This window comes from Pseudomonas sp. 22189, from assembly GCF_052045635.1.
In the GTDB taxonomy this organism is placed as follows: domain Bacteria; phylum Pseudomonadota; class Gammaproteobacteria; order Pseudomonadales; family Pseudomonadaceae; genus Aquipseudomonas; species Aquipseudomonas parakoreensis.
Genome location: NZ_JBQEPG010000001.1, coordinates 111,303 through 341,988, shown reverse-complemented (window position 1 = coordinate 341,988; position 230,686 = coordinate 111,303). Strand labels below are relative to the sequence as shown.

205 protein-coding genes, 7 tRNA genes and 3 pseudogenes (1 of these 215 running past the window's edge) are annotated in these 230,686 nt (G+C 59.6%); 64 read left to right on the top strand and 151 right to left on the bottom strand.

The features are described 5' to 3' along the window. The first annotated feature begins 84 nt into the window (after positions 1-84). The 3 genes from cysC to ACTJKS_RS01630 all read left to right on the top strand — a co-directional run bounded on the left by cysC (position 85) and on the right by ACTJKS_RS01630 (position 2,957). On the top strand, positions 85-678 hold the full coding sequence (cysC, locus tag ACTJKS_RS01640) for an adenylyl-sulfate kinase (protein ID WP_108183425.1): 594 nt from the start codon (positions 85-87) through the stop codon (positions 676-678). Next, a complete protein-coding gene (locus tag ACTJKS_RS01635; protein WP_108183426.1) occupies positions 675-2,057 on the top strand; it encodes an FAD/NAD(P)-binding protein in 1,383 nt (460 codons plus the stop codon). The genes cysC and ACTJKS_RS01635 overlap by 4 nt, the downstream gene beginning before the upstream one ends. 135 nt (positions 2,058-2,192) lie before the next feature. Further along, the gene (locus ACTJKS_RS01630) at positions 2,193-2,957 is read left to right on the top strand and encodes an SGNH/GDSL hydrolase family protein (RefSeq protein ID WP_198759136.1); all 765 of its coding nucleotides are present in this window, start codon (positions 2,193-2,195) and stop codon (positions 2,955-2,957) included. A gap of 71 nt (positions 2,958-3,028) precedes the next feature. Here ACTJKS_RS01630 and ACTJKS_RS01625 read toward each other — a convergent pair whose 3' ends face one another. From ACTJKS_RS01625 to mtnA, 24 genes are all read right to left on the bottom strand, one after another. Further along, positions 3,029-4,009 (bottom strand): NAD-dependent epimerase/dehydratase family protein, encoded by a 981-nt coding sequence (locus ACTJKS_RS01625; RefSeq protein WP_232966874.1) that lies wholly within the window; start codon positions 4,007-4,009, stop codon positions 3,029-3,031. 256 nt (positions 4,010-4,265) lie between these two features. Then, entirely contained in the window at positions 4,266-9,665 is a 5,400-nt protein-coding gene (locus ACTJKS_RS01620) for a glycoside hydrolase family 99-like domain-containing protein (RefSeq protein WP_108183428.1), read from the bottom strand. 9 nt (positions 9,666-9,674) lie between these two features. Beyond that, the gene (locus ACTJKS_RS01615; RefSeq protein ID WP_108183429.1) at positions 9,675-11,048 is read right to left on the bottom strand and encodes an ABC transporter ATP-binding protein; all 1,374 of its coding nucleotides are present in this window, start codon (positions 11,046-11,048) and stop codon (positions 9,675-9,677) included. Further along, the gene (locus ACTJKS_RS01610; protein WP_108183430.1) at positions 11,038-11,856 is read right to left on the bottom strand and encodes an ABC transporter permease; all 819 of its coding nucleotides are present in this window, start codon (positions 11,854-11,856) and stop codon (positions 11,038-11,040) included. The genes ACTJKS_RS01615 and ACTJKS_RS01610 overlap by 11 nt, the downstream gene beginning before the upstream one ends. A gap of 776 nt (positions 11,857-12,632) precedes the next feature. Then, positions 12,633-16,361, bottom strand: a complete 3,729-nt coding sequence (locus tag ACTJKS_RS01605) for a glycosyltransferase (protein ID WP_108183431.1) — start codon at positions 16,359-16,361, stop codon at positions 12,633-12,635. 2 nt (positions 16,362-16,363) lie between these two features. Next, entirely contained in the window at positions 16,364-17,623 is a 1,260-nt protein-coding gene (locus tag ACTJKS_RS01600) for an ABC transporter ATP-binding protein (RefSeq protein WP_108183432.1), read from the bottom strand. Further along, on the bottom strand, positions 17,623-18,279 hold the full coding sequence (locus ACTJKS_RS01595; protein ID WP_440828793.1) for an ABC transporter permease: 657 nt from the start codon (positions 18,277-18,279) through the stop codon (positions 17,623-17,625). Before ACTJKS_RS01595 ends, ACTJKS_RS01600 begins: the two co-directional genes overlap by 1 nt. A gap of 472 nt (positions 18,280-18,751) precedes the next feature. Then, positions 18,752-19,771 (bottom strand): MraY family glycosyltransferase, encoded by a 1,020-nt coding sequence (locus ACTJKS_RS01590; protein WP_108183434.1) that lies wholly within the window; start codon positions 19,769-19,771, stop codon positions 18,752-18,754. Next, positions 19,768-20,730, bottom strand: a complete 963-nt coding sequence (locus tag ACTJKS_RS01585) for a UDP-glucose 4-epimerase family protein (protein WP_108183435.1) — start codon at positions 20,728-20,730, stop codon at positions 19,768-19,770. Before ACTJKS_RS01585 ends, ACTJKS_RS01590 begins: the two co-directional genes overlap by 4 nt. Further along, a complete protein-coding gene (locus ACTJKS_RS01580; protein WP_108183436.1) occupies positions 20,727-21,650 on the bottom strand; it encodes a glycosyltransferase in 924 nt (307 codons plus the stop codon). The genes ACTJKS_RS01585 and ACTJKS_RS01580 overlap by 4 nt, the downstream gene beginning before the upstream one ends. A gap of 57 nt (positions 21,651-21,707) precedes the next feature. After that, positions 21,708-22,598: a glucose-1-phosphate thymidylyltransferase RfbA gene (gene rfbA, locus ACTJKS_RS01575; protein ID WP_108183437.1), complete on the bottom strand. Its 891-nt coding sequence runs from the start codon at positions 22,596-22,598 to the stop codon at positions 21,708-21,710. Beyond that, positions 22,595-23,488 (bottom strand): dTDP-4-dehydrorhamnose reductase, encoded by an 894-nt coding sequence (gene rfbD, locus ACTJKS_RS01570; RefSeq protein ID WP_108183438.1) that lies wholly within the window; start codon positions 23,486-23,488, stop codon positions 22,595-22,597. The genes rfbA and rfbD overlap by 4 nt, the downstream gene beginning before the upstream one ends. Then, positions 23,485-24,561, bottom strand: coding sequence for a dTDP-glucose 4,6-dehydratase (gene rfbB, locus ACTJKS_RS01565; protein WP_108183439.1), 1,077 nt, complete (start codon positions 24,559-24,561; stop codon positions 23,485-23,487). Before rfbB ends, rfbD begins: the two co-directional genes overlap by 4 nt. Before the next feature lie 231 nt (positions 24,562-24,792). After that, a complete protein-coding gene (locus ACTJKS_RS01560) occupies positions 24,793-25,032 on the bottom strand; it encodes a LapA family protein (RefSeq protein ID WP_108183440.1) in 240 nt (79 codons plus the stop codon). A 27-nt stretch (positions 25,033-25,059) separates the two neighbouring features. Next, entirely contained in the window at positions 25,060-25,353 is a 294-nt protein-coding gene (ihfB, locus tag ACTJKS_RS01555; RefSeq protein WP_077047287.1) for an integration host factor subunit beta, read from the bottom strand. Positions 25,354-25,506: 153 nt separating this feature from the next. Next, entirely contained in the window at positions 25,507-25,785 is a 279-nt protein-coding gene (locus tag ACTJKS_RS01550) for a hypothetical protein (protein ID WP_108183441.1), read from the bottom strand. Between the two features lie 196 nt (positions 25,786-25,981). After that, complete coding sequence (gene rpsA / locus ACTJKS_RS01545) at positions 25,982-27,664, bottom strand: 30S ribosomal protein S1 (RefSeq protein ID WP_041069380.1); 1,683 nt, start codon at positions 27,662-27,664, stop codon at positions 25,982-25,984. Between the two features lie 119 nt (positions 27,665-27,783). Further along, positions 27,784-28,473 (bottom strand): (d)CMP kinase, encoded by a 690-nt coding sequence (gene cmk, locus ACTJKS_RS01540; protein ID WP_108183442.1) that lies wholly within the window; start codon positions 28,471-28,473, stop codon positions 27,784-27,786. Further along, positions 28,470-30,677 (bottom strand): bifunctional prephenate dehydrogenase/3-phosphoshikimate 1-carboxyvinyltransferase, encoded by a 2,208-nt coding sequence (locus tag ACTJKS_RS01535; protein ID WP_262948502.1) that lies wholly within the window; start codon positions 30,675-30,677, stop codon positions 28,470-28,472. Before ACTJKS_RS01535 ends, cmk begins: the two co-directional genes overlap by 4 nt. Before the next feature lie 28 nt (positions 30,678-30,705). Next, positions 30,706-31,818, bottom strand: coding sequence for a histidinol-phosphate transaminase (hisC, locus tag ACTJKS_RS01530; protein ID WP_086794154.1), 1,113 nt, complete (start codon positions 31,816-31,818; stop codon positions 30,706-30,708). A 13-nt stretch (positions 31,819-31,831) separates the two neighbouring features. After that, on the bottom strand, positions 31,832-32,926 hold the full coding sequence (pheA, locus tag ACTJKS_RS01525) for a prephenate dehydratase (protein ID WP_041069374.1): 1,095 nt from the start codon (positions 32,924-32,926) through the stop codon (positions 31,832-31,834). Continuing rightward, positions 32,926-34,011 (bottom strand): 3-phosphoserine/phosphohydroxythreonine transaminase, encoded by a 1,086-nt coding sequence (gene serC, locus ACTJKS_RS01520; RefSeq protein ID WP_108183444.1) that lies wholly within the window; start codon positions 34,009-34,011, stop codon positions 32,926-32,928. The genes pheA and serC overlap by 1 nt, the downstream gene beginning before the upstream one ends. 221 nt (positions 34,012-34,232) lie before the next feature. Then, positions 34,233-36,887, bottom strand: coding sequence for a DNA gyrase subunit A (gene gyrA / locus ACTJKS_RS01515; RefSeq protein WP_041069368.1), 2,655 nt, complete (start codon positions 36,885-36,887; stop codon positions 34,233-34,235). A 425-nt stretch (positions 36,888-37,312) separates the two neighbouring features. Beyond that, positions 37,313-38,389, bottom strand: a complete 1,077-nt coding sequence (gene mtnA / locus ACTJKS_RS01510) for an S-methyl-5-thioribose-1-phosphate isomerase (RefSeq protein WP_086794158.1) — start codon at positions 38,387-38,389, stop codon at positions 37,313-37,315. A 108-nt stretch (positions 38,390-38,497) separates the two neighbouring features. Here mtnA and ACTJKS_RS01505 point away from each other — a divergent pair, with 108 nt between their 5' ends. From ACTJKS_RS01505 to ACTJKS_RS01485, 5 genes are all read left to right on the top strand, one after another. After that, complete coding sequence (locus ACTJKS_RS01505; RefSeq protein WP_041069362.1) at positions 38,498-39,832, top strand: TRZ/ATZ family hydrolase; 1,335 nt, start codon at positions 38,498-38,500, stop codon at positions 39,830-39,832. Between the two features lie 58 nt (positions 39,833-39,890). Next, a complete protein-coding gene (gene ubiG, locus ACTJKS_RS01500) occupies positions 39,891-40,589 on the top strand; it encodes a bifunctional 2-polyprenyl-6-hydroxyphenol methylase/3-demethylubiquinol 3-O-methyltransferase UbiG (RefSeq protein WP_108183445.1) in 699 nt (232 codons plus the stop codon). A gap of 4 nt (positions 40,590-40,593) precedes the next feature. After that, complete coding sequence (gene mupP / locus ACTJKS_RS01495; RefSeq protein ID WP_108183446.1) at positions 40,594-41,265, top strand: N-acetylmuramic acid 6-phosphate phosphatase MupP; 672 nt, start codon at positions 40,594-40,596, stop codon at positions 41,263-41,265. Between the two features lie 168 nt (positions 41,266-41,433). Then, positions 41,434-42,174, top strand: coding sequence for a YciK family oxidoreductase (locus ACTJKS_RS01490; protein WP_003226924.1), 741 nt, complete (start codon positions 41,434-41,436; stop codon positions 42,172-42,174). A gap of 362 nt (positions 42,175-42,536) precedes the next feature. Further along, positions 42,537-43,463 carry a GGDEF domain-containing protein gene (locus ACTJKS_RS01485; protein WP_041069352.1) on the top strand — a complete coding sequence of 309 codons (927 nt, stop codon included), beginning with the start codon at positions 42,537-42,539 and terminating at the stop codon, positions 43,461-43,463. A 138-nt stretch (positions 43,464-43,601) separates the two neighbouring features. Here the strand turns inward: ACTJKS_RS01485 and ACTJKS_RS01480 are convergent, their stop codons facing one another. Both ACTJKS_RS01480 and ACTJKS_RS01475 read right to left on the bottom strand, forming a co-directional pair. Then, positions 43,602-44,363: a TenA family transcriptional regulator gene (locus ACTJKS_RS01480; RefSeq protein WP_217436895.1), complete on the bottom strand. Its 762-nt coding sequence runs from the start codon at positions 44,361-44,363 to the stop codon at positions 43,602-43,604. Positions 44,364-44,442: 79 nt separating this feature from the next. Continuing rightward, the gene (locus tag ACTJKS_RS01475; protein ID WP_108183447.1) at positions 44,443-46,902 is read right to left on the bottom strand and encodes an EAL domain-containing protein; all 2,460 of its coding nucleotides are present in this window, start codon (positions 46,900-46,902) and stop codon (positions 44,443-44,445) included. Positions 46,903-47,076: 174 nt separating this feature from the next. On the opposite strand from ACTJKS_RS01475, the gene ACTJKS_RS01470 reads away from it, so the two are divergent. Further along, positions 47,077-51,702, top strand: a complete 4,626-nt coding sequence (locus ACTJKS_RS01470; RefSeq protein ID WP_262948510.1) for a deaminase domain-containing protein — start codon at positions 47,077-47,079, stop codon at positions 51,700-51,702. Here the strand turns inward: ACTJKS_RS01470 and ACTJKS_RS01465 are convergent, their stop codons facing one another. The 5 genes from ACTJKS_RS01465 to ACTJKS_RS01445 all read right to left on the bottom strand — a co-directional run bounded on the left by ACTJKS_RS01465 (position 51,703) and on the right by ACTJKS_RS01445 (position 56,081). Continuing rightward, positions 51,703-53,520: an ABC transporter ATP-binding protein gene (locus ACTJKS_RS01465; RefSeq protein ID WP_198759130.1), complete on the bottom strand. Its 1,818-nt coding sequence runs from the start codon at positions 53,518-53,520 to the stop codon at positions 51,703-51,705. Further along, a complete protein-coding gene (locus ACTJKS_RS01460) occupies positions 53,513-54,115 on the bottom strand; it encodes a DsbA family protein (protein WP_186448459.1) in 603 nt (200 codons plus the stop codon). Before ACTJKS_RS01460 ends, ACTJKS_RS01465 begins: the two co-directional genes overlap by 8 nt. A gap of 35 nt (positions 54,116-54,150) precedes the next feature. Then, positions 54,151-55,092 carry an oxygen-dependent tRNA uridine(34) hydroxylase TrhO gene (gene trhO / locus ACTJKS_RS01455; RefSeq protein WP_041069334.1) on the bottom strand — a complete coding sequence of 314 codons (942 nt, stop codon included), beginning with the start codon at positions 55,090-55,092 and terminating at the stop codon, positions 54,151-54,153. Between the two features lie 158 nt (positions 55,093-55,250). Then, positions 55,251-55,550 carry a BolA family protein gene (locus ACTJKS_RS01450; RefSeq protein WP_041069332.1) on the bottom strand — a complete coding sequence of 100 codons (300 nt, stop codon included), beginning with the start codon at positions 55,548-55,550 and terminating at the stop codon, positions 55,251-55,253. A gap of 12 nt (positions 55,551-55,562) precedes the next feature. Beyond that, positions 55,563-56,081 (bottom strand): DUF2059 domain-containing protein, encoded by a 519-nt coding sequence (locus ACTJKS_RS01445; RefSeq protein WP_003226938.1) that lies wholly within the window; start codon positions 56,079-56,081, stop codon positions 55,563-55,565. Positions 56,082-56,274: 193 nt separating this feature from the next. On the opposite strand from ACTJKS_RS01445, the gene ACTJKS_RS01440 reads away from it, so the two are divergent. Then, positions 56,275-57,669: a class II fumarate hydratase gene (locus tag ACTJKS_RS01440; protein ID WP_108183452.1), complete on the top strand. Its 1,395-nt coding sequence runs from the start codon at positions 56,275-56,277 to the stop codon at positions 57,667-57,669. A 75-nt stretch (positions 57,670-57,744) separates the two neighbouring features. On the opposite strand, the gene ACTJKS_RS01435 is transcribed toward ACTJKS_RS01440, so the two are convergent. Further along, positions 57,745-58,698 (bottom strand): DMT family transporter, encoded by a 954-nt coding sequence (locus tag ACTJKS_RS01435; RefSeq protein ID WP_108183453.1) that lies wholly within the window; start codon positions 58,696-58,698, stop codon positions 57,745-57,747. 210 nt (positions 58,699-58,908) lie between these two features. Here ACTJKS_RS01435 and ACTJKS_RS01430 point away from each other — a divergent pair, with 210 nt between their 5' ends. Next, a complete protein-coding gene (locus tag ACTJKS_RS01430; protein WP_041069325.1) occupies positions 58,909-59,112 on the top strand; it encodes a DUF6316 family protein in 204 nt (67 codons plus the stop codon). 127 nt (positions 59,113-59,239) lie between these two features. Here ACTJKS_RS01430 and ACTJKS_RS01425 read toward each other — a convergent pair whose 3' ends face one another. After that, entirely contained in the window at positions 59,240-60,424 is a 1,185-nt protein-coding gene (locus ACTJKS_RS01425; protein WP_108183454.1) for a thiolase family protein, read from the bottom strand. Between the two features lie 103 nt (positions 60,425-60,527). After that, a complete protein-coding gene (gene pap, locus ACTJKS_RS01420) occupies positions 60,528-62,042 on the bottom strand; it encodes a polyphosphate:AMP phosphotransferase (RefSeq protein WP_108183455.1) in 1,515 nt (504 codons plus the stop codon). Between the two features lie 341 nt (positions 62,043-62,383). On the opposite strand from pap, the gene mnmC reads away from it, so the two are divergent. From mnmC to ACTJKS_RS01395, 5 genes are all read left to right on the top strand, one after another. Further along, complete coding sequence (mnmC, locus tag ACTJKS_RS01415) at positions 62,384-64,363, top strand: bifunctional tRNA (5-methylaminomethyl-2-thiouridine)(34)-methyltransferase MnmD/FAD-dependent 5-carboxymethylaminomethyl-2-thiouridine(34) oxidoreductase MnmC (protein ID WP_108183456.1); 1,980 nt, start codon at positions 62,384-62,386, stop codon at positions 64,361-64,363. Positions 64,364-64,511: 148 nt separating this feature from the next. Further along, the gene (locus ACTJKS_RS01410) at positions 64,512-66,284 is read left to right on the top strand and encodes an N-acetylglutaminylglutamine amidotransferase (RefSeq protein WP_440828792.1); all 1,773 of its coding nucleotides are present in this window, start codon (positions 64,512-64,514) and stop codon (positions 66,282-66,284) included. 3 nt (positions 66,285-66,287) lie between these two features. Continuing rightward, entirely contained in the window at positions 66,288-68,036 is a 1,749-nt protein-coding gene (gene ngg, locus ACTJKS_RS01405; protein WP_108183457.1) for an N-acetylglutaminylglutamine synthetase, read from the top strand. 165 nt (positions 68,037-68,201) lie between these two features. Beyond that, a complete protein-coding gene (locus ACTJKS_RS01400; RefSeq protein WP_041069309.1) occupies positions 68,202-69,392 on the top strand; it encodes an osmoprotectant NAGGN system M42 family peptidase in 1,191 nt (396 codons plus the stop codon). A gap of 202 nt (positions 69,393-69,594) precedes the next feature. Next, positions 69,595-69,822 (top strand): YheU family protein, encoded by a 228-nt coding sequence (locus ACTJKS_RS01395; RefSeq protein ID WP_003192759.1) that lies wholly within the window; start codon positions 69,595-69,597, stop codon positions 69,820-69,822. On the opposite strand, the gene csrA is transcribed toward ACTJKS_RS01395, so the two are convergent. From csrA to ACTJKS_RS01380, 3 genes are all read right to left on the bottom strand, one after another. Continuing rightward, complete coding sequence (gene csrA / locus ACTJKS_RS01390) at positions 69,819-70,004, bottom strand: carbon storage regulator CsrA (RefSeq protein WP_041069300.1); 186 nt, start codon at positions 70,002-70,004, stop codon at positions 69,819-69,821. The two genes, ACTJKS_RS01395 and csrA, sit on opposite strands and share 4 nt — an antisense overlap. A gap of 147 nt (positions 70,005-70,151) precedes the next feature. After that, complete coding sequence (locus ACTJKS_RS01385) at positions 70,152-70,484, bottom strand: YnfA family protein (protein WP_003226957.1); 333 nt, start codon at positions 70,482-70,484, stop codon at positions 70,152-70,154. Positions 70,485-70,547: 63 nt separating this feature from the next. Then, the gene (locus ACTJKS_RS01380; protein ID WP_108183460.1) at positions 70,548-71,363 is read right to left on the bottom strand and encodes an SDR family oxidoreductase; all 816 of its coding nucleotides are present in this window, start codon (positions 71,361-71,363) and stop codon (positions 70,548-70,550) included. A 323-nt stretch (positions 71,364-71,686) separates the two neighbouring features. On the opposite strand from ACTJKS_RS01380, the gene ACTJKS_RS01375 reads away from it, so the two are divergent. Next, positions 71,687-71,845, top strand: a complete 159-nt coding sequence (locus tag ACTJKS_RS01375) for a DUF3309 family protein (RefSeq protein WP_169432680.1) — start codon at positions 71,687-71,689, stop codon at positions 71,843-71,845. A 57-nt stretch (positions 71,846-71,902) separates the two neighbouring features. Here ACTJKS_RS01375 and ACTJKS_RS01370 read toward each other — a convergent pair whose 3' ends face one another. The 10 genes from ACTJKS_RS01370 to ACTJKS_RS01325 form a co-directional block, all read right to left on the bottom strand. Then, on the bottom strand, positions 71,903-73,996 hold the full coding sequence (locus ACTJKS_RS01370) for an LTA synthase family protein (protein ID WP_041069289.1): 2,094 nt from the start codon (positions 73,994-73,996) through the stop codon (positions 71,903-71,905). Between the two features lie 311 nt (positions 73,997-74,307). After that, on the bottom strand, positions 74,308-74,913 hold the full coding sequence (locus ACTJKS_RS01365; protein WP_041069286.1) for an START domain-containing protein: 606 nt from the start codon (positions 74,911-74,913) through the stop codon (positions 74,308-74,310). 41 nt (positions 74,914-74,954) lie between these two features. Continuing rightward, complete coding sequence (locus tag ACTJKS_RS01360) at positions 74,955-75,209, bottom strand: YkgJ family cysteine cluster protein (RefSeq protein WP_041069283.1); 255 nt, start codon at positions 75,207-75,209, stop codon at positions 74,955-74,957. Positions 75,210-75,374: 165 nt separating this feature from the next. Continuing rightward, positions 75,375-75,869: a hypothetical protein gene (locus tag ACTJKS_RS01355; protein WP_041069280.1), complete on the bottom strand. Its 495-nt coding sequence runs from the start codon at positions 75,867-75,869 to the stop codon at positions 75,375-75,377. A 79-nt stretch (positions 75,870-75,948) separates the two neighbouring features. After that, a complete protein-coding gene (locus ACTJKS_RS01350) occupies positions 75,949-77,388 on the bottom strand; it encodes an aminotransferase-like domain-containing protein (RefSeq protein ID WP_003226969.1) in 1,440 nt (479 codons plus the stop codon). 201 nt (positions 77,389-77,589) lie between these two features. Continuing rightward, positions 77,590-78,402 carry an OmpA family protein gene (locus ACTJKS_RS01345; RefSeq protein WP_262949137.1) on the bottom strand — a complete coding sequence of 271 codons (813 nt, stop codon included), beginning with the start codon at positions 78,400-78,402 and terminating at the stop codon, positions 77,590-77,592. Next, entirely contained in the window at positions 78,399-78,755 is a 357-nt protein-coding gene (locus ACTJKS_RS01340) for a DUF4398 domain-containing protein (RefSeq protein ID WP_047295606.1), read from the bottom strand. Before ACTJKS_RS01340 ends, ACTJKS_RS01345 begins: the two co-directional genes overlap by 4 nt. A 9-nt stretch (positions 78,756-78,764) precedes the next feature. After that, positions 78,765-79,586 carry a substrate-binding periplasmic protein gene (locus ACTJKS_RS01335; RefSeq protein WP_198758383.1) on the bottom strand — a complete coding sequence of 274 codons (822 nt, stop codon included), beginning with the start codon at positions 79,584-79,586 and terminating at the stop codon, positions 78,765-78,767. A gap of 79 nt (positions 79,587-79,665) precedes the next feature. Further along, the gene (locus tag ACTJKS_RS01330; protein ID WP_007961977.1) at positions 79,666-80,595 is read right to left on the bottom strand and encodes an electron transfer flavoprotein subunit alpha/FixB family protein; all 930 of its coding nucleotides are present in this window, start codon (positions 80,593-80,595) and stop codon (positions 79,666-79,668) included. 2 nt (positions 80,596-80,597) lie between these two features. Continuing rightward, positions 80,598-81,347 (bottom strand): electron transfer flavoprotein subunit beta/FixA family protein, encoded by a 750-nt coding sequence (locus ACTJKS_RS01325; RefSeq protein ID WP_003226982.1) that lies wholly within the window; start codon positions 81,345-81,347, stop codon positions 80,598-80,600. 525 nt (positions 81,348-81,872) lie between these two features. On the opposite strand from ACTJKS_RS01325, the gene ACTJKS_RS01320 reads away from it, so the two are divergent. Beyond that, a complete protein-coding gene (locus ACTJKS_RS01320; protein ID WP_108183462.1) occupies positions 81,873-83,537 on the top strand; it encodes an electron transfer flavoprotein-ubiquinone oxidoreductase in 1,665 nt (554 codons plus the stop codon). Positions 83,538-83,719: 182 nt separating this feature from the next. Here the strand turns inward: ACTJKS_RS01320 and ACTJKS_RS01315 are convergent, their stop codons facing one another. Then, positions 83,720-84,610 carry an AraC family transcriptional regulator gene (locus ACTJKS_RS01315; RefSeq protein WP_007961974.1) on the bottom strand — a complete coding sequence of 297 codons (891 nt, stop codon included), beginning with the start codon at positions 84,608-84,610 and terminating at the stop codon, positions 83,720-83,722. A gap of 190 nt (positions 84,611-84,800) precedes the next feature. Between ACTJKS_RS01315 and ACTJKS_RS01310 the strand changes: the two genes are divergently transcribed. After that, the gene (locus ACTJKS_RS01310; protein WP_041069261.1) at positions 84,801-85,853 is read left to right on the top strand and encodes an NAD(P)-dependent alcohol dehydrogenase; all 1,053 of its coding nucleotides are present in this window, start codon (positions 84,801-84,803) and stop codon (positions 85,851-85,853) included. On the opposite strand, the gene ACTJKS_RS01305 is transcribed toward ACTJKS_RS01310, so the two are convergent. The 5 genes from ACTJKS_RS01305 to ACTJKS_RS01285 form a co-directional block, all read right to left on the bottom strand. After that, entirely contained in the window at positions 85,850-86,653 is an 804-nt protein-coding gene (locus tag ACTJKS_RS01305) for an IclR family transcriptional regulator (RefSeq protein WP_041069258.1), read from the bottom strand. The two genes, ACTJKS_RS01310 and ACTJKS_RS01305, sit on opposite strands and share 4 nt — an antisense overlap. A 60-nt stretch (positions 86,654-86,713) precedes the next feature. Then, the gene (locus tag ACTJKS_RS01300) at positions 86,714-88,018 is read right to left on the bottom strand and encodes an MFS transporter (RefSeq protein ID WP_108183463.1); all 1,305 of its coding nucleotides are present in this window, start codon (positions 88,016-88,018) and stop codon (positions 86,714-86,716) included. 172 nt (positions 88,019-88,190) lie between these two features. Continuing rightward, a complete protein-coding gene (gene dgoD / locus ACTJKS_RS01295; RefSeq protein ID WP_108183464.1) occupies positions 88,191-89,339 on the bottom strand; it encodes a galactonate dehydratase in 1,149 nt (382 codons plus the stop codon). Between the two features lie 48 nt (positions 89,340-89,387). Then, positions 89,388-90,008: a 2-dehydro-3-deoxy-6-phosphogalactonate aldolase gene (locus ACTJKS_RS01290; protein ID WP_108183465.1), complete on the bottom strand. Its 621-nt coding sequence runs from the start codon at positions 90,006-90,008 to the stop codon at positions 89,388-89,390. Between the two features lie 19 nt (positions 90,009-90,027). After that, positions 90,028-91,017, bottom strand: coding sequence for a 2-dehydro-3-deoxygalactonokinase (locus tag ACTJKS_RS01285; protein ID WP_262949135.1), 990 nt, complete (start codon positions 91,015-91,017; stop codon positions 90,028-90,030). Between the two features lie 172 nt (positions 91,018-91,189). Between ACTJKS_RS01285 and ACTJKS_RS01280 the strand changes: the two genes are divergently transcribed. Next, positions 91,190-91,681, top strand: coding sequence for a hypothetical protein (locus tag ACTJKS_RS01280; protein ID WP_440828791.1), 492 nt, complete (start codon positions 91,190-91,192; stop codon positions 91,679-91,681). 3 nt (positions 91,682-91,684) lie between these two features. Here ACTJKS_RS01280 and ACTJKS_RS01275 read toward each other — a convergent pair whose 3' ends face one another. Next, complete coding sequence (locus ACTJKS_RS01275) at positions 91,685-92,164, bottom strand: GNAT family N-acetyltransferase (RefSeq protein WP_007961964.1); 480 nt, start codon at positions 92,162-92,164, stop codon at positions 91,685-91,687. A gap of 222 nt (positions 92,165-92,386) precedes the next feature. On the opposite strand from ACTJKS_RS01275, the gene ACTJKS_RS01270 reads away from it, so the two are divergent. From ACTJKS_RS01270 to ACTJKS_RS01255, 4 genes are all read left to right on the top strand, one after another. Continuing rightward, a complete protein-coding gene (locus ACTJKS_RS01270) occupies positions 92,387-93,055 on the top strand; it encodes an HD domain-containing protein (RefSeq protein WP_262949134.1) in 669 nt (222 codons plus the stop codon). Positions 93,056-93,137: 82 nt separating this feature from the next. Continuing rightward, positions 93,138-93,482, top strand: a complete 345-nt coding sequence (locus tag ACTJKS_RS01265) for a hypothetical protein (RefSeq protein ID WP_108183469.1) — start codon at positions 93,138-93,140, stop codon at positions 93,480-93,482. A 44-nt stretch (positions 93,483-93,526) separates the two neighbouring features. Then, on the top strand, positions 93,527-93,781 hold the full coding sequence (locus tag ACTJKS_RS01260; RefSeq protein ID WP_108183470.1) for a hypothetical protein: 255 nt from the start codon (positions 93,527-93,529) through the stop codon (positions 93,779-93,781). Positions 93,782-93,923: 142 nt separating this feature from the next. Beyond that, a complete protein-coding gene (locus ACTJKS_RS01255; protein WP_108183471.1) occupies positions 93,924-94,304 on the top strand; it encodes a Rho termination factor N-terminal domain-containing protein in 381 nt (126 codons plus the stop codon). 124 nt (positions 94,305-94,428) lie between these two features. On the opposite strand, the gene ACTJKS_RS01250 is transcribed toward ACTJKS_RS01255, so the two are convergent. The 27 genes from ACTJKS_RS01250 to ACTJKS_RS01120 form a co-directional block, all read right to left on the bottom strand. After that, positions 94,429-95,358, bottom strand: coding sequence for a PfkB family carbohydrate kinase (locus ACTJKS_RS01250; protein ID WP_108183472.1), 930 nt, complete (start codon positions 95,356-95,358; stop codon positions 94,429-94,431). Then, positions 95,351-96,817 (bottom strand): purine-cytosine permease family protein, encoded by a 1,467-nt coding sequence (locus ACTJKS_RS01245; protein ID WP_108183473.1) that lies wholly within the window; start codon positions 96,815-96,817, stop codon positions 95,351-95,353. Before ACTJKS_RS01245 ends, ACTJKS_RS01250 begins: the two co-directional genes overlap by 8 nt. Before the next feature lie 222 nt (positions 96,818-97,039). After that, positions 97,040-98,038 (bottom strand): ADP-ribosylglycohydrolase family protein, encoded by a 999-nt coding sequence (locus ACTJKS_RS01240; protein WP_108183474.1) that lies wholly within the window; start codon positions 98,036-98,038, stop codon positions 97,040-97,042. Beyond that, positions 98,035-98,748 (bottom strand): GntR family transcriptional regulator, encoded by a 714-nt coding sequence (locus tag ACTJKS_RS01235; protein WP_108183475.1) that lies wholly within the window; start codon positions 98,746-98,748, stop codon positions 98,035-98,037. Before ACTJKS_RS01235 ends, ACTJKS_RS01240 begins: the two co-directional genes overlap by 4 nt. 195 nt (positions 98,749-98,943) lie before the next feature. Then, positions 98,944-99,912 (bottom strand): L-arabinose ABC transporter permease AraH, encoded by a 969-nt coding sequence (gene araH, locus ACTJKS_RS01230; protein WP_045122821.1) that lies wholly within the window; start codon positions 99,910-99,912, stop codon positions 98,944-98,946. A gap of 12 nt (positions 99,913-99,924) precedes the next feature. Next, on the bottom strand, positions 99,925-101,469 hold the full coding sequence (araG, locus tag ACTJKS_RS01225; RefSeq protein ID WP_108183476.1) for an L-arabinose ABC transporter ATP-binding protein AraG: 1,545 nt from the start codon (positions 101,467-101,469) through the stop codon (positions 99,925-99,927). Positions 101,470-101,502: 33 nt separating this feature from the next. Beyond that, positions 101,503-102,507, bottom strand: a complete 1,005-nt coding sequence (locus ACTJKS_RS01220) for a substrate-binding domain-containing protein (RefSeq protein WP_047295641.1) — start codon at positions 102,505-102,507, stop codon at positions 101,503-101,505. A 278-nt stretch (positions 102,508-102,785) separates the two neighbouring features. After that, the gene (locus ACTJKS_RS01215) at positions 102,786-103,604 is read right to left on the bottom strand and encodes an SDR family oxidoreductase (RefSeq protein ID WP_108183477.1); all 819 of its coding nucleotides are present in this window, start codon (positions 103,602-103,604) and stop codon (positions 102,786-102,788) included. 270 nt (positions 103,605-103,874) lie between these two features. Then, entirely contained in the window at positions 103,875-104,750 is an 876-nt protein-coding gene (locus tag ACTJKS_RS01210) for an SMP-30/gluconolactonase/LRE family protein (protein ID WP_108183478.1), read from the bottom strand. Positions 104,751-104,796: 46 nt separating this feature from the next. Next, entirely contained in the window at positions 104,797-105,513 is a 717-nt protein-coding gene (locus ACTJKS_RS01205; RefSeq protein WP_041069214.1) for a FadR/GntR family transcriptional regulator, read from the bottom strand. Positions 105,514-105,635: 122 nt separating this feature from the next. Then, positions 105,636-106,196, bottom strand: coding sequence for a DUF1285 domain-containing protein (locus tag ACTJKS_RS01200; protein ID WP_108183479.1), 561 nt, complete (start codon positions 106,194-106,196; stop codon positions 105,636-105,638). A gap of 16 nt (positions 106,197-106,212) precedes the next feature. Further along, positions 106,213-106,818, bottom strand: coding sequence for a DUF4823 domain-containing protein (locus tag ACTJKS_RS01195; protein WP_041069208.1), 606 nt, complete (start codon positions 106,816-106,818; stop codon positions 106,213-106,215). 170 nt (positions 106,819-106,988) lie between these two features. After that, positions 106,989-107,957, bottom strand: a complete 969-nt coding sequence (locus ACTJKS_RS01190; protein WP_041069205.1) for a GTP 3',8-cyclase MoaA — start codon at positions 107,955-107,957, stop codon at positions 106,989-106,991. Positions 107,958-108,094: 137 nt separating this feature from the next. After that, a complete protein-coding gene (locus ACTJKS_RS01185) occupies positions 108,095-108,733 on the bottom strand; it encodes a TetR/AcrR family transcriptional regulator (RefSeq protein ID WP_007950805.1) in 639 nt (212 codons plus the stop codon). Positions 108,734-109,085: 352 nt separating this feature from the next. Further along, on the bottom strand, positions 109,086-109,877 hold the full coding sequence (locus tag ACTJKS_RS01180) for a TatD family hydrolase (protein WP_108183480.1): 792 nt from the start codon (positions 109,875-109,877) through the stop codon (positions 109,086-109,088). Between the two features lie 15 nt (positions 109,878-109,892). Then, positions 109,893-110,249: a PilZ domain-containing protein gene (locus ACTJKS_RS01175; RefSeq protein WP_108183481.1), complete on the bottom strand. Its 357-nt coding sequence runs from the start codon at positions 110,247-110,249 to the stop codon at positions 109,893-109,895. A gap of 42 nt (positions 110,250-110,291) precedes the next feature. Then, positions 110,292-111,275 carry a DNA polymerase III subunit delta' gene (locus ACTJKS_RS01170; RefSeq protein WP_041069199.1) on the bottom strand — a complete coding sequence of 328 codons (984 nt, stop codon included), beginning with the start codon at positions 111,273-111,275 and terminating at the stop codon, positions 110,292-110,294. Further along, positions 111,268-111,900 (bottom strand): dTMP kinase, encoded by a 633-nt coding sequence (tmk, locus tag ACTJKS_RS01165; RefSeq protein WP_108183482.1) that lies wholly within the window; start codon positions 111,898-111,900, stop codon positions 111,268-111,270. The genes ACTJKS_RS01170 and tmk overlap by 8 nt, the downstream gene beginning before the upstream one ends. 19 nt (positions 111,901-111,919) lie before the next feature. Continuing rightward, a complete protein-coding gene (gene mltG, locus ACTJKS_RS01160) occupies positions 111,920-113,077 on the bottom strand; it encodes an endolytic transglycosylase MltG (RefSeq protein WP_108183483.1) in 1,158 nt (385 codons plus the stop codon). A gap of 3 nt (positions 113,078-113,080) precedes the next feature. Further along, the gene (gene pabC / locus ACTJKS_RS01155) at positions 113,081-113,896 is read right to left on the bottom strand and encodes an aminodeoxychorismate lyase (protein ID WP_108183484.1); all 816 of its coding nucleotides are present in this window, start codon (positions 113,894-113,896) and stop codon (positions 113,081-113,083) included. Beyond that, entirely contained in the window at positions 113,896-115,140 is a 1,245-nt protein-coding gene (fabF, locus tag ACTJKS_RS01150) for a beta-ketoacyl-ACP synthase II (protein WP_003227039.1), read from the bottom strand. Before fabF ends, pabC begins: the two co-directional genes overlap by 1 nt. 108 nt (positions 115,141-115,248) lie before the next feature. Continuing rightward, on the bottom strand, positions 115,249-115,485 hold the full coding sequence (acpP, locus tag ACTJKS_RS01145; protein ID WP_003175607.1) for an acyl carrier protein: 237 nt from the start codon (positions 115,483-115,485) through the stop codon (positions 115,249-115,251). 196 nt (positions 115,486-115,681) lie between these two features. Beyond that, positions 115,682-116,422, bottom strand: a complete 741-nt coding sequence (fabG, locus tag ACTJKS_RS01140; RefSeq protein WP_007967600.1) for a 3-oxoacyl-ACP reductase FabG — start codon at positions 116,420-116,422, stop codon at positions 115,682-115,684. A gap of 16 nt (positions 116,423-116,438) precedes the next feature. Next, a complete protein-coding gene (gene fabD / locus ACTJKS_RS01135) occupies positions 116,439-117,377 on the bottom strand; it encodes an ACP S-malonyltransferase (RefSeq protein WP_047295663.1) in 939 nt (312 codons plus the stop codon). A 123-nt stretch (positions 117,378-117,500) separates the two neighbouring features. Next, a complete protein-coding gene (gene plsX / locus ACTJKS_RS01130; protein WP_108183485.1) occupies positions 117,501-118,511 on the bottom strand; it encodes a phosphate acyltransferase PlsX in 1,011 nt (336 codons plus the stop codon). Positions 118,512-118,515: 4 nt separating this feature from the next. Continuing rightward, the gene (gene rpmF / locus ACTJKS_RS01125) at positions 118,516-118,698 is read right to left on the bottom strand and encodes a 50S ribosomal protein L32 (protein WP_003179396.1); all 183 of its coding nucleotides are present in this window, start codon (positions 118,696-118,698) and stop codon (positions 118,516-118,518) included. A 13-nt stretch (positions 118,699-118,711) separates the two neighbouring features. Beyond that, positions 118,712-119,239, bottom strand: coding sequence for a YceD family protein (locus ACTJKS_RS01120; RefSeq protein ID WP_003204262.1), 528 nt, complete (start codon positions 119,237-119,239; stop codon positions 118,712-118,714). A gap of 105 nt (positions 119,240-119,344) precedes the next feature. Here ACTJKS_RS01120 and ACTJKS_RS01115 point away from each other — a divergent pair, with 105 nt between their 5' ends. Continuing rightward, a complete protein-coding gene (locus ACTJKS_RS01115) occupies positions 119,345-119,923 on the top strand; it encodes a Maf family protein (RefSeq protein WP_108183486.1) in 579 nt (192 codons plus the stop codon). Positions 119,924-119,975: 52 nt separating this feature from the next. Here ACTJKS_RS01115 and sppA read toward each other — a convergent pair whose 3' ends face one another. From sppA to rluC, 3 genes are read right to left on the bottom strand one after another with little or no spacing between them, the layout of a single operon-like run. Continuing rightward, a complete protein-coding gene (sppA, locus tag ACTJKS_RS01110) occupies positions 119,976-120,965 on the bottom strand; it encodes a signal peptide peptidase SppA (protein ID WP_027612352.1) in 990 nt (329 codons plus the stop codon). Between the two features lie 24 nt (positions 120,966-120,989). Beyond that, positions 120,990-121,652 (bottom strand): HAD-IA family hydrolase, encoded by a 663-nt coding sequence (locus ACTJKS_RS01105; protein ID WP_086794189.1) that lies wholly within the window; start codon positions 121,650-121,652, stop codon positions 120,990-120,992. After that, on the bottom strand, positions 121,639-122,601 hold the full coding sequence (gene rluC, locus ACTJKS_RS01100) for a 23S rRNA pseudouridine(955/2504/2580) synthase RluC (protein WP_007950779.1): 963 nt from the start codon (positions 122,599-122,601) through the stop codon (positions 121,639-121,641). The genes ACTJKS_RS01105 and rluC overlap by 14 nt, the downstream gene beginning before the upstream one ends. A gap of 699 nt (positions 122,602-123,300) precedes the next feature. Here rluC and rne point away from each other — a divergent pair. Further along, the gene (gene rne / locus ACTJKS_RS01095; RefSeq protein ID WP_108183487.1) at positions 123,301-126,537 is read left to right on the top strand and encodes a ribonuclease E; all 3,237 of its coding nucleotides are present in this window, start codon (positions 123,301-123,303) and stop codon (positions 126,535-126,537) included. A gap of 147 nt (positions 126,538-126,684) precedes the next feature. Here the strand turns inward: rne and ACTJKS_RS01090 are convergent, their stop codons facing one another. The 12 genes from ACTJKS_RS01090 to ACTJKS_RS01035 form a co-directional block, all read right to left on the bottom strand. Further along, entirely contained in the window at positions 126,685-127,275 is a 591-nt protein-coding gene (locus ACTJKS_RS01090; RefSeq protein WP_108183488.1) for a nucleotidyltransferase family protein, read from the bottom strand. Then, on the bottom strand, positions 127,272-128,252 hold the full coding sequence (locus ACTJKS_RS01085; protein WP_108183489.1) for an XdhC family protein: 981 nt from the start codon (positions 128,250-128,252) through the stop codon (positions 127,272-127,274). Before ACTJKS_RS01085 ends, ACTJKS_RS01090 begins: the two co-directional genes overlap by 4 nt. Beyond that, positions 128,252-130,573, bottom strand: coding sequence for a xanthine dehydrogenase family protein molybdopterin-binding subunit (locus ACTJKS_RS01080; protein ID WP_108183490.1), 2,322 nt, complete (start codon positions 130,571-130,573; stop codon positions 128,252-128,254). The genes ACTJKS_RS01085 and ACTJKS_RS01080 overlap by 1 nt, the downstream gene beginning before the upstream one ends. Continuing rightward, positions 130,570-131,040: a (2Fe-2S)-binding protein gene (locus ACTJKS_RS01075; RefSeq protein WP_108183491.1), complete on the bottom strand. Its 471-nt coding sequence runs from the start codon at positions 131,038-131,040 to the stop codon at positions 130,570-130,572. The genes ACTJKS_RS01080 and ACTJKS_RS01075 overlap by 4 nt, the downstream gene beginning before the upstream one ends. A 227-nt stretch (positions 131,041-131,267) precedes the next feature. After that, positions 131,268-132,287 carry a UDP-N-acetylmuramate dehydrogenase gene (murB, locus tag ACTJKS_RS01070; RefSeq protein WP_108183492.1) on the bottom strand — a complete coding sequence of 340 codons (1,020 nt, stop codon included), beginning with the start codon at positions 132,285-132,287 and terminating at the stop codon, positions 131,268-131,270. Beyond that, positions 132,284-132,748 carry a low molecular weight protein-tyrosine-phosphatase gene (locus tag ACTJKS_RS01065; protein WP_041069125.1) on the bottom strand — a complete coding sequence of 155 codons (465 nt, stop codon included), beginning with the start codon at positions 132,746-132,748 and terminating at the stop codon, positions 132,284-132,286. The genes murB and ACTJKS_RS01065 overlap by 4 nt, the downstream gene beginning before the upstream one ends. Then, positions 132,748-133,512, bottom strand: a complete 765-nt coding sequence (gene kdsB, locus ACTJKS_RS01060; protein WP_108183493.1) for a 3-deoxy-manno-octulosonate cytidylyltransferase — start codon at positions 133,510-133,512, stop codon at positions 132,748-132,750. The genes ACTJKS_RS01065 and kdsB overlap by 1 nt, the downstream gene beginning before the upstream one ends. Beyond that, positions 133,509-133,694, bottom strand: coding sequence for a Trm112 family protein (locus ACTJKS_RS01055; RefSeq protein ID WP_003174668.1), 186 nt, complete (start codon positions 133,692-133,694; stop codon positions 133,509-133,511). Before ACTJKS_RS01055 ends, kdsB begins: the two co-directional genes overlap by 4 nt. A 21-nt stretch (positions 133,695-133,715) precedes the next feature. Then, entirely contained in the window at positions 133,716-134,726 is a 1,011-nt protein-coding gene (lpxK, locus tag ACTJKS_RS01050; RefSeq protein WP_108183494.1) for a tetraacyldisaccharide 4'-kinase, read from the bottom strand. Then, complete coding sequence (locus ACTJKS_RS01045) at positions 134,726-135,154, bottom strand: ExbD/TolR family protein (RefSeq protein WP_027612340.1); 429 nt, start codon at positions 135,152-135,154, stop codon at positions 134,726-134,728. Before ACTJKS_RS01045 ends, lpxK begins: the two co-directional genes overlap by 1 nt. Then, the gene (locus ACTJKS_RS01040; protein ID WP_003227083.1) at positions 135,151-135,786 is read right to left on the bottom strand and encodes a MotA/TolQ/ExbB proton channel family protein; all 636 of its coding nucleotides are present in this window, start codon (positions 135,784-135,786) and stop codon (positions 135,151-135,153) included. Before ACTJKS_RS01040 ends, ACTJKS_RS01045 begins: the two co-directional genes overlap by 4 nt. Before the next feature lie 111 nt (positions 135,787-135,897). Next, a complete protein-coding gene (locus ACTJKS_RS01035; RefSeq protein WP_108183495.1) occupies positions 135,898-138,111 on the bottom strand; it encodes a DNA internalization-related competence protein ComEC/Rec2 in 2,214 nt (737 codons plus the stop codon). A 136-nt stretch (positions 138,112-138,247) separates the two neighbouring features. On the opposite strand from ACTJKS_RS01035, the gene ACTJKS_RS01030 reads away from it, so the two are divergent. Further along, positions 138,248-138,766, top strand: coding sequence for a DUF2062 domain-containing protein (locus ACTJKS_RS01030; protein WP_041069099.1), 519 nt, complete (start codon positions 138,248-138,250; stop codon positions 138,764-138,766). 80 nt (positions 138,767-138,846) lie between these two features. On the opposite strand, the gene ACTJKS_RS01025 is transcribed toward ACTJKS_RS01030, so the two are convergent. From ACTJKS_RS01025 to ACTJKS_RS01010, 4 genes are all read right to left on the bottom strand, one after another. Next, positions 138,847-139,626: an ABC transporter permease gene (locus tag ACTJKS_RS01025; protein WP_041069097.1), complete on the bottom strand. Its 780-nt coding sequence runs from the start codon at positions 139,624-139,626 to the stop codon at positions 138,847-138,849. Then, a complete protein-coding gene (locus ACTJKS_RS01020; RefSeq protein ID WP_041069096.1) occupies positions 139,623-140,555 on the bottom strand; it encodes an ABC transporter ATP-binding protein in 933 nt (310 codons plus the stop codon). Before ACTJKS_RS01020 ends, ACTJKS_RS01025 begins: the two co-directional genes overlap by 4 nt. 133 nt (positions 140,556-140,688) lie before the next feature. After that, positions 140,689-141,312, bottom strand: coding sequence for a glutathione S-transferase family protein (locus ACTJKS_RS01015; RefSeq protein WP_047295698.1), 624 nt, complete (start codon positions 141,310-141,312; stop codon positions 140,689-140,691). A 43-nt stretch (positions 141,313-141,355) separates the two neighbouring features. After that, entirely contained in the window at positions 141,356-142,015 is a 660-nt protein-coding gene (locus ACTJKS_RS01010) for a transglutaminase-like domain-containing protein (protein WP_108183496.1), read from the bottom strand. Between the two features lie 247 nt (positions 142,016-142,262). Here ACTJKS_RS01010 and ACTJKS_RS01005 point away from each other — a divergent pair, with 247 nt between their 5' ends. Then, entirely contained in the window at positions 142,263-144,710 is a 2,448-nt protein-coding gene (locus ACTJKS_RS01005) for an acyl-CoA dehydrogenase (protein ID WP_108183497.1), read from the top strand. A gap of 89 nt (positions 144,711-144,799) precedes the next feature. Next, on the top strand, positions 144,800-145,207 hold the full coding sequence (locus tag ACTJKS_RS01000) for a PA2817 family protein (RefSeq protein WP_041069086.1): 408 nt from the start codon (positions 144,800-144,802) through the stop codon (positions 145,205-145,207). 89 nt (positions 145,208-145,296) lie between these two features. Here the strand turns inward: ACTJKS_RS01000 and ACTJKS_RS00995 are convergent, their stop codons facing one another. After that, the gene (locus tag ACTJKS_RS00995) at positions 145,297-146,295 is read right to left on the bottom strand and encodes a LysR family transcriptional regulator (protein WP_108183498.1); all 999 of its coding nucleotides are present in this window, start codon (positions 146,293-146,295) and stop codon (positions 145,297-145,299) included. Between the two features lie 90 nt (positions 146,296-146,385). Here ACTJKS_RS00995 and ACTJKS_RS00990 point away from each other — a divergent pair, with 90 nt between their 5' ends. The 4 genes from ACTJKS_RS00990 to ACTJKS_RS00975 all read left to right on the top strand — a co-directional run bounded on the left by ACTJKS_RS00990 (position 146,386) and on the right by ACTJKS_RS00975 (position 150,451). Beyond that, positions 146,386-147,012, top strand: a complete 627-nt coding sequence (locus ACTJKS_RS00990; RefSeq protein WP_440828790.1) for an alanyl-tRNA editing protein — start codon at positions 146,386-146,388, stop codon at positions 147,010-147,012. A gap of 89 nt (positions 147,013-147,101) precedes the next feature. Beyond that, positions 147,102-147,872, top strand: a complete 771-nt coding sequence (locus tag ACTJKS_RS00985) for a 2OG-Fe(II) oxygenase (RefSeq protein WP_095668580.1) — start codon at positions 147,102-147,104, stop codon at positions 147,870-147,872. A 1-nt stretch (position 147,873) separates the two neighbouring features. Next, on the top strand, positions 147,874-148,512 hold the full coding sequence (locus ACTJKS_RS00980; protein WP_108183499.1) for a LysE family translocator: 639 nt from the start codon (positions 147,874-147,876) through the stop codon (positions 148,510-148,512). Between the two features lie 199 nt (positions 148,513-148,711). Then, positions 148,712-150,451, top strand: a complete 1,740-nt coding sequence (locus ACTJKS_RS00975; RefSeq protein ID WP_108183500.1) for a dipeptidase — start codon at positions 148,712-148,714, stop codon at positions 150,449-150,451. A gap of 131 nt (positions 150,452-150,582) precedes the next feature. Here the strand turns inward: ACTJKS_RS00975 and ACTJKS_RS00970 are convergent. From ACTJKS_RS00970 to ACTJKS_RS00945, 6 genes are all read right to left on the bottom strand, one after another. Further along, positions 150,583-150,658, bottom strand: a tRNA-Gly gene (locus ACTJKS_RS00970). Positions 150,659-150,660: 2 nt separating this feature from the next. Further along, positions 150,661-150,736 (bottom strand) — tRNA-Glu (locus ACTJKS_RS00965). A gap of 55 nt (positions 150,737-150,791) precedes the next feature. Then, a tRNA-Gly gene (locus ACTJKS_RS00960) sits at positions 150,792-150,867 on the bottom strand. A 3-nt stretch (positions 150,868-150,870) separates the two neighbouring features. Continuing rightward, positions 150,871-150,946 (bottom strand) — tRNA-Glu (locus tag ACTJKS_RS00955). A 104-nt stretch (positions 150,947-151,050) separates the two neighbouring features. After that, positions 151,051-151,126 (bottom strand) — tRNA-Gly (locus ACTJKS_RS00950). 2 nt (positions 151,127-151,128) lie between these two features. Further along, positions 151,129-151,204, bottom strand: a tRNA-Glu gene (locus ACTJKS_RS00945). A gap of 384 nt (positions 151,205-151,588) precedes the next feature. Between ACTJKS_RS00945 and ACTJKS_RS00940 the strand changes: the two genes are divergently transcribed. Next, positions 151,589-152,347, top strand: coding sequence for a hypothetical protein (locus tag ACTJKS_RS00940; protein ID WP_262949636.1), 759 nt, complete (start codon positions 151,589-151,591; stop codon positions 152,345-152,347). Positions 152,348-152,917: 570 nt separating this feature from the next. Here ACTJKS_RS00940 and ACTJKS_RS00935 read toward each other — a convergent pair. The 4 genes and pseudogenes from ACTJKS_RS00935 to ACTJKS_RS00920 form a co-directional block, all read right to left on the bottom strand. After that, a pseudogene (locus ACTJKS_RS00935) lies at positions 152,918-153,511 on the bottom strand (methyl-accepting chemotaxis protein); the annotation flags it as partial. A 315-nt stretch (positions 153,512-153,826) separates the two neighbouring features. Beyond that, positions 153,827-154,729: pseudogene (locus ACTJKS_RS00930) on the bottom strand (HAMP domain-containing protein); the annotation flags it as partial. Between the two features lie 264 nt (positions 154,730-154,993). After that, complete coding sequence (locus tag ACTJKS_RS00925) at positions 154,994-156,346, bottom strand: aminotransferase-like domain-containing protein (protein ID WP_108183504.1); 1,353 nt, start codon at positions 156,344-156,346, stop codon at positions 154,994-154,996. 193 nt (positions 156,347-156,539) lie between these two features. Next, positions 156,540-157,301, bottom strand: coding sequence for an SDR family oxidoreductase (locus ACTJKS_RS00920; protein ID WP_041073750.1), 762 nt, complete (start codon positions 157,299-157,301; stop codon positions 156,540-156,542). Positions 157,302-157,538: 237 nt separating this feature from the next. Between ACTJKS_RS00920 and ACTJKS_RS00915 the strand changes: the two genes are divergently transcribed. Next, complete coding sequence (locus tag ACTJKS_RS00915; protein WP_108183505.1) at positions 157,539-158,543, top strand: NADP-dependent oxidoreductase; 1,005 nt, start codon at positions 157,539-157,541, stop codon at positions 158,541-158,543. 130 nt (positions 158,544-158,673) lie between these two features. Here ACTJKS_RS00915 and pyrF read toward each other — a convergent pair whose 3' ends face one another. Further along, the gene (pyrF, locus tag ACTJKS_RS00910) at positions 158,674-159,372 is read right to left on the bottom strand and encodes an orotidine-5'-phosphate decarboxylase (protein WP_041073746.1); all 699 of its coding nucleotides are present in this window, start codon (positions 159,370-159,372) and stop codon (positions 158,674-158,676) included. A 295-nt stretch (positions 159,373-159,667) separates the two neighbouring features. On the opposite strand from pyrF, the gene ACTJKS_RS00905 reads away from it, so the two are divergent. The 3 genes from ACTJKS_RS00905 to xopAW all read left to right on the top strand — a co-directional run bounded on the left by ACTJKS_RS00905 (position 159,668) and on the right by xopAW (position 162,463). Next, complete coding sequence (locus ACTJKS_RS00905) at positions 159,668-160,417, top strand: response regulator (RefSeq protein ID WP_041073744.1); 750 nt, start codon at positions 159,668-159,670, stop codon at positions 160,415-160,417. Then, the gene (locus tag ACTJKS_RS00900; protein ID WP_108183506.1) at positions 160,417-161,466 is read left to right on the top strand and encodes a sensor histidine kinase; all 1,050 of its coding nucleotides are present in this window, start codon (positions 160,417-160,419) and stop codon (positions 161,464-161,466) included. Before ACTJKS_RS00905 ends, ACTJKS_RS00900 begins: the two co-directional genes overlap by 1 nt. Before the next feature lie 145 nt (positions 161,467-161,611). Continuing rightward, positions 161,612-162,463, top strand: a complete 852-nt coding sequence (xopAW, locus tag ACTJKS_RS00895; protein ID WP_262949601.1) for a XopAW family type III secretion system calcium-binding effector — start codon at positions 161,612-161,614, stop codon at positions 162,461-162,463. A 1,108-nt stretch (positions 162,464-163,571) separates the two neighbouring features. Here xopAW and ACTJKS_RS00890 read toward each other — a convergent pair. The 9 genes and pseudogenes from ACTJKS_RS00890 to ACTJKS_RS00850 all read right to left on the bottom strand — a co-directional run bounded on the left by ACTJKS_RS00890 (position 163,572) and on the right by ACTJKS_RS00850 (position 171,578). After that, positions 163,572-164,612 carry an AI-2E family transporter gene (locus ACTJKS_RS00890; RefSeq protein WP_108183508.1) on the bottom strand — a complete coding sequence of 347 codons (1,041 nt, stop codon included), beginning with the start codon at positions 164,610-164,612 and terminating at the stop codon, positions 163,572-163,574. A gap of 69 nt (positions 164,613-164,681) precedes the next feature. Then, the gene (locus ACTJKS_RS00885) at positions 164,682-165,488 is read right to left on the bottom strand and encodes a DUF4892 domain-containing protein (RefSeq protein ID WP_108183509.1); all 807 of its coding nucleotides are present in this window, start codon (positions 165,486-165,488) and stop codon (positions 164,682-164,684) included. 115 nt (positions 165,489-165,603) lie between these two features. Further along, complete coding sequence (locus tag ACTJKS_RS00880) at positions 165,604-166,458, bottom strand: alpha/beta hydrolase (RefSeq protein ID WP_108183510.1); 855 nt, start codon at positions 166,456-166,458, stop codon at positions 165,604-165,606. After that, entirely contained in the window at positions 166,455-167,261 is an 807-nt protein-coding gene (locus tag ACTJKS_RS00875; RefSeq protein ID WP_108183511.1) for an alpha/beta fold hydrolase, read from the bottom strand. Before ACTJKS_RS00875 ends, ACTJKS_RS00880 begins: the two co-directional genes overlap by 4 nt. A gap of 200 nt (positions 167,262-167,461) precedes the next feature. Continuing rightward, positions 167,462-167,905, bottom strand: a complete 444-nt coding sequence (locus ACTJKS_RS00870; RefSeq protein ID WP_108183512.1) for a hotdog fold thioesterase — start codon at positions 167,903-167,905, stop codon at positions 167,462-167,464. 31 nt (positions 167,906-167,936) lie between these two features. Continuing rightward, positions 167,937-169,582, bottom strand: a pseudogene (locus tag ACTJKS_RS00865) (AMP-binding protein). 155 nt (positions 169,583-169,737) lie between these two features. Beyond that, entirely contained in the window at positions 169,738-170,190 is a 453-nt protein-coding gene (sixA, locus tag ACTJKS_RS00860) for a phosphohistidine phosphatase SixA (RefSeq protein ID WP_108183514.1), read from the bottom strand. After that, positions 170,187-170,534, bottom strand: coding sequence for a DUF4389 domain-containing protein (locus ACTJKS_RS00855; RefSeq protein ID WP_007968953.1), 348 nt, complete (start codon positions 170,532-170,534; stop codon positions 170,187-170,189). The genes sixA and ACTJKS_RS00855 overlap by 4 nt, the downstream gene beginning before the upstream one ends. An 18-nt stretch (positions 170,535-170,552) precedes the next feature. Continuing rightward, positions 170,553-171,578 (bottom strand): NAD(P)H-dependent glycerol-3-phosphate dehydrogenase, encoded by a 1,026-nt coding sequence (locus ACTJKS_RS00850; protein WP_108183515.1) that lies wholly within the window; start codon positions 171,576-171,578, stop codon positions 170,553-170,555. 196 nt (positions 171,579-171,774) lie between these two features. Between ACTJKS_RS00850 and ACTJKS_RS00845 the strand changes: the two genes are divergently transcribed. The 6 genes from ACTJKS_RS00845 to ACTJKS_RS00820 all read left to right on the top strand — a co-directional run bounded on the left by ACTJKS_RS00845 (position 171,775) and on the right by ACTJKS_RS00820 (position 179,305). After that, positions 171,775-173,898 (top strand): TonB-dependent receptor plug domain-containing protein, encoded by a 2,124-nt coding sequence (locus ACTJKS_RS00845; RefSeq protein WP_108183516.1) that lies wholly within the window; start codon positions 171,775-171,777, stop codon positions 173,896-173,898. A gap of 1 nt (position 173,899) precedes the next feature. Beyond that, positions 173,900-174,832: an ABC transporter substrate-binding protein gene (locus ACTJKS_RS00840; protein WP_108183517.1), complete on the top strand. Its 933-nt coding sequence runs from the start codon at positions 173,900-173,902 to the stop codon at positions 174,830-174,832. After that, positions 174,829-176,733: a response regulator gene (locus tag ACTJKS_RS00835; RefSeq protein WP_108183518.1), complete on the top strand. Its 1,905-nt coding sequence runs from the start codon at positions 174,829-174,831 to the stop codon at positions 176,731-176,733. Before ACTJKS_RS00840 ends, ACTJKS_RS00835 begins: the two co-directional genes overlap by 4 nt. Before the next feature lie 247 nt (positions 176,734-176,980). Next, on the top strand, positions 176,981-177,496 hold the full coding sequence (gene fabA / locus ACTJKS_RS00830) for a 3-hydroxyacyl-[acyl-carrier-protein] dehydratase FabA (protein WP_003227150.1): 516 nt from the start codon (positions 176,981-176,983) through the stop codon (positions 177,494-177,496). A gap of 11 nt (positions 177,497-177,507) precedes the next feature. Then, on the top strand, positions 177,508-178,728 hold the full coding sequence (gene fabB / locus ACTJKS_RS00825) for a beta-ketoacyl-ACP synthase I (protein WP_003227152.1): 1,221 nt from the start codon (positions 177,508-177,510) through the stop codon (positions 178,726-178,728). Between the two features lie 388 nt (positions 178,729-179,116). Further along, a complete protein-coding gene (locus tag ACTJKS_RS00820) occupies positions 179,117-179,305 on the top strand; it encodes a hypothetical protein (RefSeq protein WP_003227153.1) in 189 nt (62 codons plus the stop codon). Between the two features lie 70 nt (positions 179,306-179,375). Here the strand turns inward: ACTJKS_RS00820 and ACTJKS_RS00815 are convergent, their stop codons facing one another. The 7 genes from ACTJKS_RS00815 to ACTJKS_RS00785 form a co-directional block, all read right to left on the bottom strand. Next, a complete protein-coding gene (locus tag ACTJKS_RS00815; RefSeq protein ID WP_007968960.1) occupies positions 179,376-179,918 on the bottom strand; it encodes a DUF2058 domain-containing protein in 543 nt (180 codons plus the stop codon). A gap of 26 nt (positions 179,919-179,944) precedes the next feature. Further along, entirely contained in the window at positions 179,945-180,778 is an 834-nt protein-coding gene (mazG, locus tag ACTJKS_RS00810; RefSeq protein ID WP_108183519.1) for a nucleoside triphosphate pyrophosphohydrolase, read from the bottom strand. Positions 180,779-180,886: 108 nt separating this feature from the next. After that, entirely contained in the window at positions 180,887-183,130 is a 2,244-nt protein-coding gene (gene relA, locus ACTJKS_RS00805; RefSeq protein ID WP_041067509.1) for a GTP diphosphokinase, read from the bottom strand. A gap of 101 nt (positions 183,131-183,231) precedes the next feature. After that, complete coding sequence (gene rlmD, locus ACTJKS_RS00800; RefSeq protein ID WP_108183520.1) at positions 183,232-184,608, bottom strand: 23S rRNA (uracil(1939)-C(5))-methyltransferase RlmD; 1,377 nt, start codon at positions 184,606-184,608, stop codon at positions 183,232-183,234. Then, positions 184,608-185,510, bottom strand: coding sequence for a cysteine synthase CysM (cysM, locus tag ACTJKS_RS00795; protein WP_041067515.1), 903 nt, complete (start codon positions 185,508-185,510; stop codon positions 184,608-184,610). Before cysM ends, rlmD begins: the two co-directional genes overlap by 1 nt. A gap of 211 nt (positions 185,511-185,721) precedes the next feature. Further along, entirely contained in the window at positions 185,722-187,146 is a 1,425-nt protein-coding gene (locus tag ACTJKS_RS00790; RefSeq protein ID WP_108183522.1) for a sensor histidine kinase, read from the bottom strand. Continuing rightward, on the bottom strand, positions 187,133-187,855 hold the full coding sequence (locus tag ACTJKS_RS00785; RefSeq protein WP_108183523.1) for a response regulator transcription factor: 723 nt from the start codon (positions 187,853-187,855) through the stop codon (positions 187,133-187,135). Before ACTJKS_RS00785 ends, ACTJKS_RS00790 begins: the two co-directional genes overlap by 14 nt. Positions 187,856-188,072: 217 nt before the next feature. Here ACTJKS_RS00785 and ACTJKS_RS00780 point away from each other — a divergent pair, with 217 nt between their 5' ends. Both ACTJKS_RS00780 and ACTJKS_RS00775 read left to right on the top strand, forming a co-directional pair. Further along, the gene (locus ACTJKS_RS00780) at positions 188,073-190,826 is read left to right on the top strand and encodes a response regulator (protein ID WP_108184422.1); all 2,754 of its coding nucleotides are present in this window, start codon (positions 188,073-188,075) and stop codon (positions 190,824-190,826) included. An 83-nt stretch (positions 190,827-190,909) separates the two neighbouring features. After that, positions 190,910-191,899 (top strand): 2-hydroxyacid dehydrogenase, encoded by a 990-nt coding sequence (locus tag ACTJKS_RS00775; RefSeq protein WP_108183524.1) that lies wholly within the window; start codon positions 190,910-190,912, stop codon positions 191,897-191,899. Positions 191,900-191,910: 11 nt separating this feature from the next. On the opposite strand, the gene ACTJKS_RS00770 is transcribed toward ACTJKS_RS00775, so the two are convergent. Further along, positions 191,911-192,348, bottom strand: coding sequence for a hypothetical protein (locus ACTJKS_RS00770; protein WP_041067528.1), 438 nt, complete (start codon positions 192,346-192,348; stop codon positions 191,911-191,913). Between the two features lie 133 nt (positions 192,349-192,481). Between ACTJKS_RS00770 and ACTJKS_RS00765 the strand changes: the two genes are divergently transcribed. Then, positions 192,482-192,916, top strand: a complete 435-nt coding sequence (locus ACTJKS_RS00765) for a hypothetical protein (RefSeq protein WP_108183525.1) — start codon at positions 192,482-192,484, stop codon at positions 192,914-192,916. Continuing rightward, positions 192,916-193,320, top strand: coding sequence for an META domain-containing protein (locus tag ACTJKS_RS00760; RefSeq protein ID WP_108183526.1), 405 nt, complete (start codon positions 192,916-192,918; stop codon positions 193,318-193,320). Before ACTJKS_RS00765 ends, ACTJKS_RS00760 begins: the two co-directional genes overlap by 1 nt. A gap of 178 nt (positions 193,321-193,498) precedes the next feature. On the opposite strand, the gene ACTJKS_RS00755 is transcribed toward ACTJKS_RS00760, so the two are convergent. Then, positions 193,499-193,966, bottom strand: a complete 468-nt coding sequence (locus tag ACTJKS_RS00755; protein ID WP_041067536.1) for a TlpA disulfide reductase family protein — start codon at positions 193,964-193,966, stop codon at positions 193,499-193,501. 114 nt (positions 193,967-194,080) lie between these two features. On the opposite strand from ACTJKS_RS00755, the gene arsC reads away from it, so the two are divergent. The 3 genes from arsC to ACTJKS_RS00740 are packed head-to-tail and all read left to right on the top strand — an operon-like array spanning position 194,081 to position 195,454. Continuing rightward, positions 194,081-194,434 carry an arsenate reductase (glutaredoxin) gene (gene arsC, locus ACTJKS_RS00750; protein WP_041067539.1) on the top strand — a complete coding sequence of 118 codons (354 nt, stop codon included), beginning with the start codon at positions 194,081-194,083 and terminating at the stop codon, positions 194,432-194,434. Then, positions 194,431-195,027 (top strand): NAD(P)H:quinone oxidoreductase, encoded by a 597-nt coding sequence (wrbA, locus tag ACTJKS_RS00745; protein ID WP_041067542.1) that lies wholly within the window; start codon positions 194,431-194,433, stop codon positions 195,025-195,027. Before arsC ends, wrbA begins: the two co-directional genes overlap by 4 nt. Position 195,028: 1 nt before the next feature. Next, positions 195,029-195,454 carry a DUF2069 domain-containing protein gene (locus ACTJKS_RS00740; RefSeq protein WP_108183527.1) on the top strand — a complete coding sequence of 142 codons (426 nt, stop codon included), beginning with the start codon at positions 195,029-195,031 and terminating at the stop codon, positions 195,452-195,454. 87 nt (positions 195,455-195,541) lie between these two features. Here the strand turns inward: ACTJKS_RS00740 and ACTJKS_RS00735 are convergent, their stop codons facing one another. Together ACTJKS_RS00735 and ttcA are read right to left on the bottom strand one after the other, a co-directional pair. After that, positions 195,542-196,216 (bottom strand): DNA-3-methyladenine glycosylase I, encoded by a 675-nt coding sequence (locus tag ACTJKS_RS00735; protein WP_041067548.1) that lies wholly within the window; start codon positions 196,214-196,216, stop codon positions 195,542-195,544. Between the two features lie 182 nt (positions 196,217-196,398). After that, a complete protein-coding gene (ttcA, locus tag ACTJKS_RS00730; protein WP_041067551.1) occupies positions 196,399-197,223 on the bottom strand; it encodes a tRNA 2-thiocytidine(32) synthetase TtcA in 825 nt (274 codons plus the stop codon). 339 nt (positions 197,224-197,562) lie between these two features. On the opposite strand from ttcA, the gene ACTJKS_RS00725 reads away from it, so the two are divergent. Next, positions 197,563-198,165 (top strand): Yip1 family protein, encoded by a 603-nt coding sequence (locus tag ACTJKS_RS00725; protein ID WP_007917515.1) that lies wholly within the window; start codon positions 197,563-197,565, stop codon positions 198,163-198,165. A 148-nt stretch (positions 198,166-198,313) separates the two neighbouring features. After that, positions 198,314-198,808: a SprT family zinc-dependent metalloprotease gene (locus ACTJKS_RS00720; RefSeq protein WP_041067555.1), complete on the top strand. Its 495-nt coding sequence runs from the start codon at positions 198,314-198,316 to the stop codon at positions 198,806-198,808. Positions 198,809-198,943: 135 nt separating this feature from the next. Here ACTJKS_RS00720 and ACTJKS_RS00715 read toward each other — a convergent pair whose 3' ends face one another. Both ACTJKS_RS00715 and ACTJKS_RS00710 read right to left on the bottom strand, forming a co-directional pair. Then, complete coding sequence (locus ACTJKS_RS00715) at positions 198,944-200,125, bottom strand: CaiB/BaiF CoA transferase family protein (RefSeq protein WP_108183528.1); 1,182 nt, start codon at positions 200,123-200,125, stop codon at positions 198,944-198,946. A 256-nt stretch (positions 200,126-200,381) separates the two neighbouring features. Beyond that, on the bottom strand, positions 200,382-201,716 hold the full coding sequence (locus ACTJKS_RS00710; protein WP_027612291.1) for a dicarboxylate/amino acid:cation symporter: 1,335 nt from the start codon (positions 201,714-201,716) through the stop codon (positions 200,382-200,384). A 350-nt stretch (positions 201,717-202,066) separates the two neighbouring features. Here ACTJKS_RS00710 and ACTJKS_RS00705 point away from each other — a divergent pair, with 350 nt between their 5' ends. Beyond that, a complete protein-coding gene (locus tag ACTJKS_RS00705) occupies positions 202,067-203,065 on the top strand; it encodes an AraC family transcriptional regulator (RefSeq protein WP_108183529.1) in 999 nt (332 codons plus the stop codon). 144 nt (positions 203,066-203,209) lie between these two features. Here the strand turns inward: ACTJKS_RS00705 and ACTJKS_RS00700 are convergent, their stop codons facing one another. The 3 genes from ACTJKS_RS00700 to ACTJKS_RS00690 all read right to left on the bottom strand — a co-directional run bounded on the left by ACTJKS_RS00700 (position 203,210) and on the right by ACTJKS_RS00690 (position 205,987). After that, positions 203,210-204,556, bottom strand: coding sequence for an ATP-binding protein (locus ACTJKS_RS00700; protein ID WP_086794698.1), 1,347 nt, complete (start codon positions 204,554-204,556; stop codon positions 203,210-203,212). Then, positions 204,553-205,230 (bottom strand): response regulator transcription factor, encoded by a 678-nt coding sequence (locus ACTJKS_RS00695; RefSeq protein ID WP_027612288.1) that lies wholly within the window; start codon positions 205,228-205,230, stop codon positions 204,553-204,555. The genes ACTJKS_RS00700 and ACTJKS_RS00695 overlap by 4 nt, the downstream gene beginning before the upstream one ends. Before the next feature lie 151 nt (positions 205,231-205,381). Next, the gene (locus ACTJKS_RS00690) at positions 205,382-205,987 is read right to left on the bottom strand and encodes a membrane protein (RefSeq protein ID WP_027612287.1); all 606 of its coding nucleotides are present in this window, start codon (positions 205,985-205,987) and stop codon (positions 205,382-205,384) included. A gap of 141 nt (positions 205,988-206,128) precedes the next feature. Between ACTJKS_RS00690 and ACTJKS_RS00685 the strand changes: the two genes are divergently transcribed. Beyond that, the gene (locus ACTJKS_RS00685; protein WP_108183531.1) at positions 206,129-206,920 is read left to right on the top strand and encodes a dienelactone hydrolase family protein; all 792 of its coding nucleotides are present in this window, start codon (positions 206,129-206,131) and stop codon (positions 206,918-206,920) included. A gap of 167 nt (positions 206,921-207,087) precedes the next feature. Further along, the gene (locus tag ACTJKS_RS00680; protein ID WP_095668551.1) at positions 207,088-207,813 is read left to right on the top strand and encodes a 4'-phosphopantetheinyl transferase family protein; all 726 of its coding nucleotides are present in this window, start codon (positions 207,088-207,090) and stop codon (positions 207,811-207,813) included. A 143-nt stretch (positions 207,814-207,956) separates the two neighbouring features. Here ACTJKS_RS00680 and ACTJKS_RS00675 read toward each other — a convergent pair whose 3' ends face one another. Both ACTJKS_RS00675 and ACTJKS_RS00670 read right to left on the bottom strand, forming a co-directional pair. Beyond that, positions 207,957-209,567 carry an ATP-binding protein gene (locus ACTJKS_RS00675; RefSeq protein ID WP_041067572.1) on the bottom strand — a complete coding sequence of 537 codons (1,611 nt, stop codon included), beginning with the start codon at positions 209,565-209,567 and terminating at the stop codon, positions 207,957-207,959. Beyond that, positions 209,564-210,286 carry a response regulator gene (locus ACTJKS_RS00670; RefSeq protein ID WP_047295809.1) on the bottom strand — a complete coding sequence of 241 codons (723 nt, stop codon included), beginning with the start codon at positions 210,284-210,286 and terminating at the stop codon, positions 209,564-209,566. Before ACTJKS_RS00670 ends, ACTJKS_RS00675 begins: the two co-directional genes overlap by 4 nt. A gap of 832 nt (positions 210,287-211,118) precedes the next feature. Between ACTJKS_RS00670 and ACTJKS_RS00665 the strand changes: the two genes are divergently transcribed. Beyond that, a complete protein-coding gene (locus tag ACTJKS_RS00665) occupies positions 211,119-214,013 on the top strand; it encodes a ribonucleoside-diphosphate reductase subunit alpha (RefSeq protein WP_108183532.1) in 2,895 nt (964 codons plus the stop codon). Between the two features lie 730 nt (positions 214,014-214,743). Here ACTJKS_RS00665 and flgE read toward each other — a convergent pair. The 6 genes from flgE to ACTJKS_RS00635 form a co-directional block, all read right to left on the bottom strand. Continuing rightward, on the bottom strand, positions 214,744-216,060 hold the full coding sequence (gene flgE / locus ACTJKS_RS00660) for a flagellar hook protein FlgE (RefSeq protein ID WP_041075033.1): 1,317 nt from the start codon (positions 216,058-216,060) through the stop codon (positions 214,744-214,746). A gap of 30 nt (positions 216,061-216,090) precedes the next feature. After that, entirely contained in the window at positions 216,091-216,819 is a 729-nt protein-coding gene (gene flgD / locus ACTJKS_RS00655) for a flagellar hook assembly protein FlgD (RefSeq protein ID WP_108183533.1), read from the bottom strand. A 15-nt stretch (positions 216,820-216,834) separates the two neighbouring features. Next, positions 216,835-217,278 carry a flagellar basal body rod protein FlgC gene (gene flgC, locus ACTJKS_RS00650; protein ID WP_003227217.1) on the bottom strand — a complete coding sequence of 148 codons (444 nt, stop codon included), beginning with the start codon at positions 217,276-217,278 and terminating at the stop codon, positions 216,835-216,837. A 3-nt stretch (positions 217,279-217,281) separates the two neighbouring features. Next, on the bottom strand, positions 217,282-217,689 hold the full coding sequence (gene flgB, locus ACTJKS_RS00645) for a flagellar basal body rod protein FlgB (RefSeq protein ID WP_025112931.1): 408 nt from the start codon (positions 217,687-217,689) through the stop codon (positions 217,282-217,284). Between the two features lie 310 nt (positions 217,690-217,999). Further along, the gene (gene cheR, locus ACTJKS_RS00640; protein ID WP_007963053.1) at positions 218,000-218,827 is read right to left on the bottom strand and encodes a protein-glutamate O-methyltransferase CheR; all 828 of its coding nucleotides are present in this window, start codon (positions 218,825-218,827) and stop codon (positions 218,000-218,002) included. Between the two features lie 46 nt (positions 218,828-218,873). Then, positions 218,874-219,806, bottom strand: a complete 933-nt coding sequence (locus ACTJKS_RS00635) for a chemotaxis protein CheV (RefSeq protein WP_041074300.1) — start codon at positions 219,804-219,806, stop codon at positions 218,874-218,876. Positions 219,807-219,888: 82 nt separating this feature from the next. Here ACTJKS_RS00635 and flgA point away from each other — a divergent pair, with 82 nt between their 5' ends. From flgA to ACTJKS_RS00615, 4 genes are all read left to right on the top strand, one after another. Continuing rightward, a complete protein-coding gene (flgA, locus tag ACTJKS_RS00630) occupies positions 219,889-220,650 on the top strand; it encodes a flagellar basal body P-ring formation chaperone FlgA (protein ID WP_081755196.1) in 762 nt (253 codons plus the stop codon). Positions 220,651-220,810: 160 nt separating this feature from the next. Next, on the top strand, positions 220,811-221,137 hold the full coding sequence (gene flgM, locus ACTJKS_RS00625) for a flagellar biosynthesis anti-sigma factor FlgM (RefSeq protein ID WP_041074296.1): 327 nt from the start codon (positions 220,811-220,813) through the stop codon (positions 221,135-221,137). A 48-nt stretch (positions 221,138-221,185) separates the two neighbouring features. After that, complete coding sequence (locus ACTJKS_RS00620; protein WP_027612275.1) at positions 221,186-221,653, top strand: flagella synthesis protein FlgN; 468 nt, start codon at positions 221,186-221,188, stop codon at positions 221,651-221,653. Between the two features lie 92 nt (positions 221,654-221,745). After that, positions 221,746-222,492 (top strand): flagellar brake protein, encoded by a 747-nt coding sequence (locus ACTJKS_RS00615; protein WP_041074294.1) that lies wholly within the window; start codon positions 221,746-221,748, stop codon positions 222,490-222,492. A 230-nt stretch (positions 222,493-222,722) separates the two neighbouring features. Here the strand turns inward: ACTJKS_RS00615 and ACTJKS_RS00610 are convergent, their stop codons facing one another. From ACTJKS_RS00610 to ACTJKS_RS00595, 4 genes are all read right to left on the bottom strand, one after another. Next, positions 222,723-224,099 carry an MFS transporter gene (locus tag ACTJKS_RS00610; RefSeq protein ID WP_108183534.1) on the bottom strand — a complete coding sequence of 459 codons (1,377 nt, stop codon included), beginning with the start codon at positions 224,097-224,099 and terminating at the stop codon, positions 222,723-222,725. A gap of 69 nt (positions 224,100-224,168) precedes the next feature. After that, complete coding sequence (locus ACTJKS_RS00605) at positions 224,169-225,410, bottom strand: glutamine synthetase family protein (protein ID WP_262949473.1); 1,242 nt, start codon at positions 225,408-225,410, stop codon at positions 224,169-224,171. Positions 225,411-225,610: 200 nt separating this feature from the next. Beyond that, the gene (locus ACTJKS_RS00600) at positions 225,611-226,303 is read right to left on the bottom strand and encodes a sensor histidine kinase (RefSeq protein WP_440828789.1); all 693 of its coding nucleotides are present in this window, start codon (positions 226,301-226,303) and stop codon (positions 225,611-225,613) included. After that, positions 226,300-227,904: a tetratricopeptide repeat-containing response regulator gene (locus ACTJKS_RS00595; protein ID WP_108183537.1), complete on the bottom strand. Its 1,605-nt coding sequence runs from the start codon at positions 227,902-227,904 to the stop codon at positions 226,300-226,302. Before ACTJKS_RS00595 ends, ACTJKS_RS00600 begins: the two co-directional genes overlap by 4 nt. A 132-nt stretch (positions 227,905-228,036) precedes the next feature. Here ACTJKS_RS00595 and ACTJKS_RS00590 point away from each other — a divergent pair, with 132 nt between their 5' ends. Further along, complete coding sequence (locus ACTJKS_RS00590) at positions 228,037-229,488, top strand: lysozyme inhibitor LprI family protein (RefSeq protein ID WP_262949470.1); 1,452 nt, start codon at positions 228,037-228,039, stop codon at positions 229,486-229,488. A gap of 81 nt (positions 229,489-229,569) precedes the next feature. Here the strand turns inward: ACTJKS_RS00590 and ACTJKS_RS00585 are convergent. Further along, a tRNA-Arg gene (locus ACTJKS_RS00585) sits at positions 229,570-229,646 on the bottom strand. Positions 229,647-229,940: 294 nt separating this feature from the next. Here ACTJKS_RS00585 and ACTJKS_RS00580 point away from each other — a divergent pair. Both ACTJKS_RS00580 and ACTJKS_RS00575 read left to right on the top strand, forming a co-directional pair. After that, positions 229,941-230,171 (top strand): hypothetical protein, encoded by a 231-nt coding sequence (locus ACTJKS_RS00580; protein ID WP_041074282.1) that lies wholly within the window; start codon positions 229,941-229,943, stop codon positions 230,169-230,171. A gap of 20 nt (positions 230,172-230,191) precedes the next feature. Then, positions 230,192-230,371, top strand: a complete 180-nt coding sequence (locus tag ACTJKS_RS00575; RefSeq protein WP_041074280.1) for a PA3371 family protein — start codon at positions 230,192-230,194, stop codon at positions 230,369-230,371. On the opposite strand, the gene phnN is transcribed toward ACTJKS_RS00575, so the two are convergent. Then, a protein-coding gene (phnN, locus tag ACTJKS_RS00570) for a phosphonate metabolism protein/1,5-bisphosphokinase (PRPP-forming) PhnN (protein ID WP_108183539.1) crosses the window boundary here: on the bottom strand, positions 230,346-230,686 show its 3' portion. The gene runs 229 nt beyond the window's last position; only the last 341 of its 570 coding nucleotides appear in the window; the start codon falls outside the window, past its right edge — the gene reads right to left on this strand; the stop codon is at positions 230,346-230,348. The genes ACTJKS_RS00575 and phnN overlap by 26 nt on opposite strands.

Genomic DNA, 230,686 nt, shown 5'->3' with positions numbered 1-230,686 from the left:
GCAGGGAAATGGAACTTATCCCGCTTCGCCAAGACATCTGATCCAGCAACATCATTTCCAATTTTCAGTGTTTAACGAGAAAACATGCCCGAGAATCTTGTAGCTCATACATCTGCCGTCGATGCCGAACGCCGCAGTCGTATAAAAAACCAGAAACCTGTCGTCATTTGGCTGACAGGGCTCAGCGGCGCAGGTAAATCATCAATTGCCAATGCTTTGGAGCTGGCGCTTTGCAATGAAGGTCGCCATACCTATTTGCTTGATGGCGACAACGTCCGGATGGGGCTTTGTCATGACCTGGGATTCAGCGACAAGGATCGTATTGAAAACATACGACGCATCTCGGAAGTTGCCAAACTGTTCATCGATGCAGGACTTATTGTTATCACTGCATTCATTTCGCCTTTCGTGCGTGATCGCGCCCTTGCTCGAGACGTTATCGGCGTAGAAAACTTCATTGAAGTCTACGTCGATACCCCTCTCTCCGAATGCGAGCGCCGGGATCCCAAGGGGCTTTACAAAAAGGCCCGCCAGGGTCTGATAAAAAACTTCACCGGCATCGACTCCACCTATGAGCCGCCGGAGAATCCCCAGATCAGGATCTGCACGCTGGAAGATGATCTGCAAACCGCCGCCCAGCGCATCATCGACTTCATCAACAAGCAAGCACGGACATGAAAACTCTAGTCATCATCGGGGCAGGCTTCAGTGGAACTGTCGCTGCCATCGAGTTTTTACGCTCGGCTCCCGAAGACACCCGGCTGATCATCATCAACCGGTCCGGGGCCGTGGCACGCGGCCTGGCCTACGGCACCAGCAGCTCGAAACACCTGTTGAATGTTCCGGCGGGCAACATGAGTGCCTTGGTCGACGATCCTGACTCCTTTCTGCGCTACTGCCAAAGCTGTTCTCCTGGCACATCTTCAAGTTCTTTTGTTTCCAGAAAGCAGTACGGCGATTACCTTGCATCACTTCTGGAAAACGCCGAGGAAGATGCCAAGGGCCGTATCGACGTCAAACGTATCACTGCCGAAGTCAAGACGCTCAAGTCACAGGAACGCGGATCGGTCATCGAACTGACGTCCGGTGAGACCCTCCTCGCCGACCAAGTCATTTTAGCGTTTGGCCACTTCCCGCCCCGCACGCCGGCCGCACTCGAGAGCATGCTCGACTCCCCGCGCTACATTGCCAATCCCTGGAGCGCTTCGATTACGGCAACCCAAGATAAAGATACCTCTGTGCTGCTGCTCGGGAGCGGTCTGACCGCACTTGATGTCATTTCCAGCCTTGAAAAGGTTTCCGATAAAAGTCGGATCTACATGCTGTCTCGACGCGGGCTTCTGCCCCTCGCACACCGGGTGAGCAAGGGCGGGCAACATACACCTGTTAGCGGTCAGGACGACCTGTTGAACGCTCCAGCTACAGTCCTGTGCTATTTGCGTACACTCAAGGCTCAAGTCAAAGCCGGGCAAGCAGCCGGTCTCGACTGGCGTGACGTCGTCGCCTCGATACGACCGATCACCTCCCGACTGTGGGCTCGCCTGCCATACCAGGAGCGCAGACGTTTTCTGCGCCACCTGCAACCGTACTGGGACGTTCACCGCCACCGTGTAGCGCCAGACACCTATGAACTGTTTGAAAAGGCACTGCGCCTCAAACACATCATTCCGATAGCCGGTCGGATACGCGCGATTGAAACCGTGGGCGAGAAAATGCTCATCACCTTCCAGCCTCGCGGTCACGACACTCCGGAAAAACTGGAAGTTGACCGCATCATCAACTGCACTGGCCCCAACTCCAATCCGCACTTGATCGACGAACCACTGATTCGGCAACTGATCCTTGATAATCTTGTTTCCATCGATGATCTGGGACTTGGAGTACGCGTCGATAGCGACCTGGCCGTTCTGAACGAAAGCGGAAAATCTTCCGATTGGCTGAGTTACGTGGGTCCCATGCTCAAAGCCAACTTCTGGGAAGCCACGGCAGTACCTGAACTGCGGCTGTACGCCTCGACTCTCGCCAGAAAAATATCCGCGAAGTTCAGCACTACCTGACAGCACAAAAAGGCCAGGGCGGCGCAATGTGCCCGCCCGGCCTGTGAGCTCCGGTTACGCCGGCCAAGTGCAAGAACCCGGCGCCCCTCGCGCCCAATGTGAGCTAAAAGAATTACATCAGGATCAAGCCCGATAATGAAGCCTGTACTTGTACTCGGCGACTCTCACGCTTTGGTTTTCAGTTCAGAGCAAATGAAGACCCTGTTTCCTGAGCACACTTTTGAAGTGACGTCCGTGGGCGGAGCCACAGTCTCGGGATTAAAAAATCCGAATGCCGTCACCCAGGCCATGCCTCAATACATCGCAGCCATGCAAACCACTTCGGCAACGACTGCCATCGTAATGCTAGGAGAGGTCGATACAGGTTTTGTCATCTGGTATCGGGCACAAAAGTACGGAAGCTCCGTGGACGAGATGCTTGAACAGGCCTTAGGCAACTATCAGAAGCTTCTGAGGGATATTGCAAAAAGATTCCAGGTGATCTGCGTCAGCACTCCGCTTCCAACCATTCGCGACGATATGCAATGGGGAGAAGTTGCCAACATGAGAAAAGAAGTTAAAACGTCCCTCTTCGACAGGACGCGATTGACCATAAAGTTCAATGCACTCATGGAGTCCTTTTGCAGGCAAGAGGGCATAAGCCATCTGAATCTGGACAAACTCTCCACTGACGATAAAGGCCAGCTAAAAGAAAGCCTGCGCAATCCTGACCCCAATGATCATCACTATGAACCATCAGCCCACGCACTGATGATCGCGCCACTGTTGAGGCCAATTCTTGAGCAAGACTTCAGAGCTCAACGTCGACGCAACGCTCAACCCGCTGAGACCGGTGCTCGCCTCCCCGAAAAAAGCTCCAACGCCATCAAATTCTGGCGATGGTTGCTGGGTCAGAAGTAAAAAAAGCCCCGTTGATCACTCAACGAGGCTTTTCAATGGCAAATTGCAACCGTCAGACCAGCCTATACCTATTACGGATTACTGGTGGGCTCGTTCTCTTCCAGCCACGCCGCAAATCGTTCAAGCCCCTCGTCGAAGCTGACGTCAGGTGTCCATCCCAATGCCTGCCGCGCACGTTCAATGCAAAGTATGCTGACAGGCACGTCAAACCCTCGGGCAGGCCGGTATTCACGAATAGCCTTACGTCCGGTGATCCGCTCAATCGCGTCAAGCACATCATTCAGACTGTGACCTTTGCCCGAGCCAATATTGAATACATGCTCCTCCCTCGAAGGCTCGAGCGAGATCAACAACGCCTGCACGACATCAGCGACGTGAATGTAGTCACGCACCACCGAACCGTCACCCCAGATCTCGACAGGTTCCTCGCGCAGCACTTTACCCAGGAACACCGCCACAGCGCCTTGACTGGCATGCGTGCGCTGACCTTCTCCGAAGGGATTTGCCAATCGCAAAACGGTGTAATCGAGGCCATGCAGACGATGGAACAGCCCGAGGTACTTCTCGATTGCCAGTTTAGCAATCCCATAGGAGCAAGCAGGGTCAGTAGGGTGCGTTTCAGGAATGGGCAACTCAACCGGGTCGCCGTAGACAGTGCCTCCCGAAGACACAAAAATCACCTTCTTTATCCCCGCCTCAACGGCCAGAGCCAACAGACGGATGGTGCCCACCAGATTGCTTTCGATGTCGAAAACCGGATCGGCGTTCGAAGACTTGGGCAAGGTCGTAGACACCAAGTGATAGCAGAAGTCGCAACCTTGCAGAGCCTCACTGATATCGGCCTCGCTGGTGAAGTCGCCCTCGTACAGCTCGAAATCCGGATTCGCTGCATGAGAGGCACCAAGCGCCACGACGTTTGGCCGATCAAAACAACGCACGGCATGCCCCTGATCGAGTAACGCATCGATAAGTGGAGTACCGATGAAGCCTCGCCCACCTAATACCAGCGTTCGTATTGATTTGACGCTTGAGGTGTTCTCGGATTTTTTCAACGTTAGCCTCCAATGCTTCAACAATTTGTTACGCGGCATTGGTGTGCAGTGAGCGGATCACTGTACTAGCCAGCATTCACAAAGTGTTGCAAATAGAAAATGTATCAGTCACAGGTGAAGCAGTACAAAAGGAGTCGATGAAATACACTCGAAAGAGCATTGGCTCGATGTTCCTCGAATCACCACTTCAGCACCTGGCGTGCCCAACATCATCACCCGCCGCCAGAAAACTGACAGCGGGATTCGGTCTAGGCGTTTATTCAGCCTGACGCTGGCGACTGGCCTTGATATCTCGCTCAAACAAGCGAACGTACTGCGCGGCTACCGCGTCGATTTGGTAACGCTTGGATAGCTCCTTCACCCGTCCCAAGGCCTGGCGATACTGTTCTTGATCGGCTGCGAAACCGGCAATCACTTTCGCAGCCTGTTCAACCGGAACCTCCCAGTCATCGAGAACGACGACCTCACCCGCGATCTGCTCGTTGATCGTCAACATGTTTCTAATGTCGCCGACGTCGGAAGCGATATACGGTTTTCCACCAAATAGGCAGTCCACGATGGTCAGTGGGAAGCTCTCGGATTTGAACTTCGTCAACATGATGCCCATGTCAGCAGCGGCATAGTGCCCGACCGAGTTGTCACTAAAACCCGCCAGATAGACAAAGTCAGGCACCCCTGTCCGGCAGTATTCGTCGTAGACCGGCCCATTGCCGACGAGCAGCAAGCGGATGTCACGGCCCGACAGCTGACGCGCCAGCTCCACGGCCTCGATCGTTTCTTCCCAGCCTTTATCAGGAATTGCCCGGCTTACACAGCAAAGTACAAAGGCATCCTGTGGGATACCCAGTTGCTCGCGATCGATAGCCACGACATTCTTGGGCTCCAGTCCGTTGGGGAGCTTGACGAAGCGCTCTGAAGTCTCGTCGTACAACGAGAAGTTCGCGAAAGGAACAATGTTCTTGTCAGCGGTATAAACCCAGGTCGTTACACCACCATCCGCAGCCCGTAGTTGCTCTTCCGTTACCGCAAAGGCGTCACCGTGCTCGATCATGCCGTGCAGGGATGCAACGTGGGCCCCCAACTCCGAGAACACATCCGGCAGTTGCAACGGGTACTTCTGAATGTGCCACTGATGCGTGTTCATCGCCTCCACGCCGAAGTCGTGAATTACAGACTTCACCTCATCCAGATCAGAAGTTTCTACCAACGGAACGTCCGGGCGAAGCATACGGCGAACACCGTCTTCACGTGCAGTCAGACCGGCACTCAACAGAAAAACCGAATAACCCTGGCGCTTGAACTCGTTGGCCAGACGAATTGGCAGAATCTCTGCACCGCCCGGATAGAAACCGATTGTCGACACCATGATGTTTGGCGTGCGATTGGCGCGCGCCTCCAGAATGGACTCACGGCCGTACCACGCATGGAACTCCTCCAGCGAATTGCCGACGTTATGGTCGTAAAGTCGCTGGCAGCTTTCTTCGCACAATTCGAGCACTGTTTGTGGCACGTCATACAGCGCTTGAACCGTGCGGCTCGCCATTCCCAGTTCGCGATAGAAAACCTCTCGCTTGTACGTGGTTTGCGCAGTACTGCCCACATAACGTCGGAAGAAGTTAGTGCCCTCGATCGAGTAGGCGACTTTGCCACCACGGATGAGATGAAGGTAGAAGACCCAGTCTCCCGCCACGCGCATGGAAAGCCACGATTCATCTTCGAGCAGTGGCATATCGACCGGGCGCTTGAAGATCACGCCGCTGGCGTTTGGAATCGTATTTTTGATCCCGAGCGCCGCTCGCACTTCGTTGTGAGCCGTTTCAACGTAGGAAGCTCGCCATTTCTCGGCGCACTCCAGATCGCTTACATACTGATGGAATTCATCGTCCATGACGACTTCATCGCTGGTGACGAATTCACAACGTGCATAGGCCAGCATGACCGCTTCGTCTTCAAAGCAGCGAACCAGGGCCTGAAGGAAATTCTCGTCGCAATAGTCATCACTTTCAGCAACCCATACAAGATCGCCGGTTGCGGCCTTGATGCCTTTGGCCCACTGCCGGAATACGCCACCGGAATTGGTTTCATTGAACAGTTTGATCGTAACGTCAGGGAACTTCTCCGCATACTCGCTCAATACCACTCGACTGTCATCGGACGAGCAGTCATCCATCAGAATGACCTCGATATTCTGGTAAGTCTGCGCGTAGATGCTATCAAGACGGCGACTCAGGAAACGTGCATGATTGAAGTTTGGCACGATGACCGAAACTTTAGGCATCAACCTGTTCGATTCAATACCGAGCAATGCACAGCTTGTTTCATTAACGCGAGCGAAGCCGGAAACTCTGTCCGGCTCGAGAAACAGACCCTGGCTCCAGTCGTTCCAGGCATTCAAAAAGACAATCTGACGATCTTCAGCGTGCATGCGCTGGGTACTGGAAATGGCAGCATCTAGCCAGCGGCGGTATTCGCCAGCAGAAAAACGCGTGTACACCAGCGGCGAATCAGCATTAACCGCCGCCTCATCCCTGGCCAGAGTGATCCCGTTGTATACCGGGAACGAGCTCCGCTGTGCAGCGTCCGTTCGCATGATCCCGTTTGCCACGACCACCGAGTAAGGAACAGCCAAGACCCCGTTCTGCTGCCGAGGCTTGAATGCAGCCGTTTCACCGGGAACCGGTTCCACAGGAAGATCCAACAAGCCGTCGCAATGCTCCAGAAGCTTCTTGCTTTGTGCAGCGTCATCAATATTTGCTGACCGGACGATCAGGTAAGCATCGATATCAAGTTTGGAAAGTTGAGTCCCAAGCAGGCTGAGCGCTGCAACTTTGTCGTCTGCCAGACACTCCACCACGATGACCGGGCGCCCATCAATTCGCAGATAACGTTGATCCGCAACGGCTTCAGCCAACCGCGCCGGCAGACTGTTGATTCGCTCGGAAACCATGACGCAGAAATTGAACTCGATCTCTTTATGATCAAGGAAAACATCCACTGGCTGTTGCACATTACCGAGTGTCTCGCTGCCTTCCCACGTGAAGCAGAAACCGTAGAAACCATGAGTCCTGGCCAATTCAACTTGCTTACTCAGGACACCGGCGTCGGCCGGGTCGTAAAAACCAAGGTAATCATCCGGAACCAACTGGACTCCCCCCTTGGAAGAAGAGCGTGCATTGCGCAGCTTGTCCCACTCTGGAGAAACATATAGAGCGAGTAGCTTGATAAGGCTGTCGACAGCGCCGTATCTGACATTTTCCTGATATCGGAGAACCGAACCGGGCACCGCGATCCGCTGCTCGGAAGCACCGGCAACGACGTAGTGCCAGAATGGGTTGATATCGGCCTCTCTAATATCCTTATAGGTCTCAAGATACGAAAGAGTATCGAAATCATCGCATGGATTTTTCCCTTCTCTCCATCCGCGCTCACAATAATGGCGAAGAGGATCCACACCTGCTTGAGACAGCTCCGGATACATCGCGAAGTAATAACCGGCATCGAACATGCCCGATTTTTCAATGGCCTCAACTTGAGTATCAACAATTGACTTCGGCACCGGAGCGGTGACTTGAGGGCTGGACGCAACCTCAGTTCCAGACTTGCCTTTTACCCGAACACGGGAATGCGAGGCAATTGATCGGCCTTCTGTTTGACCACTTCTGAGGTAGTGAACCAGCGGGTTAACACGTGCTGCAGCCACATCTGGATTATCTAGCAGGTACTTGGAAGTATTGAACAACTCGGACGGGTTACGGCCCTCTTTCCATCCGTGAAGCATGTAATGCTTGAGTGGATCAACCCCAAGGTTACCGACGTCGGTGTTATTGGCCAGATAATAATCCGGGTCAAACAACACACTTTCGCGAATCTGGGCGACTATCGCTTTGTTGTTGAAATCGCGACGATTTTTCAACAACTCAACAGCTTTGCTCAAGGATAGAACGCTCAACACCCGTTTCGTCCGACGAGCAAGCCCACCGAGGCCGCGCAGTGGTGCAGTCACGCGCCACGAGCGAGACTTCAAAAGTCGGTTGAGTTCCTGACGCACCGAGTCAACATCCACGTCCTTTTGCTGACTGATACGCGACACTTCGTTTTGAAGGCGGCCGATCTCACCTTCACTCGCAATAATCGCGTGTTTAAGGTTATTGATCTGGGCATCGCGCTCGCCCACCAGATTGTTCAAATGGGTAATTTGCCCGTCACGCTCAAGCAATGCATGGTTAAGCGTTTTGACAGTCTGGGAGTAACTGTTGATTTTTCCCTCACGGTCATTATCAATATGTGTAAACCCGCGCAATTGAGCTTCAAACTCGACAATCGAATAACGCAGATTAGTAATCTGCGTATCACGCTCAGTAATCGCCTTCGTCATACCAATAATCTGGCTATCACGCTCAACCAGTGCATGGCTGAGCTCCATGATTTTCTCATCGTATTCGATGACACGGGCGCTATTGAGACTTTGCGTGGAAAGCTCGGTCTCCAACTCGTCAATACGATGCTTGAGCTTGGCAATCTCGGTCTCGCGATCTACAACGAGAAGGCCAAGATTACTGATCTGCTCTCCGCCTTTATTGACTGCGGCATTCAGAGACTCGACTTTCGCTTCAAGCGCCCCCTCCGCCTGTCGGAGAGCAGCCACCTGGGCCGTACGCTCACCTAGACGCTTGTGCCGCCCACGAATCAGCATCACTGCCCGCAAGGCAAGCTGCAGTTGTTCTTCTGAAAAAGTCTCTTTTGATTGCGGCAACTCATTGCCGTAGCCAAACGACGAAAAGTCCTCGGCATACAGGGTCCGGATAAGGCTGACGCTACGCTCTGTGAAAAACTCCGGAAGATAAGGGATCAGGCTCTCGTTTGCCCGACGATCGGCAAAAGGATCAGGCAAGAACTGGCCCAAATGCTGGGACAATGCTTCGCTGAGGGGCTGAGACTCCTCGATTTTGACCAGTTGGGTGTAATTGATCAGGTCGGGGCGCAGCAACATTCCCTGAGGCGTCCAATGCTGATCCCAATACGTTGGCGCTTCCTGGCTGGCAAGATGTTCAAGAAAGCCCTCGAACGCCAAGGCAATGTCTTCCGCGTTTTTCAGTGGCCGATGATAGAAGTCCCGCTGAAGATAAGGGCCGACTTGCTGCGGTTCCTGCAGCATCAATTTTGACTGCCATGCCGAAAAAATACGCTTGAAAGGGTTTCTTACGACAGCAAAGCGGAAGTAGTCATCCGAAGTCAGGGCCTCCTGCAAATCATCAGGTAGGAGACCAGTGACGTGCGGTGCGACACGATGCATTTCATGGACGATCTGATCCGGGTTGCTTTCAGCACTATCAGTGATTTCGCTTAGCGCCTTCGAGCATCCCTCTAGAGAGGCAAACCACCACTTAAGTGAAGTGCACGCTACTTTGGGAGTGCTTACATAAAAAAGCTTGTAGCGCTCTGAACGATAGCCACTCCAGCGGAGATAGTTGAATACCTTTTCTGCGTCGCCTGGTGACCAATCACTGATATTTAGCATGTACGTCATAAACCCTATGAATGTGCTGTTGTGCAGCACCAAACTTCCAAGCTGATTAATCGATTCACAAGCCAACAACACCACCGCTGACTTGTCTGATCTCGTATCGAGCTGCCTGCGCACCGAATAGACAGGCAATTACACTCATTAAATAGTGGCTGTTCGACCGACTTCCGCGTGAGGCGCACTCGTCATCAGATCCACGTAACCGAAGGAGTTCAATCGTTCCCCCGGAGCCACGCGAAACATGATCGCGTCCATGATCCGGTGAGCACAGCTTGGTTCCTGATTCGACCAGACTCCGCCTCCCACAAAATAGACACCTGGCAGCAAGTTCATCTGGAAAGTAAACGTCACATTGAAGTCACTTCCGGCTAGCACAGGCTCAAAATATGTACCGTCCTCAGGAAAACGCTGCCCCGTTAAAACAGCACCTGAGACATTACGGATATGGATACCCCAGTAAGTAGCGTCGAAACCCTGCTCGAAGCGCCCGGTTACCTGAATCCGGTACGTCTTCCCGGCCTGCAGAACATTCACCACACGCCCTTCGACATCGAGAATGGAGAACGACTTGATCTCGGCACCTTGAGTCGGGTAAATCGCGGTCGTTTCAGGCACAAGACCCGAATCAAACGCATCGCTGGCGGTTTCCCTGGATTCTGCCGGTCGTTCAACCGCGACCTTCTGAAGATCGACTTCCTCACCCGACTTATCGGCAGCTAGATAGGCCTGAACGAGTCTTCTGTACTCCGCTTCCGGCGCGTAAATGAGCTTCTGATAGGCTCTGACGGCTTGTGGGGCCGCGCCGTACATAAGACGAATCCCATGATCGAGCAACAAGGTACGGTCACAGAATTCAATAATGCTCGGGCCCGAATGGGATACGAACAAAATGGAGGTACCCCGGCTTTTAAGTTCCTCCATGCGAGCAAAGCACTTGCGTTGAAACTTTTCGTCTCCCACGGCGAGCGCTTCGTCAACGATAAGGATTTCCGGCTCAATCATCACTTGGACGGCAAAAGCCAATCGAACGACCATGCCGCTTGAGTAGCTCTTTACTGGTTGTTCGATGAAGTCGCCAATATCGGCGAAGGCTGCAATCTCATCAAAGCGCTGATCGATTTCTTCCCGTGCCAGCCCGAGAACCGCACCGTTCATGTAGACGTTGTCCCGACCGGAAAACTCAGGATCGAATCCGGACCCCAACTCCAGTAACGCGGCAATCCGCCCATTGGTTTGCACTGTGCCGCTGGTAGGATTCAACGTTCCACAGATCATCTGCAGAAGCGTGGATTTACCACTGCCGTTGCAACCGATAATCCCTACCGTTTCTCCCTTTTTTACCTCAAAGGAAACATCCCGCAAAGCCCAAAATTCGCGGAAGAACTGGCCTGGCTTCATGCGCACAGCGCCTCGCAGGCGAGGCAGGATAAATTGCTTCAGCCGGTCACGCGGTTGATCGTAGATTTCATAGCACTTGCTAAGGTTCTCAACCTTAATCGCGACTTCAGAGGACATCAGCAAATCCCTTACGTGTTTTCTGGAACCAGGCAAAACCCAGCCAAGCAATGCAAGTTGTGGCAATCCAATAGATGCCCAACATTTCAAAATCCGGCAATTTTCCCCAAAACAGAACGTCGCGCGTCATCTCGATCGCTGGCGTCAGGGGATTGAGATAAAGCAAATGGCGATAAGCCTCGGGAAGTGCCGTAGCGGGGTAGAAAATCGGGCTCAGAAACATCAGGACAGTGGTGAGAATCCCAATGAATTGCGAAACATCTCGCAAGTAGACACCCAGAGAAGCCAGTGCCCAGCTGACACCCATGATGAACATAATCAAAGGCATGACAATCAGCGGAAGGTAGAGCGCCGTTACGTGTGGTACGCCGAAGAAGATGCCGTAGGCTATGAACCAGACGCCTAGGCTGATGGCAGCATGAAACAAGGCTGACCCCAGCACCACGACTGGCAGGATTTCCAGAGGATAAACAACCTTCTTGACGAAGTTAACCTTCCCCAGAATCAGACCCGGCGCCCGGTTGATGCACTCGGAAAACAGGTTAAAGATTATCAGTCCTGCAAAAAGAATCAGCGCAAACTCGGTCTTGGAATCGCTATCCACGCTCCAGCGAGCCCGAAGGACAGCACTGAATACAAAGGTGTAAACAGCAAGCATCAAGAGTGGGTTGAAGAACGACCATAGCAAACCCATCGCCGAGCCGCGATACCGTCCGAGCACCTCACGGATCGTCGATGCTCTGATCAAGGCTGTATTGCGCCAGAGACTGGCGAACATTTCCAATGGATTGGCAGAAAACTGGCGCATCAAGCAAAGCCTCAACAGAAAAAATTACGTGCCGACGCACATCGTTGGCAACAAGCGGCGGGGGGCATCCTAGGGGTGAAAAGCGGAAATTTTCAGGAAAAGTACCTTACGTCTCAGTATGAGGCTTGAGGCAAGTCAAAACGTTGTCATACATCTTCAGGGAATTCCATTCATGAAAGTCAGCATTTCCTTGAAAAATCTTTGCAGCCCTCGGTCGCTGAGAATCCGGACAAGCCGCTAGGTGGCAGCTCCGCCAGCGTTCCGTACAGAGTACCAAGACTGAACAGATACACCCGCAGGCGGCTGCAAAGGACCATCGAAAACCAAAAATCAGCCAGAAAGAAAATACAATTCGTCTTGAAAAGCGGGGCTAGAGCAGATGGCACAGACATCCACCAATGCTCGCCAAACCGCACTTCACCTGGCCACTTGTCTAATGTCTGGCTCGGCACTCTGACCAAAACGACATCAAGGCCAATAGTTTGCCGAATGATAGCATGTCAATACGACATAAAAACACGACTTTTCCTACACGCACTTACGCCCCAAGGAAGCAAATTCAGGCGAGAAAAATCGATGAATCTCGCCTCTACTTGGGCACGCAGAGCGGACCATCGCCGGATACACTCAGCCCCCCCGCACAGCCACAGCCACAGCACCGCTCGAAAAATCGACTGCAAAAATCGGCGCCGCCTTCTACCAGTACTCGACTGCAAAAGCAAAAAAGCCGGCTAATAAAAGACGGCTTTGGTAAAGACGAACAAAAAAAGACAGCTTTATTTATAGCCCTCGCAAGATGTCAAGGCGCGACTCTTGGCAATGTAATAGGCATTATGAAGTTGCTTGTGGCGGTCCAGCCTAACCTTGGGATCCGCGGGCGTTCTGAAAAGCGATGTGGTTTTCGGCACATAACAGAAACGGTTTTTGTAGGCATAACGCAACCAAAGATTCCAGTCCTCCAGATTGCTCATATCCGTCTCGAAGCCACCCCGCTCCATATATAGATCACGCTTGAAAAGAATTGATTGAATCGGGATGTAATTATGGTCGAGCAGCGTTTCGTAATCGAAATCCTGCTTGAATGCTGCATTTGTTTCATGACTGACTTCAACATACCGTCCCTCATGCCCTGCAACCGTCCCAACTTCCATTGCCAACGAGTATGCCGCAACGGCTTGCTCTTCCTTCAGCAAAGCAGCGATCAGAATTTCGACATGATCAGGAAACAGCAGATCATCATCATCCAGGAACATGCAGTACCTGCCAGTGGCCATTTCCAGACCATGATTACCAGTTACCGAACGTCCAACCTTTTCCAGGCCAAAGAATCGCACGCTCAATCCGTATACCGATGGAGTTTTCTCCACAAGAGACTTCATGGTGGATCCGCCGTCTTCGACAACGATCAGCTCAATGTTCCGATATGTCTGATTGAGTACTGACATGATCGACTGCCTGAGGAATTCCTCCCGCTTGCGATACGTGCGCGTTACGATCGTAACCAATGGCGATTCTACGACGGGAGTACCGACATGCCAGAAGGCCCCTTCCCTGACCATCTCATAGTCAAACCCCCGGAATGGAAAACTCACTCCCTTTTCCGGGCCTTTACCCTTGAGGAAATGAGGCGCCTTTTTCAGAAGATGAAGAACGCTGCGCATCACGTCTAGGCGAGAGCCTGGATAGACTTGTGGGCGAAGCATCAGTAAAAGCTGAAGCACCACACCACCAATTTTATCAACCAGACCGCCATAACGTAGCCGGATATAAGCATTCGCTGCGGTGCTACCAACGTACTGAATCGGCTTGACCTGGTTTTCATGCTCATACGTGTAGTGATAGACAACGGCAGAAGGGCAAAACTTCAACCGGTAACCATAAGACCTGAAGCGATAAGAAAGCTCCACATCTTCGCCATACATGAATATCTGCTGTTCGTACCCACCGACTCGCGCATAGGCAGTACGACGGATAAGTATGCAAGCATGTGAGGACCAGTTGGTGTCCAATGTCACAGGGTCGTAATACTTGGGATGCTCGAAAGGCGCCTGCCTCATCTCCCAAGATGCAACATCATCCTGCCCCTGAGATAAAGCATGAGCAACAATATTCTCAATAGCCGTCTCGGAAAACTGAACATCAATATTGCTAACAAGAAAATAATCCGCACACCCCTTGGCGATGGCTCGATCATGACCTGCGCCAAAACCGACATTTTCGCCACGCAAAATATTAAAACCTGCGAACTTTTCAGAAAGCGTTGCCAGCCAGCGCTCTAGCTCTTCAACGGTAGTATCCGAAGAACCATTATCAACGATGAAAAGATTTATCTTGTCACAAGGATAACTCTGTTTTTTTAATGACTCGAAAAAACCATCGATCCACTTTGAACTGTTGTATGTAACAATAGATATATCAATGACTGGGTGCGCACCCGCTTCCACGCTTGGCACCACATGTGAAAACCGATGCTCCGCCAAATCCTGTAAAGCCTTCAGGTTATCTTTGGAGTAGATGACGGCAAGTAGCGTGCCCCGTAGCCCCCGGAAAAACAGGCCCAGCCGCACGCGAACACGCGCCACAAAAGGAAATTTCTGATAGAAAGGCCGAAGAGCCGCTTTCGGGTTCGAAAACGACAAGCGAAGTCCTGACAGGCAACGTGTAACCAACGATTTTTTCGAAAACCTCATAACGAAAAATTTATCCTTTACAAACGAATCTTTCTCTGCTGAACATTCAGACTGCAGGTTGCTTTGCTGGACCGTTTCGAGTTTTTTCTCCAACTCGAGAAGCCTTCCATTGACTTGAACAAGCTCATTATTCAGCAAATCCAAATCCGTATTCAATTCTTTATTTTTTGACTCCATCCAAGAAATATATGACTGCTGCCGATAACTCTCCAGATCTGGATCTGAAGCTCTTCGCTCCCGCAGCGCGCCGTTATCAGATTCGAGCCTGAGCAGATGGCTCGAAGGCTCGCAAAACTGCTCATATGATAGAAAATACTGCGCCTCTGCGAAATAAAGTATCTTGCTTCTAAGTGACCGTGATGCTGAATATTGCGCCCCTTGAGATTGCCAGCTCTGCAGCAAATTCACAGGATTCGCGACGTCGATCGTAAGGCCCAGCCCGGAATACGGAGCAGCTCCGAGTACATAGACACACTTTCCAGCCAGCGCCGCTTCGAATCCCGCCGAGGAATTGAGGGTAAACACTACGTCTGCGCCAGCGATAAGCTCAGTTATATCATGTGCCTTATCGGCAACAAGAACACCTTCCGGCAGTTCGGGAACAGCATCCAGAGGGTGCGGCTTGACCACGATGTTAAAAGCAGAACCGGCCATAGCATCAGATATGTGTTGCACGTACTCTTTCATGCTTGCATATGGCGACCCCATAATCACATTGGAATCATCATGCACCTGGAGCAAAATCAACGCGCTACGCTGAGTGATCCTACCCTTTCGGGCATATCGCTTCTCAAGCGCGCCGAGCTTGTCGTTTGATTCGACACACTCATCGACTGGATGCGCTGCCGTGAAGGCCAGGCAACTATCTTTAAATGAACTTCGAGCATTCACTCCTTTTGAATCTGAGTAATATCGCATCGCATTGGGTGGTCGCAACATGCCCAACTCATTGAAAACCAGAGGAATATTTCTGGACAAACAAGCCTCCTCAAGCCTGCCGTCGTAATTCCAGCAAAAAACGAGATCCGGATTAATATTACTCAAAAAGTCTTGAATAAAATCATCGTGAAACCTCAAAGCTTCACTTCTGAGTATCTTGTTCCAATCAGCGAGCCAACGATCGGCCTGTGTATTCGGATATACACAATCGAACTCTTTCGGGCTTACCCACCGATGACGAAAATCAGGATATTCATTTTTAAGCTGGTCTGAACCAACAAATATACACTCCCAACCGTCTCGCGAAAACTTGTCAGCAAGCGGAAAATAAAGATCAACAATACTGCTAAACAACGTTGGTTGATTTCTTAAAACCAGAGGTAACGTATAGAAAATAACTCGCTTAAACTTTCTCTGTCCAACCTTAACCGCAGGATTTCCTGCTGCGATCGTCATCCCATCAATATTGTATTTCACAACAGAATTTGCGCTTACAATTGCGCCATCACCGATTTCAGTGCCCGCAAGTATAGATACGCTTGCACCAATCCACACATCATCACCAATGCGCACCTCGGCGAGCTTCAGGCCCTGCTCTTTGATGGGGATCTTGCGATCGTACCGGTGCGAAGATGACGTAATTGAAGAATTGGGAGCGATCAGTACATTTTTCCCAATCGTGATCCTGCCACTGCCATTTATCCACACTCCGCAGTTTACGATGGTTCCGGAGGACAGCTTCAGATAACCACCAGCCCCGCACTCAATAACGACGTTATCGCGAATTTCGACGCTGTCCTCAACAATACAGGTCGCTGTTTCATCAACGTAAAATTTCGCCGAATCTGCAACTATTGCCCTTCCAATAGTGATCATAATCAGACCACTTTCGCGACGGAAACAGATGAAGGGCAAAAAGCCGATCCAACAACCTGCCGCACACCCGAAATACTGATTTTCCTCAGCGGCCAGCGCTGGTCAAGCTCTACACGCTCACCGTCCAGACTAGCCATACCGATATACAAAAAATAATCTCCTGGCGCGACGTTCAGTGAATAAGAAAAACTCACCTCATAAAAACCTTCTTGAAAATCAATTATTTGCCCCGCAAAGAGCGTATTATCTCCCGCAACATCAACGCCCTTGGTATTGCGTAATGAATAACCGACAACGACATCCTTGATAGTCCCAAAAGACTTAATGCGGCAGACCATCTTGACTTCTTCAGCAGGTAAAAACCGATTATCAGGCACACCCGAAAAACCAAAAAAATCCACTGCGTTTATTATCGCCTGACCCGAGCCGAACCTCGTCTCAGAAATATCAGCCAGCTCATCCAGATAAGAAACATCCACATACTTCTCATCAGAACCGCTCGATGGCGACACTGAGCAATTCCTAATATTTTTCTCATAGTCCTTGGTTGTACTAAGGACGTCCGAACTGCAATCCACAACTCGCCCTTTTTCCATAACAATTACAAATTGACAAAACCTTATAATTGATTGGGTATCGTGCGAGACAAACAGAATAGTCGCACCACGCTCCTGCATGCCTTTCATTTCAAGCATGCATTTAAGTTGAAACCCCGCATCACCAACACTCAGGGCTTCATCCACTATCAACACATCAGGCTGTACATTAATCGCTACCGAAAATGCCAAGCGGGCAAACATGCCACTGCTGTACATCCTTACGGGCTGGTCTATAAATTCACCAATATCTGCAAACCTGGTGATTGCCGAAACGCGCTCACGCATCTCTGCATGGCTGTAGCCCATCAATGAGCCTTGAAAATAAATATTCTCCATCCCGGTATAATCGGGATTGAAGCCAGCCCCCAATTCCAAGAGCGAAGCCACCCTTCCAACTACCTTGACATGTCCACTCGAAGGGGTAAGAACACCGGTCAAGATTTTCAGCAAGGTACTCTTGCCGGCACCGTTCGCCCCCAGAATACCGACGGTTTGTCCTTTTCTCACAGAGAAAGAGATGTTCGAAAGGGCATGAAACTCTTGATGTCGTTTTTTTCCCGACAAGGACAATGCCTCGATCAATCGATCGATCGGCTTTTTGTAGAGGCGATAGGATTTACAAATATTATTGACAACAATGATATCCGGATTTTCTTCACTCATCACAAGACATCCGCAAAGTGAGGTCGTAATTTTTTAAATATCCGACGACCTGCGAACATCAGGACGATCACGATCCCCCAGAAGAACATCGTCTGCTTCAAGCGATCCCAGAACCAGATCTCGCGAATGAAAGTGTCCCTGAAACCTTCTACCACATAAGCAAATGGGCTCAGACGAAGATACTCAGACAGCGGACTGCCCATGGCATCGATATCCCAGAACACCGGCGTCAGCCAGAAGCCAAACTGCGCAGCCATGGAAACCAGCTGTGCCAGATCGGGAAAAAACACGACCAACGAACTGGTAACCCATGCAAAAGCCAACAGCAAGGCAAACAGACAACAGACGTAGTAGACAATCTGAAACCAATACACAGTAGGTTTGTAACCATATACCAACAACAGCACAACCAAAATAGATATGAAAAACATATGAACTACGAGCGCTGAGCCTAATTTCACCAATGGCAACAAAGAAACTTCGAATACAATCTTCTTAACAAGAAAACTGTATTCCTTGACTGAAGCACAACCCGAGTTTAGAGATTCAACAATAAAGAACCATGGGACCAGACCACATACCAACCATAAAACAAATGGAAAAGACGTGTGTGCCGGCGCCTTGAATCCAAACTGAAAAACAAAATATAGGATCAGGGTAGTTGCGACAGGCTAGATAAACACCCACAAGATCCCAAGATAATTAGTGAGATATCGGGTGCGAAGATCATTGAGTATCAGGCTCAACAACACCCTGTGATTTCGTGCTAACTCTCTGAATATACGCATAAAACCACTCCCCTCGACTCAGTTATCGCGCCCTTTCCGCCTCAGCCACCAAAATTCACGCCAACTTACTGCAGAGTTCACCCTGATCAGATTGAAGCAGCGAACAGACCATGGGGCGAGTCAGTCATGCAGTAAACCAGTCGAAGTTATTTTAGTGTTAGCTGTACAAGGAGCCGGACTCGGCTCGGAGGTAAAAAGCTCTGGATTGACATGCCTTGGACCTACTGGCGCAGGAACCCTGTTCGAGCAGAATACAGAAATCTTCAAAGTAAGAAATCTGACATTTCCGAGATAACTGTAGGAAAACTCGCCAACACAGCTCAAGCATGAGCTGCTCCGGCTACTTCGGAGTCTCCAACAATCCTGCCTTGTATTTGCATGCAAGCAGCACCAGCGGTATGTAAGCAATGAAAACCGCCAACAGGCCGGAGATCAGCCCAATCCCGGTCAAAATCGCTACTGGAGTGAGCCAAAGCAGGTTGATTGCAAGAACGGCGTAAACGACTGTTTTGTGGTTGCCATAATGTCGGGAGGCGTATTGATAAGCGTGACTGCGATGGGCTTCGTAGATTTTTTCACCACGAACAAGGCGGCGAAGGAGTGTCCAGGTCGCATCGACGATGAATACCCCCAGCAATATCAACCAGCACCACAGCAAATCAGGTGTATTCCTGCCCGCAATAATTGCCAGAAGGCCGATAATCAATCCCAGGAAACCACTACCGGCGTCCCCCATGAATATTCGGGCAGGAGGAAAATTCCAACAGAGAAATCCGGCGACAGAGCCTGCCATCAACAGAGGCATCCACGACAAATCCTGATGGCCAGCCATCCAGTAGACAAGGCAGGCAGACAGGCAGACAGATATAGCCTCGACGCTGGCCAATCCATCAATCCCATCCATAAAATTGTAGAGGTTGAGCATCCAGACCAAGTACACAGCGAAGAGAATGCTTGAAAGCCATTTCAGGTCGATCAGGTAGCCGAACAGGGAAATCCCGCCTCCCCCATCCAGCCAGTACAATGCCCATCCAGCAGCGGCGAAGTGCCCCACCAATCGCCATCTTGCAGCAATGTGTCCATGATCATCGGCGAACCCTAACACCGCCACCAGCGCCCCAGCACCGGACAATCCAATAAGTGTCGGTAAATCAATCAGTTGCAAGTAATGCGATACAGGCAACGCAATCAGGAAAGCGACTACAATCGCTACGCCCCCGCCTCGCGGTGTAGGAATGGTGTGAGAACTTCGCGTGTTTGGAATATCGATCAGGCTGTTGGCTAGCGCATAATTTCGCAGTGCATAAGTCAGCACTAACGAAGCCACGAATACTGCCAATAATAATCCACAAAAAATCATTTCGATTGGGTATCCAGATAGTGGTCAACTGTCTGATGAATTGCACGACTCACGCTCACCAAAGGAGTCCACCCAAGAACCTCTTGCGTTCGCGAGATATCAACTTCGAGCGAATCAAACAAACGCTGAGCTATCAGACCTCGCCCCAACAAACGCAACAAGCCTTTCAATAACCATGCCGGAACCGGAAGCAACAACGCCGGGTGCCCCAGCGCATCGCCGATATTTTTCAGCAACTGCGTGGTGGAAAGACTCTCTCCATCACTGACTAAAAAGGTATTGCCTGGTGCAGCAGGGTGATCCACACAAAGAACGACCAGATCAGCAAGATTGCTAACCGAGACCAGACTCCGGCGATTGGCTATTTTTCCGAAAGGAAGCGGAACCCCCTTGCTCAACCAATTCATCATGGTCAAAAAGTTGGCCTTCACGCCCGGACCGTAGACCAATGGAGGACGAATAATCACCACTTCCATGCCGGTTTCCCGGCTGATCTTGTGTAAAATCTGCTCGGCCTCATACTTGGATTGGCCATAAGAATCTTTAGGTGCAGGTAAGTCATCGAATTTAAAGGGGGCCGCCTCATTGGTGCGCTCGCCATTCACTTTGATCGAACTTATGAAAATGAAACGTCTTACACCCTCCGCTGCAGCTTTGCGCGCCAAGTAGGCAGTGCCGTCAACGTTGACCTTACGAAACTCGGCCAAAGCATCCTGGGCTGTCTCATTCATCACATGAACACGTGCAGCGCAGTGAACTACTGCCGTAACCCCCTCAAAAGAAGGCAACTCCGAATCATCACCAAGGGACAAAGGTACTACTTTGCAAATTCCTGCAAAACGTGACGCGCCGCGAACAGCAGCCACAGGTACGAACTTGCGGTCGAGCAGCAAACGCAACAACACCGCTTCGCCCACAAAGCCTGTGGCACCCGTGACCAAAACACTCGTATTGTTCATCGGGCTTTCTTCCCGATTATTGCCGTAGCCCAGCAAATAAGGAAAAAGAACACTTTGTCGCGCACGCGCCGCCGACACTTCCAGGCATGAAATGAGAGCCTCATCAATTGCCTGCGCCCAAATCGAAACCAAGGTTGAACAAATGGATCCTCGTGTTTCCCGACCAACTCTGCGATGAGCTGAACTTGGGAAAACCACCAACCATCGTGAATGGATTTATAGCGCATCAACAACGAATTGATCCCGATGTTAGCACCCACCTGATTGCTTTCATGCTGACGATACTGCATGGAGGGTATCGGATCGGTGTACCAGCGAAAACCATTGCTTCTGGCAAACGCGTAGCAGTACCAGTCGTGCAGACTGACCTCCTGCACTTTATCCCAGTCTGCACATACTGCGGCCTTGAGCTCATTGGCAAGCGTATGACCCAAAACATAGGTACAACCTGGACCGGCCGCTTCGAACAAATAGTCCCAGGCAACTTGAGGCTGGGCCTTGTCGATCAAATGCGTTTTACCGCTACTCCAAAACGCAACGACATTACTGGAGTAACCATCAATATTTTGCGCGTCAAGTGTTTCGCACGCTCGTTGAAGCTTATCTCTGCCCCAGACGTCATCCTGATCGGCGAATGCGACAAAGTCGTATTTGTCGAAGTTGACATCACGAATCAGTCGGAAGAAGTTACGCGATGCGCCGCCGAAGCTGCCTGCGGATGGCAGCACGACGGCGCGGGGATAAATAGCTGCGAACTCAATGCACCAGGCTTCAGTACCGTCCGTTGAAGGATCAATACTGATATACACCGTTACGTCAACACCGGTCTGCTCCAGAATCGATGCCAGTTGCTCCTTGATCCATTGCATACCATTAAAGGCAGCCAGCAAAACTGCAACCTTGGGATGTCTTACTGGCATACCAATCCTGTTTAAAACGGTGCGAACGTTAATGTTCGGAAAGGCAAATGCCCACTGTTAATGAGAGGGCGAGTCCAGCAACTTCTGCAGGTACTGTCCGTAGCCAGTCTTCTTGAGAGCATCAGCCTGCGCCGCCAACTGTTCGGCCGTGATCCATCCATTGTGATAGGCAATTTCTTCCAGACATGCCACCTTCAGCCCCTGGCGCTGCTCGATCGTATGCACGAAGTGACTGGCTTCGAGCAACGAATCGTGAGTCCCGGTATCCAGCCAGGCAAACCCACGACCAAGCATCTCGACCTTCAGCGTTTTACGCTCCAGGTAAGCGCGATTCACATCAGTGATTTCCAGCTCGCCGCGATCCGATGGCTTGATGTTCTTGGCGATTTCAACAACATCATTGTCGTAGAAATACAAACCCGTGACAGCATAGTTAGACTTTGGCTTCAGTGGTTTTTCTTCGATGCTCAGAGCACGACCGGAAGCATCGAATTCAACCACCCCGAAACGCTCGGGATCGGACACGTGGTAACCGAAGACGGTAGCACCCTGCTGCTGAGAGCTGGCGGAACGCAAATTGTCCGAGAAGTGTTGTCCGTAAAAAATGTTGTCGCCTAGAATCAAACAGCAAGGATCCTTGCCGATGAACTCTTCACCAATGATGAACGCTTGAGCCAAACCATCCGGGCTAGGCTGTACAGCGTACGTCAGCTTGATGCCGTAGAGGCTGCCATCGCCGAGCAGCTTGCGGAAGCACGGGAGATCTTCTGGCGTCGAGATGATCAGGATTTCACGCATGCCCGCAAGCATCAGTACTGAAAGCGGATAGAAAATCATCGGCTTGTCGTAAATCGGCAGCATCTGCTTGGACACACCGAGTGTCAGCGGATGAAGACGCGTGCCTGAGCCGCCAGCGAGGATGATGCCTTTACGATTGGTCGTGGTCATTTGTTCAGAACTTCCCTAAGCATTCGGGTTACACCACTCTGCCAATCCGGCAGGTGTACAGAAAAGTTTTCACGCAGTTTCTGAGTGCTTAATCGCGAATTCAGTGGTCGGCGTGCAGGTGTGGGGTATGCGGTGGTTTCAATTGAATTGATCGAAGTAACGGCAAGCTCCTCACCATTAGCCTTCGCAAAGTTGATTACATGACTCGCGTAGCCGTGCCAGGACACCTCCCCGCCGGCAGCAAGATGATAAAGGCCTGACAGCTCAGGACACGACCGGGACTGCCAAATCGCCAGTGCAGTCACGTCAGCAATCAAATCGGCACCGGTCGGCGCGCCGACCTGATCGGCGATAACGCTCAGCGTCTCGCGATCCTTGGCCAAACGAAGCATTGTCTTGGCGAAATTGTTTCCGCGCGCGCCGTAGACCCAACTGGTTCGGAAAATCAGGTGCTTGCAGCCAGAACTGATGATTGCCCGCTCGCCGGCGAGCTTGCTGGCGCCATAGTAATTCACCGGAGCGACCGCATGGTCTTCTTGCCAAGGCTGGTCGCCCTGCCCGCTGAAGACATAATCCGTCGAATAGTGAATCAACCAGCCCCCAAGATCAGCAATCTCTTCGGCCATGACCCGACATGCATCATTGTTCACGCGATCAGCCAAGTCAGTATCCGACTCGGCCTTGTCCACTGCGGTGTAGGCAGCAGCATTGACGATGATGTCAGGTTTGACCTTGCGAATCGTGGCTCGCAGCGCGTCCAGATCCGAAAGGTCACCGCTCAATCCGCCTGCTGCATGTCTATCCAGTGCAATCAACTCGCCAAGAGGAGCTAGGGAACGTTGCAGCTCCCAGCCCACTTGACCGTTTTTTCCCAACAGAAGAATTTTCATGCCTTGCCCGAACGATCGCTGTAATTCTGATCGATCCACTGCTGGTAGCTGCCGCTCTTCACGTTCGCCACCCATTCGGCATTGCTCAGATACCATTCAACCGTTTTACGGATACCTGTATCGAAGGTTTCTTCCGGCGACCAGCCCAGCTCACGCTGAATTTTGCTGGCATCAATAGCATAACGCTGGTCGTGACCAGGGCGATCCTGGACATAAGTGATCAAACTCGCATGCGGACGATGAGCGGAATCCGGACGCAATTCATCCAACAGGTTACACAGGGTGTGAACGACTTCAATGTTTTGCTTTTCGTTATGGCCACCGATGTTGTAAGTCTCACCGATCACGCCTTCGGTGACGACCTTGTACAGTGCACGAGCGTGATCTTCGACGAACAGCCAATCACGAATCTGATCCCCCTTGCCATAAACCGGTAGAGGCTTGCCTTCCAGTGCATTGAGAATGATCAACGGGATCAATTTCTCAGGGAAGTGGCACGGGCCATAGTTGTTCGAGCAGTTGGTCACCAGTGTCGGCAGGCCGTAAGTCCGAGCCCAAGCCCGAACAAGATGATCCGAGCTGGCCTTGCTGGCCGAGTACGGCGAGCTTGGCTGATAAGGCGTAGTTTCGGTGAATAGGTCTTCCGGCCCTTCAAGATCACCATAAACTTCGTCAGTCGAAATATGGTGGAAACGGAAGTTTGCCTTACGGGTTTCATCCAGCGCAGCCCAGTAATGGCGAGCAGCTTCCAGCAGGGTGTAAGTGCCGATGATATTGGTCTGAATGAACTCGGACGGACCGGAAATAGAACGATCGACATGGGATTCGGCAGCCAGGTGCATGATTGCATCCGGCTGGTGCTCACGCAGAACACGATCAATCTGGTCACGATCACAGATGTCGACACGCTCGAACGCGTAACGCGAATTCCCGCTGACTTCAGCCAACGACTCAAGGTTACCTGCGTAGGTAAGCTTATCGACGTTGACCACAGCATCGACAGTGTTGGAAATGATATGACGGATGACGGCCGAACCGATAAAACCGGCACCGCCGGTTACTAGAATTTTCACGCGAAACCATACCCTTGAGTTACTGACAGGGCCGCCTACCGAGCTCTGTCTAATCCATGAATGCAAAAGCCATCAATTGAGCCGAGACTTCTGTCAAAGTTCAGTCTGCACCGAAGTGGGAATATGCCACCATCGGACAAGCCCGTCATTTTACAGCTTAATGAACGTTTTACTAATGGATATAGACAAGCTGTGGCTAAAGTTTAGGTTACTTTTCCTTTCACATCGCAATCAGGCAAGACGTTTGCGCGAAGCTCGAGACCGATATCCCAGAAACCACCCCAAAACGGGACCGATCAGCATGCCAGCCAGCATTGCAAAAACAATAACCACCGAAACCGGGAGTTGCGGCCCCGACCAGCCAAGGAACAATAGAGAAACCGATTGCTGGTTCTCAAGCACGAACGTCAGGACTGCAAACAAAAGCAGCAAAACAAAAATTGCTATCACTAGACGCTGGAATCTACGCATAGCCGACTCCCTGGAGCACGACAACCGTCAAAGCCCTTCCTCCTCTTCATTCACGCGATCGCGCAGCTCTTTCCCTGGCTTGAAATGCGGTACAAACTTTCCGTCGAGACTTACAGACTGACCGGTTTTAGGATTGCGCCCGACACGCGGCGCACGATAATGCAAAGAGAAGCTGCCAAACCCACGGATCTCAATACGATCACCGGTGGCCAAACACTGGGACATTTGTTCAAGCATGGTCTTGATGGCCAGCTCCACATCTTTGGATGAGAGTAGCCCTTGATGGGTGACAATTCGTTCGATCAACTCCGACTTCGTCATATTTTTCCCTTCTTTTTCAAGCAGCTAGATCAGCGCTTGAAAGGTTTTAGCACGCCCGGAAGATTTTGAACAGCCCAGGGATTGACATATCTTTCTCGGCATCAAAACGCCCGTTTTCTGCGCACAAAAGCACCGAACCGGAGCCGCACTCATTCAGCGACACATCACCAGCATGGTCCGAGTGACGTAGCCTGCGGGATTGAAGCCAAACGGATATTCATCTTCATCCTTGGCCTGATCAGATCGGGTGATCACCCGGTAACCTGCCCCCTTGCACTCCTTCGCCGCGCGCCTTTGGCACTTCTCCCACCCCGACCCCAAGCCGGAGCAGTCGATCTCGATTCCGCTCACGCCACGTACCGCATGCGTCTTGGCACTGGTGGTGCAGCCAGCCAAAACCAACACTGCAATCAACACAATAAATCTGCTCATCCACTTCCTTATGCCAGGCAACGCCCGACTACTGCACGACTACTACCCAGCTTAGTCGCGAATAGGCGATTGATCCGATTAAAGAAACAGACAACCCGCTGAAGGGATTGGTTTCACCGTAGTCTTAGCCCCCCCCCCAAATCGCAGGCACAAAAAAGGGCGACCGAAGTCGCCCTTTTTCATGATCAAGCAGAACTTAGTTCTGTTTGGCCATTGCTTGCTTCAACAGAGCAGCCATGGTGGTATCGGCTGGAGCTTCCTGAACGGAGTTCAGGCTCTGGATAGCTTCTTTCTCTTCAGCGTCATCTTTCGACTTGATCGAGAGCTGGATTACGCGGCTCTTGCGGTCAACGCTGATGATCTTGGCTTCAACTTCCTGGCCTTCTTTCAGAACGTTGCGCGCGTCTTCAACGCGGTCACGGCTGATTTCGGAGGCTTTCAGGGTCGCTTCGATGTCGTCAGCCAGAACGATGATGGCGCCTTTGGCGTCAACTTCTTTCACGGTGCCTTTAACGATAGCGCCTTTGTCGTTAACCGAGACGTACTCGGAGAACGGATCGCTTTCCAGTTGCTTGATGCCCAGGGAGATGCGCTCGCGCTCTGGGTCAACCGACAGGATGACGGTGTCCAGCTCGTCGCCCTTCTTGAAACGGCGTACGGCTTCTTCGCCCACTTCGTTCCAGGAGATGTCGGACAGGTGAACCAGACCGTCGATGCCGCCGTCCAGACCAATGAAGATACCGAAATCGGTGATCGACTTGATGGTACCGGAGATCTTGTCGCCCTTGTTGAACTGGCCAGAGAAGTCTTCCCATGGGTTCGACTTGCACTGCTTGATGCCCAGGGAGATGCGACGACGCTCTTCGTCGATGTCCAGAACCATGACTTCCACTTCGTCGCCGACTTGTACGACTTTCGAAGGGTGGATGTTCTTGTTGGTCCAGTCCATTTCCGAAACGTGTACCAGACCTTCAACGCCCTCTTCCAGCTCAGCGAAGCAGCCGTAGTCGGTCAGGTTGGTTACACGAGCGGTAACGCGAGTGCTTTCTGGGTAACGGGCTTTGATAGCAACCCATGGATCTTCGCCCAGTTGCTTCAGGCCCAGGGAAACACGGTTGCGTTCGCGATCGTATTTCAGAACCTTGACGTCGATTTCGTCACCAACGTTGACGATCTCGGAAGGATGCTTGATGCGCTTCCAGGCCATGTCGGTGATGTGCAGCAGGCCGTCCACGCCACCCAGATCGACGAATGCGCCGTAATCGGTGAGGTTTTTGACGATACCTTTGACTTGCTGGCCTTCCTGCAGGGATTCCAGCAGAGCTTCACGCTCGGCGGAGTTCTCGGCTTCGAGGACGCTGCGACGGGAAACGACAACGTTGTTGCGCTTCTGGTCCAGCTTGATGACCTTGAATTCCAGCTCTTTGCCTTCCAGGTGCGTGGTGTCGCGCACTGGACGGACGTCAACCAGGGAACCTGGCAGGAACGCACGGATGCCGTTAACGTCGACAGTGAAGCCGCCTTTAACCTTACCGTTGATAACGCCCTTGACCACTTCCTCAGCTGCGAAGGCTGCTTCCAGAACGATCCAGCATTCAGCGCGCTTGGCTTTTTCACGGGACAGCTTGGTTTCACCGAAACCGTCTTCAACCGAATCCAGAGCAACGTGAACTTCGTCACCGACATTGATAGTCAGATCGCCAGCGTCGTTGTAGAACTGTTCCAGCGGGATGAGTGCTTCAGACTTCAGGCCAGCGTGAACGGTTACCCAGCGAGCCTGGTAATCGATATCAACGATAACACCGGTGATGATGGAGCCTGCCTGAAGGTTCAGGGTCTTTAGGCTTTCTTCAAAGAGTTCCGCAAAGCTTTCGCTCATTTTAATTCCTGTAGATGAGGGCGAAGAATACGCCCATCTCCACACCCCAGACGGTGTGGGTTAGTTTCATTTAAAAGAAGCGCTGCAGGACTATGACTGGTCCCCTGCGGCCTTCTTGGTCACCCGGCGATATCGCGAATGGCGATCTCGCTCATGATGCGTTCAAGCACCTGATCGATGGACAACTCCGTGGAATCCAGCTGAATCGCGTCGGCCGCCGGCTTGAGCGGGGCCACTGCACGCTGGGTATCACGCTCGTCGCGTGCACGGATCTCATCTAGCAGACTCGACAGACTAACATCCTCGCCTTTGCCCTTCAACTGCAAATATCGGCGACGCGCTCGCTCCTCGGCGCTGGCGGTGAGGAAGATCTTCAATGGGGCATCGGGAAAAACCACCGTACCCATATCGCGACCATCAGCCACCAACCCCGGCGCCTCCTGGAAGGCGCGCTGGCGCAGCAGCAGCGCCTCGCGCACCGCCGGCAGCGCAGCTACCTGGGACGCGCCTGCGCCAACACTTTCAGTACGGATGACATCGCTGACTTCATCACCTTCCAGAATGATGCGCTGCAGCTGACCTTCAGTCGCCGCGATGAACTGCACATCCAGATGAGCAGCCAGCTTTTTCAGCAACTCTTCATTGGTCAGGTCGACACCATGGTTGTGCGCAGCGAACGCCAGCAGGCGATACAGCGCACCGGAATCCAGCAGGTTCCAGCCCAGACGCTTGGCCAGAATCCCGGCGACCGTGCCCTTGCCCGAACCGCTTGGTCCATCGATGGTGATGACCGGTGCAATGTTTTTCACGACTGAGCCTCTTGAGCCACACGAATGCCGACCTGCGCGCACAGCGCGAGGAAGTTCGGGAACGACGTCGCGACGTTGGCGCAATCATGGATGCGGATCGGCGCAGTGGCGCGCAGCGAGGCCACACTGAAGGCCATGGCGATACGGTGATCGCCGTGACCATGCACTTCGCCGCCACCGATCTGGCCGCCATCGATGATGATGCCGTCCGGGGTCGGCTGGCACTTGACGCCCAGCGCCAGCAAGCCGTCCGCCATGACCTGGATGCGGTCCGATTCCTTGACGCGCAACTCTTCAGCACCGGTCAGCACGGTACGACCTTCGGCACAGGCCGCCGCCACGAACAGTACCGGGAATTCGTCAATCGCCAGTGGCACCAGCGCTTCCGGAATCTCGATACCTTTCAGTTTAGCTGCCCGCACGCGCAGGTCGGCTACCGGTTCGCCACCGACCTCACGTTGGTTTTCCAGGGTGATATCGGCGCCCATCAGCCGCAGGATGTCGATAACGCCGGTACGGGTCGGGTTGATGCCGACGTGCTCCAACACCAACTCGGAACCTTCGGCGATCGACGCCGCCACCAGAAAGAACGCCGACGACGAGATATCGCCCGGCACTTCAATGTGGGTCGCGGTCAGCTTGCCGCCGGACTCGACCGACGCGGTCGCGCCATCAACGCTCACCGGGTAGCCGAAACCACGCAGCATGCGCTCGGTGTGATCACGGGTTGGAGCCGGCTCAGTGACAGTGGTCTTGCCTTCCGCGTACAGACCCGCCAGCAGCAGGCAGGACTTCACCTGAGCACTGGCCATCGGCATGGTGTAGGTCAGACCCTTGAGCTTATGACCGCCACGAATGGTCATCGGCGGACGACCTTCGGCAGCAGTTTCAATCACAGCGCCCATTTCACGCAGCGGATTGGCCACGCGATTCATCGGACGCTTGGACAGCGACGCATCGCCCGTCAGGGTGCTGTCGAAATTCTGCGCAGCCAGCAGGCCGGACAACAGACGCATCGAGGTGCCGGAGTTGCCCAGATAGATCGGGCCAGGTGCCGGCTTCAAGCCATTCAGGCCTACGCCGTGAATGGTCACCCGACCGTGGTGCGGGCCTTCGATGACCACGCCCATGTCGCGAAATGCCTGCAAGGTCGCCAGGGCATCTTCACCCTCGAGGAAACCTTCAACCTCGGTCACGCCTTCGGCCAGCGAGCCGAGCATGATCGAGCGGTGGGAAATCGATTTGTCACCTGGTACGCGAATCCGACCGGACAAGCGGCCACCAGGTTGAGCCAGAAAAATCAGATCGTTGGAATTCATAGCGTCCACATAGGCCCTGCGGGCCAGGATTTTACTGAAATGCTCGCGGGCAACCCGGGCGCGCGTGAAGACGCCCAACAATTGGTGCCCATCCCCTGCATCGACCGCGTCGCGCAAGGCGTCGAGGTCGCTGCGAAATGTATCGAGTGTGCGCAGGACAGCCTCGCGGTTGGCGAGGAAGATGTCGTGCCACATCACCGGGTCGCTTCCGGCGATTCTTGTGAAATCGCGAAAACCGCCCGCAGCGTAACGGAAGATCTCAAGGTTTTCATTGCGTTTGGCCAACGAGTCGACCAGACCGAAGGCCAGCAGGTGCGGCAGATGACTGGTCGCGGCCAACACTTCGTCGTGGCGCTCGACCTGCATATGCTCGACATCGGCACCCAGCTCACGCCACAAGCGATCGACCACCGCCAGCGCGGCCGGGTCGGTTTGCGCGAGCGGGGTCAGAATCACCTTGTGCCGACGGAACAGCTCAGAGTTGGAAGCTTCCACCCCACTCTGCTCGGAACCGGCAATCGGATGCCCCGGCACGAAACGCGCCGGCATACCGCCGAACGCCTCGGTCGCCGCGCGCACCACGTTGCCCTTGGCGCTGCCGACATCGGTCAGAATCGCCTGGCCCAGATCGACACCCGCCAGACGCGCGAGCACCTTCTCCATGGCCAGAATCGGCACCGCCAGTTGAATCACGTCGGCGCCCTGACACGCAGCAATCAGGTCGTCTTCGCAACGGTCCACCACACCCAACTCGACCGCCAGCCTGCGCGATTGCGGGTCGAGATCGACCCCGACCACTTCACGGCAGATGCCGCTTTCACGCAAGCCTTTGGCAAACGAACCACCGATCAACCCCAGACCGACCACCACAAGGCGACCGATCATAGGTGCAGCAGATTGCAGAGCAGTGACATCACCCACGAGCCAGAACCTTGCGCAGCGCTTCAAGGAAGCGGCTGTTTTCCGCCGGCAGACCGATGGTCACCCGCAGGTGGTTCGGCATGCCGTAATTGGCCACCGGACGCACGATCACGCCTTCACGCAGCAGCCCCTGGAAAACCGGTGCAGCGACCTGACCAAGATCGACGCAGATGAAGTTGCCTTTGGACTCGATCCAGCTCAGACCCAGCTCACGGAAACCCGCCTGCAGTTGCTGCATGCCGGATTCGTTGAGCTGACGGCTTTGCGCCAGATACTCGTCGTCCTTCAGCGCCGCACAGGCTGCGGCCAGAGCCAGGCTGTTGACGTTGAATGGCTGGCGCACACGGTTGAGCACGTCCGCTACTACCGCAGTGGACAGGCCATAACCGACGCGCAGCGCTGCCAGGCCGTAGGCCTTGGAGAACGTGCGCGATACCAGCAGATTCGGGTACGCCGCGAGGAAATCCAGACCGTCCGGCAGGTCGCTGCCTTCGGCGTACTCGATGTACGCCTCGTCCAGCACCACCAACACATGCTCCGGCACGTCCTGCAGGAACTCGTCCAATGCTTCGGCGCCGAACCAGGTGCCGGTCGGATTGTTCGGGTTGGCGATGAACACCACACGAGTGTTGGCATCGATGGCCGCGAGCATCGCAGGCAAGTCGTGCCCCCAGTCCTTGGCCGGCACCACTTTGGCCTGCGCGCCGACCGCCTGGGTGGCGATCGGGTAAACGGCAAACGCATGCTCACTGAACACGGCGTTCAGACCCGGCGCCAGATAGGCGCGCGCCACGAGCTCGAGAATGTCGTTGGAGCCGTTGCCCAGGGTTACCTGGTTCAGCTCGACGCGGCACTGCTCGGCCAACAGCGATTTCAGCGCGAAGCCGTTGCCGTCCGGATAACGGGTCAGCTCGGCCAGCTCATCACGGATTGCCGCCAGCGCTTTCGGGCTGGCGCCCAGCGGGTTTTCATTGCTTGCCAGCTTGACGATTTTCGCCGGATCCAGATCCAGCTCGCGCGCCAGTTCGTCCACAGGCTTGCCCGGAACGTACGGCGAAAGTTGTTGCACGCCCGGCTGTGCCAGAGCGAGGAAGTTGCCACTCATTTGCTACCGCCCCTTAAAGAACTGCTTTCGGGTAGGAACCCAGCACTTTGAGTGCCACTGCTTCCTGACTGATCTTTTCCAGCACACCCTTGATCAACGGATCACGGTGGTGGCCGACGAAGTCGATGAAGAACACGTAGGTCCATTTGCCACTGCGCGACGGACGGGTTTCGATCCGGGTCAGGTCGATCCCGTTGTCATGGAACGGCACCAGCAGCTCATGCAGCGCGCCAGGCTTGTTGCTCATCGAGACGATGATCGAGGTTTTGTCGTCGCCGGTCGGCGGCACTTCCTGATTACCGATCATCAGGAAGCGCGTCGAATTGTCCGGACGATCTTCGATCTTCTCGGCCAGACGGGTCAGGCCATACAAGCCAGCAGCCATGTCGCCGGCAATCGCCGCCGAGTTCCACTCACCCTTGACCCGCTTCGCCGCTTCGGCGTTGCTCGCCACCGCCACGCGCTCGACATTCGGGTAGTGCGCGTCCAGCCACTTGCGGCACTGGGCCAGCGACTGCGCGTGGGAGTAGATGCGGCTGATGCTGTCGGTCTTGGTGTTTTCACCGACCAGCAGGTGATGGTGAATGCGCAGCTCGACTTCGCCGCAGATCACCATGTCGTGTTCGAGGAAGCTGTCGAGGGTGTGGTTGACCGCGCCTTCGGTGGAGTTCTCCACCGGCACCACGCCGAAGTTCACCGCACCCGCCGCCACTTCACGGAACACTTCGTCGATCGCCGCCATCGGCTTGCTGATCACCGCGTGACCGAAGTGCTTCATCGCCGCTGCTTGAGTGAAGGTGCCTTCAGGGCCGAGGTAAGCCACTTTTAGTGGCTGCTCGAGCGCCAGACAAGAGGACATGATTTCGCGGAACAACCGCGCCATCTCTTCGTTGCCCAGCGGCCCCTGATTGCGCTCCATCACGCGTTTGAGCACCTGAGCTTCACGCTCGGGACGATAGAACACCGGCACTTCGCCTTCGGCCAGCGAGGCCATCTTGACTCGCGCAACTTCCTGGGCGCAGCGCGCACGCTCACTGATCAGTTCCAGGACCTTTTCGTCCAGAGCGTCAATACGCAGGCGCAGGGCCTTGAGTTCTTGCTCGGACATCAGCCGTGTTCCTTCTCGAATTCAGCCATGTACGCCACCAGCGCGTTGACGGCGTTGATGTCGACGGCGTTGTAGATGGAGGCACGCATGCCGCCCACGGAGCGGTGGCCCTTGAGGTTGAGCAGACCGCGCGCATCGGCACCGGCCAGGAACGGTTTGTCCAGGCGATCATCAGCCAGACGGAACGGCACGTTCATCCACGAGCGGTCCGACTTGTTGATCGGGTTGCTGTAGAGGCCACTGGCGTCGATGAAGTCGTACAGCGTGCGCTGCTTGACGTCATTCAGTTTGGCGATCGCTTCAACGCCGCCCTGCTCTTTCAGCCACTGGAACACCAGACCGGAGAGGTACCAGGCCAGGGTCGGCGGAGTGTTGTACATCGAACCGTTATCGGCCGCGACCTTGTAGTCGAGCATGGTCGGGCACAGCGAACGTGCCTTGCCCAGCAGGTCTTCGCGGATGATGTTGACGACGATACCGCTCGGGCCGATGTTCTTCTGTGCGCCGGCGTAGATCATGCCGAAACGCGAGATGTCGACCGGACGCGAGAGGATGTCCGAAGACATATCAGCCACCAGCGGTACATCACCGGTTTCCGGGATCCACTGGAATTCCAGACCGCCGATGGTTTCGTTCGGCGCGTAGTGAACGTAAGCGGCGTCTTTCGACAGCTTCCATTCGTTCTGACCCGGGATGGCGAAATAGTCGTAAGGCTTGGCGGTAGCGGCAACGTTGACGTGGCCGTAGCGCGAGGCTTCTTCGATGGCTTTCTGCGACCAGATACCGGTGTCGATATAGTCGGCGCTGGCGTTTTCCGGCAACAGGTTCAGCGGAATCTGCGCAAACTGCTGGCTGGCGCCGCCTTGCAGAAACAGCACTTTATAGTTCGACGGGATATTCAGCAGGTCACGCAGATCCTGCTCGGCCTGGGTGGCAATGGACACGAACTCATCGCTGCGATGGCTCATTTCCATGACCGACAGACCCTTGCCATGCCAATCAAGGAGTTCACCCTGGGCACGTTGCAGGACAGCTTCAGGAAGCGCCGCAGGACCGGCACAGAAGTTATAGGCTCGCTTGCTCACATCCAATCTCGCTCTGATTTGGTGGTATCACATATCAGTCGGCGCCGATCCTGTGGGAGCGAGCTTGCTCGCGAAGGCGGACTGACATTCAACAACGATGTCGCCTGTTGCTCCGCTTTCGCGAGCAAGCTCGCTCCCACAGGGTTCGTCATGGGCGCCGATATTTCATACCGGACAAATAACAAGGGGGCGAATTTTCATCCGCCCCCTTGCTTGTCCGCTTATTCCTGCGGCTCTTCGTCAGCTGCGGCGTCGAGTTGCTGGTCCTCGGCAACGTCGTCGATCACGACATCTCCCTCGAACTCGGCACCCTCTTCACCTTCAAGCTCGTCGCCTTCGACTTCCGATGGCTCCTGAACCCGCTCCAGACCGACCAGGGTTTCATCCTTGGCCAGTTTGATCAGAGTCACGCCCTGGGTGTTACGACCCAGGCTCGACACTTCGTCGACACGGGTACGTACCAGCGTGCCCTGATCGGAAATCAGCATGATTTCTTCGCCGTCGAGCACCTGAACCGCACCGACCAGACGGCCGTTACGCTCGTTGCTGACCATGGCGATCACGCCCTGACCGCCACGTTTGTACTCTGGGAACTCGGTGATCGCGGTGCGCTTGCCATAACCACGCTCGGAAGCAGTGAGGATCTGGCTGCCTTCTTCCGGGATCAGCATCGAAATCAGCTTCTGCCCTTCCGGCAGACGCATGCCGCGTACACCACGGGCGGTACGGCCCATGGCACGGACGTCGGACTCTTTGAAGCGCGTCACTTTGCCGCCATCGGAGAACAGCATCACTTCGCGCTCGCCATCGGTGATGGCCGCAGAGATCAGCACGTCGCCTTCGTCCAGTTCCAGCGCGATCAGACCGACGCTGCGCTGACGGCTGAAGGATTCCAGCGGAGTCTTCTTCACGGTGCCGTTGGCGGTCGCCATGAAGATGTAATGACCTTCGGTGTATTCCTCGACCGGCAGCATGGTGGTGATGTATTCACCGTCATCCAGCGGCAGCAGGTTGACCAACGGACGACCACGGGCGGCGCGGGACGCTTCCGGAATTTCGTAAGTCTTCAGCCAGTACACCTTGCCTTTGCTGGAGAACAGCAGCAGCGTGGTGTGACTGTTGGCCACCAGCAGGTGAGCGATGTAATCCTCATCCTTGACGCCGGTGGCCGACTTGCCTTTGCCGCCACGACGCTGAGCCTGGTACGCAGCCAATGGCTGGGTCTTGGCGTAGCCACCGTGGGAAATGGTCACGACGCGCTCTTCTTCCGGGATCATGTCGCCCAGGGTCAGATCGAGACGCGCATCGAGAATCTCGGTGCGACGTACGTCGCCGTATTCGGCGCGGATCACTTCCAGTTCTTCGCGGATCACTTCCATCAGGCGCACGGCGCTGTTGAGGATGCGGATCAGCTCGCCGATCTGGTTGAGAATCTCTTGATACTCGGCCAGCAGCTTCTCGTGCTCCAGACCGGTCAGACGGTGCAGACGCAGCTCCAGAATGGCTTGTGCCTGCTCTGGCGACAGGAAGTACTTGCCTTCGCGCAAACCGTATTGCGGATCGAGGTTTTCCGGACGGCACGAATCGGCGCCGGCACGTTCCACCATCGCCACCACCGCCGAGGATTCCCAAGGGGTGCTGACCAGCGCTTCCTTGGCTTCCGACGGAGTCGGCGACGCCTTGATCAGAGCAATCACCGGGTCGATGTTCGACAGGGCAACGGCCTGACCTTCGAGGATGTGACCACGCTCGCGGGCCTTGCGCAGCTCGAATACGGTACGACGGGTGACCACTTCGCGACGGTGACGAACGAAGGCTTCCAGCAGATCCTTGAGGTTGAGGATGCGTGGACGGCCGTCAATCAGCGCGACGATGTTGATGCCGAATACCGATTGCAGCTGGGTCTGGGCGTAGAGGTTGTTGAGGATCACCTCAGGCACTTCGCCGCGACGCAGTTCGATCACGACGCGCATACCGTCCTTGTCGGACTCGTCGCGCAGCTCGGTGATGCCTTCGAGCTTCTTCTCTTTGACCAGCTCGGCGATCTTCTCGATCAGACGCGCCTTGTTCAGCTGATACGGCAGTTCAGTGATGACGATCTGCTGACGACCACCGACCTTGTCGATGTCTTCGATGATCGAACGCGCACGCATGTAAATGCGGCCACGACCGGTGCGGTAGGCTTCGATAATGCCGGCACGACCGTTGATGATCGCGGCCGTCGGGAAGTCCGGACCGGGGATGTATTGCATCAGCTCATCGACGGTCAGCTCGGGATTGTCGATGAGGGCCAGGCAACCGTCGATGACTTCACCGAGGTTGTGCGGCGGAATGTTGGTCGCCATGCCCACGGCAATACCGCTGGAACCGTTCACCAGCAGGTTCGGCACGCGGGTCGGCATGACCGCCGGGATCAGTTCGGTACCGTCGTAGTTCGGCACCCAGTCCACGGTTTCCTTGTGCAGGTCGGCCAGCAGTTCGTGCGCCAGCTTGGTCATGCGCACTTCGGTGTATCGCATGGCCGCGGCGTTGTCGCCGTCCACCGAACCGAAGTTGCCCTGACCGTCAACCAGCAGGTATCGCAGGGAGAAAGGCTGAGCCATGCGGACGATGGTGTCGTAAACCGCGGTATCACCATGCGGGTGATACTTACCGATCACGTCACCGACAACACGGGCAGATTTCTTGTACGGCTTGTTGAAGTCGTTGCCCAACTCGCTCATCGCGAACAGTACGCGACGGTGCACGGGCTTGAGGCCATCGCGCGCATCCGGCAGTGCACGGCCGACGATTACGCTCATTGCGTAGTCGAGGTAGGACTGTTTCAGCTCGTCTTCGATATTGACCGGGAGGATTTCTTTGGCCAGTTCGCCCATGAGAAGCCTGATTCCTTTTTCTGGTGAAACTTCGTCATATCCATATGGGATGTACGAAGCTCGTCGGGGCAGGCTGAGTGCCGTGCGCCGACTTACGACAAATCAACGGATACAACCACGGATTTGCGCAGTAAAGACAGCTCCGTAAAGCCGCCTCGGAAAACGCCGGATGTTATCACAAGAGCCGCCACGCACCTATCCCCCAGATGCGCATGGAGCATAGTTAGTTGACCGATGACAGGCGTAAAGGGGACGAGAGAGGCTCAGAGCTTCTTTGAATGCAGTTTTGAGGTCAGGTTTTGCGATGTTTATTGACTTTCAGGCCCCCATCGCTGGCAAGCCAGCTCCCACAGGATCGGTGGCGAGCACCAGACCTGTGGGAGCTGGCTTGCCAGCGATGGCGTCCTTGCAGACGCCGCGACCCATCAATGCAGGCGTTTGCGGCACATCAACTGAGCCATTTTCGCCGTATCCGGACGCTCGACGATGCCCTTTTCAGTGACGATCGCATCGATCAGATCGGCCGGCGTCACATCAAACACCGGGTTGAACGCTTCAACGTCTGCGCCCACCCGCTTGCCACCGACCTCCAGCAATTCGGCGCCATCACGTTCCTCGATCGGAATGTCGTCGCCGCTGGCCAGATGCATGTCGATGGTCGAACTCGGTGCCACCACCATGAAGCGCACGCCATGGTGCATGGCGTTGACCGCCAGTTGGTAGGTGCCAATCTTGTTCGCCACGTCGCCATTGGCAGTGATGCGGTCAGCACCGACGATCACCCAGGTCACGCCTTTGGTTTTCATGATGTGCGCGGCGGCGGAGTCAGCATTGAGCGTCACCGGGATGCCTTCGTTCGCCAGCTCCCAGGCGGTCAGGCGCGACCCCTGCAACCACGGGCGGGTTTCATCGGCGTAGACGCGTTCTACCATGCCTTCAAGATAGGCCGCGCGAATCACCCCCAGCGCGGTACCGAAACCACCGGTGGCCAAGGCGCCGGTATTACAGTGAGTGAGAATCGCCTGGGCGTTGCCCTGATGCTTGCGGATCAGATCGACACCGAGCTGAGCCATGGTCAGGTTGGCTTCGCGGTCGCTTTCATGAATGGCGATGGCTTCGGCTTCCAGTGCCGCCAGCGGATCGGCGTTTTCTTTCAGCCGGTCCAGGCGATCGTGCATGCGATTCAGCGCCCAGAACAGATTGACCGCTGTCGGCCGGGAATCGGCCAGCAAGGCGAAATCCTCTTCCAGCGCCGCGTACCAGTCCCCCCCCTCAGCGATCCGTGCGCGGGCCGCCAGCACAATGCCATAAGCCGCACTGATGCCGATCGCCGGTGCGCCACGTACCACCATCGAACGAATCGCCTCAGCCACACCGGCCGCGCTGGTGTAGGCAATCCAGGTTTCCTCGAACGGCAAAATACGCTGATCCAGCAGGTGGAGCGCGCCATCTCGCCAATCGATGGCCTTTACTTTCTCCGCAGCCAACAGTCGATCGCGCATCCCTCACCCCGCACTCATGAACAAAAGCCGCCGATTATAGCGATCCCCCCGCGAAGACGCTCGGGTATACTTCGCCATCCTTTACAAAAGCACTGGAACCGACCCTCGATGCCGAAACCTGCCATTGCGCTCGACTTATTATTGCTGCCGACCTGGCTGGTACCCGTCGAACCTGCAGGCGTTGTGCTCAAGGAGCACGGCCTGGGCATCCGTGACGGTCGCATCGTGTTTATCGGCCCGCGCGCCGAAGCATTGAAGTGTAACGCCACTGAAGTCCGCGAATTGCCGGACGTGTTGCTCAGCCCGGGCCTGATCAACGCCCACGGACATGCGGCGATGACCCTGTTCCGTGGCCTGGCCGACGACCTGCCGCTGATGACCTGGCTGGAAAACCACATCTGGCCGGCCGAAGCCAAATGGGTCGATGAAGATTTCGTCCGTGATGGTACCGACTTGGCAATTGCCGAGCAGATCAAGGGTGGCATCAGTTGCTTCTCGGACATGTACTTCTTCCCGAAAGTCGCCAGTGAGCGCGTGCACAACAGCGGCATTCGCGCGCAGATCGCGATTCCGATCCTCGATTTCCCGATCCCCGGCGCCAGCAGCGCCGATGAGGCCATTCGTCAGGGCGTCGAGCTGTTCGGCGATCTGAAGCATCACGAACGGATCAAGATCACTTTCGGCCCACATGCACCCTACACCGTGGGGGACGAGAACCTGGAAAAAATCCGCGTGATCGCCGAAGAGCTGGACGCGTCGATCCACATGCATGTCCACGAAACTGCCTTCGAAGTCCAGCAATCGCTGGAGCATCGCGGCGAGCGGCCACTGGCCCGCCTCGCTCGCCTCGGCCTGCTCGGCCCGCGCTTCCAGGCGGTGCACATGACCCAGATCAGCGATGACGATCTGGCATTGCTGGTAGAAAGCAACACCAGCGTGATCCACTGCCCGGAATCGAACCTGAAGCTGGCCAGCGGTTTCTGCCCGGTGGAGCGTCTGTGGCAGGCTGGCGTGAACGTTGCCGTCGGCACCGATGGCGCAGCGAGCAACAACGACCTCGACCTGCTCGGCGAAACCCGCACCGCTGCGCTGCTGGCCAAAGCCGTCGCCGGCTCGGCCACCGCGCTGGACGCCCATCGCGCGCTGCGAATGGCCACGCTCAACGGCGCCCGGGCTTTGGGCATTGAGGCACAGGTCGGTTCGCTGGAGATCGGCAAGGCTGCAGACATCGTCGCCTTCGACCTGTCCGGCCTGGCCCAGCAACCGGTCTATGACCCGGTGTCACAGCTTATCTATGCCACCGGCCGCGACTGCGTGAAACACCTGTGGGTCGCCGGCAAACAGTTACTCGACGACCGGCGCCTGACCCGCCTGGACGAACAACAGCTGGGCGCCACCGCCCGGGCCTGGGGCCAGCGCATCAGCGGCCACTCAGAATCGTAAACACCGCGGAGCAGACTTCGCGGCTACAGCCTTTTTCAAGTTTTTCGAGGAATAGATCATGAGCAACGTCGACCACGCCGAAATCGCCAAATTCGAAGCCCTGGCCCATCGCTGGTGGGACCGTGAAAGCGAGTTCAAACCGCTGCACGACATCAACCCGCTGCGCGTCAACTGGATTGACGAGCGGGTCAATCTGGCCGGCAAGAAAGTTCTCGACGTCGGTTGCGGCGGCGGCATCCTCAGCGAAGCCATGGCCCAGCGCGGCGCCACTGTCATGGGCATCGACATGGGCGAAGCGCCACTGGCGGTTGCGCAACTGCATCAACTGGAGTCCGGCGTCAGCGTCGAATACCGGCAGATCACCGCCGAAGCCCTGGCTGAAGAAATGCCCGAGCAGTTCGACGTCGTAACCTGCCTGGAAATGCTGGAGCACGTACCGGACCCGTCGTCGGTGATCCGCGCCTGCTACCGCATGGTCAAGCCCGGCGGCCAGGTGTTCTTTTCGACCATCAACCGCAACCCGAAGGCGTACCTGTTCGCCATCGTCGGTGCCGAATACATCATGAAGCTGCTGCCACGCGGCACCCACGACTTCAAGAAATTCATTCGCCCGTCCGAGCTGGGCGCCTGGAGCCGCATCGCCGGCCTGACCGTCAAGGACATCATCGGCCTGACCTACAACCCGCTGACCAAGCACTACAAGCTGGCCAACGACGTTGACGTCAACTACATGATCCAGACCCTGCGCGAGGAGTAAGCCGATGGCCATCAGAGCAGTCCTTTTCGATATGGACGGCACCCTGCTCGACACCGCGCCGGATTTCATCGCCATCTGTCAGGCGATGCGCGCGGATCGCGGCTTGCCGCCGATGAACGACAAGCACATCCGCGACGAAATTTCCGGCGGCGCCAAAGCCATGGTCGCGGTGACGTTCTCGATGGATCCGGAATCACCGGGTTTCGAAGTACTGCGCCAGGAGTTCCTCGAACGCTATCTGGCCGGTTGCGCGGTACACAGCAAGCTGTTCGACGGCATGGGCGAGTTGCTGGCCGACATCGAACGGGCCAACCTGATCTGGGGCGTGGTCACCAACAAACCGGTTCGGTTTGCCGAGCCGATCATGCAGCAACTGGGGCTGGCCGAGCGCTCGGCGCTGTTGATCTGCCCGGACCACGTGAAAAACAGCAAGCCGGATCCGGAGCCGCTGATCCTCGCGTGCAAGATGCTTGATCTGGATCCGTCCACCGTGCTGTTTGTGGGCGATGATCTGCGCGACATCGAATCCGGGCGCGATGCGGGCACTAAAACCGCCGCCGTGACCTATGGCTATATCCATCCGGACGACAACCCGCGGCACTGGGGCGCGGATGTGGTGGTGGATCATCCGCTGGAGTTGCGCAAGGTGCTCGACAGCGCGCTGTGCAGCTGCTGAAAACGGCCTTTGTGGCGAGGGGATTTATCCCCGATGGGTTGCGAAGCAGCCCCCGCATTCTTTCAGGTCGATTCGATACGCAGGTTTCACGACTGCTTCGCAGCCGGTCGGGGATAAATCCCCTCACCACAAGGAAGCAGGTCTTCATGAATGGATTGTGAGGTTTTTATGTTTGATTACACCGCCCGTCCCGAATTGCTCAAGGACCGGGTCATTCTGGTCACCGGTGCCGGACGCGGCATCGGTGCGGCGGCTGCCAAAACCTACGCCGCCCATGGCGCCACCGTGCTGTTGCTGGGCAAGACCGAAGCCAATCTGACGCAGGTCTACGACGAAATCGAAGCAGCCGGCCACCCACAACCGGCGGTGATCCCGTTTAACTTGGAAACCGCCCTGCCCCATCAATACGATGAGCTGGCGGCGATGATCGAAACCGAGTTCGGCCATCTCGATGGCCTGCTGCACAACGCCTCGATCATTGGGCCACGTACGCCGATCGAGCAACTGTCCGGCGAAAACTTCATGCGCGTCATGCAGGTCAACGTCAACGCCATGTTCATGCTGACCAGCACCTTGCTGCCGCTGCTCAAGCTGTCGCAGGATGCCTCGGTGGTGTTCACCTCCAGCAGCGTCGGACGCAAGGGCCGGGCCTACTGGGGCGCCTACGGTGTGTCGAAGTTTGCCACCGAAGGCCTGATGCAGACGCTGGCCGACGAAGTCGATGGCGTAGCACCCGTGCGCTCCAACAGCATCAACCCGGGCGGTACGCGTACCAGCATGCGCGCACAGGCCTATCCGGGGGAAAACCCGCTGAACAATCCGACCCCGGAAGAGATCATGCCGGTGTACCTGTACCTGATGGGCCCGGACAGTACGGGCATCAATGGCCAGGCATTCAACGCGCAATAACTGCCATACGTCGCTTTTGTTGCCGTGGCGGATTACCGTCGCGGCACACCTTTGCCGCTTTTCGGCGTCACATTCCAGTCAAATATCTGCCACTCCCTCTAGAAGCAAAACGCCATCCCATTGATTCATAAAGGTTTTAATAATCCTGAACCGAATGGCACGAGTTTCGCTCTAATTTCCCTCAAAGCACGCCGTGTGAAGGCACTGGGGCAAGGCCGATTTCGATAGCTGACTAATCGACATCCGGCAGACTAAACTTACGCCAAATGTCCTACGGGACTGATGGATCAGTATGACGCGCAGCCCATAGCCGCTCTCACCCAGCCTGTAAGACAGACTTACTGCTTAGGGGCTCACGCCATATGAAATCACCCTCCCAGACCAATGCAATTGACTTTGACAGTGCCAAATTGCAACGCCTGGGCTTTGGTCAGCTGCCTCCGCTTCTGGAACGCCCGGCCAGCCTCGCGCAACTGCGCCAGCAAATGAGCCTGCAACTGCAAACCAGTCTTGAACCGCAACGAATCCTCGGTCTGTTTTTTCGCGAAGTTCAGCGCCTGGTGCCGCTGGACGCCTTGAGTTATGTGCATTCAGGCAGCGACCTGCGCCTGGAATTCGGTGCGCGCGGTCACCATTCCGTCAGCTACAGCCTCAGCCACGAAGGCGAGCACTTGGGCGAACTGGTGTTTCGCCGCAACCAGCGGTTCAGCGAGCAGGATCAGGGCAACCTCGAATCGCTGCTGTCGTCGCTGTTATTCCCGATGCGCAACGCCCTGCTCTACCGCGCTGCCACGCAAAGTGCGTTGCGCGACCCGCTGACCGGAACCGGCAACCGGATCGCCATGGAGCAGACCCTGCAGCGTGAGATCGACATGTCGCGTCGGCATCTGCAACCACTATCGGTTCTGATGCTCGACATCGACCACTTCAAACGGGTCAACGACAGCCACGGTCACAGCGCCGGTGATGACGTGCTCAAAGCGGTGGCAGCCTCGATCAAGAGCCAGTTGCGCAACGTCGACATGGTGTTTCGCTATGGCGGGGAAGAGTTTCTGATCCTGCTGTCGAACACCGGCCGGGAAGCGGCGCAAATGGTTGGCGAGCGATTGCGCCATGCCGCGCAGGCTGAGGAATACTTCGCCGACGGCCAATTGATCGACCTGACCGTGAGCCTTGGCTGTTCGACTCTGCTGCCGGGGGAATCGGCCGACAGTCTGCTGCGCCGGGCGGACAGTGCGCTGTATGTAGCCAAGCGCGAAGGGCGTAATCGGTTGGCGATGGCAGGCTGAATATTCTCAGACAGCACACAGCAGTGTGGGAGCGAGCCTGCTCGCGAAAGCGGTGAATCAGTCAAAACCGTACTGACTGAAGCGCCGTCTTCGCGAGCAGGCTCGCTCCCACATTTTTGCTACACCTCAGACCTTGAATCAGCTCTCTGCCAACGCCAGACGTTCACGACCGTGGATCGCGCGCTCCGTGGTCTCCAGCTGCATGCAGCGCTCAAGGAACAGGTACATGTAGTCGTAGCTCTTGCACACGGCCTGGCGCAGTTCGGTCTGCAATGCCTGGCTCGGGTTCATCCCCGCCAGCGTGCAGATGATTTCCAGCGCTTCCCATGGATGGGCGTCGTCATATTGGGCATGCATCTTCAGCCATTTCATCGCCCGCTTGCGCTCCTCTTCCGGGAATGCCGCAGCGTAAACGCCAGTGGAACACACCAGCGCCGACCACTCTCCGGTTGCGCCCTCGATGGCGTAGTTGGTGGCAGCGATGGCAACGATCAGCGAATCCGCCGAACTCGTATGCCAGCACCAATGACTCAGCGCATGCAGTTCCGGCGGCACTTGCTGAGCCTGAAGATCCTCAAGGCTGACGCCGTGCGCGCGGCTCCAGTTCAGCCAGTAATCAGCATGATTGAGTTCAACACGGATGTTACGCATCAGCCAGCGGCGCGCCATGTCCTCCCCAGGATGGCGGGCAAACCTGGTCTTGGTCAGGTTCTGCGCCATATACAACGCAAACTGTTCAACGACCGGCCAGCCCCCGATCAGGTACTGGCGCATGGTCCTGGCGCTGAGCTTGTTATCGCGCATGCGCTGGTACAGTTCATGTTCGACAACCCGGCGCTTGCTCTCGCTGCAATCCGTAATGAGCTGTTGCGCCCAGGCGGGATAACTTGCAGCTTCCATGAGTGGTCCGGTTCGGTTGAATGTGTCGATCACTGTTCGGCTCCTTTTGATTTGTGATTGTAAGGATCGGCAAGAGATTTCAACGGAACGTGCCAGGCGCCTTGAATAACAACGGCTGCGGTCTGGCGGGCCGACTTTGCAAACTGTCGCAGGTAAACAACTGCGGGCGTTCGATGACGTAACCCTGAGCGTAATCCACCCCGATTTCAAGCAATGCCTGCTCGATCTGGGTTGTTTCTACAAACTCGGCAATTGTCTGCTTACCCATGACATGCCCGATGTGATTGATCACTTCGACCATTGCGCGGTTAATCGGGTCGTCCAGCATATCCTTTACGAAACTTCCGTCGATCTTCAGGAAGTCTACAGGCAAATGTTTCAGATAAGCGAATGAAGACATTCCGGCACAAAAATCATCAAGCGAGAAGTAACAACCTAAGCCTTTGAGTTCATTAATAAATCGAATTGCACTCCCAAGATTGGCAATTGCACTGGTTTCGGTAATTTCAAAACAAATCATTTCAGGAGGTATGGCGTAATTAACAAACTGTTCACGCAGAAAGTGCAAGAACGCGTCATCTCCGATAGTAATGCCTGAAAGATTAATCGCACACATTGCCAAAGGCCCTTGATGTTGTTCGGCAATACATTGGGCAATGACTTTAAAAACATTTTCTACAACCCAACGGTCCAGTTGACTCATCAGGCCATAACGTTCGGCCGCCGGAATGAAACTGTCCGGCAGGATCATCCGCCCGGCCTCGTCATGCAGACGCAAGAGTATTTCGATGTGCCCGCCGCCATCAGCTGCGGGGCCCAGTGGCGCGATTTCCTGGGCGTAAAGGCAAAAGCGGTCTTCTTCCAGAGCCATGTGCAAGCGCTGCACCCAGGCCATTTCGCCGAAGCGCAGAGACAGTTCGGAGTCGTCTGCATGATAAACCTGCACCCGGTTACGGCCCTTTTCCTTGGCCATGTAGCAAGCCATGTCAGCTGCACGCAATGAGGCTTCGAGGGTGGTCGGGGTCTGGGCGATGTGCACCAGACCGATACTCACCGTGGTCAGGAACGGTCGCCCCTTCCACACGAAGTGCAGGTTCTGCACAGTCTGACGCAAGCTCTCGGCAATTTTCTCGGCAGCGTCCGGGGCGCAGTTCTCCAGCAGGATGCCGAACTCGTCGCCGCCCAGCCGTGCCAGGGTGTCGCTCTCGCGCAAGCCCGATTGCAACAGCGCGCAGATGTGCCGCAGCAACTCATCGCCAGCGGCATGGCCGCAGGTGTCGTTGACCAGTTTGAACTGGTCCAGATCAAGGAACATCAGCGCATGCCGACCGGGCTGGCGCGTCAGGTTGTGCAGGGCCTGCTCCAGGCGATATTCGAATTCGCGGCGGTTGGCCAGACCGGTCAGGGCATCGTGGGTTGCCTGCCATGACAGGTTGGCGATGTATTGCCGTTCCTGAGTCATGTCATGCAGCACCAACACTGTGCCACTGACTTTCTCGGCATTGCGGATCGGTGCGCCCACCAGCGTCACGGAAACCGTGCTGCCGTCCAGGCGCTGAATCAGTTTGGAATGTTCGCTGCCGCCGACCAGTTGCCCGCTGAGGATATGCTCGATCAGCGTCAGCCCTTCTGCCTGCGCGTTGTCGTCCAGCAGATTGAACAGCGCGGCCAGAGGCAGCCCCGCCGCATGCTCGGACTTCCAGTGCGTCATCGCTTCTGCTGCAGGATTCATGTAATCGATCGCACCATTGACATCAGTGGTGATGACTCCGTCGCCAATCGATTGCAGGGTGATGTGCGCCCGGTCCTTCTCCAGTTGCAGCGCCTGGGCAAAGGCATGGCGCTGTTTGAGCAGTTTGTGGGTGCGCAACAGTGCCAGCACGATCAACCCCAGCGCCGTGGCCAGGTTGGTGAACAGCAGCAGGCGCAGGATCATCCGCGAGCCTTCGCCCAAGGCATCGCTGAAAGCCTTGGCCGCCGGCGTTACACCGTCATTGATGGCAAAGATTTGCGCTTTCCAGTGCTGGATATCAGCCGGCGTCGCGACATTCTTGCTGATGCCCTGATGCATCTCGCGCGCGACATTGTCCAGTTGCACCAGATAGGCATCGCCGATGGTCCAGCGGTCGATCGCTGTTTCCAGATAACTGAAATGACGGAAATTGAGGTACAGCCAGATCAGGCTCGAAACGTCATCGGGATGGTTGCCACCCTTGAGAATCCCTTCCCGCGCCGCCTGCAGATCCGGCGGTTGACGATCCAGCGCCAGACGCAACTGGTGACCGCCCTGGGGCACCGCAATCGCGTCCTTGTACTTGAGGAAGATCGCCTCGTCACGGCTGTCGGCATACAGGTTCAGGTAATAGATGGCGTCCTTCTGGCCCTTGGACCAGAGACTTTCACCGGCGACATAGCCACGCACGGCCGACAGGACGTAGAGACTCACGCCCCCCAATAACGCCTGAAATAACACGACGGCAATAAATGGCCAGACGATGCCCAACAACCGTGGCGTTCCGAGTGTCCTTTTTTGCTTCATGAGGTCCTTTGCGCACGTACTGCCATCATCAAGGGGAGACCGCTAAAGCCAGACTAGGGGGCGTTCCCCCTTCCGGCAAGCCAGGAAGCTTGCAACCGACCATACATATGTACCGCACCCGAGGTGCGCGATGCTTCGACACTGACGGCTTTCAATCATCCAGAGCCGTTTTCCATGCAGTCACTTACAACCGCGCTGCAACGCCATACTGCCCAACAGGACGAATACCGCGCAATGATCACTGCCCTGCGCGCGGTCCTCGACGCTTCGACTTCACTGGAGTCCTGCTACCTGGCGCCCCAGGCCCATTCACGCCTGGGCGCAGCACAAGAGCAGGCGCAAAACATGCTGCAAACGCTGTTCGAAAACAGCGGCGAACCGCAATTGACTGCCTATCTGCAGACCTCCAGAGGAGCCCTGCTGCAAGTCGACACCACGGCTGATCAATGCAACTTCTCCTTCCACCGTCCCGATGGCAGCGTCGCCCGTTATGTCATCGAGAGCGTCAGCCAGGCCTCCAGCAGCCTTCAAAGGTTTCAGCGAGCGTTGCTGAGTATAGGCGCACACCTGCGTTCCGACAGGCTGCAGCCGCTGTCACAACTGCTGCGTGAGTCCGGGTTCACATTTGCGGACGCACCGGACGCCACGGCACTGACCCGGCTGATCGGCAAAGTCGAAGAACAGCGCGCCAGCCTGCGACTGAATCTGCGACATCACCCGACGCTCGCGGTGTTGATGAGCGACGAGGACAAAGCCGCGATTCACGACGTGATGGGCGACTGGCTCATCGGTAAACCCCTGTCGGCCATTGACAGTCTGGCCAGCGAAGTCACGCCTCCTTTTACCGTCCAGCAACTGGAGCAGCAGCCCGCCACCTGCCTGGAGCGCCTGCTCGACACCCCCCAGGCCCATGACCTGGGCCAGCGCTTGCTGCAAAGGCTGCAATGGTACGGCGCCCGACCCGATGAACTGACCGTCCCCGATATCGGCCTGCGTTTACTGCTCGAAGCCTTGTGCCTGTGGTACGACCTGCCTGGCAACCGCAGTTCGACCGAAGTGGCCGGTTTTGCGCTCGAACAACGCGCTCACTACGGAGCCGGCTACGCCACCATTCGCCGGGACTTTTTACAGCATCTGGAGGATTCTCACCGAACCTCGACGACGATCGAGAAACACCTGCTGGGATGGGTCTGTCTGGCGCAATTCGGACCGGAATTTCAAGTGCGCGACATCCCTGACGACCTGCCTTACGCCAGCTCGGTGGTCTGGGTCAATTTCGTGCATGGCGTGCACCTCGCTCATGCCCTTGATCCACGGTCGCTGGAGTATTTGAGCTTTCAGCAACTGGTCGATCTGCCGCTGCACAAAAGTCACAACGCCAGCAGCGACCTGCAAACCCTGATCGCCATGACCCGCGTGGCTGCCGCACGTACCTGGACCGCAGCCACCGGAGCGCTGGCTGTCGCGAGCGAATCCCCAAACGGTCACGCGCCGCTGAACGCTCTGGAAGACCATGAGAAACAACTGAACGCGGCGATCCTGCAACTGGACATCGAGCCGCCACGCAGACTCGCCCTGGCGCAACAGGAACTGGACAAGGCGCTGACCAACGATCTGTACGATCACACGACGATTCGCCTCAAGCGCTACCATCACTCAGCGCGCAACCGTGCCCGACGCAGCATTATCGATACCGAGGAAGTGGCATTGCGCACCTGGCCGCTGCTGGAGGTCTATGCCTCTGGCGGGCTGAACAACGACACGCGCTGGTACGTCAGCAGCGATGGCCGCAACGCCAGCGAATGGATCAGCCTGAATCCGGAAGGCAACCTGCACAGTGGTTTTGTCGACACCGGACATCAACCAGGCGAACGTGTTTCACGCTTCCCGAGCAAGTGCACCCTGCCCGATATCAGGACAGTGTTCGATCGGCAGTTCGACGATTATCTGAGCAAGACCCGCAAAGCCTATGAATATTTAATCAAGTCGCTATTGGTCACTCTGCCGTGGGCTGACCGCCGGGCACTGGAACACGGCGAAGTGAGGATTCACAGCCTCAGGGATAAGACGCGGCACATCGAGGCTCACCTGGAAACACCGGAAAACCTCCTGCCGCTTCGGGCACGCATGGGTTTCTTCCTGCAAGTGACGTATCAGGGCTCGTCACGCTTCTACGAATGCCTGCCGCGCGCCGGCATCATTCGCCAACGTACAGATCTGGATAGCACCCAAATGGGCGGTGTGTTATTGCCACCACTGCCGCCGAAACGTGGACGCACCAGGGCGCAGAGCATCACTCGCATCGTCGCCCGCCGCCTGCCATTCGATCGAGAAGCACACTGGAACGGCTCGTCCCCCGCCGCCGACGCCATGTGCATCGCCATCCTCGAACCACTGGGCGAGCCCCTTCCGGTTTCGATGATCCCGGCGGCCCATCAGGACAGCTCGCCGAACCTGAGCTTCACCTCGCCGCGCACTGCTCAAATCGCCTCTGTCATCGCGACGCAGCTGTTCTATGTCGACGAGCAGGCGCTGCGCAGCGACGCTTGGGGAAAAACCCGCTACGAACAAGACAACAGCAAAACGCACTGGATTCATGCCCTCAAGGGTTTTATTCCGTTCTGGGGCAGTCTCGAAGACCTGCAATCGGACAGCCCGGAGAAACGCGCACTGGGCGTACTCGGCCTGTTCCTCGATATCGTCTCGTTCGCGATTCCCCTGGGCAAGTTTGTTGCCGGCAGTATCCGCCTCACTGCAGTGGCAGGAAAAATGGCGATTCGCGTCGCACTGCCACGCATGGCGCAATTGTCGAAGAACCTGCTGGTTTCGAGCTTGAGAAACTTCAATCCGCTGGACGCTGCGCCTGCCTTGCTCAAGCTTGGCGGCCGAGGCGCAATCGGCGCAGTGCGGGCCGTGGCGCATCTGGAACACCGCGCCGTCATGCGCCTGAAAAAACTGGCCGGCAGAAGCGCTGACTACGACTTGATGCACAGCCTGCCTCAGGCACTGAATGCCGGGCACTGGAAAGCACTGAACCCTGCCGATCATCTGGCCGTGGTCAAAGGCATTGACGATGTGCCGGTGCGCAACGTCGCTGTCGGCGACTCCCGGTATCACCTGCTTGATCCGCTGTCCGACCGTCCTTACGGGCCTCAGCTACTCGCACACGAACACGACTTTTCGCTAGGGCGTTCGCACTACAGCGTCGTGAAAAAAACCGACAATCAGGTCGATATCGAGCTGGCGCCCGATACGCGCATCGAACTCATGCCCGAGGCTGGCGGACGCATCACAGTCTTGATGGATGATGTGCCCTATCGACTCGACGGCGATGAACTGCGCCGGGTCGATCTGCTTGATGACAGTCAGCACTGGACGCTGCTGCCGTGCCGGGTACGTCGCGCACCGGGCGCGGGCGACTGCCGCGTCAGCTACATCACTGCAGAACCGGCTCCGACGCCCAGCCTTGGCACGATCGACAAGGAAAAAGGTTACGCGCCGTGGTTTGGCGAGCGGATTTCGGAGCCCGCCACCCTGCCCCGGCAAGAAGGAACGTTCCTGGCGGTCGATGCCAAGCTTTATCAAATCATCGATAACCGCCCGCGGCTGTTCACCGGTGACCTGCGTCGTCTGGGCTTCAATCAGGGCAGGCTGGTGCCAAGACAGCAGATTCAAGCCACGCTGCAGTTTCGCAAAGGTATTTATGCCCGGATAAAAACCGGCGGTACCTACGACGGGATCAATGATTCACATCAGGTCGGCGCAGTGCTGCTGCCGGCCATCGACGACTCGGCCACCCATGTATTTTTCCGGGTCAACAACCATGAGTACTACCTCGCCACTTTCGCCAAAGGCGAAGTCCCGGGCAGGCAGCTGACATTCAAACGCCTGGCCCCCGCCGAACTGGCCGACGGCAGTCTCGGTGCGGAATTGCTGACCGTCTACACCGGCTCGCTGCACGCCAACAACATCGTGCGCATCCATGGCCTCGAATCGGTGCAGCGCGCGATGCAGACCATGGAGCAGATCGCAATTCCCATCGGCACCACAGCCAGTCCGGCCAACAATCTGAAATGGCTGAAAGTCGACACCAGCCCGGGCGAGGCGCTGATGTTCGATCACTCGACGCGGATGATCGTCACCCGTCTGCCCGAAGGCGCCGTCACGTGGGCGCGCAGCAAGGAAGCGCCGGAAGCCTTTCGGCAGAAAACCGCAGAGATTTTCGACACGTTGTTCCTGTCACCGACGATCAACCCGGCCAACAGCAACGCGGCCCTGCGCATCGACAGTGCCATGCAGAAACTGCACAACCTGCTGCCCGTGCGTGAGCGGCCGGTCAACGCACGTAACATCGCCTATGCCGAAGTCACCACGGCCAGCGGCAAACGGGAAGTCTACGTCAGCGTTTCCGGCGCTCAGGGCAGCACCCAGCGCCTGCCGCTGTTTCGCCACATGGGCGCCAATCATGTGCGGATCGGCAACACCACTTACATCAACATCGACTATAACCCGGCCTTCCCGCGCACCTCGCTGGAGGTCACCGAGCAAGGGCAATTGCTGGCCCTGCCGCTGACCATCAAGGATCTGAAAACCTATCACCCGACGCAGACCAGCCGGCCGACCTCGCTGGACAGCGAAAGCAAGCTGATCAGCGTGCTGCGCGAGAAATACCCCGATCCGAAGGAGATCCGCTCGGTCGACATCGCGACGACCATGCGCCCGTGCGAATCCTGTTCGGTGGTAATGAAGCAATTTGGCCATGACGGCGAAGAGGCGGCGCTGCAAGTGCTGTGGGGCTGATTACAGACGCTGCAAGTGGCCGTAGAGCTTGGCGTAGAGGCCGCCGTCGGCGATCAGTTGCTGGTGGTCGCCATCCTCGGCCACTTGCCCGCCATCGAACACCAGCACCCGATCGGCCTGCTTCACCGCCGACAAGCGATGGGCAATGATCAGCGTGGTACGGCCGCTGAGAAAGCGCGCCATGGCCTGATGCAGGTTGTATTCGGTAGCGGCATCGAGGGCCGAGGTGGCTTCGTCGAGGATCACCACTTTCGGCTCGGCGAGGATCATCCGCGCAATTGCCAGACGCTGGCGCTGACCGCCGGACAGGCGCACGCCGGAACGTCCAACGATACTGTCCAGGCCATCCGGCAAGGCGCGGATGGTCGCTTCCAACTGAGCGATTTCCAGCGCCTGCCAGCAAGCTTCGTCGCTACGGGTGCGGCCCATGGTCAGGTTGGCGCGGACGGTGTCGTTGAACAGCGCCGGATGCTGCAGCACCACCGCGACGTTTTCACGAATCAGCTCCAGGCCGATTTCCTGCTGGGTCGAACCGCCGAAACGAATGCTACCGGACAACGGCGTGTATAACCCGAGCAGCAACTGCACCAGCGTGCTCTTGCCGCCGCCACTGGCACCGACAATCGCGACTTTTTCACCGGGAGCGATGGACAGGTTCATCTGATCCACCACCAGTTCATCGCCGTAACCGAAGCTCAGTCCCTGCACCTCGATGCCCACGGTTTCACGGCCCTTGAACGGATCGACGCCACCCGGGTACTGCGGCTCGTCAGCCCGCGCCAGCAGTTCGTTGATCCGCGCCAACGCGCCGCCCGCCGCGTAGTAGGCGTATTGCAGATTGAGCAGTTGCTCGACCGGGCCGATCATGAACCACAGGTAACTGAACACCGCGAGCATCTGCCCGATCGACAGGTCGGAGAACAGCACCGTGAGCATCGCCGCCGCGCGGAAGATGTCGATGCCGAACTGGAACAGCAGACCACTGGCGCGGTTCGACGCATCGGTCTTCCACTGCGAATTGACCGCGTAGTTACGCACTTCCTGCGCGCGCAAGCCAAGTCGCCCGAGGAAGAAGCCCTGACGGTTGCCGGCGCGCACTTCCTGGATCGCATCGAGGGTTTCGCTCAAGGCCTGAGTGAAACGCGAGGTGCTGTCGTTCTCCAGTTTCTTCAGGTGCTTGACTCGCTTGCCCAACTGCACCGTGGCGTAGATCACCAACGGGTTGAACAGCAGGATCAGCAGCGCCAGTTTCCAGTGCATCCACATCAGAATGCTGGCGGTGCCGACCAGGGTCAGCATCGCCACCAGAAACCGGCTGAGGGTTTCACCGACGAATTTGTCGAGGGTGTCCAGATCGGTGACCAGATGCGTGGTCACGGTGCCGCTGCCGAGGCTTTCATATTCGCCGAGGGAGATACGTTTGAGGCGTTCAATCAGGCGCACGCGAATGCGGTAGACGATGTCTTTCGCCAGCCGGGCAAACAGCCGCGCCTGCAACACGCCAAAACACAGGGCGCTGCAACGCAGCGTCAGGGTGACCAGCAGCATCAGACCTATGTAGCCCGCCGCCTGCTGCCACATCGACGGCAACACATGGTTCATGACTTTCAGCGCGGCATCGCCATGCCCGAGCAGGACTTCGTCCACCAGCAACGGCAACAGCAACGGAATCGGCACGCTGCACAGCGTCGCCAGCACGGCCACGCCGTTAGCGATCCACAGGGACTTTTTGTGATGCAGTGCCAGGCGCCGGACTTCTGCCCAGCTCAGCCGGTCGACACGCTTTACGGCTGGCGTGTCATCGGCCCGGTCAGGCACAGGCTGCGCGCTCCAGCCAGCGGCCGAGCAACGGCGACAGCTCACTGAGCGGTTGATAGCCGTTGGTCAGCAAGGCCAGTTGGCCATTGCGTTCGGCGAGCAGGGTCGGGAATCCGGCAATGCCCAAATCCTGCACCCAAGTGAAATCCGCCTGAGTCGCTTTGTGTTGGTCGGCATGATCGAACAAGGCAGCAAATTCGATGCGCGGCACGCCAGCCTTTTCAGCCAGCTCCACCAGCACACTGGCCTGGGTGACATCGCGACCTTCAGCGTAAAACGCCTGCTGGATCAGGCCGACCAGTTTCCAGGCGCAATCCGGTGCCAGGCTGCGCGCGGTAACGATCGCCCGACAGGCCGGCTCGGTGTCGTAGACAAAACCGTCAGGCAAAGCGCCGTCGAACTTGAACGGCTGACCGGTGGCCTCGGTGACCGCTTGCCAGTGCTCAAGGATGTAGCGCCGCGTGGTCGGTTCCAGCGCCGCACCGCTGCCAGTGCGCAAGCCGCCGACCACCAGATGCAGCTCCACTCCCGCTGCCTGCGCCTGCTCGACCAATGCCTTGGCGACCGGAGCGAACCCCCAGCACCAGGAACACATCGGATCCATCACATAGAGCAGGCGCGCAGTCATGATCAGGCCTCGGTGGATGCTTGTTTATAGTTGTAGCCGATCGGGTGCGGCATGTTGCGCGCCTTGGCCAGTTCGATCTGCTTCTGCCGATCGATGGCACTGCGGCGGGTTTTCTCGCTCAACTTGTCCCAGCAATGCGGGCAGCTGATGCCGGCCACGTAGTGCTCGGAGGCGCGATCTTCAACACTGACCGGAGTGCGGCAGGCATGACATTGATCGTAGTCGCCTTCGCTGAGGTCGTGACGCACGGTCACGCGGTTGTCGAACACGAAGCAGTCGCCCTGCCACTTGGTTTCTTCCTGCGGCACTTCTTCGAGGTACTTCAGGATGCCGCCCTTGAGGTGGTAAACCTCTTCGAACCCCTCGCCCAGCATGTAACTGGAGGCTTTCTCGCAGCGAATGCCACCGGTGCAGAACATCGCGACCTTCTTGTGTACGGCCGGGTCGAAGTGCTCTTTGATGTAGTCGGGGAATTCGCGAAAACTGGTGGTTTTCGGATCGATGGCGCCTTCGAACGTGCCAATCGCCACTTCGTAATCGTTGCGGGTGTCGATCAGCAGCACTTGCGGGTCGCTGATCAGTGCGTTCCAGTCCTGCGGCTCGACGTAGGTGCCGACCTTTTTGTTTGGGTCCACGCCTTCGACGCCGAGGGTGACGATCTCTTTCTTCAGCTTGACCTTGGTGCGGTAGAACGGCTGCTCGTCGCAGTACGACTCTTTGTGGTCAATGTCGATCATGCGCGGGTCATTCTTCAGCCAGGCGAGCAGGCCATCGATGCCTTCGCGGCTGCCGGACACGGTGCCGTTGATGCCTTCTTCGGCGATCAGCAGCGTGCCTTTGATGCCGTTGTCGACCATCGCTTTGAGCAGTGGCTCGCGCAGGTCAACGTAATCTTCGAGGGTGACGAACTTATACAGTGCCGCCACGACAATCGGTTGTGTCATGGGTATTTCTCCAGGTGGCTACCCTCGCAAAGGGTGAACCGGATTCAAAAAAAACGCGCCGGCTGAGCGGCGCGTTGCGGATTCTAGCAAAAAAGATCGCAGCCTGCGGCAGCTCCTACAGGGAANTAGGAGCTGCCGCAGGCTGCGATCTTTTGATCTTAATGTTTGCTACCGCCGGCACAGGTCGGCGACGCCGGGGCGGCGCCGACTTCTGCCCATTCCTGCGGGGTGTAGGTGTGCAGCGCCAACGCATGGAACTCGCCCATCAGCTCGCCGAGCGTGCCGTAGACTTTCTGGTGGCGCTTGACCCGGTTCAGGCCTTCGAACTGCGCGCTGACCACCACCGCCTTGAAGTGGGTCTGCAACCCGCGACTGTGCATGTGGCTTTCGTCCAGCACCTGCAAATGCTCAGGCTGAAGCAGAGCCAGCGTCGATTCGATGCGTTGTTGCATGCTCATCACGAACTCCGCTTACTTCTTCTTGGCCGGCGCAGCGCCTTTCGGTGCCAGCTCGTTGGTCATGTCGTCGAGCAGCTTGTTGACGACTGGCACGGCGCTTTCCAGCTTGGCCTGGGTCATCTGGGCCGATTGCTGGGTCAGCTGCGGCATTTTTTCCAGGACTTTCTTGCCCAGTGGCGACTGGTAGAACGCGACCAGGTCTTTCAGCTCCGATTCGCTGAAGTTGCTGGTGTAGAGCTTGACCATGTCAGGCTTGAGCTTGTTCCAGCCGATGGCCTGGTCCAGCGCGGCGTTGGCCTTGGCCTGGTAGGTTTCCAGTACGGCTTTTTTGGATTCCGGGGCTTTGGTCTGTTCAAAACGCTGAGCGAACATTTGCTGCACTTGCATGTACACCGGAGTGCCCAGCTTGTCAGCGTGCGCCAGGGTCAGGAAAGCTTCAGCACTGGCGTTGTGGCTGGCAGTATCGGCAAGCACCTGGCCGCTGGCGCAAACCAGTGCAACCGCGGTGCAGATGGCACGAAGACGAGTCATCGAGTTTCCTTTTCAGCTAGGCGAGGTCAAACCCCAAGGGCGACCATTCTGCGCCTAAAAAACCTCGTGGCTCAACCCCCGAGCCTTGCCGTGCTTGATTGGCCGGGTTTTGCCGGTCAACAATCGGTTCGAGGGAACCACCTGGGCCTGACCGGGCCTAAACTGCGCAAACAGACCAACAGGAGTGTGCACGATGAGCCGTATCGAAACCGACAGCCTGGGCCAGATCGAAGTCCCGGACGACGCCTACTGGGGTGCTCAGACGCAACGCTCGCTGATCAACTTCGCCATTGGTCAGGAACGCATGCCGCTGCCGGTACTGCACGCGCTGGCCCTGATCAAGAAAGCCGCCGCCCGGGTCAACGACCGCAACGGCGACCTGCCCGCCGACATCGCCCGCCTGATCGAGCAGGCCGCCGATGAAGTCCTCGACGGCCAGCACGACGACCAGTTTCCGCTGGTGGTCTGGCAGACCGGCAGCGGCACCCAGAGCAACATGAACGTCAACGAAGTGATTGCCGGTCGCGCCAACGAACTGGCCGGTAACCCGCGCGGCGGCAAGACGCCGGTGCACCCCAACGATCACGTCAACCGCTCGCAAAGCTCCAACGATTGCTTCCCCACCGCCATGAGCATCGCCACGGCCAAAGCCGTGCAGGAGCAATTGCTGCCGGCCATCGCCGAGCTGTCCGGTGGTCTGGCCGAACTGGCGGCGCGCCACATGAAACTGGTGAAGACCGGTCGCACGCACATGATGGACGCGACCCCGATCACCTTCGGTCAGGAGTTGTCCGGGTTCATAGCGCAGCTGGATTACGCCGAGCGAGCGATCCGCGCGGCACTGCCGGCGGTGTGCGAACTGGCGCAGGGCGGCACCGCGGTCGGCACCGGTCTGAATTCGCCGCACGGCTTTGGCGAAGCGATTGCCGCGGAACTCGCCGCGCTGTCCGGGCTGCCGTTCGTCACTGCGCCAAACAAGTTTGCTGCGCTGGCTGGGCATGAGCCGCTGACCAGCCTGTCCGGCGCCTTAAAGACCCTCGCCGTGGCGCTGATGAAAATCGCCAACGACCTGCGCCTGCTCGGCTCAGGCCCCCGCGCCGGATTGGCCGAAGTGAAATTGCCGGCCAACGAACCGGGCAGCTCGATCATGCCCGGCAAGGTCAACCCGACGCAGTGCGAAGCGCTGTCGATGCTCGCCTGCCAAGTGTTGGGCAACGATGTCACGATCGGCATCGCGGCGAGTCAGGGTCACCTGCAATTGAACGTATACAAACCGGTGATCATCCATAACGTGTTGCAATCGATCCGCCTGCTCGCCGACGGCTGCAGCAACTTTCAGCAGCACTGCATTGCCGGTCTTGAACCCGACGCCGAAGTCATGGCCAAACACCTGGAACGTGGGCTGATGCTGGTGACGGCGCTGAACCCGCACATCGGTTACGACAAGTCGGCAGAAATCGCCAAGAAGGCTTACGGCGAGGGTCTGACCTTGCGTGAAGCGGCGTTGCAACTGGGCTATCTGACCGATGAAGAGTTCGATGCCTGGGTGCGACCGGAGAATATGATCGAGGCTGGCGCCAAGGGCTAACAGCAAAAAGATCGCAGCCTGCGGNGGAACGCATTCCAACTGTAGGAGCTGCCGCAGGCTGCGATCTTTTGCTTTTCAGGCCACCCGCATCCGCCGCGCCTTCAGCCCGGCAATCAACGACGGCCCCAGCGCCACCAGCGCCGACCCCAGCACCACCAGCACCGCGCCGCCGTAGCCCAGACCATTGATCTGTTCGGCATGCACATAATCCGGCCACATCCACGCCGCCAATGCCACCGCGCCAAAGGTCACCAACGGCGTGATCGCCAACGTCGCACTGACGCGCGACGCCTCCCAATGCGCCAGCGCCTCGGCAAATGCACCGTAGGCAATCAGCGTGTTCATACAGCAAGCCAGCAGCAGCCAGCCCTGCAACGGGCTCAATTCCAGCGCTTTGAGCGGATGCACCCACGGCGTCAGCAACAAAGCGCAGAACAGGTAAATCACCATCATCACCTGCAACGAATTCCATACCGTGAGCAATTGCTTCTGGCCCAGCGCGTAGAACGTCCAGACGGTCGAGGCCAACAGCACCAGCAACACGCCGGCGGTGTAGTCCGACAATGACGTCAGCAACTCGGCCAGCCGTTGATTGAAAAACAGCACGAAGCCGATCAGCAGCACTGCCAGACCCATGCCCTGACCGATGCTGAAGCGCTCCTTGAACACAAACAGGCTGGCGATCAGCAACATGATCGGCCCCATCTGCACCACCAGTTGCGCGGTGCCGGGGCTGAGCAGATTGAGCCCCATCAGGTACAGCACGTAGTTGCCCACCAGCCCGAGCACCGCCATCAACACCAGCCAGCCGCCCCGGGGGCCGAGGACTTTGCGGCTCGGCAGACGCTTGACCGACGCCAGATAAATAAACAGGCAACCACCGGAGACCAACAGACGAAACCAGGTCACGGTGATCGGGTCCATCACCTGCAACACCTGTTTGAGCTTGATCGGCAGGATGCCCCACAAAAACGCCGTCAGCAGCGCCAGGAACAGACCGTAGACCCAGCGACCGGATGAAATGTGCATGCGAACCCCAATGCCTGCTGACGAGAGCGGTCATTCTAGGCCCGCGCGCTGGCGCAACACAGGGACAGTTCGGGCCAGGCCGCGAATGAAACTGTGCAGGTCGCAGCATTAAATTGACGTTTTGCCGTTGATCGGCTGACCGGGCGCGCCAAGTGCTTCAGGCATAAGCTCGTTGGATCCCTTTCAGCGCATCAACCAAGGAGGCCGATCATGTACGGAATGCGCGCCCAGGACAGCGCCCCCGCCACCCACTTTCGCAGTGAGCGGATGTGCCGGGTCAATGGCGAACTGTTTTTCTGCACACGGGAGAACACCCTTGAAGGGCCGTTCGCTTCCCCGGAGAAGGCTGAGCAGGAAATAAAAGCGTATATCGCGCGGATGCAGCTTCTGGATTCCAACCGGTCATCAGGTTGATCCCATCGCTGGCAAGCCAGCTCCCACAGTGTTCCAGAGTGTTCACAAATACAGGCAACACCTTCAGAACCTGTGGGAGCTGGCTTGCCAGCGATGACGGCTTGAATGCCGACAATTATCCCCAGGCTTACCGAACAGCCTCAAACAATCCCGTCGCCCCCATCCCGCCCCCCACGCACATGGTCACGATGCCGTAACGCAGATTGCGCCGCTGCAACTCACGCACCAGATGCCCGACCTGCCGCGAGCCGGTCATGCCGAACGGATGGCCGATGGAAATCGAGCCGCCATTGACGTTGTATTTTTCGTTGTCGATCTCCAGCCGGTCGCGGGCATACAGGCACTGCGAAGCAAACGCCTCGTTCAGTTCCCACAGATCGATATCCGCCACTTGCAGGCCCTTGGCCTTGAGCAGTTTCGGCACCGAGAACACCGGGCCGATGCCCATTTCGTCCGGCTCGCAACCGGCCACGGTGAAGCCGCGGAAAAACGCCTTCGGCTTGAGCCCCAGTTGCAGGGCTTTCTCCAGACTCATCACCAGCGTCATCGACGCGCCGTCGGACAACTGCGACGAGTTGCCGGCGGTGACCGAGCCGTCCTCGGCAAACACCGGTTTCAGTCCGGCGAGACTTTCGTAAGTGGTGTCCGGGCGGTTGCAGTCGTCGCGATCGACGATGCCGTCGAGGATCTGCACCTCGCCGCTGTTTTTGTCCTCGACCCGGTACTTGACCGCCATCGGCACGATCTCGTCATCGAACAGCCCCGCCGCCTGTGCCTGGGCGGTGCGCAGTTGGCTTTGCAGCGCGTAACGATCCTGTGCCTCGCGGCTGACGTCATAACGCCGCGCCACGACTTCAGCGGTCTGCCCCATGGTGTAGTAGATGCCTGGCACCTGCTGCTTGAGCAGCGGATTGATCAGGTGATCGGTGTTGACGCTTTTCAGGGTCAGGCTGATCGACTCAACGCCACCGGCGACAATGATGTCGCTGCACCCGGAAGCAATCTGGTTGGCGGCAATCGCAATCGCCTGCAAACCCGAGGAGCAAAAACGGTTGAGGGTCATGCCGGCCACATGGGTGCCCAGCCGCGAGAGCACCGCCACGTTGCGACCAATGTTGTAACCCTGCGCGCCTTCGTTGGAGCCAGCGCCGACAATGCAGTCCTCGACGCTGGCCGGGTCGATGTCGTTGCGCGACAGCAGCGCATTGACGCAATGGGCCGCCATGTCGTCGGGGCGGGTCTGGTTGAACTTGCCGCGAAAGGACTTGGCCAGGCCGGTCCGCACGCTGTCGACGATCACCACTTCACGCATGGCATACCTCAATTGTTGTTGTCGGAAGAGAGTCAACCGAGAATAAGTCCACCCCGCCGCCGACCGCGACAATCATTCACCCCGCGTATGCGTGCCCATCGGCTCAGTCCTTGTGTTTTTTCGCGCGCTTGTCGGACTTCTCGAACGCCTCTTCGAGTGCTCGGTTGATCGTGCGCAGCACCTTGACCCGCGCCCAGCGTTTGTCATTGGCCTCGACCAGTGTCCACGGCGAAATCTCGGTGCTGGTGCGGTCGACCATGTCGCCCACGGCGGCGCGGTAGGCATCCCACTTGTCGCGGTTACGCCAGTCGTCCTCGGTGATCTTGAAGCGCTTGAACGGGATCTGCTCGCGGGCCTGGAAACGTTCCATCTGCGTGTCCTTGTCGATCGCCAGCCAGAACTTGACGACGATGACCCCGGCGTCGGCGATCTGCTCTTCGAAGTCATTGATCTCGCTGTAGGCGCGCAACCAGTCGGCCGGGCTGCAAAAGCCCTCGACCCGCTCCACCAGCACCCGGCCATACCACGAGCGGTCGAACACGGTGAACTTGCCGCGTGCCGGCAAATGTCGCCAGAAGCGCCACAGATACGGCTGCGCGCGCTCTTCTTCGGTCGGCGCGGCAATCGGCACGATGCTGTACTGACGCGGATCGAGCGCCGCCGCCACCCGGCGGATCGCCCCGCCCTTGCCCGCCGCATCATTGCCTTCGAACACCGCCACCAATGCATGGCGACGCATGCGTTTGTCACGCATCAACCCGGACAGCCGCGCCTGCTCGGTGATCAGTTGTTCTTCGTAATCTTTCTTTTCCAGCTGCTGGTCCAGGTCGAGGCTGTCGAGCAGGTTGAGTTCGTCGACGGCAGTGCCCAACGGGGCGGCGTTGACCTCTTCGGTATGCACTTCAGGACGCTTGAGCGCATTCTGCAAGCCCTCCAGCAGGATCTTGCCCACCGCGAGGCTGCGGTAGTTGGCGTCCATGCCTTCGATGATGTGCCAGGGCGCGTAGTCGCGGCTGGTGCGGCGCAACACGCGCTCGCCGTATTTGACGAACTTGTCGTAGGTCTGCGATTGCTGCCAGTCCAGCGGGCTGATGCGCCAGCTGTGCAGCGGGTCGTCGGCCAACGCCTTGAGGCGGGCCTTCATCTGTTTCTTGGACAGGTGAAACCAGAACTTGAAGATCAGCGCACCTTCATCGCAGAGCATCTTTTCCAGACGCTCGGCAGCGTTGATCGCCTGATCCAGACGCGGATCCTTGAACAGCCCGTGCACCCGGCCCTGAAGCATCTGGCTGTACCAGTTGCCGAAGAACACGCCCATCCGTCCTTTGGCCGGGAGCATCCGCCAGTAACGCCACGCCGGTGGCCGCGCCAGTTCTTCATCGGTCTGCTGATCGAAGGTGCGCACCTCGATCAGGCGCGGGTCCATCCATTCGTTGAGCAACTTGACGGTCTCGCCCTTGCCGGCGCCCTCGATGCCGTTGATCAGAATGATCACCGGGAAACGCTTCTGCTGCTGCAACTCGAACTGCGCTTCCAGCAGTGCTTCACGCAAGGCAGGCACAGCCGCGTCGTAAGTCTCTTTGTCGATGGCATGGCCGATTTCGGCGGATTCAAACATGGGGACGGCTCCTTCCAGGATTCAGCAAGACTAGCGGATTGGGCACGGGCACGACGGAGAAATTCCGCTCCTTTTGGCTTCAAGAAAAACTCTGTGGTGAGGGGATTTATCCCCGATGGGCAGCGCAGCGGCCCCAAAGCCATTCAACGCCAGATGCACGCTGGTAGCGGGATTGCGACTGCTACGCAGCCGATCGGGGATGAATCCCCTCGCCACAGGTTGCTCTGATCAGCGCCCAAACCATCGATTGTCTTCGAGGCTGCGCACCCAGGCCTTGCCTTGGATCAAGCACCCTCCGCCCGATCGGCTAGAATGGCCGCCTTGTCGTTGCCGAGCCTGCCATGAAACCTGTACTGCCCCACGCCCAACTCGACTGGGATGACCAGGGACGCCCGCGCTCGCGGGTGTTCGATGATGTGTATTTTTCCGACCAGTCGGGGCTGGATGAAACCCGTTATGTGTTCCTCGAACAGAATCGCCTGGCCGAGCGCTTTGCCGCGTTGCCGGCGCACGGGCGACTGGTGATCGGCGAAACCGGCTTCGGCACCGGGCTGAATTTTCTCTGTGCTTGGCAACTGTTCGAGCAGCACGCAGTGGCCGGCGCACGGCTGCATTTCGTCAGCGTCGAAAAGTACCCGCTGAGTCCGGCGGATCTGCAACGGGCTCTGGCCCTGTGGCCGCAACTCAAGCCGCTGGCCGATCAACTGCTGACCCATTACGTGGCAATCCATCAGGGCTTTCAGCGGATCGTCCTCGGCAACGGCCGGGTCACGCTGACGCTGCTGATCGGCGATGCGCTGGAGCAGCTGCCGCAACTCGATGCGCAGATTGACGCGTGGTTTCTCGACGGTTTCGCCCCGGCGAAAAATCCCGACATGTGGACCGCCGAACTGTTCGTCGAACTGGCTCGACTGGCCGCCCCCGGCTCGACCATCAGCACCTTCACCAGCACCGGTTGGGTCAGGCGTTTGCTCAACGCCGCCGGGTTCAAGATGAAACGCACACCGGGCATCGGCCACAAGTGGGAGATCCTGCGCGGCGAATTTCTCGGCTGGCCGCAGGATGTCGCGCCACCGCTGCCGGACAAACCGTGGTTCGCCCGCCCTGCTCCGCTGACCGCTGAACGTCGGGCGCTGGTGATCGGCGCCGGACTGGCCGGTTGCGCCACGGCCGCCAGCCTCGCGGCGCGCGGTTGGCAGGTCAGTCTGCTGGAGCGGCATGCCGAGGTGGCGCAGGAAGCGTCAGGCAATCCACAGGGCGTGCTGTACCTGAAGCTGTCGGCCCACGGCACGGCGTTGTCGCAACTGATCGTCAGCGGCTTCGGCTACACCCGCCGCCTGCTGGAAACCCTGCAACGCGGCACCGACTGGGACGACTGCGGCGTGCTGCAACTGGCGTTCAATGCCAAGGAAGCCGAGCGTCAGGCGCAACTGGCCGCGGCGTTCCCGGAAGACCTGGTGCACTGGCTCGATCAGCCGCAAGCCGAGATTCAGGCCGGCATCGGTCTGGCCCATGGCGGTTTGTACTATCCCGAAGGGGGCTGGGTGCATCCGCCCGCGCTGTGCCAGGCGCAAGCCGCGCAGGCGAACATCGAACTGCTCAAGCATCACGATGCGCTGGAACTGCGCAAGGTCGAGGGACAGTGGCAAGCCCTCGACGGCGAACGGGTGCTCGCCAGCGCGCCGGTGGTGGTGCTGGCCGGCGCAGCGGAGATCAAACGCTTTGCGCAAAGTGCCGAGCTGCCGCTCAAGCGCATTCGCGGGCAGATCACGCGCCTGCCGCAAACCGCCGAGAGTCAGGCGCTGCGCACTGTGGTCTGCGCCGAAGGTTATGTCGCCCCGGCACGTCTGGGCGAACACACGCTCGGCGCCAGTTTCGACTTCAACAGCGACGACCTGACACCGACCACCGCCGAACACCTGGGCAATCTGGCGATGCTCGAAGAGATCTCCAGCGATTTGGTAGCGCGTCTGCACATCAATGAGCTGCCCCCGGAAACCCTGGAAGGACGCGCCGCATTTCGCTGCACCAGTCCTGACTATCTGCCGATTGTCGGCCCCCTCGCCGACCGCGAAGCCTTCGCCGAGGCCTATGCCGCATTGAGCAAGGATGCGCGACAAGTGCCGGACATCGCCTGCCCGTGGCTCGATGGCCTGTACGTCAACAGTGGCCATGGTTCACGCGGGCTGATCACCGCACCGCTGTCGGGCGAGCTGCTCGCGGCATGGCTGGACAACGAGCCGCTGCCGCTGCCGAAAAGCGTCGCCGAGGCCTGCCATCCCAACCGTTTCGCCTTGCGCACGTTGATTCGCGGCAAATGAAAAATCGCGACTGGCCGCTGGTCAGTCGCCCCCTCTTATAACTCATCGTTCTAAAACTCCCACATCTGCAGCGGGTCAGTTTCTGAGTACCGGCCATTTTGGCCTGACTTGAATGCCCCTCCCCAACGGAAAAACCGGTAAGGACTTTATGTGCGGATTAGCTGGCGAGTTACGTTTTGATCATCAACCTGCAGACCTTGCAGCGGTAGAGCGAATCACCCATCACTTGGCCCCTCGCGGCCCCGACGCGTGGGGCTTCCATGCCCAAGGGCCGATTGCCCTCGGCCATCGTCGCCTGAAAATCATGGATCTGTCGGACGGCTCGGCGCAGCCGATGATCGACAGCCAGCTGGGCTTGTCCCTGGCCTTCAACGGCGCGATCTACAACTTCCCGGAACTGCGTGCCGAACTCGAAGCGCTCGGCTATGCCTTCTATTCCGGTGGCGACACCGAAGTGCTGCTCAAGGGCTACCACGCCTGGGGTGAAGCGCTGCTGCCAAAACTCAACGGCATGTTCGCCTTCGCCATCTGGGAGCGCGATGCCCAGCGCCTGTTCATCGCCCGTGACCGCCTCGGCGTGAAGCCTTTGTACCTGTCGCGCACCGGCCAGCGTTTGCGCTTCGCCTCGGCCCTGCCGGCGCTGCTCAAGGGCGGCGACATCAACCCGATCCTCGATCCGGTGGCGCTCAATCACTACCTGAATTTCCATGCGGTGGTGCCGGCTCCACGCACTTTGCTCGCGGGCATCGAAAAGCTGCCGCCAGCGACCTGGATGCGCGTCGAAGCCGATGGCCGCACCGAGCAGAAAACCTGGTGGACCCTGCCCTACGGCCCGCACGACGACGAGAAAAACCTGACCCTCGAAGACTGGCGCGACCGCGTGCTCGACAGCACCCGCGAAGCGGTAGCGATTCGTCAACGGGCGGCGGTGGATGTCGGCGTGCTGCTTTCCGGCGGTGTCGATTCGAGCATGCTTGTCGGCCTGTTGCGTGAAGTCGGCGTGGAGAACCTGTCGACCTTTTCCATCGGCTTCCAGGACGCTGGCGGCGAGCGCGGTGACGAATTCCAGTATTCCGATCTGATCGCCAGACACTACGGCACGCAGCACCATCAATTGCGCATCGACGAAAAAGAGATCATCGAGCAACTGCCCGCGGCGTTCCGCGCGATGAGCGAGCCGATGGTCAGCCACGACTGCATCGCCTTCTATCTGCTGTCGCGCGAAGTGGCCAAGCACTGCAAAGTGGTGCAGAGCGGCCAGGGCGCCGACGAACTGTTCGCCGGTTATCACTGGTACCCGCAAGTCGACGGTGCGGCGGATCCATACGCAGCCTATCGCGCGGCGTTCTTCGACCGCAGCTACGACGACTACGCCGCCACCGTGCAACCGAAATGGCTGACCGCGAATGACGCCGCTGGCGACTTCGTGAAAGAACACTTCGCCCAACCCGGCGCCGATGCTGCCGTCGATAAAGCCCTGCGCCTGGACAGCACGGTGATGCTGGTGGACGACCCGGTCAAACGCGTCGACAACATGACCATGGCCTGGGGTCTGGAAGCGCGCACGCCGTTTCTCGATTATCGACTGGTTGAGCTCTCCGCAAGGATTCCCGGTCAGTTCAAGCTGCCGGACGGTGGTAAACAAGTGCTCAAAGAAGCGGCGCGTCTGGTGATTCCAAGCGAAGTGATCGACCGCAAGAAAGGTTACTTCCCGGTGCCGGGCCTCAAGCATTTGCAAGGCGACACCCTGAACTGGGTGCGTGAACTGCTGCTGGATCCGAGCCAGGATCGCGGCCAGTTCAACCCGGCCATGCTCGACAAACTGCTGACTGATCCGCAAGGCCAACTGACGCCTCTGCGCGGCTCGAAACTGTGGCAGCTGGCGGCCCTGAACCTGTGGCTCAGTGAACAAGGAATCTGATTGATGAAACCTCACGCCACGGCTATCAACCAACGCCTGTTGCGCGGCCAGACACCGTCGTATGAACGCTTGCAGGCGCGTCTGGCCGAAGACGGCAGCGAGCTCGGCGCCGACCCCATCGCCGTGCATTGCGGTTGGGGCCGGCTGCTGATCGGTCACACCTTTCCTGACCCGGCGACGCTGGCGCAGGAACTGCTCAACGAGCAGCCCGGCGAGCGCGATATCGCCCTGTACGTTGCCGCACCGCAACAGATTCTCGGGCTGGAACCGACGCAACTGTTTCTCGATCCGTCCGATACTCTGCGCCTGTGGTTCAGCGATTACCGCCAGGCCACCCGGGTATTTCGCGGCTTCCGCATTCGCCGGGCACAAAGCGAAGCCGACTGGCAAGCAATCAATCTGCTGTATCAGGCACGCGGCATGCTGCCGATCGATGCCACGCGCCTGACTCCGCATCATCAGGGCGGCCCGGTGTACTGGCTCGCCGAAGATGAAGACAGCGGCGCGGTAATCGGCAGTGTCATGGGCCTCAATCACCAGAAAGCCTTCAACGATCCGGAACATGGCAGCAGCCTGTGGTGCCTGGCGGTGGATCCGCAATGTTCGCGGCCCGGCGTCGGCGAAGTGCTGGTGCGGCACTTGATCGAACACTTCATGAGTCGCGGCCTGAGTTATCTGGATCTGTCGGTACTGCATGACAACCGCCAGGCGAAGAACCTGTACGCCAAACTCGGTTTTCGCAACCTCTCGACCTTCGCCATCAAGCGCAAGAACGGCATCAATCAGACGCTGTTCCTCGGGCCCGGGCCGGAAGCCAATTTCAACCCTTATGCGCGGATCATCGTCGAGGAAGCGCATCGGCGCGGCATCGACGTGCAGGTGGACGACGCCGAAGCCGGGCTGTTCACCCTCAGCCATGGCGGGCGTCGGGTGCGTTGCCGCGAATCGTTGAGCGACTTGACCAGCGCGATCAGCATGAGTCTGTGCCAGGACAAAAGCCTGACCCACAAAGTGCTGAAAGCCGCCGGCCTGAAGCTGCCTTCACAGCAACTGGCGGGCAACGCCGACGACAATCTGGCGTTTCTCGATGAGCATCAGCGGGTGGTGGTCAAGCCGCTCGACGGTGAACAGGGCCAGGGCGTGGCGGTGGATTTGCAGAGCATCGAAGAGGTGCAGCAGGCCATCGAAGCCGCCAAGCGTTTTGACAGCCGCGTACTGCTCGAAAGCTTCCACGAAGGCCTCGACCTGCGGATTCTGGTGATCGGTTTTGAAGTGGTGGCGGCAGCGATTCGTCGTCCCGCCGAGGTGGTCGGTGACGGCCATCATTCGATCGGTGCGCTGATCGAGGCGCAGAGTCGACGCCGGCAAGCCGCGACTGGGGGCGAGAGCAAGATCCCGCTGGATCACGAAACCCAACGCACTCTGCATGCGGCCGGTTATGACTACAGCACTGTCTTGCCGGCACGCGAACACCTGTTTGTGCGCCGCACCGCCAATCTGCACACCGGCGGCACGCTGGAAGACGTCACGGCGATTCTGCACCCGACTCTGGTCGATGCCGCCGTTCGTGCAGCGCGGGCGCTGGATATTCCAATGGTCGGCCTCGACTTGATGGTGCCGGCAGCGGATCAAGCGGAGTACGTGTTTATCGAAGCCAACGAACGCGCTGGCCTGGCCAATCACGAGCCGCAGCCGACGGCGGAGCGGTTTGTCGATTTGTTGTTTCCGCACAGTCAGCCGGCTGTTTCTTGATCATTTAGAGCCTGAACCGGCCCCATCGCTGGCAAGCCAGCTCCCACACGTTTACCGGTGTACCCCATCACTGTGGGAGCTGGCTTGCCAGCGATGAGGCCCTGACAGGCAACACAAATTCCCTCATCGAAACCATCGATGCGCGTCAACTCATCAGGAGTTTCCATGACCACTCAAATCCCCGAACCGGATCTGAACTACCTGCAAAAAGTCCTGCTGGAAATGCTCGCCATCCCCAGCCCCACCGGCTTCACCGACACCATCGTGCGCTACGTCGCCGAGCGTCTGGAAGAACTCGGTATCCCTTTCGAAATGACCCGTCGCGGCACCATTCGCGCCACGCTCAAGGGCAAGAAAAACAGCCCCGACCGCGCCGTTTCCGCGCACCTCGACACCATTGGTGCCGCCGTGCGCGCGGTGAAAGACAACGGTCGCCTGACGCTGGCCCCGGTCGGCTGCTGGTCGAGCCGGTTTGCCGAAGGCAGCCGCGTCAGCCTGTTCACCGACAACGGTGTGATTCGCGGCAGCGTGTTGCCATTGATGGCCTCCGGGCACGCGTTCAACACCGCCGTGGACGAAATGCCGATCAGTTGGGATCACGTCGAACTGCGTCTGGATGCCTACTGCGCAACCAAGGCCGATTGCGACTCACTGGGCATCAGTGTCGGCGACGTGGTGGCGTTCGACCCGCTGCCGGAGTTCACCGACAGCGGCCACATCAGTGCCCGTCACCTCGACGACAAGGCGGGTGTCGCCGCGCTGCTTGCCGCGCTCAAAGCCATCGTCGACAGCGGTCAGGAATTGATGATCGACTGTCATCCGCTGTTCACCATCACCGAAGAAACCGGCAGCGGCGCGGCAGCAGCCTTGCCGTGGGATGTCAGCGAATTCGTCGGCATCGACATTGCACCGGTCGCGCCGGGCCAGCATTCCAGTGAGCACGCGGTGAGCGTAGCGATGCAGGATTCCGGCGGGCCATACGACTATCACCTGTCGCGGCATTTGCTGCGGCTGGCCAGTGAAAACGAACTGCCGGTAAGGCGCGACCTGTTCCGCTATTACTTCAGCGACGCGCATTCGGCAGTCACCGCCGGGCACGACATCCGCACCGCCCTGCTCGCCTTCGGTTGTGATGCGACCCATGGTTACGAGCGCACGCACATCGACAGTCTGGCGGCGCTCAGTCGTTTGCTTGGAGCGTACATTCTGAGTCCGCCGGTATTTGCCAGCGATGCCGCGCCGGCCAATGCTTCGCTGGATCGCTTCAGTCACCAGATCGAGCACGACACGCAGATGGAGAGCGATACGCGAGTGCCTTCGGTGGACAGTCTGGTGGGGCAGCGCTCCGACAGCTGATCCGGGCTTCCGTGGTGGCTGGACTGGCCCCATCGCTGGCAAGCCAGCTCCCACAGTTTTTGGGGTGGCTCAGTTGTTTGTGTACACCATCAAACTCTGTGGGAGCTGGCTTGCCAGCGATAGGGCCGATACTGCCCACACAAAACTGGCAGCCAGCCACCAATCGCCGTAGCATCCCGCCATTGATTGAACCGAGGTGCCCATGCTGATTCCCTACGACGCTCTAGAAGTCGACACCCTCACCCGCCTGATCGAGGACTTTGTCACCCGCGATGGCACCGACAACGGTGATGACACGCCGCTGGAAACCCGCGTGCTGCGCGTACGCCAGGCGTTGACCAAAGGCCAGGCGCTGATCGTCTTCGACCCGGAAAGCGAACAATGCCAACTGATGCTCAAACACGACGTGCCCAAGCACCTGTTCGACTAGCGGACCTTCTCGGTGGCCTGTTTGCGCTGAATCCGCTCGTAGACCTCCGAACGGTGCACATTGATCTTCTGCGGCGCTTCGACACCAAAGCGCACACTGGAGCCGTTGACGGACAACACCCGCAGGGAAATGTCGTCACCGATGGAAATCAACTCGCCCACAACACGGCTGAGTACAAGCATGGAGTTCGTCCTTCAAGGGTTAGCCAGCCCTGAAGATGCGCGGTGCGCGCCCGCTCTACAATGCGTGGCGAGCAATTCAGTCTTGCCCTACACTCGCAAGCGCTGCGCCCGTCAGACGTTTCCTGCAAATCGCTAAACAGTCTCGCCTCACGCGGCGCTAAACCGCGGCCCGAACAGGATCACACTGGCGCCGATCACGCACAGCGCCACGCCGATCCAGTCCGAACCCAAGGGACGTACCCGTTCAACCACTGCCAGCCAGCCAATCGACGCGACAATATAGATCCCGCCATAGGCGGCATAGGCGCGACCGGCGTAAGCCGCTTCGACACGGGTCAGCAACAGGGCGAACAGCGTCAGGCTGAGCAGCGCCGGGATCACCCACAAGGCACTTTTGCCCTGGCGCAACCACATGAAAAAGGCGAAACAACCGGCGATTTCAAACAGCGCCGCGAGGAAGAACCACAGGTAATTGAGCATTGATGCCTCTCGACAGGGTGACCATTGCGGCCACCCTAACGACGCGACACCCATGGGGCAAGTTCAGCCGTTGGTTTGTTTGGCCTTGGCGCGCATTTTATCGGCCATGGTGGTCATTTCGTTGTAGATCAGTTGCGGGTTCTTCTGCTTGATCGCCCAGGCCATGCGTCCCTGCTCGTGCGGCAGGATCATGAACTCGCCGGCGGCCACTTGCTGATAAATGTAGTCGGCGATGTCGGCTGCGCTGATCGGCGAACTTTCCAGCAACTTGCCAACCTGAGCTTTCATGGCTGGCGTCGGGCCACGGAACGAGTCGAGCAAGTTGGTCTGGAAGAACGACGGGCAGACCACATGCACCCCGACTTCCTGCTGCGCCAGTTCCACCAGCAAACTTTCAGACAGCGCCACCACACCGGCCTTGGCCACGTTGTAATTGCTCATCGCCGGGCCCTGCATCAATGCCGCCATCGAAGCAATGTTGATGATCTTGCCTTTGCTCTGTTCCAGCAGCGGCAGGAAGGCCTTGCAGCCTTTGACCACGCCCATCAGGTTGATCGCGATCTGCCAGTCCCAGTCCTCCAGCGACAGTTCGCTGAAGAACCCGCCGGACGCCACACCGGCGTTGTTGACGATGATGTCGATGCCGCCGAGCTTCTCTTCGCAGGCCTGGGCAAACGCGGTGAGCTGGCTGTAATCACGCACATCACAGCGCTGGACGAACCCGTCGCCACCGGCCTCGCGCACCCGCTTCAGGGTTTCCTGCAGGCCAGGCTCGCTGACGTCGGACAAGGCCAGCTGCCAGCCCTCACGCGCCCAGCGCAGTGCAAGTTCGCGACCTAAACCTGAGCCCGCACCCGTGATCATCATGCGATTTTGCATAGCAGACAGCCTTGTTGTTCTGTAGGAGATGCGCCGAGTGTAGCGAAGGAACACTGGCCACCCACGCTCCATCAGAATGCTGAATACAGGATCAAAAGATCGCAGCCTTCGGCAGCGCCTACATCAGTTCCCTGTAGGAGCTGCGGAAGGCTGCGATCTCTTGATCTCGCGCTTCAAAGGAAATAAACGAGTCATCCAAATACATTAAAAAAACATTGAATTTTCTTTCATACGCACCGGTCGGAATTTGTAAGCCGTCTGGAATTAGTTAGCCTCCAGTCGCCCTTGAATACCAAGACTTCTCGAACGCTATAAACAAGGAAATCGACATGGGCACAATTCTTATCATTATCCTGATCCTGTTGCTGATCGGTGGTCTGCCGGTCTTCCCGCACTCCAGAAGTTGGGGTTATGGCCCTTCGGGCATTATTGGCGTGGTGTTGGTGGTGCTGTTGGTCTTGCTGTTACTTGGCAGGATATAAAACCCCAAGACAAAAAAAAGAGGCCCTCAGGGGCCTCTTTTTTATGCAGCGATTTTATCAGTCCGGCTTGCCGTTGATCACACCGGCCGTGTTGTCCATCAGGCTCTTGGTCGCCGTTTGCAGGAACGCTTCAAGCTTGAGTTTCAATTCGGCGGTACGCGGTGCGTCCGGAATGATCTCGGCAGAAGGGTTCGCGCCCAGTTGGTACTGGTAGATCTTCGGTGCCATTTCCTTCTCTTTCGGCAAGACCAGGATCTGGTCAGCGGTGACGATGGCAGTGGTCTGCTCGCTGCCCGACGGCTTGATCACACCGAAACCGGTGTCGCCGGCCGGCAGGTTGAGCAGGTCACGGCCCCAGCACTGGTGACGCACTTCGCCACCCAGACGCCCCATGATGGTCGGCACGATGTCGATCTGGGTGCCCACGGTGTGGTCACGGGTACCGAACTTCTCCTGAATGCCCGGCGCAATCATCAGCATCGGCACGTTGAAGCGGCCCAGGTCCATTTCGGTGATCTGACGCTCGTTGCCGAAACCGTGGTCGCCGACGATAACGAACAGGGTTTCCTTGAAGTACGGCTCTTTGCGCGCCTTCTCGAAGAACTGACCCAGGGCCCAGTCGGCGTAACGCATGGCCGTGAGGTGTTCGTTGAGCGTGCCGCGATCCGTCACGCGCTCCACCGGCAAAGGCGTTGGCAAGGCGTACGGCGTGTGGTTGGACAGGGTTTGCAGCAGCGCATAGAACGGCTTGCCGTTTTCCCGCGCCTTCAGTTCCACCAGACCACGGTCGAACATGTCCTGGTCGGACACGCCCCAGGTCGGATCGGAGAACACCGGGTTGACGAAGTCGTTACGGCCAACGAAGTTGGTCATGCCCTGGTTGCTGAAGAAGCCCGACTGGTTGTCCCAAGCGAAGTCGCCGTTGTAGACATACACGTCGTCATACTTGCGCGCACTGAGCAGCTGCGGCAGGCCGGAGAGTTTGTGGCTGCCTTCCGGGGTCTGCATCAGGTATTCGAAACCCGGCAGATTCGGGAAGCACGCCATGGTCGCAAACATGCCCTGGTGGGTATGGGTGCCGTTGGAGAAGAAACGGTCGAACAGCAGGCCTTCCTTCGACAGTTTGTCGAGGTAAGGCGTGATGTTGCCCGGCGCGCCCAGAGCGCCCACCGAGTGACCGGCCATGCTTTCCATCAGGATCACGACCACATTCTTGATCGGCAGGGTCTTGTCGGCCGGTGGCGTGTAGTCACGACGCACCGCCGCAATGTCGGCATCGACCAGTTTGTCGTCCGGCATCACCAGCATCTCGCGCACCACTTTCTGCGCCTGTTCCTGCGGCAGGGTGGCTTTCCAGATGTTGTTGCGATCTTCACCCATGCGGTCCTTGGCGGCGGCGATCAGCGACAGCGTGCCGTTGAGGCCAAGCTGGTTGGCGAAGTTCGATTCGGTGGTGTACACGTCACCCCAGCGCAGCGGCGGGCCCTGACGCAGGGTGCCACGGGCCGCCACGACGCAGATCAGCAGACACACCACAAACACCGCCAGACGGGTGTACCACGGCGCCACTTGACGGGTGCCGACGTTGCCGCCGCTGAACGGGCCGCGCGGACGGGTTGCACGATCGGCGCCCTTGAAGGCCAGGGTCAGGATCACGGTGCCGATCACCCACGCCAGCAGGTAGCGCACCACCGGGAAACCGTACCAGAGCATGCTCATCACGGTTTTCGGGTCTTCCTTCACGTACTGGAACACCAGGCCATTGAGGCGCTGGTGGAACTCACGGTAGAAGTCCATCTCCATCAGGCCGAGGAACAGCGCGATGCTGGACGCCACGGTCAGCCACAGACGGAAGAAGCCACGCGCAGCCATCGCCCGCGCACTGAACAGTGCCAGCAGCAACGGGACGCAGACATAGACCACCAGGCGCAGGTCGAAACGCAGGCCGTTGGCGAAAGCTTCGAGGAAGGTCGAAGCCGGGGTATCGAGGATCATCTCGCGGTTGTAGACCAGCAGCGCGAGGCGCAGCACGGAAAACATCACCATCATGACCAGGGCACACAACAGGGTGTAGGCCAGATGCGATTTGACGGTCGGTTGCAGCAGGCGAGTTGAAGATCGCTGCTGATTCAGGGCGTCCGGGTTTGCCATGTCGTTTTAGGACCCATTGGAAGTTGAAGTTGCAAAATACAGCGGCGCCATGCCCTCTATTGGCCATTCCAGGCCCCGGGGCGTGCGCGGTGCGCAAATGTTGCACGATCACCGGCAGCATTGCCATTGATTAGTGCCCCGCTGCCCGACTCTTTCATAAAGGCAATCGTTCGCAGACAGCACGCATTGCGCGGGCGAATTGTCAGGAACGCTTTGTGAAAATTTCGTGCAGCGCATATCTGGAAACACAATATAACGACAAAACAAAACGCCCCGAAGCGGTCGGGGCGTTTTTGCGCAAAGCGCGCGGATTACTTCTCGGCGCGCTCTTTCAGGGCTTTAAGGGTGTTGAACGGCGCATCAACCACAAACTTGTTGGCAACCATGGCCGGTACGCTTCCGCCTGGCTCAGTGTGCACTTGATAGGTCACTTCGACCTGATCACCTTTCGGCACGAACTTCCAGAAGCCTTTGACCTGAGTGACGCGCACAAAACCTTTCTCTTCAGGAACGTACTTTGGCAAACCCTCGAGGTTGCGGGTCAGGCTGCCATCGGCACCTTCCACGGTGGTGATGTGCAGCACCGAATCACGCGAAGTGACTGGCCACGGCGTGTTGAACTGCGTATAGGTCCAACTCTGATCGCCCTCGTGCTTGAGCAGCTTCTGGGCCTTGCACTCGTAGATCCACGCACAGGCTCCGGACACGTCTTCCTGCAAGGCACGCAGTTTGGCCACGGTGGTCTTCATCAGAGTCACGCCCTGATAGGACTTGTAATCCGAGCCCGGTACTTCAGCCAGCGAGACCTTGATCCCGTCCTGTTCCTTGGCAACCTTCCAGTCCTCGGCCTGAGCCACCGAAGTAGCCAGCACAGCGGTCAAACCACACAACACAGCGATACGATGCAGCGAACCCATAGTCTTATTCCTTATTGTTGAAGTTCCGTTCGTTTGACACATCACGCCGCCGTCATCTGCTCCCACCAGCCGATCAGTTTGATCGCTTCCTCGGAGCTGCTGCCGCAGACTTCGACATCGGCGGCAAATCCTGAACAAACCGCCGGACGCTCCGGCTGGCCGAAAATGCTGCACAGGTTTTCGACCGAGAGTTGCACGCAACGTTCGCCGGCAGGTTTGCCGTTGGGCATGCCTGGAATGGCAGAACTGATGGAGGGGGCAATACAGCAAGCGCCACAGCCTTCACGGCATTTCATGACGAGCAAGTCCTCGCGACGGGCAATGTGTTAATGAGACACGGACAGAGTAACCGCTAAAACGGTTGTTTCAAATTCCCTGCACCGGGGTTTTTACCGATAACTGAATGTGACTGACCAGTCTCCGACAAAGCGTCTGGTTCGCGGGTCACGGATCGATTGAATTTATTGCTTGAACTCGAAATCCAGTGCTGCGCCTTCGATATCACGGCGCTCATCGTTGCGCAGCTGCAACTGCATTTCGTTGCTGAGCAGGCGACCATTGAGCTGGAAGCCGCTGTTTTTCTCGCCGAACATCTGCGGCAGGATCGCCTCGTGTTTGGGCAGCGATACAGTACCGGCGGGTTTTAGCTGCTGGACCATGTCCTTGGGCAGGCTCAGATCCAGCTTGGCCGGCGGCAATCTGGTTTTCACCACCTCACTGGCCGGTTTCGACTTGGACGCGACCGGGGGCCGTTTCTTCACCGCGGCGGCTTTCTTCTGTGGGGCTTTTTTAGCCGCAGCTTTGTTATCCGCAACGGCTTTTTTGCTCGCCGCCGGTTTGTTTGCCGGCGCGGACGTTGCGGGCTTTTCCTGAACGGCAGCTGCCATGACACCGGGCGCATGGCCCATCATCAACACACCAAGCAATATCCAGGCAGCAGGCAAAATCGCTTTCATGAACCCTACAACACTAACGGCAGAGGGCCATATGCTCGCCTGTTGAGCGTCACAAGACAAGCACGACGCGCCCCCCCGTTCAGAAACCGCCAGCCGTTTCCTGACACAGTTGAGTCGCCAGCAGACCGAGGGTCATCAGCGCCCTTTCCGCCTCGCGATTCCACGGTGTGCCGCAGTTCAGGCGGATGCAGTGATTGAACTGCTCGGTATTACTGAAGATCAGCCCCGGTGCAATGCTGATGCCCTGCTGCAATGCGCGGACATGCAATTCCTGGGTATTGACCCTGCCCGGCAGACTCACCCAGAGGATGAAACCGCCCGTGGGCCGGGTCATCTGTGTACCTTCGGGAAAGTACTGCTGCACCGCCAACTGGAACGCGCTGAGATTTTTCCGGTATTCCTGGCGGATGTACCGTAAATGCCGGTCATAACCGCCATTTTCCAGATAAGCGGCAATCGCCATCTGCGTCACGCTGCACGCCGAATGCGTGGTGAAGGTCTGCAGACGCTGGATTTCCTGCTGATATTTGCCGGCAATCATCCAGCCGACGCGCACGCCCGGCGACAATGTTTTGGAAAAGCTCGAGCAGTAAATCACCCGATCCAGTCGATCGTAAGCCTTGAGGGCTTTGGTGCGGCCCTGTTCGAACATCAACTCACCATAGATATCGTCTTCGACGATCTGGATATCGAAGTCCGAGGCCAGACGCAGCAGTTGTTTCTGCCGTTCTTCCGGCATGGTGCCGCCCAGCGGATTGCTCAGGCGCGTGGTCAGAACCAAAGCCTTGATCGACCATTGGTTGGCCGCCAGTTGCAAGGCTTCGAGGCTCATGCCGGTGGCCGGATCGCTGGGGATCTCGATCACTTTCAGGCCCAACAGATCGGCCAGTTGCAGCAAACCGTAATAGGTCGGCGATTCGGCAGCGATCAGATCTCCCGGACGGGTCAGTACCCGCAGCGACATCTGCAGCGCATCGACACAGCCGTGGGTAATGACCACTTCCGACGGATCGACCACCACCCCGGCGTCGCGCATGCGGATTGCCACCTGCCGGCGCAACGGTTCGAAACCCGGGCTGAACATGTAGCTGAAGGCGCGTGGGCTGTGGAATCGGGTGACCTTGGCCAGTTGCTGATGCAGTGCGCGAACCGGGAGGTAATCGACACTCGGCACCGCAGCGCCCAACGGGAAGACCCCCTCGCGGCGAGACTCGACCAACACTTGCTGAATGATACTGGCGCGGGTGACCAGGCCTGGGCGCTCGACCCGGGCGATGTCCGGGGTCGGCGCCGTCAGTGCCGGGGTCTGGTGCACGTAGTAACCGGATTGCGGCCGTGCGCGGATCAGGCCCTGATCTTCGAGATTGGCATAAGCCTGCAACACCGTCGCATGGCTGACATTGAGCTGCGAACTCATCTTGCGCACCGACGGCACGCGTTCTCCGGGTTGATAGACACCGCGCCGGATGTCTTCCGCCAATTGTTGAGCAATACGTTGGTAGAGCAAGAGGTTGGTCATGACGCAGCACTCGATTTCACGGGCATTTTATTCTTGTGTGAAACAATACCGGAACAGTTTAGAAGTGTACTGGGACAGTTGCCACCATAGTCGACCGTACAGTGCAGTGTCAGCCAAAACTGTACGGATTTGCGTGCTATTCGACAGTCGTAAAAAAGCCCGGCGCTGCATGACAGGCCGGGCTTTCCAGAGACGCAGCCCTCAACGGGCGGCGCCGAGCTGGCCTTTTTCGTCGGAGAAGACAATTTCCACCCGACGGTTCTGTGCCCGACCGCGCTCGGAAGCGTTGGCGTCTACCGGGTATTCGTCACCGTAACCTTCGACCTGAATCCGCTTGTCCTCAATCCCCAGGTCCATCAACACATCAGCTACTGCTTGCGCGCGATCACGCGACAGCTTGAGGTTTTCCTGTTTGCCACCGGTGCTGTCGGTGTAACCCTCGATACGCACCACACGTTTCGGGTTGAGTTGCAGGAACTGCACAATCTTCAACACCACGCGATTGGCCGAGTTCTTCAGCTCCGCCTCGCCAGTGTCGAACAGTACATCGCCGAGGGTCATCACCAGGCCGCGATCGGTCTGCGTAGTGGCCAACGCCACGATCTGTTCCTCAAGCCATTTACCCTGCTGCTGCACGCTCAGCAGTTTGGACTCGCGCAGGGCCAGCTGCAGACGCTGACGCTCCAGTTCAAGCTTCGCCGCGCGCTCTTCGTTGAGCACCAGATGGGTGTGTTCGCGAGCGATTTCGCTGTAGCGCTGACTCAAGTAGGCGTAATGCACCACGTCCGCGCCACTGCCCCAATAGGTGGACAGGCGATCGGCGCGGGCCAGCGACTCACCGGCGCGGATCACATCCTTCGGCGCGATACGCAGCACATTGGAATCTTCCTTGACCTTCTGAAAGTCACTGCCAGCCTGTTGCAATGCGGCTTCGCCGTGTTGACCGGCGCAGCCATAGAGGCTTGCGCATCCGGCCAGAATCATCCCGCCGAGGATTTTGGACTTGAGGCTCATTGGGCATCTCCCAGTTGCTTGCGCAGACGGATGATGCGGGTGTTGAGCACGTTGAGTTGCTCTTCGCTTTTTTGCGTCAGCACTTTGGCTTCGGCCAGACGCGCATCCAGCTCGGCCTGTTCGGCGCGCATGCGGGCGTTCTTGAAAGACTCGTCGGTCATGTTGCCCTTGGCCCGGTTGAACTTGTCTTCGGCCAGTTTCATTTCCGGCATTTCATCGGCGGTCGCACCGACAGCCTTGGCCTGGGTGATGGCCTGCTCGGTCAGGCGCATTTGCTCATGGGGTGCCGGATCGTTGGCGCAGCCGGCCAGGGCCAGAACGGCCATGGCCGCGAAAAGAGGTCGAATACTCACTAAGAATCCCTACTGTTTTGGGGCACTGACAGGTGGCTGCGGTTGTTGCTGCTGGGCCTTCCAGCGCTCGATATTGCGTTGCAGCGCGGCCTCGGTCAGTCCGGACGCGGGCAATTCTGTCATCTTTTTAGCGAGCTGTCCGCGCAACCACGGATCGTTGCAGGCCGAGTTATGCGAAACCGCGAGGAACAATCCCGGTCGGTCGATCGGCTGTTCGAACGCCAGCAGATCATTGGCCATGCCTAATGCCTGCGCGGCAGCCATGCCCGAATAGCGCCCAGCGAGTACATATTCCACTTCGCCCAGCAGAAGTTTCTGAAAGGCCTGAGTGATGTTTGCCGTCCGGGTCAGGGTCAGATTCTGCTCGGCGAAGGTGCCAAAAGCCTGGGTCATTCGAGACTTTTCCGACAACCCGCCAGCGTGCCCGTGCAGATCCCTGGCCTCGCTGTAGACCAGCGTCGAGCCTTTGCGCGTCCACACCAGGTAGTCGTTTTCGAGCAACGGTGGATAGACGTAGTCGAGGTTCTCCAGCTCATTGAACATCAGCGGCGTGTCCGCCAGCATGTCCATGCGCCCGCTGCGCACTTCGTCGAGGGCCTGCGCGCGTTTGCCGGCGTAGAGCAGCTCGACCTTGATCCCCAGATCCTTGGCCACTTGCTGCAACAGGTCGGCACTGGCGCCGATCAGATGTTTGGGGTTCTGTGGGTCCTGCCACAGATACGGCGGCGCATCCGGGCTGCCGGTGACGACCAAGCGCTCGCATTTGCCGGCAGCCGCAGCCATCCCCGGCAACAGGATCAATCCCAATAACAACCTGCGGCGCAGATCCATGGCAAACGCTCCCACTCAAATTCGAGACAAAAAAAAGCCCGACCAGAAGGCCGGGCTCTTTATAAGTGAAGCCGCCGGATTAGACCAGCTTCTCCAGCTCAGGGACTGCTTCGAACAGATCCGCCACCAGACCGTAGTCGGCCACCTGGAAGATCGGCGCTTCTTCGTCCTTGTTGATCGCAACGATCACTTTGGAGTCTTTCATGCCGGCCAGGTGCTGGATCGCGCCGGAGATACCGACGGCGATGTACAGCTGTGGCGCAACGATCTTGCCGGTCTGACCGACCTGCATGTCGTTCGGTACGAAACCTGCGTCGACCGCGGCGCGCGAAGCACCGACGGCGGCGCCCAGCTTGTCGGCCAGGGCGTAAAGGTGTTTGAAGTTGTCGCCGTTCTGCATGCCGCGACCGCCGGAAACGACGATCTTGGCAGCGGTCAGCTCAGGACGATCCGACTTGGCCAGTTCTTCGCTGACGAAGCTGGAAGTGCCGGCGTCGTGCGCAGCAGCAACGGCCTCAACAGCCGCCGAACCACCTTCAGCAGCAACCGGGTCGAAACCGGTGGCACGCACGGTGATCACTTTGATCGCGGCGGTCGATTGCACGGTAGCGATGGCGTTACCGGCGTAGATCGGACGCTTGAAGGTGTCGGCGCTTTCTACCGAGATGATCTCGGAGATCTGGTCAACGTCCAGTGCAGCGGCAACGCGCGGCAGGATGTTTTTGCCGTTGGACGTGGCGGCAGCCAGGATGTGGCTGTAGCCCTTGCCCAGCTCTGCAACCAGCGGAGCTACGTTTTCCGGCAACTGATGCGCGTAAGCAGCGTTGTCAGCGTTCAGGACTTTGCTCACGCCAGCGATTTTCGCCGCGGCTTCAGCCACGGCGCCAGCACCCTGACCTGCAACCAGTACGTGAATGTCGCCGCCGATTTTGGCAGCAGCAGCCACGGTGTTCAGCGTGGCCGGGGCCAGCACTTTGTTGTCGTGTTCAGCGATTACCAAGATAGTCATTTTTAGATTACCTTCGCTTCGTTTTTCAGTTTCTCGACCAGTTCAGCCACCGACTTGACCTTGATACCCGCGCTGCGTGCAGCCGGCGCTTCGACTTTCAGGGTCTTGTTGGTGGAGGCGGTGGAAACGCCCAAAGCGTCCGGAGTCAGCACTTCGAGAGGCTTCTTCTTGGCTTTCATGATGTTTGGCAGGGACGCGTAACGCGGCTCGTTCAAACGCAGGTCGGTGGTGACGATGGCCGGCAGTTTCAGGGAAACGGTCTGCGCGCCGCCGTCGATTTCACGGGTCACGGCAACGCTGTCGCCGGAGACTTCGACTTTCGAAGCGAAAGTGCCCTGACCGTAGCCGCTCAGTGCAGCGAGCATCTGGCCGGTCTGGTTGTTGTCGCTGTCGATCGCCTGTTTGCCCAGGATCACCAGCTGAGGCTGTTCCTTGTCTACCACAGCCTTGAGCAGCTTGGCCACGGCCAACGAAGTCAGGTCTTCAGCGGATTCGACGAGGATGGCACGGTCGGCACCCAGAGCCAGTGCGGTACGCAGCTGTTCCTGAGCGGTGGACGGGCCGATGGAGACGACGACGATTTCAGTCGCAACACCTTTCTCTTTCAGGCGTACGGCTTCTTCCACTGCGATTTCGCAGAACGGGTTCATCGACATCTTGACGTTGGCGAGGTCTACGCCGGAATTGTCCGCCTTGACGCGAACCTTGACGTTGTAATCCACAACGCGTTTGACAGCTACAAGAACCTTCATGGATTCCTCGTTACTCTCCGGTGAAAAGAAAGTCGCCTAGGCGAACCTGGCGGTTGATGCTCATCGGGCACAAGGGCACCTCTAAAAACGCCGGCTGGGGGCGATGACCGTTCGTCAGTGGTGACCAACGGGTCATTGAATCGCACGGTGTGTAAACTGCGCGCCGGACTTGCGCTGCGCATCACCTTGAACTGCCTGTGCCCTGTCTTTAGAGGTGCTCTTGAAACCGCCAGTCTGCCTACGGCGAGCGCAAAACCGCCCGTATCTTGACCGGAACGCCTATTCCGGTCAATACGGCAAAATGGCCGTTCATAAGCCGCGCTTCTTTGATTTCTCTGGGCTGGAGCCGATTCAAACAAACGTTTGTATTGGACGCTCCGAGTGGTGTAGATATAATGCGCCGCCTAGAGAGAAAGGTGGTTTGCCCATTATTACCCTTGACGTTAACGTAAAGGCAATAACGGATGCGACACCGAACCTCCAAATTAGAAAAAAAACTGTTGAGCCTTGAGTAGGAGATAGCCTGTGGAACGCGAATACATGGAATTCGACGTGGTCATCGTCGGTGCCGGCCCCGCTGGCCTGTCCGCCGCCTGCCGTCTGAAGCAGAAGGCCGCCGAAGCCGGTAAGGAAATCAGCGTCTGCGTGGTCGAAAAAGGCTCCGAAGTCGGCGCACACATCCTGTCCGGTGCCGTGTTCGAACCACGCGCTCTGAACGAACTGTTCCCGGACTGGAAAGAACTCGGCGCCCCGCTGAACACCCCGGTCACCCGCGATGACATTTTCGTGCTGAAAAACGCCGACAGCGCGCAGAAAATCCCTGACTTCTTTGTGCCCAAGACCATGCACAACGAAGGCAACTACATTATTTCCCTGGGCAACCTGTGCCGCTGGCTGGCCCAGCAGGCCGAGAACCTGGGCGTGGAAATCTACCCGGGCTTCGCCGCTCAGGAAGCGCTGATCGACGAAAACGGCATCGTGCGCGGGATCATCACCGGTGATCTGGGCGTCGACCGTGAAGGCAACCCGAAAGAAGGCCTGTACACCCCGGGTATGGAACTGCGTGGCAAGTACACGCTGTTCGCCGAGGGCTGCCGTGGCCACATCGGCAAGCAACTGATCAAGCGCTACAACCTCGACAGCGATGCCGACGCCCAGCACTACGGCATCGGCCTGAAAGAAATCTGGGAAATCGACCCGGCCAAACACCAGCCAGGCCTGGTGGTGCACACCGCCGGTTGGCCGCTGGACATCATGGGCACCGAAAACACCGGCGGCTCGTTCCTCTATCACCTGGAAAACAACCAGGTCGTGGTCGGTCTGATCGTTGACCTGTCGTACAGCAACACTTACCTGTCGCCGTTCGACGAGTTCCAGCGCCTCAAGCATCACCCGGTGCTGGCGCAGTACCTGGAAGGCGGCAAGCGCGTCAGCTACGGCGCCCGCGCCATCTGCAAAGGTGGCCTGAACTCGCTGCCGAAAATGGTCTTCAAGGGCGGCGCGCTGATCGGCTGCGACCTCGGCACCCTGAACTTCGCCAAGATCAAAGGCAGTCACACCGCAATGAAGTCGGGCATGCTCGCCGCTGAATCGGTGGCCGACGCCCTGTTCGCCGAGAAGGATGGCACTGAAGAGCTGACCACTTACGTCGACGCGTTCAAGAAGAGCTGGCTCTACGACGAACTGTTCGCCAGCCGCAACTTCGGCCCGGCGATCCACAAGTTCGGCGCGATTGTCGGCGGTGGCTTCAACTGGCTGGATCAGAACATCTTCGGCGGCAAACTGCCGTTCACCCTGCACGACACCAAACCGGACTACGCCTGCCTGAAGCTCGCGGCCGACTGCAAGAAGATCGACTATCCGAAGCCGGACGGCAAACTCAGCTTCGACAAACTGAGCTCGGTGTTCATCTCCGGTACCAACCACGAAGAAGAGCAACCGTGCCACCTGAAGCTGACCGACCCGAGCATTCCGCTGAGCCGCAACCTGCCGATGTACGACGAACCGGCACAGCGCTACTGCCCGGCCGGTGTATATGAAGTGATCACCAAGGAAGACGGTGAAAAGCGCTTCCAGATCAACGCCCAGAACTGCGTGCACTGCAAGACCTGTGACATCAAGGACCCTTCGCAGAACATCACCTGGGTCACGCCGGAAGGCGCTGGCGGCCCGACTTACCCGAACATGTAAGTCGCATCGCTGAACAACGAGGCTCCCGAAATGGGGGCCTTTTTGTTGCCCAAAATTTAATGCATCACATCATCCCCTGTGGGAGCTGGTTTGCCAGCGATGGGGCCGTGTCAGTCGACATCTTGGCAGCCTGGATCACCGCCATCGCTGGCAAGTCAGCTCCCACAGGGTTACGCAAACTCTCAGGCAACGCGCTCATCACCAGGGCTACGCTCGAAGTAGCGCTTGTACTCACGACTGAACTGCGACGTACTCTGATACCCCACCCGATGCGCCACCTGCGCCACGCCCAGCCCTTCGGCGACCAGCAAGGTCTGCGCCTTGAGCAGGCGCAGGCGCTTGAGATACTGCACCGGCGACAACAGCGTGCTGCGCTTGAAGTGCTCGTGAAAGGACGACACGCTCATGTTCGCGCAACTGGCCAACGTCTCGACATTCAGCGGCTCGGTGTAATGCGCATGCAGATGGCTGATTGACGCCGCGACCCGGGCGAACTGCCCCTGCTGTTCGACCAGTGCGCGCAACACATCGGCCTGCGGCCCGCGCAACGCAGTGAACAACAATTCGCGGACCCGCGCCGGTCCGAGAATCTGCCGTTCCAGCGGATCGTGCAGGCAACGCAGCAAGCGTTCGACACAGCCGCGCATATCATCGTCGAGCACCACCGAGGTCATCGACTCCGGTGTCTGCGCCGGAATGTGCCGCCCCGGCGCCAGCCCCATGGCCAGCACCAGTTCGCCGAGCAACACCCGGTCGATGGCCACCGACACACCCAGCAACGGCGCATCCGGCAAGGCAAAGGTTTCACACTCGAACGGCACCGGCAGCGCCTGAATCAGGTAGTGCCCGGCGCCATATTCCATGGTGCGCGGGCCGAGGAACGCCAGTTTGCTGCCTTGGGCGATGATCATCAGGCTCGGCTCATAAATGTGCGGGCCACGCGCGACGTCGCAACTGGCGCGCAACACCTGCACACCGGGTAACCCGGTCTGGCTGTAACCGTCGCAAAGCGCCAGCGGCTCGATCAGCGAAACCAGCGTGGCATTGGCATCAAGGTGGCGAGTCAACTGCATCGGAGGGGTCTTCAAAAAAGTCACGGAAAAAGGCATGCAAGCATCATCGCAGATCCTTTTGCCAATGCGCTTGCCCAGACCTGCATGCCGGAGGATTAGGCATGAGACCCGGAGGAATCGTCATGGCCGCAGCGGCAGTCGGCGCCCAAAATGCGCCACCTCACCTGTCACTGCTTCTGCGAGGTTTCTCATGTACACCGCTATCGGTTATGCCGCTCAATCGGCCACCACTCCCCTCGCCCCGATGAAATTCGAACGCCGCAGCCCGCGCGCCGACGACGTGGCGATCGAGATCCTGTACTGCGGCGTCTGCCACTCCGACATCCACCAGGCGCGCAACGAATGGGGCATCGCCGTGTATCCGTTGATGCCCGGCCACGAAATCGTCGGCAAAGTCACCGCCATCGGTGCCAACGTCACTCAACATAAAGTCGGCGACCTGGTCGGTGTCGGTTGCATGGTCGACTCTTGCCGCACCTGCGCCGCCTGCCAGCAGAACCTCGAGCAATACTGCCTCGAAGGCCCGACCATGACTTACGCCACCCCTGACCGGGTCGACGGCAGCAACACCATGGGCGGTTATTCGGACAGCATCGTGGTCAGCGAGCACTTCGTGGTGCGCATTCCGGAAAAGCTGGATCTGGCCAGCGCCGCGCCGATCCTCTGCGCTGGCATCACCACCTACTCGCCGCTCAAGCACTACGGGGTCAAGGCCGGCGACAAGGTCGGGATTCTCGGCATGGGCGGCCTCGGCCACATGGGCATCAAGTTCGCCAAGGCCATGGGTGCGGAAGTCACGCTGTTCACCCGTTCGGCGAGCAAGGCCGAAGAAGGCCGTCGTCAGGGCGCCGATCATGTGATCGTCTCCACCGATGCCGAGCAAATGGCCGCCGCTGCGGGCCGTTTCGACTTCCTGCTGGACACCATTCCGGTGCAGCACGACCTCAACCCGTACCTGCAAACCCTGCGCTTTGATGGCGTGCATATCCTGGTCGGCCTGATCGAACCGATCGACCCGCCCGTGCACGCCGCCAACCTGGTGCTGGGCCGTCGCGTACTGGCCGGTTCGCTGATCGGCGGCATCGCCGAAACCCAGGAAGTGCTGGATTTCTGCGCCGAGCACAACATCACCTGCGACATCGAAATGCTCGACATCCGCCAGATCAACGAAGCTTACGCGCGGATGATTGCCGGTGACGTGAAGTACCGCTTCGTGATCGACATGGCGACCTTGAAGCTTTAAACCTTCAAGCCAAGCTCCGCCGAGAGCCGGGCTGTGACCCCTTTGATCAGGGGGATCAGCTCGGCCATTTTTTCCAGCGGCATGTACGGCACGGTGCTGGCGATGCTGATCGCCGCGACAATGCGCTTGCTCGCATCGCGAATCGGCGCCGCCACGCAGCGGATCGACGGTTCGTTGTCCTCCAGATCGAAGGCGTAGCCGCCGGCCACGTACTCGGTCATGCGCTGCTCGAGCTGTTCCCACGATTGCTGGGGATGCTGCGGCCAGAACTGACTTTTCCCACCCGCCGGCAGGCTGATGTCGTACAGGCGCTGCCAATCCTGCGGTGCATCATCGAGCATCAACGCCTTGCCGATCCCGGTGCGCGCCAAGGGCATGCGGTGGCCGACACGCGAACGCATTTCCGGGCCGTTGCGCCCCGGATTCTTCAGCAGGTACAACACCTCATCGCCTTCGCGAATGCCCAGGTGCACGGTGTCGCCGGTCAGCGCCGACAACTCGTCCAGATACGGCCCGGCCAGACTCACCAGCGGCAACTCTTCACGCGCCTGAAACCCCAGCTCGATCAGCTTGGGCCCCAGCAGATAGCCGATTTGCGGCACTACGCGCAAATAGCGCTCGTCCACCAGGCAACTGGCCAGACGATGGGTGGTGCTGCGCGTGGTGCCGATCAGCCGGGCAATCTCTTTCAGATCGCGGGCGCCACTGGCCACCGCGTGCACCACGCCCAGGCCGCGAAGCAGCGTCTGGGTGCCGGTGGGTGCGGCGTCCTTGGTTTTTTCCGGGGCGTCTTCCTGCATATCCAGCCTTTACCGTTGAGCGAGGGAACGGGCGGCATTATGGTCGCCCGACGCAGACGACTACAACTCGATACGCTCGACCTTGCCCACCAGCAGCACGTAGGACAATGCACCGATCAGCGCCAGAACCGCGATGTAAGTAATCGCCGGGGCGAACGAATCACCGCTGGCGAGGAAACCGATGACAATCGGCGTGGCAATTGCCGACAGGTTGCCGATGAAGTTGAACACCCCGCCGGTCAGCCCCAGCAACCGCGCCGGAGCGAGGGTCGAGACCAGCGACCAGGTGATCGACGCCAGCCCGTTGCCGAAAAACGCCAGCGCCAGGAAGGCAATCACCAGCGGTGTCGATTCAACGAAATTGGCACCGATGATCGAGGTGGAAATCAGCAGCCCGCCAATGATCGGCAACTTGCGCGCAAAGCCGACGCTGCAGCCACGGCGGATCAACAGGTCGGAAAAGAACCCCGAACACAGCACGCCAATGAACGCGGCAAGAAACGGCAGCGACGCCAACAGGCCGGATTTGATGAAGTCCATGCCGCGATATTTCACCAGATAGGTCGGGAACCACGTCAGGAAGAACCACAGCGTCGAGTTCAGACAGAACTGGCCGAGGTAGATGCCCCACAACTTGCGTTTGCTCAGGACGATGCCGAGATCGGTCCAGCTGAATGAGGCCTTAGTTGCTTGCGCTTGAATGTCTACCAGTCCGCCGCCCTCGCGGATCAGGTCGATCTCTGCGCTGTTGGCGCCCTTGAAGTCTCGCGGTTCGCGATACACCGCGTACCAGATCGCCGCCCAGATGATGCCTGCCGCACCGGTCGCGACAAACACCATGTGCCAGCCGAACTCATGTTGCAGCCAGGCCAGCACCGGGGTCAGAAACGCCAGCCCGACAAATTGCCCGGAGGTGTAGAAACCAATCGCCGTGGCCCGCTCGCGCTCGGGAAACCAGGTGGTGACCACGCGGCTGTTGATCGGATAGGCCGGGGCTTCCAGCGCGCCGACCGCCATGCGCAATACGAACAGCGCGATGAAACTCGCGGCAAAACCGAGCAGCACCGTGGCCAGCGACCACAGCAGCAGCGCGACGCTGTAGAGGATGCGCGGTGGCACGCGATCCACCAGCCAGCCGCCGGGGATCTGCATCGCGGCGTAGGTCCAGCCGAATGCGGAGAAAATCAGCCCGACGTGAACCGGGTCGATGCCCAGTTCGCTGGTCAGCGCAGGCGCGGCAATCGACAGGTTGCTGCGGTCGAGGTAGTTGATGACCACGGTGATGAACAGCAGCACCATGATGAAAAACCGCTTGCGGCTAGGCGTGGCTAAAGACGCCTGCCCGGTGAGGGTTTGCGTTGGCATGGGGGTGCCTCTTTTTATGATTATTTGAGGACAGTCGTAAAACTTGCGCCGAACCCTGTGGGAGCTGGCTTGCCAGCGATAGCGGTGCATCTGTTACATCAATGTCGGATGTGCCGCCGTCATCGCTGGCAAGCCAGCTCCCACAATGGATTTTGGGTGGGTCAGAAGGGACTCACCACTCGGCAAAACTGCCGTCGGCATGGCGCCAGATCGGGTTGCGCCAGCGGTGGCCGACGGCGGCACGCTCGATCACGTATTCCTCGTTGATCTCGATACCCAGCCCCGGCCCGTTCGGAATCTTCACGAAGCCTTGGTCGTAGTCGAACACCCGCGGATCCGTCACGTAGTCGAGCAAATCGTTGCTCTCGTTGTAATGGATACCCAGGCTCTGTTCCTGAATGAACGCGTTGTAACAAGCCGCGTCGAGTTGCAGACACGCCGCCAGCGCAATCGGCCCCAGCGGGCAATGCAGCGCCAGCGCCACATCGTAGGCTTCGGCCATGTTGGCGATCTTGCGGGTTTCGGTGATGCCGCCGGCGTGTGAGGCATCCGGCTGGATGATGTCGACGTAACCTTCGCTCAACACCCGTTTAAAGTCCCAGCGCGAGAACAGCCGCTCACCGAGGGCAATCGGCGTGCTGGTCAACGGCGCCAGCTCCTTCAGCGCTTCGTAGTTTTCACTGAGCACCGGCTCCTCGATGAACATCAGTTTGTACGGGTCGAGCTCCTTCATCAGCACCTTGGCCATCGGCTTGTGCACCCGACCGTGGAAGTCGACGCCGATACCGACGTTCGGCCCGACCGCATCGCGCACGGCGGCGACATTGGCCAGGGCCAAATCGACTTTCTCGAAGGAATCAAGGAACTGCAGTTCTTCGGTACCGTTCATTTTGACTGCCGTAAAGCCACGGCTCACTGCCTCTTTCGCGGCACGTGCGGTGTCGGCCGGACGGTCGCCACCGATCCACGAATACACGCGGATCTTGTCACGCACCTGACCGCCGAGCAGATCACTGACCGAGACACCGAGGGCCTTGCCCTTGATGTCCCACAGCGCCTGATCGATACCGGCCAGCGCACTCATATGGATCGCACCGCCACGGTAGAAGCCGCCGCGGTACAGCACGGTCCAGATGTCCTCGATGTTGCGTGGGTCTTTGCCGATCAAGTAGTCGGACAATTCCTCGACCGCAGCCGCGACGGTATGGGCGCGGCCTTCAACTACAGGCTCGCCCCAACCGGTCACGCCCTCATCGGTTTCGACCTTGAGGAAGCACCAGCGCGGCGGGACGATGAAGGTGGTGAGTTTGGTGATTTTCATCTGTTTGTCTCTCTTGTTAGATGCAGCGCACGCAGCGCCGGATAAATCTCAGCGAAGGGCCTTCCAGGCAGCCACGTAGGCCTTGGCATTGGCCGTCACTTGCTCAACCGTCATGCCCGGTTTGAACAGGCCGGAACCGAGGCCGAAACCTTTCACGCCAGCGTCGATGAATGCTTGCATGTTGTCCGGGGTGATCCCGCCGACCGGCGCCAGCACCGTTCCGGAAGGCAACACCGCGAGCCACGCCTTGACCACCGCCGGGCCCATCTGCTCGGCCGGGAACAGCTTGAGAATGTCCGCGCCCTCCTCCAGCGCCGCAAACGCTTCGGTCGGTGTCGCAACACCCGGCGACAGGTAAAGCCCCGCCGCTTTCGCAGCACGCAACACCTTGGCATCGCTGTGCGGCATGACGATCACCTGGCCGCCAGCCTCTTTCACCCGCTCGACCTGCTCCGGGGTCAGCACCGTGCCGGCACCGATCAGGCAATCGGCGGGCAAGGTCTGACGCAGGATGCGGATACTTTCGTACGGCGACGGGGAATTGAGCGGTACTTCGATGACGCGAAATCCGGCGGCATACAGGACTTCTCCGACCGCTGCGGCTTCCTGCGGATGCAGGCCACGCAAGATCGCGATCAGACCGTTTTGTGCCAATGCTTGCTTGAGCATGTCAGGCCTCCAGTCAGGGTTAACGGGATGAGGAATCGAGCAGTCCGGCGGCCAGCGCCAGTTGCCACAGGCCACGCTCGGTGGCCTGCTCGGCCAGCGTGACGCGAGCGAAACCGCAAGCCTCGAGGGCACGACCGTAACGGGCGCAGAGTTGCGCGTTGCCAATAAGGATGATTGCGGGCAGATGCACGCTGTGGCGCCGACGCCGCTGCACCGCGGCAAGCGCCGCCAGTTCATGGCCGATCATCAGCCCGGACAGGTAATCCGCTTGCGCCGTCGGGGCCAGTTCGCCGGTCAGGCCCAAGGTGCGTGCACTGAATAATGTGGAGAGCACGCCCAGTTCGCCGTCCGCCGACAGCGCCACTTGCACGCCACGGTCAAATGCCACGCCGTCGAACGCCACACCCTGTTGCTGGGTACGCCCGAGAATGCTGTGTTCACTGAGCACGGCGAACACTTCGCCGGTCATGAAGGTGTCGAAATGTGTGATGCAGCCATCGACCACTTCCACCCACTTGGAATGGCTGCCCGGCAGACCGATCAACAGATCGCCGCCCGCCTCCGCCGGCAAGTTCTGCAGTACGCCGAGGACTTGGGTTTCTTCGCCGCGCATCACATTCGGCAGGCGTGAACGCTGGATCACCCCCGGCACGATATGTACCCGCGTGCCGCGCAGACTGACCAGTGTTTGTAAGGAATTTCCGAGATTGGCGACGTTTGCCGGCGTTTCGCAGTAGGCCGCCTCGCGCCAGCCCTGGGCGCTGCCCACCATGCCGCAGGCGATCACCGGCAGATCCGGCTGCGCATCAAGCCAGTCGCCACACGCCTCTTCGAAGGCCAGTTCAAAGCCGTCGGCGCATTCACCACCGTGGATGACTCGCGGCGTCTTCGGTAACTGCATGATCCCGGACGACAGCGCACGCTGCTCCAGCACCACCCCGCCCGCCGCGAGTTTGTAAGCACGTAATGAGGTCGTCCCCCAGTCGAGCGCGATCAATTGCGCCTGCATCGCTTCACCTGTTTTGTTTTTGGCAGTGAGTGCGACGGACTATAAACCTTGGCGCAGGAAAATCTCAATATATAAATATCATTCCCATATTATGGGATTTACAAGTGTAACAAGCGTTTCTCTGCCAAATCTTTAAAATGCCGGCCGCGTCCATGCGACGACCGCTCTCGATATGTTCAGGGAAGAAAAAATGAAAACCGCTTTAACGGCGTTACTGCTCTGTGGCGCACTCTGCTTCGCGGCGATTGCCAGCGCCTTGCCCGCTATCAAGGAGGGCGATATCTGGGCCTACAACACCCGACCGGGTGAAGAAGCCTCGACCTTGACCATCCTCAAAATCGAAGGTTATCCGCATTACGGCACCGTCGTGCATATCCGCGTTGATGGCATTCGGATGATCAACCCGGTCACCGGAGGCGAGTTCACCGCAATGCCCCACCTGCCTTTCCAGGCCGAGGCTTTGCAGCGCAGCCTGACTCGGCGCGTGGGAGAAACGGCGCAGATTCCGGATTTCAGCCAGGGCTACACCTACTGGAAGGCGGCCTTCGATGAAGAGAAGGCCGGGGCTTTCAAGATTTCCGTGCGAAAGACGCTTGATGGGTTGCTCAGCGGCAACTGGGAAATGACTGATGATGACACCGCCAAAACCACATCGACGCCCTGACGATCATCCCTCGGCAAACTCACGCAACACCTTGCCATCCATGCGATAGCGCACCCACTCTTCCTGCGGCTGCGCACCAAGGGATTTGTAGAATTCGATGGCCGGGGTGTTCCAGTCCAGCACACTCCATTCGAAGCGGCCGCAGTCGTTGTCGCAGGCGATTTTCGCCAGATGCCGCAGCAGGGTTTTACCGGCACCGCCGCCGCGCTGTTCGGGGGTGATGTAGAGGTCTTCGAGGTACAGGCAATTGCTGCCGAGCCACGTCGAATAGCTGAAGAAGAACACCGCAAAACCGATCGGCACACCGTCACGCAGGCAGATCAGACCATGGGCCGTGGCGCCTTCACTGAACAGGCTGCGCTCGATATCGGTGACGCTGGCGATCACTTCGTGGCGGGCCTTTTCGAAATCTGCCAGTTCGGTGATGAAGGCGAGGATTTGCGGCGCATCGCTGGGGGTCGCCGGGCGGATTTCGATCGTCATGAACGGGCCTTGTCGGAAAAGGGAAAGCGCCATACTAAAGCCGTGGGCGGCGCTCGTCACATTCCATACCTGGTAGAGAACCTTGTGGTGAGGGGATTTATCCCCGATGGGGTGCGCAGCAGCCTTGAAAAAGGGGAGTGCTTCGCACTCCATCGGGGATAAATCCCCTCACCACAGAAGTATCATGGGCTTCAAAATTCAGGTAAGTCTGCAAGGATGTTCATGAACGCCACTGCTTTTGCGCCGCTCACCTCACTCGCCGCCGAGTTGCTGCCCCACGCTCTGGAGACCTCCGACGACGGTGCCCACGACCTCGCTCACTTGCAACGGGTCTGGCACACCGTGCGCACCTTGCAGGCCGAGGAAGGCGGCGACTTCGAAGTATTGCTCGCCGCCGTGCTGCTGCACGACTGCGTAGCTGTCGAAAAGAACTCGCCGCTGCGCTCGCAGGCCTCGCGCCTTGCCGCTGACAAAGCCGCCAACGTGTTGGCCGATCTGGATTGGCCCGAAAGCAAAATCGCCGCCGTCAGCCACGCCATCGAAGCCCACAGTTTTTCCGCCAACATCACCCCGCTGACCCTCGAAGCGAAACTGGTCCAGGACGCCGATCGGCTCGACTCGCTGGGCATGCTCGGCGTTGCCCGCACCTTCTACGTCGCCGGGCGCGTGGGCAGTGCGTTGTATGACCCGCTGGACCCTGAAGCCAAGGAGCGCGACTACGACGACACACGCTTCTGCCTCGACCACTTTCAGACCAAGCTGCTGCACCTGGCCGACGGTTTCCAGACTGGCGCTGGTCAGCGTCTGGCGCAGATCCGCCATCAGCGTCTGAAGGGTTTCATGGAGCAGTTCAAGGAAGAGATCGGCATTGATGCCGCACTTCGCCAATAGACCGTTCGTCGATCATCAGGCACCAATCCGATTCAGGGGCAGACCAAACACAGGTAAGGATTCCAATCACTGGAGAAGCCCTATGATCCCGTCAAGGTTGACTGCCCTCGTTTTCGCCGCCCTGCTGAGCCCTGCGGTTTTCGCCGCTTCTACCACTGCAGCGGGCACCGGTCCTACCGATCCGGTTCCTTCACCGCGCGCCCCGGCCATTAACAGTGCCCCAGGCATGAACACCGATGGCTCCGGGGTTCCGTTGATCAACCAGCCACCTGCCACTGGCACCGACCCACGCACACAAGGCAGTGACCCCGGCCGCCAGGGTGGCATGAACACCCCCGACGCCCCCGCAACACCCGATAACGCCGGCCCCGGCATCGGCTCGAAAACCACCACCGGTGGCTCGGGTTCCGAAGGCAGCGGTCAGTAGTTCGCCGACGCGAGCGTCCTATTCACATCCATGAAGAGGTAACCATGAACGTCGATAAAAACCTGGAAAAAGAAGTCCTTACCCGCCTGCTGCACGCCCATCCGAGTGGATTGGGCAAAGAGGTGCTGGACAACTATCGCGGTGAGAAAGTCGTGGCCAGCGCCCTCGCCACCCTGCAGGATCGCGGACTGATTCACCATGGTCATGTGACCTGCAATGAGGCCGGCGAACACTCGTTGAATCTGCCGATCAAGCTCAGTGCCGCGGGCGTTGAAGCGGCGAGAAAGCTGGATGTCTAGAAGCGGTGGTTGTGTGAACACATGATCTTTCAAGAGCTGCTGCTGGCGGCGATCTTTTGATCTTGCTTTTTAAAATCAAAAGATCGCAGCCTTCGGCAGCTCCTACACATGAAACCCATCTACTGGTGCAAGGAGAAATCCCATGCCTCGTGGAAGCAAAGACAAATACACCGCCGAACAGAAGCGCAAGGCCGAACACATCGAAGACGGCTATGAGAAAAAAGGCTTGTCGAAGGATGCAGCCGAGGCGCGGGCCTGGGCGACGGTCAACAAACAGTCGGGCGGTGGCGAAAAGGCTGGCGGCCCCGGACGCAGGAAACCGGCGAGTGCCAAGTCCGAAGATCGCAAAGAATCATCGCGGCGAGCGGTGGCCAGTCGCGAGGGACATGCGCGCGACAGCAAGGCGTCGCGCGAGACGCAGACTGTCGACAGTCTGAGGAAAGAGGCGCGGGCGAAGGATATCGCCGGGCGCTCTTCGATGCGCAAGGACGAGTTGATTGCGGCGTTGCGCAAAGCCGGCTGATATTTGTTGTGAGGCTGATGGCCTTATCGCTGGCAAGCCAGCTCCCACAGTGACTCCGGGGTACACAAATTTGCGTTTCACCCTGTAAACCTGTGGGAGCTGGCTTGCCAGCGAAAGCGTCTGTTCAGTCGCCGCAGGACTCGCGGATAAACCCATCCACTTCAGCCGCCCCCGGCGCTGTAGCCGGCCCCCATCGCGTGACTGCCAAAGCCGCTGCCGCATTCGCCCGCCGCGCCGCCTCATGCGCATCCAAGCCCTGCGCCAACCCGGCGACAAACACCCCGGCATGCGCATCCCCCGCACCGTTGCTGTCGACCGCTTTCACGGCCAACCCCGGCACATGCCGACGTTCACCGGCCTGCTGAATCCAGCAACCCTGCGGCCCGTCGCGTACCACCAACAGCACGTCTTGCGGTAAGTGTTCGGCGAGTCGGTCCAGTGCCGCGCCAATGTCCGCAGCTCCGGTGAACCTCAACGCCTCGACGCTGTTGCTGGTCCACACATCAATGCGCGGCAGCAGCGCCTGCATCAACGCCGAGTCCGGCGATTCCACCAACGGCCCCGGATCGAACACCACGTTGATCGCGTCCGGCAGCGCCAGCGTCCAGTCCAGCAAAGCTTGCGCCTTGCCTGCATGCAGCAGGCTGTAGCCGCTCACATACACGTAATCGCCCGCTTCGGCGGCCACACTGTTCAAATCCTCCTCGGTCACCTCACCTTCAGCGCCGATGTAGGAAATGAAACTGCGCTCGGCCGACGCATCGGTCAGCGCCACGCAAATTCCGGTGTCGCGTTGCGCAGGCGTCGGGATGCCGATATGAATGCCTTCATCCTTCATCGCCTGACGCGCCAGATCGCCGAAACGCCCACTGCCGTGGCGACCGAGATAAACCACCGGCAAACCATTGCGCACGGCAGCGGCCATCACGTTGAAACCGCCGCCGGCCTCGAACGCCGCAGACTGCGCCAGCACATCGCCGCCGATTTGCGGCAACTGATCCACCGCCATGACCAGGTCGATGATGACCTGGCCGGTGTGCAACATCTTAGGCATGAGCATTCTCGACTTGCGCGGCGCGGCGATCTTTTGCCCCGCCGAGAATCAGGTAAATGCCACCGGCCACCACGAAGGTCACGATCCAGCCCAGACCGTTGTGGCCCAGCCACGAGTCAGACAGGAAGCCTTTGAACCAGACGTTCTCGGCGGTGGTGCCGATGGTGGTGAAACTGAAGCCGAGCACGATGGCAATCGCCCAGGCGCCGAACGCACGCCACTCGATGCCGCCGCGATACCAATAGGCGCTGCTCGGGCTGACATCTAGCAGGTCTCTGGGGCTGTAGTAATGACGGTGAATCAGGTCGACGACGAAGATCCCGACCCAAGCAGTGATCGGCACCGCCAACAGGGAAATGAAGGTGATGAACGGGCCGTAGAAGCTGTCGGCAATCAGCATGAAGTAGATCGAGCCGGCGAAGATCGCCACGATGTCGACCACCACTGCGTACACGCGTTTGACCTTCAGACCGAGGGTCAGCGTGGTCAAACCGGCGGAGTACACCGAAAGGTTGTTCGACAGCAGCAGGCCGCCGAATGCAGTGATCAGGTACGGTACGGCCATCCACGTCGGCAGCATGTCGCGGATGGCCACGATCGGGTCAGTCGCCGATGCCAGATCGTTGTTGCCCACCGACAGCAGGCCGCCGAGGGTGATCAGCAGCACCAGCGGAATCCCCGCACCGAACGCCGCCGACGCCACCAGCCGGACAGCCTTGACGCTGCGGTGCTGATAGCGCGACATGTCCGCACCGGCGTTAGCCCAGCCGATCCCGGTGCCGGCGGCCATGGTGCCGATGCCGATGATCATCGCGCTCAGCGGCGCTGGCGTGGCGTTGAACACCGCGCTCCAGTCGATGGTCGCGCAGAGGAAGCCGCCGACCAGAATGTTCAGCGCGCCGAACACGTAGGTCGCCCACTTCTGGATCACCAGCAACGTCGCGTGACCGAGGCCGGAAACCGACAGGGTCAGCAACACGAAAATCGCGATGAAGAGTAGGGTCAGCACGGGCGCGCTTTTCGCTTCAACCGGTGAGCCGAACAGGATCGAGCACAGCGACAGCAGCACGAATGCGGCGGTGGTGGTGTTGACGGTTTCCCAGCCCAGACGCGACATCAGCGAGACCAGAGTCGGGCCGATGTTACCGCGCACGCCGAAGATCGCCCGCGACAGGGTCAGGCTCGGCGCGCGACCGCGGCGACCGGCAATCGAGATGATTCCCACCACCGCAAACGAACCGGCTGCGCCGACAATCGCGACAATGATCGCCTGCCAGATTGCCAGCCCGCGAAACGCCACCAGCGTAGCGCCGAGCGGCAGTCCGAGAATGGAAATGTTGGCGGCGAACCAGACCCAGAACAGTTGCAGCGGATGGCCGTTGCACTCGGCTTCCGGCACCGGCTCGATCCCCCGGGTTTCCAGTTGCCCGGCGCTTGGCCCGACGTTTGATGAACTCATGAACAGTGCTCCTGTTTGCCTTTATTGTGGTTGTGGCAATGACGCAAAACGACAAGACATCTGTGGCCTTCCCGGGCCTGTCTGTGCGATCCATTGCGGGTGAATAATTCATAAATGCGTCGCGCCTATCGCGGGCAAGCCCGCTCCCACAGGTTCAAAGTGAACCTTAAGATATGCACGATCCCTGTGGGAGCTGGCTTGCCAGCGAAGGCGTCAATTGAATCAACGCAAGGCCAACAGACCTTGCACCAACGGCTCAAGCTCCAGATGATTGACAGCCTTCACCGTTTTGATCATCTCGGCAGGCCAACTCTCAAGACCCAGGCAGGCCCCGAGCATGGCGCCGAGAATCGCCGCGATGGTGTCAGTGTCGCCGCCAAGGCTGGCGGCCATGCACAACGCTTCGAACGCGCTCATCTCGCCGACCGCTACTTGCTGCGCCAGGGCAAACGAGACCACCACCGATTCCTGCGATGCCACTGACGTGCCAATCACGTCGTACAGCAGATCCGCCAGCAGCGCCTTGTCGCTATCGACGCTGATGCTGCGCGCCCAACTGATGCGCGAAGCGATGCGCCCGCCGGCGACCCAGTGCCCATGTGCCTCGGCCTGTTGCGCAATCTGCTGGCCGAGGTTCAATGCCTGGCCCAGATCCATGCCGTTGATCCCGGCCGAGACCACCGCCGCCACCGCCGCCGCGCTGGAAATCCCCAACGTGGTGTTGTGGGTGACCTGACAGGCCTGCACCACGGCTGCGATGAAACGCTCGGGATCAGCGACGTCTGCCGCAATGCCCACCGGAGTGATGCGCATCGCCGCACCATTGGTAGTGCCGTAACGCCCGGCCTCCTCCGGCGAATGCCCGGCGAGGATCATTTCAATGGCGCGTTTGGTCGACGGGCCGAGCAGGTCCTGCGACCCCTTGGCCTGCATCTCGGCTTCCCATTCGATCAGCCGTTGGGCGAGGACTGCCGGTTCGATGCGGCCCCTGCCTTCGACCAGCAACTCGCCGACCAGAATCGCCTGTTCGGTGTCGTCGGTGATCGAGCCCTTGGGCATGTTCGCGGCAATCGGTTGCAGAGGACCGGCATCCTGCAGATCGGTGATCCGGCCGAAGCGGGTCTTGATCGTTTCGCGGTTCAACGATTGCGTCGGCATGCCCAGCGCATCACCGAGGGCCAGGCCATAAAACGCACCGAGGGCACGGTTGAGCGCGGTCATTTCGATTCTCCAAATTGCAGGTGCAGGCGGAAATGCACCGGGTCGAGCAGGCTTTCGACCTGTTCCATGAAACGGTTCTGTCGGTCGTAGGTGGTGCGCAGGGCCTTGAGGAACACGGTCCCAGTCGGGCGCCCGAGCAGTTCGGCGTCCTCGGCATTCAGCGGTTCGGCGCCGATCCATTGATCGCCGCGTTCGCCGATGTAGCCGTAGGCCGCGAGGGTAATGGTCAACGAGTTGTCGATCAGACCGACGCGCGGCAGGCTTTCCAGGCCGCCGGTGGCCGGCATCAAAGAGCGTTCGAGGGACACCAGGGTGCCGTCGTTGGAGCGGCGACGGCGGTCGAGGGTGATGAATTGGTCGGTGCCGAACCGCGAGAGCAGATCGGGCCGGGTCACAGCTTCCAGGCGCAGCACTTCAGTGTTGATCAGCGCCCCGCTGTCGGCCAGCGCCTGTGCCCAGCCGCTGCGCTGATCGAGCGCTACACCGTCGAACGTGACAATGGAGCCGACCCCGCTTTGCGTGGCGATGTAATTGCGCCGCTTCAGTTCGGCCAGCGCCTCGCGCAACGTGCCACGGCTGACGTTGAATTCCTGAGCCAACTGATGCTCGCCGGGCAATAGAAAGCCGTCCTCCATGAGGCCGCTTTCGATGCGCCGGACGAGTTCGTCGACCACCCGTTGTTTCTTGTCAAATCGTACCTGTCTAATCATGTACAAAGTGATACCCGAAACGGGCGCGGGCGGGCAAGGAATTTTTAGCAGAGATGACGGAAGGTCTGGCGCGGCGCAACCACCTGTGGGAGCTGGCTTGCCAGCGATGGCGGCGGAACATTCAAAGTTAATGTTGAATGATCAACCGAAATCGCTGGCAAGCCAGCTCCCACAGGTTCGCGTGCTGAGCGGGAATCAGCGTTGTTTGAGGCGGTCGATGACCACGGCCAGCAACAGAATCGAACCGCGAATCACATACTGATAAAACGTGTCGATGTTCTTCAGGTTCATCGCATTTTCGATGATCGCCAGAATCAGTACCCCGGCAATCACATGCCGGATCATGCCGATCCCGCCGCTCAACGACACGCCGCCGAGCACACACGCCGAAATTACGGTCAGCTCGAAACCCTGGCCAATCATTGGCTGCCCGGAGGTCATGCGCGATGCCAGAATCACCCCGGCCAGTGCGCCGATCACGCCGTGTACGGCAAAAATGATGATCTTGGTCCGGTCAACGTTGACCCCGGCGAGCAACGCCGCTTCCTGGTTGCCGCCGATGGCCATGGTGTTGCGCCCGTAGGTGGTGTAGTTCAGCAGCCAGCCGAAGAACAGGAAGCAGACGATGGTGATCAGGATCGGTACCGGCACGCCGAACAACTGGCCGTTGCCGAAGACGAAGAACGATTCCTGCGACACGCCCACCGCTTTGCCGTTGGCAAAAATGTAGGCCAGGCCGCGGACGATCTGCATCGTCGCCAGCGTGGTGATCAGCGCATTGACCCGCAACTTGGCAATCACGATGCCGTTGATCAGCCCGACAATCAGGCCCATTACCAGCGCCGCGCTGACGCCGAGGAACACGCTGTTGGTGTCGCGCATCACCACCGCCGCCACCACGCCGGCGCAAGCGATCACCGAGCCTACCGACAAGTCGAAGTGCCCCGACGCCAGGCAATACAGCATGGTGCACGCGGCGATGCCGGTGGTGGAAATCGCCAGGCCCAGCCCGCGCATGTTCAGTGGCGAAAGGAAGTTGTCGATCAGCAGCGTGCAGGCGAGGAAGATGCCGATGGCCGCCAGCAGCATGACCCAGTCGTCGAGGAAGCGCCGCAGGTCCAACGGTTTGCGGGGAGTCGGCAGCGCCTTGTTTTGGATGGTCATCATAGTCACCTCTCAGTTCGCCACGCCGTCAGCGCGATGGCGCGGCAAAGCCAGTTGCAGCAGGTTGGATTCATTGGCCTGGTCGCGGCTGACTTCGCCGCGCAGCGCGCCTTCGCAGAGCACCAGAATGCGATCGGAAATGCCCATCACCTCCATGAGGTCGCTGGACACCACGATCACCGAAATACCGTCGGCGGCCAGGTTATGGATGATCTGGTAGATCTCGGCCTTGGCCCCGATGTCGATGCCGCGAGTCGGCTCGTCGAGCAGCAAGACCTTCATCGGCATCGACAGCCAGCGACCGAGAATCGCCTTCTGCTGATTGCCGCCGGACAGGAATTTGATCTGCTGACCGGCGTGCGGGGTTTTGACTTTCAGCGCCTTGATCTGCTTGTCGGCGTTGCCCTTCTCCCACAGCCCGCGTAGCAGGCAGCCGAGGCTGGCATTGGCGCCGCGCGCGCTGATGTTGATGTTCTCGGCAACGCTGGCCAGCGGGATGATCCCCTCTTTTTTTCGGTCCTCGGGGCACAGCAGGATCCCGGCGGCAATCGCGTCACGCGGTGAGCGCAATTTCAGTTCATGCCCGCGTAATTCCAGGCGTCCGGCGGTGTTGCGCTCAAGCCCGCTGAGCAGCCGGAACAATTCCGTGCGCCCGGCTCCGACCAGGCCAAACAGGCCGAGAATCTCGCCCTTGTGCGCCTCGAAACTCACCGGTTCGCGCAGGCCCGGGCCGAGCAAACCGTCGACCTTCAACGCCACCGCGCCGCGTGGACGGCTGCGGTAATCGTAGATGTCCTGAATGTCGCGCCCGACCATGCAGGTCACCAGTTGATCGTGGGTCAACTGGCTCATGTCATCGAAGGTGCGCACGTAACGGCCATCCTTGAACACCGTCACCGCGTCGCAAATGCGGAACACCTCTTCCATGCGATGCGAGACGTAGAGCACCACTTTGCCCTCATCGCGCAGGCGGCTGATGATCGCCATCAAACGGTCGATTTCGCGCGCCGAGAGGCTGCTGGTCGGCTCATCGAAGGCGATCACATGCGCGCCACGGGACAGTGCCTTGGCGATTTCCACCAGTTGCCGCTGGCCGAGCGACAGGCGCCCGACCTTGGTCTGCGGATCGATTTCATCGGCCAGGCCCTTGAGGCAGGCCAAGGCATTCTGGCGCAGGACGCCACGATTGATCAGGCCGAAACTGGCCGGCAGATGACCGAGAAACAGGTTCTCGGCCACGCTCATTTCCGGCACCAGATGCAGCTCCTGGTGAATCACCGCGACGCCGCTGCCGATGCTGTCGGCGGTCGACTTGAACGCCATGGTCTGCTCGCCGATCTGCAACTCGCCGCTGCTCGGGATGTAGGCGCCGCCGAGGATTTTCAGCAGGGTCGATTTGCCGGCGCCGTTCTCGCCCATCAAGGCGTGCACCTGCCCCGGATGGGCGACGAAGCTGATCGCGTCCAACGCCTTGACCCCGGGGAAGGTCTTGCCGATCCCGTTGAAGCGCAGGCTGCCGCCGCTGCTGTTTACATGTGTGTGTACTTGCGCGTGCATCTGAGTCACCTCTTCACACCGATCGAGCAGCCATCAGTTCCACAGGCCGATTTTTTCCAGCTCTTGCTTGAAGTTCTCGCGGGTGATCAGGGTGACGTCATCCATCGCCGTGTACTTCGGCGGTTCTTTGCCGGTGGTGACCCACTCGTACATCATCTCGGCGGTCTTGTAGCCTTCGATGTGCGGGCTTGGCAGCATCGAACCGAAGAAACCGCTGTTGGGCTTTTTCAGCTCGCCGATGGCGTCGGTGCCATTGATGCCGATACCAATCACGTTGGCCGCAGCGAACCCGGCGGCTTCGGTGGCGCGCACGCCGCCGAGCACGGTGTTGTCGTTCATGCCGCCGATGATCAGGTTCTTCGCTGCGCTGGGCAGCTTGACCAGCGCCGAGTTGGTGGCGTCCATGCTGCCCGGCACGTCGAGGGTTTTCAGCGCGGCGGTCAGGATGTGGTCTTTCGGCAGGCCGGCGTCTTCGAGCGCCTTCATCGAACCGTCGGTGCGCTTCTTGCCGGTGTCGAGTTCGTTATAGGTGTTGACCACCGCGTAGGTGTCTTTCCAGTCCCAGTTGCGTTTCTTCGCTTCGGCAACCATCGCGTTGCCCTGCTTCTGGCCGACTTCGAACGCGGCCATGCCGAGGTATGGCACGTCTTCCATAAACTTGCCGCTGGCGTCGACAAAACGGTCGTCCACGGCGATCACTTTCAGATCATTGAGTTTGGCTTTGGCCATGATCGCCGGGCCGAGCGAGACGTCCGGCGGGCAGATCACGAAGCCTTTGGCACCGTTGGCCGCAAGGCTGTCGATGGCCGAGAGGGTTTTCTCGCCATCCGGCACGGCGATCTTGATCAGTTCGAAGCCTTTGTCCTTGGCGGCTTTTTCAGCGAAGGCCCATTCGGTCTGGAACCATGGCTCTTCAGCCTGCTTGACCAGGAAACCGATTTTCACGGCGTCGGCAGCGAGCAGCGTACTGCTCAGACTGAACGCGGTGACCGCCAGAGCGGCACTGCACAGGGTACGAATCCCGAAACGACGTTTCATAAGCTGACTCCTTGTTATTTTTCTTGAGCAAATTAAACAGTTTGTGGCGAGGGAGCTTGCTCCCGCTGGGCTGCGAAGCGGCCCTAAAACCGGTTACCTCGGTCAATCAAACACACCGCACAGCCCGAATTTACGACTGCTGCGCAGCCGAGCGGGAGCGAGCTCCCTCGCCACAGGTGTGGTGGCGTGACACGTACTGCTGCAAAGCCTGTTGAAAATAGTCATATCGTATGATGATTGGATTTCAAGCGGAGTTCACCGCCTGAAGCCCAAGCTATTCAGTCGTGGTACATCACCGAGCGCCCACCATCGATGGTGATGCACGAGGCATTGATGAACGGCGCTTCATCACTGGCCAGAAACACCGCGGTCATCGCCACTTCAATCGGCTGGCCGATACGTTTCGGCGGGTGCAGATCGAATGCTCGCTGACGCTCGGCGTGCGGGTCGGCAAAGCCGTTCCAGTAATCGACGTTGAGTTGCGTCTCGATGTAGCCCGGCGCGATAGCGTTGACCCGAACGCCCTTCGCCGCGTACTCGATACCCAGCGCCCGGGTCAGGCCGAGCAGGCCGTGCTTGGCCACCGGGTACGGGAAGCAACCGGGAATGATGTGGGAGGAATGGGTCGAAGCGATGTTGATGATGCTGCCGACACCCTGCTCGATCATCTGCGGCAGCACGGCTTTGCAACCGTACCAGGCGCCGTCCAGATCGATGGCGAAGCAACGACGCCAGTCTTCTTCGGTCATTTGCAGCGGATCGCGGAACACGTTGACCCCGGCGCAGTTGACCAGCACGTCGATGCGCCCGTGCCGCTCAACCGCCAGTCTGGCCATGGCGTGCAGGTCTTGCTGGCGCGAGACGTCGGCCTTGATCGCTTGAACGTCGTAGCCCTTGTCGCGCCACTGGGCGGCAACCTTCTCGACCTTCTCTGCCTGAATGTCGCTGATCACCAGCCTGGCCTGCTGTGAGGCGAAGGTGGCGACGATGGCTTCGCCGATGCCTTGAGCGGCGCCGGTCAGCAGCACCACTTTGTCTTTCAGACGCTCACCCTTCGGCGGCGCAGGCACCGGCGGCAAGGAAAGAGGTTCAGCCATGGATCAGGACTCCTGTTCGTCGACACAAAAAAACCGGGCATCTGACGATGTCCGGTCTGGAAGACTGTGAAAACGAAACAGGCAGGCGCAGCGAGCGACGCCGGGCCGTTGCGAGACGCTGACTCCGTTGGGGAGTGCGATAGAGATTCGCTGCATCACTTCACCTGTTTTGTTCTTTTTAAGTGTGAGTGCGTGTTACTGCTGGAGCCGACTATAAACCCGACCGACGAATAATCTCAATATATAATTTTGCATCCCATATTTTGGGATTTAACCTGCGAACCGTGTGCAGAGCTTGCCCGGTACATCGACCCGCATCGACAGGACTGCGCCATCCAGCGGATGGTTGTGCGGACTCTGGGCGCTGGTGATGTAGAGGGTTTTCAGGTCTTCGCCACCGAATACGCAACTGGTCGGGCGGCTGACGGGCAGATCGATTTTGCGCTCGACCTTGCCTTCCGGGCTCAGGCGCAGCAGACAACTGCCATCCCAGCGGGCGTTCCACACGTAGCCTTCGGCGTCCATTGCCGAACCGTCAGGATCACCCTGCCCGTTTGTGGCATACCAGACCTCAGGACTGCCGAGATTGCCATCGGTGTGAATGAAATAGCGATTGAGCGCCCCGTCCAGGCTGTCGCCGAACAGCAGCGTGGTGCCGTCGTCGCTCCACAGCAAGGTGTTGGGAATCCCCAGGCCACGCAGCAACGGCGTGACGCGCTGGTCGGGATCAATGCGGAACAGGCCACCGGACCGACGCTCGACCGGCAGGTCTTCGCCGTTGTCGCCGATGTTGTTCTGCATGGTGCCGAGCCACAGTCGCCCCTGGGCGTCGCAGCGCGCTTCATTGGGCCGATTGCCCGGTTGCGGGTCGGCGATGCAGAACAATGTCAGGCGCGGCTCAAGGCCCGGGGAATCGAGGTCCAGTCGATACACGCCGCTGCTCAGGGTTACCAGCGCATCGCCGCTGGCGCAAGGGATAAACGCCGAAACGTGCTCGGGCATCTGCCAGATCTGCACGTTGTTGCCGATCAGCCGCAGCGCCTGCTGGCCGGCGATATCGACCCAGTACAGCGCCTGGGTGGGGGCGTCCCAGAACGGGCCTTCTCCGAGTCTGGCGCGGTGTTGGGTGACGGCGGTCCAGCTCATGGCAACTCCTTGGTTCTTGTGGTTTTTATGGTAGGGATTTGTGTTGTCAGCTGGCTTTTTTGTCGGCCATCACCTGCGGGTAAAAGCGCTTGATTGCCAGATCGGCATTGTCGATCAGGGTCATGCAGGCCCACACCCCGCGCGCCGCATCGCGGGCGACGATGGCGTCGGCCATGTCCTTGTGGATTGGCAAGGTGCGACGCAGTTCATCGGGGTCAGCGGCGGAGACTTCAAACGACACGGCGAGCAGGGCGCCGAGGGCCGGGACCATTTGCTCAATGAACTGGTTATGGCTGGCTGCCAGAATGCACTCGTGGAACACCTGGTCGGCACGGTTGTAATCGATGCCGCTGTCGACCGCCCGTTCCAGCGCGTTGTAGGCCAATTGCACCGCATGAATCTGCTCCAGGCTGGCGCGCTCGCAGGCCCAGCGCACGGCCATCGGTTCGATGGTGCGACGCAGATCGAGCAGGTCATCGACAAAGTTTTCCGGCAAGCCATTGCGTGACAGCCAGCCGACGACTTGCGGATCAAACAGGTTCCAGCGCCGCACTGGCAATACGCGGGTGCCGACTTTCGGCCCGACCTCAAGCATGCCTTTGGCGACGAGGGTCTTGATCGCTTCGCGAATCACCGTGCGGCTGACGCCGAGTTGCTCGCCCAGATCGGCCTCGACCTTGATCGTCTGCCCCGGCTTTACCTGGCCAGCGGCAATCCAGCTGCCCAGCCAATCGACCGTTGATGCATGAAAGCTGCTGGACATGAAAACCTCAAAGCGCTTGGCGATGGGTGTTCACGCTAATGATCATATGATTAGCAGTCAATCGGGATTTTAAGGTGATTCTCAAAACCAATGTGGGAGCTCGCTCCCACAGGGATTTTTGTTTAAGGCTCGAGGCCGATGCGGAAGAATTCGCCGCCACTCCATACGCCCAACCAGCGCTGCCCGTCGATTTCGCGACTGACCGCCAGTTCCACCAGTTGGTAAAACACATTGCGGTGAATCAGCGCTTCGAGGTTGCTGCGCACGTGCACGTAAGGCGCGGGCTCTTGAGTCATTGGGTCGATCTCGACGCGGATAGGATGTTCCGGCCCGGCCTCGGCGGTCTCCTCGACGTTGGTGGTGAAACGCAGCAACTGCGCTTCACCCTCGCCTTCAACCTCCACGGCAATCGCCACAAACGGCGCGTCGTCGACTTTGATCCCGACCTTTTCCACCGGGGTAATCAGGAAGTAATCATCGCCGTCGCGGCGGATGATGGTGGAGAACAGCTTGACCATCGGCTTGCGCCCGATCGGCGTGCCCAGGTAATACCAGGTGCCGTCACGGGCGATGCGCATGTCGATGTCGCCGCAGAAGTCCGGGTTCCACAAGTGCACCGGCGGCAGGCCTTTGGTTTTGGGGATTTGTCCCAACAGGTCATTGGCTTTTTGCGGGCCACTCATGGCGTACTCCTTGGGTTTATTGGTCGCCGACTCCCAGCAGGCTGCGCGCATATTGCGCCAGCGGCGGGCCGATCAGGTCTTCCGGCTTGTTGTCGTGGAACGTCAGTAAACCGCCACGACTCTTGATCCGTGCAGTATCAATCAAATACTGGGTGCTGGTCTCGATCAACATGATCTGAATCACCCCGCCGTCGATGCCGAGGCGATCCACGGCTTCCTGATCGAGCCACTCGTCGGAGTTGCCGATGCGGTCGTCAGCCTTGGCGAAGCGGGTATACAGCAGGTAGTGAGCACCGGCATCGCGAGCTTCGCCCAATGCCTGATCGAGGCCTTCCGGGGCTCGCGCACGGCGGACCATCGGGAAGTATTCGACAAAACCTTTGAACGCTTCTTCGGCCACAACGTTCGGGCGCGGATAGGAGCCACCCGGCGGCGCGAATGAACCCTGGGCGATGTAGATGAACGAGTCCGGCTGAATGCGGAAGTTGTTCACCCGACGGCTGTCGCTGTGGTCCAGCAGCCCCGCGTCGCTCATCTGATAGCGAGTGCCTTCGGCCATATCGCTGACAGTCATACAGCCGCCAAGCGCCAAAACGGCCAGCAGCAAAACCAGGCTACGCATCCTCATCCTCCAGAAGCCGGTGACGGAAAACCGGCGAATGCCCGTTGGATGCAGCTTTTGCGCCAGCTCAGGAAATTCGTTGATTGTAAGATCGTATTCGCGAGCAAGCTCGCTCCCACAGGAGAATGCATTCGAAATGTGGGAGCGAGCTTGCTCGCGAAAGCGGTTGTTCAGCCGCCGATAATCTTCATGACGGTCGCGCCACCGGAGAACGCCACTTCCTGCTTGTCGCCCAGCGCCTTGACCAGCAAGCGCTGCAACGCCGGCAATGCCTGATGACGCGGCTTGTCGAGCAGATCACCGACATAGTGGCGGTTGCTCGACGACAGGCAGCCGTGCAGCCAACCGGTCGACGACAGACGCAAGCGCGAACAGGTTCTGCAGAACGGCACGCTTTCGTTGGCGATCACACCGAAATGGCCCAGCCCCGGAATCGCATAACGCACGGCCGTGGCGTCCACCGGCGCATCGGCCTGCGCATACTCATAACGCTCGCCAATCAGGCTCAGCAACTGCTGCAGGCTGACGAACTGCTGCAGGAAGGCATTGGAGTCAGTGGCGAGGTGGCCCATGCGCATCAACTCGATGAAACGCAGCTCGTAGCCACGTTCCAGGCAGTAATCGAGCAGCGGCATCACCTGATCCAGGTTCTGCCCGCGCAACGGCACCATGTTGACCTTGATCTTCATCCCCGCCGCTTTCGCCTGGTCCATGCCATCGAGCACGGTCGCCAGATCGCCGCCACGGGCGATACTGCGGAACGCGCCGGCATCCAGGGTATCGAGGGATACGTTGATCCGGCGCAGACCTGCGTCCACCAGCAGCGGCAGCTTCTTCGCCAGGAGTTGACCGTTGGTGGTCAGGCTGATGTCTTCCAGGCCCATCTTGCCGACGGCACTCATGAAAGATTCGAGTTTGGGGCTGACCAGCGGCTCGCCACCGGTGATGCGCAGGCGCTCGATGCCGGCGGCTTCAATCAGATACGCCACGCCACGGGCCATGGCCTCGGCCGACAGTTCATCCTGCGCAGCCACCAACCGCTTGCCGTTGGGCACGCAGTAGGTACAGGCGTAATTGCAGGCTGAAGTCAGGCTGATGCGCAAATTGCGAAAACGCCTGCCTTGACGGTCAACGATCATGATCACTCCGGCGATAGAATTTCGAGCCGCTAAAACTTGACTCACAAATCAAGTTTTAGCAAGCCCTATGCCTGAGTATATTCCTGCGGTACTGCGTCATGTAGCGAAATCATGGCGCAATAAGGCCGCTGAATGATTCAGCTGCTCGGGGTTTCCGGATCGCGCTTGCGCTTGTTGCCCATACGCACGCCGATGTCCATCAGGAACTGGAAGAAACCTTCCTGATCTTCGAGCACGTTGCTCCAGAACGGCGAGTGATACAGCGCCACCGCGCCGTGCACCAGCGCCCAGGACGCGCAGTAGTGGAAGTATGGCGGCACGTCTTCGAGCTTGCCTTCGCTGATCCGGCCCTTGATGAGCAAGGTCAGGCGTTCGAAGTTCGAGGCACGGATCTTGTGCAGTTCCTCGACCATTTCCGGTACCTGATTGCCTTTCACCACCTTCTCTTCGAGACGGTCGAACAGGCGATAGCGCTGAGGGTCGCGCATACGGAATTCGAAGTAGGCACGGGACAGCGCTTCCTTGTCCTTGTCGACATCGGCCGAATGCAGCAGCTCGTTCAAATCGCGCTCGTAATCGAGCATCAGCCGCAGATAGATCTCGGCCTTGGATTTGAAGTGCTTGTAGATCGTGCCTTTGCCGATACCCACGGCATCAGCAATCATCTCGACGGTGACACTGTCTTCACCTTGTTCGAGGAACAGCTTGAGCGCGGTATCGAGAATTTCTTGCTCGCGGCGACGAAACTCACGGACCTTACGAGGTTCTTTGTGCATAAGAAAAGGTCTGTAGGGGTCAAAATTCGAAGCCGCGTATTATGCCTAACTTGCACAAAAATGCACGGATCATCCGACCATATATGTGTTTCTTGTTCATTTTGCGAACGCTGAGGCGGCGATGAGAACTCAACTGAAGCGCACGTATTCCAAATTTGTTTAAAAACCCCGACCGCTCAACTGGACTGAACGCCAGACTGATCAATACTTGAACTGTCGGGCGGCATCTCCCCCAAGTGCCGTGCCGGTAAAGGTACCAAGGGACCGCGTGCCTTTGTTTTACTCCTAATGGTCTTAACCCGGATTCACCCCCCAGAACCCGGGTTTTTTTTGCCTGCGATTTGCCGATGACCTACATGGCAGATTTGACAGAGGCCAGCGGAAACAGGCGCTTGAAGTTCTCGGTCGTCTGCTCGGCAAACCGCTCATAGTCTTCCCCACGCAGCATCGCCAGAAACTCCGCCACCTCGCGCACGTACTGCGGCAGGTTCGGTTTGCCGCGATACGGGATCGGCGCCAGATACGGCGAGTCGGTCTCCACCAGCAGGCGATCAGTCGGCACCTTGCTCGCCACATCGCGCAGAGCGTCGGCGTTGCGGAAGGTGACGATGCCCGACAGGGAAATGTAATAACCCATGTCCAGCGCAGCCTTGGCCATGTCCCAGTCTTCGGTGAAGCAATGCAGCACACCGGCCTGGGGCAACGCCGCTTCGCGCAGCAGTTCGAGGGTATCGGCACGGGCGCCACGGGTGTGGATGATCACCGGTTTACCGGTCTGCCGGGCGGCTTGCAGGTGCAGGCGGAAGGATGCCTGTTGCAGCTCGGCGGCTTCCGGCTCGTAGTGATAATCCAGACCGGTTTCACCAATCGCCACCACTTTCGGGTGATTGAGCTCATGCAGCAGCCAGTCCAGCGCCGGCGCCGCGCCCGGTTGCACATCCAATGGGTGCACACCGACCGAGCAATCGACGTCGTCATAGCGCTCGGCGAGGGCTTTGACGTCGGCGGCGTTGTCGGCACTGACGCCGATGCACAGGAAATGCCCGACCCCACGCTGGCGGGCCGCATCAAGTGCAGCATCCAGCGAGCCGTCATGGGCGGCAAGGTCGAGGCGATCAAGGTGACAATGGGAATCTACGAGCATAAAAGAGACGGCTACTTACATCGTATGAGTGGGACGGTCGGATTTCAGGGCTCCGGCCAGATGGGTTTCGATGCGACTGCGGGCGGTGTTGTCGCCCTCGTTGAATTGCACGCCGACGCCGGCTGCGCGGTTGCCCTGAGCGCCTTTGGGGGTAATCCAGGCGACCTTGCCGGCCACCGGGATCTTCTCCGCCTCGTCCATCAGGTTCAGCAGCATGAACACCTCGTCGCCCAACCTGTAGCTCTTGTTGGTCGGGATGAACAGGCCACCGTTCTTGATGAACGGCATGTAGGCGGCGTAAAGCACCGATTTGTCCTTGATCGTCAGGGACAGGATGCCGTTGCGCGGCCCGGGGCTGATGGCTTCATTCATGTTGACCTCCACTGCTGATGTTCAGAGTCTAGGTACACATTCTTATCTTTGACCAGGCAAACCCGCCCATTGCACCAACAACGCTTCCAGCAGCAGTGCTGGGTTGAGGTTGGCTTTGCTCAGGACTTTCTGCCGCTGGGCGAGAATCCAGTCCTGAATATCGAGGACTTTGCCCTGAGCACTTTTCTGCGCCAGGTACTGCACGACTTTGCGCATATCGGTCAGACCGAGGCCGGCTTCATCCTGGGTCAGTTGATAGCGCAGGATCAGGCTCGACCAGTCGCAGAACCAGTCGAACAGGCGCAGCATCGGAATGCTTTTCCATTCTTCGGCCAATTGTGTCGGCGATTGCTGCTGCTTGAGCAACTTCTTCACCCCTTCGACCACCTGCGCCCGCTGCTCGCGCACGCCCTGGGACTGCAGACTGACTGCCGCCAATGGCGAACCAGCCGCCAGCGTCAGCAATTCGATGCGCTCCTCTTCGGAACACTCCGGCAGCGCCTGTGCCAGCCATTGCAGGCTCATGGCCTCACCGGGCAGCGGACACGCCTGCTGCACGCAGCGGCTCTTGATCGTCGGCAGCAAACGGCTCGGCTGGTGGCTCACCAGCAACAGCACGGTATCGCCGGAAGGCTCTTCAAGGCTTTTTAGCAAGGCGTTGGCGGCGTTGATGTTCATCGACTCCACCGGCTCGATCAGCACCACCTTGCGCCCGCCCAGTTGCGCGGTCTGCACCACGAAACTGACCAGATCGCGGACCTGATCGACCTTGATCGCCTTGTCGGCTTCCTCGGGCTCAAGGATGTAATTGTCCGGATGACTGCCTGCCTTGAGCAGCAGGCAGGATTTGCACTCACCGCACGCTTCTGGTGTCGGACGCTGACAAAGCAGGCTGGCCATCAGGCGTTCGGCCAGCGCGCGCTTGCCGATCCCGGCCGGGCCGTGCAGCAAATACGCGTGAGCGTGCTGACTGCGTCCGGCCAGTTGCTGCCAGAGGCTGTCCTGCCATGGATAGGCCTCAGCCACGAATCAGCTCCAGCAAGTTCGGAATCAGGGTATCCAGCGATTGCTGAACCTTGACCAATGGCTGACCGGCATCGATGCGCACATAGCGCGCAGGATCAGCCTCAGCGCGCTTGAGAAACGCATTGCGCACGGCTTCGAAAAACGCCCGGCCTTCCAGCTCGAAACGATCCAGACGGCCACGGGCACTGGCGCGAGCCAGACCCATTTCCACCGGCAGATCGAAAATCAGTGTCAGATCCGGACGCAAGTCGCCCTGAACGAACGTCTCCAGCGCAGCAATGCGTTCCATTGACAAACCACGACCGCCGCCCTGATAGGCGTATGTCGAATCAGTGAAACGATCACACAACACCACCGCGCCACGGGCCAGTGCCGGACGAATCACTTCGGCCAGATGCTGGGCGCGCGCGGCGAACACCAGCAACAACTCGGTGTCGGGGTTCATGACCTCATCGGCCGGGGCCAGCAGCACGCCGCGAATCCGTTCGGCCAGTGGCGTTCCGCCGGGTTCGCGAGTCAGCACCACTTCGATACCTTCGGCGCGCAGACGCTCGGCGAGGTACTCGCGGTTGGTGCTCTTGCCGGCGCCTTCCGGGCCTTCCAGGGTAATAAACAAGCCAGTCACAGGCAGTCCTTAATCAAAGTCATTGCGCGTTCTGCGGTGCGGTCGTCGCGGGTTCGGCAGCAGGGGCTGGCGCAGGTTCCTGAGGCGGAACTTGCGGTAGCGCCTCAGGGCCGGTGTCCGGGGACGCCGCGGCCGGCGCATTTGCCGGGGCCGGGCTGGAGCGGTAATCGGCGCGGCGCTTGAGCTGAAATTCGCGCACCGCACTGTTGTGTGCATCCAAATCATCGGAGAACACATGGCTACCATCACCACGGGCGACAAAATACAGACTGTTGCCTTCCACCGGATTGAGCGCGGCGTGAATCGCCTCGCGTCCGACCATGGCAATCGGCGTCGGCGGCAACCCGGGAATCACATACGTGTTGTACGGCGTCGGCTCTTTGAGATGCGCACGGGTCAACTTGCCGGTGTAGCGGTCGCCCAGGCCATAGATCACGGTCGGGTCGGTCTGCAACTGCATGCCCAGCGCCATGCGGCGCACGAACACGCCGGCAATCTGCCCGCGCTCCTGTGGCACGCCGGTTTCCTTCTCCACCAGCGACGCCATGATCAGCGCCTGATAAGGCTCGCTGTACGGCGCTTCGGCCGAGCGGTTTTCCCACTCCTTGGCCAACACTTCATCGAGCCGGTCAAAGGCCTTCTTCAGCAATTCGACATCGGAAACGCCCCGCACGAAACGGTAGGTATCCGGGAAGAACCGACCTTCCGGGAACAATCCACGATGACCGATTTTCTCCATCACTTCGCTGTCGCTCAAGCCCTTGAGGGTTTGCTCGATCTTTTCATCTTTTGCCAGCGCGGCGCGGACCTGGTGGAAGTTCCAGCCCTCGACCAGCGTCAGACTGTATTGCACCACTTCGCCACGCTTCCACAAGTCGATCAGACCGTTGACGGTCATGCCTGGCTGCATGCGGTACTCACCGGTATGGATCGGTGTGCCGGCCAGATTGAAGCGCCAGTAAATGCGCAACCAGAAGGCGTCCTTGATGACCCCATCGGTTTCGAGTTCAAGAAAGGTGCGGGTCGGTGTCGAGCCTTTCGGCACATCCAGCAGTTCTTCCCGCGTGATGTTCAGAGGCTGTTCCAGCGCCGAATGAATTTTCCAGGCGCTGGCGCCCAGTAGCAGCCCTGCCAGAACCAGTCCGGTTTCCAGCAGCAGCAAGAATTTACGTCTCACGAATCAGGCATCCAGTAGCGCGCGGGCAATGGTTTGCAGTTTACGGGTGAGCGGGCCAACCGGCCAGCTCAGTGCAGCGTAGGCGCGTACCGGCCAGACGCCATAAACGCTGTTGCAGATAAAGACTTCGTCAGCCCATTGCAGCTGTTCGAGGCTGACATCGGTAATTTGGGTGGGGATGGCCAATGACTCGGCCTGAAACAATAGTTCGGCACGCATCACACCGGCCACGCCACAGCGCTTCAGATCCGGGGTGATCAGTACGCCGTCGCGCACCAGAAACAGGTTGCTGAACACGCCTTCGATGACGCGTCCGGCCTGATCAAGCATCAAGCCTTCGGCGTGTTCGCCGTCGCGCCATTCGGCGCGGGCAAGCACTTGCTCCAGACGATTCAGATGCTTGAGCCCGGCCAGCAACGGCTGGCTCGACAGCCGCGTGACGCAGGGAAACAGACGCACACCCTGCTCGCCATGCACCGCAGGATAAGCCGCAGGCGGGTTGCCTTGCAGGATGCGCCGACCCTGCGCCGCAGGATCGGGCGCGTAGCCACGCAAGCCATCACCACGGGTGAGGATCAGCTTGAGCACGCCCTCGCCCATTGCTGCGGCATAGGCCCGCAGTTCCGTGCGAACCTGATCAATATCCGCAGCGATAGCCAGACGCGAGCAGCCCTCGGCCAACCGCGTCAGGTGACGATCCAGCAATATCGGCTGGCCGCCGTGCACGGCGATGGTCTCGAACAGCCCATCGCCATAAGCCAGGCCGCGATCTTTCAGCGACAGAGCGTCAGCCGGCTGACCGTCGACCCAGCTGTCCATCAGCCGGCGAACCGACGGAACGCCAACGTGCCGTTGGTACCGCCAAACCCGAAGGAGTTGGACAGTACGACATCGATGTCCATGTTGCGCGCCGTGTGCGGCACGAAATCGAGATCGCAGCCTTCATCCGGCTCGTCGAGGTTGATGGTTGGCGGCGCCACCTGGCTGTTGATCGCCAGCACACTGAAGATCGCCTCGACCGCGCCCGCCGCACCCAGCAGGTGACCGGTCATGGACTTGGTGGAGCTGACCGCCAGGTTGTAGGCGTGATCACCGAACACGGTCTTGATCGCGTTGGCTTCGGCAAGGTCGCCGGCCGGGGTCGAAGTACCGTGGGCGTTGATGTACTGCACCTGATCGATGTTGATTTTCGCGTCGCGCAAGGCATTAGTGATGCAGCGCGCTGCACCAGCGCCATCAGCGGGTGGCGAAGTCATGTGGAACGCATCGCCACTGGTGCCGAAGCCGATCAGCTCGGCATAGATGGTCGCGCCGCGAGCCTTGGCGTGCTCGAGCTCTTCGAGCACCAGCGCGCCGGCACCGTCGGAAAGCACGAAGCCATCACGGCCCTTGTCCCATGGACGACTGGCGCGAGTCGGTTCGTCGTTGCGGGTCGACAGCGCACGGGACGCGCCGAAGCCGCCCATGCCCAGACCGCATGCGGCCATCTCGGCACCACCGGCGATCATAACGTCGGCTTCGTCGTACATGATGTTGCGCGCCGCCATGCCAATGCAGTGCGTACCGGTGGTACAGGCAGTGGAAATGGCGTAGTTCGGCCCCTGTGCACCCAGATGGATGGACAGAAAACCGGAAATCATATTGATGATCGAGCCTGGCACGAAGAATGGCGAGATTCGACGCGGGCCCGTCTCATGCAGGGTACGGCTGGTTTCTTCGATATTGGTCAGACCGCCGATGCCCGAACCCATGGCCACGCCAATGCGCTCACGGTTGGCATCGGTGACTTCCAGACCAGCATTGCGAACAGCCTGAAAACCCGCGGCCAGACCGTACTGAATGAACAGGTCGAGCTTGCGTGCTTCCTTGACCGACAGGTATTCCTCGACATTGAAGCCCTTTACCGAGCCGCCAAAACGGGTGGAATAGGCAGAAAGGTCGGTGTGTTCGATCAGACCAATGCCACTGCGGCCAGCCAGAATGCCCTGCCAGCTGCTTGGCACATCCGTGCCCAGTGGCGACAACATACCCATACCGGTGACTACGACGCGTCTACGCGACACAGCACTCTCCTTTTTCAAATGACGACTTTGCATCAGGCCTAAAGAAAAAACCGCACGCCATGATGGCAGTGCGGTTTTTCCATGACAGCAGACAACGATTACAAACTATTACGCCTGGTGGCTAGTAACGTAGTCGATTGCAGCTTGTACAGTAGTGATCTTCTCAGCTTCTTCGTCAGGGATTTCGGTCTCGAATTCCTCTTCCAGAGCCATCACCAGCTCAACGGTGTCAAGGGAGTCGGCACCCAGGTCTTCAACGAAGGAAGCAGTGTTGACCACTTCTTCTTCTTTAACACCCAGTTGCTCGGCAACGATTTTCTTGACGCGCTCTTCGATGGTGCTCATACCTTGTTTTCACTCCTAATGGACAAATTCAGGCAGCTGGCCAGTGGGTAAGTGTATAGAAAGGCTTTTCAGCTTTTCAACTGAAAGCTTCACTCCTCAAACCCTGCGGCCCTCTGCCTATAAATAGATTGCAGCTTTATAACGGATTTTAGACAGCTCGTATGACATTTTTTTGAAGCAATCCGTCACATTTTACTTACATGTACATCCCACCGTTCACCGGGATTGTAGCCCCAGTGACGTATGCCGCACCGTCGGATGCAAGAAAAGCGACCACCGAGGCGATCTCTTGAGCTTGCCCCAGACGACCCAGCGGAATCTGCGTCTGCAAGGCTTCACGCTGTGCTTCCGGCAGTTCGCGGGTCATATCGGTGTCGATGAACCCTGGGGTTACCGAGTTGACCGTAATCGAACGCGAACCGACTTCACGCGCCATCGCACGGCTGAAACCTTCCAGACCGGCCTTGGCGGCTGCATAGTTTACTTGGCCTGCGTTGCCCATGGCACCCACCACCGAGCCAATACTGATAATTCGGCCCCAGCGCGCTTTGGTCATGCCACGCAAAACGCCCTTGGACAGGCGATACAGACTGTTCAGATTGGTATCGATCACGTCGTACCATTCATCGTCTTTCATGCGCATCATCAGGTTATCGCGGGTGATGCCGGCATTATTGACCAGAATCGCCGGCGCGCCGAACTGCTCCTGAATGCTCGCCAGCACCGCGCTGACCGATTCGTCGCTGGTGACGTTCAGCTCCAGACCCGTGCCCTGGATACCATGCTCTTTCAGGGTGGCAGCAATGGCCTCGGCGCCTTTGGCGGAGGTCGCGGTGCCAACAACGATGGCGCCCTGACGACCCAGTTCCAGTGCGATGGCCTGGCCGATACCGCGGCTTGCACCGGTGACCAGTGCAACTTTACCTTGCAGACTCATGCAAGTTTCTCCTGATTCAGGCCAGCGCTGCACGGGCGGCAGCGAAAGCGTCTGGGGTATTGAGGTTGGAAGTCGAAACGCCTTCGGCGCAACGTTTGTTCAGACCGGCCAGGACTTTGCCCGGACCGCATTCGACCAGACTGGTGGCGCCTTTGGCGGCCAGGGTCTGGACCGATTCAACCCAGCGAACGGGCTTGTACAGTTGTTCGAGCAGATCACGCTTGAGGGTTTCCAGATCGGCCGGCACTTGCGCGCTGACGTTCTGTACGACCGGGATCTGCGGTGCCTGCCAGTCGATGGCAGCGATGGATTCGGCAAAGCGCTCGGCCGCCGGACGCATCAGCTCGCAGTGCGACGGCACGCTCACCGGCAACGGCATGGCACGCTTGGCACCACGGGCCTTGCAACCTTCAATGGCACGCTCGACGGCAGCCTTGGCACCAGCAATCACCACCTGGCCCGGCGAGTTGAAGTTCACCGCGCTGACCACTTCGCCTTGCGCCGCTTCGGCACAGGCGGCCAGCACATCAGCGTCTTCCAGACCGAGAATGGCGGCCATGCCACCCTGCCCGGCCGGAACAGCTTCCTGCATCAGCTGACCACGGCGCTCGACGAGCTTGACCGCATCAGCCAGGCTCAGGCTGCCGGCAGCAACCAGCGCGCTGTATTCACCCAGGCTGTGACCGGCAACGAATGCGGGACGCGCGCCACCTTCAGCCAGCCACAGACGCCACAGGGCGATCGAGGCGGTCAGAATGGCCGGTTGGGTTTTATCGGTTTGATTGAGCAGCTCTTCCGGGCCCTGCTGGGTCAATGCCCACAGGTCATAGCCCAGAGCCTCAGAGGCTTCTTTGAAAGTTTCGAGGATCAGCGGATGTTCCGCGCCCAACTCGGCCAGCATGCCGAGGGACTGCGAACCCTGTCCTGGAAAGACGAATGCGAGGGAAGCAGACATGTAACAAGCCCCTAATGATCTTGTCGTCGGAAAGTGACGCCCCACCGGGGGACGCAAGAAACTGACAGTTGGATGGCCCTTTGAACCGGGCGGTCACATTTAAGCATTGTCCGACGAAAACGCCTAAGACAACAGATCCTCCAGACGACCGTGGAGGCGCTCGGGGAGGTTCTCCTGAATCTCGATCAGCGCGCGCTGAATCGCGCTCTGAAAGCCCTGAACCCCGGCCGAACCGTGACTTTTCACCACGATGCCCTGCAAGCCGAGGAAACTTGCGCCGTTATGTCGCGCAGGCGCCAGATCCGCCTGCAGACGCTTCATCAATGGCAGGGCCAAAGCACCCACCACGCGGGAAGCGAAGCTTTGCTTGAACAAGGCCTCGATACGCGCGGCGATCATCGTCGCCAGGCCCTCGCTGGACTTGAGCAGGATATTGCCGACAAAACCGTCACAGACCACCACATCCGCCTCGCCGCGATACAGGCCATCGCCCTCGACAAAACCGATGTAGTTGATGCCGCGCGCCGCCTGCAACAAGGTCGCCGCCAACTTGACCTGCTGATTGCCCTTGATGTCTTCGGTACCAATATTCAGCAACGCGACACGCGGCCGGGCGATGCCCAGCGTCTGCGCCGCCACCGAGCCCATCACCGCGAACTGCAACAGATGCTCGGCGCTGCAATCGACGTTGGCGCCCAGATCGAGCAACTGGCAATAGCCTTTCTGCGTCGGAATCGCCGCCACCATCGCCGGCCGATCAATCCCCGGCAAGGTCTTGAGCACGAAACGCGACAGCGCCATCAACGCCCCGGTATTGCCGGCGCTGACACAGGCCTGAGCCTTGCCGTCACGCACCAACTCCAGGGCGACACGCATCGACGAATCCGGCTTGCCACGCAAGGCCTGGGTCGGCTTTTCGTCCATGGTGATGACTTCAGACGCCGGGACAATCGTCAGGCGCGCGCGATCGGCAGCCGATTGGCCGTTGATCAGTTCTTCAAGTAGGGAGGGTTGACCGACGATGGTCAGGTGCAGCGAGGGCGTAGCAGAAAGGCAAGCAAGGCTGGCCTGAACAATGCTGCGGGGACCGAAGTCCCCGCCCATTGCGTCAATCGCGATGACTTGAGCGGACAAGTGATTACTCGTCAGCGCCCTTGTCGATCACTTTACGGCCACGGTATACGCCTTCTGGCGATACGTGGTGACGCAGGTGAACTTCACCAGTGGTTTTTTCTACAGACAGGGTGCTAGCCTCGAGAGCGTCGTGCGAACGGCGCATGTCACGGGCAGAGCGGGATTTTTTGTTCTGCTGAACAGCCATAATTGATTAACTCCTAAACGTTTGGGTCACGCTTTAACTGCGCCAATACACTGAACGGGTTGGACCGCGTTACCTCGTCCTCGCTCGGTTCGGGCTCATCTGCTCCCGCCGGCTGCTGGCATTCTTCCGGATGATGAGCAGGCACAATGGGCAAGGCGAGCAGAAGCTCCTCCTCGATCAGTGACTGCAGATCCAATGGATCTTCGCCCAGTTCCAGCACGTCATAACCTTTCGGTAACGACTGGGTATTCGCACCCTCCTTCACAACAGCGTAACTGCATTCGCTGTGGATCGGCAGGGTGACCAGCTCAAGACAACGCTGGCAAACCATTTTGACTTCGGTGTCGATAAAGCTGTGGATCACCACAGATTTACGTTCATCTCGCTCAAAAACGAATTTGGCCTGCACCGTACCGACATCGTCGGAAAGCGGGTCGCAGAGTCTCTTCAAATCGGCCAGCAGCAGTTCACCTTGAAGGGTGGTGCCACGGTCAGCCAATTTGCGCGGGTCAACGTGAGGTGGAATCGGGTCATTCAACATAGGCGCAGCATTATAGGGATGCCCCCACCCATGTCAAAGGAAATTGTGCCCTGTCCGTCACTTGCGTGCCTCCGCTAGAATTCGCGCCTGCCTCAGGAGACGTCAATGCTGCCTTTATTACTTGCTTCGAGCTCGACCTATCGCCGTGAATTGCTCGCCCGCCTGCACCTGCCGTTCGTCTGCAGCTCGCCGGATATCGACGAAAGCCACCAGCCGGGCGAATCCGCCATCGAACTGGTCAAGCGCCTCGCCGAACAGAAAGCCCGCGCACTGGCCGCCAGCTACCCCGCTCATCTGATTATCGGCTCAGACCAGGTTGCAGTGCTCGGCGAACGGATCATCGGCAAGCCACACACCTTCGACAAGGCTCGTGAGCAACTGCTGGCCGCCAGCGGCGCCAGCGTGACCTTCCTCACCGGCCTGGCCCTGCTCAACAGCCAGACCGGCCACTGCCAGGTCGACTGCGTGCCGTTTACCGTGCACATGCGTCAGCTCGACGAGGCGCGAATTGAACGCTACCTGCGCCTGGAGCAGCCCTACGACTGCGCCGGCAGCTTCAAGGCCGAAGGATTGGGCGTGAGCCTGTTCCAATCCACCGAAGGGCCTGACGCCACCAGCCTCATCGGCCTGCCGCTGATTCGCCTGATCGACATGCTGCTGGCCGAGGGCGTGCAAATCCCTTAACGCACAAAAAACCGGCCATTGAGGCCGGTTTCTTTTCAACACTGCACCAGGCTTAACGCAACGAAGGCCCGTGGAAACCCATCCACATCGCCAATTGCTCAGCCACGCTGGCGCCGAGCTTCTTCGAGAAGCGATCAAACGGCGACTCCTGAACCGTGAAATCCACCAGCTCTTTCTCGCCAATCACGTCCCGCGCCACCGAACTGGCATTACCCAGACCATCGATCAGGCCTAGCGGCAGCGCCTGCTCGCCAGACCAGACCAGCCCGGAGAACAGCTCCGGATGCTCCTTGTCCTTCAGACGATCGCCACGACCCTGCTTGACGCTATTGATGAACTGCTTGTGCGTGGTGTCCAGCACGGTCTGCCAGAACGCAGTCTCATCAGGCTTCTGCGGCTGAAACGGATCGAGGAACGACTTGTGCTCACCCGAGGTATAAGTGCGACGCTCGACGCCGAGCTTGTCCATGGTGCCGACAAAACCGTAACCGGCCGCCGTTACACCGATAGAGCCGACCAGACTGGCCTTGTCGGCATAGATCTGATCCGCCGCACTGGCGATGTAATAGGCACCGGACGCACCGAGATCGGAAATCACCGCGTACACCTTGGTATCCGGATGCAGGCCGCGCAGACGCTTGATCTCGTCATACACATACCCCGACTGCACCGGACTGCCGCCAGGACTGTTGATCCGCAGGATCACGCCCTTGACCTTCTTGTCCTCGAAGGCTGCCCGCAGACTACCGACGATATTGTCAGCGCTCGCAGGCTCCTTGTCAGCAATCATGCCGGTGACGTCGATCAGCGCGGTGTAGTTCGGGCCACGGGTGGCGCTCTTCTCCATGTCCATCAGCGGCGTGAACAGGATCAGCGCAACAAACAGATAAACAAACGTCAGCAGCTTGAAGAAGATCCCCCAACGCCGTGAGCGACGCTGCTCCTGCACACTGGCCAGCAGAGTCTTTTCCAGCAGCTTCCAGCTTTTCTCGTCACCGTCGTCGGCACTTGCCTTGGCCGGTGCTTTCCATTCGTCGGTCATGCGCTGTACCCCAGCAAAAACGTATTAAGCCTGCTGCCCCAGCCAGGCGTGCAATTCACTAAAACGGTCGATCGACAGGCGCGGCTCGAACTGCTGCAGCGACTCGATCGACTGCGCGCCATAGCTGACAGCCACCGACGCCATGCCCGCATTGCGCGCCATCAGCAGATCGAAGGACGAATCCCCGACCATCAGCGCCTGCTCGGGCCGCACGCCGCAATGCGCGAGAATCTGCTCCAACATCAACGGATGCGGCTTGCTCGCGGTCTCGTCGGCGGCGCGGGTGATATCGAAATAATCTTCCCAGCCATTGGCCTTGAGCACCCGGTCCAGTCCACGACGATTCTTGCCGGTCGCGACCGCCAGGTGATAGCCCTGCTCGCGAAACGACGCCATCGACTCGACCACACCCTCGAACAGCGGCGAAGGCACGGCTTCTGCCGCGATGTAATGATCGGCGTAGTACTCGCGAAACAGGGTCATTTCGGCATCGCTGATGTCCGGGTACAAGGTACGGATTGCCTCGGGCAAGCCCAGACCGATGATGCCCTTGACGGCAAAATCATCGCGCAACTCGAAACCGGAACGCGTGGACGCCGAATGCATCGCCTCGACAATCCGACCAATGGAATCGGCGAGGGTGCCGTCCCAATCGAAAATCAGCAGTTTGTAATCAGATGGGCGCACTCAATCGCTCCACGGTCTTGGCCCACATTTCATCGACTGGGGCTTGCAGCTTGAGTTCACCGCCATCGGGCAGTGGCACGGTCAGCATGTAGGCGTGCAGAAACAGGCGCTTGCCGCCCAGATCACGGATTTCCTTGCTGAAACCGTCATCGCCGTACTTGGTGTCGCCGGCAATGCAATGCCCGGCGTGCAACGTGTGGACGCGGATCTGGTGGGTGCGCCCGGTGATCGGCTTGGCTTCGATCAGGGTGGCAAAGTCGCCAAAGCGGCGCAGGACCTTGAACACGGTCACCGACTCCTTGCCCTCCTCCTCGTCGACCTCGACCATGCGCTCCCCGGAGCGCAGATTGCTTTTACCCAGTGCCGCGCGGACTTGCTTGATCGAAGTCGCCCAATTGCCACGCACCAGTGCCATGTAGCGCTTGTCGACACCATCGCCACGCAAGGCGGCGTGCAAGTGCCGCAACATGCTGCGCTTCTTGGCGATCATCAGCAGGCCGGAAGTGTCACGGTCGAGACGATGAACCAGCTCCAGTTCCTTGGCATCGGGACGCAACTGACGAAAGGCTTCGATCACCCCGTAATTCAAGCCGCTGCCGCCGTGAACCGCAATGCCGGCGGGCTTGTTGATCACGATCAGGGCTTTGTCTTCGTAGACAATCGAGGCTTCCAGACGCTGCAACAGGCCTTGAGCCAATGGCACCGGTTCGTCGCGCTCAGGCACACGAACCGGCGGCACGCGCACGATATCGCCGGCCTGCAGCTTGTATTCGGGCTTGATCCGCCCCTTGTTCACGCGCACTTCGCCTTTACGCAAAATGCGGTAAATCAAGGTCTTGGGCACGCCTTTGAGCCGGGCAAGGAGGAAGTTGTCGATTCGTTGGCCGGCATACTCCGGCGAGACTTCAAGCAGTTGAACGCCTGGAGTCGAAGGGGCAGTAGTTGTCATGCCGCGGATGATAACAATTTTTATGGAATTGAAGCACTTAATCATTGCTGCTATAGTCGCGAACGCCGCCAAAAGCGGCCTGGACAGCGGAACCACGGTCAAAAACCGGCCCTGACCAACGCAATTCACCAGGACGCGAGGCCGTCCTACGGGGCTTTCGCTACGTAACGGTGGAGTTTGCAGTTGTAACAAGCGCAGGTGACATGAGGCCTGAATTACACCGTCGAGCAGAGTTTTCACTCGCCTGACAGGCACACATTCAAGGCCAGTTCACAAAGTGCAGTCAGCTGCAGATGACCCCGAGCGAAGGCTTCGGAAACATCGCCTGAATTAGCCATGATGCGTGACCTCCCCTTTCGGAGCTCACGGTAAATGCCAACCCGCTGCGGATTCTGCGCGCGGCAGCACCCGAATTATCAGGGATACGTGTAGGGTGGAGATGCACAACCGCCGGACTGTGTAGCAATAGGCTTTATCAAGACGCTTCATCTCGTCCACAGCCGCTGGTTGATTCCTCCTCCTGACTGAGTGCTTAAGTAGCCACAGCAAGCAGGACGCGTACGTCGCGATATCGGCCCAATTGGCCTGACATCGCTGGACACGGGAATGGCCAACCACTCCCGACGCACCTGACACCGACCGTGAGAAGTCGTGTGTGCCGAACGCCGTTTCCGGCAGCCCGGAAACCGACGGTACTACATGAAAAGAATGCTGATTAACGCAACTCAACCCGAAGAGTTGCGTGTTGCACTGGTAGATGGCCAACGCCTCTACGACCTGGACATCGAATCCGGTGCACGCGAGCAGAAGAAGGCCAACATCTACAAAGGCCGTATCACTCGCATCGAACCAAGCCTTGAGGCTGCCTTTGTCGATTTCGGCTCCGATCGCCACGGCTTCCTGCCCCTCAAAGAAATCTCCCGCGAATACTTCAAGAAAGCCCCTGAAGGCCGCGTCAACATCAAGGACGTCCTGAGCGAAGGCCAGGAAGTCATCGTTCAGGTCGAAAAAGAAGAACGTGGCAACAAGGGCGCCGCCCTGACCACGTTCATCAGCCTGGCCGGTCGTTACCTCGTGCTGATGCCGAACAACCCGCGTGCTGGCGGTATCTCCCGTCGCATCGAAGGCGAAGAACGCAACGAACTGCGTGAAGCGCTGAACGGTCTGGTTGCACCGGCCGACATGGGTCTGATCGTGCGCACTGCCGGCCTGGGCCGCAGCAGCGAAGAAATGCAGTGGGACCTCGATTACCTGCTGCAACTGTGGACCGCCATCAAAGAAGCCTCTCTGGATCGCTCCGCGCCATTCCTGATCTACCAGGAAAGCAACGTGATCATCCGCGCCATCCGCGATTACCTGCGCCAGGACATCGGCGAAGTGCTGATCGACAGCGTTGAAGCCCAGGACGAAGCCCTGACCTTCATCCGCCAGGTGATGCCGCAGTACGCCAGCAAGATCAAGCTGTACGAAGACAGCGTGCCGCTGTTCAACCGTTTCCAGATCGAAAGCCAGATCGAGACCGCTTTCCAGCGCGTCGTCGAACTGCCTTCCGGCGGTTCCATCGTTATCGATCCGACCGAAGCCCTGGTGTCCATCGACATCAACTCGGCGCGCGCCACCAAAGGCAGCGACATCGAAGAAACCGCACTGCAGACCAACCTTGAAGCCGCCGAAGAAATCGCCCGTCAGTTGCGCCTGCGCGACATCGGCGGCCTGATCGTCATCGACTTCATCGACATGACCCCAGCCAAGAACCAGCGCGCCGTGGAAGAGAAAGTCCGCGAATGCCTGGAAGCCGACCGCGCTCGCGTGCAGATCGGCCGCATTTCGCGCTTCGGCCTGCTGGAAATGTCCCGTCAGCGCCTGCGTCCATCCCTGGGCGAAAGCAGCGGCATCGTCTGCCCGCGCTGCAACGGCACCGGCATCATCCGTGACGTCGAATCGCTGTCGCTGGCAATCCTGCGCCTGATCGAAGAAGAAGCCTTGAAAGACCGCACTGCCGAAGTGCGCGCTCAGGTGCCGATCCCGGTTGCCGCGTTCCTGCTCAACGAAAAACGCAACTCGATCACCAAGATCGAACTGCGTACCCGTGCCCGTATCGTCATTCTGCCGAACGACCACCTGGAAACCCCGCACTTCGAAGTTCAGCGTCTGCGTGACGACAGCCCGGAAGCTGCGACCAACCAGTCCAGCTACGAAATCGCTGCTGCCGCTGCCGAAGTCGAAGAAGTCCAGCCAGCCGCTGCGACCCGCACCCTGGTTCGCCAGGAAGCTGCGGTCAAGACAGCTCCTGCCCGCGCCAACGCGCCAGTGCCAACCGAAGTCGCCGCACCGGCCCCCGCGCCGGCTCCGGTTGCCGCGCCAGAGCCAAGCCTGTTCAAGGGTCTGGTGAAATCGCTGGTCAGTCTGTTCGCTACCAAAGAAGAGCCAGCCGCGCCGGTCGTCGTTGAAAAACCGGCCACCGAGCGTCCGGCCCGCAACGAAGAGCGTCGCAACGGTCGTCAGCAGAGCCGCAACCGTAACGGTCGCCGCGATGAAGAGCGCAAGCCGCGCGAAGAACGTGCACCGCGTGAAGAACGCGCCCCACGCGAGCCGCGTGAAGAGCGTCAGCCACGTGAAGCCCGTGAAGTCCGCGAGCCACGTGAAGCCCGTACCGAGGCGCCAGCCGCTCGCGAAGAACGTGCTCCACGCGCTCCGCGTGAAGAACGTGCGCCACGTGCTCCACGTGAAGACCGCAAGCCACGTGGCGAGCGTGAAGAGCGTGTGCGTGAACTGCGCGAGCCTCTGGACGCCGCTCCGGCTGCACCCGTAGCGGCAGCCACTGCCGCCGTGGTCGCAGAAGAGCGTCCGGCCCGTCAGCCACGCGAAGAACGCGCACCGCGTCCGCCGCGTGAAGAGCGTCAACCGCGCGCCGAGCAGGCCGCTGCTGCCGTCGCTGAAGAAGAAGTGAACACTAACGAAGAGCAACTGCCGGAAGACGGTCAGGACAACGCCGAAGGCGATCGTCCACGTCGTCGCTCCCGTGGTCAGCGCCGTCGCAGCAACCGTCGCGAGCGTCAGCGTGATGCCAACGGCAACGTGATCGAAGGTTCGGAAGAATCCGAGTCCGGCGAAAACGCCGCTGCTCCAAGCGCTGCCGATCTGGCTGCCGGCCTGGCCGTGACCGCCGCTGTTGCCAGCAGCGTGATCAGCGCTCCGGCCGAAGCACAGGCTCACGAGCAAGCCGAACGTGCTACCGCCGCAGTTCAGGAAACCGCTCCAGTGGAAGCGCCGGTTGTTGAGGCCACCACCCCGGTGGAAGTGATTGCTGCTCCGGAAGTCGAAGTCGCGCCGGTTCGCGAAGCTCAGCCTCAAGCTGACGTCGCTGCCGAACCTGCTCCGGTGGTTGAAGCGCCAGTCGTGGCCGCAGAGCCGGTTGCTGAAACCGTCGCTGAAACCGTGACCGAAACCGTGCGTGAAGTTCGCGAAGAACAGACCGCGTTCAACTGGGTTGCCGAGCCTGCCGTCGCTGAAACGCCAGCGCCAGTCGTTGAAGCCCCGGTGGTTGAAGAAGCCAAGGCTGCCGCGCCAGTGGTTGAAGCCGCTGCACCTGCTCCAGCGCCAGTCGTTGAAGCACCGGTCGAAGCACCTGTGGTGGCCGAAGAGCCTGCTCCAGTGGTTGAAGCCACGCCGGTCAGCGCCCTGACGCCTAACGGCCGTGCACCAAACGACCCACGTGAAGTGCGTCGCCGCAAGCGTGAAGCCGAGCGCCTGCAGAAGGAAGCCGAACTGGCTGCCGCTGCTGCTCCGGCTGCTGAAGTGGTCGAAGTTGCTGCGGTGACTGAAGAGGCCGTGGTTGAGTCGGTGATCGCCGAAGCACCACGCTCCGTTCAGGACGCGGTCGAGCATCACCAAGCGGCCGAGGAAAAAGAACACGAGCCTAAACCGCTCGTCTGATTCCGAGAGCCGATAAAAAGCCCCGCCGGGTGAAAACCTGGCGGGGCTTTTTTTTCCATTTAGAAGATCAAAAGATCGCAGCCTTCGGCAGCTCCTACATAGGTCTCCTGTAGGAGCTGCCGAAGGCTGCGATTTTTTGATCTGGCTTTATTTGAACACCAACGCTTCTGGCACATCGATATCCCACAACACCCCGGGATCATCCACCGCTACCTCAATCACCCTGCCCTGCTTGAACAACGGCCTGGCACCGCGATCACCGCTCAGCGCCTGTAACCCCGACCCGAAGGAACGCCCGAACCCCACCGGATGGCCAAACTCGCCGTCCTGTACCGGTACGCTCACAGCGTCATCGGCCATCGCCGCCACCACCCGCTCAATACTCGATGGCAAGATAAACGGCATGTCCCCCAGCACGATCAGCCAGCCATCCGCATCCGGGCAAGCCGCAACGCCTGCCGCAATGCTGTCACCCATCCCGCTCGATTCAATCGAGACCACCTCACAGCCATAAGCCTGAGCCATGCGCATCGCCTGCGGCCGTGCTTCAGTGGTCACCAGCACCCGCTTGTCGAGGTTGGCCGGCAGATTCAGCAACACCTGCTCGATCACCGAACGCACCGCGCCATCACGCCCGGTGCAATCGGCCAGCAACTTGTCCTTGTCGGCACCGGCAACCTGGCGAAAGCGACTGCCCTCGCCCGCCGCCAGCACAATCACTGCGATGGATCGACTCATGCGCCCTCCACGACTTTCTTCTGTTTCAACTCGACGCCGTTCTTGATCGCCACAATCTCCGCCAATAACGACAGAGCAATCTCCGCTGGCGAATGACTGCCGATGTGCAGACCGATCGGCCCGTGCAATCGCGCAATGGCGGCTTCTGACAAGCCCAGCTGAGCCAGATTGTCCCGGCGCTTCTGGCTGTTGACCCGCGAACCGAGTGCACCGACATAAAAGGCCGGCGAATCGAGCGCAGTGAGCAACGCCATATCATCCAGACGGGGATCGTGAGTCAGCGCGACGATGGCTGTGCGTTCGTCCGTCTGGATGCTCAACACCGCGTCATCCGGCATACCCGGGACGAACCGTCCGTGGTGCTCTTCCCAGCCATAGACGAACTCGGTACGCGGATCGCAAATCAGCACTTCGAAATCCAGCAGCCGGGCCATGTCCGCCACGTAGCGCGACAACTGCCCGGCACCGATCAACAGCAGACGCCAGCGCGGGCCATAAATGGCGCGCAGGGTCTTGCCGTCGAATGCCAGCACATCGGATTTGCTCGCCGCTGATAGCACCACTTCGCCGGTTTCGATGTTCAGCTCACGGGCGACAATTTCATGCGCCTCACACCGCGCGAGCAATTCGGCGACCCACGCCGGATCAGCGACCCGCTCCTCGGTCAGGCGCAGCGTACCGCCACAGGGCAAGCCAAAACGCGCAGCCTCCTCGCGGGTGATGCCATAGGTAATCAGCTGCACCGGAGGTCCGTCGCTGGCGATGCGCCCGTCGTGCAGACGGGCGATCAAGTCATCCTCGACACAACCGCCCGACACCGAGCCAATCACCACGCCGTCCTCGCGCAACGCGAGCATCGCGCCGGGTGCACGGGGCGCGGTGCCCCAGGTCTGCACCACGCTGAACAGCACCACCCGCTGCCCGGCGCGGCGCCATTCGAGCACGCTGCGCAGAACGTTGAGATCGGCGCCGTCCATCACGCTTGCGCCTTCTGCCAACCCTGCAACTGATAACGCACCGGCAGGTTGCGGATGCGCTGGCCGGTGGCAGCGAAGATGGCGTTACACAGCGCCGGCGCAATCGGTGGCACGCCGGGTTCACCGACACCACCCAACGGCACGTCGCCCGGCGGCGTCACCAAATGCACCGCGATTGCCTTCGGCGCCAGCGACATGCGCGCCACTTCGTACATGTGGAAGTTGTCCTGCTGGACCTTGCCGTCCTTGAAGCTGATTTCACCCAGCACCGCGTTGCCCAGGCCCATCACACAGGCGCCTTCGAACTGCGAGCGGATGCGTTCCGGGTTGATCTGCGGGCCGCAATCGACGGCGATGTCAGCCTTGTGCACGATCAGCGTACCGTCGTCCTTGACCTCGACTTCGATCACCGCCGCCACATAGGTGACGAAGCTGTAATGCACCGCCAGACCCAGACCACGGCCCTTGGGCAACTGACGTCCCCAACCGGCAGCCTTGGCCGCAGTTTCCAGTACCGTGCGCATGCGTCCGGTGTCGATCGGGTAGCGCTCGGGGGATTCGCCGTAGTTCCACTCCTCGCTCAGGGTGCGTGGATCGATCTGCCGATCCGGGCCGAGCAACTTGATCTGATATTTGAGCGGATCGACGCCGGCCTTGTGCGCCAGTTCATCGACAAAACTCTGAATCGCAAACCCGTGAGGAATGTTCGACACCGAGCGATACCAGCCGACGCGGGTATGCACCGTGGCTTCGGGGTTTTCCAGACGCACGTTGGGAATCGCGTAGGCCATGTTGGTAAAGCCCATGCCCAGTTCGAACGCCGCTTCATGGTTCATGCCCGGCGCAAACAGCGCGGTAATGCTCGGCGCCACGGTACGGTGCAGCCAGCCGGACGGCATGCCGTCCTTGCCGACAGCCGCCTTCAAATACTCGGCGGACACTGTGTGGAAATACGAGTTATGGATGTCATCTTCGCGGGTCCATTGCACTCGCACGGCTTTACCGGGGAACTCCTTGGCAAGGATCGCCGCTTCGACGACGAAATCCGGCTTGGATTTACGGCCGAAACCGCCACCGAGCAGCGTGACGTTGAAGGTGACATTGTCGAACGGCAGCCCCAGGCGCTCGGCGATGCGCTCGCGAGTCACCTGCGGCGCCTGGCTCGGCGCCCATGCTTCACACACACCTTTGTCGTAGCGAGCGATGGCGACCATCGGCTCCATCGGTGCCTGCGCCAGATGCGGCAAATAGTAGGAGGCTTCGAGGCTACTGGCAGCGCCGCTCAGTGCCTTGTCGATATCACCGGTGTTGCGCACCACTTTGCCGGGTTTGCGCGACGCCGCTTCCAGCGCTTTGCGGTAAGCGATCGAGTCGTAACTGGCGTTGGGGCCGTCGTCCCATTGGATCTTCAGCGCCTCGCGCCCCTTGATCGCCGCCCAGGTATTGCTGGCAATCACCGCAACGCCGCCCAGCGGCTGGAATTCCGACGGCAGCGGACGGCTTTCGATCTGCATGACCTTCAGCACACCCGGAACCTTCAGCGCGGCGCTGTCATCCAGCGACTTGACCTTGCCGCCGTACACCGCCGGACGGGCGATGGTCGCGTAGAGCATGCCGTCGAAATGCACGTCGGCGCCGTACACCGCGCGCCCGTTGACGATGTCGGCACCGTCGATGGCTTTGGTGCCTTCCTTGCCGATGTAGCGAAACTCCGACGGCTGCTTGAGGCGCAAGCTGTCACGGGCCGGCACCGCCAGCGCACTCGCTGCGGCGGCAAGTTCGCCGTAACCCAGCTCGCGGCCGGACGGTGTGTGCAGCACTTTGTGCAACTGCACATGGCACTCGCCCACCGGCACCTGCCACTGCGCAGCGGCGGCTTGTTCCAGCATGGTCCGGGCCGCCGCGCCGCAACGGCGCATCGGTTCATACCAGTGACGCATGCTGCGTGAACCGTCAGTGTCCTGGTTGCCGAACCGCACTTCATCGCCCGGCGCCTGCTGCACTTTGACCTTGGCCCAATCGGCGTCCAGTTCATCGGCGACCACCATGGTCAGGCTGGTGCGCACACCCTGGCCCATTTCCGAGCGGTTGCAGACCACGGTGACCGTGCCGTCTGCGGCAATGCTCACGTAAACCTTGGGATCGTCGATCCAGCCGTTGGGCATGCCATCAGCGCCAAACTTCTTCGGCGCGTCTTCAGCAAATGCATCCTGCCAGCCCCAGCTCGCGGCCAGCACCAATGCGCCCGTGGCGCCGACGCCTTTGAGAAAACCGCGGCGGCTGAGATTGCTCAGGGCGAAATCATTCGGCAAGCGGCTCATGCCTTGGCCTCCTTCAGGTGAGTGGAAGCCTGACGGATCGCGGTCTTGATCCGGTTATACGTGCCGCACCGGCAAATGTTGCCGACCATTGCCTCTTCGATCTGCTCGTCGCTCGGATTAGGGTTGGTCTTGAGCAATGCGGTGGCAGACATGATCTGCCCGCCCTGACAGAAACCGCACTGCGCCACGGCGCTGTCGAGCCAGGCTTGCTGAACGACTTTCCCGACCGGATCGGCGTGCAGGTTATCGATGGTGCTGACGTTCTGTCCGATCACCGAGCCGATTGGCGTGATGCAACTGCGCGCCGGCAAGCCGTCGATGTGAATGGTGCAGGCACCGCACAGGCCCATGCCGCAGCCGAATTTGGTGCCGTTGTAACCGGCGACATCACGAATAGCCCACAACAGCGGCATGTCTTCCGTGACATCGAGGGAATGGTCTTGACCGTTTAGTTTCAGGGTAATCATGGGCACGCCCGCATATTAGTGGTTATGGGGTCGAGCAGAACTGGCGGTGGTTCACGCAGATCGACTCAGGCTAATGGGCTCTCTTGTGCCGACGCGAACGTCTGCACCGGGCCTTTGGTGGAGCAAATGACGGTTATCGTTAGCTGGCTAAGTTAACCCACCGTTAACAAAAAAGCCCTGCACTTTCGCTCAGTGCAGGGCTTTGGATACCGACTTGAAGCGTAGCCTCAATAACGGTTCGGCTCCATTTCCAGCTCGACATTGAAACGTTCGGCAATATCTTTCTGGATGCGTTGCGCCAGCTCCAGCAATTGCAGGCCGGTGGCGGTGCCGTAGTTGACCAGCACCAGCGCCTGCAATTTATGCACGCCGGCATCGGCCTCGCGGAAACCTTTCCAGCCAGCGCGCTCGATCAACCAGCCGGCGGCCAGTTTCATCTGCCCGTCCGCTTGCGCATAGGCCACCAGATCCGGGTGCTGCGCCTTGATCTGCTCGACCAGTGCGGCCGACACCAGTGGATTCTTGAAGAAACTGCCGGCATTGCCGAGCACCGCCGGGTCCGGCAGTTTTTCGCTGCGGATACTGCAGATTGCGCGGCTGACGTCGCTCGGCGTTGGTTGCTCAATGCCCTGCTCAGTCAGGCGCTGGCGCACCGGGCCGTATTCCAAATGCAGATGCGCGACACGATCAAGCTTGAAGCGCACCCGCAGGATCAGCCAACGTCCTGGCTGCTGCTTGAACAGACTGTCGCGGTAGGCGAAGTTGCACTCCTCCAGGCTGAAGTCGCGCAGTTCGCCGGTCTGGCGGTTCAGCGCGGTCAGCCCGGCGAACACATCCTTGATCTCAACGCCGTAGGCGCCGATGTTCTGCATCGGCGCCGCGCCAACAGTGCCGGGGATCAGGCTGAGGTTTTCCAGACCGGAAAAACCCTGCGCCAGCGTGTGCTGCACGAACGGATGCCACGGCTCGCCGGCTTCGGCTTCGATCACTACACGATTGCCGTCGTCACTGATCAGCCGAATGCCTCGGGTCGCCATGCGCAGCACCAGCGCCGGAATATCTGCAGTCAGCAGCAGGTTGCTGCCGCCGCCGATCACCAGCAACGGCACGTCATGGGCAGTCGCGTAGGCCAGTGCTTCGTGGACGTCGGCGTCGCTGTGCGCCTCGGCGAACAACTGCGCGCGAACGTCGACGCCAAAACTGTTGAACGGTTTCAGCGAAACCTGTGATTGAAGCTGCAAACTCATAACCGGCCCTTCACTTCGATCAACAGTTGGTCACACGCCGCTTCGATCAGGTCCAGCACCTGCTCGAAGCCCTGATCGCCGTCGTAGTACGGATCCGGCACTTCATCGACCACACCGGCGTAACGGCGCAGGAACAGGTCCAGTTCGGCCTTGCCGGTGGACGGTTGCAAGGCCTTGAGGTTGCGCAGATTGCTGTGGTCCATGGCCAGAATCAGGTCGTAACTGGCGAAATCGGCACGGCTGACCTGCTGCGCGCGTTGCGCCGACAGGTCATAACCGCGCACTTTGGCTGCGGCCTGGCTGCGTTTGTCCGGCGGATTGCCGACGTGCCAGTCACCGGTGCCGGCGGAGGCCACTTCGACCTGATCCGCCAGCCCCGCTGCGCGCAGTTTGTGGCGCAACACGCCTTCAGCGGTGGGCGAACGGCAGATGTTGCCCAGGCACACGAACAGAACGCGCATCAGGCCTCCAGCAGGCGACGAACGCGCTCGAGGTCTTCAACGGTGTCGACCCCGGTTGGCGGCGCGATCAACGCATCGGCCACATGAATCCGCACGCCATGCCACAGAGCACGCAGCTGTTCCAGCGATTCAGTGTTTTCCAGCCAGCACGGGCCCCAGCTCACAAAGTCCTGAAGGAAGCCGGCGCGGTAGGCATAAATGCCGATGTGGCGACGGTACGGCACGCCTTCCGGCAACACGTCGCGGCTCTTGGCGAAAGCATCGCGGGCCCACGGCAAGGTGGCGCGACTGAAGGTCAGCGCCAGACCGTTAATGTCGCTGACGACCTTGACTACGTTGGGGTTGAACAGGGTTTCGACGTCTTCGATCGGCTCGGCCAGGGTGGCCATGCGCGCTTCGGTGTGGGCCGCGAGGTTGGCGGCGACCTGATCGATCACGCTTGGCGGGATCAACGGTTCATCGCCTTGCACGTTGACCACGATCGCGTCCGGCGCAAGGTCCAGCTTCGCCGCGACTTCCGCGAGGCGGTCAGTCCCGGAATTGTGATCTTCACGGGTCAGCACCACTTCCGCGCCGAACGCCTTGCAGGCCTCGACGATGCGCGCATCGTCAGTCGCAACCACCACGCGGCTGGCGCTGCTTTTGCTCGCCTGTTCCCAGACGTGCTGAATCATCGGCTTGCCGGCGATATCCAGCAGCGGTTTGCCCGGCAGGCGGGTCGAGGCGTAGCGCGACGGGATGACAACGGTGAAGGCGGTGGTCATTTATCCAGACGCTCGTCGGTGGTCAGGGTGCGCGCTTCGCTTTCGAGCATCACCGGGATGCCGTCGCGGATCGGATAGGCCAGGCCGGCGCCCTTGCTGATCAGTTCGGTCTTGTCGGCGCTGAGCTTGAGCGGGCCTTTGCAGATCGGGCACGCGAGGATATCGAGCAATTTGGTGTCCATGAACATTCCCTGGATAAAGAGTTAAGGCAAAAGACGATTGGGCAACAGGCGCATCAACTGGGTGTCGAACCAGGCCACGAAGGCCGGTGACGGCACGGCATCGACCGCCAGATACCACCAGTCGTCAGCCGCGAAGGCACGGCACTTCACCGCATCCTTCTCGGTCATCACCAACGGCAATGACGGTGTGAAATTCAAGGCCTGCACGCTGTACTCGGCGTGGTCGGCAAACGCATGGGGGATTGCCCGCCAGTCTAGCGCTTCGAGGGTATTGAAGAAACGTTGCGGATTGCCGATCCCGGCCACCGCGTGCACTGATTGACCGGGCGCAAAATGCGCCAGCGGCTGGCGCTCGCCGCTGCGCAGATTGACCAGCGACGTCGGCTGCAGGTGAAAAGCGAAACCCTCTTCACGATCCGCCGTGGCACCGTTGAACAGTACGCCATCGACGCTTTGCAGGCGCTCGATCGGCTCGCGCAACGGGCCTGCCGGCAAGCAACGTTTGTTGCCCAAACCTCGAGCGGCGTCGATCAGCACCAGCTCCAGATCCCGGGCCAAGCGATAATGCTGCATGCCGTCGTCGGAGAGGATCAGGTCCAGTGGTTCACTGGCGAGCAAGGCTTTGACCGCTGCGCTGCGATCAGGGTCGATCATCAGCGGTACGCCGGTGCGCTGCACGATCAACAGCGGCTCGTCGCCGGCGATGTCGGCGCCCTGCTCGGCGGTGACCCGCCATGGCAGTTGCGGCGGTTTGGCGCCGTAACCACGACTGACCACGCCGACGCGCAGGCCGGCACGGCGGCAATGCTCGATCAACCACAGGATCATCGGCGTCTTGCCGGTGCCGCCCACCGTGATGTTGCCGACCACGATCAACGGCACCGGTGGCTGATAGATCGGGCCTTTGCCGTCGAGAAAGCGCTGGCGCTTGTTGACCACCACGCGGCGGTAGAGCATTTCCAGCGGCCGCAGCAGCGTCAGGGCCGGATGTCCCTGATACCACGCGGCGAGCAAACGATCGGACAGGCTCATCAGGATTTGGGCGCCGCCTCGACCGTGGTCATGCGCAGATGGCTGAAACCGAGCTTGCCGGCCGCGTCCATGGCGGTGATCACCGATTGGTGTTGGGTCTTGCCATCAGCGCTGATCGATAACGGCATGTTGGTGTCACCGTTGGCTTCTTTCTGCATGGCTTCCATCAGCGTCGCCAGGTCGTTTTTCGGCAGAATCTTGTTGTTCACCGAAAACACGCCTTCGGCGCTGATCGCGACGTCCAGTTGCTTGAGCTGCTGGTCTTCGGCGGGCGATCCGCTGACTGATTCCGGCAGATCGACGCGTAACTGGGTCTCGCGGGTGAAGGTGGTGGTCACGACGAAAAACAGCAACAGGATGAACACCACGTCGATCAGCGACGCGAGGTTGATGTCGATCGTTTCCCTGGGCTTGCGACGGAATTTCACGCTTTGTCCCCGGCCAGATCGACGTCACGGTCGCCCTGCACCACTTCGACCAGTTTGATCGCTTCCTGCTCCATGCCCACCACCAGCTCATCGATGCGGCGTTGCAGGAAACGGTGGAAGAACACCGACGGAATACCGACCATCAGGCCAGCCGCCGTGGTAATCAGTGCCTTGGAAATACCACCGGCCAATACCGAGGCGTTGGTGGTCATGCCCGAACCGGTGAAGGCGCTGAAAATGTCGATCATGCCCAGTACCGTGCCCAGCAAGCCCAGCAACGGCGACATGGCGGCAATGGTGCCGAGGGCGTTGACGTAGCGTTCGAGCTCGTGAATCACCCGCGCGGCGGCTTCTTCGATGCACTCTTTCATGATCTCGCGACCATGCTTGGAGTTGGCCAGGCCCGCGGCGAGGATTTCACCCAGCGGCGAGTTGGCGCGCAATTCCTTGAGCTTTTCTTTATTGAGCTGCTTGTCCTTGATCCAGACCCAGACCTGGCCCAGCAGATGCTCGGGGGTGACGCGGCTGGCGCGCAGGGTCCACAGGCGCTCGGCGACAATCGCCATGGCCGCGATGGAACTCAGAATGATCGGCAACATCATCCAGCCGCCGGATTTGACCAATTCCCACACAGTGACAGTCCCCTCGAAAAAGTGCGCCACTTTACCATACCGGTTCGCGATTAAGACCCGCTGCCCCGACGACCTGATGCCGCATTCGGCGATCCCGCGATCAGTGGTGATTCAACGCCAGAAACGCCGCTGTTGACGCATCAGCCACGGCGCCTGAAAGCCGCCCAGGCGCAGATGAATGGCGCCGTGCTGCGCGCTGTCGTAGATGCGCAGCCCTTGCTGGCGATAACGCGCCAGCACCAGCGGATGCGGATGCCCGAACGAATTGCCCTGCCCACGGGAGATCAGCACCGAATGCGGCCTCAGAGCCCGAAGCAGTGCCATTGAAGACGAACTGCGGCTGCCATGATGCGGCGCTTGCAGCCAGTGCGTCGGCCGCGCCAACGGACTCTCCAGCAGAGCCCGTTCGGCAGCCGTGTCGATATCGCCGGTCAGCAGCAGACGCTCGCCATTGGCCTCGATCTGCAACACGCAGGAGCGCTGATTGCTGTCATGGGCCGCCGACCACTGCCACAGTTGAAACCGCACCCCGTCCCACTGCCACTGACGTCCGCTTTCACAGGCTTCGGCCCGCAGGATGGCGGGCAGCCCCGGAGGATCGCCGCTGATCACCCGCGTCACTTTCAGGCCCCGCGATACCGCCAGCGCACCACCGGCATGGTCGGCATCGGCATGACTGAGCAGCATCAGGTCGATGCGTTCAACCCCCAGTTTGTGCAGCGCCGGCAACACCACCCGCTTCCCCAGATCGAAATCGCCGAAACGTGGACCGGCGTCGTAGAGCAGCGTGTGATGACGCGTGCGGATCAGGATCGCCAGGCCCTGACCGACATCGAGTTGCCAGATATCAGCCAGTCCCTCGGCCACCCGCTCGCGAGGCGGCGCCAGCAAAATCAACAGCAACGGCCAGCCCAATGGTCGCAATGGCACACCGCGCGGCAACAGCAACAATACAGCCCCGAGACTGCCAATCAACAAGGTCCACCACGGCAGCGACGGTGAGATCCATGCCGGCCAGGCGCCGGCGATCACCGACAAGCCACGAAACAGCCAGTCGATCAAACCACCGGCCAGCCACAACAAGCCTGCACCGACGTAAGGCACCGGCAACAACAGCGTGCCGAGCAGCGCCGGTGGCAGCACCAGCAGACTGACCCACGGCACCGCCAGCAGATTCGCCAAGGGTCCGCTGAGGCTGATCGGCAGGTTCAGCGCCAGCAACACCGGGCACAGGCCCAGCGCAATCAGCCATTGCGCGCGCGTCCAGGTCTGCCACCATGTCCACGCGCCGAGGCGCCCGCCGAAGGTAAAAATCAAAATCCCCACCGCGGCGAACGACAGCCACAAACCGGGACGCAAACTGGCCAACGGATCGAATAACAGCAGCGCATTGAATGCCAGCAACAGCGGCCACCACGCGCCGAGATGGCGAAAGCGCAGGCGCCACAACAACACCAGCCCAACCATCACGCAGGCCCGTTGCACCGGCACATCAAACCCGGCGAGCAAGCCGTAGCCGAGCGCTGCGGCAAACGCCAGCCCACAGGCCCATGGCAGCCAGGGCCAGCGCAGCGGCCACCAGCCGTAGCGCGCCAGCCCGGCGACCAGCAGATACACGACCGCCGCCAACATCCCGATGTGTTGACCGGAAATCACCAGCAGATGCACGGTGCCGGTGTCCTGCAGGATCTGCCAATCCTCGCGACTGAGCCCGGAGCCGTCACCGAGCACCAGCGCCGCCAATGCACCGCCCCGGCCCTGCGTGTCCACTTCAAGCAAGCGCTGGCGAATGCTGTCGCGCCACGCCCAACTGGCCTCGGCCAGGCGCTGACCGTCCTTGATCGTGCCGGTCGCGCCGATGCGTTGCGCCAGTAGCCACGCTTCGTAATCGAACGCATCGGGATTGAGCAGGCCACTCGGGCGCTTGAGCTTCACCGCCAGCCGCCAACGCTCGCCGCTGTTGAGCGGCGGCCCGGCGTGCCACGCCAGACGCATCAACGACGGCAATTTCTCGTGTCGCGAGCGGGCATCGGCGAGCTCAAAGCGCACGACACCCTCGCTGGTTTGCGGCAAGCCGACCACCCGCCCCTCGACCCAACGGGTTTCGCCGTCAAGCGCTGCGGGCAGGCGATCATTCAACGCCGACTGCGCACTGACGCACGCCCAGGTAAAACCGAACAGCAGAAACGCCAGCGGATAGCTGCGAAACGGCAGCAACATCAGCCCCACCAGCGGCAACAACATCATCAACCCGACCGGCGGTAAAACCGGCAAAAAAACGGGTACCAGCAGACCGACTGCCAGCGCCATCATCCCTGTGCGCATAAGCCTGTCCTTGAGGGTTCCTGCGTTAGGCATAGCTGCTGCGAAGGCGGGGCGTCGTCAACAATTGTCACAAAGTCTGAATGGGCGCTTCGTAGAATCCAGACATACTTGCCGCCTTAACCGACCGAGAAGCCTTATGCCCCGGCGCTTATTCAAACGTTACATGCCCGACCCGACGAGCATCAGGGAACACAAATCCTTACGCTTTCTCGGCAAGTTGTTGCATGACCCGAACCTCTGGCACCTCAATCGTCACTCGGTGGCCCGGGCGATGGCCGTCGGCCTGTTCGCCGCGTTCCTGCCGATTCCGGCGCAGATGCTGGTGGCGGCCGCACTGGCGATCACCGTGCGCGGTAACATGCCGATTGCCGTCAGCCTCGTGTGGCTGACCAACCCGATCACCATGCCGGCGGTGTTTTTCTGTACTTATCAGGCCGGAGCCTGGTTGATGAATGTGCCCGCCCGCACCCTGCCCGACTCTTTGACCTGGGAATGGATCAGCGGAGAGCTCTCGACCATGTGGCAGCCGTTTTTGCTGGGGTCGGTGGTATGCGGACTGCTTCTGGGCATCCTCGCCTACTTCACGGTGATGCTGTACTGGCGCTGGTGGGTGGCGCGGCAATGGGCGCGGCGCAAAAAGAACCGCATGCATTGAATGCAAAACGGCCTCCGCAGTGGGAGGCCGTTTACCTTTGTGTTGTCTGCATTCGCGAGCAGGCTCGCTCCCACATTGGATCAGGTCCGCATTCCGCGCCCACTCACCAGCAACCGCGCACAACCGAGGTACAACACCACGGTCGCCACCAGCATGAAGGTGATCGCGATACCGATGCGGATATCCGACACCCCGAGAATGCCGTAGCGGAAGGCGTTGACCATGTGCAGCACCGGATTGGCCAGCGACACGGTCTGCCAGAACGGCGGCAGCAAGGTGATCGAATAGAACACGCCACCGAGGTAGGTCAGCGGCGTCAGCACAAACGTCGGGATGATCGAAATATCATCGAAGTTGCGCGCAAACACCGCGTTGATGAAGCCCAGCAGCGAGAAGATCGTCGCGGTCAGAATCACCACCAACAAGGTCACGCCGAGGTGATGCACCTGCAGATGGGTGAAGAACAGCGACAGGATGGTCACGATCACCCCGACCATCAGACCACGCAGCACGCCGCCGATGGTGTAGCCGATCAGAATGGTGTGCGGCGACACCGGCGAGACCATCAGTTCCTCGATGGAACGCTGAAACTTGCTGCCGAAGAAGCTCGAGACCACGTTGCCGTAGGAGTTGGTAATCACCGACATCATGATCAGCCCCGGCACGATGTACTCCATGTAACTGAAGCCACCCATGCCGCCGATCTGCTTGCCGATCAGGTTACCGAAGATCACGAAATACAGAACCATGGTGATCGCCGGCGGCAGCAGGGTCTGCGGCCAGATCCGGGTAAAACGCCTGACTTCACGGTAAACGATGGTATTGAGGGCGACGAGGTTGGGGCGCAATTCGGAACTCATACCGCCACCTTCGACAGATTTTTCTCCACCAGGGACACGAACAGCTCCTCAAGGCGATTGGTTTTGTTACGCAGGCTCAGCACTTCGATGTTCTGTTGCGCCAACTGAGTGAACAGCGCGGTGATGCCCATGGATTTGTCGACCTGGACCTCCAGCGTATGGCCGTCGAGCAACCGCGCGGGATAGCCGATCAATTGTGGCGCAGCGTGCAAGTCGTTTTTCAGATCCAGCAGGAAGGTCTCGACGTGCAACTGGCCCAGCAGCTGTTTCATGCTGGTGTTCTCGACGATGGTGCCGTGGTCGATGATGCCGATGTTGCGGCACAACTGCTCAGCCTCTTCCAGATAGTGCGTGGTGAGGATGATGGTGATGCCTTTCTGGTTCAGCTCGGTGAGGAACGTCCACATCGAGCGACGCAGTTCGATGTCGACGCCAGCGGTCGGCTCATCGAGGATCAGCAGGCGCGGCTCATGCACCAGGGCGCGGGCAATCATCAGTCGGCGTTTCATGCCGCCGGACAGCGAGCGCGACGGCACATCGCGCTTGTCCCACAGGCCAAGCTGGGTCAGGTACTGCTCGGCGCGCTCCTTGGCGACTTTCGCCGGAATGCCGTAGTAACCGGCCTGGGTCACGACGATGTCGAAGGTCTTTTCGAACTGGTTGAAGTTGAATTCCTGGGGCACCACGCCGATCGAGCGCTTGAGCGCGGCCGGGTTCTTGTCCAGGTCATGACCGAAGATATTCACCGTGCCGCTGGTCTTGTTGACCAGGGTCGAGAGAATGCCGATGGTCGTGGATTTGCCCGCGCCATTGGGGCCGAGCAAGGCGAAAAAGTCACCTTCGGCGACGTCCAGATCGATACCACTCAAGGCCTGGAACCCGTTGCCGTAGGTTTTGGTTAGCTGCCGGATGGACAGAGCGGAACTCATATCGGATTTACGCACCAAGAAGGGAAGAAAAGGAAAGATTGGGCCGGGCGGCGAACAAAACAACCACGGCGCGTGAACGCAATGGTGCTTGCCGCCGCCACACAAGTACAGTCAAGAGTGTCGATAGTTATTATCAAGTCAACGCGGTCATAACCGCTTTCTGATAGGCCGGACGCTGCTTCAACCGTGCGTACCAGGCCTCCAGATGCGGCTGCGCGGCGCGTTCGATGGGCATCTCGAACCAGGCATAAATGAAACTGCCGAGGGGAATATCGCCCATGCCGATTTCGCGGCCGGACAGGTATGGCTGGCTGGCGAGGGCCTGATCGGCCATGGCCAGCAGGGCCGTGCACTCCTTGATTGCGGCGTTGATCGCTGGCCAGTCCTGCTGGTCCGCTGGCGTACGCACCACACCCCAGAACACCGTGCGGAACGGCCCGGCAAAACTCGAGGTGGTCCAGTCCATCCATTTGTCGGCGATGGCCCGGGCTTGCAGGTCTGCCGGAAACCATTGGCTGTTCGGCGCATGTTTGGCCAGCAGGTAACGGACGATCGCATTCGATTCCCACAGCACGAAGCCGTCATCTTCGATCACCGGCACCCGGCCGTTCGGGTTCATCGCCCGGTATTCAGGCGTGTCGACCACCCCGAAAGCGCCACCGGCGTCAATCGCCTCGTAGGCCAGGCCCAGCTCCTCGGCGGCCCACAGTGGCTTCCTGACATTCGATGAGTTTTTCCGTCCCCAGATCTTCAGCATGACCGCCTCTTTTTCAATGCGTGGGCAGGCAGCATACGCCGGATCATGTACGGCTCAAATCACTCTGCATATCGCCCAGCACCTTCGCCTGATGTTCGCCGAACAGGTGCGGGTAGCACTTTTCCAGATGTTCGAAGAAGAACTGTTCCGGCACATCGGCGAACTGCCCGTGATCGACCAGATACTCCATCAGCAACGCGCCGTCTCGGTTGTACGGGTGGAAAACGCTGTCACTGATGCCGTCAAAGTCCAACGGTGCGACATTGAACAGTTCGCAGAGTTGCTGGTTGAAGGCCGGTGTGGCCTTGACCCAACGGTCGTTCAGGAACAGCTCGGTGTAGCCGTGCATGGCGAACACATCGCTGCGCAACAGCTCCAGCAACCGCGGGGTCGACAGGTGATTCCTGACGTCGGCCAGACCGATACGCGCCGGGATGCCGCAATGCCGCGCACACCCGGCCAGCAAGGTGGCCTTGGGCACGCAATAACTTTCTCCGGTCGCCAACGCATGGCTGCCACACAGGGTTTGCGGGTCGAGGCTGAACGTGTACGGGTTGTAACGCACTGCTTCGCGCACGGCGTAATAGAGACCGAGCACCTGCTCGAGCGGGTCGCGGCTGGCACCGCGGTGCTGTTCGGCGAACTCCACCACCGCCGGGTGGTCACTATCGATGAAGCGGCCGGGACTCAGATACTCGCGCATGACGATGTTCTCCTGGGGGAGCCCCGAGTCTAGCGACAGCTCAAGCACAGAGATAACGACGTTTCGGCCAAACATGCACGCGAAGACGCGGGAATGGCGAACGATTTCCCACGGGTGTTGCCCACCGAACCTACGAAAACCATCCGGGGTTTCCCACGAGTTCAATCACCATGTTCTGACCACCCGTTTTACAGATGCCGTCTAAGCTCTGGTGGGTCGGTTGGCCTTGGTTCACGGAGGATTACATATGCTGTTGTTGTGGATACTGGTTCTGATCGTCGGTGTGGCGTACCTCGCTCACCGCCGCATCGCCCCGCTGCCCGCGTTGGGCATCGTCGCCATTTACCTGCTGGCGATGGGTATTTTCAGCCATGCGCCGGGCTGGTTGCTGCTGGTGCTGTGGGTCGTGCTCGCGGTGGTTGCCGCGCCGTTGCTGCTGCCTGACCTGCGCCGCAAACACTTCACCGCGCCGCTGTTCAACTGGTTCCAGAAAACCCTGCCGCCGATGTCGCAGACCGAACGCGACGCGATCGATGCCGGTACCGTCTGGTGGGACGGTGAGCTGTTCAGCGGCCGTCCGGACTGGGACAAGCTGCTGTCCTACCCGAAAGCGCAACTGAGCGAAGAGGAACAGGCCTTTATCGACGGCCCGACCGAAGAGCTCTGCGCGATGGTCACTGACTGGCAGATCGGCCAGTCGATGGACCTGCCGCCCGAAGCCTGGAGCCACATCAAGGAACACGGCTTCTTCGCCCTGATCATTCCCAAGGAATTCGGCGGCAAGGGCTTTTCCGCCTACGCTCACTCGCAAGTGGCGATGAAACTCGCCACCCGCAGCGGCGACCTCGCCTCCACCGTAATGGTGCCCAACTCCCTCGGCCCGGCCGAACTGCTGCTGCATTACGGCACCGACGAACAACGCAATCACTACCTGCCCCGACTGGCCCGTGGCGACGACATTCCGTGCTTCGCCCTCACTGGTCCGCTGGCCGGCTCCGATGCTGGCGCCATGCCGGACACCGGGATCATCTGCAAAGGTCAATGGGAAGGCCAGGAAGTCATCGGTCTGCGCCTGAACTGGGAAAAACGCTACATCACCCTCGGTCCGGTGGCGACCCTGCTCGGTCTGGCCTTCAAAGCCTATGACCCGGAGCATCTGCTGGGCGACAAGGAAGATCTCGGCATCAGTCTGGCGCTGATTCCCACCGATACACCGGGCGTGGAAATCGGCCGTCGTCACCTGCCACTGGGTGCTGCGTTCATGAACGGCCCGAACTCGGGCAAAGACGTATTCATCCCGCTGGACTTTCTCATCGGCGGTCAGGAAATGCTCGGCAAGGGCTGGATGATGCTGATGAACTGCCTGTCAGTCGGGCGTTCGATTTCGCTGCCAGCCGTCGGCACTGGCGCGGCCAAGTTCACCAGTCTGGTGACTGGGCAATATGCGCAGATTCGTGAGCAGTTCAACGTCCCGCTGTCGGCCTTCGAAGGCATTCAGGAAGCCATGGCGCGCATCGGTGGCAACGCCTGGATGATGGACGCCGCGCGGATGCTGACTGCCAACGCAGTGGATCTGGGCGAGAAACCGTCGGTGCTGTCGGCGATCCTCAAGTACCACCTGACCGAACGCGGCCGCGAGTGCATCACCCACGCCATGGACGTGCACGGCGGGAAAGCGATCATCATGGGGCCGAACAACTACCTCGGGCGCAGCTGGAACGGCGCGCCAATCTTCATCACCGTGGAAGGCGCCAACATCCTTTCGCGCAACCTGATGATCTTCGGTCAGGGCGCCATTCGCTGCCACCCGTTCGTCCTCAAGGAAATGGCCCTCGCCGGCCGTGAGGACAAGGATCAGGCACTGAAAGAATTCGACGGCCTGCTGCTCAAGCACATCGGTTTTGCCGTCGGCAACGCCGCCAGTACCCTGGTGCTGAACCTGGGCTTTGGCCATTTCGAACATGCGCCAGGGGACAGGATCAGCCAAGGTTATTTCCGCGCACTCAATCGGCAGGCAGCGGCTTTCGCCATGCTCGCCGACTTCAGCATGATGTTGCTGGGTGGCGAACTGAAGCGGCGCGAACGCCTGTCGGCGCGTCTCGGCGATGTATTGAGCAACCTGTACCTGGCCTCCGCCGCGCTCAAGCGTTATCACGACCTGGATTCGCCGGCGCATATGGAGCCGCTGTTCCGTTGGGCGATGGAAGAAAGCCTCGGTCAGTCGGAACGGGCACTGGATGAGCTGCTAAGCAACTTCCCGAACAAAGTGTTTGGCTGCCTGCTGCGGGTGATCGTGTTCCCGTTCGGCCGTCGCCACAAAGGCCCATCGGACAAGCTCGGTGCCGAAGTGGCAGCTGTTATTGGTCGCGCCAAAGGTGATCCGACTCTCGAAGAACTGCTCGCCGGTTGCTATCGCCCGCAGTCCGCCGACGATGCCGTGGGTGCCCTGCAACACGCCAGCGATCTGCTGGGTGCCGCGCAACCCCTGCACAAGAAACTGCACACTGCGCTGAAAAGCGGCCAGGTCAAACCGGCGGCGGGCGAACACGCTATCGACGCCGCGCTGGAGGCCGGGGTGTTGCAAGCGGCGGAGGCGCAGACCCTGCGCGATGCTGAAGCGGCTCGGCGCAAGGTGATTGATGTCGATGATTTCGACAAGGAAGAACTGAAACAGGCAGAAGGCAAAGTCCGCTGATGCTGACGACCGTGTAGCTGTTTATTTGTGAAAAACGGGCGCGAGAGCTTTATACTCCCGCGCCCGTTTTGCTCTTGAGGACTTATCTCGTGTCCAACGTCGTTGCCGATCATCTGGTTTTGCTCGACCACCTGCGCAGTATCCTGGTCGCCGTAGGTGAGGCCGATCAGGTTCCCGAAGAAAGCCATGCCTTGTTCCTGGAGCGCTTTGACGAACTGCTGGCATCCCTGCCGATCGATCCGATCGAAAGCCAGTACCTGGGCCAGGACATCCTGACCCAAGTGATTACCCGTTATCCGCAAATTGCCCACCTGATCCCGCGGGATCTGCTGTGGTTCTTCGCTGGTGACTGCCTGCACTACTTGTCTGATGAAGAAATCGACCTGTATCAGGCACTGGAAGAACGTCGCTACGAAGCCGAACAGAACGACGAACCGTTCGACTGGAACCAGGAAAAACAGCTGCTGGCGATGTCTGCCCAGGACAGCAAGCACTGATTTAAGGGTTTGAAGATCAAAAGATCGCAGCCTGCGGCAGCTCCTACAGGGATTGTGTAGGAGCTGCCGCAGGCTGTGATCTTTTGCTTTTAAAGCAGCCCCTCGCTCTCCGGCAATTCATACGCCATCGCCAGATTATTCGGCGCCCCCACCTTCCCCGGCTTGCTCAACGTCGGCTCTTTTTCCAGACACTCCACCAGATAGTCGATGAACACCCGCAGCTTCGGCGGCAGATAACGCGTCGGTGAATGCAGCAGCCACAGCCCACCGTGATAGGACGCGAGGAATGTCCACTCCGGCAGCACCTGCACAATCAGTTTCTGCTCCAGCGCATAACGCGCGGTGAAGTACGGCAAGCTGCCGATACCAATGTGCTGCAACACGGCTCCGAGCCGCACGCCGGTGTGGTTGGCGGCATAGCGGCCACGCACGCCGACCGTCACCGCTTTACTGCCCTTCTTGAATTTCCAGCGGGCATCGCTCGGGGTTTCTCCCAGATAGATACAACTGTGATTGAGCAGATCATGCGGATGCGTCGGTGTGCCGTGGTCGGCCAGGTATTGCGGGGTGGCGCAGAGCAAATGGTCGATGGTCAGCAACTGTCGCCCGACCAGCCCGGCCGGCGGACGGTCCGTAATACGAATCGCCAGGTCGACATGATCGTCAATCAAATCAACCTGGCGGTCTTCCAGCAACAACTCGACATCGACCTTCGGATAACGCCGCAGAAACTCGGGCATGTGCGGATGAATCACGAAGCGTCCGACCGCTTTCGGCACGCTGACCCGCACCAGCCCTTCCGCCTCGTGGGTGAACTGCCCACTGATCTCCATCACCGACTTGGCGGCGCTGACCATCTCCTGACAGCGCTTGAACACTTCTTCACCACCATCACTCAGACGCAATTTACGCGTCGTGCGCTGCAGCAAACGCGTGGCCAGAGCCTTTTCCAGTCGGGAAATGCTGCGACTGATTGCCGACGGCGACGAACCCAGCTGGCGGGCGGCTTCGGAGAAACTGCCGGTCTCCACGACCTTGACGAAGATCGCCATTTCACCGAGCAGTGGCAGCGGAAGATTGATGCTCACAGCGCACAAGTCCTTTGATGTTTGAACGGATTATCACGTTATTGCACGATTCATATAATAAAAAAAGACACGTTAATAAGGGCATGGAATATGACGCTTCGCCTCTTTTTCCATAGTGATGACCTCAAGGCTAATGTGGAAGTCCTCGACTGCACGCCCCACGAGAACGAATTTGCCGTGGTGTTGCGCGCCACGCTGTTTCATCCGCAAGGCGGTGGGCAGCCTTGCGATACCGGCATGATCGGCGAAAGCCAGGTGCTGCGCGTGGTTCAGGAGCCGGATCGGATCGTGCATTACGTCGACCGTCCGGTGAAACTCGGCATGACCTGCATCCACGTCGATGAACAACGTCGCCGCTACAACACCCGCATGCATTCAGCCGGACACCTGATCGGGCATTTCGTGCAAGCCATGGGCTGGACGCCGGTCAAGGCGCACCACTGGCCAGACGAAGGCCGGGTGCAGTTCAAACCGGGCGATGCGGCTCTGGAAGTCGACGCGCCAACCGTTCAATACGGTATTCGTGAGTGGATCGAACACGACCTGCCCCGCCTGACCTCGCTGCGCGAAGGCGCGCGGGAAATCGGTTTTGGCGAGCTGCCGGCCTACGGCTGTGGTGGCACCCATGTACGCAGCCTGAAGGATTTGGGCACAGTCACGATCGCTTCCCTTTCGCAGAAGAAAGGTACGTTATCCGTCCACTACAGCGTGGATTAAGCATCTCGGGCGCTGCCTCGCGCAGCGTCCGGCGCCGGGGGAACCGCACTCGCCGGTTCCGTTGACTATCGATAGATGGACCTAAAACAATGATGCTAGACGTCGAGCGTCTCGATGAGACGTGCATAAAAAAACTGGCCAACGAAGAAGTCCTCGCCATCCGCGTCAAAGGCTTTCTGCCGGAGCCGCTGGCGGTTCAGCTTGGCGACAAGATTCTTGCTCCGGGTTTCGAGGGCTACATCAACGCGCCGAGCATCGGCCGCATCGGCATGGCGTTTTACGAGGCGGAAAACCAGCCGCTGCTGATCGAGGACTACTTCGAACGCGCCACCCGCAACATCGCCGAACTGCGCGAACGTTGCGCCCCCTACTCCTCACCGGTCGATACCCTGCGCTGCATGCTCGACGAGTCCTGGCCGGCCGGCGCTCATCTGGAAAACCTCTATGGCCGCAAGATGTATGTCGGCCTGTCGCGGGTGGTCAAACCCGGTGTGTGCTTCCTCGCTCATCACGACATTTTCGCCAAGGACGCCCCGGACAGCTTTCAAGCCCGCAGCCTGGAGGCGCAGTTCGCCTGCAACGTGTACCTGAACATGCCGACCGAAGGCGGTGCGCTGCAGATGTGGGACGACGATATCAGCCCGGACCGCTTCGACGAGATGCGCGGCGACAGCTACGGCATCGACCCGGCGCTGCTCGGCCCACCGACCCTGGAAGTGCGGCCGGAGCCGGGCGATTTCATCATGTTCAATTCGCGCTGCATGCACTCGGTGACGCCGGGCGTAGCGGATCCGCGACTGAGCCTTTCATTCTTTGTCGGCTATCGCGGCAATGCTTCTCCCCTGACCTTCTGGAGCTGAGATGTTATCGAACTACCTGGGCGAGTTTCTGGCACTGGCCACCATTCACTTTCTGGCCGTGGTCGCTCCCGGCCCGGACTTCGCCGTGACCATCCGCCAGAGCGTACGCTTCGGCCGACTGGTGGGCATCTGCACCGCACTGGGCATCGGCGCCGGTATTTCGGTGCACGTTCTCTACACCTTGCTCGGCGTTGGCGCGCTCATGCACACCACGCCGTGGTTGCTGACCGTGGCCAAGGTGATCGGTGGCGCGTACATCTTTTACCTCGGCATCAGCCTGATTCGCAGTAAACCGAAGTCCACGCTCGAGGGTGAAAATAATACCGACGAGCCGCTGGTCGCGCAGTCACTGTTCAAGGCGTTCAGCACCGGTTTTCTGACCAATGCGACCAACCCCAAGGCCACGCTGTTTTTCCTGGCGATCTTCACCACGATCATCAGCGCCACTACCCCGCTGAACATCCAGGCGCTGTACGGGGTGTGGATGTGCTTGGTCAACGCGCTGTGGTTCGTGATCGTCGCACTGTTTTTTTCCAGCAGCCGGGTGCGGTCCCTGTTCATGCGCATGGGCCATTGGTTCGAACGCAGCATGGGCGTGATCCTGATTCTGTTCGCCGGCAGGCTGGTGCTGTCGATGTAAACGCTGCGCCAAAACAAAAGGCCCGATCCGTTCAACCCCGATCGGGCCTTTTTCGTTTGTGCGCCGCTTTTGCATTTCTGTGCGACGGATCCCACTTCAGGGGCTCCCCTTCAACACCTTCGCGGTGTTAGTTTGGAAAAGATTTGTTTCAACTTTCAAACACTTCCCTTCAAATGCCTGCAAAGGAATGCCCACTGCAATGAATTTTTCCCTCAAGCGTCTGGCTGCCGCCAGCCTGATTCTGGCCAGTCTTTCGTCGTTCACCCTGCCGGCCCAGGCCAACATCAGCCCCGAGCAAAGTGCTGCGATCCTCAAGGCGTTCAGCGATACGACGGTCAGCGATTTTCGTCAGTTTCTCGGTGCGGTAGCGAACAGCAATCCGGGCAAGACCGACAACCTCGCCCCGGCGATCAATGGTTTTCTCGACAACAAGACCCTGACCGCCGAGCAGCAGAACGAGATCAATCGCCTGCTGGGCATCTACACCCGCGCCAAGTACGGCAAAGCCGCCCTGGAAACGCTGCGCGAACTGGTGGAAATCCCGACCTTCCGCAAAGAGGGCGTGGCTCAGCACGACAACCCCGAGTTCATCAAGATCGCCGAAAAGATCAAGAACCTCGCCGAATCGTTCAACCTGAAATTCCGCAACGTCGACAACCGTGTCTATGAAATTTCCCTCGAGGGCAGCGGCGATGACGTCGTGGGCATTCACGCGCATGCCGACGTGGTCCCGGTCACCCCGGAAAACTGGGTGCTGAAGGACGGCACCAAACTCGATCCATTCAAAGTGACGTTGATCGGCGACCGCATGTATGGCCGTGGCACCGAGGACGACAAGAACGGCATCGTCGTCGCCATGTACGCCATGAAAGTGATCAAGGAAGAAAAGCTGCCACTGGCACGCAACTTCAAACTGCTGGTGGACACCACTGAAGAAACCACGGGTGACGCGATCCCCTACTACTTCGAACACAACCCGACGCCGAACTACAACATGGCACTGGATGGCGGTTACCCGGTGGTCATCGCCGAGAAAGGCTACGGCACGGTCATGGCCAATTTCCCGCTGCGCAAGGCTGAAGGCAGTGGCGCCGAAATCACTTCGATGACCGGCGGCCTGGCGACCAACCAGATTCCGTCGGTTTCGGTCGCCACCCTCGTCACCGACAAGCCGGAGCAATTGGCGGCGAGCCTGCAGAAGGCCGGCAACGAGTACGCGAAAAAACACGGTGGCGACTTCAAAGTGGCGGCAAAAGTTGACGGCAAAGACGTCAAGCTGAGCGTCACCGGTGTGTCCGCGCACTCCTCCGAACCCGAGTCCGGCGTCAACCCGGTCGCGCGGATGCTCGACTTCATCAACGGTCTCGACGGCAAGGTGGCGCTCAAGCACAACCAGATCACCGACGCTGCACGCTATGCGTCCAACAACTGGGGCCTGGATTATCTGGGGAAAAAACTTGGCGTCGGCTTCTCCGATTCGTTCATGGGCCCGCTGACTGCTTCGCTGACCTACGTCGGTGTGGACGACAAGGCCTTCAAACTGGCTGTCAACTTGCGCGTGCCGAAGGGTAAATCGCCAGAAGTGCTGCAGAAGGAAATCGCTGACAAACTCGCCGCCTGGAGCAAGAAAACCCACGTTGCCGCGGACTTCACCTACTCGATCGACGAACCGATGTACCGCAACCCGGAAGGCGAATGGGTCAAAGCACTGTTGGCGGTGGCCACGGAGAACCTGGGCATGAAGCACGAGTTCGGCACCTCGGCCGGGGCGACCTCGGTGCATGACTTGCCGAACGGCGTGCAGTTCGGCCTGGCCCGTCCTGAAGTTAAATACACCGGCCATACTGACGGTGAGTTCAAGACGGTTGACCAGTTCCTGCTGGACCTGCAGATCGTCACTGAGATGATGGGCCGTGTCGGCCAACTGCCGAAGCTCTGATAAGACACGGGCCCGTGATTCAGCGGGCCTGACGTGAAAACAGAAAAGGACCCGAAGGTCCTTTTTTGTTGCGTGCAAAATGCTGCACAAACAAAAACGCCGATCATCACTGATCGGCGTTTTTGTGAAATTGGAGCGGGAAACGAGACTCGAACTCGCGACCCCGACCTTGGCAAGGTCGTGCTCTACCAACTGAGCTATTCCCGCAATGGCGTCCCCTAGGGGACTCGAACCCCTGTTACCGCCGTGAAAGGGCGGTGTCCTAGGCCACTAGACGAAGGGGACAGGCTACAACTTTCACTAATAAAAACGCCGCTCACTGAGCGGCGCTTTTAGAATTTGGAGCGGGAAACGAGACTCGAACTCGCGACCCCGACCTTGGCAAGGTCGTGCTCTACCAACTGAGCTATTCCCGCAAATGGCGTCCCCTAGGGGACTCGAACCCCTGTTACCGCCGTGAAAGGGCGGTGTCCTAGGCCACTAGACGAAGGGGACACGCTACCCGGAACACATGGTGTGTGTTTCGGTGTCCAGAGCCGTCTCCGAAGATCAGGTTCTGGTTTCACTCAGCCCTGCCCGAAAGCAATGCTGTTTAAAATTGGAGCGGGAAACGAGACTCGAACTCGCGACCCCGACCTTGGCAAGGTCGTGCTCTACCAACTGAGCTATTCCCGCATTGGCGTCCCCTAGGGGACTCGAACCCCTGTTACCGCCGTGAAAGGGCGGTGTCCTAGGCCACTAGACGAAGGGGACACACTACAACATTCACTCCCTGCCGCGTTTCGCTGTGTGCTTTACGCTGCAAGTGGCGCGCATTCTATGGATGGTTTGAGAGGTCGTCAACCCCCGAATATAAATTTATTTAAATCAATGACTTCGACCTGCTTTACGAGAGCATTCGGGCTTTTCCGTCGCCCGACGATTGACGCCTATATTCCGCCACTCGCCAAGGCGTTATAGTCCGCAACACAATGATGGCAATCTGCGCACTCTGCGCCAGCATTCATATAAGCAGCGTGCAGCCGATATACACAGAAGCTGCTGAATCAACTCGTCGAGCGGCGCTGGGCGCCTGAATGTCCAGCCACTACACTCGCATGCGAACCCTATAAAGAGGTCTTACCGGTGACACCACTCATGATCACCCTGCTAGTCGTAGCCGGGATCGCAATTCTGATCGCCATTGGCTACATGAACCATGTGGTGGAAAACAACAAACTGGAGAAGGCCCGCACCAAAGTCGAACTCAACGACCGCCTGCGCCGCTGCGGCGAACTGACCGAAACCTTCCCCGGTCAGTTCATGACGCCGGCACTCAAGCTGCTGCTGACGCGTCTGGAACTGAACGTCTGCCAGCGTCTGCTGAACCTGGAAAAAACCAGCGCCACGATCAAGGCACGGATCACTGAACTCAACGCACTGGTGGCTCAGGGCGAATCGATCCCGGTCAACAACCCGCCGGCACCGATCCTGACCGAAGCCAAAGCCAAGGACGTCCGCTTCCTGCTCGAAGCCCTCCACGGCCAGATCACCCGCGCCGCCCACGACGGCTTCCTGCCGCCGAACGAAGCCAAACACTGGATCAAGGAAGTCCGCCACATCCTGGTCCTGCTGCACATCGAGTTCTTCAACAACCTCGGCCAACAATCCTTGCAACAAAACCAGCCAGGCCAGGCCCGCCTCGCCTTCGAACGCGGCGTGCAATACCTGCGCAAACAGCAAGACCCGCAGATGTACTCGGAACAACTGCAATACCTGGAAAAACTGCTGGCCCGCGCCAATGCCCAAGTCATGGACAAAATTGCACCGGTCGAAGGCGAAGTGAACCAGCTGACCGAAGGCCTCAAGGAAGTTGAAGCCGACGCGGACTGGAAGAAGAAAGTGATCTACGACTAAGTGTCGAGAGTTAAGAAAAGCCACCGAGAGGTGGCTTTTTTGTGGGGGTGAGCTGGCTGCCATTGAGAACATTCAGTTAGAGATTGGTCGGCTGTCAGGCCGCCATCGCTGGCAGCTCCCACAAGATCAAGATCAAGATCAAGATCAAGATCAAGATCAAGATCAAGATCAAGATCAAGATCAAGATCAAAAGATCGCAGCCTTCGGCAGCTCCTACACAGGATGAGCGCAAGCTCGGCTGCAGCTCTTGATCTTGCCATACCGGCCCCGTCGGCAGGCTGAGTGGAGGGATTTATCCGGGGGGTGGGAGCGCAGCGACCGTTTGGCGAAGCCAAATGCATCGAGAGGAGGTGCAGCGAAGCAAACCGGAGGCGATGCGCCCGGATGAATCCCGGAGCGAAGGAACCCGAGCCACGGCGAGGGCCGTACGTTGGGGCCAAGCCTTTTGCTTACTTTTCGGCGTCTGGAAAAGTGAGCCGCTGTAAGAGCGGAACCATAAGAAGCCGTTACCGCAGCAACGGATATTCACACCCCCCCCCCAAGAACCTGGTCGGCCCAGAGGCCGCCAAGTCAAAGCCGAAAATGCCCCACCATCCCCTTGAGTTCCCCCCCCAACCGCGCCAGCTCAACACTCGAAACCGCATTCCCCCGCATCGCCATCGAAGACTGATCCGCACTCGCACGAATACTCGTCACACTGCGATTAATCTCCTCGGCCACCGAACTCTGCTCCTCCGCCGCCGCCGCAATCTGCTGATTCATCTGCTGAATCAACGAAACCGCCGCCGCAATACTCCCCAGCGCACTTTCGGTCTGCAGGGCATCACTGACGGCAAGCTTCACCAACTCGCCACTGCTCTGAATTTGCTGCACGGAAGCATGCGCTGCCGAACGCAACGCGCTGACCAGCCGCTCGATCTCCTCCGTCGACTGCTGCGTACGTCGCGCCAACGCACGAACCTCATCGGCCACCACCGCAAAGCCCCTGCCCTGCTCCCCGGCCCGCGCCGCTTCGATCGCCGCGTTGAGCGCCAACAGGTTGGTCTGCTCGGCGACGCTTTTGATCACATCCAGCACCGTACCGATATTCTGGATCTGCGCACTGAGGCTTTCGATGCTCGAACTGGCCGACGTTGCCGAATCCGCCAGTTGCTCGATCCGCGCCATGCTCTGGCGCACCACCTGCTGCCCGGTCTCGACCTTGCCATCCGCGGTTTGCGCGGCCAGTGCAGCCTCCTCCGCATTACGCGCCACGTCATGCACGGTGGCGGTCATCTGGTTCATGGCCGTGGCCACCTGCTCGGTCTCTTCCTTCTGGCTGTTGACCTCGAGGTTGGTCTGCTCGGTGACCGCCGACAGCGATTGCGCGGAACTGGCCAACTGCTCGATGCCCGCCTGCAATCCGCTGACAATCGTGCTCAACCCGGCCCCCATCTGCTGCATCGCCAGCATCAACTGGCCGATTTCATCACGCCGGGTAACCTCGACTTTTGCGCTCAAATCCCCGGCCGCAATCTGTTGTGCAACGCGCATCACTGCGCGCAGCGGCGCGACGATCAACCGGGTAATGACCCACGCGGCAATCAGCCCCACCAATAAGGCCAACGCCGAAGAACCGAGGATCAGCACCGAGTTTTTCTTCAATTCCACCTGCATCGCGCCGTCTTCGGCCACATAGGCCTGGTCGACACGCGACATCACTTGCGCCGCGCGCTGGTGCAACTGTTCATAGACGGTTTTTTCCTGGGCCAGCAGACCGGTGTACTCGGCCAGTTTGTCGTTGAAACCGGCGATGTGCCCGGACACTTCGTTGAGCACCGTCAAATAGCCCTCATCCTTGACCGTGGTCTTCAACTGCTCGGCCTGAGCCTGGGCCTGGGCCGCCTGCTCAATGCTGCCCTTGCCGGCACTGTCGGCATCGCCCTTGCGGCTCTGATCCAGACGAACCCGTGCCTCGTTCATCGCTTGCAGCATCAACCGCGACACCTGACTGACCTGACTGGCCTGTTCGATGAACTGCGCACCATCCTTGCCTTCGCTGTCCTTTAACGTGTACGCGCCATCATCGGCCAGCCCGGCTTGCAGCACGTCCAGGTTATTGGCCACGCTGGACACCGACCAACTGGCCATTTCCAGCGCCAGATCCTTGGCCTGGGTCAGTGAAACGAACTCGTCAAACGCCTTGCGATAGTCGCCCAAGGCTTGCTCGACATCGCTCATCACCGCCCCGTTCGCCGGCGTCTGCGCCTTGAGTTGCGCGGCCTGGGCCAACAGACCGTCGACGCCCTCGTGCACGGCATCAACCGTTTTCGGGTTGCTGTGCAGCGCATAGTCCTGCTCCAGCAACCGCACCTTGAGCAAGGCACTGTTGAGCGACGACATTTGCTTCAAGCCGTCGAAGCGCTGGCTGATGGTCTGCAGGGACCAGACTCCAATGGCAGCCACCAGCGCAGTCAACAGCAGCACCAGTACGAACCCGAGACCCAGTTTCTTTGCCATACCGAGGTTGGCAAAACGTCCTTGCACGGCCGAAATCATTGCGCGTAGTCCCCTGCCAAAGTCTGTTGCCGAAGATTCGCAACGGTCATGGAGCAGCACAAGTCTCTGGCGTCGGAATAATGGCAAAAAGCTACGCACGCGTCGTTTTCAGAACGTTTGAGGTCGATTCACGCTGGTATTGCGAAAAAACTGCCGGGCCCGTGGATCACAGGCATAGGCCACATTGATTCGCTGCCAGTCACTGATCTCGCCGCTCGGACTGAAAGCCCCCGCAGGACTGAGACTGACACCACTGCACTGCGCATGCCTGTGCAAGCGCTCCGGATCATTCAGCGGTGAGCGGGCCCAGATGAACAGGCCGCCACACGGTTTGCCGAAAACCTCCCAGCCTGCGTCCTCCAATGCCTGCAATGCGGCGACGCGGTCGGTATTCAGGCGTTGACGCTGGCGCTGGACCATTTTTCGATAGGCGCCACTGGCCAAGAGGCTCGCCAGCACCGCTTCATTGAAACTCGAGGCTCCCATGCTGCTGATCATCTTGACCCGGGCCAGACGCGCGATCAGTTCTGGCCCGGCGTACACAAACCCGACGCGCAGCGAGCTGCTCAGCGTCTTGGAAAAACTGCCGACGTAAATCACCCGTTCATCAAGTGCCGCCAGGCGTACACCGTTGCCATTGTGCAGATCGGCGTAGACATCGTCTTCGATCAGTTGCACATCGTGCGCGTTGCACAATCGCAGGATCTGCTGTGCCACACACGGACTCAGGCAGGAGCCGGTGGGATTGTGGTGATGGCTGTTGACGAACATCGCGACGGGCCGGCACTGGCGCAACAGTGCCTCCAGCGCCTGAGGGTCAGGCCCGCTTGGCGTACGCCGGACTTCCAGCAGCTGCGCGCCACGCAGGCGCAACAGCTCGAACAGCGGCGCATAGCCCGGGGTTTCGACAACAACGCAGTCCCCGGCCTTAACCAGCGTGCGCACGAGCAGATCCAGCGCCTGGCTGGCACCGGAGGTCGTCAGCACCTGTTCCGCCGGGGCCTGGATGTCGATCAGCCTGAGACGTCTGACGATCTGCGCACGCAGCGCCGCAAACCCCAGCGGGGTGCTGTAATTGAACAGACTCGCCATGTCGGTTCGCGCCACCTGACGGATTGCATAGCTGAGGTCATCGGACTCGCGCCAGCTTTGCGGCAAACCGCCCTCGCCGAGTTTCAAACTGCTCTCGGCCCGCCCGTATTCAAGCCCGAGCAAAGCGCGGCTGTGCGCGGCGACCATGAATCCCGCGCCCTGCCGCGGGGCCAGGATACCTTGCGCCACCAGCCGCTCGCAGGCCTCGGCCACACACGACTGGCTGAGCAGATTGGAGCGTGCTATCTGTCTGACGGAGGGCAGTCGCGTGCTCGGCGCCACACCCGTTCGCGAGATCCACTCGGTCATTCCATCAACAATCTGCTGTACGACCGGCACCATTGCCTGTCGGTCAATTCTCAATTCCATGAGCACGCAAACTCCTGTCCGTTTTGCTGGCGGCAGTAAATCACAGCCGCGTCGTTCAGGCTGTGCGACAACGCCGTCAAAAGCAGTCGTTCTAACCGTTTGATACACATTGTTTAGCGGTTTAACGGGACGGATCGCCAGCCATGAAAAAACCCGCACGATGGCGGGTTTCTTCATGGCTGACAGAATCGTTTCAGAAAGCAGTAACGCCGCCATCCACGGCCAGAGAGTGACCGGTGGTGAACGCCGCGCCATCGCTGCACAGATACAGCACGGCACTGGCGATTTCCTCGACCTTGCCGATACGCCCCACCGGGTGCATCGCATTGGCGAACTCGCCTTTTTTCGGATCGGCCTCGTAGGCCCGGCGGAACATGTCAGTGTCGATCACCGCCGGGCACACAGCGTTGACGCGAATTTTCTTCTTCGCATATTCGATCGCCGCCGATTTGGTCAGGCCAATCACCGCGTGTTTGGACGCCGCATAGATGCTCATCTTCGGTGCCGCGCCAAGCCCTGCCACCGAAGCAGTGTTGACGATCGCCCCGCCGCCCTGGGCCAGCAGCAACGGCAACTGGTACTTCATGCACAGCCAGACGCCCTTGACGTTGACGCCCATGATCGCGTCGAACTCGTCCATCGAGCCGTCAGCTAGTTTGCCTTGCTCGATTTCGATCCCGGCATTGTTGAAGGCATAGTCGAGACGTCCGTAAGTATTGATCACCTCGTCCATCAGATTCTTCACTTCGCTTTCAACGGTAACGTTGCAGCGCACGAAGGTTGCTTCACCACCGGCTGTACGAATCAGCGCCACCGTACCCTCGCCCCCTGCCGCGTCCAGATCGGCCACCACCACTTTCAGGCCTTCGGCGGCGAACGCCTGGGCGGTCGCGCGGCCAATGCCATTGGCCGCGCCAGTGACTACGGCAACCTGACCGGAAAACGTCATGCTCATTGTTATGTCCTCGGAGGAGAGATGCAGGAGGGTTTGCAGACTCGCAGCATAGCCATCACGGCCCGCCCCGCATCAGCACTATCAGAAGGCTGTTTATGCCTTCATGCGTCGCAGTGATAAAACCCGCCGGGCGACTATCACTGCACTGGATCATTGTGCATTCGCCGCATCAGCTCACCTTGCAGCATTGGCCTTGAGGGTCTATCAACAAGGCTTCATTCAGTTCGAGTGCATGCCATGACCAGCCAGACCAATCGCCAATTCCTGCTCGCCAAACGCCCAGTGGGTGCTGCCACCCGCGAGACCTTCACTTATCAGGAAGTCCCGGTCGGCGAACCTGCGGCAGGGCAGATTCTGGTCAAGAACGAATACCTGTCCCTCGACCCGGCCATGCGTGGCTGGATGAACGAGGGCAAGTCCTACATCCCGCCGGTAGAAATCGGTGAAGTGATGCGCGCTCTGGGCGTCGGCAAAGTCATCGCTTCGAATAACCCGGGCTTTGCCATCGGCGACTACGTCAACGGCGCCGTCGGTGTGCAGGATTACTTCCTCGGCGAGCCCAGAGGTTTCTACAAGGTCGATCCGAAACTGGCGCCGCTGCCGGTGTATTTGTCTGCACTGGGCATGACCGGCATGACCGCTTACTTCGCGTTGCTCGACGTCGGCGCACCAAAAGCTGGTGACACCGTGGTGCTGTCCGGGGCTGCGGGCGCGGTAGGCAGCATTGCCGGGCAAATCGCCAAGATCAAGGGTTGCCGGGTGGTGGGCATCGCCGGCGGGGCCGACAAGTGCAAGTACCTGATCGATGAACTGGGCTTCGACGGCGCCATCGATTACAAGCACGAAGACGTGCTGGCCGGGCTCAAGCGCGAGTGCCCGAAAGGCGTGAATGTGTATTTCGATAACGTCGGCGGCGAGATCCTCGACGCCGTGCTCAGTCGTCTGGCGCCAAAAGCCCGGGTGGTGATTTGCGGCGCCATCAGCCAGTACAACAACAAGGAAGCGGTCAAAGGCCCGGCCAACTACCTGTCATTGCTGGTCAACCGCGCACGCATGGAGGGCTTTGTGGTGATGGACTACGCCGCGCAATACGCCAGTGCCGCGCAGGAAATGGCCGGCTGGATGGCCAAGGGACAACTCAAAAGCAAGGAAGACATCGTCGAAGGTCTGCAGACCTTTCCGGAGACACTGATGAAATTGTTTAGCGGGGAGAACTTCGGCAAGTTGGTGCTGAAAATCTAAACAAAAGATCGCAGCCTCTGTAGGAGCTGCCGAAGGCTGCGATCTTTTGATCTTGCCTTTAAAAAGCAAAATCAACAGATCGCAGCCTTCGGCAGCTCCTACAGGTAATCCTAATACCTGCGGAAACTGATCAGGCCAGTTCGGCCACGACCGACGCCAGGGCCTTGGCTGGATCCGCCGCCTGGCTGATCGGACGGCCGATCACCAGGTAATCGGAACCGGCATCCAGTGCCTGACGCGGGGTCAGGATACGGCGCTGATCGTCCTGCGCACTACCCGCCGGGCGAATCCCCGGGGTCACCAGTTGCAGCGAAGGATGCGCCGACTTCAGTGCGGTAGCTTCCAGCGCCGAGCACACCAGACCGTCCATTCCGGCCTTCTCGGCCAGCGCGGCCAGACGCAGCACCTGTTCCTGCGGCTCGATGTCCAGACCGATGCCGGCCAGGTCTTCACGTTCCATGCTGGTCAGCACGGTCACGCCGATCAGCAGCGGTTGCGGGCCGCTGCGCTTGGAGAGTTCCTCACGGCAGGCCGCCATCATGCGCAGGCCACCGGAGCAATGCACGTTGACCATCCACACGCCCATCTCGGCAGCGGCTTTCACGGCCATCGCGGTAGTGTTGGGAATGTCATGGAATTTCAGGTCGAGGAACACCTCGAAGCCTTTGTCACGCAGGGTGCCGACGATTTCCGAGGCGCAACTGGTGAACAGTTCCTTGCCCACTTTGACCCGGCACAGTTTCGGGTCCAACTGGTCGGCCAGCTTCAGTGCGGCGTCACGGGTAGGGAAATCCAGGGCGACGATGATAGGAGTCTGGCAGGCGGACATGGATGGGCTCTCAGGCAAGTCGAAATCGGCGCGCATTGTAGCGGAAGCGGCGACGGCGCGGCACCCGATGATCGGTAAATCGTCGCCGCAACCGTGATCAGCATAGCGCTCGCGGCTATTGTGTCGAACCCGATACACAACCGACACGCCGCCAACATGCGCCCGCGCTAGCCTCGCCAGCCGCAACACGTCCTTACATCAGCACTTCCCGCCTCACGGCAGGACGCCTATGCTGAAACCACCACCTCGCAGCCCATCTTTGTGGTTGGCGGCCTACTGGCAGATGAACAGCCCCATGCACAACACCCAAACGACCGTGACTGATGAGCAGAAAGACGACAAGCGCTGGAGCATCCGCGCGCTGATCGTCGATGACGATGTGCCGATCCGCGAGCTGATGATCGACTACCTCGCGCGCTTCAACATCCACGCCAGCGGCGTCACCGACGGCGCAGCCATGCGCCAGGCGATGCAGGCCGAACATTTCGACGTGGTGGTGCTCGACCTGATGCTGCCCGGCGAAGACGGCCTGTCGCTGTGCCGCTGGCTGCGTGCCGAATCGGACATCCCGATCCTCATGCTCACCGCCCGCTGCGAACCCACCGACCGTATCATCGGCCTGGAACTGGGCGCCGACGACTACATGGCCAAACCGTTCGAGCCACGGGAACTGGTGGCGCGGATCCAGACCATCCTGCGCCGGGTGCGCGATGACCGCACCGAACAGCGGGCCAACATCCGCTTCGACAACTGGCGCCTGAACAGCGTGCTGCGTCAGCTGATTGCCGACGATGGTCTGGTGGTGCCGCTGTCCAATGCCGAATTCCGCTTGCTTTGGGTGTTCATTGAACGCCCGCGCCGGGTACTCAGCCGCGAACAACTGCTGGATGCCGCCCGGGGCCGTTCGATCGAAGCGTTCGACCGCAGCATCGATTTGCTGGTGTCGCGCCTGCGACAAAAACTCGGCGACGACCCGAAAGCCCCGCAGTTGATCAAGACCGTGCGCGGCGAAGGTTACCTGTTCGACGCGCGGGATATCGGCTGATGCGAGGGCGCTTCGACACGCTGTTCGGCCGCCTGTTTGGCATGCTGTTCGTGGCGATCGTCCTGGCGCATCTGCTGGCCTTTGCCTGGTTTCACCACTACGGCCCGCCCCCACCGCCGCCCCCGCCGGAATTTGCCGAGGGCGTCGACGGCCAACGGCCGCCGCCGGATCCGCGTTTCGCCCATCGCCCGCCACGTCCGTGGTTCGGCGGGCCGCTGGTGCCGCTGACGTTCCAGTTCATCTCGCTGATGATTGCTGCGTGGTACGGCGCCAAACTGCTCAGCCGACCGATCCAGCGCCTGAGCGACGCCGCCGAGCGTCTGAGCGAAAACCTCGACAGCCCACCGCTGGACGAGTCCGGACCGCGTGAGGCACGGCAAGCGGCGCACACCTTCAATCTGATGCAACAACGCATCCGCGAACAGGTGCAACAACGAGCACGCATGCTCGGCGCCGTCTCCCACGACCTGCGCACCCCGCTGTCGCGACTGAAACTGCGACTGGAACAGATCGACGACGAAAAACTGCAAGGCCAGATGCGCCAGGACCTCAACGACATGATCGGCATGCTCGACGCCACCCTCACCTACCTGCACGAACAACGCACCAGCGAAGCCCTGCAGTTGATGGACGTGCAGGCGCTGGTCGAATCGTTGTGCGAGAACGCTCAGGATCAAGGCGCAGACGTTGAAGTCAGCGGCCATTGCGCGCCGCTGCAGGTGCAACCGATGGCGCTGCGCTCGTGCATCAATAACCTGATGGACAATGCCCTGCGCTACGCCGGGCAGGCGCGTATCGAACTGCAGGATCAACGCGAACAACTGCTGATCCGCGTGATCGACCACGGCCCGGGCATAGCCGAAGACCAACGCGAGGCGGTGTTCGAACCCTTCTATCGCCTGGAAGGCTCCCGCAACCGCAACTCCGGCGGCGTCGGCCTGGGCATGACCATCGCCCGCGAGGCGGCGCAGCGTTTGGGCGGGCAGTTGAACCTGGAAGAAACTCCCGGCGGCGGCCTGACCGCAATCATCCGCCTGCCGCGCGCCTGAGAAGAACACCTGTCCCCCTGTGGGTTTCTGGTGTTTCCGCGACTGTGTACCACCCGGTACAAAATCCAAATACCCAGGACAACTAGCTCCTTGAGTCTGTACCAGCCGGTACACCGACCGGCTTTACAGTCCAAGGAGTGAGCCCATGATCGGTAGCGTCAGCAACTACACGAGCTATACCAGCACCAGCAGCACCCAGAACGCCCGCAGCCAGCAACTGCAAAAGCAACTGTTCGCCAAACTCGACAGCAACGGCGACGGCGCGGTGGACCAGGACGAACTGAAAAGCGCCCTGTCGCAGAAGTCCGACGACGGTTTGCTGGTCAACCTGAGCAAGCAATTCGGCGACCTGGACAGCGACGCCAGCGGCAGCCTCAGCGCCGAAGAAATGACCGCCATGGCGCCCCCTCCGCCGCCCAACGACCAGGCCCCGAACACCGACCTCGCCGACGCCCTGATCAGCGCCCTCGACACCGATGGCGACGGCGCCATCAGCAGCGACGAACTGAGCAACGGCCTCACCAGCGCCGGCAGCAGCGCCGACAGCAACCAGATCTTCTCCGCGCTGGACAAGAACAAGGACGGCACCGTCAGCCAGGACGAACTCACCACCAGCCTCACCCCGCCACCACCGCCACCGCCACCGCAGCAAACTTCCAGTGATGAACTGTTCAGCCAACTGGATGCCGATGGCGACGGCAGCATCAACGCCACCGAACTGAGCAGCGCGCTACAGACCCGCGACAACACCTCAACGACCAGCACCGACACCAGCGCCGCACTGCTCAAAGCGCTGGACAGCGACAGCAGCGGCTACGTGAGCAGCGACGAACTCAAAGCGGCGCTACAGGCAGGTCGGGAACGCCCGCCTGAAGAAAGGACCGCCAGCACCCAGACCACCAGCGAAGCGCTGAACCGGATGATTGCCAACTTGAGCAAACAGTATTCGCTGGACAATGCTGCGCCGGTGGGCAAGTACCTGAATGTGGCGACTTGAGTTGATGTAGTGATGAGTGATCGTTTCCATGCAGTGGTGTGGGAACGGTCATTTGGGTACAGCGAGAAGAGAGTGGTTGCCTGAGAGGCCTCATCGCCAGCAGGCTGGCTCCGACCGTGGGATTGGGTGTGATCAGTTAGAGATTGGTCGGCTGTCAGGCCGCCTTCGCGAGCAAGCTCGCTCCCACAGTGGGAATGGGTGCGGTCTGTTGGAAATTGGTCGGCTGTCAGGCCGCCATCGCTGGCAAGCCAGCTCCCACAGGTGGATTGGGTGTATTCAGTTGGAAATTGGTCGGCTGTCTGGCCGCCTTCGCTGGCAAGCCAGCTCCCACAGGTGGATTGGGTGCGGTCTGTTGGAGATTGGTCGGCTCGCAGGCCGCCATCGCTGGCAAGCCAGCTCCCACAGGTGGATTGGGTGTGGTCTGTTGGAAATTGGTCGGCTGTCAGGCCGCCTTCGCTGGCAAGCCAGCTCCCACAGGTGGACTGGGTGCGGTCTGTTGGAGATTGGTCGGCTCGCAGGCCGCCATCGCTGGCAAGCCAGCTCCCACAGGTGGACTGGGTGCGGTCTGTTGGAAATTGGTCGGCTGTCAGGCCGCCATCGCTGGCAAGCCAGCTCCCACAGGTGGATTGGGTGTGGTCTGTTGGAAATTGGTCGGCCCATAGGCCGCCTTCGCGAGCAAGCTCGCTCCCACAAAAAAGCAAAGCAGTCCAGGCAGACCACATGCTTTTCACCACTCAACAGGATGAGCGTTAGCTCGGCTGCAGCTCTTGATCTTGCCGTGCCGGCCCCTTCGGCAGGCTGAGTGGAGGGGTTTATCCGGGGGTGGGAGCGCAGCGACCGTTTGGCGTAGCCAAACGCATCGAGAGGAGGTGCAGCGAAGCAAACCGGAGGCGATGCCCCCGGATGAATCCCGTAACGAAGGAACCCGAGCCTAGGCGAGGGCCGTACGCCGGGGCCAAGACCTTTGCTTCCTTTGGGGCGTTTGCCAAAGGGAGTCGCTGTAAGAGCGAAACCGCCAGCCGCAACACCCGAAGCAACGGATAAACACCCAAAACCCCAAGAACCTGGTCGGCCCAGAGGCCGCCAAGTCAAACCAACCCAGCCAAATCTAAACCCGAGCCTGACTCTTACTCCAATCCGTCAACAAACTATAAGCCACCGCCAACAACGTAGGCCCGATAAACAGCCCGATAAACCCAAACGCAATCAACCCGCCAAATACCCCAAGCAACACAATCACCAACGGCAGATTCCCGCCCCGGCTGATCAGATAAGGCTTCAACACGTTATCCACGCCACTGATGATGAACGTGCCCCAGATCCCGAGAAACACCGCCATCCCGTACTCGCCCTTCCACGCCAGCCAGGCCGTCGCCGGAATCCACACCAACGGCGGCCCCATTGGAATCAGGCTCAACAGGAACGTCACGATCCCCAACACCAGCGCCCCCGGAACGCCGGCAATCAGGAACCCGATCAACGCCAGAATCGCCTGCGCCGCCGCCGTACCGATCACCCCGTTGACCACCCGCTGCACGGTGCCGGCCACCAGCTCGATGTAATACCCGGCACGCTCGCCAATCAGCCGCTCCAGCAGACCGTGCACAAACGCCGCCAGTCGCGGCCCGTCGCGATAGAAAAAGAACACGAAGACAATGCTCAGGGTCAGCTCGAGGATCCCGCCGCCGATCTGCGCACTGCGCGCGAGCAACCAGTTGCCGACCTGCCCCAGATACGGCTTGATCGACACCATCAGCGCTGCGCCCTGCTGATCGATGCTGTACCAGACCCCGACCAGCCGCTCGCCGACCAGCGGCACGCTGCCTAGCCAGGTCGGTGCTTCCGGCAGGCCGTCGACCTGTACATCCTTGATGAACGCCGTGGCATCGCGCACGTGATCGGCCAGGTTGAACCCCAGCCACACCAGTGGCGCCGCCACCAGCAGCATCCAGCCGAGGGTCAAAATAGCCGCAGCGAGCGATTCGCGGCCATTGAGCCAACGGGTCAACAGACGCATCAGCGGCCAACTGGCGAACGCCAGCACCGCCCCCCAGAACAGCGCCGACCAGAACGGCGCCATCACCCATAGGCTGGCACCAAACAGCACCAGCAGGAGGATCTGCACCAACAGCCGATCATTATTGAGCATATAAAGTCTCGAAGAAGTCAGTCGGTCAAAGCGTAGGCGAACACGCCCCGCGTGCACGTACAATGCAGCTTATCGCAACAGATCAATGCGCAGGCCAGCGCCGTCGGCGCTCCCCGCCTCCATCCGCGCCGCGCGCACGCCCTGACCGATCAATGCCTGACGCCAGGCCTCGGCCTTCGGCCCGGCGATCGTCACGCGCTGGGTGGTGTCGAGGTTCAAGCCACGGGAAATCAGTCGTAGCCAGGTGTCATCCGGGTCTCCGGTCAGCTTGGGAAAGTCCAGTTCGCCGGTGCTTTTGAGCTGTCGCAACAGCGTGGCCGAGGTCGGCAGCAACTCGCCCAACGGCGCGCTCGCTTCGAACTGTTCGACATGCAGGTAGGCTTTGCGATTGCCACGGGTGATGCTGTAGAGCGCCACCAAGGTGTTGTCCTTCGGTGCGGCCAGACGCAACAGCAGATAGGCCTGTTGCTCGTCGGCACCGTACAGCTTGGCATTGCCGAACACTTCATTGGCCCACAGGCTGCTTTCGCCACAGTCGCGGGCCTGGCACCAGAACAGCAACTCGGCGTCCTGCTTTTGCAGGGCTTCGCGAGCAGCAGTGAAGGCTTCGGTGGCGGAGTGCTCCGGGGGCAATTCGTAGGTGACCGAAGTGGTCTGGCCGCGCGCGGTGACCTGGCCGTCGAAGCGCAACTGGCCGCTGATCTTGCGGATCGAGCCCAGCGGATAGATCCGCTCGAGCTCCACCGGAGGGCGATAGTCGACAATCTGCGCATCGGCCAGGCGCGGCACGATCTGCAGATCCTGGCTGCCTGGCACATCGGCAGCGAAGAGAACGGGACTGAAACAGCACAGCGCCAACAGACTGAGTGACCGCATAGTCAGGCTCATCGGATCGGCATGGCTTGGCGGGTCGGGGTCGCAGCGGTATAGAAATCCATCGTGTTTGTCTCCCATTTCAACCCGCCCAGCCTCGACAGTTGCCCGGTGCAAGTCAAGGAATGGCGAAGAAGCGATTGAAACAGTCTGCGACAAGGTCGGCACCGGACTCATCGTTCAGGTGCAAATGATGCCCGCCCGCCAGCTGTTCCTGGCTAAAGGGTAGACGCTCCAGCAACTCCGGATGTCTGGCCAGCATGCCGTCGGCGGCTACCACCAGTTGCGCCGGACAGGTGATGCGCTGGACGAACGCCATCGCCTGTTCCTGAGTCAGGCGCAACGGCGATGGCAGAGTCAGCCGATTATCAGTGCGCCAGGTATAACCGCCGGGCACTGGCATCAGGCCGCGTTGCGCCAGCAGCTCGGCGGCTTCGCGACTGACCGCCACCAAGCCCTTCATCCGGGCTTCGATGGCACGATCGAGGGTGTTGTAGACCGGTTTGCGCTTCTCGCGCAGGTCCAGCTGCGCCTGCAAGGCCATGCCCATACGCTCGGCAGCGTTTTCGCCTTTGTCTGTAGGCGGAATCACCCCGTCGATCAACGCCAGGTGGCTGATACGCTCCGGCAACGAACCGGCCAGCACCAGCGAAACAATAGCGCCCATCGAATGCCCGAGCAGGCCAAAGCGTTTCCAGCCCAATTGCTCGGCGACCTGCAGCACATCATGGGCGTAGTCCCACAGCGCATAACCGGCGCCGTTCGGGCGATGCCCGGAATGCCCATGCCCGGCCATGTCCAGGGCAATGATGCGCAGGCCTTTGAGCCTCGGCGCCAGGCGCGCGAAGCTGTTGGCATTGTCGAGCCAGCCATGCAGGGCGATCACTGGCAGACCGTCCTCGGGGCCGAACAAGTGCGCCGCCAGTTCGATATGCGGCAGGCTCAGGCGCACTTCTTCGAAGGTCGGGCTCATGCGCAGTCCTTCTGCTGGCGGCGCTCCCAACGCGTAAACAGCTCTTTGAGCAGGCGCGCGGTGTCTTGCGGACGTTCGAGCGGGAACATGTGCCCGCCGGGCATGCTCAGGGCTTCACCCTGGGGCAGACGCCCGACGAACCGCGTGTGATGACGCATGACCACCCGGCTCTTGTGCCCGCGCACCACGGCCAGCGGCACTTTCAGCTGACGAGTGCGACCGGGACTGGTGTGCGGCACGCCGCGATAGATGCTGATTTCAGTGGCCGGATCAAAGCGCAGACGCAGCTTGTCGCCGACCGTATGCAATCCGTGCTGCAGGTAGGCATCGAAGCATTCCGGATCGAAACCGCGAAACAGGGTCTTGCCGGCAAAGTAGCTGCGCGCCGTGTCGAGGTCGGCGAACTCTTCGCGCCGCCCCAACGTACGTCCGGCCGGGGTCAGTTTGTCGATGAAGCCGAAGCGCTTGGCCGCGCGGATCACCCACTGGTCTGTGCGAGTCAGCACCGGCGAGTCGAGCATGACCACGCCGCGATACAGCTCAGGGCAACGCAACGCCGCGTGCAGGTGCAACACACCGCCAAAGGAATGGCCGACGCCCCACACCGGTTGATCCTGCTGCTGCAAATGGTGGATCAGTTCGTCGACCAGGTTGTACCAGTTGTCGTCCGCCGGGAAACGCGGGTCATGGGCATGCTGCTCCAGATGCGCAACCCGGTACTCGGGCGCCAGCGCCGCGAACAACTTGCCGTAGGTGCCCGAGGGAAACCCGTTGGCGTGGGCGAAAAAGATCGGTTGCGACATGCGGACTTATCCATGAACGGGAAAACGTGATGTTGATTGTCCGTAAGACCGGGATCGGCAGCAATGACCATAACTGCCAGAAAGGGTGGTGGAGATGTCGTGAAAAGCAAAAGATCGCAGGCTGCGCCAGCTCCTGCATTGGAATCGCTTACATTCTGTAGGAGCTGGCGCAGCCTGCGATCTTTTGATCTTATGGATCGTCACCGCAGCGGCGGCTGCTCACCCAACGGCACCACCGCCATGGTCAAACGCGAGACGCAACTGGCCTTGCCTTCATCGCTGGTCAGGCGAATGTCCCAGACATGCGTGGTGCGACCGATGTGAATTGGCGAAGCCACTGCGTTCACCCGCCCGCTGCGCAAACCGCGCAGATGGTTGGCATTGATCTCCAGCCCCACGCAATAGAATTTGCTGGCATCGATGCACAGGTAACTGGCCATGGAACCGACGGTTTCCGCCAGCACCACCGAAGCGCCGCCGTGCAGCAGACCATAAGGCTGATGGGTGCGGTGGTCGATGACCATGCTCGCCGTCAACGACGCTTCGTCGAAGGACTCAAAGCGGATATCCAGCACTTCGCCGATAGTGTTTTTCTGGATTGCGTTCAACTGCTCGATGTTCGGAGTGGTGCGCCACAAGGTCATCGCAGGCTTCCTTTGTTGTTTTGATCGTCACTCAATCCTGCCACAGCACCGCCTCGCTGCGCGCGCTCCATTCTTCAAACCGCGCACCGTAAGTGTCTTCGATGACGTTGCGCTTGATCTTCAAGGTCGGCGTGAGAAAGCCGTTTTCCACCGCCCAGCTGTCCTTGACCACCACCAGTCGGCGCAGGCGCTCGTGCTTGTCGAGCACGGCGTTGACCTCTTCGAGCAGCTTCTCCAGGCTCGAATGCAGACTCGCCCGCGCCTCCTCCTGATTGACGTTCGACAGCACGCACAAGCCCAGCGGCGCACTCAGGCCATCGCCAACCACGCAGACCTGTTCGATCCGCGAATGCACCGCCAGCCGGTTTTCAATCGGCGCCGGGGCCACGTATTTGCCTTTGCTGGTCTTGAAGATTTCCTTGAGCCGGCCGGTCAGGCGCAAACGCCCCTCGGCATCCTGTTCGCCCTTGTCACCAGTACGCAGGAAGCCGTCCTCGGTGAGGGTCTCGGCGGTTTTCTGCGGCTCCTTGAAATAGCCAAGCATGTTCGCCTGACTGCGCACCTGTACCTCACCGGACTCGTCGATCCGCACCTCGACCTCCGGGCACGGCTTGCCGATCCAGCCTTGCTTGTACTGACCCGGCAGACAGATGTGCGAATAGCCGCAACTCTCGGTCATGCCATACACCTCCAGCACATCGAGGCCGAGTTTCCGATACCAGCTGAGCAGGGTCTGNCCGCACCGGACAGGGCAACGCGCAAGGCATCAAGGCCCAACCCGGCCAACACCTTGTGCCCGACCCGCTTGCCAATAAATGGCAGGCCAAGCAGGAAATCCAGGCGCTTGGCCGGGATCTTGCCGTACACGCCCATCTGGAATTTGGTCCAGATGCGCGGCACCCCGAACATCGCCGTGGGCCGCGCCCGCTGCAGATCGGTGATGAAGGTGTCGAGGCTTTCGGCGAAGAACACGGTCTGCCCGGTGTAGATCGAGGCCAGCTCAACGAACATGCGTTCGGCGACATGGCACAGCGGCAGGTACGACAGCAGCCGGTCTTGCTCGTTAAGCCCGAACAGTTGCGTGCCGCGAGTCGTGGCGAACCCCAGATTGGCAAAACTGTGCATCACGCCTTTGGGCAACCCGGTGGTGCCGGAGGTGTAGATGATGGTTGCCAGTTGTCCGCCTGGCGGGCGCGGATCGTCACGGATTGGCGAGCTTTTCTGCAGGTCGTCCCAGGTGAAATCGAACTCACCGGGCGGATGCAGCGGCAGGCTGATGGTGGGCAAGCCCGCCGGTATCCCGGCAGACATGCCCGGCCAGTCATCGAGCTTGCCGATGATCGCCAGCACGCTTTCCGAATGTGTCAGGACCTGATTCACCGAGTCTGCCGTGAGGTTGGGATACAGCGGCACCGAGACGTGTCCGGCCATCCAGATCGCCAGATCGGCAATGATCCAGTGCGCGCAGTTTTTCGAGATCAGTGCAATGTGGCTGCCTTGCGGCAATTCCCGTGCGCGCAGCCAGTGCGCGGCGCAACGGGCCTGATGGCCGACATCGGCCCAGGTCAGCGTCTCGACCTGCCCGCCGCCAATGGGCTGCACCAGAAAACGCTGGCGCGGATGCCGGGCCTCACGCTCGTAGAACACGTCCAGCGGCAAACGGAAGGCGGCAGACATGTGACTCGCTCCTGTTTTTTGGGTCTGGAGCAAGCGTAGTCAACCAAGCAAGTGCTTGGTTGGATTTTTTACCAAAAGAAACAAGATCAAAAGATCGCAGCCTGCGGCAGCTCCTACACGGATCAATNGCTGCCGCAGGCTGCGATCTTTTGCTGTTAAGGGTGCTTGAGGCTGTTGAGGGTCATCGAGCCAATCAACAACTCAGGACTTTCCAATTCGGCCAGGCCAGCGGTGCCGACCTTCTCCGGCGGATAACCGGCGCCGTGCTGCAGATAGCTGAGCAGATTGCCCACCAGCGGGTTATGGCTGACCAGCAGCACATTGCTCACCGACACCAACTGATCGGTGACCTTGTCCGGATCGCTCTCCGGCGTCAGCCAATCGACGGTGCGGATCTCCGGCTCGAAACCCAGAGCCTCGCGAACGATCTGCGCAGTCTGTTGTGCGCGCAGATAAGGGCTGGCGTAAATCGCCGTCAGCGGCTGACCGATCAATCGGGCTGCGCTGCTCAAGGCCTCTTGGCGACCGTGTGCGGTCAGTTCCCGTTCGGAGTCGGGGCACGAGCCATAAGGCACGGCCTCACCGTGACGCAATACCCAGAGTTTCATAGCTTGGGTTCCTCATCGCGGGCCGGATGCGGGGCTGGCGGCACGGCGTGCGGCGCCTCGCCTTCCGGGGCACGCGGGGTCGGCCAGTCGGCGAACGGCCAGGGTTTCTGGTCGCTGTGAAAGCTGCCGAAGCGACCGATCTGCGCGAGGAACTGGCTCAGACTGTCGCCGAAGTTCATCAGACTGGCGCTCGGCGCGCCGTAAATCAAACGATAGATCAGTTGCACCAGCACCACCGCGCCGAGGATGAACTGCGCCACTTGCCAGACCAGCACGTAGACGATCATCCACAACACCCGCAGGAGGATGGATTCGTACTTGGCTTCGGTTTTCGGATCGTTCATGGCTCGCTTCCTGTTGAATCAGTTGAAACCGCTGGTGGAAATAAAGTCGACGTCGGTTTTCGGCTCGGCCCGCATCAGTAGACCGATCACCTGCTCCAGCGTGCGTCCTTCAAACAGAATCGCATGCAGCCCGGCGACCAGCGGCATGTACACGCCAACCTCCTGGGACTTGGCCTTGAGCACCTTCAGGGTGTTCACGCCTTCGGCGACTTCGCCCAGACGCGACACCGCTTCATCAAGGCTCAAGCCCTGACCGAGGGCAAACCCGACCTGATAGTTGCGGCTCTTCGGCGACGAGCAGGTGACGATCAGATCACCGACCCCGGCCAGACCGAGGAAGGTCATCGGGTTGGCGCCCTGGTTCACCGCGAACCGGGTCATCTCGGCCAGGGCGCGAGTAATTAGCATGCTCTTGGTGTTCTCGCCCATCTCCAGCGCTACCGCCATGCCGGCGATGATCGCGTAGACGTTCTTCAACGCGCCGCCCAGTTCGACACCGAAACGGTCAGCACTGGCGTAAACGCGGAAAGTGCGACCATGCAACGCAGCCTGTACCGCTTTGCAGAGTTCTTCGTCTTCGCTGGCAACCACCGTGGCGGTCAGCGCGTGCTCGGCGATCTCACGCGCCAGGTTCGGCCCGGACAGCACACCGATGCGCGCCTGCGGGGCGATCTCTTCGAGGATCTGGCTCATCAGTTTGAAGGTGTGGGCTTCGATGCCCTTGGTCAGGCTGACCAGCATCTTGCCGCTCAAGCGCACGGCGTGGGCGGCCAACACCGTGCGCAATGCGCTCGACGGCAGCGCGACGAAGCACAGCTCGCAGGCGTCGAGGGTGGCCTGCAGGTCCGTGACCGCAGTCACTCCCGGCAGAATTTTGATGCCTTTGAGGTAACGCGGATTCTCGCGATTGACCCGGATGGCCTCGGCCTGCTCGGGGTCGCGCATCCACTGCAGGACTTGATGGCCGTTCTCGGCCAAAAGATTGGCCACGGCGGTACCAAAACTTCCGCCTCCCAGGACCGCAATCGGGCGCTGTTCAGTCATATGCAATCCGTTAATCCATACCAGTGGCGATGCCGGCATTATACGGGGCGACCGGAGCGCGGCCAGCCCCTGCGTCAATTACCGACACTTGTAGGAAGAAGACCAATAAAACCTAGGAAAATGCCTACATCGTGACTGGAAAAGTCACTGTGCTCGGTTAACATGCGCGCCAATTCTTTGTGATCAAGGCTGTGTCGTGTCTTTTGGCTCTCCCCCCTCACGTTCGTCCCTGTTGCTGGCGCTGCTGTTCAGCCCGGTGTTGCAGGCGGACGACCTGTTTGTCGACAGCGAAACGCTGCCGCAGGTGCTGACGGCCACACGCCTGAAACAGACACCGGCGGAAGTGCCGGGGAGCATGACCGTACTCGACAGTGAACTGATCAACGCCAGTGGCGCCCGCGATATCAGTGAGTTGCTGCGGCTGGTGCCGGGAATGATGGTCGGCAACATCAGCGGCAATCAGGCGGCGGTCAACTATCACGGGACCAACGCCAGCGAAGCGCGGCGCATGCAGGTGCTGATTGATGGCCGCTCGGTGTACCGCGCGGGCCTGGCCACGGTGGACTGGAGTGATATTCCGGTGGCCATGGAAGACATCGAGCGGATCGAGGTTTTCCGTGGGCCGAACACGGTCAGCTACGGCGCCAACGCGCTGATGGCGGTGGTCAACATCATCACCCGCAACCCGGCAGACAGCCACGGCACACGCCTGAAGTACACCCGTGGCCAGCGCGGCATCAACGATTTCTATGCCAGCCAGGGTACGGGCTGGAACGGCGGCGACTTGCGCCTGTCGCTGTCCGGCCAGGAAGACGATGGCTTCGACAGCGACCGCACCGGCGCCGATTACCGCGACAGCCGCCGTTTGAACCGCTTCAGCCTCGCCGTCAGCCAGACTCTGAGTGACAACCAGAGCCTCGACTGGCAGGTCAATGCAAAGGACGGTACCAACCAGCGGCCTTATACCTACCGCCCGGTGTTCTCGGGGATTACCGCTGCCGGGAACAATTCCGACGTGATCGCCAAGGATTACGCCGGCTCGGTGCGCTGGAATCTCGACATCAATCCCGAACACAGCCTTTATATACAAGGCTCGGCGCAGCACTGGGATCGCCAGCAAGTGTGGCGCGCCTGCGATGCCGAAGTGTCGTTCAGCCCGCAACTGACCCAACTGTGGCAGCTCAACCCGAACTACACCGAACGCCTGGCACGCAACATCACCCGCTTCACCGGCCCTGGCGCCGCGCCGGGTACCCCGCAGGAAATGGCCCTGGCCAATCAAGTGCTGGATCAGTGGCGCAACGGTGCCAGCCAGACCCTGTGCGGCGACATCGACCAAAGCGCCCGCGAGTCGCGCTACGATCTGGAATTGCAGGACACCCTCAGCCTGTCCGACAGCCTGCGACTGGTCAGCGGCATGAACTATCGTTACGACCGGGCCGACTCCGAGACCTACTTCAACGGCACGCTGGACGACACCACCTGGCGTGCGTTCGGCCAATTGGAATGGCGTGCCAGTGAACACTGGCTGTTGCAGGGCGGCGCCATGTTTGAAAACACCCAACTGATCGGCAGTTCGCTGACGCCTCGGTTCGCCGTCAACTACCTGATCAACCCACGCCATGGCCTGCGCGCGGTGTACTCGGAGGCGATCCGCTCGCCGGACATGTTCGAGAACAACGTTAACTGGAGCTATCAGGTGAGCAACCTGCGGCCGTCCGCCTATGGCCAGTCTTCGGCGCGCTACTTCGTCAAGACCCGTGGCCCGGGCAATCTCGATCAGGAACACATTCGCTCGCGCGAGTTGGGCTACAACGGCTATTTCGCCGAGTGGGGGCTGGCCGTGGACGTGAAGCTGTTCTACGACGAAATCACCGGAATGATCAGCGAGCCGCTGCGTAACAACCAGTACATCGCCAGCAACGCCAACAGCTCGCGCTTTCGCGGCAGCGAAACCCAGCTCGACTGGCGCCTGAGCATGATTGATCGCCTGCGCTTCACTTATGCCTACGTCGATGCCGAGGCGAGCAATCCGCTGGATCAGCAATTCACCTCGCGCAACAGCGGTTCTGCCGGCTGGCTGCGCGACTGGGGCCATGGCTGGAACAGCGCCCTGTTCTATTACGGCGACAACGCGCTCAACGGCTACCGCTTCGAACGGGTCGACACGCGCATCGCCAAACGCATCCCGCTGGGCAAGGCGCAACTGCAACTGGCCGGCGTGCTGCAGCAGCGGCTCGACAACCAGCCGACCACTTTCGTCGACAACAATTACGACGAGCGCCGGGTGCTGTATTTCAGCGCCGAGCTGGAGTTCTAGGGTGCGCTACGCCACGGCAAACAAGACGCCCACCCTTGGCCACTGGCTGGCGGGTGCCTGTCTGTTCTTGACCGCGTGGCTGCACGGCATGGCGGTGCAAGCTGCCGATATTCTGTTGACCGGTGCCGAAGAAAGCCCCGGGGTGCAAGCCTTCGTCCAGGCCCTGAGCGAGCTGCGCCCCACTGACAACGTGCGGTTTCAGCCACTGGCCAGCCTGCCGGCGCCGGGCAAGTTGCCGGGCAATTTGCGGATGATTCTGCTCGATCTGCCCAGTCTCGATTGGCGCCTGCAGGAGTCTCAGGGGCCGGCGACGCTGGTGTTGCGCATCAGCCGACTGCAAGCGCGGCAACGCCTGGGTGGCGCACAACCGCCGCACTTGAGTCTGCTGTGGAGCGACCCGCCGCTGGGGCGGCAACTGCAACTGATTCGGCGGATTCTGCCGCAGGTGCGCCGGGTCGGCGTACTGTTCGACCAACACAGCGAATTCCTGCTCAAAGAACTGCATCAGGCCGCAGCGCCGCTGAATCTGCAAATCGTCAGCCAGCGCTGGGACAACACCCAAGACAGTCGCCCGCTGCAAAGCGTGCTGAGAAACAGCGAGGTGCTGCTGGGCCTCGACGACCCCGACCTGTACAACCCGAAAACCGTGAAAAACCTGTTGCTCAGCAGTTACTCCCGGCAAGTGGCACTGATCGGGCCGAACGTTGCGTTCGTGCGTGCCGGCAGCCTCGCCAGCACTTACAGCGATCAGCCCGACTGGCTGGCGATCCTTGACCAGTTGCTCGATCGCCCGCCGGCGACGTGGCCGCGCACGCTCTACCCCGATCGTTTCAAGGTCTCAAGTAATGTGCAGGTCGCTCGTTCCCTCGGTATCGAGCCAATCGATGATGCGTCTGTAGCCCGCCAGTTGGCTGAAGGAGAAAGCCACCCATGAATCTGCGTCGCCGCTGGGACATCAACACCCGCACGCAATTGATCAGCCTCGGCCCGGCCCTGCTGCTCACGCTGCTGCTGATCAGTTTCTTTACCTTCGTGCGGATTCAGGATTTGCGGCAGGAGCTCAATCACACCGGGCAACTGATCGCCAACCAACTGGCGCCCGCCACCGAGTACGGAGTGATTTCCGGCAACAACGAAGTGCTGGAAAGCCTGCTCAAAGCGACCCTGGCCACACCAAACGTACGTTTCCTGGAAGTACAGGACAGCGCCAACCGGATCCTGGCCTACGTAGAACAGGCCGCCGATGCGCACAACCGACCGCATCAGGTCGAGGTGTTTCAGGCCCCGGTGCGCCTGCAACGGATCGCCCTCAACAGTGATTTTTTCCACGACGCCAAAGCCAGCAATAACGTGACCAGCGAGGACTATCTGGGCCGGGTGATCGTCGGCCTGTCCAACGATGCCTTCAGTCAGCGCCAGCAGGAAATTCTGTTCAAGGCCGGGATTCTGGCGTTGTTCGCCCTGCTCTTCACGTTTGTGCTGGCGCGGCGTCTGGCCGGCAGCCTGTCGGCGCCGATCCGCGATATCGGCAACGCGGTCAAGGCGATTCAGCAAGGCGACTACAAGACCCCGCTGCCAATCGTCGACGACACTGAATTGGGCGCGCTGTCGCAACACATCAACAACCTCGCCCAGGCACTGGAACAGGCCAGCCGCGAACAGCATCAGGCGATGGCGCAACTGATCCAGACCCGCGAAGAAGCGGAAAAGGCCAACAATGCCAAATCCGATTTCCTGGCGATGATGAGCCACGAACTGCGTACGCCCATGAACGGTGTGCTGGGCATGTTGCAGTTGCTGGAAACCACGGACATGACCGAGGAGCAGATCGAGTACGCGGCGCTCGCTTCGGAGTCGACCGAACATCTGCTGAAAGTCATCAACGACATCCTCGACTTCTCGCGGATCGAACGCTCGGAGCTGGAGCTTGAGCATATCCCGTTCAACCTCGCCGACCTGATCGGCGCGTGTGCCCAGTCGTTCCAGCACAGCGCTGTGCAGCGTGGCCTGGAGCTGAACCTGCGGATCCCCGAGGACATGCGCGCGTTGCAGGTGCAGGGCGACCCGACGCGGATCCGGCAGATTCTGGTTAACCTGGTGGGCAATGCCTTGAAGTTCACCGAGCGTGGCCGGGTCAGTATCGAAGCGCAATGGCAGGCGCTGGATCACGAACTGCTGTGGTTCACCTGTTCGGTGCGTGACAGCGGCATCGGCATCTCCTCGGAAAGTCTGGAGTTGATGTTCAATGCGTTCCAGCAGGCCGACAGTTCGATTTCCCGGCGCTATGGCGGCACCGGCCTCGGCCTGCCGATCGCCCGCACCCTGGCCGAACGCATGGGCGGGACGTTGCGCGCGCAAAGTGAAGAAGGCCTGGGCTCGGTGTTCACTCTGGAAATCCCGCTGGCTTTATATAAGCAGTCGCTGCCGCAACTGGCGGCACCGCGCGCAGCCAATGGCAATGGGCATGGTGAGGGGCGCAATGTGCTGCTGGTGGAGGACAACCCGGTCAACCAGACGGTCATTGAAGCCATGCTGCGCAGCCTCGGCTTTACTGTCAGCGTTGCCACCGATGGCGCGCAGGCGGTGCGCAGCGCTGAAGGCAATGATTTCGAAGTGATTCTGATGGACTGCCGGCTGCCGATCATCGACGGCTATGAGGCGACCCGGCAGATTCGCCAACTGCCTGGACGCGGCGAGGTGCCGATCATCGCACTGACCGCCAACGCCTTGCAGGGCGACCGCGAAACTTGCCTTTCGGCGGGCATGAACGATTACCTGGCGAAGCCGTTCAAACGCAATGACCTACAACAGATTCTGCAGCGCTGGGTGCAGTAGTGACGGTTTTTCGACCATCTGCGACTGGCGTGAAAAGCGAAAGTGCGGCAGTCTTAGGCACCCGAACGAGCCTCAAAAGAGGCTTGAATAAAAATTTCAGTGCACAAGTGTACATTCATGTCCTTGGTGCTGTGACTTTCACCACAACGCAATAGTCTATGAGTAGGCTGCCGGTACGAGGCATGAACGCGTCGATCGGCCGGGAAGATTTGCCCCACCTGCCGCATGGGATTATTGAGGAGCTCGCATGACCAAACAAAACGCCTTTACTCGGGAAGACCTGCTGCGCTGCAGTCGCGGTGAGCTGTTCGGCCCAGGTAACGCGCAACTGCCCGCCCCGAACATGCTGATGGTGGATCGCATCACCCTGATCAGCGAAGAAGGCGGCAAGTACGGCAAAGGTGAATTGGTCGCCGAGCTGGATATCAACCCTGACCTGTGGTTCTTCGCGTGCCACTTCGAAGGCGATCCGGTGATGCCGGGCTGCCTCGGTCTGGACGCCATGTGGCAACTGGTCGGCTTCTTCCTGGGCTGGCAAGGCCTGCCGGGCCGTGGCCGTGCGCTGGGTTCGGGCGAAGTGAAATTCTTCGGCCAGGTCCTGCCGACCGCCAAGAAAGTCACCTACAACATCCATATCAAACGCGTCCTGAAGGGCAAGCTGAACCTGGCCATCGCCGATGGTTCGGTGACTGTCGACGGTCGCGAAATCTACACCGCCGAAGGCCTTCGCGTCGGCGTGTTCACCTCCACTGACAACTTCTAAGGGTTATTCGCATGCGCCGCGTCGTTATCACTGGTCTGGGCATTGTTTCGTGCCTGGGCAATGACAAAGAGACCGTCTCCGCTAACCTGCGTGCAAGCCGCCCTGGCATCCGGTTCAACCCGGAATATGCTGAAATGGGTCTGCGTAGCCAGGTTTCCGGCTCCATCGACCTCAACCTTGAAGAACTGATCGATCGCAAGATCTATCGTTTCGTCGGCCACGCAGCGGCTTACGCCTACCTGGCCATGAAAGACGCCATTGCTGACTCCGGCCTGACCGAAGAGCAAGTGTCCAACCCGCGTACCGGCCTGATCGCCGGTTCCGGCGGCGCGTCGACCCTGAACCAGATGGAAGCGCTGGACATCCTGCGCGAGAAAGGCGTGAAGCGCGTCGGCCCATACCGTGTAACGCGGACCATGAGCAGCACCGTTTCCGCGTGCCTGGCCACGCCGTTCAAGATCAAGGGCCTGAACTACTCCATCGCGTCAGCCTGCGCCACCAGTGCTCACTGCATCGGTACCGCCATGGAACAGATCCAGATGGGCAAGCAGGACATCGTCTTCGCCGGTGGCGGTGAAGAAGAGCACTGGAGCCAGTCGTTCCTGTTCGACGCGATGGGCGCCCTGTCCAGCAAGCGTAACGACACCCCGGAACAAGCCTCCCGCGCCTACGACGCCGACCGTGACGGTTTCGTCATCGCTGGCGGTGGCGGTATGGTCGTGGTTGAAGAGCTGGAGCATGCGCTGGCTCGTGGCGCCAAGATCTACGCCGAAATCGTTGGCTACGGTGCAACGTCCGACGGCTACGACATGGTTGCCCCAAGCGGCGAAGGCGCGATCCGCTGCATGCAGATGGCAATGTCCACCGTCGACACCCCGATCGACTACCTGAACACCCACGGCACTTCGACCCCGGTCGGCGACGTCGCGGAAATGAAAGGTGTGCGTGAAGTGTTCGGCGACAAGGCGCCTGCGATCAGCTCGACCAAGAGCCTGTCCGGTCACTCCCTGGGCGCCGCTGGCGTTCACGAAGCGATCTACTGCATGCTGATGATGGAAGGCAACTTCATCGCCGGTTCCGCCAACATCGACGAGCTGGACCCTGAAGTGGCCGATCTGCCGGTGCTGACCAAGACCCGCGAGAACGCCACCATCAACACCGTGATGAGCAACAGCTTCGGCTTCGGTGGTACCAACGCCACGCTGGTGCTGAAGCGCTGGGAAGGCAAGTAAGTCCCCGCTGCAGAGCTACACATGAAAACGCCCCGACTGGTTCGGGGCGTTTTTTTTGGTCTGCAGAAATGACTGAGTAATGCATAAGCCCTGTAGGAGCTGCCGAAGGCTGCGATCTTTTGATCTTGTCTTTTAAAAATCAAAGTCAAAAGATCGCAGCCTGCGGCAGCTCCTACAGAGGACATCAGATAGCCTCCAAGATGAAACATCTGTCATGAAACCTTGCACCCTGCGACCGAATGTCGCGGATTACGCGGGCTGCAGCACTGTTGCAAAAACCGCAACAACACCTTGCGCAAATCAAGCGTTTACTTAGCAAGCTAACAAATCATATAAAAGAGTCCTGCACACGCCTTGCTGCAGATAACTTGAGATTTGGAGCTAGCAGATGACTGTAAAAGTAACTGAACGCGACGATTCACACATGTCCCATGAAGGCGTAGCCGCCGGTGTACGGATCTGGGATGTGCATCAACAAGACTTGCTGGTCGGCATGTTCCACAACGAGATCGACGCCCACAACTACAAGGCCGAACTTGAACTGCAGGAACAGCAGCGGGATCTGAAATCCGCCTGAAGCAACCACAGCATTGAAAACGACAAACCCCGCCATGAGCGGGGTTTGTCGTTATTACAGCTTTATCGGTTTACCACATCAGGTCATCAGGGATCTGATAGGCCGCGTACGGATCGTCCTCGGCATTGACCTCTTCAGTCTGCACGTTGAGCTGCACGATACGTTGCGGGTCGCGCTCCTGGATCTTCAGGGCCGCTTCACGAGGGATCACTTCGTAACCGCCGGCATGGTGCACGATCGCTAGCGAACCGCTGCTGAGTTTGTTGCGCATCAGCGTGTTGACCGAGATGCGCTTGACCTTCTTGTCGTCGACGAAGTTGTAGTAGTCCTCAGTGGTCAGCTTGGGCAGACGCGAGACTTCGATCAACTGCTTGACCTGTGCGGCACGGGCCTTGGCCTCGGCTTTCTCCTGCTGCTGACGGTTCAACTCCTGGTCGCGCTTGACCTTCTCGGCCATGGCTTCCTGAGCGGCGCGCTGCTGCGAATCATCCAGCTCGGCCTGCCCTTTGTGGGCCAGACGCTGTTGCTTCTGCTTGTCTTTGCTGACCTGTTTGGCCTGCTTTTGGTTGACCAGACCTGCTTTGAGCAACTGGTCGCGAAGGGAAAGGCTCATTAATGCTTACTCACTTGGGCAACGGCTCAGCCGCAGCTGGGCAAATTCTTTTCCTGACGTTTGGCTTCACCCCACAGGGCGTCCAACTCTTCGAGGGTGCAATCTTCCATGGGACGACGGGTGTCGCGCAATGCCTGTTCGATAAAACGGAAACGTCGTTCGAACTTGGCGTTGGCGCCACGCAGCGCGGTTTCCGGATCGACCTTCAGATGCCGGGCCAGATTGACCACGGAAAACAGCAGGTCACCGATCTCGTCGGCCACCGCTTGCGGATCGTTTTCGGACATGGCTTCGAGCACTTCATCGAGCTCTTCGCGCACTTTGTCCAGCACCGGCAACGCATCCGGCCAGTCGAAACCGACCTGCCCGGCACGCTTTTGCAACTTGGCCGAACGCGACAGTGCCGGCAGCGCGGCAGGTACATCATCGAGCAGTGACAGTTGTTCGGGCACGGCAGATTTTTCGGCGCGCTCTTCGGCCTTGATCTCTTCCCAGCGCTGCTTGACCTGCTCTTCGCTCAGGCGTGGTACGTCCAGCGGCGCATACAGATCGCCGGTGGGGAAGACGTGTGGATGACGGCGGATCAGCTTGCGGGTGATGCTGTCGACCACCCCGGCAAATTCGAAGCGCCCTTCTTCCCGGGCCAGCTGGCTGTAATAGACCACCTGAAACAATAGATCGCCCAGCTCGCCCTGCAAATGATCGAAGTCACCGCGCTCGATGGCGTCGGCCACTTCGTAGGCTTCTTCGAGGGTGTGCGGGACGATGGTTGCGTAGGTTTGCTTGATGTCCCACGGGCAACCGTACTGCGGGTCACGCAGGCGGTTCATCAGGTGGAGCAGGTCTTCAAGGCTGTACATACAAAATCTCACTCAACCGTGTAGGAGCTGCCGAAGGCTGCGATCTTTTGATTTTGATTTTCAAGATCAAAAGATCGCAGCCTTCGGCAGCTCCTACAGGGGACCGCGTTATGGGGTACGGTTACGCCGCGTTTCGATGATGTTCGGCAACTGCGAAATCCGCCCCAGCAAACGCCCCAGCGCATCCAGCCCGGGAATCTCGATGGTCAGGGACATCAACGCAGTGTTGTCTTCCTTGTTCGAGCGGGTGTTGACCGCCAGCACGTTGATCCGCTCGTTGAGCAGCACCTGCGAGACGTCCCGCAGCAGACCGGAACGGTCGTAGGCGCGGATGACGATGTCCACCGGATAGGTGAGCACCGGCACCGGGCCCCAGCTGACCTGGATGATCCGCTCCGGCTCGCGCCCGGCCAGTTGCAGCACCGAGGCGCAGTCCTGACGGTGGATGCTCACGCCGCGGCCCTGGGTGATGTAACCGACAATCGCATCGCCCGGCAGCGGCTGGCAGCAGCCAGCCATCTGCGTCATCAGGTTGCCGACGCCCTGAATCTGGATATCGCCACGCTTGCCCGGCTTGTAACCGGTCGCTTTGCGCGGAATCAGCTCCAGTTGTTCGTTGCCGCGTTCCGGCTCGACCAGTTGCTGCGCCAGGTTGACCAGTTGCGCCAGACGCAGGTCGCCGGCACCGAGGGCGGCGAACATGTCTTCGGCGGTTTTCATGTTGGCCTTTTCGGCCAGCTTGTCGAAATCCACCGCCGGCAGACCGAGGCGATTGAGTTCGCGCTCGATCAGGGTTTTACCCGCCGCGACGTTCTGATCACGGGCCTGCAACTTGAACCAGTGAACAATCTTCGCTCGCGCCCGGGAGGTGGTGACATAGCCCAGGTTCGGGTTCAGCCAGTCGCGGCTCGGCGTACCGTGCTTGCTGGTGATGATCTCGACCTGTTCACCGGTCTGCAGGCTGTAGTTGAGCGGCACGATCCGCCCATTGATCTTCGCGCCACGGCAGTTGTGACCGATTTCGGTGTGCACGCGGTAGGCGAAGTCCAGTGGAGTCGCGCCTTTCGGCAAGTCGATGGCGTGGCCGTCCGGGGTGAAGATGTAGACCCGATCCGGTTCGATATCGACCCGCAGCTGTTCGGCCAGACCACCGATGTCGCCCAGTTCTTCATGCCACTCGAGGACCTGCCGCAACCAGGAGATTTTCTCTTCATAGTGGTTGGAGCCGGATTTGACGTCGGTGCCCTTGTAGCGCCAGTGCGCGCACACGCCCAGCTCGGCCTCCTCGTGCATGGCGTGGGTACGAATCTGCACCTCAAGCACCTTGCCCTCCGGACCGATCACCGCCGTGTGCAGCGAGCGGTAGCCGTTCTCTTTCGGGTTGGCGATGTAGTCGTCGAACTCTTTCGGGATGTGCCGCCACAGGGTGTGGACGATGCCGAGCGCGGTGTAGCAGTCGCGCATTTCCGGCACCAGCACGCGCACCGCGCGCACGTCGTAGATCTGGCTGAACTCCAGACCCTTGCGCTGCATTTTGCGCCAGATCGAATAGATGTGTTTGGCCCGGCCGCTGATGTCGGCGTCGACGCCGGTGGCCTGCAATTCGTCCTTGAGCTGGGTCATCACATCGCTGATGAACCGCTCACGGTCCAGCCGCCGCTCATGGAGCAGCTTGGCGATCTGTTTGTATTGATCAGGCTCCAGGTAACGGAAGGACAAGTCCTCCAGTTCCCACTTGATATGACCGATGCCGAGTCGGTGCGCGAGCGGCGCATAGATGTCGAAGACTTCCCGCGCGACACGGTTGCGCTTCTCGTCGTCAGCGGTTTTCACCGCGCGAATGGCGCAGGTACGTTCGGCCAGTTTGATCAGCGCGACACGAACGTCGTCGACCATCGCCACCAGCATCTTGCGCAGGTTTTCCACCTGGCCCTGGGTGCCCATTACCATCGACTGGCGCGGGCTGAGGCTGGCACTGATCGCCGCCATGCGCTGCACGCCGTCGATCAGCTTGGCCACCACCGGACCGAAACGCTGGCTGACGGCCGCGAGCTCGATCTGGCCCTCGCGAACACCGCGATAAAGCACTGCCGCGACCAGCGAATCCTGATCAAGTTTGAGGTCGGCGAGGATCTCGGCGATCTCCAGGCCCGTACTGAAACTGCCGCTGCCCTCGGCCCAGAGGTTCTTCTTGGCATTGGACTGCTGTTCGGCCTCGCGAGCGAACTCGCAGGCTTCTTTCAAGGCTTCGCGATCCAGTGCCATGTCGACACTGACCGCGTGATCGAGCCAAGCCTCGAGATTGATACTGCCGTCGGTGTTGATCGGCTGGTGTGCTCTCACCTGTACCATGCTGCTTTACCTTCCCTACGACGCAGATTCAATGCGTCAAATCGCTGATCCCTAATGCCCGTTTGCGCTCGCGGGGCTGAAGCGAGCGCTGCGCGGACAGATCAGACGGATTCAGACGAGCCATCCTGGCTCGCTTCAAATAACGCCATGGCCTCGACATGCGCCGTCTGAGGAAACATATCGAGAATCCCGGCACGTTTTAACCGGTAGCCCTGCTTGATCAATTCGACCGTATCGCGCGCCAGAGTTGCAGGGTTGCACGACACATAAACCAACCGCTCGGCACCCAGGGTCGCGAGCTTGCGCACCACCTCGAAAGCACCGTCACGCGGTGGGTCCAAGAGTACCGCAGAAAAGCCGTTTCCGATCCATTCGACATCGGTCAAAGGCTGGGATAAATCGGCTTGAAAAAACTTTGTGTTATGCAAATTGTTGCTAGCGGCATTCGCAGCGGCACGGTCGACCATGGTCTGCACGCCCTCCACCGCCACCACTTCACGCACGCTTTTGGCCAGCGGCAAGGCGAAGTTGCCCAGACCGCAGAACAGGTCGAGCACGCGCTCGTCACCGGTCGGTTTCAGCCAGTCCAGTGCCTGCGCGACCATCGCCTCGTTGACCCCGGCGTTGACCTGGATGAAATCCCCCGGCCGCCAGGCCAGATCCAGATCCCACTGTTCCAGGCGATAACCCAGAGACTGCGTGGCATCCACCGGTTGCGGCTCGCCGTCGCCATGCAGCCACAGTTGCGCGTCATGGAACTGGCAGAATTCCTTGAGGATCGTCAGGTCGGCTTCGGACAGCGGCGCCATGTGGCGCAACAACACCGCCAGCGATGAACCGCTGAACAACTCGACATGCCCCAGCGCCTGCGGCTTGCTCAAACGACGGAGCATTTCCGGCAAACGGGTCATGATCGGCTGCAAGGGCTGTACCAGCACCGGGCATTCGTTGATGGCAACGATGTCCTGGCTGCCGGCGGCGCGGAAACCGACTTCGAGTTTTTTCGCCTTCATGTCCCAACGCACGGCAATCCGCGCGCGGCGGCGGTAGCCGAATTCCGCTCCGGTCAGCGGCGCCGCCCATTCGTCAGGCGCGACCCCGGCAACCTTCGACAGCTGCTCGGCGAGCATGCGCTGTTTCAGGGCAAGCTGTTCGGCATGGGGCAAGTGTTGCACGCTGCAGCCACCGCAACGGCCGGCGTGCTGACAGGCAGCCGGGCGACGCAGTTCGCTGGCCTTGAACACGCGCTCGGTGCGCGCTTCAACCACTTTGCCGCGGGCGCCAAGCACCCGCGCCTCGACCTCTTCACCGGCGAGGGCGCCGAGGACGAACCAGGTTTTGCCTTCGAAAAACGCGATGCCGCGACCGTCATTGGCCAGGCGCTCGATGTTCAAGCGCTGCTTTTTGCCGGTCGGGATTTGCGCGGCCTTGCTGCCGCCGGTGGGCTGGAAGCGCAGGCCTCTCTCGTGCTTGGCCATCAGTTGGCCGCGTCGAAAATGCCGGTCGACAGGTAACGGTCGCCACGGTCGCAGATGATCGCGACGATCACCGCGTTTTCAACTTCTTTGGACAGGCGCAGCATGGCTGCCACCGCACCGCCCGAGGACACGCCACAGAAGATGCCTTCTTCGCGGGCCAGACGTCGGGTGACGTCCTCGGCTTCGCTTTGCGCCATGTCGACAATGCGGTCAACGCGGTCGGCCTGATAGATCTTCGGCAGGTATTCCTGCGGCCAGCGACGGATGCCGGGAATGGCCGAACCTTCCATCGGCTGCAGCCCGATGATCTGCACGCTGTCGCTCTGCTCTTTCAAGTAGCGCGACACGCCCATGATGGTCCCGGTGGTGCCCATCGAGCTGACGAAATGGGTGATGGTGCCCTGGGTCTGACGCCAGATTTCCGGGCCGGTGGTGGTGTAGTGCGCCTCCGGATTATCGCCGTTGGCGAACTGATCAAGCACCTTGCCACGGCCTTCGGCTTCCATCCGCTGGGCGAGATCGCGCGCGCCTTCCATGCCCTCTTCCTGGCTGACCAGAATCAGCTCGGCACCGTATGCGGTCATCGCCGCTTTACGCTCGGCGCTGGAGTTGTCCGGCATGATCAGGATCATTTTATAACCCTTGATCGCAGCAGCCATGGCCAGCGCGATGCCGGTGTTGCCCGAGGTCGCTTCGATCAATGTATCGCCAGCGTGAATCTGCCCGCGCAACTCGGCGCGAGTGATCATCGACAACGCCGGACGGTCCTTGACCGAACCCGCCGGGTTATTCCCTTCAAGCTTGAGCAAAAGGGTGTTGCTGGTAGCACCGGGCAGGCGCTGCAAACGCACCAGCGGCGTGTTGCCGACGCAATCGGCGATGGTTGGGTACTGCAGGGTCATGGCGTATTCGCAATCCAGACGTGCGGGGGCGCCTATCATACCGGCAAACGTTCGCAGGCCATATCACGCAAAGTGCGGTGCTTATGGTTTCTGGGAATAAGCAGTAAAAGTCTCATCAGCGGTGAGACAAAAGACTGGCCGTTCTGAAGTTTCCAGAGCGATGCCGATGGCCTTATCGGTGACAAGCCAGCTCCCACAGGGCTTCAGGTGTTCACACGGTATTTGTCTGACAGAAGTTCACTGTGGGAGCTGGCTTGCCAGCGATGGCGTCGGAACTGAGTGCAGCGTCATCCGCCACCAGGCGCAGATTCAGGCGCAACCCCGCCCCGGTATTCTCCGCCCACACCATCCCGCCCTGACGCTGCACCGCATTCCTCGCAATGCTCAACCCCAACCCAAACCCGCCATCCCCCGGGCGTGAGCCGTCGAGGCGGGTGAAGGGCGAGAAGATCCGTTGCAGATCCCCCTCGGCCACCCCGCCGCCCTGATCCTCCAGCCACAAATGCCAATAATCATCTTCACGCCGTCCATCCAGGCGCACGATGCCGCCCTCGGGCGAATGACGGATGGCATTACGCAGAATATTTTCCAGCGCCTGCGCCAAAGTATTGAGATTGCCGCGCACCCAGCACGACGCCGGCACCGCGCACTGCAATTGCAGGCTCGGCCAGCCGCTTTCATAACAGGCGTTGTCGGTGAGCATTTCCCACAGCGCCTGGATCTGGATCGCTTCGTTAGGCAGCGGCGCACGCTCGGTGTCGAGCCACGCCAGTTGCAGGGTGTCTTCGACCAGCCGTTGCATGCCGTCGACTTCACGGCCGATGCGCTCGCGCAGTTGTTGCAGGTCCTGCTCGCTTTCACTGGCCACCCGCAGCCGGCTCAGCGGCGTACGCAGTTCATGGGACAGGTCGCGCAGCAGCTGCTGTTGCAGGGCGACGGTGGATTGCAGGCGTTCGGACATCGAGTCGAAGGCCCGCGCCAGCTCGCCGAGTTCGTCCGGGCGCTGGGTGATGCCGCTCGACAGGCGCACATGCAATTGGTCGGCACGCCAGGCGTTGGCCTGCTCACGCAAGTTATTCAACGGCACTACCAGCAAGCGATACAGGCCAATGCACAGCAATAAGGTGAACAGCCCCGGAATCACGCCGTTGGTGATCACCCGCCAGAACACCCGGTATTTCCCCGGCAGGAAACGCTCGGGCAACTCAATCACCAGACTGCCGGCGGACGGGTCCTTCGGAAACGGCACGCGCAGCCATGGCCGGCCTTGCTTGTGGATCGGCCAGTCGAGGCCGCGCAAAAAGGTCAGGTGCTGGATTTCCTGTTCATTCAGCGGCTCGCTGCTCAACGATTGCAGATTGCGGTCGATCACCCCGACCCAGGCCGCCTCGCGCAACTCCATACTCTGCAACCAGTTATCGACACCGTCGCGCTCACCGTGCTGCCACGCCCGCTCGGCCTCGCCGGCATAACGGCTGAGGGTGCCGCGCGCCTCGTCGGAGAGGAACTGATTGCGCTCCTCCATGTAGCGCCCCCACGACCAGCTCAGCCAGATCATCAGCAGACAGAACGCCACCAGCAGACACGCCAGTTTCCAGAACAGCGAATGCCGCCCCGGCAAGTCAGAGACTTTCATCGGGCGCACTCAGCACATAACCCTTGCCCCATACCGTGCGCACTTCTCGTTCGGTGTAGCCGATGGCCTTGAGTTTGCGGCGGATCTGGCTGATGTGCATGTCGAGGCTGCGGTCGTGGGCCGCATAGCCGCGTTGCAGCACGTGCTGATACAGGAAGGCCTTGCTCAGGACTTCTTCATCGTTGCGATTGAGGGTTTCCAGCAAACGGTATTCGCTGCGGGTCAAACCGGCAGCTTGCGCGTTATAGAAGACCTCGCACTGTTCTTCGTCGAAGCGCAGCGCGCCGTGAATCGCCGCCGGTGCAATCGCTGCCGGGCGCCGATCCAGCGCCACCCGGCGCAGGATCGCCTCGATCCGCACATGCAGCTCGGCCATGCTGAACGGCTTGGGCAGGTAATCATCGGCGCCCAGACGAAAGCCGCTGATGCGATCGGCCTCGGCGCCCAGCGCCGACATCAGCAGCACTGGCGTCGAATGGCTCTGGCGCAACTGCGTCAGCACCTTCAGGCCATCGAGCCCAGGCAACAGAATGTCCATCAGCACCACGTCGAACGGCTGATGGCGGGCGATGTTCAGCCCTTCCTGCCCGTTCTGGCACCAGGTCACTGCAAAGCCGCTCCGGCCCAGGTGTTCGTGAACATAGGCACCAAGCACCGGGTCGTCCTCGATGGCAAGAATGCGTGGCAGGTCGGCGGAAACAGGAGTCATGAGTATCTGCAAATAATTCTCAGTTGATCGATTATTCAAGATTGCCCGCCATCGGGCAACCCAAGCTTGACCGGCCGGACAAACGCGCCTCGCCCTGGCGGCCGAGGGCGAGATGATTTTTCCGAAGATTGCCTGCCTGCAAATCGCTACACTGCGCCAATGTCGCGTGCCGGACGCACGTGCGAGTCAACAGTTCAGCGGGATGCAGGAGATGGGTGTGCTCAAGAAACTGGGAATCAAAGGTCGCGTGTTGTTGCTGACCCTGTTGCCCACCAGCCTGATGGCGTTGGTGCTCGGTGGCTATTTCACCTGGATGCAACAGTCCGATTTGCAGACCCAACTGATGCAGCGCGGTGAAATGATCGCCGAGCAACTGGCGCCACTGGTAGCGCCCGCCATGGGCCACGGCAACACCGATTTGCTCGAACGCATCGCCACCCAATCGCTGGAACAGCCTGACGTGCGCGCCGTCACCTTCCTCGCCCCCGACCGCACCCCGCTGGCGCACGCCGGTCCGACCATGCTCAATCAAGCCCCCAGTGGCGACAGTGCACAACTGCAACGGCGCAGCGGCAATGACGCCACCCGTTATCTGATGCCGGTGTTCGGCAAGCATCGCAACCTCGCCGGCGACGTGATCCCGCAAGAATCCGAGCGCCTGCTCGGCTGGGTCGAACTGGAGCTGTCGCACAACGGCATGCTGCTGCGCGGTTATCGCAGTCTGTTTGCCAGCCTGCTGCTGATCGCCGCGGGCCTCGCCGGCGCGGCCCTGCTCGCCTTGCGCATGGGCCGCACCATCAACCGCCCGTTGAGCCAGATCAAACACGCCGTTGCGCAACTCAAGGACGGTCACCTGGAAACCCGTCTGCCACCGCTCGGCAGCCAGGAGCTGGACGAGTTGGCCTCGGGCATCAACCGCATGGCCGGGACCCTGCAGAACGCGCGCGAAGAATTGCAGCACAGCGTCGATCAGGCCACCGAAGACGTGCGGCAGAACCTGGAAACCATCGAGATCCAGAACATCGAACTGGACCTGGCGCGCAAAGAAGCGCTGGAGGCGAGCCGGATCAAATCCGAGTTCCTCGCCAACATGAGCCACGAAATCCGTACGCCGCTCAACGGCATTCTCGGCTTCACGCATCTGTTGCAGAAAAGCGAGCTGACCCCGCGCCAGCTCGACTATCTGGGCACCATTGAAAAGTCCGCCGACAGCTTGCTCGGGATCATCAACGAGATCCTCGACTTCTCGAAGATCGAGGCCGGCAAGCTGGTGCTCGACCATATCCCGTTCAACCTGCGCGACCTGTTGCAGGACACCCTGACGATTCTGGCGCCGGCGGCTCACGCCAAGCAATTGGAGCTGGTGAGTCTGGTCTATCGCGACACGCCGCTGTCGCTGGTCGGTGACCCGCTGCGCCTGAAACAGATCCTCACCAACCTGGTCAGCAACGCGATCAAGTTCACCCGCGAAGGCACCATCGTCGCGCGCGCCATGCTCGAAGAAGAACACGAAGACAGCGTGCAACTGCGCATCAGCATTCAGGACACCGGCATCGGCCTGTCGAGTCAGGATGTGCGCGCGTTGTTCCAGGCGTTCAGTCAGGCCGACAACTCGCTGTCGCGCCAGCCCGGCGGCACCGGTCTGGGCCTGGTGATTTCCAAGCGCCTGATCGAACAGATGGGCGGCGAAATCGGCGTCGACAGCACCCCGGGCGAAGGTTCGGAGTTCTGGATCAGCCTGAGCCTGCCGAAAACCCGCGACGACACCGAAGATTTGCCGGCCCCACCGCTACTCGGACGCCGCGTGGCGGTGCTGGAAAATCACGAACTGGCGCGCCAGGCCTTGCAGCATCAACTGGAAGACTGTGGCCTCGATGTCACGCCATTCAATACCCTGGAGAGCCTGACCAACGGCGTCACCGGCGCGCACCAGACCGATCAGGCCATCGACCTTGCGGTGCTCGGCATCACCAGTAACGACATGCTCCCGGAGCGCCTGAACCAGCACATCTGGGATCTGGAACACCTCGGTTGCAAAGTGCTGGTGTTGTGCCCGACCACCGAACAGACGTTGTTCCATCTCTCGGTGCCCAACCCGCACAGCCAGCTCCAGGCCAAACCGGCCTGCACGCGCAAATTGCGTCGGGCGCTGGCGGATCTGGCCAACCCGCGCCAGCCGCGCCATGAACCGGGCGAACCGCTGTCGAGCCGTGCACCGAAAGTGCTGTGCGTCGACGACAACCCAGCCAACCTGTTGCTGGTGCAGACCCTGCTCGAAGACATGGGCGCAAAGGTACTGGCCGTGGAAAGCGGCTACGCAGCGGTCAAGGCGGTGCAGAGCGAATCCTTCGATCTGGTGCTGATGGACGTGCAGATGCCGGGCATGGACGGACGCCAGACCACCGAAACCATCCGCCAGTGGGAAAGCGAACGGCATTGCACACCGCTGCCGATCGTCGCCCTCACCGCCCACGCCATGGCCAACGAGAAACGCGCCTTGCTGCAAAGCGGCATGGACGACTACCTGACCAAACCGATCAGCGAGCGGCAACTGGCGCAAGTGGTGCTGAAATGGACGGGGCTGGCCTTGCGCAATCAAGGCGCGGAGCGCGCCAGCGAGAGTGCGACGGGCAGCAACGAACTGCCCGTGATCGACCACGAAGAAGGCTTGCGCCTGGCCGCCGGCAAGGCCGATCTGGCGGCGGACATGCTGGCGATGCTGCTTGCCTCGCTGGAAGCCGACCGCGAAGCGATTCGCGCCGCCAGTGAAGCCCGCGATCAGAATGCACTGATCGAGCGCGTGCATCGCCTGCACGGCGCGACCCGGTATTGCGGCGTGCCGCAATTGCGCGCGGCCTGCCAGCGCAGCGAAACCCTGCTCAAACAGGGCGACCCGAAAGCACCGGCGGCGTTGGAGGAATTGGAGCGGGCGATCAATCGCCTCGCGACCCAGGCCAGAATCAGCGCCTGACCCATGGCAATACCGGCGTTGGCAACCGCCGATAAAGTGGTGGTGGTCAATATTGACTCGCCACCCCGTTCCAGGAGGAATACATGCGCACGCTCGTTTTCAGCAGCCAGACCTACGACCGCGACAGTTTCCTCGCCGTCGATTGCCCGGGCGGGATAGAACTGCACTTTCAGCAGGCCCGGCTCAGTCTCGACACCGCCGCCCTGGCCGAGCACCACGAGGTGGTCTGCGCCTTCATCAATGACGATCTCAGCGCGCCAGTGCTGGAGCGTCTGGCGGCCGGGGGCACGCGCCTGATCGCCCTGCGTTCGGCGGGCTACAACCATGTCGATCTGCTCGCGGCGAAACGCCTCGGGTTGGCCGTGGTGCGGGTGCCGGCCTATTCGCCACATGCGGTGGCCGAACATGCGGTGGCGCTGATTCTGGCGCTCAACCGGCGCCTGCACCGCGCCTACAACCGCACCCGCGAAGGCGATTTCACCCTGCACGGCCTGACCGGTTTCGATCTGGTGGGCAAAACGGTCGGCATCGTTGGCACCGGGCAGATCGGCGCGACGTTCGCGAAAATCATGCACGGTTTCGGTTGTCAGTTGCTGGCCTACGATCCGTATCCAAATCCGGAGGTTGTGGCTTTGGGCGCGCGGTATCTGAGCCTGCCGGAGCTGCTCGCGCAGTCGCGGATCATCAGCCTGCATTGCCCGCTCAATGCGCAAAGCAAACACTTGATCAACCGGGAGTCACTGGCCCATCTGCAACCGGGGGCAATGCTGATCAACACGGGGCGCGGCGGCCTGGTGGACACGCCGGCGCTGATCGATGCACTGAAGGACGGCCAATTGGGCTACCTGGGACTGGATGTGTATGAAGAAGAGGCGCAGCTGTTTTTCGAGGACCGCAGCGACTTGCCGTTGCAGGACGACGTGCTGGCGCGGTTACTGACGTTTCCGAACGTGATCATCACCGCGCATCAGGCGTTCCTGACCCATGAAGCCTTGGGTGCGATTGCCGCGACCACCCTGCACAACATCGCGACCTGGGCCGCAGGCACGCCGCAGAACCAGGTCGAAGGCTGAGGATTGGCGGCTTATTTGGGCGACAGCGACGAGGCCAGAATCAGCAGCGCCAGCCAGCCAAACCCGAAAAAGCGCTGTTTCATCGAGTGGCCGTTGCGCAGCAGGAACCAGACAAAGACCATCGGCAACAGAAACACCATGATCTTCAACCAGCCTTCCACCGGACGCGAACCATCAGCGTTGGCCTGAGGCTGCGGCGCGGGCTCGGGCTGCCGACGGCGCCGGCCGACAGCGGCCGGTGTCACTTTCGGCGTCGGCTCCGGAGCTGGTGGCGGAACAAAGGCTTCGGGCACGGATTTGTTGCGCGGCAGGCTGCCGAATGAAATCGTCGCGGCGGCTTGCGCCGGCGTGTGCTCGTGCTGCTGCGCCATCGGAGCACCACAATGAATGCACGCCTTTGCTTCCGAGCTGATGCTGCGCTTGCATTCATAACATTCGATCAACGCCATGTTCCGTTCCCTCAGATTGAAGGGCGGCAGTTTGCCATGAGCGCCAGCCGATTTGAACCGGATCGAAGGTCGCACACGTACGCCATCCTGCAATCCAGCCCGTGCTAGCATGTCGCGCAGATTTGGAGGACCCATGGTCGAACACGATTTCCGCTACACCCTGATGAACCCGCAACACACCCTCACCGAATGCCGCGCCCTTGTACCGGGCCGCTATCAGGTCACCGGCAATGGTGGCTCGATTCGCAACGGTGACGTCCTGTTGGTCACGCTCAAAGGCAGCAAGGACTTGTCCATGCGCCTGACCGTCGACACCGTGCGCCACCTGATCAATCCGCCGGGCCAATGGACCGCGATGACCACCGGCCCGGTATTCGGCGAACTGGCGATCCACACCTGGCAGGTCAACTGCGACAGCTGCGCCAAAGAGCTGAACTTCGAGTTTGCCGTGGACGCCAAGTTGGGCAAGAGCGCCGAGAAGCCGGCCGCCTCCGCGCGCATCGCCGAGCTGGGCTGGAAAGCCGTTGGCGACAAGCACTTGTGCCCGAAATGCCAGGAGCCTGCGTGATGAAACGCCTTGCCCTGCCGCTGCTGGTCGGTGCCGGTCTGGTGGGCTGCGCCGCAGAGCCAGTGCAGTTGCAACAGAACCGCAGCTACATTCTGGAATGGATCGGCGAGCGGCCCTTGATGGATTACAGCCACCTGACCGTGACCCTCGGCGACGATGGCCGCGCGTATGGCAATGGCGGCTGCAACCACTGGTTCGCGCCGTACACCCTCGAAGGCGACAAGCTGAGCTTCGGCCCGATCGGCAAGACCCGCAAACTCTGCGCACCGGCGCTGATGGAGCAGGAACAACGCTTCCTGCAGGCGCTGCAAGGCGTTGAGCGCTGGGACATCTCCCCGATCGAGCAGATGCGCTTCTGGCCGGCGCAAGGCAAGCCGTTGCGTTGGTGGCTGGAAGAGGGTTAACCCCCTCCTGCTGCTGAGACTACCCTGTGGTGAGGGGATTTATCCCCGATGGGGCGCGGAGCGCCCCCCCTTCGGAGGGTCAGGGTAAACCGAGCTCTCGGGTTTCAGGGCTGCTGCGCAGCCCATCGGGGCGGTGCGACGTTTCGCTAAATCCCCTCACCACAAGACCTCACTTGCCCTACTTTGTCGCCTGCAACGCCTCCAGCTTCGCCATCACCCCCGCCGCCGTCTGCTCACCCATCAACTGCTCACGCACCTTGCCCTTGTTGTCAATGATGTAAGTCACCGGCAAGGCCTCACTGCGCGGCAGGTCGAACAGGTCGGCCGGATCCTGCGCCAGCACGGTGAACTTGATGCCGAGTTTCTCGCTGGCGCTCTTCAGGTCTTCACCCTGGACGTTGTCGAAGTTAACCCCGAACACACCGACATTCTTGCTCTTGAGTTCGTCCGCCAAATGGTTGAGTTCCGGGATTTCAGTGCGGCACGGGCCACACCATTCGGCCCAGTAGTTGAGCACTACCCATTGCTTGTCCAGGCGCTCGGACGCCACTTTCTGACCATTCTGGTCAATGCCGTAGTCGTTGCCGCAGCCCCCCAGCATCAACGCCCCGATTATCGTCAATGCCGCTGCCAATCGCCGTGTCATGTCATGTTCCCTGGTCAAAAATTGAAGGCGCCTGCGACCCATCGCCTCTGAAGGTTCTGGATTGCGCGCTGCACAGTTAGAATAGCCGCCACTTTACGCCAGAAGCGACCCGCCATGACCGATCTGACGCTTTATCACAATCCGCGCTGCTCGAAATCCCGCGGCGCGCTGGAACTTCTTGAGGCCCGTGGCCTGACCCCGAACGTGGTGCGTTACCTCGAAACCCCACTGAATGCGGTGCAAATCAAGGCACTGCTCGGCAAGCTCGGGATCAGCGCGCGTCAGTTGCTGCGCACCGGAGAAGATGAATACAAAATGCTTCAGCTGGCTGACGAAAGCCTCAGCGAAGCGCAATTGATCGACGCCATCGTCCAGCACCCAAAACTGATGGAACGGCCAATTCTTGAAGTCGGCAACAAAGCCGTGATCGGTCGTCCGCCGGAAAATGTGCTGGAGCTGTTGCCGTGAGCGCGCCCTATATTCTGGTGCTGTATTACAGCCGCAACGGCGCGACCAATGAGATGGCCCGGCAAATTGCGCGCGGTGTCGAACAGGCGGGTCTCGAAGCGCGCTTGCGTACGGTGCCCGCCATTTCCACCGAGTGCGAAGCCGTGTCGCCGGACATCCCGGATGAAGGCGCGTTGTACGCCACGCTCGATGACCTGAAGAATTGCGCGGGTCTGGCCCTCGGCAGCCCGACACGTTTCGGCAACATGGCCGCACCGCTGAAGTACTTCCTCGATGGCACCAGCAACCTGTGGCTGACCGGCGCACTGGTCGGCAAACCGGCTGGCGTGTTCACCTCCACCGCCAGCCTGCACGGCGGCCAGGAAACGACCTTGTTGTCGATGATGCTGCCGCTGTTGCACCACGGCATGCTGATTACCGGCCTGCCGTACAGCGAGTCGGCGTTGCTGGAAACCCAGGGCGGCGGCACGCCGTATGGCGCCAGTCATCACGCCGGGGCCGATGGCAAAAAAGGTCTGGATCCGCACGAGATGGCGCTGTGTCGCGCACTCGGCGCACGCCTGGCGAAAACCGCGCAAAAACTGGAGGGCTGACATGGCCCGGAAGCCGAAAGTCCTGCCCAGCGTTGAATGGCTGGAGCCGCGTGTACGGGCGATGCGGGTTATCAGTCTGCTGTGCTTTTTCGGCCTGGCAGGATTGCTGGCGGCTTATTACCTGGTGTTCGCCGACCTGCACGGCGCTCGACCGTGGGTGATCCTGCTGGTCGAGCTGATCCCGTGGCTGATCCTCGCGCCGGGAATGCTGATGGGCAACGCGCGTGCGCACTCGTGGATGTGCTTTGTGGTGAATCTGTACTTCATCAAAGGTGCACTGGCGGCCTATGACCCGAACCGGCAGCTGTTTGGCGTGTTGGAGATGGCCGCGAGCCTGGCGCTGTTCTGCTCGGCGCTGCTGTATGTGCGGTGGCGGTATCAGTTGAATCGCAAGCTGGCTGGCGAGGGCGAGATGTCCGTAGCCTGATGAAAAAGATCGCAGCCTCCGGCAGCTCCTACAGGGGGAACGCATTCCAAATGTAGGAGCTGCCGAAGGCTGCGATCTTTTAGCGATTCAATGATTGACGGTGTACGCGAGCATCATCGAAATCTGACTCATCGGCCGCCCGCCACTCTGTTCATGCCACTGGTTGAACGCGTTCTGCACAATCGCCAGATCGCGCAGACTGGTCGGCGCCTTGTCGACGATCTTCTGCGCATTCAGCGCCGCGACCACGTCATAGCTCGGCACGAAGGTGTCCTTGCCGACCATGCGCAGGAAGCGCGGTGCCGACAGCCCACCTAACTGACTCCCGTGTTTTTTCAGGTAGGTCCACAAACCGACGATATCGGTCACCGGCCAGTCGGCGATCAGCGCGCCGAAACTGCCCTTCTCCTGCTCGACATCGAGAATGAACTGCGCATTGCGCGGCACGCTCTTGAGCTTGCCCAGGTGGCGGATGATCCGCGCGTCCTGCATCAGGCGTTCAAGATGTTCGGCGCTCATCAGCACGACTTTTTCCGGATCGAATTTGAAGAACACCTCTTCGAAAGCCGGCCACTTGGCGTCCACCAGGCTGTGCTTGAGGCCGGCGCGAAAGACGCGCAGGGCCATGGTCGAGAGGTAGCGGTCGTCGCTGATCTTGCGCAATTGCGCGGGGGTCTTGGGAACGGGCAGATGGGCTTCCAGTTCAGCCGCCGAACCGAAGCGGTTCAGACAGTATTCGTGCAGCCACTTGTAATCGCGCATGCCCTCTCCTATTGAATGAAACGAAAAACCCCATGTGGGGGCAGGCCCTGTGGTGAGGGGGTTTAGCGAAACGTCGCACCGCCCCGATGAGGAGCAAAGCTCCCCCAGAAAAGCTGGGGCTGCTGCGCAGCCCATCGGGGATAAATCCCCTCACCACAGGGCCGCTCCCACAGGGAAAGGGTTTACAGGTTGACGACGTTAACGAAGCGCGAAGCCGCGGTCTCGTCGATCTTCAGGCTGGTGAAGTCGAACAGGTTGCGGTCGGCCAGTTGCGACGGCACAACGTTCTGCAGACTGCGGAAGATGCTTTCAGTGCGGCCCGGAGTCTTGCGCTCCCAGTCCTGAAGCATTTCCTTGACCACCTGACGCTGCAGGTTTTCCTGCGAACCGCAGAGGTTGCACGGGATGATCGGGAATTCCTTGAAGTCCGAGTAGGCCTGGATGTCTTTCTCGTTGCAGTAGGCCAGCGGACGGATCACCACGTTGCGCCCGTCGTCGGCGCGCAGCTTCGGCGGCATCGCCTTGAGGGTGCCGTTGAAGAACATGTTGAGGAAGAACGTCTCGACGATGTCGTCACGGTGGTGACCGAGGGCCATCTTGGTCGCACCGATTTCATCGGCAAAGGTGTACAGCGTGCCGCGACGCAGGCGCGAGCACAGCGAGCAGGTGGTCTTGCCTTCGGGAATCAATTCCTTGACCACCGAGTAAGTGTCTTTCTCGACGATGTGGTACTCGACGCCCAGCTCTTTCAAGTAGGCCGGCAGCACATGCTCGGGGAAACCCGGCTGCTTCTGGTCCATGTTCACCGCGACGATCTCGAACTTGATCGGTGCAACCTTCTGCAGGTGCAGCAGCACGTCGAGCATGGTGTAGCTGTCCTTGCCCCCGGACAGGCAGACCATGACCTTGTCGCCGTCTTCGATCATGTTGAAATCGGCGACCGCTTCGCCGGCCAGGCGGCGCAGGCGCTTTTGCAGTTTGTTCTGGTTGACCGTAAGAGTGCCCATGACGCGAAATCCGTGAGGTGTGACGAAAGGCGGGCATTTTACGCAAAAACCCACCGGCGGCGCAGCCTCCTGACGGACGCACCCTGTAGGAGCTGCCGNCTTTTGATTTAGAAACAGGATCAAAAGATCGCAGCCTTCGGCAGCTCCTACAGAGATAACTGCGATTAACCCGTCCGTTTAGAGCGCGATTTGCTCTAAGTCCCTAGTCCCTGTGCGGTTAAGTCCTTTCTATACTGCGACATAAGGTCGCACACATCTGAAGACCTGTATTTGCTCGGCCACCTTGGCCCGTAGGCGCTCCGCTGGGGGGCGATGGCAATAACAAGAGGAGTGACTGGCATGATCCATCACGTAGTGGGACTTTTTACCCACCCCGATCAGGAATGGAAGGAAATCCGTGGTGACCAAGAGGAAAGCATCAGCCACATGTACCTGACGCACACTCTGATCCTGGCGGCGATTCCGGCCGTTTCGGCGTTTATCGGCACCACGCAGGTCGGCTGGGTGATCGGCAACCGCGCGCCGGTGATGCTCACCGTCGAAAGCGCAATCTGGATGACGGTGATGTCGTACCTGGCGATGCTCGGCGGGGTCGCGGTGATGGGCGCCTTTGTGCACTGGATGGCCCGCACTTATGACGCCAATCCAAGCCTGGCGCGTTGCGTGGCGTTCGCGACCTACACCGCGACGCCGTTGTTCGTTGGCGGGCTGGCGGCGCTGTATCCGCATATGTGGCTGGGGATGATCGTCGGCACGGCGGCCATCTGCTACACGGTGTACCTGCTGTACGTCGGGCTGCCGACGTTCATGAACATACCGTCAGACGAAGGCTTCCTGTTTTCCAGCTCGGTGCTGGCGGTGGGTCTGGTGGTGCTGGTCGCCATCATGGCGTTCACCGTGATTGTCTGGGGCCTCGGCGTGGGGCCGGTGTATACCAACTGACAGGCTTTATCCCCGAGAAAAACAAGATCTGCCAATACAGGCCGCCGCAAGGCGGCCTTCTCGTTTGGCGAATGACCATTCGGCAGGTCAACGATTCGCAAGTCCTGGAGGTTGCGGCATACTCGACGCCTCTGGAGATCCATCAAGCATGCCCGAGCAACTCAATACCCGCGTCGAAGACTGTTACCAACTCGCTGAAGCCTTTTTCAAACGTCATTTCCAACGCCCGGTCGTCAGCCTCAAGCTGCGCGGGCAAAAAGCCGGTGTCGCGCATCTGCACGAGAACCTGCTGCGCTTCAACCCGCAGCTGTACCGGGAAAACACCGAACACTTCCTCAAGCAGACCGTGGCCCATGAAGTCGCGCACCTGATCGCCCATCAACTGTTCGGCGACCGCATCCAGCCGCACGGCGAGGAGTGGCAACTGATCATGCGCGGGGTTTATGAACTGCCACCGGATCGTTGCCACACCTACGCCGTGAAACGCCGCAGCGTGACCCGCTATATCTACAAATGCCCGTGCGCCGACAGTGATTTTCCGTTTTCGGCGCAGCGTCATAGCCTGGTGCGCCAGGGGCGGCGGTATTTGTGCCGGCGTTGTCGCAACACTTTGGTGTTCAGTGGTGAGATGCGGGTGGAATAGCCGGTTCGTTGCTGCATTGGAGGGCCTCATCGCTGGCAAGCCAGCTCCCACAGGTTTTGTGCCGAACACAGAGCCTGTGAACACCCCAAAGAAACTGTGGGAGCTGGCTTGCCAGCGATGAGGCCAGCACCAACGCTAGAGAATGACCTTGGCCGCACGCAATTGAGCAATCCGCTCAGCATCAAACCCCAACTCCCCCAGCACCTGCTCCGTGTGCTGTCCCAACTTCGCACCAACATGCCGCGGCGCCGGCAGCGCCTCGGAGAATTTCAACGGACAGCCGATCTGCGCCTGTTTCGTACCGTCGCCACGCGGCACCTGAGTCACCAGCTCCCGCGCCTGCAATTGCGGATGCTGCACCGCCTCGCTCAGGCTCAAGACCGGTTCGACACAGGCATCGACTCCGGCGAACAATTCGCACAGCTCGGCAAAGTCGTGCCTCTCGAACTCGACTTTCAGCGCATCCTTCAATAACCGTTGCTGTTCGGGTTTCGGCGACAAGCCCTGCGCCGCCAGCTCCGGCCGGCCCAACGCCGCGCACAGTTGCTGCATGAACCCCGGTTCCAGACTGCCCACCGACAGCCAGCGCCCGTCGCGCGAGCGGTAATAGTCATAGAAGCTGCCGCCATTGAGCATCTGGTCTTCCCAGTGCGGTTCCTCGCCACAGGCCAGATACCCGGCACCGGCCATGGCGTTCAAGCTGAAGGCGCAATCGGTCATGCTCACGTCCAGATGCGTGCCCTGCCCGCTCTGCTGCCGGGCGATGACCGCCGCCAGCAGGCCGATCACCCCATGCAGTGAACCGCCCGCGATATCCGCCACCTGCATGCCCAACGGCAACGGCCCGCTGTCGGTGCGGCCGGTGTAGCTGGAGAGCCCGGCCAGCGCCAGATAATTGATGTCATGCCCGGCGCGATCCTTGTACGGGCCGGTCTGGCCATAGCCGGTGATCGACACGTAAATCAGCTTCGGGTTGATCGCCTTCAACGCCTCGTAGCCCAGACCCAAACGCTCCATCACCCCGGGACGGAACTGTTCCAGAACGATGTCGTATTCGCCCAGCAACTGCCTGATCACCTCCAGCGCCTCCGGCTGCTTGAGATCCAGCGCCAGGCTGCGCTTGTTGCGATTGAGGTAAGCGTGGCTGGCGGACACCCCTTGATCGTGCGGCGGCAACACCCGCAACAGATCCATGCGCGTGGGCGACTCGATGCGCAGCACTTCGGCGCCCATGTCGGCCAGCAACAGCGAGGCGAATGGCCCCGGCAGCAGGGTCGAGAAATCCAGAATCTTCAGTGAGGCCAGCGGTGCGGACATGGGCGAATTCCTTGTGCGATGCACTCAGACTAGGCAGCGATGCCGCGCACGGCAATCACCGGATGCATCAGCGGCAGTGACCGTAATGCTCAAATCGCAGGCAATAAAAAACCCCTGTAGCGAGGGGATTCATCCCCGATGGACTGCGCAGCAGTCCCCTTCTATCTAAGAAGGGGCCGCTTCGCGACCCATCGGGGATAAATCCCCTCACCACAAGGGTTATCAGGCTCCAGTATTACACTGGAGCCAATTCAGATTACTTGACGTTGCTCGGGGTAGCACCTTCAGCCACACCCAGGTCGTCTTCCGGACGGGTGTCAGCAATACCGCGACCACCCGAAGCCAGCTCGGATTGCAGCACGTCGGTGTCCAGCTCTTTCACCCACTTGGCAACCACGATGGTCGCCACGGCGTTGCCGACCAGGTTGGTCAGGGCGCGGGCTTCGGACATGAAGCGGTCGATACCGAGGATCAGCGCCAGACCGGCCACCGGCAGGTGACCTACCGCCGACAGGGTGGCGGCCAGCACGATGAAGCCCGAACCGGTCACACCGGCGGCGCCTTTGGACGACAGCAGCAATACCACCAGCAGGGTGATCTGGTGCGTGATGTCCATGTGCGTGTCGGTGGCCTGAGCAATGAACACGGCGGCCATGGTCAGGTAGATCGCGGTACCGTCGAGGTTGAACGAGTAACCGGTCGGGATCACCAGACCCACGACGGATTTCTTCGCGCCCAGACGCTCCATCTTGATCAGCATGCGTGGCAGTACCGATTCCGAAGACGAGGTACCGAGTACGATCAGCAGCTCTTCACGGATGTAGCGGATCATCTTCAGCACGCTGAAGCCGTGCATGCGGGCGATGGCACCCAGCACGATCAGGATGAACGCCAGGCAGGTGATGTAGAAGCAGGCCATCAGTTGACCCAACTGCACCAGCGAACCGACACCGTAGGCACCGATGGTGAACGCCATCGCACCGAAGGCACCGATTGGCGCGAGCTTCATGATCATGTTGATGATGTTGAACATCACGTGGGCGAAGCGATCGATGAAGTCGAGGATCGGACGGCCGTAGTCACCCAGGCGGTGCAGGGCGAAACCGAAGATCACCGAGAACATCAGCACTTGCAGGATGTCACCGGTGGCGAACGCGCCGACGATGGTGGTCGGGATCACGTTGAGCAGGAAGCCGACAACGCTCTGGTCTGCGCCTTGCTGCACGTAGGTCGCGACTTTCGAGGCGTCCAGGGTGCTGACGTCGATGTGCATGCCGTTGCCCGGCTGCACGATGTTGACCACGATCAGGCCGACCAGCAGGGCGATGGTCGAAACGATTTCGAAGTACAGGAGTGCGTAACCGCCGGTCTTGCCGACCGATTTCATGCTTTGCATGCCAGCAATGCCGCTGACCACGGTGCAGAAAATGATCGGGGCGATGATCATTTTGATCAGCTTGATGAACCCGTCGCCCAGCGGCTTAACCGCCACACCGAACTGCGGGTAGTAGTGACCAAGGGCAATACCGATGATGATCGCGACGATCACCTGGAAATACAGGGATTTGTACAGTGGCTGACGAGTCGTCATTGCAAGTGTCCTCAAGCGTCCCGCGGGCAACATCCATCTGTTGAGCGCAGAACCTGAATTGCGAACCCTCCTGCACTGGAGGGATTTGTTGTGTCGAGCAGCGCTTTTCCAGCGGAAAGACGCACACTTCTGTCGCTCTTATCGCAAACGCCGTGCCACTTTGGTGCGATTCGCTGCAAGCCTTTTGATATCAGGGTATGCAGGGTATTTTTTGTCACTGCCCGGTGACGCGGGTGTGGCGGATTTCCGCCAAGTCAGCGGATCTCGTCCTACAATTTGGCGGAAATCCGCCTTGTTGCCCTGCGCTTGCCCCGGCTACCATCCGGCGCCTGAGGAAGGATCAGCCGCTTATGCGCGAACGTACCATCGCCAGTCATTTCGCCCGCGCCGCCCTCGGTGGCGCACGCCGTTCGGGATTCGACTATGCGCCGCTGCTGCAGCAACTGGGCATCAGCCCCGAGTTGCTCGATGAGCCACGGGCGCGCATCGCCCCGGAGCAATTCACCCAACTGATCCAGAGCCTGTGGCTCGCGCTGGATGACGAATACCTGGGCTTTGGCAACGCGCCAAGCAAACCCGGCAGCTTCGCGATGATGTGCCACGCGCTGATCCACTGCCGCAATCTGGAGAAGGCACTGCAACGCGGTTTATTGTTTTATAGCCTATTCCCCGAGGCCCCGCGCCTGAGCCTGAGCCGCGAAGACGAATGGGTGCGCCTGAGCCTCGATGATGCGCAGTTATGGGACCCGGATCACTTTCTCAGCGAGAGCCTGCTGGTGATCTGGCATCGCCTCGGCAGTTGGCTGATCGGCCAGCGGATTCGTCTGGAGCAGGCCACCTTCAGTTACCCGAAACCGGCGCACGGTGCCGAGTACGACCTGCTGTTCCCCTGCCCTTTGGTGTTTTCCGCCGAGCAGAGCAGCCTGCTGTTTCACAGTCGCTACCTGCACATGCCGCTGTTGCAGGACGAACGCACCTTGAAGCATTTCCTCGAACGCTCCCCCGCCGACCTGCTGTCGCGCCCGGACGACGGCGACAGCCTCAGCAGCCGCCTGCGCCGTTTGCTCAGCCGCGACAGCGCGCAGTGGCCGGACCTGGAAGCCGTGGCTACGCAGTTGCACATCAGCCCGCAAACCCTGCGTCGGCATTTGCGTGAGGAAGGCACCAGTTTTCAGGAATTGAAGGATCAGTTGCGCCGCGACATCGCGATTTATCACCTGGGCCGGACGGATCTGTCGTTGCAGCAGATTGCCGAGCAACTGGGGTTTTCCGAACCGTCGGCGTTTCACCGGGCGTTCAAGAAATGGACGGGGCTGACACCGGGGGCTTATCGGGCGCAGGAGCAGTGATCTGCTCGCCGTCTGTGGCGCCTTGACTGGCCTCATCGCTGGCAAGCCAGCTCCCACAGGTTTTGATGTCGTTCAAGGAATTTGTATACGACTCGGACACTGTGGGAGCTGGCTTGCCAGCGATGGCGCCCGAAAGACCAACACCTAAACCGCAGGAAACTGAATCCTGAATGCCGCCCCGCCCATCGGCGAATCTCCGAGCATCAGCTTGGCGTTGTAGCTTTCGATGATGTCCTTGACCACCGCCAGCCCGATGCCCTGCCCCGGATGCTGACGATCCAGTCGTTCGCCGCGCTCAAGGATTCGCGCGCGCTGATTCGGCGGCACGCCGGGGCCGTCGTCTTCGATGCACAACTCGATGCCGGCGAGGCTCTCGCGCACGCTGATGCGCACTTCGCTCAGGCACAGGCGATAGGCGTTTTCCAGCAGGTTGCCCATCATCTCCAGCAACGCGCCCTGTTCGATCGGTACATAACATTGCTCCGGCAGGTCGAACGCCACTCGAACATGTTTGTCGCGGTAAACCTTGTCCAGCGTGTCGCACAGACTCTTGAGCACCGGTTGCAGCCGCACCTGATGGCGCACCAGACCGCTTTTGCGCAGGCTGGCCCGTTGCAGTTGATAGCTGATCTGCTGGCTCATGCGTTCGATCTGGGTTTGCAGCACCCAGGCCTGATCGCGATCTTCCGGGCGTTGGGCCATGTCTTCACTGACCCCTTGCAACACCGCCAACGGGGTTTTCAGGCTGTGCGCCAGGTCATCGAGAGAGTCGCGGTAACGGCTGCGTTGCTGGCGTTCACTGTGCAGCAAACGGTTGAGCGAGCCGGTCAGGCGCAGCAGTTCGCGCGGGTGCTGTTCGGTGAGGCTTTCGCGGGTGCCGCTTTCGATTTCGTCGAGTTCCTGACTCAGCCGACGCAGCGCCTTGAGGCCCCAGGTCAGGCCGATCCACAACAGCGCCAGCAGCACCAACAAGGCAGCGCCGAAGCCCAGATAGAGGTTCTCGCGCAGGCCTTCAAGGGTGTTTTCATATTCGCGCACCGGTTGCAGCGCAACGATACTGAAAGCCGCGCTCTTGCCGCCGAGCAGTTTGACTTCGACGTCGTAGACGAAGAACTCCTGGCCGTTGCTCTCGCGGATCCGCGCGAATTCGTTACCCATGCCGTCGTAACGCGGCTTGTAGTTGATCTGCTCTTCCTGCGTACCTTTCGAACGCCAGACCAGTTTGCCCTGGCGGTCGTAGATGTAGCCGAGCAAGCGGTTGTCAGTGAGGTTGAAACGTTCATCCGGCAACTGCGTCGGCATCACCAGTTGGCCGCTGTCGATGCGCGCCGCCGAGATCAGCGTGGTGACATCCGAGGCCAGGCGCTGCTCGATCGAGTCCTGCAGTGCCAGGCTGAACGCGCCCTGCATGGCCGGCAGCAAGCCGAGCATGAACAACACCGCCAACGTGGTGGCGGCGAGCATCAAGCGAACGCGAAGAGAACGAATCAAGTGCAGCGCTCATTGAACAGGTAGCCGAGACCACGCACGGTATCGATCGGCTTGAACCCGCCCGGGCCTTCGAGCTTGCGGCGCAAGCGGCCGACCAGCACTTCGATCACGTTCGGATCACGCTCGTCGTCGTCCGGATAGAGCTGTTCCATCAGGCGGTCCTTGGGCACCACTTGCTGGTGGTGGCGCATCAGGTATTCGAGGATGCGGTATTCGTAGGCGGTCAGCGCCAGCGGCTCTTCATCCAGTGACGCCTGCTTGCGATTGAGATCAAGCAACAGCGGCCCGGCAACGATGGTCGACTGGGTGAAACCGCTGGAACGGCGCAGCAAGGCATTAAGGCGCGCGTCGAGTTCTTCGAACTGGAACGGCTTGACCACGTAGTCGTCGGCACCGGCGGCGAGGCCTTCGACCTTGTCCTGCCAATTGCCACGGGCGGTGAGAATCAGGATCGGAAAGGTCTTGCCGCTCGAACGCAACTGGCGAATCAGGTCCAGACCGCCCATGCCGGGCAGACCGAGGTCGATCACCGCCAGATCGAAGTTGAACTGTCCGGTCTGGTACAGCGCCTCTTCGGCATTGGCCACGGACTCGACCACGTGGCCACTCTCCGTCAGGCGGGTTTGCAGGTGATGGCGCAACAGCGCTTCATCTTCGACGACCAACAGTTTCATAACGCTCTCCCGGGCAAATCAAAAACTCCAACAACGCATGTGTGGGAACGGGCTTGCTCGCAAAGGCGATGTATCAGCCAACAGTGTTGTCGACTGATAGACCGCTTTCGCGAGCAAGCTCGCTCCCACAGGGTCTAGAGCGAACCGCGCTTTAGAAAGCGTAGTTCGCCGACAGGTAAGTCTGGGCGCTGCTGGTCAAGTCCAGCGAGCCTTGCTTGCTGCCACCGCTCTCTTTCATTTCGGTGCTGGCATTGCTCATCAGGTAACGGTAACCGAGTTCCACCGAAACGTTCTGCGCCACTTGTTGCAGCACACCGAACTGACCACCAACGGCGTACCCGATGTCGCTGTCACGGCTGTAGCCTGGCGAATCCTGGGTCAGCTTGGTCAAACCGGCCGTAGCACCACCGAACAGTTTGGTGCTGCCGCCCACTGGATAGAACAGATCGTAGCTGCCCAGCAGATTTTCCTGGCGCAGTTTAATGCCATTGTGCGAACCGGACACGTTGTCGTAAGTGGCGTAGTAGCGACCTTGCGAGTTTTGCTGACCGAGGCGCACGCCGTAAGTGTTGTTGCCATCGATTGCGCCGCTGGCGTCCGGGTGGCCAAGGTTGTCGTTCAGCGCGTGGGACTTTTTGACCTTGTCACTGGTCTGGCCGAACGTCAGACCGGCGAAGTTGCTGGTGTCATCGGCATGTGCCGCAAGGCTGGAGCCCAACAAGGTAAAAGCCAGCAGCAGTTTGTTCAGACGATTCATCGCGTTTCCTCTTTCACAGTGCTGTTTGGGTATGGCGCAAGGTTACTGACCTGCCCCTGTACCTGCCCTGAACACTCTCTGAACCTGCGCTGAATCAAATCGACTAGGCTGTTCTGACCACTTTCGATAAGGAGACCGACCATGCGCCTGTTTTTCGCCCTTGCCCTGCTCGCCGCCAGCAGCCTGGCCAACGCTGCGATCAAGACTCAGGAGATTCCTTACCAGAGCGCCGACGGCACCCGACTGATCGGCTACTACGCCTACGACGACGCGATCAAGGGCAAACGCCCGGGCGTGGTGGTGGTGCATGAATGGTGGGGCCTGAACGATTACGCCAAACGCCGCGCCCGCGACCTCGCCGAACTGGGCTACAGCGCCTTGGCAATCGACATGTATGGCGAGGGCAAGAACACCGAGCACCCAAAAGATGCGATGGCGTTCATGCAGGCCGCGACCCAGGATGCCGCCGCCTCCAGCAAACGTTTCGAGGCCGGGCTGAACCTGCTGAAAAAGCAGCCGCAGACCGACGTCAATAAAATCGCCGCCATCGGCTACTGCTTCGGCGGTGGCGTGGTGCTCAATGCGGCGCGTCAGGGCCAGCCGCTGGCGGGCGTGGTGAGTTTCCACGGTGCGCTGGCGACCACCACTCCGGCGACGCCCGGCAGTGTGAAAGCGAAAATTCTGGTCGAGCACGGCGCGCTGGACAGCATGGTCACTGCCGACAACGTCACCGCGTTCAAATCCGAAATGGATAAGGCCGGCGCCGACTACAGATTCGTCAGCCTCGACGGCGCCAAGCACGGTTTCACCAATCCGGATGCCGATCGCTTGAGCCACGGCGATCACGGTGGCCCGGATATCGGCTACAACAAAGCGGCCGATGAAAAATCCTGGGCGGACATGAAGGCGTTCTTCCAGAAAATCTTTGGCTGACCCACTTCGCCCCCTGTAGGAGCTGCCGAAGGCTGCGATCTTTTGATCTTGCTTCTTAAGATCAAGAACAAAAGATCGCAGCCTTCGGCAGCTCCTACAGGGTCAGCGACGCCTGATACAGGTTTTGGCTCTACCCAGCATCCGCGCCAACCGGCAAAATGCCCGCCATGAATTCCAGCCCGCCCCTCCCCGCCTGCTGCACCCCGCTCGACGCCCATTGGCCGTTGCCCAACGTGTTGCCCGACACCGTCCTGCTCAGTACCCGTTTCGACCCGAAGCAACTGCTCGGCGATGACTTCCAGCGCAGCGCCATCGAGCCGCCGCCGAGCATTCAGCGCTCGGTGGCCAAACGGCAGGCCGAGTTTCTCGCCGGGCGGATTTGTGCCCGGGCTGCGCTGCAGCAACTGGAAGGCTCAAACGTGATTCCGGCGATTGGCGAAGACCGTGCGCCGGTGTGGCCGGCGCACATCTGCGGCTCGATCACCCACAGCACCGGACACGCGGCGGCGATTGTCGCCAACAAGCGACACTGGCGCGGCTTGGGCATGGATCTGGAAAACCTGCTCGAGACCGAGCGTGCCGAACGCCTGGCCGGGGAGATCCTCACGCCAGCGGAATTGCAGCGCATGGCCGCCGGCTCGCGAGAGCAACTGGGGTTGTGGGTGACCCTGACGTTTTCGGTGAAAGAGAGCCTGTTCAAGGCGCTGTACCCGATTGTGCAGAAGCGCTTTTATTTCGAGCACGCCGAGGTGCTGGAGTGGACGGAGCAGGGTCAGGTTCGCTTGCGCTTGCTGACCGATCTTTCAGGTGAATGGCGTCATGGCACCGAGCTGGACGCGCAGTTTGGTGTGCAGGATGGGCAGTTGTTGAGTCTGGTCAGCATCCCTGCCTGAAGATTTTTCAGCGCCGCTGAGGGCCCCATCGCTGGCAAGCCAGCTCCCACAGGTTTCAGGGGTGTATCCAAAACGTGTGCTGCCCCCGGACAGTGTGGGAGCTGGCTTGCCAGCGATTGCGGCCGGCAAAACCAGCACAAAACTCAGCGGCGTTCCTGATTCCTCGGCCAGCTCAGACTGAAACAGGCCCCACCCAGACTCTTGCTCTTGTTGATCAGCGCCCGCCCGTCATGCCAGTGAATGATCCGCCGCACAATCGACAGACCCAGCCCATGCCCGCCCGACGCCCGTGTGCGGCTGTCATCCAGACGCAGGAACGGCGTGAAGATGCGCTCCCACGCCGACTCCGGCACACCCGGCCCATCATCCTCGACGTCCACCCGGCAGCGCAGTTGCCCAACCTGATAACTCACCGTGACGTTCGAGTGCGCATGGCGCATCGCGTTGCTCACCAGGTTCTGCAACGCGCGGTGCAAAAAGCGCGGCTCGGCCTCGACCCAGGCGCCGTCATTATCGGCAGCGGACAGGCATAATCCGCGCTGCACCGTGACCTCGGCACGCAACGGCGCGAGTTCTTCAATCACTTGATTGACCAGCGCATCGAGGTCGATGCGTTGAAAGGTCAGCGCGGGCGACCCCTGCTCCAGCCGCGCGTAGGTGAGCATTTCGTCCACCAGCTTATCGAGATCCTCGATGTCGTGATCCATGCCCTCGCGGTACTTTTCCAGCGCCTGCGGGGTGGTGGCCGAGCCGATCATCTCCAACCCGAATCGCAGACGCGCCACGGGTGTACGCAACTCATGGGACACCGCGCGCACCAGTTCGCGCTGGATCGCCAGCAACTGCTGCAAGTGCTCGGCCATGCCGTTGAACGCTGCCGCCAGCCGCCCCACCGAGTCAGCGCCACGGGCCGGCACGCGGGTTTCCAGACTGCCCTTGGCGATGCGCGTGGCTGCGGCTTCGAGACCGCGCAGACGTCGTTCGAGCTGGCGCACCAACAGATAAACGATCAGGCCGATCAGGCTCAGGCCGAGGGCCGCAATCAGCACCAGCCATTGCGGCGGATACGGATTCATCTGATACAGCGGACCGATTTCCAGCACCCACGGCGTGCCGACCATGCCGGCAAACACCCGGATCGAATCCCCGCCCTTGCCCAGCGCCATCACCGTATCGCCCTCGGACACACGGCGGCTCTGGTCTTCGTCCATGTCGGCCTCGTTGACCGTGACCAGGCGCAAATCAAAACCGAAACCTTTCTCCTCCTTTAACTGCGCCAGCCGCTTGGGCTGTTCGCCAACCGGCACCCGCACCAGTTCATCGGCCAGCAGGTAAATAGTCGCGCGGGCCAGTTGTTCGCTGATCTGCTGGACGTCGCCGGTCAGCAGCAACTGTTCCTTGTCGCTGACCAGTCGATAGACCCGCGCCGCATGCGGGCCGGTCTGCTCTACCAAGGCCTGACCGCGCTGCACCCGGGCGCGCTGAGAGAGGTCCAGATCGGTCTCGGAAAACGTCTTCAGCGCCAGCGGAATCCCCAGCAGACGCTCCCAGACCAACAATGCCCGGTGGCGCTCGGTTGCGTTCATCGGTTGCAGGTTGTCGGCCATCAGCGAGAACGTGCCGTGGGCCAGGCGCTCGCGGTATTGCTCGCTGCGCACCTGATTGAGCAGGTGCAATGCCAGCACCCCAAGCACCGCCACCAGAATCAGCGCCGCGCACATGCCGCCATAGATGCGCAGGAAGATCGAGTTCACAGCGCCAGATCCACACAGGCTTCCGGAACGAACAGATAGCCTTTGCTGCGGATGGTCTTGATCAGGCGCGGATGATCGGGGTCATCACCGATTTTCGGGCGGATGCGCGAGATGCGCACATCGATCGAGCGGTCCTGACCGTCATAGCCGATGCCACGCAGCGCAGTGAAAATTTCTTCGCGAGAGAGGATTCGCCCGGCATTCGACACCAGCAGCCAGAGCAGGTCGAATTCGGCGCTGGTCAGTTCGATGCCGCTGTCACTGAGCCAGGCTTCGCGCAAGGCGTTGTCCACCACCAGCGGGCCGAATTGCAGGCGGCGGCTTTTTTCCGTGACCGGCTCGGCGCTGTCACTGCGCCGCAGCAAAGCCTGAATCCGTGCCAGCAACAGCCGTGGGCGCACCGGTTTGCACACGTAATCGTCGGCACCGAGGTCGAGGCCCTGGATCTGGTCGGCATCGTCGGTGCGCGCGGTGAGCATCAGGATCGGCCCGTCGTAACGGTCGCGGACCTTGCGGCAAATGCTCAAGCCGTCTTCACCGGGCAGCATCAGGTCGAGGATCACCAGGTCCGGCTGCTCCTTGATGATCCGCGCCGCCGCCAGCGCACCGTTGCCTTCGATCTCCACGCGCAATCCATTGGCTTGCAGGTATTCGCGGGTGAGTTCGGCCAGTCGCTGGTCGTCCTCGACTATCAATACCTGCCAGGCTTCTTGCTCCACCGGTGACCTCTGCTTGCTGTTTTTATTAATAAGGCAGAAACACACTGCCCCCTGTAGGAGCTGCCGCAGGCTGCGATCTNAAGATCGCAGCCTGCGGCAGCTCCTACACAGGCGTGCGGTTGCCCGCAGATTCCGATGCTCCCGTCTTTTTGTCATCTTTTGGGAGCATAAGAATGGGTAAACGCCGCCCGATTGTATAAACAGCGTACAGCCAGAACACAAGTCGGCAAATGCGTTCGGACAAGGCGGTTTTTTGTGATAGGGTTCGCGCCCTTAAAAATCCGCTGAAGCGTTTTTCCCGAGAGAAAAACAGTGACAAACGGTCTGGCTCAGCAGGTTCGCGGCCTACACGGGAATTCCTGGTTTCTTACACAATTTACGCACAGGTTTATCCACAGCTAGTACGTTGCAAGCCCTCTCAAAACGCATTATCTTGTAGCACGGCGCGAGGAGAGACCCTACATATAGGGTTTTCCGCTCAGACGACCAACCACATTTCGGACCTGAAACTCAAGCGCTTTATTGCCAGTTTCCGGTTGAACCAAGCAAGTTTTTCAAAGCCCAAACCGCACTTGCGGATGGCGCCGTTTTTCAGGTCGGAAACGACCGGAACGGTACGGGTGTTGCAGTCATTACTGTCATCCGGGAAGGAATCCGGCTCGAGCCCTGGCTCGCAGCCAAAAACTTCGGCAAGGATGCGGCGTCATTAGCCTTTTTCCTACTGATCCGAAGTTGTTATGCCCGACGCCCGTCGGTTGTAGTGCTTCGGACCAGAACGGTGAGCACCATGATGGTGCCCAAACAAACATAGAGAATGTGGAGATCACCCCCCATGCAAACCGACACAACTCGCGAGAACCCGCAGGGCACCTTGCCGCAGGCCGCCGATTCGAATTCGGATCTGGCCGCCACCGCGCCTGGTCAACTGCGCGTGATCAAGCGTAATGGCACTGTCGTTCCTTACACCGATGACAAGATCACCGTCGCTATCACCAAAGCGTTTCTCGCAGTTGAGGGCGGCACCGCTGCCGCTTCGTCGCGAATCCACGACACCGTTGCCCGCCTGACCGAACAAGTCACCGCGACCTTCAAGCGTCGCATGCCGTCGGGCGGCACCATCCACATCGAAGAAATCCAGGACCAGGTCGAACTGGCCCTGATGCGTGCCGGCGAGCAGAAAGTCGCTCGCGACTACGTGATCTACCGTGACGCCCGCTCGAAAGAACGCGCAGCTCATACCCCGGTCGAAGCCGCGGTCGACGCGCACCCGTCGATCCGCATCACCCGCGCCGACGGCAGCCTCGCGCCGCTGGACATGGGCCGCCTGAACACCATCGTCACCGAAGCCTGCGAAGGCCTGGCTGAAGTCGATGGCGATCTGATCCAGCGCGAAACCCTGAAAAACCTGTACGACGGCGTGGCCCTGAACGACGTCAACACCGCATTGGTGATGACCGCGCGTACCCTGGTTGAACGTGAGCCGAACTACTCGTTCGTCACCGCCCGTCTGCTGATGGACACCCTGCGTGCCGAAGGCCTGGGCTTCCTCGGCGTGGCCGAAAGCGCCACTCACCACGAAATGGCCGACCTGTACGCCAAGGCACTGCCGGCTTACATCGCCAAAGGTATCGAGTTCGAACTGCTGAACCCTGTGCTGGCCTCCTTCGACCTGGAAAAACTGGGCAAGGCGATCAACCACGAGCGCGATCAGCAATTCACCTACCTGGGCCTGCAGACCCTGTACGACCGTTACTTCATCCACAAGGATGGCGTGCGTTTCGAACTGCCGCAGATCTTCTTCATGCGCGTGGCCATGGGCCTGGCGATCGAAGAGAAGCAGAAAGAAGACCGTGCGATCGAGTTCTACAACCTGCTGTCGTCCTTTGACTACATGGCTTCGACCCCGACTCTGTTCAACGCCGGTACCCTGCGTCCACAGCTGTCGAGTTGCTACCTGACCACCGTTCCAGACGACCTGTCGGGCATCTACCACGCGATCCACGACAACGCCATGTTGTCCAAATTCGCTGGCGGCCTGGGCAACGACTGGACGCCGGTGCGTGCACTGGGTTCGTACATCAAGGGCACCAACGGCAAGTCGCAAGGCGTGGTTCCGTTCCTCAAAGTAGTGAACGACACCGCCGTAGCCGTTAACCAGGGTGGCAAGCGCAAAGGCGCTGTGTGTGCCTACCTGGAAACCTGGCACATGGACATCGAAGAGTTCATCGAACTGCGCAAGAACACCGGTGATGATCGTCGTCGTACCCACGACATGAACACCGCCAACTGGATCCCTGACCTGTTCATGAAGCGTGTCTTCGATGACGGCAAGTGGACCCTGTTCTCGCCTTCCGAAGTACCGGATCTGCACGACCTGACCGGTAAAGCCTTCGAAGAGCGCTACGAGTACTACGAAGCCCTGACCGAGTACCCGGGCAAGGTCAAGCTGTTCAAGACCATCCAGGCCAAAGACCTGTGGCGCAAAATGCTCTCCATGCTGTTTGAAACCGGCCACCCGTGGCTGACTTTCAAGGATCCGTGCAACCTGCGTAGCCCGCAGCAGCACGTCGGCGTGGTTCACAGCTCGAACCTGTGCACCGAGATCACCTTGAACACCAACAAGGACGAGATCGCCGTTTGCAACCTGGGCTCGATCAACCTGCCGAACCACATCGTCGACGGCAAGCTGGATACCGCCAAGCTGCAACGCACCGTGAACACCGCCGTGCGCATGCTCGACAACGTGATCGACATCAACTACTACTCGGTGCCGCAAGCGAAGAACTCCAACTTCCGCCACCGCCCGGTCGGTCTGGGCATCATGGGCTTCCAGGACGCGCTGTACCTGCAGCACATCGCCTACGGCTCCGACGCTGCCGTCGAGTTCGCCGACAAGTCGATGGAAGCGGTCAGCTACTACGCGATCCAGGCGTCCTGCGACCTGGCCGACGAGCGCGGCGCGTACGAGACGTTCAACGGTTCGCTGTGGTCCAAAGGCATCCTGCCGCTGGATTCGCAACAGATCCTGATCGAACAGCGCGGCCAGAAGTACATCGACGTTGACCTGAACGAAACCCTGGACTGGGCACCGGTTCGCGCCCGTGTACAGAAAGGCATTCGTAACTCCAATATCATGGCCATCGCACCGACCGCGACCATCGCCAACATCACGGGCGTCTCGCAGTCGATCGAACCGACCTACCAGAACCTGTATGTGAAATCGAACCTGTCGGGCGAATTCACCGTGATCAACCCGTACCTGGTTCGCGACCTCAAGGCTCGCGGTCTGTGGGACTCGGTCATGATCAACGACCTGAAGTACTACGACGGTTCGGTGCAGCAGATCGAGCGCATCCCGCAAGAACTCAAAGAGCTCTACGCGACCGCGTTCGAAGTGGACACCAAGTGGATCGTTGACGCCGCCAGCCGTCGTCAGAAGTGGATCGACCAGGCCCAGTCGCTGAACCTGTACATCGCCGGCGCCTCGGGCAAGAAGCTCGACGTGACCTACCGCATGGCCTGGTACCGTGGTCTGAAAACCACTTACTACCTCCGTGCCCTGGCCGCGACCAGCACCGAGAAGTCGACCATCAACACCGGCAAGCTGAACGCTGTTTCCAGCGGCGGCAACCACGGCGACGATTCGGTTCTGGCAGCTCCGGCCGGTCCGGCGCCAGTGCCAAAGGCTTGCGCGATCGACGAGCCGGATTGCGAAGCTTGCCAATAAGCTGAGCCGGGTCAGGCGTCGCGAGACGCCTGACGCTTCCAGGCAAAAGCCCCCCCCCGACAGACTTCTGGTTTGTCGGGGGTTTTCTTTTGTCCGCCATTTACCTGTAGGAGCTGTCGAGTGCAACGAGGCTGCGATCTTTTGATCTTTAGTGCTCTGCCAAAGATCAAAAGATCGCAGCCTTCGGCAGCTCCAGAGGATGAGTACATCTGGCAGGCCGCCATCGCTGGCAAGCCAGCTCCCACAGGGACTGGATGCATTCGGATAGAGAGTGGTCGGCTGGCAGGCCGCCATCGCCAGCAGGCTGGCTTCCACAGAAGAGCAAAAGCCAAGCGCGTGCTTTTCACCACTCAATCGCCGAGTGTCAGCTCGCCGAAAGCTTTTGATTTTGCCGTACCGGCCCCGTCGGCAGGCTGAGTGGAGGGATTTATCCGGGGGTGGGAGCGAAGCGACCGTTTGGCGAAGCCAAACACAGCGAGAGGAGGTGCAGCGAAGCAAACCGGAGGCGATGCCCCCGGATGAATCCCGCAGCGAAGGAACCCGAGCCTAAGCGAGGGCCGAACGTTGGGGCCAAGCGTTTTGGTTACTTTTGGGCGTCTGCAAAAGTGACTCGCCGTAAGGGCGAAACTCTAAGTAGCCGTTACCGCAGCAACGGATAAGCCCACAAAACAATAGCCCACAAAAAAGCCCCTCAAAAAGAGGGGCTCCCTTGCACAATCAGAAACCGCAATCAGGTCATCTGAATGATGGTCTGCATGATAGTGCTCTGGGTGGAGATAGTCTTGGCGTTCGCCTGATAGTTGCTCTGGCCCTTGATCAGATCCACCAGCTCGTTGGTCAGGTTAACGTTGGACTCTTCCAGCGAGTTGGACACCACCTCACCCAAGGTACCGGTTTTCGGCGCGTCGTAACCCGGGATACCCGAGGCGAACGTCTCTTTCCAACTTGTGCCGCCGACAGGCTGCAGGCCTTGCTCGTTGGTGAAGCTGGCCAGCGCAACCTGGCCGATGGCCTTGCTCTGGTTGTTGCTGAAGTTGGCGAACAGCGTACCGGTGCCGTCGATGGTCAGGTTGGTGATCTGGCCAGTGGCGTAACCATCCTGAGTCGGAATCGAACGAGCGGTATCTGCGTTGTACTGGGTGGTCTGCGCCATCGAAATGGTGATACCGGCCGGGTTCGCCGAAGCGCCGTTAGGCGTGAACGTCCCATTAACCACAGTACCCGGCACCCAGCCAGTGAGCTTCAGGTCACTGCTGATCACAGGACCTGGCAGAGTGCTGACCTGGGTCAGCTTGCCAGCGGAGTCAAACGTCATGGTAGAAGGTGTCGGCGCGGTGACCTTCGGATCGCTGCCGGTAGCGTCCGGGTTACGACCGTCTACCAGGGTGTAGACCTTCCAGGTGTTCTGGCCAGTCTTCACCACGTACTGATCCATGACGTGCGAGTTGCCCTGAGAATCATAGATCGGCGTACTGAACTGCTTGGTGTAAGTCTCAAGTTTTGACGGATCGAACTTGCCGGCCGCCACTGTGTCGTCGATCACCGGTGCCGACGAATTCAGGTTGATAGTCGAGGTCACCAGCGAGGTGGACTTCGGCGCCAGGTTGGAAGTATCGATTTTCAGGTCGGTCAGCACACCATTGATGATCTTGCCGTTGGCATCCACACCATAACCTTGCAGACGCGAGGTGTAGTCGGTGTTGGTGATGTAACCGGCATTGTCGACTTTGAACGTACCGGCACGGGTATAGGAAATCGAGCCGTTGTTGCTCATGGTGAAGAAGCCGGAACCGTTGATGCCCATGTCCAGCACGTTACCGGTGTTGTTGATGTCACCCTGGGTGAACTGCTGGGACACGTTGGCCAGACGCACGCCGTTGCCGATGACCTTGCTGCCGCTACCCAGGCGAGTGGCCGAGTAGACGTCTTCGAATTCTGCACGGGACGATTTGAAACCGGCGGTCGCGACGTTGGCGATGTTGTTGCCGGTCACGTCCAGTTGTTTGTTGGCTGCATAGAGACCGCTAAGGCCGATATTGAAAGACATATTCCACTCCTTTGTGCCGGTTAGTCGGCTCTATATACCAATGGTTTGTACTTTGGACAGGGCGACGGTGCCCTTGCCGGACAGGTTGAGCATCAACTCGCCACCGGTCTGGCTGATCGTCACGCTGTTGACCGTGGCTGGCAGGTAGGTCGCCATATCGGTCGAGGTGCCATTGATCGAGGCGTTGGCCTTGACGGTATAGGTACCGGTCTTCACCAGGTTGCCGTCCTTGTCCTTGCCGTCCCAGGTGAAGCTTGCGTTGCCTGCGGCGCGACTGCCCAGATCGATGGTGCGAACCACCGTGCCGCTGCTGTCGGTAATGCTGACCGTGCCACCGGCAATCGACGACGGCACGGTGACCGAACCGGTCATGCCTTTGCTTGGGTCGTCCAATTGCACGGTGTTGGTCTGCACGATCACGTTACGGCCAACCAGCGACGACGCCTGCAGGGCTTGCGAGGAGCTGTAGTTGCCGGCCAGCGAACTGACGGTGCTGTTGAGGGTGGTGATGCCCTCAAGGCTGCTGAACTGCGCCAACTGTGCAACGAAGGCGCTGTTGTCTTGCGGATCGAGCGGGTTCTGGTTTTTCAGCTGGGTGACCAGCAGTTGCAGGAACGCATCCTTGCCCAGGGCTTTGCCGCCAGTGGCGCTGTTGGTGGCCGAAGCAATGCCACCGGTGGTCGTACTGCTCGTTTTCTTCGAGGAGTTCGCCAGGATGTCATTCATGCTCAGGCTGCTGGTGGTATCGGAAACACTCATGGCCGTCGCCCCTTATTACTGACCGAGGGTCAGTACCTTCTGCATCATGGTTTTGGCGGTGTTCATCATTTCGGCGTTGGTCTGGAACGACCGGCTCGCGGAAATCATGTCAGCCATTTCTTCCACCACGTTGACGTTCGGGTAGTACACGTAGCCCTTGGCGTCAGCGGCCGGATGGTTCGGCTCGTAGCGTGCTTCGAGGTTGCTCTGGTCTTCGACCACGCCAAGTACCTGCACGCCCTGCCCTGCGGCGTCCTGGCTCTGGAACAGCGAGTTGCTGCCGCTGTTCTGGCCGCCCTGGAACATGGTGGCGAACACCGGGTGACGGGCGCGGTAGGTCTGGTCGATGCTCGACGAAACGGTTTCGGCGTTGGCGATGTTCGACGCCACGGTGTTCAAACGCGTGGTTTGTGCGCTCATGCCGCTGCCGGCAATGTTGAAAACGCTGGACAGGGACATGGATTACTCTCCGCGCAGGGCCGATACCAGCCCTTTGAATTTGCTGTTGAGCAGGGTGAAGCTGGCCTGGAAGCCCACGGCGTTTTCCGCGTAATTGGACTGTTCCAGCTGAGCATCCACGGTGTTCTGGTCAATCGAAGGCTGCATCGGCGTGCGATACATCAGCGACTCGTCGCCATTGCCCAGGCCTTCAGCTTCGATGTGACGGCTGTTGGTCATGTTCAGGGCGATGGTGCCGTTGGCGTTTTTCTGGCTCTGTGCTTCGAGCACTTTGGAGAAGTCCAGATCCCGAGCCTTGTAGTTCGGGGTATCGGCGTTGGCGATGTTGTTGGCCAGCACTTCAGCGCGCTGGGCACGGAAACCCAATGCCTTTTCGTGAATGCCGAGCGCTTTATCGAAGCTGATGCTCATGTCGGGAACCTTCGGGTGAGCGGTTTTTCGTACCTGAGCTTTAGCAAGCGCCGTGCCAAACACAAAAACCCGCGTAAACCGGGGCTTTGCGGGGAATCGGCAAAGCGGCAATGCCAGAAAAGCGGCAACCGGTTTCCGCTGGCTGCCGCTTTTCTGCCGCTTCGTCCTGTTAACACCTCTCCCTGTAGGAGCTGCCGAAGGCTGCGATCTTTTGATCTTGATCCCTCANCAGCTCCTACATGAAACAAAGCATCAGGCATAAAAAAGGGAGCCCTTGGGGCTCCCGATTTTGTATGCCTGATGCTTTGTTTCACTTCGCCTGGTAAATGATCCCCGGACTGCACTGAACCATCTGGTAATGATCCGGCAAACCGTTCAGCGCTTCGGACGCGCCAAGGAACAGGTACCCGCCCGGCTTCAGCGTGCTGTGAATACGCAACAGGATGTCTTTCTTCACCTCGGCGGAGAAGTAGATCAGCACGTTGCGGCAGAACACGATGTCGAACTTGCCCAGACTGGCGTAGCTGTCGAGCAGGTTGAACGAACGGAATTCCACCCGGTTCTTGATCGGCGCCTTGATCACCCAGCGCCCCGGCCCTTTCGGGTCGAAGTAACGCTGCAGACGATCGGCGGACAAACCGCGACCGATGGCCAGGCTGTCGTACTCGCCGGTCTTGCAGTTGGTCAGCATGCTGCCGGACAGGTCGGTGGCAACGATCTGCACGCCCATCTTCAACTGACCGAGGTTGCTGCGCTCGAACTCGTCGATCGACATCGACAGCGAATACGGTTCCTGACCCGACGAGCATGCCGCCGACCAGATCCGCAGACGCTGGTTGGGGCTGGCCTTGATCGCCTCGGGCAGCACCTTGTTCTTCAAGACTTCAAACGGATAGGTGTCGCGAAACCACAAGGTTTCGTTGGTCGTCATGGCATCGACCACCTGCTCGCGCAAACCGCTGCGCGGCTGGGTCTGGATGCGCTGTACCAGCTCACCCAGGGACTTGATGCCTTGCTGCTCCATCAGTTTGTTGAGACGGCTCGAGACCAGGTACTGCTTGTTTTCACCGAGCAAAATGCCACAGGCTTTTTCCAGGAAGACCCGGAACTGTTCGAAATCCAAATTACCCGTAGACAATGATGCCGCCTCTTAAATCGTGTTGACCGCCAGGGGCAGAAGGCCCCTAGCTGATATCTGCTGCTTTGATCCGGTCGACCACCCGGGATGCCAGGTCATCAGGACGGAATTTGGCCAGAAAGTCATCGGCACCGACTTTCTTGACCATCGCCTGATTGAATACCCCCGACAACGAAGTATGCAGGATGATATGAAGCTTTTGCATGCGTGGATCGCTGCGGATTTCCGCCGTCAGGGTGTACCCGTCCATCTCCGGCATCTCGATGTCGGAAATCATCATCAGGAACTCTTCTTCCGGCTTCTTGCCCTCATCGACCAGCTTGCGCAGGTAGTCCAGCGCCTGCTTGCCATCGTTCAGCGCCACCACTTCGACCCCGACCGTCTGCAGGCAGCGCGTGACCTGCTTGCGCGCCACCGACGAGTCATCGACCGTCAGCACCCGCAGCGACAACGCCTTGCTCTGGGTCTCGACATCGACCACGCCGACCGAAATCGCTTCCGGCGTCGGCGCGACTTCCGCCAGCACCTTCTCGACATCGATGATTTCGACTAACTGATTGTCGACTCGAGTCACAGCGGTCAGGTAATGATCGCGACCCGTGCCCTTGGGCGGCGGATGGATCTCTTCCCAGTTCATGTTGACGATGCGCTCCACCGAGCGAACCAGGAAACCCTGGGTCTTGGTGTTGTACTCCGTGATGATCACGAACGGACTGTTCTTGTCTTTCAACGCCCCGGAACCGGTCGCCATTGCCAGATCAAGGATCGGAATGGTCGCCCCCCGGATATTCGCCACCCCGCACACGACAGGACTGGACTTGGGCATCAACGTCAGCGACGGGCATTGCAGCACTTCCCGCACCTTGAACACGTTGATTCCGTAGAGCTGTTGACCGTCGAGACGGAACAACAACAGCTCCAGGCGATTCTGCCCTACCAGTTGCGTGCGCTGGTTCACCGAATCCATTACACCAGCCATGCCCAGACTCCTACACCAACGCCAAGTGTTGTTGCGACGCACATTCATTGCTAAACGGCACGGCGCTTGCTTTTTAACTCGTATGAACGCTCAAACGACATTTTTCCGACGCCTGACCTCCCGCACCCGCAAAGCGCTGTGCGCGACGTCTGCCGTCTGCTTGTTTTTCGCTGGCAGCCCTGCCGGTGCTGATACGGTTACCTTGCCTGACATGCTTATCGGCGTCACTCAGGGCTTTCTTGAGTTCACCGTAGAAGACTATCTGGCTACCAGTCAAACGGAAGGCCGCTACGAGATCGAGGTCAACCAGCTCGACCCGCGTATGCGCATGCCTATGTGCGACAAGGAATTGACAGCGTCGCTGGAGAGTCCTGCACGTCCGCTGGGCCGGGTTACGGTCAAGGTCCGGTGCGAGGGAAGCTCGCCGTGGACGGTGTTCGTGCCCGCTCAAGTCCGCCTGTTTCGCGAGATTGTCACCACCACCCGACCGCTGAAACGCGCCGGCATTATCGAGCCGCAAGACGTGACCTTGCGTGAACGCGACATCAGCCAGATCAATCAGGGTTTTCTGACGTCGGTGGATGAAGCCATCGGGCAGAAATTAACCCGACCAACGGTAGCCGATCAGGTGATTACTCTGGTGCATCTGGAACAGGCAGAAGTGGTGCGCAAGGGCGATCAGGTGGTCATCATCGCCCGCAGCGGCACACTTGCCGTGCGCATGCCCGGTGAAGCCCTGGCCAATGGCGGTTTGAAAGAACAGATCCGAGTGAAAAACCTCAATTCCAACCGGGTAATCAAGGCGCAGGTCATCGCGCCGGGCCAAGTGGAAGTCGCCATGTAAAACGCTCGAGCAGAAAACTGGCGCCAGCCCCGACGCTTCCCTAAACTGTGCCGCAGCAGGACACGCTTCGGCACATGCAGCTCATTGCAAAGTGAGCCTAAAGTTTTCCAGGGAATGGCCGAGAACATGGCAAGCGTCCAAATTCCCAGAGGTTTTTAACATGGTCATCGATTTCAGCCGTTTGAACAGCTCCTCGTCACTTACGGGCAGTACGCGTACCAGCAACGCCAAGGAAACCGCCGAAACCGGCACCTCCGCGCCGCTGAATACCCAGGCCGAAACGGCCGGTACCGCAAAAAGCGGGGAATCGGTACACCTCAGCAATGAGGCTCAACAGTTGCAGAAGGTCACTGACAAGCTGCGCGATCAGCCTGCCGTCGACAAAGCCCGCGTGGCCGAGTTGAAAGCAGCGATTGCCGATGGCAGCTACAAGGTCGACAGCAACCGTGTAGCCAGCAAACTGCTCAACTTCGAAGCCCAGCGCTAGGCTTTTGCCGGCGCCAGGCTTTTGGACGCTTAGAACCCAAGGCCAGCCATGCACGACACTAATTTATTGCAACTGATCACCGACGACTTTGCTCCAGCTCAACAATTGCTGGAGTTGCTGCAAACCGAGTCCCTCGCCTTGCACGGTCGCGACATGCCTCTGCTCGAAGATATTCTGGCGCGCAAACAGGCATTGATCATTCTGCTTGAACAGCATGGCCGCAAGCGCAGCGAAATCCTTGCCAGCCTCAACCTGCCGCTCGACCGCCAAGGCCTGGAGCAACTGGCCAGCCAGTCGAGCATTGGCGACCAGTTGCTGTCCCAAAGCGATGTGCTGACCGACCTGATTGCCCAGTGCCAGGCGGCCAACGTCAAGAACGGCCAGTCGATCCAGATCCAGCAGGCCGCTACGGCCAATCAGCTGAAAATCCTCACCGGGGGCGAACCGCCAGCGCTGTATGACGCCTCGGGCACTTTCGCCAAACCCACCAAGCCGCGTACGCTCAGCCAGGCGTGAGCCATTCGATGTGCCTGCACTATCAACCCGCGAAACATGCTGGCAAAATGCTGGCTAGTCGTAGTCAAATTTTGTCTGGAGATTGAGAAAACGTGCCAAACGCCCTAAGCGCGGATGATACTCCGCAGCCACCAAAGGTGCTGACCACGCCCCTGGAAATCTCCAGCAACCTGCGCCAGCTGCAAGAAAGCCACGATCCGCTGATCATCACCTTCCATGAGCGCAGCCAGCGCTTCCAGAGCTACCTGATCAAGGTTGACCGGGAAACCGCGACGATTGCCCTGGACGAAATGATCCCGCGCGATGGCGAACGTTTTCTGCAGGCGGGCGAACCGTTCAAGGTCGAAGGCTTCCACGAAGGCGTGCGCATCGCCTGGGAATGCACTGGCACGCTGAACATCGAAGAATCCGACGGTGACCGCTTCTACACCGGTCAACTGCCAACCGAAGTGGTCTACCACCAGCGCCGTAATGCCTTCCGTGCCGCGTTGAAGCTGACCGATCTGGTCAGCGTCGAACTTGGCGGCGAAAAACTCAAGGCGCCGATCAACGGCAAACTGCTGGATATTTCCGCCACCGGGTGCAAGCTGCGCTTTGAAGGCGACATCACCGACCGCCTGCAACTGGGTCAGGTCTATGACCGCATGATCGCCACCCCACTGTTCGGCAATCAACCGATCTCGGTCGAGCTGCGCTACCTGCACTTCGAAGAAAAGCTCAACATCACCTTCGCCGGCTTGCGCTTCCACAACATCAGTGGCCAAGCGGCGCGCAACGTCGAGCGCTTCGTTTATCAACTGCAGCGTGAAGCACGCCGGTTCGATAAAGACGATCTGTGATTCGCACAGGCAAATAAAAAAGGGCAGTCCCTGGCGGGACTGCCCTTTTTTATGCCAAAAATCTTTCTGCCAGCAGCGGAAACCTGTGGCGAGGGAGCTTGCTCCCGCTGGGGCGCGAAGCACCCCCACCCCTTATCTGACAAGCGGGGCCTGCTGCGCAGTCCAGCGGGAGCAAGCTCCCTCGCCACCGTTACAGTGTCTGTTTCTGAATAGCCTCACCCTCATCCGACTCAGGGTCTGGCCCCACTGATGTCCGGTGTCGGTTTATCGCCCTCATCAGCCGGATCAGGTTCAGCCACTGCTTCAGGCTGCACTTCGGGCTCCGGCTCCGGCTCCGGCGTAACCGTGGTCTGCATCTGCTCCTGCACCACCTGCTCATCCACCCGCGGATCGAGCGCGGCCACCAGCGGCGAGCTGGACATGCTGTCCGGCATCGCCACGTGATGCAGCGGTGCGTCGTCGACCTGATGCAGATTGGTCACCGCTTTCGGGCGGATGCGCCACACCAGCACCAACGCAAAGAAGCTGAAGAACGCGTACAAACTCTGACTGCCGAACAGCTTCATCAGCACGCCCGCCAGCAGCGGACCGATACTCGCGCCGACCCCGTAGGTCACCAGCAGCATCGCCGTCAGCGACACCCGGCGATCGCCCTCGACATGGTCGTTGGAGAACGCCACCGCCAGCGGATACAGGCAGAACTGCACCAGCGAACAAAGGAAGCCGACCACGAACAGCACCTCAAGCGGCACCTGCGGCAAGACCGCCAACGGCAACGCCGCCACCGCGAGGAATCCGGCAAAACAACGAATCAGCAGCGCCCGGTCATAACGGTCGGACAACCAGCCCAACGGCCACTGCACCAGCAGCCCGGCAAAAATGCAGCTCCCCATGAACAGACCGACCTGCTCGGTCGACAGCCCCTGCTGCGACGCATACAACGGCGCCAGACCGTAAAACGAGCCGATGATCAGGCCTGCGCCGAGCACCGTGCTCAACGACTGCGGCACGCGTTTGATAAAGAAGCGCGGCTCCATCGGGGCCGGATGCAGCGGCGCCGGGTGAATCCGCCGGGTCAGCGCCACCGGCACCAGACACAGGGCAAAACACAGCGCGACCAGCATCAGCAGCTCCAACCCCAGGCCTGGGTGCATGACCAGAATCAACTGACCGAGCACCAGCCCCAGATACGAAGCGATCATGTAGCCGCTGAACACCAGCCCACGCTGGTTGGCGTCGGCCTGCTCGTTGAGCCAGCTCTCGATCACCATGTATTGGCACATCATGCCCAGACCGACGATGGTCCGCAGCACCAGCCACGCCGGCAGCCAGTCGACCAGGCCATGCCCGAGCACCGCCGCGCCGACGATCCCCGCACACGCCGAATACGCTCGAATGTGTCCGACACGGGCGATCAAGCGGTGACCGATCTTGCCGCCCAATACCAGACCAAAGTAGTTGGCTGCCATCAGCGCACCCACCCACAACCCATCGACATGGTCAGCGGCCAGGCGCAATGCCAGGTAAGTAGAAAGAAGGCCCGAGCCGATCAACATCATCAGCGAGGCGAAATACAGCGCTCGAAAGGATTTCCAGATTTGGCGCATCGGCGTTCCGAGCGGCTCCTTGCAGTGAGTATCGGACTATCAAGACGATAGCCCGACGGCGACAGTTCGTCAGGCCTGGGCTGCTAGAACACGCCGTTCCCAGGGAGTGATTTCATCAAAGAAGCTGGTCAACTCCATGGTCTTCGAAGCGATGTAGCCTTCGATGAACTCCTGTCCGAACAGTTCCCTGGCCAATTGGCTACGTTTCAGACGCTCGAGCGCGGCATGCAAGGTACACGGCAGCGAAAGATTGTCCGGCACTTCGAATTCGCCCTGAATCGCCGCACTCGGCTCCAGCTCATGCTCGATGCCATGCAAGCCGGCGGCCAGACTCGCGGCAATCGCCAGATACGGGTTGGCATCGGCGCCAGGCAGACGGTTTTCCACGCGTCGAGCCACCGGCGAACTGGCCGGAATCCGCAACCCTGCGGCGCGGTTGTCATGGGACCAGCAGGCATTGTTCGGCGACGCATACGGGTGACACAGACGCTGATAGGAGTTCACGTTCGGCGCGAACAGCGCAGTGAAATCCGCCATGCCCGCCTGCTGCCCACCGATGAAATGGCGGAACATCGCCGTCGGCTGGCCATTCTCGTCACTGAACACGTTGTTGCCGGTGGCGATCTCGACCAGGCTCTGGTGAATGTGCATCGAACTGCCCGGCGTGTGCGCCAGCGGCTTGGCCATGCACACTACGCTCAGACCATGCTTGAGCGCGACTTCCTTGAGCAGGTGTTTGAACAAGAAGGTCTGATCGGCGAGCAACAGCGGATCACCGTGCAGCAAGTTGATCTCGAACTGGCTGACGCCCATTTCATGCATGAAGGTATCGCGCGGTAGACCGAGGGCCGCCATGCATTTATAGACTTCGCTGAAGAACGGCCGCAGACCGTTATTGGAACTGACGCTGAACGCCGACTGCCCATCCTCGCGGCGCCCGTCGAGGCCGACTGGCGGACGGAACGGCTGGGTCGGATCGGTGTTCGGCGCGAAGACGAAAAACTCCAGCTCGGTCGCCACCACCGGCGCCAAGCCACGTGCGGCGTAACGGGCGATGACTTTCTTGAGTTGGCCACGGGTCGACAGGTTTGAGCTTTCGCCGCTCAGTTCGTCAGCATCGCAGATGGCCAGGGCGCGTGGCTCGTCGCTCCATGGCAAGGGATGAATCATGCTCGGCTCGGCGACCAGCGCCAGGTCACCGTCATCGCTGCCGTAAAACCGCGCCGGCGGATAACCGCCCATGATGCATTGCAGCAGCACCCCCCGCGCCATCTGCAAACGCCGCCCTTCGAGGAAACCCTCGGCGGTCATCACCTTGCCGCGCGGCACGCCGTTCAAATCCGGCGTGACACATTCAATCTCATCAATGCCGGTCAGTCGCTGCGCGAGTGAACGCTGGCCATCGGTTGTCATGACGCAATCCTTGTTATTGTGCGAGCCGCGAACGGCGACCCGTACAAAATAGGCTCCGGCTGTTCGGAATATCAAGCAGCGTCAAACAAAAACCCGAGTCACGGCAGGTAAAGGCTGAACACCCCGCCCCCCAATGGCCCGCCATTACGAATTTCGGTGTGCCCGACCACGCCGTTGCGCTGATGCAACGCAGCAATGCGGTTGGCGAAATACAGGCCCAGACCCGTGCTGCCGCTGCTGTGATTGATGCTCTGCACGTAATCCGCCTGACGCTCGAGCATCTCGGCCGGGTAACCGTCACCGTCATCATTGATGCTCAACACCAACTGCCCGGCTTCGTCGCTGACAGTGATCAGCAGCGACTCGCGGGCATAACGAATGGCGTTGTTGATGCAGTTGCCCAACACCGACGCAACCAACTCACGATCGAAGAAACCCAGCGGGCTCAGCGGATCGACTTCATAGGTGGCGATAATCCCGCGACTGGCGAACACCTCTTGGTGCGATGCCAGTTGCGCCTCGATGAAATCATCCAGCTCGTGATACGCCGGTTGCAGCGGCAACTGGTTGACGCCGAGCTTGTACAGCCCAAGCAACTGCACCAGCATGCCGTTGAGGTGGGCAAACTCGAAGTCGATCACGCCCTGCTCCGCCCCTCCACGCTGCCCCTCGGGCAAACGCGCCAACCACTGGCTATGGGCCTGCGTCAGCATCGCCAGCGAGTTCTTCATGTCGTGAACGGTGGAGGCGATCACCGTGGAAAAATCCAGCGCCTGCTCGTCTTGGTTCATTCGCCAAACGCCTTGCTTTTCAGCTTCTGATAACGCGCATAACGCGCGTCGGTGTCGGGCATCAGGCCGACCATTTTCAGGCAGGCCCGACATTCTTCCAGTTCCGCCGACGGCACACTGGTGTCGGTGCCGTGCAGCAGAGACTGGGCCATGTTCAGCGCGATACTGATGTTCTTCGGTTGCATCTTCAGCGCCTTGCGGAACACCTCGCGGGCTTCCACCAGGTTGCCGGTCTTGTACACGCGCACACCCTGCCGGTTGAGGTCGGCAGCAGCGTTGCTCGAACTGAGGATAGTCGGGTCGTCGGTGAGCTTGGCGATGTCTTTCATCACCGCCGGATCGTCACCGTAGATCTCCGCACAGCTCTTGAGCATCGAAGTGCCTGCCTCGGCCTGACCAAGCATCTGCAATTGCTTGGCGACCAGCAGCGCCGCTTCAGGGCTCATGAACTGCTCCATGCCGTCGAGGCGCATCAGCGCTTGTTCGGTGAGCTTGTCGGCGGTTTCGGCATCGTTGAGCAACAGACTGGTGGCCTTCATCAGGCGCGCACGGATCTGCAGGCCCGGGTCCGACGGGTTCTCTTTGGCGACGGCGCTGAGCGTGGTGTTGATCTCCAGCCGCGTGCGCGTATCGAGACCGCGTTCACTGCCCTTGCTGATCAAGGCATGGGCCAGGCCAAGATTGCTTTCCGGGTCCTTGAAGCGCGACTGCGCCCCCTGCGCCACCGCCTGCCGATAGGCCCGGGACGCGGTGTCGAAATCTTCGTTGGCCATCGCCAGCTTGCCGAGCAACGCTTGCCGGCGCACCGCCAGCGGCGACAAGCGAATCGCCTCTTCCAGCACCCGCTGCGCGCCTTTGGTATCGCCCTCGGCGACCAGCACATCGGCCATGCCGTCGTACAGCGCCGGCATCATCGGGAACACTTTCAGCGCTTTTTCGTAAACAGCTTTGGCCTGCGCCACTTGCCCACGCTTGAACAGCAACTTGCCCAGCCCGGCAAACGCCCACGGCAACGGCCGGTCAGCGATGATGCTGTCATAGAGGCGTTCGAGCGCTTCGTTCTGGTTCATGTCGCGCAGCGCATCGGCGCGATAACGCAGGCACAGCGGCGAATAACGGATGTCCTGCTTGCACAGCGCAATGCAGGCATTGAGCACCTCAACCGGCTTGCCGCGATCAAGGGCTTGCAGAATCGGTTTGAGCAACGTTTTGCGCTGCTCCAGACGCTCCAGGCGCTGGGCCAGACCGGAACGGTTGAACGGTTTGGTCAGGTAAGCATCCGGCTCGTGCTCCAGGGCGCTGAGCACCATGGCCTGACTGGTCTCGGCCGTGACCATGACAAACACCGCTTCATGGCTGATGAGCTTTTCCGACATCAGATCTTCCAGCACCTGCTGACCGTTCTTCTTGCCGTCGCCGAGATGGAAATCCTGCAGAATGAAATCATAGGACTTCTGCGCGCACATCTTCAGCGCCTGCTCGCCGGTATCAGCGGTGTCCACGTCCTTGACCCCCAGCTCGCGCAGCATAGAACGTACGGAACTGCGGAAATCCGAGAAATCATCGACGATCAGAAAACTCTTTTGGTGATACGACAGCATCGAGGATTTCCAGGCAATTGAAATAGGTGAACCGGGGGCGTTTTCACAGGCGCGCTGATGATAGCTGGAGGCCAAATGCTATCAAGCGATTTCGCGCGAGTCTGAGGTCGCCGAAGGAGTTATCGGCAAGGAGTGGGGTTCTCTGAAGTGGAGGGGTTCAAGATTCCTTGTGCAGCGATTACCCTGCGCGCCGGGTCATCTTTTCACTACAGGGTTTATCTCGTGTACATCAAAGGACGTTGCATCGTGTCCGCCTGTGCGCTGCTGTTTTTCCAGCAGGCAATGGCGGGCGGAATGGATTGTGCAAAAGCGGCGAGTGCCGTAGAGAAGGCTGTTTGTGCGGATAAAGGGTTGTATGCGCTGGATGCGCAGATGGGTGCTGCATACAGCAAACTCATGAAGTCAGCGCCAGATAAAACGGCCGAGCTTAAAGGCACTCAGCGCCTTTGGCTAAAGACCCGCAATCAATGCGTTGAAAATGTCAGTTGCCTTAATCAGCGCTATCGCGAACGGCTCGAATCGTTACAAACGGAATGGATCGATACGCTGGCGTACTTGCCCGACGAGATAGACAGGCAGGCGATGGTCGAGCTGCACCAACGTATCGAGGCGGCGAGCAAGGTTGATCCCGAGTTTGCTCTGGAAAAGACTCTAGGTGCATTCACGGTAAGCCTTGATAAAACTTCGTTTGCCGGTGTTCCCGATGATGATGAGCAAACGCACTTTCCCGAAACGATCCCGAAAGGAGTGAGCCAAGATGAATGGAAGGCATTGAATGCATCCAACATCACAGGTGCCTCTGAAATGGGTCAAACGACTTACATCCTTACCGACCTGGATGGCGATGGATTGCGCGACCTGATCGTTGAAACCTACTCAGGCGGCACCGGGTTGTTCTGGTACACCGAAACCTGGCGCGGGACAGGAAGCAGGTTCACCAGACGAGGTGCCGAAGCTGCTCCCGAAACCAACGCCGAGACCACCCTTTTCTACACCAATGATCGCGGCGCCAACCAAGCGGTCAACTGGATCAAGGTGCATGACAGAATTTACGCCGCCTATCGAGATGGCGCTTACGGTGTTGATAAGGTCTATCTGCTCAACCCCCTGCGGATCAATCATCAGGTCCCCACGATAACGGTGCAGTATGGTTATGAACTGAACGTGCCTCGCACTCAGGCGAATCAGGACAATCCGACAGCCTATGAACTGGCCCCCACCGTACAAAAGGCACTCATTCTAGGTTTATCCAAGATAAGAAATACGGAGTCGAAGAACTCGGCCCCCATCTGCCCAATCCCCTCATCGGGCCCGGGGGACGATGACTATTACAGCTACGGCGCAAGTTATTACGCGATTGAACCCGTCGCCGATTTCCCGGTGATCATCGGCGACGACTGCTTTATCGCCAGACTGATCAATTGGTTTGGTAGCTACGATGAAAAAGTCGGGCTATTTGCGCAACTGGCGTTGAGAAAGCCGGGATCAGAAGATCAGGCACAAAGCTATACCGTCAACGGGCGCCGCCACATAATTCAAGTAAGCATCTCAATAGGTAAAGCCGAGGGTGGCGCGGCAAACTAGCCAGCAGCAATGAAACGAAAAAGCCCCGCCAGATCATCCTGTGCGGGGCTTTTTTGCGAGCCTTGGCGAGGCTCTGAATAATGGTGTCCCAGGGCAGGTTCGAACTGCCAACCTTCCCCTTAGGAGGGGGATGCTCTATCCAATTGAGCTACTGAGACACTGAGTTGTCGCGGCCGGACACGGCGCGACGGACGGCGTGCATGTTAACGGCCAGCCCTTGATTTGTCATGTCGTCCATGGGTTTTTTAAGTGTAGGCAGGCGCCTTGCAATGCTGCGGGAACATTTACCGTGCAATTTGCATTGCCGCAAAAAGCCATCATTGCAGATTGCAACCCGACACTTGGTAAAAACCCTTCCAAATGCTTGTTTTTAAAGGACTTCACAGCGGTTAGACTGTTGGCACGCCGGGTGCTTTGTCTGTTCGTATAACAGAACAAACGGAGTCCGCCCCATGAACAGCACTCTCTTGCTTGCAAACGCAATCGCACTGGCGGTTTTGGTTGGCTTTCATTTTGTTCCAGAGCGTGCTGAACCGGTGGCTCAGCGTATGCCGCATTACTTACAGGTGCAGAGAGCGCCGCAGTTGGCGGTGCTGAGCGATCAGGGCGACTTCGCGGCGCAGGCAGTCAATGAGCCTGAGCAAGCACTGCCGACGCGCGACACCGAACGTCTGGTTTTTTGAAATATCTTCAGGAGTACAGCATGTCCAAATCAGCCGCAGGATTTCTGATCCTCGCCTTATTGACTGGCGTTGTGCATTTTTCGCTGTTCGAGGAAACCGAAGTCACCCTGCCGCTGATTGGCTGCGGCGTGTTTGCAGTGTTGTTTGTGCTGGCCCTGGTGGCCGGGCGCAAGATCAAGTTTGATCCGGTACTGCGTTAAGCCGGATCAAGTCCAGCAGTTGCTTGACGGCGGCTGCCAAGTCGCCCGAATTGTCGATCAGATGCACGGGCAAGTCAGTGGCCCTTCTATCCTTGAACTGCGCATTGCGCGCCAGCCTCGCATCAATCTGCTCAGGTGTTTCCCGGCCGCGCCTGAGCAGGCGTTCACGCAAAACCTCATCTTTGACCGTCAGCAGCACCGGCAGCAATGTCGGATAGCGCTCATGCGCCTGACGCAAATTGGCCCGTGAGCCATTTACCAGCACGGATCGCCCTGCACGCAACCGTTCATCCATTTCTGCCGGAATCCCATAAG

Bases quoted from the DNA above. Each gene is read 5' to 3' on its own strand.
- ngg (WP_108183457.1), top strand. From the start codon at position 66,288: ATGAAACCTCACGCCACGGCTATCAACCAACGCCTGTTGCGCGGCCAG.
- ACTJKS_RS00885 (WP_108183509.1), bottom strand. From the start codon at position 165,488: ATGCGGTCACTCAGTCTGTTGGCGCTGTGCTGTTTCAGTCCCGTTCTC.
- kdsB (WP_108183493.1), bottom strand. From the start codon at position 133,512: ATGACCACCGCCTTCACCGTTGTCATCCCGTCGCGCTACGCCTCGACC.
- ACTJKS_RS01075 (WP_108183491.1), bottom strand. From the start codon at position 131,040: ATGATTACCCTGAAACTAAACGGTCAAGACCATTCCCTCGATGTCACG.
- ACTJKS_RS01195 (WP_041069208.1), bottom strand. From the start codon at position 106,818: ATGCGTAGCCTGGTTTTGCTGCTGGCCGTTTTGGCGCTTGGCGGCTGT.
- hisC (WP_086794154.1), bottom strand. From the start codon at position 31,818: ATGAGTGGCAACTTCCTCGCTCTGGCACAGCCGGGCGTGCAACAACTT.
- acpP (WP_003175607.1), bottom strand. From the start codon at position 115,485: ATGAGCACCATCGAAGAGCGCGTCAAGAAAATCGTTGCCGAGCAACTG.
- ACTJKS_RS01395 (WP_003192759.1), top strand. From the start codon at position 69,595: ATGCTGATTCCCTACGACGCTCTAGAAGTCGACACCCTCACCCGCCTG.
- ACTJKS_RS01590 (WP_108183434.1), bottom strand. From the start codon at position 19,771: ATGATTTTTTGTGGATTATTATTGGCAGTATTCGTGGCTTCGTTAGTG.
- ACTJKS_RS01635 (WP_108183426.1), top strand. From the start codon at position 675: ATGAAAACTCTAGTCATCATCGGGGCAGGCTTCAGTGGAACTGTCGCT.
- rluC (WP_007950779.1), bottom strand. From the start codon at position 122,601: ATGACAACTACTGCCCCTTCGACTCCAGGCGTTCAACTGCTTGAAGTC.
- flgE (WP_041075033.1), bottom strand. From the start codon at position 216,060: ATGTCTTTCAATATCGGCCTTAGCGGTCTCTATGCAGCCAACAAACAA.
- ACTJKS_RS00985 (WP_095668580.1), top strand. From the start codon at position 147,102: ATGATGCTAGACGTCGAGCGTCTCGATGAGACGTGCATAAAAAAACTG.
- flgA (WP_081755196.1), top strand. From the start codon at position 219,889: ATGAACGCTCAAACGACATTTTTCCGACGCCTGACCTCCCGCACCCGC.
- ACTJKS_RS00785 (WP_108183523.1), bottom strand. From the start codon at position 187,855: ATGACTCCTGTTTCCGCCGACCTGCCACGCATTCTTGCCATCGAGGAC.
- ACTJKS_RS01490 (WP_003226924.1), top strand. From the start codon at position 41,434: ATGTTTGATTACACCGCCCGTCCCGAATTGCTCAAGGACCGGGTCATT.
- pap (WP_108183455.1), bottom strand. From the start codon at position 62,042: ATGTTTGAATCCGCCGAAATCGGCCATGCCATCGACAAAGAGACTTAC.
- ACTJKS_RS01505 (WP_041069362.1), top strand. From the start codon at position 38,498: ATGCCGAAACCTGCCATTGCGCTCGACTTATTATTGCTGCCGACCTGG.
- ACTJKS_RS01325 (WP_003226982.1), bottom strand. From the start codon at position 81,347: ATGAAGGTTCTTGTAGCTGTCAAACGCGTTGTGGATTACAACGTCAAG.
- ACTJKS_RS01550 (WP_108183441.1), bottom strand. From the start codon at position 25,785: ATGAGCAGATTTATTGTGTTGATTGCAGTGTTGGTTTTGGCTGGCTGC.
- ACTJKS_RS01355 (WP_041069280.1), bottom strand. From the start codon at position 75,869: ATGAAAGCGATTTTGCCTGCTGCCTGGATATTGCTTGGTGTGTTGATG.
- csrA (WP_041069300.1), bottom strand. From the start codon at position 70,004: ATGCTTGTACTCAGCCGTGTTGTGGGCGAGTTGATTTCCATCGGTGAC.
- ACTJKS_RS00575 (WP_041074280.1), top strand. From the start codon at position 230,192: ATGTCCAAATCAGCCGCAGGATTTCTGATCCTCGCCTTATTGACTGGC.
- ACTJKS_RS01090 (WP_108183488.1), bottom strand. From the start codon at position 127,275: ATGAGTCGATCCATCGCAGTGATTGTGCTGGCGGCGGGCGAGGGCAGT.
- ACTJKS_RS01120 (WP_003204262.1), bottom strand. From the start codon at position 119,239: ATGTTGAATGACCCGATTCCACCTCACGTTGACCCGCGCAAATTGGCT.
- ACTJKS_RS01085 (WP_108183489.1), bottom strand. From the start codon at position 128,252: ATGGACGGCGCCGATCTCAACGTTCTGCGCAGCGTGCTCGAATGGCGC.
- ACTJKS_RS01035 (WP_108183495.1), bottom strand. From the start codon at position 138,111: ATGCGCACAGGGATGATGGCGCTGGCAGTCGGTCTGCTGGTACCCGTT.
- xopAW (WP_262949601.1), top strand. From the start codon at position 161,612: ATGATCGGTAGCGTCAGCAACTACACGAGCTATACCAGCACCAGCAGC.
- ACTJKS_RS01265 (WP_108183469.1), top strand. From the start codon at position 93,138: ATGATCCCGTCAAGGTTGACTGCCCTCGTTTTCGCCGCCCTGCTGAGC.
- pabC (WP_108183484.1), bottom strand. From the start codon at position 113,896: ATGGACAGCTGGGTCGACGGTCAGCCGGCTGACGCTCTGTCGCTGAAA.
- ACTJKS_RS01190 (WP_041069205.1), bottom strand. From the start codon at position 107,957: ATGATCGTTGACCGTCAAGGCAGGCGTTTTCGCAATTTGCGCATCAGC.
- ACTJKS_RS00940 (WP_262949636.1), top strand. From the start codon at position 151,589: ATGATCACCCTGCTAGTCGTAGCCGGGATCGCAATTCTGATCGCCATT.
- ACTJKS_RS01435 (WP_108183453.1), bottom strand. From the start codon at position 58,698: ATGCACATTTCATCCGGTCGCTGGGTCTACGGTCTGTTCCTGGCGCTG.
- flgD (WP_108183533.1), bottom strand. From the start codon at position 216,819: ATGAGTGTTTCCGATACCACCAGCAGCCTGAGCATGAATGACATCCTG.
- ACTJKS_RS00755 (WP_041067536.1), bottom strand. From the start codon at position 193,966: ATGACACGGCGATTGGCAGCGGCATTGACGATAATCGGGGCGTTGATG.
- trhO (WP_041069334.1), bottom strand. From the start codon at position 55,092: ATGACACAACCGATTGTCGTGGCGGCACTGTATAAGTTCGTCACCCTC.
- ACTJKS_RS01055 (WP_003174668.1), bottom strand. From the start codon at position 133,694: ATGGACACCAAATTGCTCGATATCCTCGCGTGCCCGATCTGCAAAGGC.
- fabA (WP_003227150.1), top strand. From the start codon at position 176,981: ATGACCAAACAAAACGCCTTTACTCGGGAAGACCTGCTGCGCTGCAGT.
- ACTJKS_RS00920 (WP_041073750.1), bottom strand. From the start codon at position 157,301: ATGAGCATGACGTTTTCCGGTCAGGTTGCCGTAGTCACTGGCGCGGCC.
- ACTJKS_RS00905 (WP_041073744.1), top strand. From the start codon at position 159,668: ATGCACAACACCCAAACGACCGTGACTGATGAGCAGAAAGACGACAAG.
- ACTJKS_RS01310 (WP_041069261.1), top strand. From the start codon at position 84,801: ATGTACACCGCTATCGGTTATGCCGCTCAATCGGCCACCACTCCCCTC.
- ACTJKS_RS00740 (WP_108183527.1), top strand. From the start codon at position 195,029: ATGGCCCGGAAGCCGAAAGTCCTGCCCAGCGTTGAATGGCTGGAGCCG.
- dgoD (WP_108183464.1), bottom strand. From the start codon at position 89,339: ATGAAAATCACCAAACTCACCACCTTCATCGTCCCGCCGCGCTGGTGC.
- mazG (WP_108183519.1), bottom strand. From the start codon at position 180,778: ATGTACAGCCTTGAAGACCTGCTCCACCTGATGAACCGCCTGCGTGAC.
- ACTJKS_RS00875 (WP_108183511.1), bottom strand. From the start codon at position 167,261: ATGTCGCAACCGATCTTTTTCGCCCACGCCAACGGGTTTCCCTCGGGC.
- murB (WP_108183492.1), bottom strand. From the start codon at position 132,287: ATGAGTTTGCAGCTTCAATCACAGGTTTCGCTGAAACCGTTCAACAGT.
- ACTJKS_RS01275 (WP_007961964.1), bottom strand. From the start codon at position 92,164: ATGACGATCGAAATCCGCCCGGCGACCCCCAGCGATGCGCCGCAAATC.
- ACTJKS_RS00735 (WP_041067548.1), bottom strand. From the start codon at position 196,216: ATGCGCGATTACAAGTGGCTGCACGAATACTGTCTGAACCGCTTCGGT.
- ACTJKS_RS01010 (WP_108183496.1), bottom strand. From the start codon at position 142,015: ATGCGCGAGTATCTGAGTCCCGGCCGCTTCATCGATAGTGACCACCCG.
- ACTJKS_RS00685 (WP_108183531.1), top strand. From the start codon at position 206,129: ATGCGCCTGTTTTTCGCCCTTGCCCTGCTCGCCGCCAGCAGCCTGGCC.
- araG (WP_108183476.1), bottom strand. From the start codon at position 101,469: ATGCACGCGCAAGTACACACACATGTAAACAGCAGCGGCGGCAGCCTG.
- relA (WP_041067509.1), bottom strand. From the start codon at position 183,130: ATGGTACAGGTGAGAGCACACCAGCCGATCAACACCGACGGCAGTATC.
- ACTJKS_RS01210 (WP_108183478.1), bottom strand. From the start codon at position 104,750: ATGAGCTGGACCGCCGTCACCCAACACCGCGCCAGACTCGGAGAAGGC.
- ACTJKS_RS01485 (WP_041069352.1), top strand. From the start codon at position 42,537: ATGAAATCACCCTCCCAGACCAATGCAATTGACTTTGACAGTGCCAAA.
- ACTJKS_RS00855 (WP_007968953.1), bottom strand. From the start codon at position 170,534: ATGAACGATCCGAAAACCGAAGCCAAGTACGAATCCATCCTCCTGCGG.
- ACTJKS_RS01385 (WP_003226957.1), bottom strand. From the start codon at position 70,484: ATGCTCAATTACCTGTGGTTCTTCCTCGCGGCGCTGTTTGAAATCGCC.
- ACTJKS_RS00765 (WP_108183525.1), top strand. From the start codon at position 192,482: ATGGTCGAACACGATTTCCGCTACACCCTGATGAACCCGCAACACACC.
- ACTJKS_RS01560 (WP_108183440.1), bottom strand. From the start codon at position 25,032: ATGCGTAGATTCCAGCGTCTAGTGATAGCAATTTTTGTTTTGCTGCTT.
- ubiG (WP_108183445.1), top strand. From the start codon at position 39,891: ATGAGCAACGTCGACCACGCCGAAATCGCCAAATTCGAAGCCCTGGCC.
- ACTJKS_RS01260 (WP_108183470.1), top strand. From the start codon at position 93,527: ATGAACGTCGATAAAAACCTGGAAAAAGAAGTCCTTACCCGCCTGCTG.
- flgB (WP_025112931.1), bottom strand. From the start codon at position 217,689: ATGAGCATCAGCTTCGATAAAGCGCTCGGCATTCACGAAAAGGCATTG.
- cysM (WP_041067515.1), bottom strand. From the start codon at position 185,510: ATGACCCTGCAGTACCCAACCATCGCCGATTGCGTCGGCAACACGCCG.
- ACTJKS_RS01425 (WP_108183454.1), bottom strand. From the start codon at position 60,424: ATGCGTGAAGTGGTGATCGTCGACAGCGTGCGGACCGGCCTGGCCAAG.
- cysC (WP_108183425.1), top strand. From the start codon at position 85: ATGCCCGAGAATCTTGTAGCTCATACATCTGCCGTCGATGCCGAACGC.
- ACTJKS_RS01290 (WP_108183465.1), bottom strand. From the start codon at position 90,008: ATGCTCAAGCAAGCATTGGCACAAAACGGTCTGATCGCGATCTTGCGT.
- ACTJKS_RS00635 (WP_041074300.1), bottom strand. From the start codon at position 219,806: ATGGCTGGTGTAATGGATTCGGTGAACCAGCGCACGCAACTGGTAGGG.
- ACTJKS_RS01430 (WP_041069325.1), top strand. From the start codon at position 58,909: ATGTACGGAATGCGCGCCCAGGACAGCGCCCCCGCCACCCACTTTCGC.
- fabD (WP_047295663.1), bottom strand. From the start codon at position 117,377: ATGTCTGCTTCCCTCGCATTCGTCTTTCCAGGACAGGGTTCGCAGTCC.
- araH (WP_045122821.1), bottom strand. From the start codon at position 99,912: ATGACCATCCAAAACAAGGCGCTGCCGACTCCCCGCAAACCGTTGGAC.
- ACTJKS_RS00915 (WP_108183505.1), top strand. From the start codon at position 157,539: ATGACCAGCCAGACCAATCGCCAATTCCTGCTCGCCAAACGCCCAGTG.
- ACTJKS_RS01285 (WP_262949135.1), bottom strand. From the start codon at position 91,017: ATGCAGGCGCAATTGATCGCGCTCGACTGGGGGACGACCTCATTACGT.
- ACTJKS_RS01630 (WP_198759136.1), top strand. From the start codon at position 2,193: ATGAAGCCTGTACTTGTACTCGGCGACTCTCACGCTTTGGTTTTCAGT.
- ACTJKS_RS01315 (WP_007961974.1), bottom strand. From the start codon at position 84,610: ATGCAGTTGACTCGCCACCTTGATGCCAATGCCACGCTGGTTTCGCTG.
- ACTJKS_RS00610 (WP_108183534.1), bottom strand. From the start codon at position 224,099: ATGCGCCAAATCTGGAAATCCTTTCGAGCGCTGTATTTCGCCTCGCTG.
- ACTJKS_RS01360 (WP_041069283.1), bottom strand. From the start codon at position 75,209: ATGAAATGCCGTGAAGGCTGTGGCGCTTGCTGTATTGCCCCCTCCATC.
- ACTJKS_RS01345 (WP_262949137.1), bottom strand. From the start codon at position 78,402: ATGAGCCTCAAGTCCAAAATCCTCGGCGGGATGATTCTGGCCGGATGC.
- ACTJKS_RS00605 (WP_262949473.1), bottom strand. From the start codon at position 225,410: ATGACCGCCGAGGGTTTCCTCGAAGGGCGGCGTTTGCAGATGGCGCGG.
- ACTJKS_RS00595 (WP_108183537.1), bottom strand. From the start codon at position 227,904: ATGCTGTCGTATCACCAAAAGAGTTTTCTGATCGTCGATGATTTCTCG.
- ACTJKS_RS01470 (WP_262948510.1), top strand. From the start codon at position 47,077: ATGCAGTCACTTACAACCGCGCTGCAACGCCATACTGCCCAACAGGAC.
- ACTJKS_RS01300 (WP_108183463.1), bottom strand. From the start codon at position 88,018: ATGCCAACGCAAACCCTCACCGGGCAGGCGTCTTTAGCCACGCCTAGC.
- ACTJKS_RS00680 (WP_095668551.1), top strand. From the start codon at position 207,088: ATGAATTCCAGCCCGCCCCTCCCCGCCTGCTGCACCCCGCTCGACGCC.
- ACTJKS_RS00695 (WP_027612288.1), bottom strand. From the start codon at position 205,230: ATGAAACTGTTGGTCGTCGAAGATGAAGCGCTGTTGCGCCATCACCTG.
- ACTJKS_RS01115 (WP_108183486.1), top strand. From the start codon at position 119,345: ATGCTGCCTTTATTACTTGCTTCGAGCTCGACCTATCGCCGTGAATTG.
- ACTJKS_RS01365 (WP_041069286.1), bottom strand. From the start codon at position 74,913: ATGGGTTCGCTGCATCGTATCGCTGTGTTGTGTGGTTTGACCGCTGTG.
- ACTJKS_RS01205 (WP_041069214.1), bottom strand. From the start codon at position 105,513: ATGTCCAGCAGCTTTCATGCATCAACGGTCGATTGGCTGGGCAGCTGG.
- ihfB (WP_077047287.1), bottom strand. From the start codon at position 25,353: ATGACGAAGTCGGAGTTGATCGAACGAATTGTCACCCATCAAGGGCTA.
- ACTJKS_RS01410 (WP_440828792.1), top strand. From the start codon at position 64,512: ATGTGCGGATTAGCTGGCGAGTTACGTTTTGATCATCAACCTGCAGAC.
- ACTJKS_RS00770 (WP_041067528.1), bottom strand. From the start codon at position 192,348: ATGGCGTTGATCGAATGTTATGAATGCAAGCGCAGCATCAGCTCGGAA.
- ACTJKS_RS01175 (WP_108183481.1), bottom strand. From the start codon at position 110,249: ATGAATGAAGCCATCAGCCCCGGGCCGCGCAACGGCATCCTGTCCCTG.
- ACTJKS_RS00710 (WP_027612291.1), bottom strand. From the start codon at position 201,716: ATGACGACTCGTCAGCCACTGTACAAATCCCTGTATTTCCAGGTGATC.
- ACTJKS_RS00665 (WP_108183532.1), top strand. From the start codon at position 211,119: ATGCAAACCGACACAACTCGCGAGAACCCGCAGGGCACCTTGCCGCAG.
- ACTJKS_RS00815 (WP_007968960.1), bottom strand. From the start codon at position 179,918: ATGAGCCTTTCCCTTCGCGACCAGTTGCTCAAAGCAGGTCTGGTCAAC.
- mupP (WP_108183446.1), top strand. From the start codon at position 40,594: ATGGCCATCAGAGCAGTCCTTTTCGATATGGACGGCACCCTGCTCGAC.
- ACTJKS_RS00705 (WP_108183529.1), top strand. From the start codon at position 202,067: ATGCGCGAACGTACCATCGCCAGTCATTTCGCCCGCGCCGCCCTCGGT.
- flgC (WP_003227217.1), bottom strand. From the start codon at position 217,278: ATGTCCCTGTCCAGCGTTTTCAACATTGCCGGCAGCGGCATGAGCGCA.
- fabG (WP_007967600.1), bottom strand. From the start codon at position 116,422: ATGAGTCTGCAAGGTAAAGTTGCACTGGTCACCGGTGCAAGCCGCGGT.
- ACTJKS_RS00580 (WP_041074282.1), top strand. From the start codon at position 229,941: ATGAACAGCACTCTCTTGCTTGCAAACGCAATCGCACTGGCGGTTTTG.
- ACTJKS_RS00975 (WP_108183500.1), top strand. From the start codon at position 148,712: ATGAATTTTTCCCTCAAGCGTCTGGCTGCCGCCAGCCTGATTCTGGCC.
- ACTJKS_RS00870 (WP_108183512.1), bottom strand. From the start codon at position 167,905: ATGACCTTGTGGCGCACCACTCCGAACATCGAGCAGTTGAACGCAATC.
- mnmC (WP_108183456.1), top strand. From the start codon at position 62,384: ATGAAACCTGTACTGCCCCACGCCCAACTCGACTGGGATGACCAGGGA.
- ACTJKS_RS01450 (WP_041069332.1), bottom strand. From the start codon at position 55,550: ATGAGCATGCAACAACGCATCGAATCGACGCTGGCTCTGCTTCAGCCT.
- ACTJKS_RS01370 (WP_041069289.1), bottom strand. From the start codon at position 73,996: ATGGCAAACCCGGACGCCCTGAATCAGCAGCGATCTTCAACTCGCCTG.
- ACTJKS_RS01580 (WP_108183436.1), bottom strand. From the start codon at position 21,650: ATGCCAGTAAGACATCCCAAGGTTGCAGTTTTGCTGGCTGCCTTTAAT.
- ACTJKS_RS01535 (WP_262948502.1), bottom strand. From the start codon at position 30,677: ATGATCGGTCGCCTTGTGGTGGTCGGTCTGGGGTTGATCGGTGGTTCG.
- ACTJKS_RS01335 (WP_198758383.1), bottom strand. From the start codon at position 79,586: ATGGATCTGCGCCGCAGGTTGTTATTGGGATTGATCCTGTTGCCGGGG.
- ACTJKS_RS01235 (WP_108183475.1), bottom strand. From the start codon at position 98,748: ATGATTAGACAGGTACGATTTGACAAGAAACAACGGGTGGTCGACGAA.
- ttcA (WP_041067551.1), bottom strand. From the start codon at position 197,223: ATGGGCACTCTTACGGTCAACCAGAACAAACTGCAAAAGCGCCTGCGC.
- rfbA (WP_108183437.1), bottom strand. From the start codon at position 22,598: ATGACCACGACCAATCGTAAAGGCATCATCCTCGCTGGCGGCTCAGGC.
- ACTJKS_RS00835 (WP_108183518.1), top strand. From the start codon at position 174,829: ATGAATCTGCGTCGCCGCTGGGACATCAACACCCGCACGCAATTGATC.
- ACTJKS_RS01445 (WP_003226938.1), bottom strand. From the start codon at position 56,081: ATGACTCGTCTTCGTGCCATCTGCACCGCGGTTGCACTGGTTTGCGCC.
- ACTJKS_RS00790 (WP_108183522.1), bottom strand. From the start codon at position 187,146: ATGAAAGTCTCTGACTTGCCGGGGCGGCATTCGCTGTTCTGGAAACTG.
- ACTJKS_RS00980 (WP_108183499.1), top strand. From the start codon at position 147,874: ATGTTATCGAACTACCTGGGCGAGTTTCTGGCACTGGCCACCATTCAC.
- ACTJKS_RS01615 (WP_108183429.1), bottom strand. From the start codon at position 11,048: ATGTCCTCTGAAGTCGCGATTAAGGTTGAGAACCTTAGCAAGTGCTAT.
- ACTJKS_RS01215 (WP_108183477.1), bottom strand. From the start codon at position 103,604: ATGGCTGAACCTCTTTCCTTGCCGCCGGTGCCTGCGCCGCCGAAGGGT.
- ACTJKS_RS01305 (WP_041069258.1), bottom strand. From the start codon at position 86,653: ATGCAGGAAGACGCCCCGGAAAAAACCAAGGACGCCGCACCCACCGGC.
- ACTJKS_RS00760 (WP_108183526.1), top strand. From the start codon at position 192,916: ATGAAACGCCTTGCCCTGCCGCTGCTGGTCGGTGCCGGTCTGGTGGGC.
- ACTJKS_RS01080 (WP_108183490.1), bottom strand. From the start codon at position 130,573: ATGAGCCGCTTGCCGAATGATTTCGCCCTGAGCAATCTCAGCCGCCGC.
- ACTJKS_RS01180 (WP_108183480.1), bottom strand. From the start codon at position 109,877: ATGCTCGTAGATTCCCATTGTCACCTTGATCGCCTCGACCTTGCCGCC.
- ACTJKS_RS01460 (WP_186448459.1), bottom strand. From the start codon at position 54,115: ATGTGTTCCTGGTGCTGGGGGTTCGCTCCGGTCGCCAAGGCATTGGTC.
- lpxK (WP_108183494.1), bottom strand. From the start codon at position 134,726: ATGAGCCTGTCCGATCGTTTGCTCGCCGCGTGGTATCAGGGACATCCG.
- ACTJKS_RS00820 (WP_003227153.1), top strand. From the start codon at position 179,117: ATGACTGTAAAAGTAACTGAACGCGACGATTCACACATGTCCCATGAA.
- ACTJKS_RS01255 (WP_108183471.1), top strand. From the start codon at position 93,924: ATGCCTCGTGGAAGCAAAGACAAATACACCGCCGAACAGAAGCGCAAG.
- rlmD (WP_108183520.1), bottom strand. From the start codon at position 184,608: ATGGCCAAGCACGAGAGAGGCCTGCGCTTCCAGCCCACCGGCGGCAGC.
- rne (WP_108183487.1), top strand. From the start codon at position 123,301: ATGAAAAGAATGCTGATTAACGCAACTCAACCCGAAGAGTTGCGTGTT.
- ACTJKS_RS00725 (WP_007917515.1), top strand. From the start codon at position 197,563: ATGATCCATCACGTAGTGGGACTTTTTACCCACCCCGATCAGGAATGG.
- ACTJKS_RS01480 (WP_217436895.1), bottom strand. From the start codon at position 44,363: ATGGAAGCTGCAAGTTATCCCGCCTGGGCGCAACAGCTCATTACGGAT.
- ACTJKS_RS01220 (WP_047295641.1), bottom strand. From the start codon at position 102,507: ATGAAACGTCGTTTCGGGATTCGTACCCTGTGCAGTGCCGCTCTGGCG.
- ACTJKS_RS00900 (WP_108183506.1), top strand. From the start codon at position 160,417: ATGCGAGGGCGCTTCGACACGCTGTTCGGCCGCCTGTTTGGCATGCTG.
- mtnA (WP_086794158.1), bottom strand. From the start codon at position 38,389: ATGCGCGATCGACTGTTGGCTGCGGAGAAAGTAAAGGCCATCGATTGG.
- ACTJKS_RS01200 (WP_108183479.1), bottom strand. From the start codon at position 106,196: ATGAGTGGCCCGCAAAAAGCCAATGACCTGTTGGGACAAATCCCCAAA.
- ACTJKS_RS01440 (WP_108183452.1), top strand. From the start codon at position 56,275: ATGAGCCGTATCGAAACCGACAGCCTGGGCCAGATCGAAGTCCCGGAC.
- ACTJKS_RS00690 (WP_027612287.1), bottom strand. From the start codon at position 205,987: ATGAATCGTCTGAACAAACTGCTGCTGGCTTTTACCTTGTTGGGCTCC.
- ACTJKS_RS01380 (WP_108183460.1), bottom strand. From the start codon at position 71,363: ATGCAAAATCGCATGATGATCACGGGTGCGGGCTCAGGTTTAGGTCGC.
- ACTJKS_RS01065 (WP_041069125.1), bottom strand. From the start codon at position 132,748: ATGCGCGTTCTGTTCGTGTGCCTGGGCAACATCTGCCGTTCGCCCACC.
- rpmF (WP_003179396.1), bottom strand. From the start codon at position 118,698: ATGGCTGTTCAGCAGAACAAAAAATCCCGCTCTGCCCGTGACATGCGC.
- ACTJKS_RS01280 (WP_440828791.1), top strand. From the start codon at position 91,190: ATGTTCAGGGAAGAAAAAATGAAAACCGCTTTAACGGCGTTACTGCTC.
- ACTJKS_RS01605 (WP_108183431.1), bottom strand. From the start codon at position 16,361: ATGATCACTATTGGAAGGGCAATAGTTGCAGATTCGGCGAAATTTTAC.
- pheA (WP_041069374.1), bottom strand. From the start codon at position 32,926: ATGTCCGAGCAAGAACTCAAGGCCCTGCGCCTGCGTATTGACGCTCTG.
- ACTJKS_RS01350 (WP_003226969.1), bottom strand. From the start codon at position 77,388: ATGACCAACCTCTTGCTCTACCAACGTATTGCTCAACAATTGGCGGAA.
- ACTJKS_RS00600 (WP_440828789.1), bottom strand. From the start codon at position 226,303: ATGAACCAAGACGAGCAGGCGCTGGATTTTTCCACGGTGATCGCCTCC.
- pyrF (WP_041073746.1), bottom strand. From the start codon at position 159,372: ATGTCCGCCTGCCAGACTCCTATCATCGTCGCCCTGGATTTCCCTACC.
- gyrA (WP_041069368.1), bottom strand. From the start codon at position 36,887: ATGGGCGAACTGGCCAAAGAAATCCTCCCGGTCAATATCGAAGACGAG.
- ACTJKS_RS00880 (WP_108183510.1), bottom strand. From the start codon at position 166,458: ATGAGCCCGACCTTCGAAGAAGTGCGCCTGAGCCTGCCGCATATCGAA.
- ACTJKS_RS01240 (WP_108183474.1), bottom strand. From the start codon at position 98,038: ATGACCGCGCTCAACCGTGCCCTCGGTGCGTTTTATGGCCTGGCCCTC.
- ACTJKS_RS01330 (WP_007961977.1), bottom strand. From the start codon at position 80,595: ATGACTATCTTGGTAATCGCTGAACACGACAACAAAGTGCTGGCCCCG.
- ACTJKS_RS01020 (WP_041069096.1), bottom strand. From the start codon at position 140,555: ATGAGTTCCGCTCTGTCCATCCGGCAGCTAACCAAAACCTACGGCAAC.
- sppA (WP_027612352.1), bottom strand. From the start codon at position 120,965: ATGACCGACGAATGGAAAGCACCGGCCAAGGCAAGTGCCGACGACGGT.
- ACTJKS_RS00715 (WP_108183528.1), bottom strand. From the start codon at position 200,125: ATGTCCGCACCGCTGGCCTCACTGAAGATTCTGGATTTCTCGACCCTG.
- ACTJKS_RS01270 (WP_262949134.1), top strand. From the start codon at position 92,387: ATGAACGCCACTGCTTTTGCGCCGCTCACCTCACTCGCCGCCGAGTTG.
- ACTJKS_RS00720 (WP_041067555.1), top strand. From the start codon at position 198,314: ATGCCCGAGCAACTCAATACCCGCGTCGAAGACTGTTACCAACTCGCT.
- ACTJKS_RS01015 (WP_047295698.1), bottom strand. From the start codon at position 141,312: ATGCTGAAGATCTGGGGACGGAAAAACTCATCGAATGTCAGGAAGCCA.
- arsC (WP_041067539.1), top strand. From the start codon at position 194,081: ATGACCGATCTGACGCTTTATCACAATCCGCGCTGCTCGAAATCCCGC.
- flgM (WP_041074296.1), top strand. From the start codon at position 220,811: ATGGTCATCGATTTCAGCCGTTTGAACAGCTCCTCGTCACTTACGGGC.
- sixA (WP_108183514.1), bottom strand. From the start codon at position 170,190: ATGAAACTCTGGGTATTGCGTCACGGTGAGGCCGTGCCTTATGGCTCG.
- ACTJKS_RS01025 (WP_041069097.1), bottom strand. From the start codon at position 139,626: ATGAGTTCCGAATTGCGCCCCAACCTCGTCGCCCTCAATACCATCGTT.
- ACTJKS_RS01030 (WP_041069099.1), top strand. From the start codon at position 138,248: ATGCCCCGGCGCTTATTCAAACGTTACATGCCCGACCCGACGAGCATC.
- ACTJKS_RS00620 (WP_027612275.1), top strand. From the start codon at position 221,186: ATGCACGACACTAATTTATTGCAACTGATCACCGACGACTTTGCTCCA.
- ACTJKS_RS01475 (WP_108183447.1), bottom strand. From the start codon at position 46,902: ATGAAGCAAAAAAGGACACTCGGAACGCCACGGTTGTTGGGCATCGTC.
- rpsA (WP_041069380.1), bottom strand. From the start codon at position 27,664: ATGAGCGAAAGCTTTGCGGAACTCTTTGAAGAAAGCCTAAAGACCCTG.
- ACTJKS_RS00925 (WP_108183504.1), bottom strand. From the start codon at position 156,346: ATGGAATTGAGAATTGACCGACAGGCAATGGTGCCGGTCGTACAGCAG.
- ACTJKS_RS01245 (WP_108183473.1), bottom strand. From the start codon at position 96,817: ATGAGTTCATCAAACGTCGGGCCAAGCGCCGGGCAACTGGAAACCCGG.
- rfbD (WP_108183438.1), bottom strand. From the start codon at position 23,488: ATGAAAATTCTTCTGTTGGGAAAAAACGGTCAAGTGGGCTGGGAGCTG.
- ACTJKS_RS01005 (WP_108183497.1), top strand. From the start codon at position 142,263: ATGCTGTTGTTGTGGATACTGGTTCTGATCGTCGGTGTGGCGTACCTC.
- ACTJKS_RS01600 (WP_108183432.1), bottom strand. From the start codon at position 17,623: ATGAGTGAAGAAAATCCGGATATCATTGTTGTCAATAATATTTGTAAA.
- fabB (WP_003227152.1), top strand. From the start codon at position 177,508: ATGCGCCGCGTCGTTATCACTGGTCTGGGCATTGTTTCGTGCCTGGGC.
- ACTJKS_RS01250 (WP_108183472.1), bottom strand. From the start codon at position 95,358: ATGCCTAAGATGTTGCACACCGGCCAGGTCATCATCGACCTGGTCATG.
- ACTJKS_RS01585 (WP_108183435.1), bottom strand. From the start codon at position 20,730: ATGAACAATACGAGTGTTTTGGTCACGGGTGCCACAGGCTTTGTGGGC.
- ACTJKS_RS00775 (WP_108183524.1), top strand. From the start codon at position 190,910: ATGCGCACGCTCGTTTTCAGCAGCCAGACCTACGACCGCGACAGTTTC.
- ACTJKS_RS00850 (WP_108183515.1), bottom strand. From the start codon at position 171,578: ATGACTGAACAGCGCCCGATTGCGGTCCTGGGAGGCGGAAGTTTTGGT.
- ACTJKS_RS01185 (WP_007950805.1), bottom strand. From the start codon at position 108,733: ATGCACAAAGAACCTCGTAAGGTCCGTGAGTTTCGTCGCCGCGAGCAA.
- ACTJKS_RS01400 (WP_041069309.1), top strand. From the start codon at position 68,202: ATGACCACTCAAATCCCCGAACCGGATCTGAACTACCTGCAAAAAGTC.
- ACTJKS_RS00990 (WP_440828790.1), top strand. From the start codon at position 146,386: ATGACGCTTCGCCTCTTTTTCCATAGTGATGACCTCAAGGCTAATGTG.
- ACTJKS_RS00890 (WP_108183508.1), bottom strand. From the start codon at position 164,612: ATGCTCAATAATGATCGGCTGTTGGTGCAGATCCTCCTGCTGGTGCTG.
- ACTJKS_RS01610 (WP_108183430.1), bottom strand. From the start codon at position 11,856: ATGCGCCAGTTTTCTGCCAATCCATTGGAAATGTTCGCCAGTCTCTGG.